Origin of the sequence: Methanobacterium paludis, from assembly GCF_000214725.1 — an archaeon.
In the GTDB taxonomy this organism is placed as follows: Archaea; Methanobacteriota; Methanobacteria; order Methanobacteriales; family Methanobacteriaceae; genus Methanobacterium_C; species Methanobacterium_C paludis.
The window spans coordinates 1,802,745-1,975,000 of record NC_015574.1; the positions used below are offsets into that span (position 1 = coordinate 1,802,745).

Below are 172,256 nucleotides of genomic sequence, written 5' to 3' on the forward strand. Positions count from 1 at the left end.
ATGGGCCGAAGATGAAACTATAAAAGAAAATGCTCTTAAAATACTTGAAGAGATTGAAAATGTTAAATCTGGAGAAAAAAATGCCACCGTTGTGATCGAAGACCCATTCGGACACAGTATTATAGCTCATAATGACGCCGCGCATAGAAAATTAACTGAAGATGAAATAAAAAATCTTAAAACTGGTTTTACAACCTTTGAGAAATAGATTGAGCTTAGAAATAGGTTGAGTTAAGACTATTGTCAAGGCAGTTTACTGAAAAATTAATCTATCTATAAAATCAAAATAAAGAACTTGAAACCAAATAATTTGAAAAAATAATTGTTAAAATATTAATTGAAATATTAATTAATTGAAATATTATTTTTGAAGAAATTTGAAATAAAATTTTGAAATTTCAAAAGTGTCTAACAAGTTCGATAAAAGTGTTTGAAAATAAGATAGCTAAGAAAATAGTTTAAAGAAGTTTTAAAATGGAATAAAAAAATATTAAAATAATTATAAAATTATTTAAAATATCTCTTCTTCTTCATCAACATCTTTTAATTTTAAGGTTTTCCTAACATCCATGCTTAAAGCATCACAGTCTGCTCTTATAGCTTCAAGATGTTTTAATATCCTTAGTTTCTCTTCGTTTATCCTTTTTATGTTCGTGTAAGGATATATTGACTCTTTAAGCATTTCATATTCTATTGTTGTATATGGATACTCATTGAGTTGTTCACAAACTCTTTCAAGGACTTCTCCAAGGAACCTGTTCATCTCAACTTTAACCCGTTCCCTTATCATTTTGTCGCTGTCAAGGTTCTGTTTCATTAACCTTACAACTTCAGCTTTAGCAAATGGTAAACCCTCAGAATCTTCGGATTCTTCTCCTTCTAATTCTTCAGACTCTTCTTCAGACTCTTCTTCAGACTCTTCTAAATCTTCAGATTCTTCTCCTTCTAAATCTTCAGACTCTTCTAAATCTTCAGATTCGTTTACAAGTTCTTCGTCTGATTTATCTTCAGACTCTTTTAAATCTTCAGATTCATTTCCAACTTCTTCCTCTGATTTTTCTTCCAAGTCTCTATTTAGATCATCGTTTATTTCATCAATCATTAAATCCCTCCATTCGAGTCTTTTACAGTATTAATCTATGAATGGACCTATATAAATTTATGTCTTAAATCAAAGGTTCCTCTCATAATTCTTATAAATTTACTGAAGCTCATTAAAATTATTAACCATAAAATTAAAAATATAAAAAGCCAACTTAAACATAATTTTAAACAAATTATTAATTAAACATGTTATAACTAAAGTTGTTAACTTCGCATCAACAATAAAATGGAAGAAAAAAAATATGGAAGAATAAAAAATTAGTATTAGAAGGGTAAACTACAGCAGAAAGGTAATTACAGTAAGACCAGGAAATATCAAAGCAGTAAAATTACTTTATACCAGATTTATACCGTTATCATACAACATCAAGGCTAATATCCAAAGCCTGTGCAGAGTGTGTTATGTAACCCATCGAAATAACATCAACACCCGTTTTTGCATATTCAACGACATTATCCGGGTTTATTCCACCAGAAACTTCAATTAAAATCCTATCTCTTAGGCCTGCATTTTCAAGAGCTGATAAAACATTAATAATCTCATCAGGACCCATATTATCAAACATTATAATATCTGCCCCTGCTCGAGCAGCTTTTAACGCATCTTCCCTATTTTCAACTTCTATTTCTATCTTCTTTGTGAAACTTGCATATTTTTTGGCCAACTCTACAGCTCTTCCCACATCACCAACAACTGCAATGTGGTTATCTTTTATAAGGACGCAATCATCAAGCCTGTAACGATGTGTATCCCCGCCACCAGCCCTTATAGCATCCTTCTCAAAAAATTGCAACCCTGGAGTTGTTTTGCGGGTCCCTGCGACAATTACATTATCGTTGATTTTTTTAACTTGATTTACAATTTTGGAAGTCATGGTTGCTATACCGCTCATTCTCATTAGAAGATTCAAAACAGTTCTTTCAATGGTAATAATGGTTCTTGCATCACCTTCTACTTCCATTATTATGTCCCCTGCAATCACCTTCTCACTATCATGTTTACTTATTGAAGGCAAAATTGAGAATTCCTTAAAGATGGTTGAAGCCAGCACAACCCCTGCCACTACCCCATCCTCTTTGCATATTACCTTCCCTTTAATCACAATATCTGGAGGAATCAACGCATTAGTGGTTATATCCTCAAATCCAATGTCATCATCTATTATTTTAATTATATCTTCTTTCATTTTATCACAACTTTATTCATTAACTTGCAAACAGTAACAAATTAAGAGAAATGTTAAAGCACAACTACAAGATCACGGCTTCATCTTTTACTGAACGAATCCGTAACACGAATTCCGTAATAAATCTAATGTTCTTACACCATTAATTTTTAAAATCATTAAGGAACGTAATTATAGTATATAAAATAAAAGATATAAAGTTAATAGACACATCAAGCTATTTTAGTGATTAGTGAGAAGGTTAACCATGCAAGAATAAGGTTGAATCGGGTAATGGTTGAATCGCAGAAAAGCTTGAATCAATGAAAGTACAGTTTAATAAAAGTGTTTGATACACCAATATCGTTAATAATATCATTAAATGCTAATCTCACTCAATCTAATCACTTATCAAATACTACCAATGTTAATCTTACGGTGAAAAAAATGGAGTTAATATTTCTCGGAACATCTTCTGCCATACCAACGAACCATAGAAATCATTCAGCAATAGCCATGAAAAGTTTTGGAGAGATTATGCTCTTTGACTGCGGAGAAGGGACCCAAAGACAGATGTCAAGGGCAAGATTAAGTCCTATGAAGGTGGATAAAATTTTCATAACCCACTTCCACGGGGACCATTTCCTAGGAGTTCCAGGAATGGTGCAATCAATGGCATTTAGAGGAAGGAAAGAACCTCTTCACATATTTGGACCAGAAGGACTTTCTAAAATTGTTGAAAAAATTAAAGGGTTAGGATACTTCTCAATGTCCTTTGAAATATGTGTCCATGAAATCCCTGATGGGACCCCTGAAGGTTACGATGGATCAGTGGATAGATCGATTGAAGATGATAGATCGATTAAAGCAGATGAAACTGAATTGAATGAAAAAGAAGGATTAAATGAAGGATTATTCCATGAAATCAAAATTTTAGAGGAAGAAGATTATATTGTAACCTGCTGTAAAGTAGAACATTCTGTTCCAAACCTTGCATATTGTATAACCGAAAAAAGAGCCCCTAAATTCATCAAAGAAAAGGCATTGAAATTGGGAGTAAAACCCGGACCGGATTTCGGTAAATTGCAACAAGGCATCCCTGTAAAAGTAGGTAACAGAATCATAAAACCCCATGAGGTTCTTGGCAGTGAAAGACAAGGTCGAAAAATCGTATACTCCGGTGATACACGGCCATGTGATCAAATGATAAAATTTGCAGAAGATGCAACCGTTCTTATACATGAATCAACATTTGACAGTCAAAATGAGAATAAAGCCTATGAAACTGGTCATTCAACAGCTGCAAAAGCAGCAGAGATTGCAAATAAAGCAAATGTGAAAAAATTGATAGTAACCCACATAAGTACACGGTACAAGGAGACGAGTACCCTTGAGAAAGAAGCCATCGACATATTTGAAAATTCTGTTCTTGCAGAGGATTTAATGAGTATAGAGGTGGAACGAAGTGACAGTTGATTTGCTGCTGAATGATCCAATACTGAAAGATTTAATTGTTACAGCAATTACATTAATTGCGGCCTTTTTAATCATTGAATGGACATCTTATATCATTAGGAAAGCTGGAAAACAGTGGAATATTGATTTAACACTGATTCAAGTATTAAACGAAATAATAAAATATACTGTAATTGCCCTTGCATTGACCATAATACTCAATGAAATTGGAATCAATATAAGCGGTATTGTTTTAAGTTTGGGTATTGTGGGTATTGCAGTAGGTTTTGCAGCAAGGGACACCCTTTCAAACTTCATTGCAGGCTTTTTCATACTTGCAGATAAGGGTTTTAGAGTGGGGGACATTATAGAAATATCCAACCAGCAGGGAAGGGTTTTAAAAATGGGTTTCAGAATAACCACCCTAAAAACAGCTGATAACAAGATAATCAACATTCCAAATTCCTCTTTTTCAAAGGATCTGTACATAAACCACACCTCCGTTGAGAGTAGGAGGGTGGACTTAGACGTAACTATACCTTACGAAATGAATTTAGATAACGTGACCAAATCCTTAAAACATGCAGCATTAGGACTTGGAGGAGTTTTAACAAAACCTCAACCTGATATTCAGATAAAAGAACTTTCAGATACAGGTGTGAAGGCCACACTGAGTTTATGGATCGATGACCCATGGAACGTTACAGATTACAGAACATCCCTTGCAAAAGAAGTAAAAAATATCTTGGTAGATAAAAATGCGTAAATATAGATTGTATTCCATCTTAATAATTTCGCTGTGTGCTCTAATCTCGTTAAGTATAATGGCAGTTGTTTATGAAAATTATCCTAAACTTATTAAAGCTCAAAACAGTTTAAAAAATTATCAGGAAAAAATGAGCAGCCCTGTAGATGCATTAAATCCTGATGGAGTTTCAGGATCCACCTACGTTGGAGAACTCGTAATTCCCAAACTTGGAGTGGACTGCACCATACGTTCAGACACTGTAAACGCTTACAATGCTGTTTATCATTATCCAGAAAGTGTTGCCCCTGGACAAGCAGGTGAATGCGGAATTTTAGGCCATAGAACAACATATTCTGGCCTATTTCGGGACATAGGTTCCCTCCAAATCAATGATCAGGTAATAATAATGGATTCTGTATTGAAAAAGGAATATATTTATGCGGTCACATCAAACGGTGATGATATCAGATGGGATTACAAGACGAATCCTGTTAGATTTGCCCAGGAAGGGGAAGCAAGACTTCTTATTATGACATGTTACCCTCCAGGTAAAAAAGAAGCTGCATATATAGTACACTGCAAGCTGGTGTCTACAGAAGATATTTAATCATATTCCCAGTTAATCCACATTTATTTAAGTCCTTATTCAATTTTTCTTTTAATTTTTCATTAATCTTCAATCTTTCAATTCTAAACAGTCTTCCACATTATTTATTCTTTTTATTTTGAGTTTATTCTTTAATTAAATTCAAAAAAATATTTTTTTTGAAATCTTTTTGAAATTCTTTTAAATTGAACTATTTTGGATAACTTGAACCATTTATTGTTAAATCAATTAACTATTACCCAATCAATGACCCATTTATTTTTACAGAAAATTCTTCCATAAATTCATCGTAGGCTTGGAAATGTGACATGTTTCACGTTAAGATCGTGAAATGTTAAATGATTGTGATTTTACCATATACTATCAATTAATAATGAAATTTTATTAGTAATGAAATTCCCATAGTTAGATTAATAAAAGATTTAATAATGTTTGAACATGAAACAGAAACATAAAGATGGATTAAATGTTAAAAAATCTTTCCAGATTTAAAAAGGAAAACTGAGGAATAAAAATGGTTGAAATAAAAATAGACGAAGATGCATGTGTTGGATGTGGGTCTTGTGTGGACGACTGTCCTAACAATGTCTATGAAATGGACGAAGAAAAGGGCAAAACCAAAGTGGTGAAAGAACAGGATTGTATGGCTTGCTTATCCTGTCATGAAATCTGCCCTGCTCAGGCCATGGAACACTTGGACATACATGTGGCAAAACGGCTTTACATAGACAGAAAAGTGAACGATGTAATTAGAAAAATAGTATAAGGAGAGTTTCATATGGAAATAGAAAGGGAAGGAAAAGAAGTATTCGGAAATTTCAAACCCGAACTTATCCCTGAGGAATGTAGTGGAGATATAAATGACTATGAAGAAGCTCTGCACGTTCTCATGAAGTTTATGGGTTCAATGTCAAGTGCCCTTGAGCAGGTTTCAGGTAGAGGTGCAAACGCAATTGTGTACCAGGCAGGGAAAAGAATGGGACACGAAGCAGGCAAGCTCGTTGAGAAAACAGACAACCTTGAAAAAGCCATGCAGGAATTAAGCGAAATTTTAGGCATGGAATTCTATTTTGATATGTGGAAACCGGCAGATCAGGCAGAATACACCATTGAAAAAGGTGATGAAACAGTCGTCAAGCTGATTTTCAGGGATTGCGTTGTAAGACAGACCCTAAGAAGAACAGGACTACAACAAAAAGGACCATTATGTTACCTTCTCTACGGATATACCGTTGGAGCCGTCGAAGAAGTTATGGGAATAAAGGGAAAATTAGACATAGACCATGTAGGTCCTAATGCTTGTCTTAAAACCCTTACAATAAAATGGGGAGGTAAATAATGGTAAAAATTGCTCTTGAATGGCTTGCAAGCTGCTCTGGTTGTGAAATATCAGTTTTAGATCTGCACGAAGGCATATTGAACTTGCTGGACAATGCTGAAATAGTCTACGCACCAGTACTGGTTGATACCAAAGAAATACCAGATGATATTGATATAGCCCTTGTTTCAGGGTCAGTGCGAAATCAGGAAAACAAAAAAAGGCTTGAAGAACTGCGTGAAAAATCAAAAACCCTCATTGCTTATGGAACCTGCGCCTGCTTCGGAGGAATAACTGGAATGGCAGATCTGTACAGTCCTGAGGAAGTAACAAGAAGAAGTTACTCAGACAATCCAAGTACAGATCCATCAGAAGTTCCATCAGAAGTTGTTCCAGAACTTTTACCGATAGTACACCCTGCAGGAGACCTGGTGGAGATTGATTATTACCTTCCAGGATGCCCACCCAAAGAATGGTTGGTGCGGGACATTTTAGTACCTCTAATAAATGGAGAAGAACCAAATATCCCTAAAAAATCTGTGTGTGCAGATTGCTCCAGAAGAATGGACCATGACGAATTTGATACCATCCACAGAAGAATAGAAGGAGAACCTGACCCTGAAAAATGTTTCTTAAGCCAAGGTTACATCTGTCTCGGCTCTGCCACCCTCGGAAGATGCGGTGCACTCTGTACAAAGGCAGGTATTCCCTGTCATGGATGTGGAGGACCTTCATTGGACATTCTCAGGGAACCGAACCATGATATTTACAACTGTTTGATAAACAGGATATCACACCTCTCAAAGATGCCTGGAAAAGATGTTGAAAAACAGATATACGATATCGGACATTTGATATACGGTTTCTGTATTGGAAGTACAATAATGGAGGACAAAAAGGTTTCATTGATCACAGAACTGGTCAAGAAATAAATCTATAAAAAGGTGATAATATGAAACAGATAGAAATAAGCCCTGTAACAAGGATCGAGGGGCATGCAAAGATCACCGTTCAACTGGACGACAGTGGAAACGTTTCAGACGCTCATTTTCATGTGATGGAAATAAGGGGATTTGAAAAATTCCTAGAAGGAGCAGCAGTTGAAGAAGCACCCAGAATAACACCAAGGATCTGCGGTATATGCCAGACAGCACACCATCTTTCATCAGCAAAAGCTACAGATGCAGTATTTGGACTTAAACCGCCAGAAACAGCAGAAAAACTCAGAGAACTCATGCTCATGGGTCAGTACATCCACTCACATTCATTACACTTTTACTTCCTAGGAGCACCAGACCTGATAATGGGTCCTGATGCAGATCCCGCTGAAAGGAACGTTGTTGGAATAATAAAAAAAGACCCTGAACTTGCAAAAATGGCAATAAAAACCAGAGCCATAGGACAGAGGATAACTACTGCAGTAGGTGGAAAACCAATACACCCTGTAACCGCAATTCCAGGAGGTCAGTCTAAAGCCTTAACTACTGAAGAAAGGGAAAAAATTCTTTTAGATGCTAAAGAAGCCATTGGACTCATAGAAAATGGTATTGGAGTTGCAAAACCATTATTTGAACAGTACTCTGAAGCAATAGAAACATTAGGCCCTGTTGAAACTTACTTTGGAAGTTTAACGGATAATGGCAACCTTTCACTCTACGACGGCCCAATGAAAGTGATTGACAAAGATGGAAGCACTGTACATGAATTTGAGCCCGCAGATTATCTTGATTACATCGAAGAGAAGGTTCAACCATGGTCTTATCTTAAATTCCCTTATCTGAAACAGATCGGGTTCCCAGAAGGAAACTACAGGGTTGGACCACTTGCAAGACTTAACGTTGTGGATGCTGTACCAACAGAAAAAGCTTCAGCACTTTATGGAGAATTCAAGGACACCTACGGAATTGCCCAAAACACACTGCTCTACCATTATGCACGTTTAATTGAGCTCATGTACGCTGCAGAAAGGGCAGTTGAACTCCTTGAAGACGATGCAATAACAGGCACAGACATAAGAAACCATCTTAACGAACCATTGATGAGCAGGAAAGATGCCGAAGAATCTGATGCAAAAATGAGGGGTGTTGGAATAATAGAAGCACCAAGAGGTCCGCTGATACACGACTACGAAACCGATGGTGCAGGCATAATCCAGAGGGCCAACCTTATAGTTGCAACCGGTCAGAACAACCTTTCAATGGACATTGGTGTGAGGGAAACAGCCAAGGCTTTGATACATGGTGATGAAATTTCAGAAGGTCTTAAAAACAGGCTTGAAATGGTAATAAGGGCCTATGATCCATGTCTTTCGTGTGCAACCCACATGCTAAACGGAGAATCACCACTTGTTGTGGATATACACGATAGCGAAGGTGATCTGGTTAAAAGACGTATCATTTAACCATTTTACATTTTCTTAACCTTACACAATTTCCATTTTTAAAAAAATCTCTTTTTATTTTAAAATCGCATTTAATTGTCTATCAAAAACCTTAAACTATTTTTTAAATCTTAATTTTAAAAATGGATTTTATTTAGGTTTAACTTTATTATAACTAAAACTTTTTAAAAAAAAACTTTAAAACCTTAAAAAAAGGTAATCAACAAAAACAAAACGATAAAAATAAAAGACTGTATAATAGAATTATCTTAGATAAAATAAACTTTTTCTAGACAAACGTGTGATCTTATGAAGACGGATCCAAATGTAAAAAATCAGCTTGAAAAAATTGTAAACAACCTTGGTAAATTGGATGGTTTGGAAGGAAGCTTGATCATTGATGATCAGGGAAACGTTCTTTGCCACCGTATTTTACATGATACGGATGTTTCACTCTTTGGACCAATGGCAAAGGTAATCACAAGTTCTTCAAGGAGGTTGTTGAGCTCCTCCAGCAAAGGCGAAATAAAAAGCGTGCTTGTGGAATCAAAAAGGGGTAAAGCTCTTTTTTTACAACTTGGAAAAGTTCATCTTATACTGCTTATGGAAACCTCCGCAAATGTTGGAATGGGTATCATATCCGCTAAAAAAGCAGCAAAGGAAATAAATGAAGTTACAAAAGATATTGTTAGTGCGACAGATGTGGTTCCATCTGAAGGGGAAGAAATTGAAACTTTTGAAGCAATTTTAAAACCTGAACTAAAACCTGAAAGCATTGAATCAAAAATCTCAAAACCAGAATACCCAGATTCAAAATCTACAATTTCACAGCTAGAACACCCCTCAAAATCTACAATTTCACAACCAGAAGTTGAGGATGCAGAATCTTCAGAAATTGGATATGCAAAGCTAGAGCATGAATCCGAAATTGAAGATCCAAAAGCTTTAAAATTTGTAAGCTCACAAGGTGTTGAAACCAAAAAAGTTGAAGATGCTAAAGAATTTAAAGTTAAAGAACTTGTAACAATCCAGGCGGAACCTTCTGATGTAGAATCAGAGCGGAAAGGTATTGTGGAAACTGAAAAATCGCAACCTAAAACATCCATACCTATTATAAAACCTCCAATAACATTCCCAAAACTTCCACAAGATGTTAAAATACCTGAAAATTCTGAAAAACGAGCAGATCTAATTTTAGATATATACAATGCCCTATTTATGGCCATGTCCATTGGAGCAAGTAAAATTATGGGAGTGGCACCTGCAAGGGGCCTAACAAAAAAATTCCTTCCAGCTGAACAGTGCAAGAAACTATTGGACGGAGTGGATGTTAAAAACAACTCAACAATTGATTTTGATAAAATAAAAGAAAATGCACTGAAAATACCTGTAGAAGAACGGGAAAAGGTTTTTATAACCGATTTTACTAAAATTATAACAGTTATAACAGAAAATTATGGCAAAGTAATGGGTTACAACGCTTTCAGAGGCATGGTAAGGCCCGAATTTAAAGTTATAACTGAATCCTACGGAGATGCCATGGCAGAACTTGGAATAAAAGAGAACATGCACCCCGAGTTAGTTAGTTTATTTGAATAATTCCTGAGGACAACTTTTAGTCACTCAAATATGTTATACAAAGAATATTTTATACAAAGAGTATTTTATACAAAGAATATTTTATACAAAGAATATTATTGAAAACTTAAAAAACAGTATCAATGAAACCCATTGAATAAGTTTTAAATAAAAAGACTCATCTTTAAAGAACTTTTAAATAATATTAAGTTATAAGTAATATTAAAATTGTTCTTTATATTACTTTGTATTAAGCTTATCTCATTTTAGCTACATAATTTTGCTTACCAAAAAAATAGTATATGAACAGTATACATAATCATGATCAAAGAGAACAATAGGGAAATATGAAATATTAAAACGGTGATTAAATGAATGGACCATGGGTTGAAAAGTACAGACCACAGACTTTAGATGATGTTGTGGGTCAAGATCATATTATTAACAGGCTTAAAAAATACATAAAAGAAGAAACCAGCATGCCTAACCTCATGTTCACAGGCCCTGCAGGGGTTGGAAAAACAACCACAGCAATAGCACTTGCAAAGGCCGTCCTCGGAGAATATTGGAGGCAGAACTTCCTTGAACTCAACGCTTCAGATGCCAGGGGAATAGACACTGTAAGGCATAACATCAAGAACTTCTGCCGCCTAAAGGCAGTTGGAGCCCCATTCAGGATAATATTCCTGGATGAAGTGGACAACATGACCAAAGACGCCCAGCATGCCCTTCGTCGTGAGATGGAAATGTATACTAAAACTTCATCATTCATACTGTCATGTAACTACTCCTCAAAGATAATAGACCCAATACAGTCACGTTGTGCAATCTTCAGGTTTGCCCCTGTTAAAGGCCGTCATGTTATGGGAAGACTTGAAGCAATAGCTGCTGCTGAAAACCTGAAAATAAGCCCAGGCGCAATTGAAAGCATAGTCTACTTCGCAGAGGGGGACATGAGAAAAGCAGTAAATATATTACAAGCTTCCTCATCCATGGACGAAGAAGTAACAGAAGATAGTGTTCATGAAGTTGTGTCCAAGGCAAAACCTAAAGATGTGAGAAAAATCGTGAATAAAGCACTGGACGGCGATTTCCTAGGTGCCAGAGACCTTCTAAGAGAATCCATGGTAGTTCAAGGAACAAGCGGAGAAGACATGGTCACTCAGATATATCAAGAAGTTTCCAGAATGGCAATGGAAGAACTGATCCCAGAGGATGTTTACATAGACTTAATAGAGAGTATTGGAGAGTATGATTACAGGATAAGGGAAGGTGCAAATCCAAGAATTCAACTTGAAGCTCTCCTTACCAAGTTTTTATTACAAACAAAGGCAGATTAAATGTTGTGGACAGAAAAATACGGTCCAAAAAACTTTGAAGAAGTTCTGGGGAACATCAAAGTTAAAAAGGAGATCATGGAATGGACTGAAGAGTGGTTGAAGGGTAACCCCCAGAAATGCCTACTTTTAGTGGGGCCGCCAGGCACTGGCAAAACCACCATGGCCCACCTTGCAGCAAAGGAGTTTTCAGAATTTGTAGAACTCAACGCAAGCGATAAAAGGTCGTACGACATTATCAAAAATACCATCGGTGAATCTGCACTCTCGCGTTCCCTTTTCGGTGAGGGTTTGAAGCTCATAATTCTAGATGAAGTGGACGGTATTCACGGAACAGAAGATAGAGGCGGAACAAGAGCCATAGGCAACATAATAAAAGATGGTAAGCATCCATTAATCATGATGGCCAACGATCCCTACAGTAAAAGACTCACAAGCCTTAAAACAAAATGTAACGTCATAAAACTTCGTAAGGTGCATACAAATTCCATAGTTGCCCTTCTAAAAAAGATATGTGTTAAAGAAAAGATCGAATTTGAGGAACATGTGCTTAGAACCCTTGCAAAACAGTCTAAAGGGGATTTAAGGTCTGCAATAAACGATCTTGAGGCCATAGCTGCTGGGAAAAAGAAGGTTACCTCAGAAGATCTTGAACTCATAGGCAAAAAGGATGAAATTGTAAATATATTCGATTCAGTTAGAACCGTGCTTAAAAGCAGGAATATCCATCATATAAAAGATGCCATGAAAGTTGAGGCCCAACCTAACTTCATTCTAGAACTGGTGGCTGAAAACATTCCTCGAGAATATGAAAAAGCTGAAGAAATATCAAAAGCCTATGAGATGGTTTCTCTTGCAGATACCTATCTTGGAAGGGCATTTCAGACCCGTGCTTACACTTATTGGAAGTACTCTTACCAATTTATGAGTTTAGGAGTTGCACTTGCAAAGGCTGAAACCTACAAGAAGTTTGCAAAGTACACAACATCATCAGTTTATACAAAGTTGTCCAAAAACCGTGCCAAAAGGGATCTGAGGGATGCAGTTGCAGAAAAGATTGGAGAAAAGCTCCACAGCTCAAAAAAGGTTGCAAGGGAACAGTTTCCATACTTTGAGATAATGTTCCAGGACGATGAGATCGCCTATGAAATAGCCACCTACTTTGGACTAGACGATAAAGAGGTTAAACTCTTCAGATCAAAGAAAATAAAGGTTAAAAAAGCAAAGCCAACTCGCAAAACCAGTGCAAAATCAAAATCCAACACTGAAAAAGATGTTAAGAAAGATAGTGAGAAATATTCTGGAAAATCAAATAAACCTGGAATATCTAAAAGCTCTAAAGAAACATCCTCACCTTCAAAGTCTGATGCCGAAAACTCCAAAACTCCAAAAACTAGAAAAACTGTTAAAAAAGCAAAAAGATCTCAAGAAAAAGAAGAAAAAACATCAAAGGACAAAAAAGCAAAATCTGGAGAAGAATCATCTAATTCTGATAAAAAAGATAAACAAACGTCTCTTTTCAATTTCTAATTTGTTTTATAGCTTCTTTTATTTTTGATCCGTCTTTTTCTCTTTTAAACCTTATTTAAATCCTTTATCAAAATTTATTGATAATCCTTGATAATTATTTAATTTGATAATTATTTAATTAATACTGTTTAAATCTTGGATAATATTCCAAGTTTAAAAAAACATTCAAATTCTTTATTCAACTTCATATACGAACTTTGCAGATTTAAGCATGTTCTCCTTGACATCTGGAATAAATTCCTCTAAAAAATGGATCAAATCCTTTGAAAAACTTGCTTTATTTTCATAAGTACATTCTAAACCATATTTTTCAAGCCATGAAATGATCCATGGCCTTGGAACGTTTACAATGGGGCATATGACTTTTAAAATGCCAAATTCTTCATCAAAGCTTAAAGGTTTTATTTTTGCACCGTTAAGCATCAATTCAATGATACTTTCTGCCTCATCATCGAGTGTGATTGGCAGAGCAATGGAATCAGCACCAGAACCCGTTGCATCCTCCAGACAGTCCCCAAATATGAGTTCAATACCATATTTCCTTGTATATGATTCTAAAACTGCATAAAGTGTGAAATTAAAACAGTTTTGATCTTTAAGCAGGAAAATTTTATCCCTTGGTTGAATTACATTTTTTAGAACCCTCGAGGCTCTGGTACATATCTTCTGGAACAGTTTGGACCTTATAACTTTATAATATGGAAATTTTCGCAAAAAGAGTTCTTCTTTCCTTCTTGAAAATCGTGAAAACTTCAAATTATTAATAAACACGTATTCATCCAGAATGCTCACAAATCTTGTGTCAACACCAATTTTATGTAAAAATTCAGCTGTTTCTGTATTCATTATATCAAGTTATAGATGTTTCCATTTATAAATAAATGTGAATAAAGATGATTATTTTTTTTATTGAAACCCATATGAAATCTTTTATTGAAACCCAAATATGAAATTTAATTACCTAATTACCGATGAAATTAAAAGTAATTAGTTTAAAATGAAATAAAAAATGTGAATTATTTCACTCGTCTTCTCCTTCTTCTTTTTTACGTAACGATTTACCTTTAACAGACTTTTTGATGTCTCCACCGGTTTTTGTAACTGATTTACCCACGCTTTCAAGGGTTTTTTTGGCGCTTTCTGCACCTTTCTGGAGGGGGCGGTCTGCTCTCTCATTTATTTCGTCCTTGGTAAGGTTCAACATAACCTGGTCCCCAATTTTAGCCACCTCATCGTGGTCCACTTTAAATGAACCTTCAATGCCTAGAATGCCTGTAGATACCATCAAAGCTGTTATGGACCATGTTTCTGTATCTAAATTGAAATCGGATATTTCTCCAACTACAAATAAATCGTTATCCAGAACTTTTTTTCCTAAAAATTTCTTTGCCTTCAACTCCACATTAACACTTCCACTTGAGAGTATAACTACCATTTTATGTTATTTATATTTTTTTAAAACACGGTTGGAAATGGTTAAAACAAAATGTGGTCGTTAATTTACTAATAAAGGTTAAAGACAAAATTTGGTATTCATTTTGCAGATAACATTAGCAGATAAATTTCAAAATCTTGAATAAAAATCTTGAATAACTTTAAAGCCATAAAATAAAAGATTAAAAAATACAAATAAACATCAATTAAGGGGGTTTTAGATGCTCAAACTGTTTGGCAAAAAATCTGATGAAAAATCTGAGGGTGAAATTCTTGAGATAGAAGTCCAAAAACCTGTTGACTGCCTCTGTGATTTTACATACAACTTCCACTGGCAGCACAAAGGAGAAAAGCTTGATCCGAGTTGGAAAATTCCAGGAAATATGTATACATTTGGATATCTGGTTGAACACTTGAAAAATGGAGGAGATGTGAAGATCAAAGGAGATGCAGGTCACAGACTCTGTTCAAGCATGGGCACCGACCTCAAATATTTTGGAGGCACAGGTGGTGACGTTAAAGTGGGCAACGTCATCGTCGAAGGCAACGTGGACACCAGAATGGGAATAAGCATGGTTCGGGGCCAAATATACGTAAAAGGAAAGGTGAAGGAACCTGTTGGAAACGTTGTTAAAGTAGAATCTGATAAAAAGGGTTATAAAAAGTTCAGATCAATCACAGACATCCTGACAAATGGACTTAAAGGAGATAAGCTTAAAGGATGTCAATTAATGGGCAACAAACTCATAATTGATGATGGACAAGTCAAAGACACAGTTGGTGCCAGGTTGAATGTTGATGCAGAAATATTTATGAACGGAAATGTTGACCTCAGCACAGGGATACTCATGAGGAAAGGAACTGTAAGGATCAATGGAAATGCGGGTAAAAATACAGGAGCACTTCTTAATGGGGGAACAGTTGTTATTAACGGTCATGCAGATGATTTTACGGGTATAGATATGATAAAAGGCACGATCATTGTTAATGGTGATACTGGAAAATTTTTGGCTGCAAATAAAAAAAGTGGAGTTGTAATGGCTAAAAAAGGAAGTTCCATACCTCCCACAGAGCAAAAAAATCTCGATAATGATGATAGAAGATTGATTTTGAATTATGGCTTCAATCCACGGGATTTTGTGAAGTTTGAGTGAGTTTAATATAACAAACAGATGAGTAAAATGCTTTTATACCAAAAAGTATTTGAAATCCAATTGATGAAAATGTGATGTTCAACTTTAAAAGTTAAAGCATGTTTGGGATTTTAAAAGATTAGATTTAGAACTAATTCTGAATCCCGGAATAAAACCACTACTATGAATCCCAAAATAAAACACCATTCTAAACTAGAATGAAAATATTGACCAATTCAATAGATTAATTGGATAAATTTTGGGCTAAAGCTTTTATTCAATGCAAATCTTATTAGTTTTATGGTAAGCATAGTTGAATTTTTGAGTCTTTTTGTGATTAATATTATAAGTAGTCTGGGTTATTGGGGTGTTTTTATTGGAATGACCCTTGAAAGTGCCTGCATACCTCTTCCAAGTGAGATAATAATGACTTTCAGTGGTTTTGTTGTGTGGCAGGGTAACACCAACATGACGCTCTGGGGAATAACCCTCGTCGGAGCACTGGGCAACCTCCTCGGATCACTCATAGCTTATTTTGTGGGATTGAAAGGTGGAAGACCGTTACTTGAAAAGTATGGTAAGTACATACTCATTACCCATAAAAATCTGGAAACTGCGGATAAATGGTTTGATAAGTACGGTTACGAAGCAGTGTTAATAAGCAGAGTCCTACCGGGGATACGGACCTTCATATCCTTACCGGCCGGAATCACACACATGAACCTGAAAAAATTCACAATCTACACCTTCCTGGGATCACTACCATGGTGCTTCGTACTAGGCTACATAGGAGTCCAACTAGGGCCAAGATGGGATATAATAAGCAAATACTTCCACATACTAGACATAATCGTCATAATAGCACTCATAGGACTCATAGGATACATGATATACAAATACAAGTATAAAAACAGTACAATTTAAATCCGATACTATAGAATCCTTTATTTCTTTAATATACATTATTCATTTTTTATTTTACTTTTTGTTTGTTTCAAATTTTATTATTTAAAAATTTAGGATCATAAAGGGTATTATAATATATCCTTTCTTTCTATCATTTATCCCAATTTTATAGATTAAACAGGCTTAAAAATAATAAATTTTATTTCTTAATTTTTGTATGGTTTGTAAAATTATTTATAATATATAAATCATAATAAAACTAAAAAATATGGTGTTAATATAAAAAAATTAGGTGTTTAATATGAAAGGTGCAAGTACATGGAAGCTAAAATTGAGACTTTGGATAGTCACAGTGGCATTATTTGCATTACTTTACGTTATTGTAATGCTTATTAGTTCTTACTTTGGCTTTGGAGGGCCGCTCGCCTTTACAGTTCTTGCATTCATAATTGTGTTTGCCCAGTACATGCTCGGCCCCAAAATAGTTGAAAGCACCATGAGGGTTAACTACGTATCTGAGGCTGAAGCCCCACGTTTACATGCTATGGTTGAAGACCTTGCCATCAAAGCAAATATACCAAAACCTAGAGTTGGTATTGCTGAAATAGGCATTCCAAACGCATTTGCATTTGGAAAAACTAAGAAGGATGGAAGGATCTGCGTAACTCGCGGTATTTTAAAGCTTTTAGATGACGAAGAGCTTGAAGCTGTTCTAGGACATGAAATGTCCCACATACGCCACAGCGACATGATTGTAATGACCCTCATTAGCGTTGTGCCCCTGATATGTTACTACATCTTCATAAGCACCCTTTTTTCAAGTGGCGAAAGGAACAGTGGCGGTGCAATAATTGGAATAGCTGCCCTTGGAGCTTATCTAGCAGGACAACTTCTTGTTCTTTTTGTTTCACGTGTGCGGGAATATTATGCTGACCAGGGAAGTGTTGAACTTGGATGTAAACCTCACAAACTTGCAAGTGCCCTTTACAAACTTGTATACGGATCTGCTGCAGCCAATAAAGACGAGTTAAAAAAAGTAGAAGGTTTAAAGGCCTTTTTTGTAAACGATGTTTCTGATGCAAGCAATGAAATCAAAGACTTAAGACAGATAGATGTGAACCTGGATGGAGTTATAACTGAGGATGAACTTGCAGAACTTAAATATACCCCCGCCAAGATTGGTACCGGCGCCAAAGTAATGGAAATTCTATCAACACATCCCAACATGGTTAAAAGGGTCAAAAGACTGGCTGAACTCAGCTAAATTTTTAAGAGAATATAATTAAATGTTACGGGCAAATTGGTAGTTTATTATTTTATTATCTCCTGAACTCTCCCCACCTGCCCATCTTCAAGTCTTACCTTTATTCCATGAGGGTGAAATGAAGATTTCGTGAGTAAATCTTTAACTATGCCTTTAGTCCTTTTTCCACTACGTTGATCTTTTTTCAGTACTATATAAACTTCAGATCCCCTTTTAATATCTTTTCTGTTTTGTCCATTCATTGTTTCAATCCTCTTGTACAGTATTCTTCGTTCAATTTCATGTAAAATGTTATGATACTTCAAAATCTAAATTAGAGAACCTTAATATCCTTTTAAATAAAAAAGGAAAGGAGTTAGATAAATTAATAAAAAGCCCAATAATCTTTAAAAATCACATTCAAGTTTTTAATAAACCTTCACGACCCCAACCACGTTCTCTTTTGGGAGCCATGTATCCAAAGGTGTTTTTTCAATGGTTAAAACCTCTGAACGACCGTTTTCTACCACTGTTTTGGTACCAATCACTTCTATCTGCCTGTTATCACTTCTAAGATAGACTTGACTACCATTGATTGCTGCAAGCCTCTTTACTATGAGGCCATAGGTTGGGTGGCGTGCAACCACAATCTCCCCAACTTTTAAATCTGTTGTTTTAAGCAGAATTATACTCTGACCATCCTGAAGAGTTGGAACCATTGATGTCCCCTTTACACTGGCCGGCATTGGAAGTTGGTCTACTCCAAACTGCGATTCTATCTTAACTGAAGCGGTGCAGTTATATTTCTTTGCAATGGCTTTAATATCCGATTTAAAACTATCAACAGTACTTTTATCATCGTTTAAATCGTTGCCCGACGTCTGCCAGATTTCGCTTCTCATGCTGGATGGAATGATGGAAAAAGACGTCATATCTACAGCTGTTATGGCTGTTCCATTGGTTTTTATGGTTATACCAACATCATGTGAATTGGAACTTACATAAAATGCCGTAACCGCTAGAGCAATCACTGCGATCGATGCTAAAATCATCCATGTCCTTGATTTCATTGTTATAATCACCAATTTCCCAGTTTATCTAAAATATTCCTCGTGTTTGTGACGTCCAGCTGGCCTGGCGCTGATTTTTTATCCAATGACGCGAAAGTAATGGGTGAACCGAAAAGTGGTGCAATAACCCTGGTGTACTTTCCAATATTCCCCATGGAAATTCCTATGGTATTTTGAACACGTGACAATACTTCCAATACCACCAGAGTGTCCTGTATGTTCTCAGGCATCACAGCAAACTTTGAAATATCTCCAATTTCACTTTCCCTTTTTACAATATCCAGAAGTTCTGTTACAGAAGGAGTTTTTTTAAAATCATGATATGAAATTATAGTAGCCTTTGAAACTTTTATAATTTTTGATCTGTAATTTTCATCGGTTTTAAGCTCTATATCGACAAAATCAGCATATTTAGCGGCTTCAAAAAGAATTTCTATTCTTTCCTCCTCCGATCCATCGAATGATCCTCCTTCCTTGGACGTTCTGTTTGTTGCAATAAAAGGGTAGTTTATATCCTTAATTAGACCTTTTATCTCATCTGGATCCGGATCGTCAAGCCCATCTATTCTGAACTCTAGTATATCTGCACCCATTTTTATGGCATTATTTGCAGATTTAATAACAGATTCAGAGTTTTTTTCAAGTATAGGGACACATATCATTGGTTTTTCAGGCAACGTGTAACACGACTCCTTCAATTAAATTAAGACTTTTAGTTATGTTAATTGAATTAAAGAACTTTTAAACTTTAATTTCGATGATATATTATATCTTAAGTACAATTTAATAAGCCATTCCATTAATATTCATCTTTATCTCTTACTAAAAAATTTATTCCATATGGAATATTCCCCATACAATTTATTAATGAAATTGGGAAAATCCTATAAAAATCTATAAAACCAAGTTCTCCCAATATAAGCATGAAATGATCAGGCATGCTTAATAAGACATGCTTAATGGAATACATGATAAATTTAAGGAATTTACAAAAAAAGGGACAGGAGAAAAATAAAATAATTTTAATAACATTAAAATTACCAAAAAATCCTCATAACAATCTTATAGAATTTAAATCGTGATTTTAAATTCTTAAGGGGTGATAAATTTGAAATTAACTTCAATCGGTGCAGATATATCTGGAAACGACGTTTCTTGTAGTATGGAACTTATAAAAAGACTTAAAAATGATATTCCTACCCTTATGGATATTGGGGCCCATAAAGCTGCGCTAACAAACATCACAGGCGATGATGTGGTTATAAGTGCGTTTGTTCCTGATGAAAAGTTAGAAATTATTAACGCAGGAATCGTAGACATCCTCAGGAAAAATGCAGAGAATCTGGGAGATGTGGATGGAATATCCGAAACCCCTGAAGGTGCCGGAGAAGGGATATCTTATGCAGAAGCAAATATAAGGCAGGACAGATATCCCGATGGAATAATCATTGCTTTTGACACTTATGGCGGAGAACCTTTCGTTAAAAATGTTGCAAAATCAGTAATGGCTGCTGCAGCCGGTATGGAAAATGTCACAGACATTGGCGGAGGAAGTTTAGATGGAATCCGCAAAATACCTGGCGTGGGATATGTTTCAGATGAAACAGATGACCCTGTAGTCATTGCAACCATCGAGGACATAGAAAGCATTGGAGTTGTGGCAGGTGCCATGATTGGAGCTGCACTAGGCAACAAAAATGTTTACATGGTAAAAAGGGGAACACCTTCCTACGTAATTCCTGGAAGTGTTATACTATCGGTTTCAGCTTACATGAATGGGAACGTAATGGACCTTGCGGTACCTCTTGCAGCAAGGATGAGAATTTTAGAATAAAGGGACTGTTTTAAGGTTATTATGAGTTATATATAAATAATTTATTTTTAGTTAATAGTAATGATACAATTAATAACTAAATTAGAATAGGATGTAAATTAAAATAGGGACGTATAGAGGAAAATTTAATTACAATAGATTTAAGAGCGTGATAATAATGATAATTCTTGATGAAAGCACAAGATGTGTTGTGCAAGGAGTTACAGGTAAACAGGGTTCATTTCACACGGAACAGATGCTCAAATACGGTACAGATATAATATTGGCAGGAACCAGCCCTGGAAAAGGCGGGCAAAAGTTTGGAGAACTTGATGTTTACAACTCCATAGAGGAAGTTAAAGAAGAAATAGATATCAATGCGTCCATAATATTTGTGCCGGCACCCTTTGCAAAAGATGCGGCCTTTGAAGCCATATCACAGCTTGACCTTGCAGTCATAATAACAGAACATATTCCAGTCCACGACTCAATGGAAATAGTTGAATACGCAAAACAGAACAATACCACTATTATAGGGCCGAACACCCCCGGGATAATAACACCGGGCATTGGAAAGCTCGGAATAATGCCCACCCACATATTTAACGAAGGAAACATTGGAATAGTTTCAAGGAGTGGGACACTGACCTACGAAGTAGCAAGTCAAATAACCAATGCAGGCATGGGTCAAAGTACATGTTTAGGAATTGGAGGCGACCCTGTTGTTGGGATGGACTTTTCAGACGTCCTTCAAATGTTTGAGGATGATAAAGATACTGACGTTATGGTAATGATCGGTGAGATCGGTGGAAATGCAGAGGAGAAAGCAGCGGAGTTCATAGCTCAAAACATTCAAAAACCGGTTATAGCTTACATTGCAGGTGTAACCGCCCCAGAGGGTAAAAGAATGGGGCATGCTGGTGCCATAATAGAAGGTGAAAGCGGTACAGCTGCAAGTAAAATAAAAGCCCTTAAAAATGCAGGAGTGCACGTTGTAACACGACCTTCTGAGATTGCAGAAATTGTTAAACAGCTTTAATAGCAATTTCTGATTTAAATAGATTGGATTTAAAACAAATTTTAATAAGTTTTGCAGATATAATATATATACTACTGGATTTGTACATGAAATTAACCCTATTTTCAGTTAAAAAAATTAAATTAAAAATCAACAAGTGAGAGAAATGGTAGAAAAAAAGGAGATTATAACTAAACTTTTAAATGGGGAAATGAAACTCCACGAAATCGAAAAGTACACAGAAAATGTTGGTGAAGCCCTTAATATCAGGCGAGAATTTGCAGAAAAACTCTCAAACACCTCTCTGGAAAACCTATCAAAATACTCACTTGACATGGAAGAGGCTATGAAAAGGAACATAGAAAACCCTATAGGAGCAGTGCAAATACCTGTGGGTCTTGCAGGTCCTCTTCATATAAATGGGGAACATGCAGATGGTGAATTCTACGTTCCACTTGCAACATCCGAAGGAGCACTCGTTGCATCTGTAAACAGGGGATGTTCTGTTATTAAAGCATCTGGTGGTGCAACAGTCAGGATAATTGGGGATAAAATGACAAGAGCCCCTGTTATAAAAGCAAAATCCGTTGCAGATGCCGTGGAAATTAAAAACTGGATTGATAAAAATTTCATGGAACTTAAAAAGGCTGCAGAAGTAACAACCAGGCACGGAAAACTTGTGAGAATAGATCCTATTGTTGTGGTTGGAAAGTACGTTTATCCACGGTTTGTTTTTACCACAGGCGACAGTATGGGGATGAACATGGTTACAATAGCAACAGAAGCTGCTTTAAACCTTTTAACCCATAAGACAGGAGCTCATGTAATTGCATTAAGCGGTAACTTCTGCGTTGACAAAAAACCATCCACCCTAAACTTCATAGAAGGCCGTGGAAAGAGTGTGGTTGCAGAAGTTGTTGTACCAAAAGAAATTGTAAATAAAAAGCTTAAAACAACCCCTGAAGCAATTTTAGAGGTTAACATTGCCAAAAATTTAGTTGGATCAGCTATTTCAGGCAGTATGGGTTTCAATGCACACTATGCCAACATGATAGGTGCAGTATTCCTTGCAACAGGCCAGGACGAAGCCCACATAGTTGAGGGAAGCCTTGGAATAACCACAGCCGAAGAAGTGGATGGAGACCTTTACTTCTCTGTAACACTACCAGACATGCCAATAGCCACCATAGGTGGAGGTACACGTCTTGAAACTGCCAGAGAATGCCTTGAGATCATGGATGTCGCAGGCAACGGCAAAGTCGGGAAGTTCGCTGAGATCATTGCAGGAACTGTTCTGGCCGGAGAACTTTCACTTATGGGTGCACTGGCTGCAGGTCACCTGGCAAGGGCTCATAAAGAGCTTGGAAGAGGATAGCTATAATTAACAAGGTGCCAAATAATGAATAATGTCGAATCACCTTATGAAATATTTATAGCATATGAAACTACGACCGGAAGAAGTACTGCTCAAAATTTGTATAAAGCGTTTAAAAAAACAAATTACAAATCATTTTACGACCGAGAAATCCTTTTAAGTAGTGACAATTGGAGAGATATAATAGACTCCGCAATTGAAGAAGCCCAATTTTTTGTTGTTATATTTACTAGTGGAACGTTTAATTCTGACGAAGTGAAAAGAGAATGTAATAAAGCTTTAAAGTTAAATAAAAGTATCATTACATGTAGGTCCTCTGATATACCCATATCAGACACACAGGAATTATCAAGATTCCAAAGAATTACATTTGAAGATAAGTATGATCTCGCTGACAAGCTTGTAGTAAATATCCGAAAATTAAAAGAAAGACATAGCAAAATCAGAGCTGAAGAAGATTTTGAAGAAATTTGTAAAAGAGGAGATTTATTTTATGAATTAAATCAATTCGAGAAAGCTCTTGAATCTTATGATAAAGTTTCAGAACTTAAACCAGAGATGGAAGTAGTTTGGAATAATAAAGGAGTTTTATTGGATAAATTAAAAAGATATGAAGAAGCAATTAAAGCTTATGATCATGCTTTAATTATCAACCCAGGATTAAATTATATTTTAAATAATAAAGCAGTTTCTTTAACTGCTTTAGATCGTTTTGAAGAAGCTTTAACTATTTTAGAGAAAAATATTAATAAGAACCCAAAAGACGGCATTGCTTGGTCAATTAAAGGAATAGTTTTGGATAAAGCAGGGAATCACAAAGAATCTTATGAAGCTCATAGAATTGCATTTAACTTAGAAAAGAAAAATCCTGAAATATTAAATAATTATGCATTGAAATTGAGTGAAAATGGATTATTTAAAAGATCTATAGAAATGTATAACTCTGCTCTAAATATAAAACCAAATTTTATTGAAGCATTACTGAATAAAGGATTATTAATGGATAAATTAGGAAAATATCAAGAAGCCGTGGATTTATATGATAAAATAATAGAAATAAATCCTAAATATTTTGTTGCTTGGAATAATAAAAGTATGTCTTTAAACAATTTAAATCATTGTAATGATGCATTGGATGCTGCTAAAAAGGCTATAGAACTTGAACCAGAATCTGCAGAAGTTTGGGGTAATAAAGGGGTTTCGCTCGCTAAGATGGGATTTCATGAAAAAGCATTAAAATCTTTTAACAAAGCTATTGACTTAAATCCAAAACTTCCTAAACTATGGATCAATAAAGGTAACGCTTTAGTTGAATTAGGACACCATAAAAAGGCTTTTCAATCATATGACAAAGCATTAAGTTTAAACTCAAAATATGCAGAAGTTTGGTACAATAAAGGGATATTATTTCAAAAAATCAATCAAAATAAAAAAGCAAGCGAAGCATACAAAAAAGCGATAGAATTAAAACCCGAATATGTAGATGCATGGAATAACTTGGGTTTAATTTCTTTAGAACTTAAAATTTTTGATGATTCCTTAAATGCATTTAATACAAGTATTAAACTAAATAAAAAAAATGCAGGATCATGGTACAATAAAGCATGCCTTTACTCTTCACTTAAAAAAGATAAAAAGAATGTCCTCAAAAATTTGTCTAAAACAATTGAATTAGATTCCAAATTTAAAGAAAAAGCTAAAAAAGATAAAGACTTCAAAAATTTGTGGGATGATGAAGAATTCAAAAAATTAGTAAATTAATTCATAAGTGAAATTTATAATTGCAATTAGTAGTATTCAGTAAATAAAGAACATCGAATTTAAAATGTCCCAATTCAGTTATAACCCTATCGTAGTAATATATTTTTTCATTGTGTGGAGATTATTAGATGATCTATAATATTTTTATAAGTTACGAAACTTTGAGTGGAAGGAACTATGCTGAACATCTGAAAAAAGCCCTAGAAAAATCAAAAAATCCTGAATTCAAGGTTTTTTTAGCATCTGAAGATATTATGGAAGGTGAATGGAAGAAAAAAATAGACAGATCAATAGAAGAATCAAACTTTTTTTATTGTTATATTAACTACATTAACTAGTGGCTCTCCAGAGGTTAAAAGAGAGTGTAAACTAGCTATGGAATTAGATAAAAAGATTATTCCATGTAAACTTTCAGGAATAGAAAGATCTGAAACTAATATTCTTGCCACACTTCAACAATTGGACTTTAAACATGAATCCGAATTAGTCAATAAAGTAATAATTACTTTAAAAGGTATAATTGAAAAAGAAAATCAGAATATTCAAATTGAAGAAGATTCTGAGGAAAACTTAAGGAGAGGAACTTTATTTTATAATTTCACAGATTTCAATAAAGCCCTGAACTTATTTAATAAATCATTGACACTTAATTATAATTCTGCTGCAGCATTATCCAATAAAAGTATTACTCTTTGTAAACTCAATCGTTTTGAAGAAGCACTTGAATCTATAAATGAGGCCATAAAAATAAATCCTAAAATGGTAGAATTATGGTCCAATAAAGGTGTTATTCTTTACCATCTTAATTATTTTGATGATGCCCTCCACGCATACGAAAAAGCCATTGAATTAGATTCAAGTTATAGTTTTGCTTGGACTAATAGAGGAGTTATATTCAAAAAGTTTTATAATATCCCCGAAGCTCTTGAAAATTACATTGAAGCCATAACATTAAATCCCAAAAATGCTGTTGCCCTGTCAAACATTGGAGTAATTTTAGATGAAATAGGCTTTTTTGAAGAAGCCTATGAAATACAAGTTAAATCTACAATATTAAATCCCTATTATCCCTTAGCATGGTACAATATAGGAGTTGTTCTTGGAAAAATTGGAGGTTCACCTGAAGATATACTTAAAGCATATGACAAAGCAACAGAACTAAATCCTAAGGACGCCGATTTCTGGTTCAATAAAGGACATGCACTTATAAAATTAAATGAGTACTTGAAAGCATTAGATTCTTTTGATAAAACAACACATATAAATCCTAATCTCATTAAAGCATGGAATGATAAAGGATCACTATTAATTAAACTAAGTAGACCCAAAGAAGCACTTTTAGCATTTAATACTGCTTTAAAATATGAAACAAAAATATTTTTATTAGTGAATAAATTAATAGCTTTGAAGATACTTGGAAGAAAAAAAGAAGCCCTTGAAATTATAAAAAAAATAGAAAAAATAACCCCAAAAAGCTCTCAAGACTTTTATAGTTTAGCATTTTTGTTTGCATTTGTAAATATCAAAGATAAAACAATAAAATATTTAGTTCAAGCCGTAAAACTTGATTCACAATTTAAAGAAAAAGCAAAAAAAGATGAAATATTTAAAAATTTATGGGATGATAAAGATTTCAAAAAAGTTGTAAATAACTAATTTTAATCAAAAAATTAATTTTTTGCAAATTAAAAATCACGTGACAATTTTTCCATAGAATTTGGATATAAATTTAATAACCTGATTATTAAGATAAATTGATCTAGATCATGAAAATTTGATATTATTTTTAAAATAATTGGAGACATTAACTAAATGAACTTACACGAATTTATTAATGAATATCTTAAAATGAGCCGTTACATTGCACTGGGCAGTATGGACGGCATTCTTGCAGTTATGGGTGTAACCCTGGCTGCAAGCGGAGTGGTGAGCGCAAGCGGGCTTCACACACCGAACTATGTTATAGGATTAACTGGACTCAGCGGGGGCATAGCATTATCCATGTCCAACGCTTTCGGATCATTCATCGGTGAAAGGGCTGAAGAATCTCGTACCATGAGAGAACTTGAACATAAAATGGTTTTAGAAGAGGGAACCCTCGACGATACAGTTATTCACGTTGCAGCCAAACGAAGAGTTTACATGAGCATGTTGACCCATGGATTATCAAGCTTTATAGGCTCATTCGTACCTGTTTTACCATTTCTATTAATTACAGGAAGAGTAACCGCTATTTTGACCACCATCACACTTTGTTTCATAGCCCTAATTATATTAGGAGTTTATTTAGGTAAAGTGTCCCGAGGAAGCCTTTTAAAAACATGTGTTGAAATCGTAGCAATAGGCGTACTTATAGGTGTTGTAAGCTTCCTAATTGGTGGACATTAAAAGATTAATTGGAAAGATTTGGATTGGATAAATTTTCCTTTTCTAATTAATTGGATTTTTTTCTTTTTTTTATTTATTCTAAAATCAGAGAGTTGCATCAAAGAATTAACAAGATTTATATTTTTAAATATTTTCAAAGATTTTACTATTTGAAAATTAACTAAAAAAATGAATTAAAAATGAATTAAACTCCAAGATCAATACCATAAACCCTTTCTATATTCTCAACATGGATTTTATAGGCGTCTTTTTCTGTAATCAAACTAGTTCTTAATAACTCTTTTGTACGTTTTGGAACTGTTTTAGGTCCGAGAACCGCTCCAGGTCTTGTTAAATCATCCATGTAATCCGTTTCCATCAGGAAATTTAAGCCACATGTTCCTTTTGCCTTTTTAATAGCCTCTGTTACAACATCTCGGGTTGCTATAAGAGATGTTGTTAAACCATGATTTTCCTCTTCAAGAACGAAAGGCCCTGAAAAGTGTTTTATAACCTTGTATCTTTTAAGACCTGCTTTATCTGCCATTTCTGCAAATTCTTGAAACTGTTCCGGCCCGGAAGTCTCTGTGTGAAGCTGCACAGCACAGTCTGCATCGGCCGCAAGTTCCATTGCATACACCATGAGTCTGTTGTGAACCTCAAGTTCCTCTGCAGAAACTTCGTAGTGGGGCCTTCCAATTTCACCTATTCCAATGGCTTTGCCCTCTAAAACAAACTTCTGTGCTGTTTCAAGCGCATCCCTCATCATGGACTCCACCTTCTCAAGACTTAAACCCGCTTCTAATCGTCTTGTAAGTTCTGCAGGATGTGCTCCAAGGACTGAAAATGCCTTAACATCAGTATTATTGTTTATTTCATCCACATATTTTATACCAAGTTCCATAGCTTCCTTAAAACTGCACAGCCCTTCAACGGTCCATGTGGGTTTGTTGGGAATTATCATGAACTTACCCCCGGATCTGCCGAACTTATTGGCCACCATAATTGGACCCTCACCATTTACAGGATCCACATGTATATGATTGTCTGTTACTGGAATTTCATCCATTTTACCGCCCCTTTTTTTATCTAGTTGACCCTTATTTAATGAAAAATATTCAAGTGAAAATATCAAAGAATATCAACCACCACTTAACCACATCATAATACATGATCTTTAAAGTTAATCAAAGATAAGTTTAGGGTCTTAATTCATTCATCAAAGCCATTTCAAAAATATCCACAGGTGGTTCAATCCCTGTCCATATTCTGAAGGCCTCAACCCCCTGATAAATCAACATTTTAGTACCAGAAATCGTTTGTGCACCAGCTTTCCGGGCTTCTTTGAGCAAACCTGTTTCAAGGGGATTGTAAACAACGTCATTTACAACGAGTCCTCCATGCATCATATCTGCTGTAACCAATGGTTTTTGGTTTACATTAGGATACATTCCAATAGGAGTTGTGTTTATGAGAATATCTGCATTTTTAAGCTCGTTTTCAAGATCAAAACCAAGAGTTACTGTTTTCACATTTACGTCCAATTTCCCAGCAAGGTCTTCTTTAAGTTCAATTGCTTTTTCAAAAGTCCTATTTGCAATTACAAGACTTTCAGCCCCTTCCAATAAGATCTGGAATGAAATTGCCCTTGCAGCACCTCCCGCACCTAAGATTACAACTTTTTTATTTTTAACAGTTGTAACCTCTTCAATAGCTTTTACTGCACCTAAACCATCTGTGTTATAACCTTTAACTTCATTTTCATCGAATTTTACTGTATTTACAGCACCTATAAGTTTAGCGGCAGTGTCTAAGGAGTCAAGATATTCTATAACAGCTGTTTTATGTGGAATAGTCACGTTCAATCCTTTTATCCCCATTGATCTGGCACCAACCATTGCAGATTGAAGATAACCTTTCTTCACATGAAATGGCACATAAACACTGTCGATAGCCAGTTTACTAAATGTTGTATTGTGCATTGGTGGAGATAAGCTGTGTTCCACAGGGTCACCCATTATCCCAAAAATACTTGTTTTACCGGTTATCATCGGGTTATCACCTTATTTTTGTATATTTTGTAATTATATTCTGTAATTAAAATTGTTCTATTTTCAATAAGTATATTCAATAGTTAAATTTCCCATAAAAACCCCAGACATCTTTGTCAGTTGAAATAGTTCCATTTCAAGGGATTGTAACTCCCAAATAAGAGTCATCTGATAAGCAGTTTCTTTCATTATTAGTTATATTATATAATGCAATATTTTATATTAATCTGTTTAGAGAATAAACAATGGATAATTGAAAGAGAAATGATTTCATAGGGGTACACTTCCACTAAATCCCTAGTTCGATCAATTCAAAAATGTTATTATCAACCCAATTAAAGGTTGATGGGTGGTAAAATGCTTGCAAAACAAAGATTTGTTCTTGATACAACCGCTTTTACGGACAATCAACTTCGCGATGACTTTGGAGAAGGAGAACTGAATAAAACTGTGGACGTTCTAATGGACTTGATCGCAAGTTCAAGGATAAAGCTTAATATAAGCTGTCACATGCCCCCAATCACTTATAAAGAATTCGTAGATTATATGGCCCGGTATGAATGCCCAGAAAGTATTATGGTTAAAGCCGAAACATGGATCGTTAAAAAAAGCCCCAACCGTTATGATACCAAAATACCGTCCCAGATATTCTATGAATACGTGAGGGACATGAGAGAAAGAATGAATAAAGGCATGAGAATTTCTGAAAGTGCTGTATGGGAAGCTTCCGTGGAATCTATGGTCATGATGTCAAGGGGTAAGAAAAAGACCAACATAGAAGTTGAGGTAATAGGCAAATCCATTACAGACTTCAGAAAACGTTACAGAGGAGCCCTTCGGAAAGGTACGCTGGACAGCGCTCCAGATCTTGACGTTCTACTTCTGGCCAAGGAGCTTGGTGCAGGAGTTGTGGCAGCAGATGAGGGAATTAAAGTTTGGGCAGAGAGGTTGGGCCTCAGATTTTTAAGTGCAAAATCATTCCCTAAAATGCTCAAAGAATACTTAAAGTACTACGATTAGAATAAAACTGTTCTTTTAAACTATTCAATTAGGTTAATTAAAATATAAAAAATTAATTAATATTAAAAGTTAGTTGAAAATCTAGTTATAAAATAGAATAAATTGAAAAATATAGTTTATAAATCAGGATAGGTTAAAAATATTAGTTGATAAAAAAATCTAAAAAAGGATCTGTTTGATATAAATTATATTTGATGTAAAAATTTATATAATCCGTTTTTTTAAAAAGTTAAATATTAAAAAAAATAAAAAATGCGATGTTACAAATAAGTTTTATCATGTTTTAGGGTGCATTTTCCAAATTTTGGAGATGATTCAATCAAAAAGACTGTGAAACTATTTAAAAATTAGATTTTTCTATGACTATTCAATAACAAACAAAACATTTTTATCATATTTACAAGGCAGGAGAATTAAATGGAAATACAAAGACCTCGAGGAACCCGTGATTTCCTTTTTAATGAAATGAAAGAAAGGAAACACGTTGAAAATACCTTAAGAAAAATATTTGAAATTTATGGTTACAACGAGATAAAAACCCCAATATTTGAGGAACTATCTCTTTTCACCACTAAATCCGGTGAAGGAATAAAGGAACAAATTTATCACTTTCAGGATAAAGGAGGAAGGGATTTAGCACTCAGACCAGAACTTACAGCTCCTGTTGCAAGGCTTTACATAAAGGAGTTGCAAAAAAATCCCAAACCAATTAAAATGTACTACTTTGGGAGCTGTTTCAGATACGAAAGGCCGCAGGCAGGCAGGTTTAGACAGTTTTGGCAGATGGGATGCGAACTCATTGGAGGCAAATCCCCTGGCTCAGAAGCAGAAATCATAGCAATGGCAGCCCACTGCCTTGAAGAACTGGGACTTGAAGATTACGAAATACACATAGGAAACCTTGGAATCCTGCGAGGCATACTCAACACCGAAGGGATAGTTGGAGATGAACAGGATCAGGTGATGGGTTTAATAGATAAAAGAGACGTTGAAGGGCTTAAAGATCTGCTTGAAAAGTTACAAATTGGTCAAAAACCAACTGAAATTCTCTTAAAACTTATAGATATGGTTGGACATCGAGATATACTCAAAGACGTTGAAGAAATAATAAAATGCAACGAAAACGCTTTTAATTCTTTAAAAGAATTAGAATCACTTCTTGAATCTCTTGAAGCCTTTGATTTCTCAGATTATATCGTGAATCTGGGTATTGCTAGGGGTTTAGATTACTACTCTGGAACTGTGTTTGAGATCTACGTTCATGGTCTCGGCGCACAAAAACAGATAAGTGGTGGAGGAACATATAATTTGATAGAGATATTTGGCGGCGAGGAAGTTGAATCCACAGGTTTCGCATTCGGTTTTGACAGGGTTATGGACGCCCTCAGAAAACAGGACACGAAGATTCCAATTGCAGGAACTGTGGATGTATTCGTAGCTCCCATAAAAGAGGATATGAAATTAAAAGCATTTGAAATAGCCCAGAAATTGAGAAAAACTGGAGTTTCAACCGATGTTGATCTTACAGGAAGGAAGTTGAAGAAGATTCTTTCACATGCAGACCATATCGGCACGAAATACGTTCTTCTGGTAGGTGCAAGGGACCTTGAAGAAGGAAAAATCACCGTGAGAAATATGAAATCCGGAGAGCAGGAACTGATTGATCTCGATAACATTGCACCACACCTGAAGAAAATTCTTAATTCCAGTGATCATAATTCCAATGGTTCATATTCACCAGAAGATGGTTCAAATGAATGAAAACCTCCAGACTGAAAAGGTTCAAAAGAATGAAGATCCTACGAGGGAAGATCTTAAAAAAGTAGATCCTAGGATGCAAGATCTTGAAAAGGTAGATCCTAAGGACGAAGATCTTTTAAATTTAAATTTCAGGCATAACGTAAATGGTGAAGACCTGGTCATAGCTGTTGCACAGGACTATGAAACCTCTGAAGTTTTGATGGTTGCATTCATGAACAAAGAAGCTATCATAAAGACTCTTGAAACTGGAAAAGCCCACTACTGGAGTACTTCCAGAGGAAAACCATGGTTTAAAGGCGAAAGCTCAGGCCACATCCAGGAAGTTAAGGAAATATTCACTGACTGTGATAAAGATGCAGTTCTTCTCAAAGTTAAACAGACAGGTGCTGCATGCCACGAAGGCTATTATTCATGTTTTTTTAGGGAAATATCCCATGATAACTCCAATGATGTAAATATTAAAGAATATAAATTAAAAATAGTTAAAGACAAGGTTTTTGAACCTGAAAAAGTTTATGGAGAGAAATAAATGAAAATAGTCCCGGATACAAGTGTGATTGTGGATGGTAGAATCACAGGAATCGTTCAGGTTAAGGAATATAAAGGCTGTGAGGTGATAATACCAGAAGCAGTTATATCTGAATTGGAAAACCAGGCAAATAAGGGAAGAGAAACAGGTTTTAATGGGTTAGAAGAACTTAAAGAACTTCAAAAGCTTTGTAAGGAAGGTAAACTTTCTTTGACCTTTGTAGGCAGAAGACCAACCCTTGAAGAGATATCCCTTGCAAAAGGTGGGGAAATCGATGCCATGATAAGGAACACCGCAGGAAAGTACCATGCCACCCTCATAACAAGCGACAGAGTTCAAAAAGAAGTTGCAGAGGCCCAGGGACTGGACGCCATCTACTTGAAGCAGGAAATGGTGGTTTACACCGACCTTGAAATAGGAAAATTCTTCGACAAGAGCACAATGTCAATCCACCTCAAAGAAAACGTTGTGCCAATGGCAAAGAAAGGAACTCCAGGAAATATAAAACTGGTTAAAATAGGTTCAAAACGGCTTAAACGCATCGAAATAGAAAAAATGGCCCGAGAAATAATAGAGAGGGCCAAAAGTGACTTTAGAAGTTTCATAGAAATAGAAATGGATGGTGCAACAGTTGTACAATTCAGGGAGTACCGTATATCCATTGCAAGACCACCTTTCTCAGATGGAATTGAAATAACTGTTGTAAGACCAGTTGCAAAGGTTTCAATTGAAGATTACAAACTTCCTGATAAACTTATGGACAGGTTAAGAAACAGTGCCAAAGGAATATTAATTGCAGGTCCTCCAGGTGCGGGTAAAACAACATTTGCTCAGGCCGTAGCTGATTTTTATAGCAAAGATATTGGTGCTATTGTAAAAACAATGGAATCACCTCGAGACCTTCAAGTTGGAGATGAAATAACCCAGTATGCCCCCCTTGAGGATGACATGGCAAAAACAGCAGACATTCTTTTACTGGTTCGTCCAGATTACACAATATACGATGAACTGCGTAAGACAAAGGATTTCAGGATATTCGCAGATATGAGGCTTGCAGGTGTGGGTATGATCGGTGTTGTGCATTCTACAAGACCAATAGATGCTATTCAAAGGGTTATAAGCCGAGTAGAGCTTGGAATGATACCTTCCATCATTGACACTACTATATTCATAAATGAGGGCCGTGTTGCAGCAATATACGACATTGCATTAACTGTAAAGGTTCCAACAGGTATGGTCGAAGCCGATCTTTCAAGGCCTGTTATAGAAGTGAAGAACTTTGATACAGGAGAACTCGCACACGAGATATACACCTATGGAGAACAGACCATAGTCATGGACATTGGAAAAACCACCTTTGAGAAAACACCAATCCAAAAAATTGCAGAACGTGAGATCATAAATGAAATTAAACGCAGGATCCCCGATGCCCATGTTGAGGTCACCATGAAATCCGACAAACGTGCAACAGTCTGGATAGACGAAAAACATATTCCAAAACTCATAGGTAAAAAAGGAAAAACCATAGATGAAGTTGAGAAACACATAGGCATAAGCATAGGTGTGGAACCCCTCAGTGTCAACGAAAAAAAGGATAAAACACAGGATAACACATTCCCAATCAAAGCAGAGCTTGCAGGAAACTACATTGTTCTAAACTTCCAAAAAGATGCTGTTGGCACACCATTCGATATTCTTGTGGATGACGAATATTTATTCACAGCCACAGTTGGCAAAAAAAGTAATATAAAGATAAAAAAGGACATAGAACTTGCAAATATAATAATAAATGCTCTAAAAAAGAACATATCTATAAATGCAAGGGTTAGACAAGAGTTACTATGAAAACACTAACTAATATTTCATAATATTACTAACTAAACCTTAAAATGGTTAAAAGTTAAAAATCCCTAAAATTTTAAACTTTGAAACTTGATTTATTTTATTTTTTCATTTTATTTATACCATTTTTGATTATTGACTATAATATCTGACCAAGTATAATATTTGAACCAAGTGTCGAAATAGGAAAAATAAAGGGTAGGGACCAATTCTAGTTTTTCTGTTTTTAGTATTATGAAAATATTCGATAATTTATATGTATTTGAAATTAAAATGGAATAATAAGTTTTAATTTATTGATTAATTTTAGATAATGAATTGGACTTAGTTAAGTTTGATTAAGTTTAATTAATGAAATGATTAATAAATGTGATTAATAAATAGTTTTAAAAGTCGGTAGCAGATTAGAAATTGGCCCTAATGTTAAATAGGTATAAACTTGAACTAAATGTTTTAAAATTGTAGTTTAAAGTAAGTAAAGGTTTAAATTATGATTAAATTATGAAGGGAAATGATATTAAAGGAGATCTAAAATGAAAATCAGCGTATCAACCCTGGCACTGTACCCCAAACCCCTCGATGAAATACTTTCATGTCTCGAAGATAAGGGCGTGAAATACTGCGAAATTATAAATGAATATCCTTATGATGCTATAAACCATGATACTTTGGATTCTTATGATATTAAGATAAGTGTGCACGCTCCACTTTCAGACATTAACATCGCATCCCACAACGATGCCATAAGAAGATCATCAGTCTCACAAATAAAAAATTCAATTGATATCGCATCTGAAATGAAATCGAAAGTTGTTGTAGTGCACCCGGGGTCTATGCCGATCCTTGGGGACAAATTTCAGGAGAAGATCCTGAAATACAATCTGGATTCATTAAGAGAATGCTCGGAATATGCAGATGACTGCAGTGTCCGGATGTGCGTTGAGAATATGCCTGATATTAAAGGGTTATTCGGCAAAGATTTAAACGAGCTTGAAGAAATTGTTAACAATATAAATGCTTATATGACATTGGATGTGGGTCACGCCAATAATATGGGAGTTTCTGTAAAAGAAATGCTTAAATCAAAATTTATAAAACATATACACCTCAGCGACAATGATGGATCATTTGACAACCACAATGCACTTGGCAGTGCAAATATAGACTTTGAAACATTCTTTAAAGAACTCAATAGTATAAAATACGATGGCATTCTGGTTGTGGAAGTTAAACATCCCCATGAGATAATAGAAAGTCTTGATTATCTTAAAACATATATCACAGATTTTTAGAACTTTAGAATTAACCTTTTTTTAGTGCAGATAAACTGCAGATGAAAACCAAAAGATAAATTAATCATAGAGATTAGAAAAAATTAGATACACATAACAGTGCCGTAAAAATTAAAGGGAGATTTTTATTTGAAAATAGCAATAATTGGTGGAACCGGAGATCAAGGACTAGGACTAGCACTTCGATTTGCAAAAGCTGGAGAAGTAGTTATAATCGGATCAAGAGATGCAAAAAAAGCTGAAGATGCTGCAAATCTTGTAAAAGATACATTAAAAACTGATGAAATTAACGTTACTGGAATGGCCAATCCCGACGCTGCAAGGGAATGCAACATAGTTCTTTTAACTGTGCCTCTTCAAGCACAGATGCCAACCCTTAAAAGTATTAAAGATGAACTTAATGGTAAAACATTTATTGATGCAACAGTTCCACTTGAAACATGTATCAGAGGCAAACCTACAAGATACGTGGACCTTTGGGAAGGTTCTGCAGCTGAAAGAGCAGCAGAATTTTTACGCGACATTGACACGAATGTTGTAGCAGCATTTAACAATATAAGTGCAGCGGCACTCACAAATATTGACGAAGATGTTCAATGTGACTGTCTCATATCCGGAAATGATGAGGACGCCAAAAGAGAGGTTATGGAACTTGCAGAAAAAATTCCTGATGTCAAAGCAGTAGATTGCGGTCCTCTTGAAAATTCAAAGATAGTTGAAAAGATAACACCACTTTTAATAAATCTTAACATCCGAAACAAGATAAAATCTGCAGGCATAAGAATAACAGGGCTTTAATTTAAATTTTTTACCCAATTTTTATATTTAAGGGTTAATAACAATTAAAATATTCTTATATGGGATATTTTTATTACTAATCTCAAATGGAAATTAATTCTTACTAAAAATACAATCAAAAGCTAAAATACAATTAAAATTTATACTATAAGACTAAACTACCAGCAATAAGGGTTTAAAAAATGGAGTACATAAAAAAAACAGCAGAAAATATAACAAAACACGCTTTAAAAGTTATAGACCAGATAGATGAAGAACAAGTCGACAAAATGATAGATTCTATCCTAAATGCAGAATCTACATTCATAGTGGGAAGTGGAAGATCCGAGCTTATGGGTAAAGCATTTGCAATGAGACTCATGCATCTTGGGTTCGATGTACACATTGTTGGAGATGTAACAACACCTGCAATAAAAGAAACGGATTGCCTCATCGCAATATCTGGATCAGGTGAAACTAAAGCTGTTACAATGGCTGCCGGAACAGCTAAAGAAACTGGAGCTACTGTTGTAGGTATAACAGCCAACACATCCTCAACTTTAGGCAAACGCATAGACATCGCTGTTAACATAGAAAGTAAAACAAAAGAGCCCTGGAAACATTATACATCAAACGTTTTAAAGGGAAATTATGATGATTTAACACCAATGGGAACTCTTTTTGAAGATAGTACTCATTTATTCCTTGACGGCCTTATAGCTGAATTTATGGCACGACTCGGTAAGAAAGAAATTGATTTAAAAAAGAGACACGCCACAATAGAGTAATAATGAAGTAAACAGCACGTATATTAGATTTATACATGAAAACTGTATTATAAGGTTAATAACATCTAGAAGTGTTTAAAAACCTTTAAACATTTTGACTAACAATTTGACAAGTTTTATCCAAATATTAGATAAAAAATTAAATATTTTAAAAAATCTATAAAAATGAACCCCCCAAGAGCTATTATTAAAATGAGGAGGCTGGTTTAAAAATGAATTCAAAGTTATCCGGAGATTTAGTGATCATAGAAGAAAATAAAGGAGCAAAACTCCACGAAAAAAGCCACTACGGTAACGTTACAGAGGAAGGATTACAGCTTTCACTCATTGAAGCACTTTATTTAATGGAAAAGGATAAGTTAGAAATTTTAAGTGACGATAAAGAACTTTCTCTAGATGAGATGTTCGAATTAATCCGCAGCAAAAACCTTTTCACAATGTACATCGTATTCCGGGACCTCAAAAATAGAGGTTATATTGTTAAAACAGGTTTCAAGTACGGTTCTGAGTTCAGATTGTATGAAAGAGGAAAATCTCCAGGAGACGGCCATTCAAATTACCTTGTAAAGGTTGCACCTGAAAACTGTACAATGACAATGTTTGATCTGTCCAGCTACGTAAGAGTGGCCCATGGAGTAAACAAAAAACTCTTATTCGCTGTTGTGGATGATGAAAACGATATAACTTACTATAACATGGAATGGACGCGTCCGTAAACCAAATTAGATAAAATTAAACCCAAATTAGATAAGATGTCATATCAGAACGTCTATCTTTTTAAGGTTAATGTTCGTGTTTTTAGAGTGAGGAAGAATCAAATTAATTCAAAGAATTAATCAAATAATTTTTTATTAATTACCTCAAAATTATCAAATCAAAAAAAACAAATCAAATAAGGTGATTCATTGATAGATCCATGGAGTTCAGCTGTTTTAGACTATGAAAAGCTCATAGAGCAGTTCGGAATAAAACCATTTAAAGATATGATGGGAAATATAAAAGACCCGCATATTCTCATGAAAAGGGGTATAATCTTTGGACAGAGGGATTATGGAAGAATTGTAAAGGCTATGCGGGAAAAATCAGACTTTGCAGTTGTAAGCGGAATGATGCCCAGTGGAAAGATGCACATAGGTCACAAGATGATCGTTGACCAGTTAGTATGGTACCAAACAAAGGGTGCCGATATCTACATTCCCATAGCAGACATGGAGTCATATTCTGCAAGAGATATTGACTTTGAAGAATCAAGGAAGCTCGCAGTTTCGGAGTACATAACAAATTACATAGCGCTGGGTCTTGATTTCACCAAAAAAAATGTTCACACTTACCTTCAGTCAGAGAACAAGGTGGTGCAGAATCTTGCTTATCTACTTGGTCGTAAGGTCAATCTGAATGAAATGAAAGCCATATATGGTTTTGGAGGTTCTACAAACGTGTCTCATTTGTACGTGCCTCTTGTACAGGTTGCTGACATACTGCACCCTCAACTTGAGGAGTGCGGCGGTCCCAAGCCAACGGTTGTACCTGTGGGTCCTGATCAAGACCCTCACATAAGACTTACAAGGGATATTGCAGAGCGTTTCAAGTCCAAATTTAACTTCATAGCACCATCATCAACTTATCACCGCTTTATAACCGGACTTACAGGTGACAAAATGTCAAGCAGCAAACCAAAAACTGCTATATTCCTGAGCGACTCTCCTGAAGTGGCTGAAAAGAAAGTTAAAAGCGCAAAAACAGGCGGAAGAGAAAGTTTAGATGAACAGAAGAAATTAGGCGGAGTTCCAGAGGACTGTGCTGTATACGAGATGTTACTTTACCATCTTGTCCAGTCAGACGAGGATCTCAAGGAGATATACAGCAACTGTAAAAACGGTACAGTTATGTGTGGTGAGTGCAAGAATAAAGCATCAAGCATGATGAAAAAATTCTTTGAAGACATATCTCAAAGGAGAGAGAAAGCAGGAGATCTGGCAGAAAAAATTTTAGCTAAAGACTGATTAGCACGATTGTTTAGATAAAAATATAAGTTAATGAGTAATAATTTAATTATTAAATAACATTGTTGACGAATTAGACTCTGTGGATTAAATTTAGTTAAGGATAAAATTTATAATTCTAGGGATATGGATTAATTGAGTTAGTAAATGATTGGTAAAGCAAGGAATAGGGGTAGAAAGAATACAAAATTAGCGGGGATATAAATGCTGAAAAAAGATAAGCATGATGGTTTTTTTGGTGGACTTTACAAGCGTAATGAAACTTTTTTGATGCTTTCAACCATGATATTTTTAGTATCCATGTTCGTAGGTTACGCTTTTTCAGGAGTGTTAGACCAGGTTTTAGGGAGTGTACTTGGAGATCTTAAAAGGAGGTTGACAGAAGGGGAGTTGAAACTCACAACATTCTCCATATTCGCAAACAACCTTAAAGTTGCCTTTTTAATCTACGGTGGAGGCCTGGTACTGGGATTATTTACAGTATTTTACCTAATTGTAAACGGGGCTTTTCTGGGATATGCAGCAACCAAGTTCCCTCTCGGCGATTTCATAATATTTACGATACCTCATGGAATTCCCGAAATCATAGGGATTGTAATAGCAGGTGCTGCAGGATTTCGGCTTGCAAGTTGTGTTATGCATATTTTAAAAGATATAACACATATACGATCAGATATATCATTCACAGGCCAACTTAAACATGTCCTGGAAATACATGCAGACGAATTTGTAGAATCACTTAAATTATTTGGAATTGCAGTGGTTTTCCTAATTATTGCAGCCTTCATTGAGGCTAACTTAAGCATTCCATGGGGTACTTATATTCGAGGCGTTTTATAACTGTTAAGAATTTCAACATGAAAACAGAGATTTAATTTAACAGTTATATTCCTTATTCAAAGATTAAGATATCATTAATAATCTTAGAATTAATTTTAGAATTCTTAATAATTTTAGAATTTAAATTTTTATATTATCTAAAACTAAAATATAGTGATATAGAATTATCTAAACAAAATCAGTTGATACAAAGTTCAGCTAAATGAATTAAAATCTGTGAAAAATTATCCAAATGAAATACATTGGATAAAAACTAGTCAAATCAATGAAATAAACATATAAAGTAAATACCTAAATTAACAGATAATAGGTGAAATAATGATAAGATGCATATCATGCGGCGCAGAATACGGCCTAGATGAGATAATATACACATGCCCAAAGTGTGGATCAATATTAGAAGTTGTACCGCTCAGACCAGACGTTTCAAAGGACGTTTTTGAGTGTAGAAAATCAACCATGTGGAAGTACAAAGAGTTCATGCCAGTGGACGAGTCAAAGATAGTAAGCCTTGAAGAAGGGGGAACACCCTTCTGTAAATGCCAGAAACTCGGAGATGAACTTGGAGTAGAATTATACGTAAAAGTAGAAGGATCAAACCCAACAGGAAGCTTTAAAGATAGAGGAATGAGTGTTGGGATAACAAAAGCCATGGAACTGGGTGTGGACACAGTTGGATGTGCATCAACAGGTAACACATCAGCATCCCTTGCAGCTTACGCAACAAGAGCAGGAAAACGATGCATTGTACTTTTACCCTCTGGAAAGGTTGCACTCGGAAAGCTTGCCCAGGCAATGTTCCACGGTGCAGAGGTAATATCCATAAAAGGAAACTTTGACGAGGCACTTGAAGCCATAACAGCCCTCGCACTTCAGGGAAAATTATACCTCCTGAACTCCATAAACCCCTTCCGACTTGAAGGGCAAAAATCCATTGGATTTGAGATAGTTGATGATTTGGGATGGAAATCACCTGATAGGATAATATTACCCGTTGGAAATGCCGGCAACATATCTGCAATATGGAAAGGTGTAAAAGAATTCTACGAAGCAGGTTTTATTAATGATCTTCCAATGATGACAGGTATTCAGGCAGAAGGTGCTGCACCCATAGCCAACGCTGTACGTGCAGGTAAAAATGAAATTGTACCAGTTGAAAACCCAGAGACCATTGCAACAGCCATAAGGATCGGAGCACCTGTAAGCTCAGTTAAAGCCTTAAGAGCCATATATGATTCTGATGGGCTTGCTGAAACAGTTACAGACGATGAAATCTTAAGCGCACAGAAACTCCTTGCAAGAACAGAGGGAATAGGCGTGGAGCCGGCATCCGCAGCATCCATTGCAGGTCTTAAAAAGCTTGTTGAGACTGGCTCAATAGATAAGGGAGAACAAATCGTTTGTGTTGTCACAGGACACTTGTTAAAGGATCCCAACACAGCAATAGATGCATGTGTAAAACCTGTTGAGGTTGATGCAGATATTAATGCCCTTTTAAGTATTATTACTGGTAAGTAATGGGCTTCCCCATATTTTTTTTGAAGTAAATCTGAACTATATTTATATCCTAATTTTTTATGAATGTCCCAATACCACACGATTTGTAATGGGCTGACCCAAGATCATATGGATCACCATGACATGACTCAACAGCATATAAATCACCGAAAAACACCTCAAAAAAACGATAAATATATATGACAGTACAGCAACAGTGTATAATAACAAATATAGAAAATGAGGTGGTTAAATATGGAATTACCAGTTGCTCCAATAGGAAGAATAATAAAAAATGCAGGTGCAGAAAGAGTAAGTGACGACGCTAGAGCTGCTCTAGCAAAAGTATTAGAAGAGAAGGGTGAGGAAATATCCTCACAGGCTGTTAAACTTGCAAAACACGCCGGAAGGAAAACAATCAAAGCATCAGATATTGAAATGGCTGTTAAAGGTCGCTAGATAAGTTTTTCCTTTTCTTTTTTTCTTTTTAAATATAATTACTGTTATTTAAGGCTTATTTTAAGGGATTATTTTAATAGATTATATCATATTAATGGACCATTTTATGATATTTTTACTTGTATTAAAAACTAAAAAAACTTTAAAATAAAGATTTAAAGTGATTTTTAAAGTTATTTATCTAAATTGTTTTATTTAAAACACTCTCAACTAAATTTTCATTTTGTTATTTTTAAATAAAAGATTATTTAAAATGAAACAGTTTTAATAAACAATAGATTTTATCGTTAAACTTTTATTTTCGTATGAAAATTGGGGATAAAAAAGTATTTTACAGCGTTAGGTTTCTACAATAAACATATAAACCTTCAAACCAAATATTTTATAATATAATTATTAAGAGGAGATTAAATGAATAATTTTGAAGAATCCGATAATTTCATGACCAGTAACCGTATGGAAGCCCTTATAGATGGTATTTTTGCTATAGCAATGACCCTTTTAGTTTTGAGTATAGGAGTACCCCATATATCAGGACAAATATCAAATGTAACCATTCAACAATCACTTTACACCATAATTTCTCCATTTTTTAGTTTCGTTTTGAGCTTCATTCTTCTTGCAATGTTTTGGGTAGCCAACCACAGACAGTTGCACTACATAAAACATGTGGATGATGTGTATTTGTGGATTAATATTATATGGCTTTTGTTCATTGTCACAGTTCCTTTCTCAACAGATTTAACTGGAACCTACGGCGGCTACGCGATATCCCAAATCATATTCAATCTAAATCTCTTAGGAATTGCATTTTTCCTCTATTTAAGCTGGCATTATGCAACTAAAAAAGGATTGGTCAGTAAAAAGATAACCAAACAGAAAAGTGAGAGTATAAAAAGGACCTGCATCCTCTTTCTGGGAGTATCATCAATAGCCATTATCTTGTCATTTTTAACTCCAACATGGAGTGGTATGATTTATTTAATCCTTTTATTAGAGAAATTTATCTGATAATATTAAAAATCATACGACAAGAGTATAATGTGGAAAAATGTAAACATGAATACATTATCTAATGATAAATTTCTTTTAAGGGCACTATTAAAGAACAATATAAAAGAAAATTCATTGAGTTCCATTATTAATAGTACTTATAAAGATTAAATTAATTCCACATGAACATTTTGGTTACAGGGAGAATTTTTTTGAAATAACCAACCTTTTTTAGACCCTTTTTAGATGAAACGGATAGAAAAAAACAGCACCAAGTTCAAATGACAGGAAAAAAAGTATAAAACCAGGAAAAAGTATAAGATATTTCAATAGAATTTATCATGAATTTTAGTATTATAATATCAAATTTCGATGTCAAATTTCCAGATTCGTTTCTCTAAAACTGAGAAAAATTAAACCCAAAAAAATCTAAAAACTGACAGTTTAATGATTTAATGATATTAAGAACTGTTACTCCACAAAGAATAAGAAGTATGCCAGTGATATGTTTAATCAGCATCTAGAGACATGAAAGAAAGTATATATACTATGATGATGAAACATTTAATAAGCTAATTTTGAACTTCTGAAAATTATTTATTAGTTTAAATGAGTTTTGAAATTAGAATTTGATTTATTAAAAATTCATTCAAGTCATTTGCTGATCGACAACTTTTATATATTTAGAATATAAAAAGTAAGATCTGCCGATGGATGGTTAAAACCCAGATGAAAAAGGAGGTAATTAAATGGCAAAAGCAATTTATGTAAAATTTGATGTACCAAAAGAAATAGCTGACAAAGCCTACGAGGCTTTAGAAATAGCAAGAGACACAGGTAAAATAGGTAAAGGAACTAACGAGGTAACTAAAGCCATAGAAAGAGGCAACGCACTACTCGTATTCATAGCTGAAGATATTCAGCCACCAGAAATAGTAGCTCATTTACCAGTACTTGCTGAAGAAAAAGAGATTCCTTACGTTTACATTGCAACAAAAGACGAGTTAGGAGAAGCAGCAGGACTTAACGTTGGTACAGCATCTGCATGTATAACAGATGCCGGTGAAGCTGAAGATTTAATCAACGACATTGTTGAGAAAGTCGAAGAACTCAAAAAATAGAACTATTTTTACAAAATGGAAGGCATGAATAAACTGTAAAGTTTATACTTGACCTTTCTCATTTTAACTGAAGGTGATTATATGGGAGAAGCAACTCCTGCTGAAGTGATTGAGGTTCTAAAAAGAACTGGAATGACTGGGGAAGTCATGCAGGTAAAATGTAGAATACTTGATGGAAGAGACAAAGGTAGAATATTAACCAGAAACGTCATGGGCGCAATAAGAGAAGGCGACGTTTTAATGTTGCTGGATACTATAAGGGAAGCCAAGGAAATACGTACCCCATAGGCAGATAGGTGTTTAATATGAGAACATGTTCATTCTGTGGAGAAGAAATTGAAGAAGGCACAGGAAAGATGTACGTTAAAAAGGATGGTACAGTCTATTTCTTCTGCAGCAGTAAATGTGAAAAGAATAAAATAAAATTAGGAAGAGTTCCAAGAAAGGTTAAGTGGGTTAAACAATGAGAGAAAGGAGCTTTGTAATGCTGAAACCTGATGCAGTCAAAAGAAGACTCATAGGTGACGTTTTAAACAGGTTTGAAAGGCGAGGGCTCAAAGTTGTGGCCACTAAAATGATGGTCATAAACAAAGAACTTGCAGAGAAACACTACGCAGAACACGCTGAAAAACCCTTTTTCAAAGACCTTGTTGACTACATAACATCAGGCCCAGTGCTTGCAATGGTCATTGAAGGTGGAGAATGTATCAGTCTTATAAGGAAAATGGTAGGAGCCACCAACCCTAAAGAAGCAGATATGGGGACAATAAGGGGCGACTACGCTATTGAAACTGGTAGGAATATGATACACGCTTCAGATTCAACAGAATCAGCTGTAAGAGAAATATCACTATTTTTCAAAGATTCTGAGATCTGCAATTACATTCTGCCTGATGAAGAAATAATATATGAAGAACCTTAGAACCACAAATTAAGAGTTGATTGAAGAGCCTTGATTTTTTTTAAAGCTCTTTTTCACATTTTAATTTAATCAGATTCTTTACTATTTCCATTTAATTGAATTATAGAATTTAAATTTCAATTAGAAGGATCAAAATTAGAATTTTTAGAATTTTACATTAATTGGAGGATAAAATTGAAGATTAGATCACCAATAGTGTCTGTTTTAGGTCATGTAGATCACGGCAAAACTACCCTCTTAGACTTTATAAGAGGCAGTGCCATAGCTCAAAAGGAAGCCGGAGGAATAACCCAACACATCGGTGCAACAGAAATTCCAATGGAAGTCATAGAGAATATCTGCGGCGACTTCCTGAAACAACTCGACATAAAGGAGACATTACCAGGACTATTTTTTATTGACACTCCAGGCCACGAGGCCTTCACAACCCTACGTAAAAGGGGAGGTGCACTGGCTGATCTGGCAATTCTTATTGTAGACGTCAACGAGGGATTTAAACCCCAAACTTATGAAGCTTTAAACATTCTTAAAATGTGCAAAACTCCATTCATAGTTGCAGCCAACAAAATGGACAAAATACACGGCTGGGAAACGTACAAAGGTCTTCCATTTCTCAAAAGTTATTCTAAACAAACAAAAAGCGTTCAGGAAAAACTGGACACAAAAGTTTACGAACTTGTTGGGATACTACATGAAGAAGGTTTTGAATCAGAAAGGTTTGATAGGGTTGAGAACTTCGCAAGACAGATAAGTATAATTCCTATAAGTGCTAAAAGTGGTGAAGGAATCGCTGAGCTTCTTACAATGTTAATGGGACTAGCTCAGCAGTATCTTAAGGAGCAACTTCAAATAGAAACCGATGCCCCAGCAAAGGGAACCATACTTGAAGTGAAAGAAGAAACAGGATTGGGAGTAACTGTTGACGCTGTTATATACGACGGAATCCTGAAAAAAAAGGATACAATAGTTCTTACCACTATTGACAAAGTTATAAAGACAAAAATCAGGTCACTTCTAAAACCAAGACCCCTTGAAGAAATGAGGGAATCTAAAAAACGCTTCAAGAAGGTTGACGAAGTTGTTGCAGCTGCAGGTATAAAGATAGTGGCCCCAAACATAGAGGATGTTATCTCAGGATCACCACTGCGAGTCGCAACTAAAGATTTCGAAAGGGTTAAAGAAGAAATTCTAAATGAAATTGAGAGTATTAAAATAGATACTGATGAAGTTGGGGTAACTGTAAAGGCAGACACCCTCGGATCTCTTGAAGCCCTCGTCAACATGCTTAAAAATATGGATGTGCCCATAAGAGTTGCAGACATAGGGGATGTTTCAAGGAGAGATGTAGTTGCTGCTTCCATTGTTCAGAAGGAAAATCCCCTTTACGGTGTGATCATAGCATTCAACGTCAAAATACTTCCATCAGCATTAGAAGAAATAAATGCATCAGGACTAAAACTCTTTTCTGCAAATGTTATATACAAACTTACAGAAGATTATCAGGAATGGATAGAGGCTGCAGAAGAGCGAAAAAGAAAGGAATGGCTCGATGCAATAATAAAACCTGCAAAAATAAGAATAATTCCAAAACTCGTTTTCAGACACAGCAAACCAGCTATAGCAGGAATAGAAGTCATTGGAGGCACTGTAAAAAAGGATTACAGCCTCATAAGAAACGATGGTGGGTACGTTGGCAAAGTTGAGAGTATGCAGGATAAAGGTGACAACAAACCATCAACCTCAAAGGGACAGAAAGTGGCAATGGCAATAAAAAACGCCATTTTCGGGAAAGACTTTGAGGAAGGGGACGTTTTATACGTTGATATACCTGAAGCCCATTACAGGATCCTGGAATCAGACCTTAAAGGTAAACTTACAGAGGATGAAGTTCAGATACTGGAAGAACTTGTGGAAATAAAGAGAAAAGAAGATTCTTTATGGGGACTCCGGGTAGAATATTAGATGGATTACTAATAAATATAGATAAATTAATGAATTTAACCAGGTAACGATCATTGGATCACACAATGGAAAACGATAAATAATATAGAATATAAAAAACCAGAATAAGATGGAGGAGATAGATTGGCATTTAAAGTAGTAATTTCAGAAGGCGAAAACAGCCATCAAATCGAAGTTGAAGCTGCAGAGTCAAAAAAACTCATAGGATTAAAGATCGGCGAGGAATTCGATGCCTCTTTAGTTGGTTTAACAGGATATAAAGTTAAGATAACCGGTGGAAGCGACAAAAACGGCTTTCCAATGAAAAAGGATATAGACGGACAGAGAAGAATGAAAAGCCTTCTATCTGGCGGTATCGGTTTTAAACCAAAAAGAGACGGACAGCGCAGAAGAAAAACCGTTAGAGGTAACACCATATCCGACGAAACCGTGCAGATAAACACAATAGTTACAGAGAAGGGCGAAAAAGATATAAACGAACTTCTAGAGAGCAAGGAATAAAACCTAGGTGTAAGTTGTGAAAATACAGTCCGAAATAAACATAGGGCTTGTAGGGCATGTTGATCATGGTAAAACAACCTTGACAAAGGCCCTATCTGGCATATGGACAGATACTCATAGTGAGGAGACTAAAAGGGGTATCTCAATAAGGTTGGGTTATGCAGATATAACCTTCAGGAGATGCACAGAATGTCCTACTCCCCAGTGCTATACAACAGCACTTGTGTGCGACAACTGTGGAAAAGAAACACAGGAAATCCGAAAGGTATCCTTTGTAGATTCACCTGGACACGAAACACTCATGGCCACAATGTTATCAGGTGCCGCAATAATGGACGGTGCAGTTCTTGTAATAGCAGCCAACGAACCATGTCCACAACCTCAAACAAAAGAGCATCTTATGGCACTTGACGTTATAGGGGTCAAAGAAGTCATAGTTGTTCAAAACAAGATAGACATTGTTACAAAAGAAAGGGCAATAGAGAGTTACAACGAAATAAAAGAATTTGTTAAGGGAACATGTGCAGAAGATGCACCAATAATACCTATATCTGCCCAGCAAGGCGCTAACATCGATATTCTTATTGAAGTTATCCAGGAAAAAATAAAAACTCCAAGACGTTCCCTAAGAAAAGCTGCCAGGATGTACGTTGCAAGGTCATTTGACATCAACAGACCAGGCTGTTCTCCTGAAAAAATCCAAGGTGGGGTAATAGGAGGATCATTAGTTCAGGGAAAACTCAAAGTCGGAGATGAAATAGAGATAAAACCTGGTATACAGGTTAAAAAGAAGGGTAAAACCGAATGGATGAGCTTACATTCCGAGATCGTAGGTCTTAATGCAGCAGATGAATCTGTTGAAGAAGTCGGTCCTGGAGGACTTATAGGTGTCGGTACAAAACTGGATCCGTCCTTAACAAAAGCTGATTCACTTTCAGGATCCGTTGCAGGCAAACCTGGAACACTTCCACCAATTATGCACGAGTTCACCATGAAAACACAGCTCCTCGAAAGAGTGGTTGGTACAAAAGATGAGCGTGTAGTTGACCCTATAAAATCAACAGAACCTCTCATGATAAACATAGGCACATCAACAACCATTGGTGTGGTTACAAGTGCAAGGAAAAAAGAAGTTGAAGTTAAACTCAAACTACCTGTATGCGCTGAGGAAGGCCAGAGGGTCGCACTTAGCAGACGTGTAGGGGCAAGATGGAGGTTAATAGGATATGGTATCATCAAATAATCTCGAAGCAATTCTTGATGCAAATTTTTTATGATACCCGCTCAATTTCACGTTGATATAGTAGGCGAACTTGAGCGAATCCTACCATCATACAGTCTTGTTGTTCCCTCATTTGTTGTAAGGGAACTTAACTATGTAAAAAATAGATCTAAAGGCAAAAATAAGGTTGCAGCATCAATAGCTCTTAAGATCGCAAAAACCCATCCAATAAAAGTTGTTGAGCTTGAACTTGAAAAAGGTGAATTTGTAGACGATGCACTTCTTCGAATATCAAATGCGCCAAAAAAAGTTTTATGCACAAACGACCGTGAATTAAGAAGCAGAGCAAGAAAAAATAACATTAATGTTGTTTATCTTCGTCAAAGAAGATATCTTGCTGTTGATGGGCATTTAAACATTTGATCATTTTATAATTAGAAGAATATTTTCAATATAATAGCTAAAATAAATTCAGTTACAAGAGTAATTCTGAATAATATTTTCCAATATTTTTTTGAAAATATCAATTAGAATAATTAACAAGTAAAATAAGTTTATAAATAGAATAATTCTTTAATAATTAACAACTTATAATCAATAATCTTCTAAAATAGTTTGTACAGGAGGAATCAGATGAATCTTTGGAAAGACATACCAACAGGACCATCCGCAGAAGTAGTATATGCTGTTGTGGAAATTCCAAAAGGATCAAGGAACAAATATGAATATGACAAGGATAAAGAAGCATTCGCACTTGACAGGGTTCTTTACTCGCCATTCCACTATCCTGCAGAGTACGGTATAATACCTCAAACTCTATGGGACGATGGAGACCCAATGGACATACTCGTCATGATGGATCAGCCAACATTCCCGGGCTGCGTAATCGAAACCAGACCAATTGGAGTCATGAGAATGATAGATGGTGGAGACAGCGACGATAAAGTTTTAGGTGTTCCAGTGGACGATCCAAGATGTGCGGACATAAAGGACATCAGCGATGTGCCAAAACAGTTTTTAGATGAAGTAGCACACTTCTTCAGAGAATACAAAAAACTTGAAGGCAAAAAAACAGAAGTTCTCGGATGGGAAAACGCTGAACAAGCATTCAAAGCCATAGAACATTCCAAAGATTTATACAACAAAATGTAACGTTGATTATGATTAATTAAATATAAATAAACTGAAGATAATTGAATATTCTAAATAAATCTTGGTCAAATAGAAGAATTAAACTGTTAATATATAAAGTAAATTTAAATCCATGTTTGCTTATATATTATTAAAGCATAATCAGGGGGATTTGGTTGTATTTAATATCCAAAATAGAAGACACTGTGAGGATCCCACCAAGCCGGTTTGAAGAACCCTTAAACGACGTAGCAGTAGAGCTTTTAAATGAAAGCTATGTTGGAACTGTAGATAAAAAACTGGGATTGATGGTAACAGTCAAAGAAATTGAAGATATCGGCGTTGGAAACGTTATAATGGGCGATGGTGCAGCTTACCATGATGTTGTGTTTACAGCACTATCCTTCAAACCGGAACTACACGAGATCATCGAAGGTGAAGTCATAGAAATAACTGAATTCGGAGCATTCGTACGAATGGGACCAATGGACGGGTTAGTGCACGTATCACAGGTTACAGACGATTATATAAACTATGACGGGAAAAGAGGAGCTTTATTAGGTAAAGAATCAAAGAAAAGCCTTGAAGAAGGTGACAAAGTCCGTGCAAGGATCGTTGCATTAAGCCTCAAAGGAAAATCCTCCAAAGAAACCAAAATAGGTTTAACAATGAGACAGCCCGGCCTTGGAAAATTCGAATGGATCGAAGAAGAAAAGAAAAAAGGAAAGAAAAAGACTGTTAAGAAGACTACCAAGCAGGGGAAAAAATAAATGGTTATTAAAGCATGCACAAGATGCCACAGACTCATGGAAGAAGAAAGATGTGCGATCTGTAATATACCCTCCTCAAAGAATTGGAGCGGCTTCCTGATAATTGTGGATCCTGAAAATTCAGATATTGCAAAGGAACTTAATATATCCCTTCCTGGAGAATATGCCCTGAGGGTTAGATAGTGTTAGTACTGAAAAAGGAACTGAGATCAGAATTTAAAAAACCTTTTGGAAAGATTTATCCATCAATAGCTGATACAGAAGAACCTTTAAAAGAATCGCTTGGTGACGATGGTGTCATAATTTCCATCGGCGATGTCACAACGCAGAACATGCTGGATGCGGATATTATCCCGGATATGGGCATCGTTGATAATAAAATTGAAAGGAAACCATCAGAAAACGAAATATATTACGATAACATCACATTAAAAGCAAAAAACCCCGCAGGAACCATAACAGACGAACTTCAAAATACAATTGAAAAATCTTTCAACTTGATTGAAAATGAAGGATATAAAGTTTTAATCATCGTTGAAGGTGAAGAAGACCTTGCTGTTATTCCATGTGCAATTATGGCCCCATCTGGTTCCATAATATTTTATGGCCAACCCGGAGAAGGTGTGGTACTTTGTGAAGTTGATAAAGTTAAAAAAATTGCAGAAAACCTAATCAAAAAGTTAGAGGAGGCATAAATTATGGATATCAATGTAAACGAAAAAATCGAAAATCCGCTTTTAAACAGAACTGAAATACACTTTGACTGCATATACCAAGGAGAGGCTACTCCTAAAATTTTAGATGTAAAAAACAGGCTTGTAGCACTTTTAGATGTAGATAAAAACCTTTTAGTGGTGGACAAAGTCAAACCATCCTACGGTGAAGGTAAAGCAGACGGATATGCAAAACTCTACGATTCAGAGGAAAGTTTAGCTAAAATAGAAAAAGAACACGTTTTAGCAAAAAACAAAGAGCCTGAAAAGGAAACTAAAGAGGAAGCTTAAGATAAGTTGGATGACAATCCAACTTAATCAAGAAATTGGAGGAGTAATGATGAAAAAATACGAACTCTACGAAGTTAAAGATAATAAACTCGTAAGAAAAAATCCTGAATGTGTTAGATGTTCACACGGGGTTTTCATGGCTGACCACGGAGACCGTTACGCTTGCGGAAAATGCGGTTACACCCAGTGGAAAGGTAAAGACGCTAAAAAATAATTTTTATACTATAATACGGAAGAGTGGAGTTAAACTTTAAATTAACTTCATGAACCAACTATTTTAATTTTAATTGAATCTTAACTAATAAATAATTGAATTTTAACTAATGAATTTTAATTTAAAAAACTCATTCAGGTGGAATTTTATTGAATCTTAGATCTGGAAGACTTAAAGGCAAAATGACGAGCGATGCTGCAACATTCACATCCTCGATGGAATTTGACAAAAGAATATTTTGGGCAGACATCAAGTGTAACATTGCCCATACCACCATGCTCAAAGAACAAAAAATAATACCTGCAGAAGATGCTGATAAAATAGTAGGCGCCCTTCACATGCTTGAATCTGAGGGCATTGAAGCCTTAAATCTCGACCCTTCTGTTGAGGATATACACATGGCCCTTGAAAACTACGTCACCGAAAAGATCGGGGAAGTTGCAGGGTTCATGCACACTGCCAAGTCGAGAAACGACCAGGTTGCAACAGACCTAAGACTTGTTTTGAAAGAAGAAATCAGTGAAATTGAAGAGGATCTCCTTAAATTCATAGAAAAAATCCTTGACATGGCATCGGAGAATAAAGAAACCGTTATGGTTGGATATACACATCTTCAACATGCCCAGCCAACAACCTTCGCCCACCACCTCCTTGCATATGCAAACGAGTTAAGGCGGGACTATGAAAGGATTGCAGATGCTAAAAAACGTGTTGATATGTGCCCGTTAGGTGCTGCGGCCATGACAACCACAAGTTTTCCAATAAACCGTGAGAGGACCAGAGAACTTTTAGGGTTCGAGAGACTCATGGAAAACTCCATAGATGCTGTAAGCTCAAGGGATTTCATGGCAGAAACTGTTTTCACTCTTTCCATGCTTGCATCAAACCTCAGCAAGATATGCGAGGAAATGATAATCTGGAGCACCTACGAGTTCGCAATGATCGAGATGGCAAATGAATACTCATCCACATCATCCATAATGCCCCAGAAAAAGAACGCTGACGTTGCAGAGATTGCACGGTCAAAAACTGGTGTAATATATGGGGAACTTGTTACAATTATGACTATTTTGAAGGCACTACCACATAGCTACAATAGAGACCTTCAAGAAGTGACACCTCACCTATGGGGTGCCGTTGATACTGCACGTTCCATGCTGAATATCACATGTGACATGCTGACATCAATAACGTTTAAAAAAGAACGTGGACTTGAACTTGCAAAGGCAAACTTCTCAACTGCAACGGAACTTGCAGACCTTATGGTGCGTGAAAAAAACATGCCATTCCGTGTAGCCCATCAGATCGTTGGAAGAACCGTTAATGAGGCCATTGACAAGGGAATGAAACCTGGAGAAATTGATTCTGAATTTTTAGATGAAGTTTCAGTGGAAATACGAGGAAAACCCCTTGGTATCAGTGAAGAACTTGTGAAAAAAGCCCTGGATCCCTATGAAGTTATAAAAACGCGTAAAGTTATAGGCGGATCATCACCTGAAGCCGTTGATGAAGTAATTTCACATTTAAGGGAGTTTATTGAAGGAGAATCTGGTAAAAAAATAGATATTAAATTATTTTAGATAAATAATTATTTTATTAATTTTCATTATATTTTACTAGTTATCTTAGAAATTCTTTTAATTTTTACTTTTGTTTTTTACTAATTTAAACAATTTTTATGAAAATTTATTCATTTTAAATTATTTTACTAAACCATTTAATATTCCTATTTGATATCTTGCTTTTTTTGCTAAAATAAATTTAAATTTCTTTTTTAGGAGTTTAATTCTCTTATAAACTTTTTAGTTTTGATACAATCTAAATAATAAAAGTTAAATATTAAATAGGATAATTAGTTTTTTAAAACGAGTTAGGAGGAAAAGAATGAAATGCCCGAAATGTGAAGCTGAAAATCCTGAATATGCCCCTCACTGCCAGAAATGTGGCTGTTTGATTAAAGAGAGTTATCCTCGCGCTAACACCCTTTCAATAGTAGGAATAGTAATTGGATTTATTATGCCCTTTGTCTTTTTATTGGCACTTTTACCTGAGATATACCTTTATACGCGTCCAGAACAGTCTGTTAAGAAGCGTGGAAAAAAATTCATTGAGGTTACGTTAGTTCTATTTGTAGTGATGATAATTGTTTGGGCGTTTATCAATAAGGTTATTTAAAAAAAGTTTTTATTAAAAGTGATTAAAAAAGCATTTATTACCCATTATAACGCGAAGATTCATATCTTTAGAAATTATTTTTTTTTGAAATCATTCGTTTTGAAAATCTTCTTAGAATTCGTTTTTCTTATTGAAGTTTCTTCTTCTGGAGTCACTCGTTTTCTAAATTGTTCTCTTTTTTGATTCGTATATTGTAACTCATTCTTTTTTTAGAACTCATTTCTCGTTTTCTTTTTCTTCGTGCTTCTTCAAATAATCTTTCCTAATCTCACAGGCCATTTCTCCATCCTCAATTACAACTGCGCCGTAATATCCACAGTCGTAACATCTCCACATGGACCAGTTTTGTGGTATGACCCATTTTATATTGGTTGAGCCACAGTTGGGGCAGAACTTTTTGGTTTTCATAATATCTATATAGATCATAAGACAAAATATAGGTTTATGCAAGATACAAACCGAGAATTAATGGGAATAATCGCAATAATTTTGGGTATTTTAATGTTGATATACCCTCAACTTGTGGGATATCTGGTTGGAATTTTCCTTATAATATACGGAGTAATGGAATTGCTCAAAAGGGTTTAAATAGACCTCATTATAAGGCCAAGTGCCTCGCCAGGCTCCAGTACACCAGCCCTAGTTTCTCTTAGAACTCTCTGTATTGAAAACCTGCTCATATGAGCGTGCCTTTTATGCACCTCATTTATAAGAGGACAGCCATAACCACCAGCACTTTTGATACCGTAACGACCAGCAAGTCCTTTAGTTTCACCCTTTGTTGCAGAAAGCATTGCAGGCATGTTGATTCTCCAAACACCTTCTTTAAACAGGATTGACTGCGCACCGGTGGATAAAAAATCTCCAAATATCAAAAATGAGATTTTCAATTGCTTTGTATGATCCATTAGGGCTTCCTCAATGGTTCCAGAACATCTGCCACAGGGATGGATTTTTCCTTCAAGTGCATTTTCTATAACAGATGACATATCCACATTTATGTATTCGTGTTCAACATCGAGCAGCTTAGACAGGTTTTCAACATTTTTCTGGAAATGTTTGGGAAGTACGATCTCTCCGGGGTTTACAGTAACTGCAATGGGGTTGAAACCCAAAATCTTCGCAATTATGAGGGATGAACTGCTGTCAACACCGCCGGAAAGTGCAACTATTGCCCTGTGGGTTTGAGACTCCTTTTTGGGTTTTTCTGAATCGTTTAAAATACCCTTTAAAAGAGAATTTGCAAAGTATACATTTTCTATTCTTTGATTCAGGAGATCCTGTAAATTTTCAAGTGGATATTTATCATCTTCATTGAATGAGGGTAAGATCTCTGCAAGTCTCTTGGATGCAAGTTCCATCCTGTATTTTCTGACTAAAATGTCTGAATTGGCCTCAACATGGATTGAATTCACACCAAGCTCCTCCCTAAGACGTCCCACAACCCATCCTCCTTTTCCTATCACTGCAGACTTTTCAGGCCGGTCGGGTGTTATTATAACCAGGTTTCTGTTTTCACTGTCAAATATCACCTTTTCAAGGGAAATACCAATTTCATCCCATAAGTTCAGATCAATATCATCAGCTGTGCACTCATCTTCAACAACTGGTTTTAAAAGTTTTTTTAATGATTGTACGATGTCATCAACTTCTCTTTTCATAAGTAATCTCCAATAAGTGTATATTAATTAATATACAACCAAATAATCAGTTATTCTGGATAAATAGTTATTTTCAACCAATTGTTTTAAAATTTAATCTGTTTAAATATCATTTATCAAAAAAGCACTATAAATCTTTTCAGATCATAACGTTAGATCCAAATTACCGTTTATTTTAAAAGTCTTATGTACTTTTATCTACTGTAAAGTCCCATAAGCTGACCCTTATCCAGAACATGGCCTTCCATGGCATTTAAAAGTTCCTGCTTTGAAATTCTGGGCGGTAGATCCAGCTTTGAGTCCAGGGCATATACCCTAAAGTAGTATCTGTGGGTTCCGCCTGGAGGGCACGGACCACTATAACCAACCATGCCAGAGTCATTTAATCCCTGTTTAGAACCATCTTCCAATAACTCATCCATCTCAACTCCTTCAGGAAGAGTCTTACTTTCAGGTGGAATGTTAAAAATGACCCAATGTGTCCATACACCTGATGGTGCATCAGGATCCTCACATATAATTGCAAGACTCTTTGCAGATTCTTGGACCCCACTCATTTCAAGTGGAGGAGATACATTCAGACCATCACATGTGTACCTTTTTGGTATGGGATTTCCTTCCCCAAAGACTGTGCTTTTTACTTTTATTACCATATAAAACCCCCATATTCATTTATTTTCCGTTTTTATTTATAATAGTTAGATTCTGAATAAATAAATCGCGTATATGGATTTGTGATAATAATATTGATTCAATTTACATGAGTTTAATTTTCATTTTTCTGCTATTAAGATTTATCAACTGTTGATTCAATTTTTTTTTTCAGATGGTTATTCACCAAGTTACATCAATTTTCCTAATGGATCCGTTACCATTGACAAAAGTTATTACTTAATAATAAAAGTTGTTTAATGATTATTATAATAAGTTAGATGAACTTTAGTAATACATGAAAAAGTTAATCCCAATTTCTTTAATTTTAAAATCATGGCTGAATTTTTCGGTGCATGATCTGCACTTTAGATTATGATATCAACAAGATCAAAAACTCAACTAGTACATATATTTAATTATAGATTTTATGGAAGACACAATGGGTGTAAGGGTTATCAACAACCATGAAATCGACAAATTTAAATACTATGGCGTCTCAATAATTGAATGAGGTGATATATATGACTGAATTACCAATTGCTCCAGTCGGAAGAATCATAAAAAATGCCGGTGCACAGAGAGTAAGTGACGACGCTAGAGATGAATTAGCAAAAGTATTAGAAGAAGCAGGCGAAAAAATAGCCGCAGACGCTGTTAAACTTGCTAAACACGCTGGAAGGAAAACCGTCAAAGCATCAGACATAGAGTTAGCTGTTAAAGCAGCACAATAAACTCTACTTTTTTTTATTTGGAATTTTAATTTTTTTAAGGGATTTTTTTTATTGGATAATAAGATCTGATATGAAAATATGTGCAGCACAATTTTATGGAATAATATAAATTTATATGAAAATATGTGTCGATACAATTTTTTTTATACTAACATAATCTTATAAGAAGATAATCACAATTACAAACTTATTTTATGGGTGATGTATTTTGACAAGGATATCCATATTAGACCATGATCGATGCCAGCCTAAAAAATGCAACTACGTATGCATAGAATATTGTCCAGGCGTCAGAATGGAAGAAGATACAATTACAATCGACGAAAAAACGAAAAAACCTATAATGTCCGAAGAACTGTGTTCCGGGTGCGGTATATGTACCAACCGCTGTCCATTCAATGCAGTTAGTATTATAAACTTACCTGAAGCTCTTGATGAACCTATCCACCGCTACGGTCAGAACATGTTCGAGTTATTCAGACTTCCCAACGTAAAGGAAGGCTCGGTAGTGGGTATACTCGGACCAAACGGTATAGGAAAATCCACAATAATAAGAATACTCTCTGGAGAACTTAAACCCAACCTTGGAAACTATGAGGAAGATGTTCCATGGGAAGATATCATAAATTTCTTCAAGGGTTCCCAGCTCCAGTCCTACTTCAAAAAACTTTCAAAAGGAGATATTAAAGTTGTTCATAAACCCCAGATGGTTGATTTACTACCCAAATTTGTTAAAGGAAATGTTAAAGACCTTCTTGAAGGTGTAAATGAACGGGGAGCTATGGATGAAGTCCTTGATTCTCTGGAGTTAAGACCCATCCTTGAGAGGAATATCTCCAATTTAAGCGGTGGTGAACTTCAAAGGGTTGCAATAGCTGCAGCTGTCCTGAGGGAAGCTGATTTTTATTACTTCGACGAACCAACAAGTTGGCTTGATGTAAAACAACGACTCAACGCAGTGAAGGTCGTTAGAAATCTTGCAGAGGAGAATAAATCTGTTATGGTTATAGAACACGACCTGGCAACTCTGGATGCAATATCTGACTACGTCCACGTATTATACGGCCAACCTGGAGGCTACGGTGTAGTTTCCAAGATGAGGGGCGTAAGAGTTGGTATTAACGCATACATTCATGGTTTCCTCCGTGAAGAAAATATACGCTTCCGTAAACAGCCCATAGTCTTTGATGTAAAACCTCCAGCCCAGGAAATAGAAGCAGAAGTCCTTGCAGATTATTCTACACTTAAAAAATCCTACGATGGATTTTCATTGGAAGCTGAGGAAGGTAAAGTGCAGCACGATGAGATAGTAACGGCCTTCGGACCAAATGGTATTGGTAAAACTACTTTTGCCAAAATGCTTGCCAACGCCACCAAACCTGACAGTGGAAAGATCAAAAAACAGGTTCAGATAGCTTACAAACCCCAATATTTAGCATCTAACTTCGATGGAACAGTACAGGAGCTTTTAATGACAACAGCCCCTAACTATGGTACTAACATATTCAAAACAGAGATTGTAAAACCTTTCTCTCTTGACGACCTCATGGACAAGGATGTTAACGATCTAAGTGGTGGGGAGCTTCAGAGGCTTTCTGTTGCAATAACACTTGCACGGGATGCTGAGATCTACCTTTTCGACGAACCTACAGCATTTCTGGATGTGGAACAAAGACTCATAACTGCAAGAGCCATAAGGAAGATTGTTGAAAGCCGAAACGCTGCCTCAATCATTATAGACCATGATATAGTCTTTATAGACTACATCTCAGACCGCGCTATGGTTTTCTATGGAGAACCCGGGGTTGAAGGGCATGCAACCAGTCCAATGGACCTCCGTTCCGCAATGAACAAGTTCCTCTCTGATGTTGGAGTAACTTTCCGTCGAGACAAAGAAACCAAACGTCCTCGTGTAAACAAGTTTGGAAGTTATCTGGACAGGGAACAGAAGGAAAAAGGAGAATATTATTATTTAGAAGATTGAATTATTTAAAGCTAAAGTCTTTAAAAGTTAAATCAAATTTGGAGAGCTAAATCTTTTAAATAAATTTCATTAAATTTTTTTTATTTTCTTTTTTTGTTTAGTACAGATTATTTTTTTTACAGTTTCAGTTACTTATTTTTTCTTAAATAAAATTAACTGAGCATTTACAGGCTTTAACTCATCTGAAAGGTAATTAACTATTAAATCATTATTTAAAGCTTTTTTTTCTTAAAATAATTTAAAATAGAAGATCAACAAAAAAAACAAACCAGTAAAACTATAAAGTATTTTTTCAAATCTTCCTCGAATAATTTCGTAAGACACTAACTTTTTAATCTAAAAATCGTAGCAATCCGAAAAATGAAAAGTAAAAATAAAAAGAACTTAAAAAAAAGCTGTTAAATTTAAAAAAGAATTATTAAAAAAATTCTTTATTAAGGTTTAAGAGCCTCAACAGCTTCAAGGAAACATTTTGCAAAGTATTCCACGTCTTTTGTGGGTACGGAATAACTCACTCTTAGGTAACGATGCCCAAAGAGTTTGCTTGTGTAAGATCCTTCCCTTGTGAAGATCTTCTTATCAAGGAGGTATTCTGCAACATCTAATGGTTTTATACCGGTATCATAGAGGTCTATTGCCATCATGTTTCCGTCTGATGGGTAAACTGGTATAAATGCACCCTCAACCTGGTCAACTGCTTGTTTGATGATCTTCTGATTTCCTCTTGTGGTGTTTCTGATCCTGTCTATCCACTGATTTTTGGTTTTGATGGCTGCTATTGCACCCCTTTGAGCCACAATGTTAGTTCCAAGGTCGTTTATCACTATACTTCTTAAGGAGTTTATTACATCTGGTACTCCAACAACACCACCGATCCTCATACCTGCCATTCCATAGATCTTTGAGAAACTGTAGATGGTCAAGGCATGTTCAGGTGCGTAGTCTGCAACGAGATGATGATCCCTTGCAAAATCACGATATGTGATATCATGTAACATGTAGATATCATTATCTTCGGCCAGATCTGCAAAGTCTTTTATCTCTTCCTTGGTGTAACATGATCCAAGTGGATTTAATGGGTCAATGAGGACTACCAGTTTGGTGTTCTTGTCCATGTTTTCCCTTACAAGGTCTGGTGTGAGTTTGTAACCGCACTTTTTATTGTAAATTGGCACGGATTTCACATGGTCACCGAACCTGCTTGCAAAGTTATCTATGATAAGATAACCAGGATCACTGGTTATTGTGTTATCTTCCGGTCCTAAAATATCATTGGTACAAAGGTAAAGTGATTCTGTACCTCCTGCCGTTATTAGGATTTCAAATCCATCTGTAAGTCCCAAGTCTTTAAGCACTAGCTCTTTAAGTTCTGGAAATCCTTCTGATGGAGGATATTTACAGTAGTCTCTTTTTTTAATGCTCTCAAGCATCGCTTCCATGATCCCATTTTCATCATGGAGATGGTTGGTATTCTGCCCCATCCAGATCATTTCATCGTCTGTGTAAACATAGTTAAAAAATTCGTTGGCCGTTTTAAAGCCTTTTGGTATCATCTTTGCAGCTTTTGCATATTTCTTCGGTGAAATCATACCTCTCACAACACGTTATTATGGAAATTATCTCAAAAATAGATAATTTTTAGAATTAGTAACTGGTATAAATTCTACAGCATTTATTTGCTATCATATACTATGTTAATAATTCTAGTTTAATCCATTAATTTTTTTATATTTAATTTTCATTCATTAATTCTACTTATTAATCTTTTTCTTCGTTTATAATCAATTTTCATATTTATTTTAACAGGACTTATAATTATCTATTTATCCTGATTTCATTCTAAAGTTATTATTTGTCCTTTTTTAGCAAATCTTATGAAATAAATTTTATGAGAACCATCATCAGTTCACTCCAAAAAATTTACATCAGGAGTTCACTCCAAAAAATGTACTTTCAAATTTTTCAGAAATTTTAAAACTATCAATAAGTTACACTTAAACTATCAATAGGTACACAACTTCTCAAAAGTTAATCTCCAACTTTTCAAAGCATAAACTACTCAACAAGACTATTCAAGGCCATTGTCAACTATTCGGAAACGCGCCCTAAGACCTTCAGGTCGGCTTCTGTGCCTTTTTAAAATTGCAAATCTTTCTCCACTACCATTGACCCTTGCAATTTCTACCATTATTTTGCTCCAATATTTTAGGATGGTACCACCTACAGGTTCAATCATACCATCTCCTTCGAAAACAGAGTAAATATGGTTTGTAACTACAACAGCAATATGATGTTTTCTCGCGATTCTGGAGAGACTTGCCATCTGTTTTCCAAGCTCACGGTTCATCTGGGTAGAATCACCATCTTTGAGCCTGTAAAGTGCAACAGCAGAATCGAGAACTATCAGTTCAACACGATCGGTTTTAGAATCTATGAATGTTTCTAATTTTCTTAAAACATCATCCTGTTCCTTGAATGTTGTGGGTTCAAATATCATTATTTTGGTTGCAAACTTATCAAAATCGTCACCAGATATCTGTTTTACCCGTTCTATTGATAATCCGCCTTCAGTATCTACAAAAATGGCTTTATCACCATTTCTTGCACATTGAACAAGTAGCTGGAGAACTATGTTGGTTTTACCAGAGCCTGGGGGGCCGTAAAACTGCGTAACACAACCTTTCTCAACACCTCCGCCTATTATACTGTCTATAGGTGAATTAGTAATTATTCTACCGTTCTCTTCCAAGTTACCTAAAAATTTCATGAACACGCCTCTTTTGTAGAATTAGAGTTAAACTTAGTTAATATTTTAGTTGATATATCTTTTAGTTTCTAAACTTTGTACTAAAAATAATTTTGTACCAATTTCATTATTCGTACTTACTAATTCATCATAAATAAATATTATTATTAAAAAATAAAATATTACTAAAATTCTTAAAGAGAAAAACTTTAGGTCTTGGCTAAATTTTGGACGAATCTATTATAAAACTACAAACTGATCAAATTTCATCCATATAAAAAAAAGCATTTATCAATTTATGTGAAATGTTTCTGAGAACACAAACTGCACCCATTTGACTGCCCTTAAAATATTGTTGTGGACCCCACATTAAATGAAAGATATATGGAAACTTACTAGGATCAGAAAGGAAAATTTCAATTATTTTTTGATGAACCTCAAATAGGTACAACTAATAGTATCTTAATTTTTTTAGTATATACTGAAAACCGAAAAATACAAGATCGAAAAACTTAAAGTAAGCAAGCACATACATACATACATTAAAAGAAATTGGAAATACGATAAAAAACAGAAATTAGTAATAAGGTAAGACCATGGAAGATGTCAACAACAGAATTTTAGATGCAGCAATGAGAGTCTTTTCAAAAGAAGGATATGAAGGGGCTACAACCAAAAAAATTGCTGAAACAGCAAATGTCAATGAAGTAACCCTTTTCCGGAAATTCCGTTCAAAAGAAAACATTTTAAAAACTGTGATAAGTAAAAATCAGCAAGAAGCTATCCAGACACTCGATTCAATTCTTTTAATGGAAAAAAGTATGGACATCCAAAAATGTCTTTTAGATCTCGGCAACAGTATTATGGAATTTATGAGCCAAAGAATGGATTTCATAATAATGTTAATTGCAGAAGGACGTAAAAGAGATGAAATTGGACTTACCCTCCATTCTTTTCTAAAAAAAATCCTTGAACACCTCAGCGAATATTTCACAGAACAGATCACAAAAGGAAAGATCAGAAACATTGATCCAAATGTGGCAGCTTTCAGCTACTCAAGTTATATATTTTATAGCAACTTATCAGCAAAGGTATGCGGCAAAGAGCGTTTAACTGACCCAGAACTTGAGTTTAAAAATTTCGTTGATATGTTCACAAATGGAATCCTTAGTTCAAGCGAGAAGGAAATTTAAAAACTTAAAAACAATAAATTCCTAAAAAAAACTCATGTAGGGGAATGATAATGGATTTTGAATCAAAAGTTAATGAAAACCACTCAAAAGGGGAATACTCAAATGATGAAAGCGATCCAGATCTTGGAAGTATGATCCAGACTTTTGAAAGCATAGTTGACAATCCTATATCAAAGTTTCTACTCCATAAAACCTTAACATACTGTGAAAATGATGAAGCAAATAGACTTGAATCAGCTCTTAAAATTTATTTGGATACAAAAGGGGATTTAAAAAAAAATTCATGCCACAAATGTCGTTTTTTATCCAAATTCGTGGGTTATGTGGTTAAAAAAGGAGCTGTGAGTTTTGGTGTCTCTGAAGAAGAACTTAAAACCCAGATGCAAGAGGAATATTGGGCCAAAGGCCTTACAAGCGTGCTTAAAGGGATAGCCCAGTTCGGTGTTAAAAAGCCATTTATTCCAGGTGCACCTTTCCAGATCGTGTGGAATATCACAAAGGCCTGCAACATGAAATGTATCCACTGTTACGAAAAAGCCGGTAAAAAAGATGAAGACGAACTAAATTCAAAGGAGATTAAAAAAGGTCTTGAAATCCTGGCACGTGCTGGTGTGACATCAGTGGCTTTTTCAGGAGGAGAACCAACTGTTCATCCTCATATCATGGAATTTATCCGCTATGTAAAAGAGTTGGGCATGTTCCCCTCCATTGCAACCAACGGATACATCCTTGCAAACCCTGAAATTTGCAAAAAGTTTGCAGAAGCAGGCTTAAAATTTGTTCAGATAAGTATAGATGGTCTCGATCCTACAACACACAACACATTCCGAGGGGTTAACGGTGCCTGGGAAAAGGCTGTTAAAGCCGTTAAAAATTGTGTAAATGAAGGTATGTTTGTAGAAGTTGCAACAACTGTTACAGAATATAATTTAAATGAAATACCCGATATGATAAATTTTGTAAGAAGTTTAGGAGCCAACTGGTTCATGTTGTACAACTTCATACCAACGGGCAATGGTAACGAAATCAAATGCATGGATATTTCCCCACAGGAGAGGTATAAACTCCTTGAAACAGCTTATAAAGAAAATAGTGGAGATATGCAGATTTTATCAACCGCACCCCAATATGCAATGGTTGCAGAAGCACTGGTTTCAAAAGACCACAACATGATTCCAACTCATTTTTACAATCCTGAATACAGCAATCCTACCGTTATGCAGCTTGCAGAGTTTATAGGCGGTTGTGGAGCAGGAAGGTTTTACATGAGCATCGAACCCAACGGGGACATGTATCCTTGCGTCTTCTTTCCCCATGAAAATGAAGTTAAAGTGGGTAAACTGCTTGAAGATGACTTTGAGGAGTTATGGCAAAATAGTGTTATTTTAAGTAAACTCAGGGATAAAAGTGTGATCAAGGGACACTGTGGAGAATGCAAGTCTAAAAATGTATGTGGAGGATGTAGAGCCAGGGCATATAACTATTTCCACGACGTTCTTGCTCCTGATCCCGGCTGCATAAACAATAAAAAAGAATGGCAAAAGATTCAAGCTGAAATGAGGGATGCTCAAAAACTTCCTCATGGAGAATTAATTTTAAATTTGAAACGTTCAAAACCAGAAAATTCAAAACAATTCAGGAGTGTGAAAAAGTATGGATGTGGTTTTAATAAATCCATGTGATGAAAATGCTGTTAAAAACTGTTTGGGCTTTAAAGTTCCTCCATTGAACCTTATGTACCTGGCCGCAGCCCTTGAAAAAGCCTCAATGTCAGTTAAAATATTGGACGATGATATCATGCAGATGGGCGTTGACAAGGTCACAAAACTGGTCTCAAAGCTCAACCCCCAAGTAGTAGGACTTACAGCAAGCACCTCAAACATAAAAAAAGCCCTGAAATATACAGAAACTGTTAAAAAAGTTCTTCCTGATTCATTAACCATGATAGGAGGACCTCATACAACTTTTAGACCCACTGAAACCCTAAAAGAAAATGAATCTGTTGATGTTGTTGTAATTGGGGAAGGAGAAGAAACAGTTGTGGATTTAGCAGATAAACACGACAGATTTGGGATGGAAAAACTCTTTGATGTTAAGGGTATAGCTTACAGGGATACTGAAAATAGAAATAATGGGGAGAACAGGATTAGATTAACAGAACCCAGACCATTAATACAAGATTTAGATTCATTACCATTTCCTGCAAGGCATCTGGTTCCATTTGACGCTTATGGAGTATCAAAAGACCAGGAAGGTGACATGATAACCAGCAGAGGATGTGTTTACAACTGTGGTTACTGTTCTTCTTCCCTGATCATGGGCAAAAAATTCAGGTCAAGAAGTCCGGAAAACGTTGTTGATGAGGTGGAAGAACTGGTCTCCAAATATAAAATCAATAACATAGCATTCCTTGATGACACTTTCATGATGAACAAAAGAAGGGCTGGTGCAATAGCTGATGAAATAAAATCAAGGGGGCTGGATGTCAGTTATGTGGCATCATCAAGGGTGGATATGGTAAACAAAGACCTCTTAACCAATTTAAAAAGCTCCGGCATGAGCACCCTCTATTATGGTGTTGAATCAGGTTCACAACGTGTTTTAGATCTTATGAAAAAAGGTATAACATTAAAACAAGCCGAAGATGCAGTTAAAGCCGCAAAAAGTGCGGGTTTAAAGGTTTTAACATCGTTCATTCTGGGATTTCCTGGAGAAACAGCTGAGGAAATAGATCAGACCATAAACTTCTCGATGAAACTGGATGCAGATTACAGCCAGTACTCCATATTGACTCCATTTCCAGGTACGGCCATATATCACCAGTTAAAAGAAAAAGATCTGATAGATACTGAGAACTGGGATAAATACACAGTTCTTAAATCTGTTATAAAATATGAGGATATTGGGTTGAGCAAAAAATTTGTTGAAAACAAGTTAGCAAAAGCTTACTTCAAATTCTATTCCCGACCTAAATATCTCCTAAAACATAAGTACATGTTCAAGGTAATGGCTGAAACAATCCTGAGAAGCTTTGTTATACCTAAATTTAAAGGCGGAACGGGTAAGGGGTGGTATCAAACCCTTGAAAGTCAGATCCCTTAAAAGGTTTAAAAATGTTAAAAGGTTTAAAAATTAAAAAGTTAAAGGGTTTAAAAACTTTAATTAAGAGATAAGTAAACCTAAAAAGATTAATTAAACCTGATTAAACTTTGGAAAATTCTTTTTCATTTCCTTTACTTTACTTTCTTTAATTTTTCCAATTTCTCAAGAATTAATAAAAATTATTTAAATATTTCATTAAGAACTGTTTTAGAACCTTTTCTAAGAATTTTAAGTGGAAATACAGTCATATCAATCACTGTGGATGGAACTGCATGTTCAAAAACTCCTGCATCCAGGATCAAATCTACAGAATCTCCAAGCTGTTTTACAACACCATCTGCAGATTCTGGGACTTTCATACCTGATATATTTGCACTTGTGGTTGTTATGGGAAAATCTTCTGAAAGCTCTTTACATATTCTGCTGTCAGGAATTCTAACACCAATTTTATCTTCTCCTGCAGTTAATAATGGTGATACACCCTCTTTTTTCTTTAAAATCAGTGTAAATGGGCCGGGAAGTATTTTACGTGCAATTCTCTCGGTATCTCTATCAATACAAGCCACTTCTTTTATATCCTCAATTCTAGAGAGACATATTGATATTGGTTTGCTTCTAGACCTTTTTTTTGCGAAATAAACCTTTTGAACAGCTTTTTCGTCAAATATGTTGGCCCCAATACCGTACACAGTATCTGTTGGGTAAACAACAATACCCCCATTTCTTAGAATTTTCTTTGCAAGTGCTATTTTTTCATTTTCAGGTTTTTTTGAATTTATTTTAACGATCTTCATTTAATCATCCTTTTGATATTCAAACTATATATGAGTGGAAAAACTAAATTAGGGTTATGCTTAACAGACTGCGACCGCAAGTTAAAATATTCTTAGACCCCATTGCAGAAAAAATCCATATAAATCCCAATATTTTGACCATAATAGGCCTTTTTGTAAGTTTACTGGCTGCTTACATGTTTGCAAGAGGAGATGTGCTCTTAGGAGGAGCATTTATAGCCCTTGGGGGTTTTGTGGATATGATAGACGGTGCTGTTGCAAGAAACCATAATTCAACCACAAAATTCGGTGGTATCCTGGATTCAACTTCTGACAGGTTTGCAGACGCATTTATTATTATTGGTATAGTATACGGCGGTTTTGTGAACTGGATCTATGGTATTCTGGCCCTGCATGCTTCACTGACCGTGAGTTACGTGAGGGCGCGGGCTGAATCAGAGGGCATAAAATGCAACGTTGGAATTGCAGAACGTGCTGAGCGTCTGGTTATCCTTATGGCAGGGGCATTTTTAAGCTACTTCTTCAGTTTTAAAATATTTGATTTAAACTTCCTTGGAATAGCGGTGGCCATAGTGATGGTTCTGGGTTATATAACTGTGTTCCAGAGGGTTTACCACTCCTGGAAAGAGTTAAAAGATATTTAATTCTTATTTTATTTAGTTATATTCCTTTATAATTTCTTTATATTCCCTCTCTTTTACATTAATAAACCTTTTTGATATTAAAAGAAAAGTTTATGAAGGTCCAAGCAATAAAAAAAAGAGTACAAGACCTAATTAAGGCCCGAACTCATATTTAAATCATTAAAAGAAAATAAAGTGATAAAATGAACGATGACGAAAGGATTATAAAAGACATTGGACTTTTTGCAAAAAATATAAAAGAAATAGAATCAATAAAACTTCTTGGCAAAGAGGAAAATGTAGTGGAAATGGCCAAAAACTACGCCGAAGACACGAATTATTACCTGGAAAAAGAGGACAAAATGACTGCATTTGGGTGCATAACATATGCTCACGGACTTCTGGATGCAGTACGCTTAATTCATGGATTAATATAACAAAACAAACATGCAAGCCAAGCCATGGTTTAATTTATCCTAATTCTACCAAAATTCCCTAATTCTTTATCAATTGGAGTAAATAGTTTTAAAGGGATAAAAATGAAAAAATTGTTTAAAAAAGAGTCCAAAGTTGAAAAACATTCAAAAGAACATGTTGAATTGGTTTATGAATGTGTTCATAAACTTAATGGTCTAATGGAATCTTTTTACAGGAACGATTATGAAACCCTAGACAAACAGGTGGAAGAAATATCTCGGCTCGAACATTCTGCCGACGATGTCCGACGACAGATGGAACTAGAATTTTACAACGGAGCTTTTTTACCATTTGACCGTGAAGACAGGATACTCCTGGCTGAACAGGTTGATAACGTTGCAGATATGACAGAAGAGACTGCATACGGCATATCTTTAAGCAGGATAAAGTTTCCTGAAAAATTCGAGGAAGATTTTTCAGAATTTACAGAGTCTATTTGTAATGCAGCATGGGCATTAAAAGATTGTATCGAAGCTTTAGATGTTGATCTCAGGGATGCAATAAGAAAAGCACATGCAATAGAAAGGATGGAAGATGTTTCTGATAAAATAGAGAGAAGAATAATAAGAGAATTATATGAATCTTACAGGAATAAAGAATTCGGTATTTTAAGATTAATAGAACTTAAAGAGACAACATTAAGACTTGGAAACATTGTTGATAGAGCAGAAGACGCTTCCGATAGGGTTTTAATACTGGTGGCCAAACGAAGAGGTTAATCTAAATTAAAAGATTATAGGGTTGATCAAGAATTAAAGAGTTTTAATGGTTCATCAAGAATTAAAGATGTTATATTAAGATGATTAAATTTTATTTGAACACGTTATTTTTACATTTACTCTAAAATCTATTCTAAAAAGTTATGTTAAACAAATGAAGCCCAAAAATTTCGACAAGGACCTCGAAAAAGACCAGATCAAAAGTGCAGCCTTCGACCTCAGGTTTCTTCTTGACCGTGGCTACAGAAAAAAAGGTGCCCTGAAATTTGTTGCAGATAGATACCTCCTTAATAAAAAACAGAAAAATTATATGGTAAGAACTGTTTTTTCCAGGGAAAAATCCATGGCAAGAAAGGGCAAAATTGTTGATATTACATTTATAAATGGTAAAACTCTTTTTGTGGATGGTTACAACGTCATTATAACTGCTGAGAGCATATGCTCAGATGATGAAAGATCCGTTGTTGTGTGTGATGATGGTGTTTTAAGAGATGTTAATGCTGTTTTTGGGAAATACAAATATAATGAATGGACAGAAACTACCTTAAATCAAATAATTTCCCTTTTAAAATATTACAACCCGTTATCTGTGAAATTTTTTTATGACAGCCCTGTAAGTCGGAGCGGAGAGCTTGCAAAGCTCACAAATAGGATTATAAATTCCCATGGAGTTAATGGATGTGCAGTTACATCAAAAAATGTGGATTTTGAACTTAAAAAATTATCAAATGATAAAGATAAGATCGTTGCAACAAGTGACGGCGCTATAATTGATAAAGTGAAAAATGTCCTTGACATACCACGTGAGCTGTGCAAACTGAAGAAAATAAAACGGTACGAAAAGTCCAAAGTAAATAAAAATAGATAAAAATAAAATATAAAGATAAAAATTAAGGTTTAAAACTTAATCCATATCTTCAAATCTGTCTTCGAGTTTTTCAAGTACCCCTGGGAGACTGGTGTATTCCATCTCGTCAGCTGGTAACCGGTGTGGCTCGAATGGGCCGTGTCTTCTCATGTAATCAGCTACATCCGATGCAGTTTTCCTTGAATTGTCGAATGCAGGGTCATCAAACATGTCAAGAGGTCCGATGAGTCTTGCATCTGAAACCTGGAAACCTAAAGATATTATCCGTGGTGGGCCGTCAAACCTTACAGGGTGAGCCTGTGCTTGGGAAACTGGCATTAATGGACCGTTGTGTGAACCCCTCATCCATCCACCTACAAGGTGTGGGAATGCGAATGGCTCAACAACTTCTCCAGCTGCAGGGAAACCTGATTGTGACCTTACAATTGCAACAGGGTCGTCTTTTCCTATGTATTTTCCTGCCATGAGGTTGAGTCTTTCTGTGCTTATTGAAGCTGCTATTTCGCCGTCGCTTCTTCTTGTAACGTGTTTTATAATATACCTTCCTATTGAACCTAAAAGTGCCAGAGCATCGTACATCTCATCTGGACATGACATTGTGACCTTTCTGTGTTCAATGACGTCGAATATTTCGAAATCATATCCACCATGGAGTGATGGGTCAATTACAAGTCCTGCTGTGTTGAATGGGTCTGCAAACATCCTGAAAACCGGAAGGTTGAATGCACCGGGTTCTGTTTTGTCGCAGCAAAAAACAAATACTGGGTCGGATGGCCTTTCTTTGAATTCCATCTCTGCACATCCTGGTCCCATTCCTTTGATGTTACCTGAGAATGTGTCGGACAATATATCCTGACCTGCACCATAGAGTTTGAGGCTTTTTGCAACTTTTGTGGCTTCCATAAATGCATTAAATGCAAGTTCATGGACTTCCTCGTTTTCCTCACCATTTTTGTGAGTCATTATAAGATCTATGTCATCTCCGCAGTTTGTAATATAATAGTCTGTTAGAAGTTCTTCTTCCTTTGCTTTTGCAAGTATTTCATCACATTTTTTAAGCAGGGCTCCGTGAGTCACTGCGTGTCCTGCAACACTACCAACATCTGCTTTTATTACGCTAACCGTAGTTTTCATACATATGCACCTCCAAAAAGTATCAAAAAATTTAAAGTAGCATTAAACCACTCATTAAAAGTTTATTCAAGTTTAATATCATGAACAAGTTTAAGTTCAGAAACTGACTTAACAGGTTTTAAACTGTCTTATATCAGTCTTAACTTATGGAATAACTTATGACTGGCTATTGCATATAAAACTTTTGTCATTATATAATATATAGAGGACATTGATTGATTCTTTCTATATTTATTTTATATTTTCTTAAATAAAAAGTAAAAGGTTTAGGCTCATTTAAGTTTAAGATTCTTTTAACTTCTTTTTGACTTCACGAGCCATTTCCATCGTGGATGCACTGCCACCTAGGTCAGGGGTCACAACCATGCCTTCTCTTAAAACCGTTACCATTGCATTTTCAAGCTTCTGAGCTTCTTCATACTCTTCAAGGTAGTTTAACATCATACAAGTTGAAAGTATCATTGCAGATGGATTTGCGATTCCTTTACCTGCTATATCTGGTGCTGAACCGTGTACTGGTTCAAAAAGTCCATTTTTTTCGCCTATGTTTGCTGAGGGTATTAAACCCAATCCACCTACAAGTCCTGCTCCTTCATCAGAAAGTATGTCACCAAACAAATTGGTTGTAACGACCACATCAAAGTCTTGAGGCCTTGTAATGAGGTACATTGCAGTTGCATCAACGTAAAAGTCCTCCAGTTTGATATTGGGGTAGTTCTCTGCAACCTTATAAAAAGTTTCCTTGAATATTCCATCTGTCTTTTTAAGGACGTTTGCCTTGTGAACTGCAGTAACTTTACGTCTTTGAGTTTTAGTGGCATATTCAAAGGCAAATCTACATATGCGTTCGGAAGCTTTCCGAGTTATGACCCTTAAAGCTGTTGCACCATCTTCTGTGTATTCCTCCACTCCAGAGTAAAGTCCTTCGGTATTTTCTCGCACGATAACAAAATCAACATCATCAAAAAGACATTGGGTTCCTTCATAGGATTTCACAGGGCGAAGATTAACATAGAGGTCCAGGGCTCTTCTGAGAGTTATTATTCCACTTTTTTGCCCGGGAACTGTTGTAACTGCTCCAAAAAGTGTTGCATCTGTGTTTTTTGCAGTTGAGATTGTTCCATCAGGAATTGTTGTTCCAGTCCTTTTAAAACATTCGTTACCTGCCTTTGCATTTATATAATCAAATTCAAGATTTGAAGCCTCCAGAACGTATAATGCGGCTTCCATCACTTCGGGCCCTATGCCATCACCGGGTATAACAGTTATTTTGTACATAAAATCACTTTAACTTAATCTATGTTTTTAAATAGGTTTTTAGATTAATCTACATTTAGTTTTAATTTAATCTGCATCAAAGTACATCGAAATATAAAAATTCAATATTTTGGTCTTTAGATAATGTTCGTTATATTCACTTTTTATTGTATTCCATATTATATTCTTGATTTAATTTGTTTTAAATTATTTGTTTTTAAATATGAAAACACGTAATTTTCCAGTCCAATTATTTGATTTAAACTTAAAAGAGAGAATATTAAATCCCAATCATTCCCAAGTAGATTTTCAAGTATAACAAACTATATCTGAAATGAGAAATAAAAGATAACAAAATGTTACTAAATGTATTTTTTAGATAACAAAAAAATTTGTTTAACTCAAATACGATTCAAAGTACAATTTTGAGTGATTATAAAAATAATATGTTGTGGTGGTAGGAATGGAAAGGGAAAACAACATTGAAAGACTTATTCAAACCTTAAAAGACGATGATGAACTTGTTAAAATGCAAGCTTCAGAACTCCTTGAAGAAATAGGAGAACCAGCAGTAGAACCACTTATAAATGCCTTAAATGATGATGATAGAAATGTCAGAAAGGGTGCAGCTCGCGTTCTTGGGATTATTGGTGATGAACGAGCCGTTAATGTTCTTATTGCTAGTTTAAAGGATCCTAGTAAATGGGTTAGAAGGGAAACTTCAGGAGCCCTTGGTAACATGGGAGACCCTGCCGTAGAACCTCTTATTGAAACATTGAATGATGATGATTGGCGTGTTAGAGGAGGAGCAGCATGGGCTCTGGGCAAAATAGGAAATAAAAAAGCTGTTGAACCTCTCATAAAAGCCATGGATGATGAAAGCGGTTTTGTTAGAGGCGGGGCAGCATGGGGCCTTGGAAACATTAGGGATGAACGAGCCATAGAACCCCTAAAAAAAGCTTTAAATGATAAAAGTAGCTTCGTTAGGAGAGTAGCTGAGGATTTCCTCAGTAAATTTTAGTTCAAAGCAAATTTTAGTTCAATTTTTACACGTTAAATTACACAATGTGTAGATTAATTAACTAGTTTTATTTAATTTTTTTTATAAGTGTGATCTATGCTCTAAATAAAAAAATAAACAGTTAGAGACCATGAATTAAAAAAAAAGATGATTTTTATAAAATTCAAACAAAAATTAGTTCTCAACACAAAGCCAAATTGGAGGTGTTAAATTGAAAGTTAGCGTTATTGGAGCATCAGGAAGAGTAGGTAAAGCAACTGCATTTTGCCTGGCTGAAGAAGATGTTGTAGATGAGTTAGTACTCCTAGGAAGGGAAAAAAGTCTTGATAGGTTAGAAGGTGAGGCACTGGATATGTACGATGCACTTGCAGCCAAAGACATAGGCGTCATAATAACAGCATCAGCAGATATGGAAGACGTCAAAGATTCTGACATTGTTGTTATAACCTCAGGGATACCAAGAAGTGCGGATATGTCAAGGATAGATGTGGCTGTGCCTAATGCGAAGATCGTTGCAGAGTATTCAAGGGAAATTGCAAAGTACGCACCAAATTCAATAATTCTTGTTATAACAAACCCCGTTGATGTTATGACATATGTAGCTTTAAAAGCATCTGGATTTGACAAAAACAAGGTATTCGGTCTTGGAAACCACCTTGATTCCCTCAGACTCAAAAATCTGGTGGCAAAACACTTCAACATCCATGTGAGCGAGATCCACACCAGAGTTATAGGAGAACATGGAGACCATATGGTTCCACTTGTAAGTTCAACCTCAATAGGAGGTATTCTGGTTAAATATTTCTCAAATTACGATTCTTTCGACATTGACAAAATAATTCAAAATGTCAAAAATGCAGGAAATTATGTGATAAGTAAGAAAGGTTCTACAGAGTACGGACCTGCCTTTGCAATCTCAAACATCATTAGTATAATTCTAAACGATCAAAAAAAGATATTGACAGTCAGCACTTATCTTGAAAGTGAAATAGAAGCTGTTAACGATGTTTGTTTAGGTGTTCCTGTTAAACTGGGAATTAATGGAATAGAACGAGTAATTCGTATAAAAATGACAGAAAAGGAAAAAAAAGCATTCTTAAAAGCAGCTGAAGCTGTAAAAGATACTACAAAGGAAGTTATGAAATCTTTAGATGAAACAGATTTAGGTGAAATAAAATTAAATGAACAGATGAATAATTGAACTTAAAATCAGTTAATCAAAGAAAATCAGAAGTTAATCAAATAATAAAATAGGAATAGTGGGTAACCCCATTTCGTTCCCTTTTTGATTTTTTACTTAATTATTCCATTGGATTGCTTTCATTTTTTGTTGTATTAGTTTTAGACGAAGTTGAGTTCTTTTTAGTTGAAGTTCCTGAAGAGCTCGTAGATGTGCTTGCTGTTGTGTGATCCGTGTTACTGCTAACAGAACCCGAACCATTTGTTGTTGTATTATTCGTTGTGTTAAGCGTTAAATTTCCAGTATTCTGACCTGCTCCTAACACGTAACCTATAACACCAACTAACAGTACTACTATTACCAATAAGACAATTGTTATTTTTTCCATGGTTGTTCAAACCTCCTTTATCGGGAAAATCCTGAAAAATACCGAAATTGAGATATTTCTAAATTATGGTTGTTATTTCAGATATAGTTGTATTTTTGTAATGTTTTTCTAATGTTTAAAACATTAACATTTAAACATTAATACTATATTCGCACTTCTAACTATCCTGTTTTATATATTTTTTTGTTTATGGTTTTCCTTGTAATTTTTGAGTTTGTATTTCCTGTATTTTTTTTTGTTTGAATCTGTATTTTTTTATGTTCTTTGAATAATTTTTTGATATTATGTATATCAACTATATTAAATTATCGCGAAAAATGGAGTAACCTCATTAAAGAACCGTCAAGGGCCATTAAAACCATATAATTACACCAAACCTCCCATAGTGAAAAGTTTATATAAATGTTCAGTTACACTATATTCAACAGACTAAATTCTGAACATTGTACAAAAATATCAGGTAAAAAAAGATATCTTTCAAAAGAGCATGGGAAATTCTTTTTTTCGGAGATTTATTCCGGTAAATTTATACCATACACTTTTCAAATAGTATCACCTTACAAAAGTCAACAGAATAATACAGAGTCTAAACAGTGGAAGGCATTGAAATGATAAAGATAGGAATTTTAGATCTGCAAGGAGATGTCTCTGAACATCTTGAAATCACAGAAAAAACCTTAAAACAAAAGAACGTTGAATCTCAAGTTTTACGGGTAAAAACAGTTTCAGATGTTTCAAAATGTGATGGAATAATCATCTCCGGAGGAGAAAGTACCGTCATAAGCAAACTTATGGAAAAAACCGGGATAAAACGTGCCATAATAGATAAAAAAATACCTGTTATGGGAACATGTGCTGGAATGGTGCTTCTTGCAACAAAAACTGATTATGAACAGCCCTTACTTGGATTAATTGATATGAAGGTTAAAAGAAATGGTTTTGGCCGTCAGAGGGCTTCATTTGAAGAAGAAATTGAAATATTTGGCAGTGAGTATAAAGGCATATTCATAAGAGCTCCCTACGTATCAGAAGTAGGAGACAATGTTGAAATACTTGCAAAACGTGATGACAAAATAGTTGCAGTGGCACAGGGTCATAACGTGGCCACGGCATTTCATCCCGAGCTTACAGATGATAAACGAATTCATGAGTACTTCATTAAGGAGGTATTAAAGTGTGTGGAATAGCAGGAGTCGTATTTAAAGACAGAAAACTTCATCCTGTAGGGGATGCATTGACAAAAATGCTGGAAGCCCTACAGCACAGAGGACCAGATTCTGCAGGTTTCGCAATATACGGAGGTCTCGGATTAAAAGAAAACGAGTACCTTTTAAACATTGAAGTAAAAGAGAAACCAGGTCTTCTTGAAACCGTGAAAAACACAGTGAACATGGTAACAGCAATAGAAACAGAAGAAATAATTCCTTCAGTGGAAGATTCTATAATATATAGATGCAAAATTGCTCTTAAATCATTTTCCCTGTTAAAACCACTTATAATGGAAATTGACAAGATAGATGACGTCATTGTTTTAAATGGATCTCATTCATTTGAAATGATAAAGGATGTGGGGCTTGTAAAAGACATAGCAGCAAGGTACGATACAGCTTCAAAAATGGGAACACACGCAATAGGGCACACAAGGTTCTCAACAGAGAGCATAGTTGACAGATACCATGCACACCCCTTCCAAAGCTACATCATACCGGACATAACCGTTGTACACAACGGCCAGATCACAAACTACTGGAAAATAAGGGACCCCCTGGAACGTAAAGGACATATATTTGAAACAAACAACGATACAGAGTGCATAGTGCACTACATAGCTGACAAACTTTCAGAGGGCTATAAACTTGAAGAAGCCCTTGAACAATCAGTTAAAGATATGGATGGGCCTTTCTCATACATAGTTGGAACCCCTGACGGCGTTGGTATAGCCAAAGACCAGCTTGGTCTCAGGCCAGGAGTTATGGCTGAAAATGATGATATTTTTGCAATAGCTTCAGAGGAAATGTCCCTCCATGAGGTTATGGACACGCACAACATCGAACAGATATCACCAGGAGAAACTAGAGCTTACACATTTAAAGGATAAGGTGGTTTAATGCAAAAAATTGAAATTAATGCCAGTTCAAAAGAGATTAACTCCCAATCCCGAGAGCTTAACAGAGCCATAAAAGGAGCTGCAAAACAATACAAACGTATAACTATCAAAAACCCCAATTCAATGCACTACATAGCTGCAGGGCTCACAGAACCCGTTGATCTTACACTTGAAGGATCAGCAGGTTACTTCGTGGGTACCATGATACACGGAGCAAAAATACACATAACAGAAAATGCAGGATGGTTCCCTGCCGACAACATGACAGAAGGAGAGGTCATAATCGATGGATCAGCAGGCGATGGTGTTGGCCAGGGAATATACGGTGGAACTGTTGTTGTGAGGAGGAGTGTAGGCTCCAGAACAGGGGAAATAATGAAAAACGGTACCATTATAATTGGAGGAAACTCAGGATTTATGAGTGGACTTTTCATGATGGGTGGCCGTATGATCATTCTTGGAGACGTATCAGAAGATGCAGGTGAATCTATAATAAGAGGAACCATATACGTCTTAGGAAATATTAAAAGTCTTGGGAAAAATGCTGAAGTCATAGAAGTAACTGACGACGATAAAAAGGAACTTAAAGAACTCTTAAAAGCCTACGACTTCAAACTCGAGGATGAAAAATTCAACCAATTCAAAAAGATAATTCCAAGAAGTATGAGACCGTTCTACGGTAAAGAATCTGAGGAGGGATAACCATGGCAAAACAAACTAGTAACAAACCTGAAAAGGTCGCAATGGTCGGAACACCGTGTCACATGATCGCTGCAAGCAAAATGGAAAAATTCTCAGATTATCTCGGAGATTCACCCATAGACCTCAAAATCGGACTCTTCTGCATGGAAAACTTTTCATACAGTTACATGAGAAAACTCCTGGAAAAACACAACATCAACATGAGGGATGTTACAGAATGCAGAGTGGAAAAAAACTATGTATGGTTCTTCTTAACGGAAGACCGCGTGTTCAAAATACCACTTGATGAGGCAAAAAGTTGCGTACGTAAAAACTGCAACATATGTATGGATTTCACATCAGAACTTTCAGATTTATCTGTTGGATCAGTTGGCTCACCTGAAGGATGGTCAACTATCATAATAAGGACAGATAAAGGAATGGAACTTCTGAAAAATGCTGAAAAGGATAAATATATTAAAACAGAATCTTTACCTGAATCTGGACTTAAACTAATGGAACGTCTTGCAAATAAAAAGAAAAAGGAAAATAAGAAGGAAATCAACAAAAGAGAAAAGGTTGCAAGGCCCGTTCTTTATAGGAGACCAATTTCTGAGGATGAATTTGAAGAAGAAGTCTCAAAATGCCAGTTCAAGGATCTCAGGGGTGATGTTATTGATATCGGAGCATGCGTACTCTGTGGAGCCTGTTACTATGCATGCCCAGAGAATATAATATCTATAGAAGATAGAAAACCCCAACTCAAAGGCAGGTGTTCTGAAGGTTGCAACCTCTGCTATGTTGCATGCCCAAGAACATACGTAACAGATGATCTTTTAAGTAAAGAAGATGATAAAAAGCCATTAGGCAATTACATCAAAATAGTGTCTGCAAAGGCCCCGATGATAAGTGGACAGGATGGAGGAGTTGCAACAGCACTTCTAAACTACGCATTATCACAAAAAATTGTTGATAAAGTGGTAGTAGTTGATAAGAGTCGTGTTGATGCATGGAAACCTGAAGCAAAACTTACAGATAACATTGCAGAGGTTCTAAGTGCATCTGGAACCAAATATGCAGCATGTCCAGTTTTCAAATCACTCAAAAATAGGGATGAATAATAAAGGAGGAATTTCAATTGCCATTTAAAGTTGAAAGGGACAAAGATCTTTGCAGGAGAAACTTCGACAGACCTGGCTGCTGCTGGTACATGTGCGACAACCGGGACGAAAAATTGTGTCGTAACTGTTACTCCTGTGTTAACAACTGTCCACATGAAGTTTACGAAATAATAGACGATGAACCATACCCAGTTCACCATGAAAACTGTGTTGGATGCAGGATATGTGAAGAAATGTGTCCAAACAATGCAATAGAGGTTAACGCTGTTCCGGAGGACAGAAGAAATGTGTGGTCACTATCTGACCTTACTGAAATAAACAGGAAATCCGCTTCAGGATCATATAAAGTAAGGGGATGTGGAGCCACAAGGGTTATTCCAACCTTTGACGACCTTGTTATAGTGCCTGCCCAGGTTTCAAGGCCTCCAATTGACAAGTACAGGGAACCGTGCAACACCCGCGTTGTGCTTGGTTCAAGGTACGCTGAAAACCCACTTGTGCTGGACACACCAATAATGATAGCTGCAATGTCCTTTGGAGCACTAAGCAAAGAAGCCAAAATTGCCCTTGCAATGGGCGCAACCCTTGCAGGAACGGCCACAAACACCGGTGAAGGTGGAATGCTCCCAGAAGAGAGGAGATACGCTTCAAAACTCATAGCACAGTACGCATCAGGACGTTTCGGTGTTTCAGCAGAGTACCTGAAAAACTCTGAGGCCATTGAGATAAAAATAGGTCAGGGAGCAAAATCCGGTATGGGAGGACACCTCCTTGGTGAAAAGGTCACAGCAGACGTTTCCCGTATAAGGATGATACCCGAAGGAACAGATGCTTTAAGCCCAGCACGTCACATGGACATCGTCGGACCTGAAGACCTGAGCATGAAGATATCCCAGCTTCGAGAGATAACCGACTGGAAAATACCAATCATGGTTAAATTTGCATCAGGACGTGTAAGTGATGATGTTAAAATTGCAGCCAAAGCTGGTGCAGACATAATCGTGGTTGATGGTATGCAGGGAGGAACAGGAGCCGGACCTGATGTTGTGACAGAAAACACAGGAATACCAACCATTGCAGCCATAGTAGAAGCTGACGAGGCACTCAAAGAGGTAAATCTCAGGGAAAAAGTCAGTCTTGTTGGTGGTGGAGGTATAAGAAACGGCGCCGACGTTGCAAAGGCCCTAGCACTCGGAGCAGATGCCGTGTACATAGGAACAGCAGCACTCGTATCCATCGGATGCAGGGTCTGTCAAACATGCTACGCAGGAACCTGCAGGAAAGGTATCGCAACCCAGAACCCTCAACTTAGAAGACGTCTTGATTATATGGAAGGTGGTAAACGGGTTGCAAGGTACATAGAAGCCATGACTGAGGAAGCTGTGATGTTAACCCAACAGGCCGGAAACACCGACGTAAGCAAACTCGAAAAAGATGACTTGAGAGCTTTAACAGTGGAGGCATCAGCCCTTACAGGAGTTAAACTCGCTGGTCTCGAGGCCCCTATCAAATATTGAGGGGAGCTTCTTTTTAATTTTTAGTTTTTAAGTTTCTTAATTTCTTTTTATTTATTTTATAGATACTCAATTAATTTAGATACTTGATTAAAACGAATTTTAGATATTTAAAATTTAGGTAGTTATAATAACTAAGAAATTTTTTTTAAATTTTTTAATAAATGAATTCTAAAATAAATGAATTCTAATTCATCATGAACTGTCTCATCAATATAGCTTTTTTATTAAATTTTAATTTATTAAATCTCTTTTTAATTTACATCCACGTTTTTGAGTACAATGAATTTATTAAATGATTAAAACTGGTTTTGCAAGTAATTACCGATTTCTGATTATTCTACCGCAAAGATTATATGATGCGAGAAAAAAGATTATATCGGAAATAGGTTGCCTATGTCCTATAGCAAACGGATGCATAGTTCCTATCACTTGAAATTAGGATGTAAAATGGATCAAATGCGACTTAAATCATATACAAAAGCTTTAAATTGAAAAAAAGCTCTTAATAAAGGATATAATCTATATTATACAATTTTTAAATGATGTTAAAAATTAAGGTTAAAATTTTGAAGTTAAAAGTTGGTTAAAATTAGTGAATGGTTAACATGAATTTTAACACCAACATGAAATGGAGGAAACATTAATGAGTGCAGTTTTAAGTTCTGGGGATACAGCATGGATGCTGATATCAACAGCCCTTGTAATTTTAATGACCATACCCGGTGTGGCCCTGTTTTACGGTGGCCTTATCCGAAGAGAAAACGTTTTAAATACAATATTCCTTTCTTTTGTCAGTTTTGCCATTGTGAGTATCCTTTGGTTCATGTATGGATATGACATGGCTTTTGGTGCTGATATGTGGGGATTCATAGGTACAATTGCAAATCCATTCTTTGGAGGAGTTATCGAAGCAAACACACTTTCAACATACGCCCCTACAATTCCCACAGGCTTATACGCCATATTCCAGATGACATTTGCAGCCATAACAGTGGCCCTGATATCAGGTGCTGTTGTCGAGAGAATGAAATTTTCAGCATGGCTTGCCTTCATTCCTGTATGGCTCACACTTGTATATCTACCAGTAGCTCACTGGATGTGGGGTGGAGGATGGTTAGCCCAGATGGGTGCACTTGATTTTGCAGGAGGAACAGTTGTCCATGTAAACTGTGGTATGGCTGCACTGGCACTTGTACTATTACTTGGAGCACGTAAAAATTCAAACTTGTTACCACATCATCTTGGATACTCGGTTATTGGTACTGGACTTTTATGGTTCGGTTGGTTCGGATTTAACGCAGGATCTGCTCTGGGGGCAACAAATTTAGCTGTATCTGCCATGATAGTTACAAACCTCTCGGCTGCCGTAGGTATGTTGGCATGGATGCTTATGGATAAACTTAAAACAGGAAAACCAACACTTCTTGGAGCCCTTTCTGGTGCAATAGCCGGTCTTGCAGCCATAACCCCTGCAGCAGGCTATGTAAACATCACTTCAGCAATAATAATAGGTTTTGTTGCTGCAATTTGCGGATATTATGCCGTTTCACACTTAAAACCTCGCCTTGGATACGATGATGCTCTGGACGTGTTCGGAATACACGGAGTATCAGGTATCGTCGGAACACTTGCAGTTGGTATCTTTGCCAGCCCACTCATAAACAGTGTAACTACAGGAGGTTTAATCTTCGGCCAAACACATCTTATAGGAGTGCAACTTCTGGCAATTGTGGTTATTGGTGCTTACTCATTCATCATGACCCTGATAATTGGTAAAGTGATAGATAAAACCATAGGTCTGAGGGTTGATGATGCAGATGAAATAAGAGGTCTTGACATTAACCTACACGAGGAATCCGGTTACAGACTGTCATAAATATGTTTAAATGACAAAACCCGAATAATGTGATTAAAGACAGTCCATAAAGAGAATTTGAGGTGTTATATTATGAAAAGGATACTCGCAATTATACGGCCTGACAAACTGGAAAATGTCAAAAAGGCTCTTGAAGAGATAGGATGCAACGGTATGACAGTTAAAGAAGTAAAGGGTAGAGGAATACAATTAGGCGTAACCGAGAGTTACAGGGGCCGAGATTACAAAGTGGACCTTCTTCCAAAGACAGAAATTGAAATCGTTGCCCAAGATGAAGATGTCGAAAGCATCACCAATAAAATAGTTGAAACTGCAAGAACAGGGGACATTGGAGACGGTAAAATATTCATATCCCCAGTTGAAGAAGTTATAAGAATCAGAACTGGAGAAACAGGAAAGAAAGCAGTTTAAAACTCTTTAATACTCCTTAATTTCTTGCTTTTTTATTTTTTTTTCATTGAAAATTTCTATTTTTTAAAAATCGACGTCTCTTTTAAATGAAGTCTAAGAATGTTTTAAATAACGTCTAAGAATGCTATTTTAAATAAAAATGGTTATTAGTAAATTATTCTTAATAAATTTTCTAGGAATTTCTATAGGAAGTCTTTTTAATTAATTTTGATTATTGATTTACCCTGAAATCATAACGCAACATTTTTTTAAAATGAGCTTCCATATGAATTTTCATTTTTTTGTAAGAATATTGGTTGTAAGAATATCAGTAAAATATAAAAATGAACATTTTTTAATTAAAAGTTCCTTTAACTTATCTTTACTAACCCTGAACGGGTTAAAGCTGAAAAAAATTATATACTTTGGTCGTAATAATATAAGATTAGTTAGGATTAATCCTCCATTAAGATAGAAAGGTTTATATAAGATAGAATATAATCCCAATATGTCGGAAGTATGTTTCCTACCTCCGGCAATTCATGTTAACCAACAAACATCAGGGGTGATAAGGAGCCAAGAAGTCCCAAAATAAACAGAATAAAGGATTAAAATATCAATAAGCATCCTTTAAAAAAATAATTTGAACTTTAAATCTTTATAATAAAAAAAATTAAAAACACGAACTAAAAAAATTAAATTTAAAATTTACAACAATGGGAGGAAACTTTTATGGATCCAATTCTCAACTCTGGTGACACAGCGTGGATGCTTATATCCACTGCTCTTGTAATGATAATGACCGTCCCCGGTGTAGCTTTATTCTACGGCGGTATGGTCAAAAAAGAAAATGTTTTAAACACAATATTCCTTTCACTCATAGCTTTTGCAATAACAAGCGTTATATGGGTCGTATACGGATACCCTCTGGCCTTCGGTACTGATGTAATGGGGCTGATTGGTAATCCAATGAATTTCTTGATGAACGGCATAGATGTCAATGCTCTGGCACCTCTGGCACCAACAATACCTACACTGGTATACGTTGCTTTCCAGATGACGTTCGCAGCCATAACAGTGGCCTTGATATCAGGTGCAATCGTTGGAAGAATGAAATTCTCAGCATGGCTCGCATTTGTGCCAATTTGGTTAACACTGGTCTACTTACCTATATCCCACTGGGTATGGGGTGGAGGATGGTTATTCCAGATGGGTGCACTTGACTTTGCAGGAGGAACAGTTGTACACCTTAACTGTGGTGTAGCTGCATTAGCATTAGCTCTTCTACTAGGTAGAAGGAAAGACTCAAGGTTACTACCACACCAGCTTGGATACTCTGTACTTGGTGCAGCATTCCTATGGTTCGGTTGGTTCGGATTTAACGCAGGTTCAGCCCTTACAGCTGGAGGTCTTGCAGGTTCAGCATTCCTTGTAACAAACACAGCAGCTGCAGCAGCCATGATCTCATGGATGATGATGGATGTAATAAAAACTGGTAAACCAACTTTACTCGGTGCAATATCCGGTGCAGTAGCAGGACTTGTAGTTATTACACCAGCAGCAGGTTTCGTGACTGTATGGGCCGCAATCGTACTTGGTTTCACAACTTCAATAATCTCATACCTTGCAGTTGCATACCTCAAACCAAAACTCGGATACGACGATGCATTAGATGTATTCGGTATTCACGGTATTTCAGGTGCATGGGGAGCATTAGGAACAGGTATCTTCGCAGCTCCATTCGTAAACTCATTAGGAACTGGAGCATTATACGGAAATATAGCACAGCTAGGAATTCAGTGCATAGATATTGTAACAGTTGCAGCATACAGTTTCGTCATGACCCTCATAATAGGTTACCTGATTAAGAAAACCATAGGATTAAGAGTAGAGGAGAAAGAAGAAATTGAAGGACTTGACACCAACCAGCACGAGGAGTCAGGTTACAGGGTTTAAAGGGAGATTTGATTATGAAAGAAATAATCGCAATAATAAGACCTGAAAAATTGGAAGATGTTAAAAAAGCCCTCGAAGAAGTCCACTGCCACGGAGTGACTGTAACGGAAGTAAAAGGTCGCGGAAGGCAATTAGGTATAACAGAAAGCTACAGGGGAAGTGATTACAGGATAGACCTTCTACCTAAAACCAAGCTTGAAATCATCACCAATGATGAAGATGTGGATAAAGTCGTTGATACCATAGTGGCAACAGCAAAAACAGGAGATATTGGAGACGGTAAAATATTCATATCCTCTGTAGATGATGTTGTAAGAATCAGAACTGGAGAAAAAGGGCAAAAAGCAGTTTAATCTGCTTTCCCAATTTTTTTCAAAATATTTAAATAAATCAAACACGATCACAATAATTTCACAATGATTTAGATCCATTGGAGGCGGTGAGATCTTTAAATCAACAAAAATGGATATAAAATATATCCTTCAAATCAATTACAAGCATAGAGGTGGTAAAAAGGTTAAATTTAAATAAATTTCAAACCGAATTACCCCCTAAAACTCTTTTTTAATTTTATTTTTTTTATTTACAGCTTTAATAAATATTAAAATTTATTTTTATGAAGCTTAATTACTAAACTTGAAAATATTTTTAGGGCGTTGAAAAAAGCAGGAATATTTCACAAATTGTGTTTATTTATACACAAATAGGAACATTTAAATATTGAATTGATAAAATATGAATCGAGAAGAAAATAAGAATCATGTTTGAGTCAGATGAAAGTTTCAGGTGAAATGATTTCCATAGTTGACTCAAAATTTGTAAAACTTAAAAAATTGTAAAAATTAAGTTATAACTTAAGTTGTAACTATTACGGGGATGGTAAAGTGGATGTAAAAACAATTGCAATCTTAGGAACCCATGGTTCTGGTAAAACCACCGCTCTTGAAAATTTTTGTCATAAACTTGTGCAGACACCGGATCTGGAACATGGAACTGCAAGCATAAATGGACAGGAAATCCATTTTTTAAGTTCACCACAATATAAACAACTTGATTTCATGGAAAGAATCTTTTCCACAAATATAGATGGAGTTACCGTCTTTGTAGATAATACAAGAGGAGTTAATGGGGAAGATAAGGAAATTATTGATGCAATCGAAAAAAAGGGTATCAAATACATCATATTATCCAACAAGCAGGATTTGAACGACCAGAAATTGGAAATAAATTTTACAAATGCTCCCATAATTCCAACTGTAGCAAAAGATGCTGAATGCATGATAAATGCTATGGAAACTCTGCTAAAATTAATATCACCTTATCAGTACTATCTAAATAAAAAATCTTTAGAGGTAATAAATTTATACCCTCTGCAAATTCATCGCAGTAATTGGAATTACAATGTAACTAACGGGAATTAGAATGTACACTAAGATAATGCCCAATTTGTATAGTATAAAAACAGGTAAACCTAGCTGTATTTCTTACCTTATTCTGGGGGACCAGATGAATGTTTTAGTGGATTCCGGAATAAACCAAAACTTTGAAATTCTGAAAGGCGACATTGAAGAACTTGGATTGGAAATAAACGATTTGAGTCTGGTTATAAATACCCATGAACATGCTGATCATTTCGGTGCCAATAGATTCCTGCAAAAAATCGTTCCAATCATAACCCACCGATATGCTGCAACTAAAATAGTCTCTGCAGACGATGAGGTCCTTCTCTGCCGAGCACACGGACACGACCCAACAGGTTACCAGGTACACATCTGGTTAGAGAACATGAATGTTATAGACACCGGAGACTGGTTTTTAAAGATATTCCACACTCCAGGCCATACTTCAGGATCTCTGTGTATCTACGAACCTCGAAGAAGGATACTGATATCAGGAGATACCGTGTTTGCCAGAGGAACTATTTCAGATATATCAAGTTCCGGAAGTTACGGTGAGTACATAAATTCCCTTGCAAGGCTCAACACCATGAAGATTGACCTTTTATTACCAGGACACGGTAAAATATCCAACGATGTCGAAAGAGATATCGAGAAAGCCATAGAAAATGCTAATATGAAACATGAAGCGTTTTTAAGGAAAAAGTAATCCTTAAAAATATTTAATATCCTATTTTTTCACTTATTTTGTAAGAAATTAACAACCTTTATATGTATTAAATATCTATAAATTATTAACGGAACTATGCTTCCTTGTTCCTGTATAAAAATAGATAGTTGGTGAAACACGATGGATGTGAAAAAAGTGTTAGTATTTGGAACCTCGGGTTCCATGAAAATTACAGCCTTAGAAAATATTTGCAGTAAAATTGTGCATACAATAGCCCTTGATTACGGAAATACAATTATTGAGGATACAAAAATCCATTTTTTCAGCCCACCTGCAGATGAAAAATTTGAGTTTATGAGTGATGTGCTATCCAAAAACGTGGACGGAGTTATAATCTTTACAGACAACACAGAGGGGTTAAACGAAACAGAAATAATGAACTCCATGAAAAAAGATGTGCCGCACATCGTAGTCACCAACGTAACCAAATCAGAAACACTAAACAACAGTTTGCAAACGCTCCTTGGATTAATGTCTCCAGTTAAAGAAACAGGAAATGAAACTCTGTGCCACAGTTAGGGATCACACCCCATCATGGAACTCAGGGATTTACGGGGGCTATGAGCCAATGCGTTAATCTTTAATCAAAAGACAATCAACAAGGGCAGATAGGATTAAATAAATAAAATCAAAGGATTCCAAGTTATAATGGTCATATCCTTTCAAATAAATGGTCTCCAGAGATTCTTAGCTTAAAAATGAATAGTTAACAACAATTTTAGGACCCATAGATAAACGAGTGATGACATGGACAATAGAAACATCTTGATAATAGGTCCGCCTGACTCAGGAAAAAAAACGGCAGTTAAACATATGCACGGAGAAGATTTAGAGATTAAATCCTTTGCATACGGAAGGGCCATTATAAACAACAAAAAGAATTACCTTTTCAGTTCCACTGGAAAAGAAGGATTCAAATCCCTTGAAGATGTTCTCATGAATGATGGAACTGGGACAACCGGGATTATCATTGTTCTGGACAGTGCTAGGGGAATTACTGAAACTGATAATGAAATAATAGGATTGGTAAGTGAAAAAAACATTCCTTACGTTTTATTCTCAAACAAACAGGACTTAAATGGTACGGGTTTAAGAACAGATATTACAGATGCAATAGTTATTCCAACCATTGCAGCAGAGGGTATAGGAATACAAGACGGCCTTAAAATCTTATTAAAACAGATAGAACGAAAAAATAAACATATAGATGTTAAAAAATCAGAATACCAATATCAAAAAATATATAAATCCAAAAGATTATCTAACGGTGCTGCTAACGCTATAAAAGTGTATAAAAATGATTTAAAATCAGGAAAATCAGAAATCTGCAAACTTAAATTAATTATGCACCCCATTGAATTGGATAACGTCAAAGAAATCCTTGAAAAACGCGGTTTTTCAAACTTAACCTTGACCGAGATAAAATGCAGTGAGGACCAGGTAAACTCAATGGAAACGTACAGGGCTAGCCAGTACAGTGTAACATTGAAACCTAAAGTTGAGCTCAGTATGATAATAGCAAAAAAAGACGCTGAATATGTTATTAAAGCAATAGAAAGTATTAAAACAGATGATATTGAGGATGATATGTTCATTTATCCTATAGAAAGAATTTTAAGGATCAGAACCAGTGAAGAAGGTGAAGAAGCTATAGATTGAACTTATTAAAGATATTCATAGAATATTATATTTTTTAATTAAAAAATATTTAAAGGCTTTAAAAATAATTTAAGAGGGTTTTGGTTGTTTTTTTACCATCCTCTTTCTTGTAGTCTTTCGTTTTCTGGTATTTCACTTATCTCCAAACCAGGCATAGCCTCTCCAAGATTAGTGGAAACCTTAGCCAATAATTCCGCATCTTGATAATGGGTTGTGGCTTGTACTATTGCTTTTGCAACGAGTTCAGGGTTTTCTGATTTGAATATTCCACTTCCAACAAAAACACCATCAGCACCTAATTGCATCATGAGTGCTGCATCTGCTGGTGTGGCCACACCGCCGGCTGCGAAGTTCACAACTGGTAACCTTCCTTGTTTTGCTGTTTCTTTGACGAGTTCTAGTGTTGCTTCTTCTTCACGAGCCACAGCCCATAATTCTTCCTCGGTTTTGTCTTTGAGTTCACGGATGGTGCTCTGGATCACACGCATATGCCGTACAGCTTCTACAACATTTCCTGTTCCAGCTTCACCTTTAGTACGGATCATAGCAGCACCTTCATTAATCCTCCTCAAAGCTTCACCCAAGTTACGTGCACCACACACAAAAGGTATGATGAATTGCTTCTTATCAATATGATATTTCTCATCGGCAGGTGTAAGCACCTCACTCTCATCAATCATATCAACACCAAGAGACTGAATAACCTGAGCCTCAACAAAATGACCAATACGAACCTTAGCCATAACCGGAATAGACACCGCATCCATAATCTCCAAAACCTTAGACGGATCCGCCATACGAGCCACACCACCAGCAGCCCGAATATCAGCAGGCACACGCTCCAAAGCCATAACAGAAACAGCACCCGCCTCCTCAGCAACAGCCGCCTGATCAGCATTCACAACATCCATAATAACCCCACCCTTAGTCATACTAGCAAAACCCTTCTTCAAAACCTCAGTACCATGCAACATACAATTTTCCTCCTGAAATATTCAGTTTGTATTCCATTTAAAAGCCGTAATTTCTCAGTAATATTAAAATTTGCATAAAATTGGCCGTACTTTTGGATGAAAACCCATCCAAAAACTGCTTTTTTTAGAATTCTTATCCAGAATCCTAGACCATCTAACAATATATAATAGGTTTTTGGATTATTAAATATATTTCTATTGAAATTGGAGTTTCTATTGAAATTTAAGTACAGATGTAATTATTAATTTCTGGAAAATCTTGGTCCATAATTTTTATTTTTATAAAAATATTTTTGTCAAAAATTTATTTCATAACAAGAAATTGCTTCCTGGAAATTACTTAATACGAATCATGAATTTTATATGATAAATTTCGTATGAACATTATATTCTTTATTATAAATCATGAAGAAAAAAATTTATATATCTATTTTGACAAGTGTTCATTGACTCAAAAAATGAGGCTGATAAAAATGAAAAGAAGAAATTTTTTAGATAAAGAAGTAATTGACCAGATGCTGGAAGACACATCAAGAACAATAGACAGCATAAAACAAGATATAGAAAAAACAATAGTTGATTATACATTTGTTCCAGGTAAAGACATAATAGAAACCGACGACAGTATTATAGTGCATGTGGATCTCCCCGGTATCAAAAAGGAAAACATAGACTTAACACTCACAGAAACCAAATTGAGAGTTAAGGCAAAATTAGAGGAAGAGGATATAGAAAGAAGTTACATATCCCCCCACGATAGAAAAGCCGGTTTTGTGAGAAGAACTGTTAGATTCCCTAAAAAAGTGATACCTGACGAAGCCGAAGCTAAATACGAAAACGGTGTTTTGAGCGTTGATGTTCCTAAACTGGAGACAAAAGACAGCTTCACAGTGGACATCAAATAGAATTATAATAACAAATCTAATATTTTAAATCCATATCCTAGTGGAACATGATTTCCAGTAAGTATGGGTTCTATTTCTTTCTTTTTTAATTTAGAAACACAGTTCTCATAAAACCTGAGGATATTGAAGAGAACAGCAAAAAATATTCAAGCTCCTACAATTTTCCAATTTTACTAGTTTTTTAAAGTTATAAATCACAGAAGCAAACAAGAACCGCAATGAATTGAAAAAAAAGATTAATGGTGTTGAATTAGCGCTATCTTGGCCCCATTTGGGTCTTCTAAGAATGCTAAGGTTCCAACTGTTATTGGTGTGGGTTCCATGGTGATTTTGGCACCTTTAGATTTGAGTTCTTTCACTGTGGTGTTTATGTTTTCAACATCCATTCCCACTGAAAACAGGCCAGTTTCATTTTCTGTATTTTTTATGAGCTCTATCATAGCATCCCCTTCCCCTTTCAATAATGTGATTGTTCCTGCTGGTCCGAGATCGTATTGGCTATCTATTTCAAATCCCATAACTTCTGTGTAAAATTTAATTGACTCATCCATATCTTCAACTATGATGGTAACATATTTAACTTTCATATTTTATCACCATACGGATACTGTTTATAATTAACTATTAATGTTGTGTTTGGTAATTTTTTTATCAAGTAATTATAGCCATTATTTTTTGCAAAAATTATTAAAAGACATAAAAATTCAATTTATTAGGTAAGTAGTAACTCACAGGTAAAATTAACATAAGTTTTTAAAATTTTGAAAAATGCAGCAAAATAATTGACTAAGTATATACCTACTGGTTGAAATACGTGCTTTTTGATAGTTTTTATTAATGGAAATGAACTTAAAAATAAAAAAAATATTTTTTCTAATATTTTTTCTTCGTTATAGGACTGTTTAACGAAATAAATTGTATCCTGAATTCCAGGTTCACTTAACAAAACTACTCAAAATCATTAAATTTCAATCGTTGGTATATTCATATGATCATTTTAGCTCAAGTTTTCAATTTTTTAAAAAATTTTTGAGGATCCAAATCTTAAATTTCAATATGTCAAACTCTTGAGACTTGAAAATTATAAAATTCTTTCTAACTTTGGAAGTAAAATTAAGATAACAACTCTTTGGTTAAATCATATAGAAATTAATGACATTTTATTGTTATAAACTAAGGTTAAATCAAAGGACTTATAAAAAAAACGATTGGTGTTTAAATGGCTAATTTAATGATTAATATATCATATGTAATTTTGGCATTAGTTATTGTGGTCTTTTTAGATTTTAAATATTTTAAGCATGATTTTTGGAAACGGCTGATCGTAAATATAATAATTGTTTTAGTGTTTACTGCTTTCTATTATTTGTTTTTAATTAGTTTATAAAAAGGAAATCCTTCCAAATAAACCAAAAGTTCTAACCACTCTATTTTGTAGTTATATTACATGAAAATTAGCCTAAGACTCCCTTTTCATATATAACAACTATGGAGTAAACTATAATTTAATCTATAAATGAATTCTTATTTTTAAAAGAAGATAAATGACCTCTGAAGTCTCTAAAATAAAAAAGAAAAATATGGATAGTAAACTTATAATAAGGCGGCTACATCACCAGTGTTTGCATTTACATAGTTATAATCGTCTAAATAAGGTACTTTCCAGTAATATTCCTCGGAAACTTTAATTAGAGTAGGTTTACCTGCTTTAACTGAACTGGGGACTCCGCTTGCCTGTCCACTTTGTTCTACAAGTTTTTTTGCTTCTGCTGTAGATATTTTTACATTTGGAGTGCTATTTGTTGTTTTATTTACTTTTTTTGTATTAGTGGTAGTATTCTCTACGTTAGTTGTAGCATTGGACTGTGAAATTGTATCATTGGATGAATTCGTAGTATTATTTATAGTAAGCGTGTTAGAGTTTTGAGTTTCAAAAGCATAAACTGCTCCAACTAAAATCAAAAAAACTATTATTATTGCTGCAATAACTTTATTGTCTATTTTTCCACCCCCAATTGAATAAAAAGAAAGAGTTTATTCTTTTCATATATCCATAGGCTAATTTAAAAGTTTAATAATATAAATTTTTTCTATTAGTAAGATCACATTATTTCACTCTATTTGAGTTTTTCATCTTGATATCCAGGCAAATTATTTGATGAGTTAGAGGTGTAGATATTTTAAATAAATACATATAATCCAAAAATCATAGTTAAACATGAAATTATCTGAATTTTTTTAAACAAATAACCCCTTAACATTGGGATTGAAAAATAATTTTATTAACTTATTTTTATCGATCATTTAGTTCTCATCAGTTAATTGTTAATAATACTCGTAATAATACTCTCTTAATCAAAAACTAGAATCAATGGAGGGATAAAATATGAGTCAATTAAGTAAAGCAATTGAACCAAATATTAGGGCTTTCCTTGAAGAGGTTAACAGTCAGGGCGGGCCTCAGTTATACGAGCTTTCTGTGGACGATGCTCGCGAAGTTCTTTTAAAAGCACAGGATATGGAGGTAAAAAAGCTGCCTGCAGATATAGAAGACTACAATATTCTGGGAGGCCCTAACTGTAAAATTTCAATCAGGATCGTTCGTCCAAAAGGAAACAAGGAAATCTTGCCCGTTGTGATGTACTTCCACGGGGGAGGGTGGGTTTTAGGTAATAAAGTTACACACAGCAGGTTAATTCGTGAAATAGCTAATGGAGCTGAAGCTGCCGTTGTTTTTGTCAATTTTACACCTTCTCCTGAGGCCAAGTTTCCAGTAGCAATAGATGAGGCGTACCTTGCCACGAAATTCATAGCTGAAAATGGGGAAGACCTGAATTTAGACCCTTCAAAGATTGTGGTTGCTGGTGACAGTGTTGGTGGAAACATGGCTGCCGCCGTTACCATGATGGCAAAAGAAAACGGGCCGGATATCCTATTTCAACTGCTATTTTACCCGGTTACCGATGCAAATTTTGATACTCCATCGTATAAGCAGTTTGCAACCGATCACTTTCTCACCAGAGAGGCCATGAAATGGTTCTGGGACAACTATCTACCAGCCCATGAAACACGTAAACAACCATTAGCATCCCCTCTTCAAGCATCTCTCGAGCAACTTAAAGGTCTACCCCCTGCTTTAATCATCACAGGTGAATTCGATGTTCTTCGTGATGAAGGTGAAGCCTATGCCCATAAACTGAATGATGCAGGTGTAAGGGTTACAGCGGTTCGATACCTTGGGACAATACACGATTTTGTCATGTTAAATCCCATCACTGAGACCCCAGCTACCAGGGCTGCCATAAAACAGGCCAATGAAACACTTCGTGAGGTTTTTGAGGGTTAATCCAGATTAAGTGCTAAAAGTTAGTAAATTCTATTAAAATACATTAAATAATTATTATATTATAAGCGAAGTTGAGTTTGAGAACAATCATAATAAGACAGGTAATTCTTATTATGCATAATCTTTTTTTCTTGAAGCTTTTTTTGAATTTATGGAAAAATAGTATGGTTTTAAGAAGTTGAAGATATAATTGAACATTACATGCAAATAGTTATTTATTCTATGGTTTACATTTTCAAATTATATTTTTTCCTATAAAGTTATTAAAAAAACTTTGTAGAAAATGTTATATATATCTTGTTCAATAGTTTTCATTAACCCTATGAATATTAATAATAATTTTTTATTTTCTGTAATAGGGGACTTGTAAAAACCTTTAAATGGGAGATACTCTTTTTCCTAGCTTATTTAAGTTTTTACAGGAATGTTTTTAAAATAATAAATGAGGTGACATATTTGGATAAAAAATATATGATCGGAGGAGTTTGTTGTATTGGAATAATTCTAGTAGTTATTGTATTTATGGCAATGGGCGATCATAATACAGGAAGCAGCTCAACAGCTTCAGCTGATAATAGCACCACAAGTAATGTTGCAACTGGAACACAAATACAAATAAATTACACTGGTTCATGGAGTGGAGCATACACAGATGACTCAGGATCCCAATCGATTGATGGAACAGGTTCAAAAACAATTAATGTATCCAGTGATGACATATCCACAAGTGCAGATGCTCAGAAATCAGATGGTAGTAGTAAACAATTAACTATAACCATAATACAAGATGGAAAGACAGTGGCAACCAAAAGCACAACAGCACAATATGGAATGGTTACGGTTTCAAATTAAAAGGCTTTAAAATATGTATAGAATATCATTTTGTCATAGGATGCCTGAAAGAACCTTCAAAATTAAGGGACATTATTTTCCGGTTTGTTCAAGGTGTACTGGGATTTATCTTGGAGCATTATGCTATTCTATATATACCTATTTTTTTTATGTAAAATATACATGGATACTAATTTTACTGGCTATTTTAATGATAATTCCAACTTTCATTGATGGATTTACTCAATTGTTGGAAATGAGAGAGAGTAATAACACATTAAGGTTTACAACAGGATTAATTAGTGGATTAGGATTGATGATAATAGCCAAATTTATAAAATACATTGTATTCCTATCTATAATCAAATAAAGGTAAAAAAAATATAAAATTAGGGTTCTTAAGGTCGTTTTATAAGTAGATTTAAGCTTCTTTAAGAAGAATAATATTATCAGTTACATCTTCGAATTCTTCGACACTGCTAAATTATTCTGGATTCAGTTTTTACTCTTAAATAATTTCAGTACGTTTATCCCTTAAATTCCGTGCATACAAGCATTATTGTTTTAATTTTAAAATTTGTTGCAACTATAATAATTTTTTTTATATCTTTGTACCACATTTTTCGCAGTATTTTGCTGCATTATTGTTTTGAGTTCCACACTCAGAACAAAATGTCATTGGTAAACCATTATTACCCTTATTTACAATTATTTCTAATAATTTAATGATTTGATTGTTTTGTTCAATGAGAATGTCCGTTTTAACTGATTGAGATGCAAGAAATCTGCCATTTACTTTATCTAATCGAGAGATTCCATCAGTTACATACGCTTTATAAACTTCATCAGCTAATTTAGCTTCTGTAACATATTCCGCCTTCCGCTCTTCTATAAATCGGGTCTTAGCAGCTGTCTCTCTATAATACCTTTCTATTTCATCCATACTTTTACCAGTTTTAGCCATATTTTTTAGTGTTTGTTTAAGATGAGGTTTAACTGAATTATTAATTGGCTTACTCATCAATTCATCTATTCTCTGTTCTTCTGGACTTTTTTCTTTAGTACTTAACAATCCCATTTTTTACACCTCAAGGAAGAGTTTTTTATTCTAAAATTACAAAAATAATATAAATTACTAAATTTCCATTGATTTATCCCAAAATAATTAACAAAACTAAACTCATAAAATTTCAAAATGAATAATGGCTTTATGTATGATTCAAACAGCTAGTTAATAGTGGATTTATTCTCATGTTAACAATATGGTTTTAACCATCAACTGCTTTTTTTACGTTTTCATGATCTAACATTTTCATTAAAAGGTCTAATTCACGTTTTTTACTCTGTAACTCATGTGAAAGAATGTCTTTTTGTTTCTTTTCTTTGTCCAGCTGGTCGTCCTCAAATTTGTATATTCCATTTAGATGTATATTCTTCTGTTCTGCAGTTGTTATTCCTAAATGCTTAAAATTTGTTTTTTCCAGTGCTTCTATCTTTTTGAGATTTAAGATTTTTTCTCTCATATAACAACGTATTTCTGGTTTATATCCTGCTCTTCAAGCGCATTTATCTGTTTTAAAACTTCTTTTACCTCTAATTCAACTTCTTCAAATCCCATTTTAAAGTCCTCCTAGGAATCTGGGTTATGTACAAAATTGATGAAACAAAATCTCCAAAGACTAAAAAATAAAAAAAGAAAAGTTAGAAGAAAGAATGAGCAATTGATACTACCCCATACTGGGCAGATGTGCTTTTAGTTTCTACTACATTTCCATCTTCTAATATTTCTACAGTTAAAGTCCCACTTCCACCATCTTTCTTCTGGAAACAAGCTGAAACTACTGATGGGCTTCCAGTTACTTCGAATGTTTTACTACCGCTTCCATCAACAGTTTGAGATCCAGATGTATCTCCATAGCTACCACTCCATGAACCTGAATCACTTACCTTTACTTGTATACCTGAGGCACTTGAACTAGAGTTAGAACTATTAGAAGATGATGTGGGTGTTGAAACCGGTGTTGAAACCGTATCTGAACTTGTATTTGTTGCTGTAGTTTTATCAGGAGAAAACATTCCACTTACAACAACTAGCAATATAAGCCTTATACAACAAAGACCAACAACTCCTACTGCTGCTTTACCCCTGTACCCTGTTTATTCCACCATCCACTGAACCCACCGAAACTGTTGCTTGTTTTATTAAGTTTAGATGTATTTGCATTACTTCCTAACTTGCTTCCACAGTTTTCACAAAAAACAGCAGTATCCTTGTTTTCATTGCCACATTCTTGACATATCTTTGTCAATTTTTCATCCTCCTTAATTTTTTCGTATTACTCTGTTCAGTTTTTCCATGTTTATCAGTACAATTTTCATTAAAATTTATATAAGAAAAACTAAAATTATGTATTTCACACTACTAATTTAACCTTTACTATATAATCAGAATCAAAAGGTTTATATACTTCCTCAATCATTTAAAAAATCCATAATAGCAAACTGTTCAACTTTAAAGGGATTAATAGTTCAAACTTCCCAAAAATAGTGTTTTAATTATAATATTTTAACTAAAGATGATTATAAACTAAAAAAATAAATAAAAATAAATAAAAATGGATGTTTTAGTTTATTTTATCTGAATTTACCATCTAAACGCATTTAACCATTTAACTCCTCAGCAATTTATTCATTTAGAGTTGTATGTTCAGTTTTTCCTTAAGGATAACACCGAGAGATCCTCCACCTACACCTGCAACAAAGGTTAAAACTATTGCAATAAATCCATAAAACACATTCCACAGAAATTTGAAGAAACTGTCATTGGAAGCCGTCTTTGAAGCCGTGGATGATCCAACAGATGATAGTAACGGGCTCAATGAAGCCATGATTGAATTAGTAACGCTGATCATAACGAACATAAAAATGCCGATTATTAAACCCAAACTAATTAAGAGGATTAAACTCAAAACTCCCCCATTTATACCCCCATCTTCCAAACTATTGCAACCCAAAAATCCAGTTACTATACTACCAATGAATGCCATGATTGCCAAGGTAAAAATAGCATAAAACGTGATCCCATCCCCAGCGATCCCTAACACACCAAGAAGGAGTGATGCCAGGATAAAAACAAGCACAGAAGCTGCCAATCCTATAATAACAGTTAAAATGTTTATTCGACTGTTGATCGACATGATCCTGTTTTTCAAATTAGGTTCTTTAAAATACTCTTTACCTGAATTAGAATGGTTTTTATTGGTTTTTGACTTTTTAGTTGGTTCATTCAAAACCTCAATAGTATCCACAAAATTTAATCTCCCACCACAACTGCAGGTTTCAAAGTCTTCTGCGGATTCTCCTGATTGTAATTCGTAGTATCCATCACATTTATCACAGATTAAGTAACCCATTTTTTAACACCAGATCTTATGTCAATTAAAACATAAACTTAATATTTGCTATTTAAATGTAATAGAAAGCTTTATATACTTATTAATTCGTCTCAAAATCATTGCTGGTGAATTGTTCAACTTTAAACGAATTATTAATTCAAACTTCCAAAAAATAGTGTCTTTTTTCAATAATTTTTGCATATCCCGTATTAATACTGCCAAAATATTCAAACCATTTGAATTCGTGGGATATTAAACAAAGAAAAACTCTTTGCAGTAAAACAAACCTTCCAAAGAGTTCTGTTAATTACTTTCCCAAAAATTACATGGTTTACTACCATCCACATAAAACAGCATATATAAATATTAAAAAATCATAATGAAAACTGGGGATTAAACTGGCTAACTGTGAACGTTTATTTTTTATTTTATCTTTAAACGTATCCGTTGCCTTTTTGGACAAAATAGGTTTAATCCCCTAATAATTTTAAAGGGATTTAATTAATTTTCAAGTTACTATCGTTAGGGATCGTACTATTTTTTGAGAAAATCTATATTCTTTAGGAAATATATATAATAATTGAATTTAACAAATATTCAAAACACCCCAAAATTAGGGAATAAAGGAAGGATAAAACATGGCTAATACTGATAAACTATCACAAATAAAAGAAAAAGCCGATGAGATATTAAAAGATCACAACGGTGTTTATCTTGAAAAAAGATTATTTAAAACTTTAAAACGGGAATTCCCTGATTTATCTAGGAAAGATTTTCAGGATGTTATGGAAGAAGTGTTAAAGATGGGTTATACCCTGGAACATGCGCTTATAAGGCCACTTCCAAACAATGAAAAACTGGTTAAAGATTACGATGACGGTAAAATGCCTGGAAAAGGCACATCTGATATTCCAAGAATACCTAATAAAAGAGAACTGGAATAGAAATTTCACTTATCTAATGAAATTTCCATTTATTATTTTTAATTTTAAAGGGAAGCAGTCTCAATTACTAAATAATTTTCTCCTTTTTACAGGGCAATACATTTAAGGGCAATATCACAAATTTAATACACAGGATCCGTAAACTATCAAAAACCTATTATTTAGAAAATTTAAATGAATAGAAGGGGATTGTTATGCGTAAAAAAATATTGTTGCCTACAGACGGTTCGAAACAGGCAGAAAGGGCTGGAGAGTATGCAGTAGCCAGTGCAGATTTAAACGGTGTAGATATCATTGTTTTAAATGTGATTGACACACATTACCTTGATGCGTTGCCACAGCAGGATCTCCAGGATCAGCTTGCAAATGAGTTAAAAGAAGAGGGAAGAGAAGCTGTTGAAATTTTTAGAAAAACATTAGAAGATCGTCAATGCGAAGGAAAGTGTAAAAACGTTACATTCACCACCCTTATTAAAGAAGGAAAGCCAGCAAATGTTATACTTAAAACTATAGATGAAGAAGATATAGATCAAGTTATAATGGGAAAATCTGGTAAACACGGTTTAGAAAAGTTGCTGTTGGGAGCAACCACCGAAAGGGTTGTAAGATCCGCTAACATACCAGTTAATGTGATATCTTAACACTCCACATTTTGATTTTAAACTTTTTTATAGGTTGTAATTCTTTTTGAGGAAATAAAAAATAATTTGGTATAGATTTGGGTTTAAATGGGGAATAGCTACTTAAATGATATTATATTATATTCTTATCATAGACTTTAGGAAGTGAAAAAATATGGTTCAAGACACTATTAAAGATATTATCATGTGGAGACCTATAATAATTGCAACAGCCATTGTTGTAGCAATTTATTTTGTATCCGATATGTTATCAGGTCAAAGTTTATTGTTCTCCGGTTTTCTACTAGCAGGAATAGCAGTTGGTTTTATGGTTGGAGGAAACATAAAAGCAGGATTGATTAATGGAGCAATTACGGGTGTGATTGCAGGAATTATAACCACCATAATGTTAATAATTTATCTGTTAATTGAAGGCCTCAGTGCTTCAGTTATGGGATCTATAGGGGGCACACTTGCCATGTACATAGCTGTGGAAATAGTCATAGCAATAGCAGGTGGAGCCATTGGATTCTTTATAAACTCAGAAACAGAATTTGCAAACGAAGAAAATGACGAATCTGAGATACCTGAAAATTAAATTTTAATTTTTCTATTTTTTTATTTACTAGTTGCAGGATCTATTGGCTAGTTGCAGGATCTATTGTCCCACAAGAAGATCAATGCAACAAAAAAATTTATTTAAATTCAGTAACATAATATTAGTTGAAATTAAATTAGTTAATTTAAGTGAAATTTAATAATTCTCTGTTCTTATTTTCCGGATTTATTCTCATTAATTTAATATCCCTAATGATTGAATCTGTAAATTAGATTTTAATTGACATCTATAGAATCAATTAGAGGTGATTTAAAAATGAGTGTGGAAGAAAACCTGAAACTGATGCAAACACTGGATGATGCATGGAACTCCCAGGACTGGGATACCTTCAACAAACGCCATGCTAAAAATGTCATGGTGTACTGGCCAGGCCAACCAGAACCTACAGAAGGACAAAAAGCACATCATGAAGAGGCTGTGGATTTTTTTAAAACGTTCCCTGACAACCACGTTAAAAACCGCCCTTATAAAGTCCTTTTTGGTCAAGGGGACTGGACATGTTCTGTGGCTGAGTTTACAGGCACTATGAAAGGGCCTATGATTGGTGCTGATGGAAATGAGATTCCAGCTACAAACAAAAAATTTAAAGTGGAGTTCTGCACAGTAGCCCACTGGATGAATGGTGAGATAATCGAAGAAAAACTTTTCTACGACTTGGTTGGACTGATGAAACAGCTCGGTTTGATGTGAAGGTGCTTAGTTTTAAGTGATCCAAATCCCATATACCATCTAATATTCAGATTAAAATTCTAATATTCAGATTAAGGTCCTAACTTGGAGGCTGCAAATTTTGGTCAACGTAATTTACCCAGATATGAGCATGATCAATCAATCCACTCAATCCCTCATAATCATATTTGTAATAATAATTCTGTTACAGCTGCGAGAGCGAAGGGTGAAATCATGGAAATTGATGTTAATGCCCGCGTTCATGTTTCTTATAACTGCTGGTATTGTGTACAATGTTTTATTTTCAGATATACTAAATTTTACCCTGATAATAACCGGTTTTATCCTAGGAATAGGTCTTGGAATACTTATAGGCTCATTTATGAAGGTTAGAATAGATGAAAATGGATCAATGATGTTGAAAGGTTCAGCGATAGCTGTGGGTCTGTGGTTGCTGGTAATAGCCTTAAAAATATACGGAAAAGACATATTAAGTGGAACTGGGCTCATCAACCTCGACGTTCTAATATCCATGGTATTAATGATGACACTCGGTGCAATGATTTCAAGACGTTTTTATGTTTATATGAAATATTTGAAGCATAAACAGATGTTAAACGGGCAAGTAATTTAATATTCATTTTTTTATTTTCAAGATATGATGATAAATTCGATGAATCTTACAGTTATAAATGAATTCAGTTATAAAATATAATTCAACCAGAAAATATCTAACTAAAGATAGTTGAAGGAGGGATTTAATGGATTTTAAAGACTGTATAGATTTTGCAAATGAAAATCCAATTGCATGGTTGGCAACCAGTGAAGGAAACCAACCTCATGTAAGGGCTCTGGGGATGTGGTTTGCAGATGAAGGGGGTTTTTACTTCCAGATCGGAGGCACTAAAGATGTTTATAAGCAGCTGTTAAAAAACCCGCACGTTGAAGTTGGATTCTATAAATCTGGAGAAATGAGCGGCACCATGATGAGGGTAACTGGAGAGGTAGAGTTTGTAGAAGACCTTGAAATGAAGAAAAAGGTTTTAGAAGACAGGCCATTTCTCAAAGAATTCGGACTCACACCTGATAATCCCTCTTTAGTTATATTCAAAATTCCAAAGGGTAAAGCACATTTCTGGAACATGGCAACCAACCTTGAACCAAAAATGTTCATTAACTTCGGAGATTAAGTATTTTTTTACCTTATTTTTCATTCAATAAATTCTAAAAAATAATGGAAAGGGCGGACTACAAAATATGGTAAACACAGATCTACAAGGAAAATCAGGCTCATTCTGGGAGGAAATGTGTCCAGCTACAAATTTTCCCCCACTTGAAGAGGGATTAAAAGTTGATGTTGCGATAATTGGAGGGGGTATTGCAGGGATCACTGCCGCAATACTGCTAAAAGAAAACGGACAGACTGTGGCAGTAATAGAAGCTAATAGAATTGTAAAAGATGTAACAATAGGCACAACAGCCAAAATAAGTGTTGCCCCCAACATGATATACAGTAACCTCATATCCACGCTTGGTAAGGCCAAATCTCAAAAATTTGCCATGGCAAACATGAACTCCCTGAAAAAAATAGCAGATATTGTATCAAAACGGGATATAAACTGTGATTTCAAGTTTGTTCAATTTTATATTTACACAGAGTTAGCTGATAAAGTTGAAACGATCAAAAGTGAAATAAATGCTGCAAAAGAATTGGGTCTAACTGTATTTTACACAGAAAACGTGCCTTTACCATTTGAAACCGGACCTGCCGCACTTTACGAGAATCAAGCCCAATTCCATCCACGAAAGTATCTTTTGGCCCTTTCGGATGATATACCCGGCGAAGGTAGTTATGTTTTTGAGAATACACGTGCCATCGATATGAAAGAAGGTAAAATCAAGGAAGTTCTGACAGACAAAGGTTCAATAATGGCAGATAATGTTATAGTGGCAACCAACACCCCAATATATGACCCTGATATGTTGTACAATCATCTTCATCCTGGACGATCCTATGTAATGGGAGTCTATGCTAAAGGTGAGTTTCCTGAGGGCATGTTCGTTGACTTCGACCCGGTACATACTTATCGAACAGCCCCTACGCAAAAGGGTCAGCTTATAATAGTCGCTGGCGAACATCACGATGCTGGAAAAGTCACAAATACTAAGGAATATTATAAGCGACTTGAAAATTACGCACGTCAACATCTGGATATTGAATCAATAGAGTACCACTGGTCAAGTCAGGACAATGTTACAGACGATGGTTTGCCCCTTATTGGTATGACATCAAAAGAAGGTATATACGTTGCAACAGGTTTTGGATTCTGGGGTATGACCACAGGCACAACCGCAGCCATGGTGCTTACAGATCTCATAACTGGCAAAGAAAACCAGTTTGCGGACTTATTTGATCCTACGAGGTTCAAACCAGTTGAAAGCACCGAAGACATCTTAAAACAGGAATCAACTGTTAAAAGTGTTACTGGAAAAGAGATCTCAAGGTCAAAAATTCTTGATACCGTAGATCTTTCTCCAGATGAAGCAAAGACCTTTGGAGAAGATGGTGAGATGTTTGCAGCTTATATGGATGATGATGGTAGTATACATGCCCTCCAAGCTGTCTGCACCCACAGGGGCTGTTTACTTACATGGAACAATGCAGAAAAAAGTTGGGACTGCCCATGTCATGGCTCCCGCTTTAACTTTGATGGTGAAATACTTCACGGGCCTGCAGTTAAGGAGCTTCGACGGTATATTTAATAGAAATAGTCTTTATTCATAAAACTTAAATTTTAATTCCTTATCCTTTTTTAAAAAATTTATTCTTATAGATCAACATTTCTGTTAATCCGCAGTCTTAATCTTTATCTGTCTTTATTAAAGTTTCCAACCGTTTAATGGCACCATATTTATCTTTCTTCTCAAGTTTTGCCTGTTCCAAGGCCTCTCGAATTGTCCATATGGAATTATCATAGACCTCACGGTCAACTGGATATGGATATCCGTCTTTTCCTCCGTGGGTGAAGCTGTATTTAACTGGGTCCTTCCAGCTCGGCTCGGAGCCATAAACAAGGTCAGATATCAATGCAAGGGCACGTACCTTTTTGGGCCCTATTCCCTCAAGTGAAACCAGTTCCTCATAGTCTGAAGGTTGAATTTCCCAGGCCCTCTTTAAAACGTCAAATTCTCTGTCTGAAAGGTCCATATCAAGCACAGGATGGTGGCGAGGCATTCTAAATTCGTTGAAGTAATCTTCAAGGTGTGTCTGTGATTTTTCAACAAGAGGGGTTCTGTCTTTGAAGTACTTTTTGAGATGTTCTGGATTGTCACAGATCAGATCAACACTGACATCCCTTGCTTCATTACTCTGGTGGGCCGTCATGTCAAGGGTCTGAAGTTCTGGCTTGTCACAGCATATTCCTTTGTGAGGTTCTTCAACAAACTCACTCACCGATTCTGAAAGCCAATGGTAACGTCTTGCATAGCGGGTCTCCTCATTCATTCCCTGCTGCACCACTGCCCATTCACCTTTTTCTGTTAAAATAAATGAGTGATGGTATAGCTGATATCCATCCTGAATACATGAGTTGTCGATCTTTGCTGAAATCTTGCTTGCATGCACCATCTCATCGATCTTACCTGTGGACAGTGAAAAAATATCACCGGCCTTTTCAATATCTGAAGGCGTCTTCCTCGATGCTTTACCCTTACCACCTGCAACCAAGATGCCATGCTCCTCCGGATCAATTGCCAGTTTAAGAGCCCCACAGGTTGTGGTTGTGGTTCCTGAGGAATGCCAGTCAAAACCCAAAACGCATGAAAAGGCCTGGAACCAGTAAGGGTCTGAAATTCTCCTTAAAAATTCGTCTGCATCGTATTCATAGAGCATGACATCTACAATGCCCTTGGTTAATTTAACCATCCTTTTAAAAAGCCATTTTGGGGCGTGACCACCATGTAATGGCAAGTTGGCAACTCCCCTTCTGGACTGCATATCTTTACACTTCTCACATAAATTCAATTACTGAATACGTCTATTCAAATTACTGAACATACCATTCAATTTACTTAGAATAATCTTCAATGGTTTCATCCAGTTCCCTTAAAATTTCTTCGTTGCCTTTCGGTTTGTAAGATGACTTTATTTTATCGTGGTAACCCTCCAGGTTCTGGAGGAAATCTTCAAGATCCTCTTTTTCCAATTGTTCACAGAATTTCCCGTATCCAAGCCTCTCAATGTAGATGGCATTCAGGATCTGTTCAAACTGTTTCTTTACTGGTATGCTGAGAACTGGTTTTTGGAGGTATAATGCCTCCGTTATCATTGTAAAACCACCGTTGGCTATAACCGCCTTGCAGGAGGCAAGATCCCTGTAGAACTGGTCTTCGTTGAACTTTCTAAACTGGAGGTTTCCATCAACAGTATCTTCATTGAAACCGTAGACAATACAACTCTCGTTGGTGTTTTGCAGAAGATCCATCAGCTTTTTGTTGGAGGTACTCGTCTGGTAAACCAGGATATGGTCTCCAAGCTCCGGTTTAAGGTTTAAGATTTCCTCCCGCAGTATTGGGGAGAACATTTTTGCCTTTTCAGGATTTTTAATGGGTGCTTTGAAGAAACTGGTAATTAGGTATCTTTTTGGTTTTGTTGTGAAGGAGTAAGCAACTCCTTCTGCCCTGATCCTGTCGTTACGATATTTTCGAGGTACATCCAGTACGCACTGTGTAAGAACACTTATGTTATCAAGGCTTATGAGGGGTATTTTCACAAGCTTGCTCATGATGTTAGCGTAGAACTCGAAATCTGAGACAATCACATCGGGCTTGAATTCCTTGACAACATTATTCATAATCTTTAGGCTATTTTTAAGGTCTTTGGGAAATCCTTTCATCCCTTTGACAAAAGTTTTCCTATTTTTAACTTCATTATCTTCATAAACTGTGTTGAAACCACCTATCTCATAAACATTGTCGTATTTTTTTGAAATGTACTTGTAAGCTCTGTCGCTTGTAAATATAACCACATCATTTTTCTTTGCCAGATGTTTTATTACAACCCCACTTCTAATTGCATGTCCCATTCCCTCGCCGCAGATGGAATAAAGAATTCTTTTTCTTCTACTTTTTCCTTTTTCATTAGAAGTTCCTACCTTTAGAGGGGTTTCATCTACGTTATCATCTGGATGATCTTCATTATTATCTTCACTGGAATAATCGAAGTCATAATCCAACTCTTCAGCAGTTATTTTCCTACCGGAAAACTGGTAGAGGGTACTTTTGGCATATTTAAATGCAATATTTTTCCTTCCCTCTTTTTCAAGTCTTCTTATGGAAACAAGAAGTTGAGGTTCTCTTAAAACTCTAAAGGAGCTTATTTTAGCAATTTTTTCTATGTAATCTGTGTCCTCACCAAAGTCAATTGCCTCATCAAAGCCTCCAACTTCATCATGAAGTTTCTTCATGGTTAATATGCCGTAACAACCAGCACCGTGTGGTTTTATGGATTCAACACTCTTCATGAATAAATTTGCAAAATCATGGGATACTTTATCTATTAAACTATCGCTTAAAGGCGTTATCTGGGTAATTGCAATGCCCAGTTCATTGTCTATGAATTCGTCTAAAGCAGATTCAAGGTAACCTGCCGTTAGTATAACATCTGAATCCAAAAATAGGAGATACTCCCCCTGGGCCACACTCGCCCCCCTATTACGACCTATAGCGGGAATACCTCCTTCAACAACTTTACAACCGTATGATTCTGCAATTTCCCTGGTTTTATCCTTTGAATTTGCATCGGCTACTATAACTTCATAATCCCGGAATTCCTGATTTTTTATGCTTTCCAATAATTTGGGAAGGTAATCTTCCTCGTTATAAGTTGGAATAATAATACTGATTTTCATCTTTTCAATCCTAAATATGTTCTTTAAATGATACTTTGACTCTAAAAAATATAAATTTTTAAGTTATCATAGGTATGGAAATTTTAAGTTATCAAAAGTAGGAGAATAGATTCCATGAAACAAAAAATCCTCCACTTTTATCCTTAAAACTATTTGAAAGACTGCTAAAAATCTCTTTATCTGTCATGTTTGAGTACATTCTGAACACGGTTTTATTGCCAGTACTTTCAGTTATGGTGGCATTGTAACCTGTAAGATCCAGGGGTTCTACCTGATTTATCACGGTTACATCGTGGTAATGTGTGTTTGAACCAGCTATTTCTATTGCAAACCCTGCCAAAATTATTAATACTATTATAAACGCCGGTTTTATAAGGTTTTTCACTGAAAACGGCTTTTTTAAGAAGTAAATAACCAGAAGACCACCAAGACCTATCATCGCAGGTTGTGAGAACAATCCACCGTCCACCATACTGATAAGGGCCAGTGTAACGGCAAATGCAAGTATTAATTTATGGACACCCCTACGGCCGTTCAAAGAAAGAAGTCCTGTGATATAAACAAGCGGGAATGTCACGATAATTATCAGGGGAAGCGGATATACGTATTGGATAAGCGAGGATCCGGTATGTATGTTTGATGGAACATGTATTCCCAGTGTGCTTATGGTGTAACCTAAAACGGATTTAAAAACATGGGTGTGGGTAATGCTTGTTGAGGTTTCGGTTGGGGTCACAGATATAAACGTTGTAAATGGTGAAACACCGAATCTGAACCTTAACCATAATTCGATGATTATACCAACAGCATAAGTGAAAAGAACAATTATTATGGTCCATTTTAAATATTTTTTACCATCCAACCCCTTCATAAATGGTTTTTTTTGAATTCTAGTGCTGTTAACTATGAGCGAATTAATTAAAAGTATGCTACCCATTATACATAATAACAGAACAGTTTTACCATCGGATGAACCCGAAAGAATAGGCCATAAGACCGTCATTAAAAATTCGTTCAAAAATCCTGTTGTTAAAATTATAAACCCAAAAATAATCATTAAAATTCCGATTATACCCACGCGGTCCAGTTTCAATGTAAACCCTCTTTATTTTTCGTTTAAATTGTTAAAATTTTGTTAAATTGATTAAAATGCCATAATAGATACTCACAACGAATGATAAAATTATGGATAGTGATTACTTTAGATAGTGATTATCTTAAATACTGATTACCTTTCAATTTGATCATTAACTTTTAGAAACTTCTACTGTTTAAACTTGTTTTTTTATAAAAATAAATCGGATAAAAAAAAGATTTGAAAGTTAAATAACAATAATTTTAATTTTAGCAGAGTTACAGCCGGGAATTCAGATTTTGGATTAAATATAATCTGATACATTGGCATAAAATCTTGAAACAACCTATGAAACTTCAAGCATCCTTTCTATAGCATTTCTTGCTTTATCAGCTATTTCTTCATCAACTGCTACAACAAATTCCTCGTTTAAAAGGGAGTTTTTAACCTTTTCCAGGGTGTGGAGTTTCATATTTTCACATATTGCATCGCTTAATGCTGGAAGAATTGTTTTACCCGGGTTTTCACGTCTTAACCTTGTTACCATATCCACCTCTGTTCCGACTATGAATGTGTCCTTTGGGGATGCAGCAACATGTCTAACCATTCCACCAGTGCTCAAAACATGATCCGCAAATTCCTGAACCTCTGGATCACACTCAGGGTGAACCAGTATTTCTGCATCAGGATATTTTTCCCTTAAAAAGTACATATCTCCCAGGTTGAACATTTTATGGACGTAACAGTGTCCTCCCTCAGGTACAGGAATTATTTCCTTATCAACGTGTTGCTGAACATAGGCTGCAAGGTTCATATCCGGGCCGAATAATATCTGATCTTCTGTGAGGCTTTGAACCACTTTCACAGCATTTGCTGATGTGCAGAGTATGTCTGCTTCTGCCTTTGCCTCTGCAAGCGTGTTAACGTACAGGACAACTGCAGCATCAGGATATCTTTTTTTTGCATTTCTCAGTTCTTCTACAGGGAGCATGTTGGCCATTGGACACTCTGAACTTTTATCAGGAATAACAATTTTTTTATCAGGGTTGAGTATTGCAGCAGTTTCAGCCATAAAATCAACACCACAGAAAACCACGAGGTCTGAATCTTTGATCTGGGATGCTTTTATACATAACTCCAGGGAATCACCTATAAAATCTGCAATCTCCTGTATTTCGCCTATCTGATAATTATGGACCAGTATTGTGGCATTTTTCTCTTCTTTGAGCCTTATAATTTCTTTTTGAAGATCATTAAACATAATAATCGCCTTAAATCTTTTTTTTGAAAATTTATTTTTCTAAATTAAGGGGTTCTAATTATAATCTAGATTTTATTGAAATTTTATTAGATTTAATTTTGAAATTTAATACATTGAAATTCAGTATTTAAAATTCGGTGTTAATGGAAGTATTATATTAGAAATTATATTTTATTTATCTTTTCTTCTTCAATAAATAACTATTGTGAACTTTTATTCAACATCTTAATTCTATGCAACTGGGGTAAAAATTAGTTTAACCCACTTAAAACCCGTAATCTTCTAATATTTTTGATTCTATTTTTGAAATTAAAAACTATAAAACCTTCGGATTCTCGAAATTTTAGCCTTTAAACACCTATAAATCTTCTGGTTCTATTGAATTTTCTACTTCAGCCCCATTGAGTGCATTCTTACATTGACAGCTTCTACCAGATGGGATCTTTGCTATAGCTTCAACTACCATGGTCCTTAAATCCTTCATTTTAGTTTCCACAATTTCAAATACCTCATCTATGGTCAGTTTACCGGGTGCTATTGATGTTGCATAGTTAGATACTGTGCAGATACTTGCATAGCACATCTCAAGTTCTCTGGCAAGCACAGCTTCAGGTAAACCTGTCATTCCCACGACCGTACCCCCGAGCCTTCTGAACATTTCAACCTCAGCAGGTGTTTCAAAGCGAGGACCCTCTGTGCACACGTAAACACCTTCTCCAATAACATCACCGGATGATATGAGGATATCCCTTAGATTTGGACAGTAAGGTTCTGTAACATCAACATGAACAGTTTTATGGTCATAAAATGTGAATTGTCTTGTCTTTGTAAAGTCTATGAAGTCGTTGGGTATCAGGAAGTCTCCAGGTTTTACTGCAAGATCAAGGGATCCAACAGCATTGGTTGCAATTATCTGGTCAACTCCTAACTTTTTCATGGCATATATGTTTGCACGATAATTTATCATGTGCGGAGGGTTTGCATGGCCTTTGGCATGCCTAGGCATGAAAGCCACAGGCACATCATGCAGTTTAAAGGTTGATATTTCAGGTGATTCACCATAGGGTGTTTCAATAACCCTTTTCTCAATGTCTTCCCCCATTTCAACTATCTCATAAACTCCTGTACCGCCCATTATTCCTATCATATCCGCATCTACCACCATTATTTTATATTGGTTCCTATCTTTCCCAGATTGGTTTTTAAAAGAATTATTTTTTTTATGATTCATTTTAAAAAAATAAAAAAAGTGAATGTACGAGTGATTGTCCATTTAACTTGTGTAACTGTTGTCCATTTAACTAAATCTTTTTAACCTTTTGCAACACCTAAAGGCACCATCTTACCGACAAGTTTGGATATTCCTGCTTTATGTGCAATTTCAACCACTTTATCAACGTCTTTGTAGGCACCTGGTGCTTCTTCTGCAACCACTGGCATTGAATTTGCTCTTATAATTATTCCTTTACGAGCTAAAGCCTCTTTAACCTCTTCACCACGATACTCTCTTTTGGCACCGGATCTACTCATTTTACGTCCTGCACCATGAGCTGTTGAGCCGAATGTTTCTTCCATTGCAGTTTCTGTTCCGTGGAGTATGTACGAAGCTGTTCCCATGGTCCCTGGCAGCATGACAGGCTGTCCAACCCCCCTGTACTCTGCAGGAATCTCCTTTCTTCCAGGTCCAAAGGCCCTTGTTGCTCCTTTCCTGTGAACGTAGACTTCTGTATCTCTACCTTTTATTTTGTGCGTTTCCTTTTTAGCGATGTTGTGGGCGACATCGTAGACTATTCCCATGTTCATATCTTCTGCATCACGTTTGAATACTTGTTCAAAGGATTCTCTGACCCAGTGCACTATCATCTGCCTGTTGGTCCATGCGTAGTTTGCTGCTGCAGCCATAGCACCGAAGTAGTCCTGTGCTTCCTGAGAGTCCACAGGTGCGCAGGCAAGCTGGCGGTCTGGAAGGTTTATATTGTACTTTTTGTAGGCTTTATCCATGGTTCTGAGGTAGTCTGAGCATATCTGGTGACCGCAGCCTCTGGAACCCGTGTGTATCATTACTGTTATCTGGTCCTTTTCTATTCCAAAAGTCTTTGCAACTTTTTCATCGAATATCTCATCCATCCTCTGAATTTCAAGGAAGTGGTTTCCAGAACCCAGGGAGCCAAGCTGTGGTATTCCTCTCTTTTTGGCCTTGTCACTTACTTTACTTGAATCTGCACTTTCCATTCTACCGTTCTCTTCAAGGTATTTTAGGTCTGATTCCCAACCGTAACCATTCTCAACAGCCCACTGTGCACCATTTTCGAGAACGTCATCTATTTCCCCTTCTTTAAGCCTTATTTTTCCTTTACTACCAACTCCAGAAGGCACATTTTTAAATAAGGTATCTAAAAGTTCGGAAATTCTTGGTTTGACCTCTTCTTCAGTGAGGTTTGTTCGAAGCAGTCTCACTCCACAGTTTATGTCAAAACCAACTCCACCGGGACTTATAACTCCGGTCCGTGCGCTGAAAGCTGCCACTCCACCTATGCTGAAACCGTACCCGAAGTGAATGTCTGGCAGTCCAATTGAAAACTTCTGAATACCTGGAAGACATGCCACATTTGAAACTTGATCCAGAGCCCCTTTTTCAACCGTTTTTATTTCTTCATCGTCCAGATATATCCTTCCTGGAACCCGCATCCCATCTTTATAGCTTGTTGGAATTTCCCATACACAGTCTCTTATTTTCTTTAGATTCACGTCTGCGACCATAAATAACTCTCCAGAACAAAATATTTTATTTAAAATTTATTTATTTAAAATTTTTTATTATTTTAAAACAACTCATAGGCATAATACATCTTAAAAGGCTTTTTAAAAGATTTGAAGATTAAAACTTGATTAATAGTTGATATAAAGTCCAAGATAGTTTTAATAGCAATTCTGAGAACTTTATGATTCTTAATTTATTTCCTTTATTAATTTACATTCAATAAATGTTTCGTTCATCATGTATTTATGTCTAACCTAAACAGGACTTTTCTAATGTGTATAACTTTTGATGAGTTTTAGCTAATAGTTTTTGAGAATTAAGTTATGAATGAACTAAATTTAAAAAGGAGATTATTCCTTTTCATATCTCTTTTTTTCTCTTTTCGGCTTCGATTTTCAGGTATTGAAGTCCGGAGTCAATAGAATCCTGCAGCATTTTCTGCATAGTTCCATGTAGGATTCGCACCATCAATCCTTCCCATGACTCTTCTGTCCTGATAATTGTACCATCATTATGTGCCCTCAACTGCCATACATGGATGGCATTTATCCCCAATGTCCTACCTGTCCATGCCAAGATATTAGGTTTTTCCACACGTTGAACTATGGATTTGATTGTTCCAGGTCCAGCTTTCCATTGAAATTTAGAGCCTTCAACAACTTCTCCACTAATAAAAACATCCTTCACTTCTGGATTCCAGCTCGGCCATTTATCAATTGATACCATCACATCCCAAACTGTTTCAAGGTCTGCTAAGACATCAATTTCACCTGTAGCCACCACTGGCGCATTCTCATTGATCTTCATAATCAAACCTTATTTTTGACATTATTTAGCAATAATGGGAATAAATGCAATTTACTGTTATAAAATTTATTTCTATAGATCAATACTGATCATTAATCGTGACCTTATCGTAAATTATCCAATAACCTACATAAACCAAAAACATTCCGTATAACCATGTAAACCGGTTATATATCCAGTATAACCCTCACTTCACATCCATTTTCCTTTTTTATATTCATCATGTGGTAAGTGACAGCCTTAACCTCGTCACGGCTTTCATGAACCTCACGGTTAAACTCTTCCCCTGATGCAGAGGCCTCAAGAATGAAGAGGGTTTCACCTTTTTTTATTATATTTTCTATTTTAACTTCAAAATCCGAAAATACAAGATATTCAGTGTCATGAACAAAAAGAAGTTCTGAGAGCCAGTCATAAAGGAGTGCTTTTTCATCCTCTGATTCTACCTTGAGGTGTTTTGTTATCTTTGGTTTTACCTTTGACGTATCAGTTATAACTTCGAACATTGCAAGGGCAGCATTTCCAAATGCCTCAGAGAGAGTATTTCCATAAGCTGTGTATCCAACGTCTGCCGTTACATCAAAGAATTCGAATTTTAAATTTGAATGATCGATATTTTGAATTTCCAACTCGTTAACCTCTTTTATTAAACTATTTAAACATTTTATACTTATAATTTTATACTTTAACGCTCTATAACATATAAAACAACATATAAGAGTTTACTAATTAAACACTGCACTAATTAAATATTTCTTTAAATATATCGTGCTAAAATGTTTTGGATTTTATCTATGACCTATTCTATGCCACTTCCCTTGGAATTTCTTCCCTTTCATTTCTAACCTCAATACCCCTTTCAAGTTCTTTGGTTAAATGCTTGTAATATTTTATGACCTCTGATGTTAATGAAGGTCCAATTTTTTTCAAAGCCTTTTTAAAATGTTTTGGAGAAACACTCTTAATTTCTATGTTATCATGCAGGGCAAGCATACCTGCTTTTCTGCACACAGCAGCTATATCTGCCCCAGAGTATCCATCTGTTTTTTTAGCCAGTTTTTCAATATCCACATCATCATCCAGGGACATTCCTTCCATATGGACCCGGAATATCTCTATACGAGATTTTTCATCTGGTGGAGGTACAAGAACTATCTCATCAAACCGTCCAGGACGTAAAAGCGCAGAATCAAGAAGATCGGGCCTGTTTGTAGCTCCAAGAACAACAACACCCTTCAACTCTTCAAGACCGTCCATCTCTGAAAGTAGAGTGTTCACCATTCGTTCCACAACCCTTGGTTCACCTGCTCCTGAACCCCTCATCGATGCCAGCGCATCCAGCTCATCAAAAAACACGATACATGGTGAAGCCTGTTTAGCCTTGTTGAATATTTCAGATATCTTCCGTTCAGATTCTCCAAACCATTTACTAAGTATCTCCGAACCTTTAACGCTTATGAAGTTGGCCCTAGATTCTGTTGCCACTGCCTTAGAAAGCATGGTCTTACCTGTACCTGGTGGTCCAAAGAGTAGTATTCCTTTGGGTGGTTCAATTCCAATCCTTTTAAAAGCATCAGGATGGTTAAGAGGCCATTCCACAGCTTCTTTTAAGGACTGTTTCAACTCATTCAGCCCCCCTATATCTTTCCAATGAATATTTGGAATTTCAATGAATACTTCCCTCAGTGCAGAGGGATTTATGAATTTTAGAGCGTCCATAAAATCATTCTTGGTTACGAAGAGTTTTTCCAGAACTTCTTTGGGAATTGTCTGCTCTTCAAGGTCTATATCTGGTAGAATCCTTCTAAGTGCGTTCATTGCAGCTTCACGGCAGAGTGCTGCAAGATCTGCCCCTACAAATCCATGGGTTATACTTGAAAATTCATTCAGTTCGACATCATCTGCCAGAGGCATGCCCCTTGTGTGGATCTGGAGAATTTCACATCTTCCGTCTTTGTCTGGAACTCGAAGCCCTATCTCCCTGTCAAACCTTCCTGGCCTTCTGAGTGCTGGGTCAAGGGCATCAGGCCTGTTAGTAGCCCCAACAACAATTACCTTTCCCCTTTCTTTTAATCCGTCCATTAAAGATAATATCTGGGCTACGACTCTCCTTTCCACTTCTCCTGTTACTTCTTCTCTTCTGGGAGCTATGGCATCTATCTCATCTATAAAAATAATGGAGGGTGCTTCATCCTCGGCTTGCTTGAAAAAATCTCTTATCCTTTTTTCAGCTTCTCCAACAAATTTACTCATTATTTCAGGGCCATTTATGGCCATGAAATTTGCATCACTCTCATTGGCCAGGGCTTTTGCAATAAGAGTCTTTCCTGTTCCTGGAGAACCATGTAAAAGAACTCCCTTAGGTGGGTCAATACCTAACCTGTCAAATATCTCAGGATGACGGAGTGGAAGTTCTACCATCTCTCTTAATTTGGATATTTCAGGTTTCAGGCCTCCAACATCGTCATACGTAACATCAGGAATCTTTTTTTCAATGAGTTCCACAGCTTCTGGTCTGATTTCAATTTCAGTTACATCTGTGATCCTAACGATACCCGTAGGGCTTGTTGATACAACTGTGAATTTAATTTCACCAAGTGAAAATGGAGTTGATGCTTCAAAAAATCCGCTGAATACACTTTCAACATCTGGGAACTCCCTGAATGTTTCCCTGGTTTTTCTGGGAGATATCAAAGCTAAAACATCACCCTTGGAAACTGATCTTCCCATTAAATTTTTCTTTAAGATTTCTCCTGGTGCCATTATACGTATACCCTTTGTTGCTGGGGCTAAAATCACTTTTGTTGCTTCTTTGAGCTCTGTCTTTCGTATCGTTACCATTTCACTGATAGATGTTCCTGCATTTGACCGTGTGAGACCGTCCATCCTAATTATTTCAAGGCCAACATCTGCAGGGTAAGCTTCTCCAACTATGGCACCAGTTGATCTTTTACCCATTATTTCAACCAGGTTTCCTGGGACAATGTCAATTTTACCAAGAAGTTCCTTATCTACCCTTACAATACCTTTACCCACATCTTGCTGCAAGGCTTCGGCCACTCTAAGTTCTATTTCACCGTTTTGAGGCAATAAAATCCCTCCTATGGTGTTAAAAAGAATTAAAGGAATTTTTATCTGTTGTAATATCTATAACTGAAAGAATATAACTTTTTGGAACAAGAGGGTACAAACCTTTATTAAGAGCCTAATTACTTATCAAACGCTCTCTATCTCTCCCTTTAAATAAGTACAGCTCTCAGTATCATTATATAGGAGGGATTAAATGCAAAGAAATTATGGAAAAAATCCAGTACCAAGCCTTAAAAAAAGATCAAGACCATTTGAATTCATAGAATTAAATTATTTAGATGTTAAATCTTGCATTTTTATGTGTGCAATAATAATGATTTTGATCGCCAGTATAGTATGCGTTGCAGCTTACCCTAATTCAAATTTGCCAATCACAGTTTAGTGATCAAATCCATGATAATTCATTGGTGTATCTAACCTAATCTTGATCCGTCGTTCAAGAACTCATTTAAGATCGGCCATAGATCAGCTGAATTTAGATGGTTTCTATACATTTATCTATTTCTTTAGGGTCGAATCTTAAGATAACAATCCTTGAATTACCTTTTACACCTTTACCAGTGAACCTTGTATCTATAATCCTTAAAAATTCAAGTTTATTGAGGGTGCGGTCAAAAGAAGCATAACTTGACGATGTTTTTCTCTTAAAACATCTGTAAAGATCTCCTGCAACTAGATTATTACCTTTAAATTCAGTTATACTTTTTAAAAGCAACTTTTCATCCTTTGAAAGAGTTTTTAACGTACTTTTAAGACTTACAGAGCCAGTACTTTTCATAGCTTCCAACACATGCTTTTCTTCAATGGTTTTTGATGCGTCCGCCTCTGCAAAATTACCACTAACTCTTAAAAGATCTATGCCAATTCTCAAATCTCCAGCTGATGATGCTTGCTCTGCAATTTGACTTAGAAGTTCTTCAGACAGTATATCCGGGTAAAAGCCTGCCTTAACTCTCTCTTTCAAGATATCAGTCATTTCTTGGGTAGAATATGGGTCAAAAATAACTTCTTGGGGTATGAAAACAGAATTAACATTTTTATCGAGCATATAACGGAACTCTATGTCCGAGAGAATGGCAAAAATACCTGTTCTAACACCCTTAAATTCTTCATGGGCACGTAAAATATCATAGAATATTTTGTTTGCATTTTTGCTGTGGAAAAGGTAGTTAACATCGTCCAGAGCAACCACCAGTGCCTTTTTTTCATCTCGAAGGTGTTTCATTATGCTCCCGTAGATCCTTGAAAATGGCACACCTGTTTCAGGGGGCATATGCCCGAATATTTTGTTGTAAATCTGTGAGAATATGTTAAAACGGGTGGTGTGAAGCTGGCAGTTAACATAGACACATACAACTTTGTCAGAATTCCTTTCAACCATGTTGAAAATCTTGTTTATGGCAGTTGTTTTTCCTGTTGCAGGAGAACCAAGTACAACTGTATTTACAGGCCTTCCACCCCTTAAAGCTGGCCTTAAACAGATTGCGAGGGCTTCCATCTGAGATTCCCTGTGTAAAAAATTTTCAGGAATGTAATCAGGATTAAACGCATCTATATTTTTGAATACTGTTTCATCGTAAAGTAAAATATCATCGATACCCATATTTTCTTATCTGGTGACTTTAATTATAAAAATTGTGATTTTCTTTTTAAAATAATTAAACGAAACTGTAAAAATAATTGAAAGAATGGAAATTTTTTAAATATGATAAGAAGTAAGGGGATGAAAAAAGAGTTGATGGGTAATGCATTTACTTAAAAAAGATTAACATGAAATTATTAAACAACTTGGAACCATTTAACTTATTGGAGGAATTTAAATGAACTCAATAAAATCTCTGCAGGCAAATAATCCAGATGCATTAACTAAACTCATTGAGGATGAACTCAAAAAAGGATGGACTTTAATCACCATAACATCTATATACCACCCAATGACCGGTGAAAAACATTTTGCATGGCTTAAAAAATGATAGAAATGCTGGAAAAATTTCATACAATGAAATCTTCCAGATCTGAAACATCAACATCTTCAACCCCTTCAACCTTTTCTCCTTGGGATATATTTACAATTTGGATGTTTTCGTTTTTAGCTGCCCATTCCACAAGTTTTTTTGCGTATTCCAGTTTCATCTCTTTCATTTTGTCGGCTTTGCCCTCTGAATCCGGAATATCCGGCCTTGAATATTTGGTCACAATTTTTCCAAAGTCCATACCTGCAAGCACCAAGAAATCAGCACCCCCCTCAACGGCTAAAAACAAACATCTATCTCCATCAGTAAATCCACCAAAATCATAGACGTTTTTAAGTGGAATACTCTGGGTTGTTCCCAATATGTTTTTAAGGAGTGGTACGTATTTTTCTATTTTATCGATGTTGTTTCCATGGGCATGCACTACCAGAAATGATCCTTCATCATTTGCATGAATTATATCATCAATTTTACCATCCAAATCCGTTACTACAATATCAGGAACTATACTTTCCTCTAAAAGTGCTGTTGTAGCCCCATCTGCAGATATAAGGGTAAATTTACCTAGATCAAGATTTTTTAGCTCATTTATATTCCTTTTAAGTGAAGGTCCCGCTCCAAAGACAATTACATTCTTTTTTATTGGCAGATCCATGGGTGATAAACCATTTTTATCTTCAAGAAGTTTGCTCAATATCTGTGCAGAGGTTTCATCCATATCCCTGTCAAAACCGAATGTATTCAATATCTCTTTATACCATGAAAACCATAGATTAAGATTCATATAGATTAGATTGTTGTAACAAATATAAATAGAGTTCTAGAAAATTGGAGGTTTTTTAGATGTATGAGACGTTGCTTATGATACCAGGGCCCACCATGGTTGCCCCGCGAGTCTTAAAGGCTATGTCAGAAAATATAATAAATCACAGGAGCGCTGCCTTTGGCGAAATCCTGAAAGAAACCAACGAAATGATGTCAGAGGTTTTCCAAACAGAGAATCAGTCCTACATACTCACAGGTTCCGGTACAGCCGCAATGGAAGCAGCAGTTGGAAACATAACCGAAAAAGGTGACAAAGTCCTGAACATCGTTGGTGGAAAATTTGGGGAAAGGTTTATGCAAATAGCCGAAACCCACGGAGGAAGTCCAGTCGAGCTGAAAGTCGAATGGGGAAACGCCGTAAATCCAGATGATGTGAAAAACATCCTGGAAGAGGAAGAAGACATAAAAGCCGTGACAATTGTTCACAATGAAACTTCAACAGGGGTTGCAAACCCGATAGCTGAAGTTGGTAAAATTGTTAAAGATTATGATGCTCTTTACGTTGTTGATACTGTTTCATCCCTTGGAGGGGACGATGTATTTGTAGATGGTTATGGTATTGATATTTGTGTTACAGGCTCACAGAAATGTCTTGCAGCACCACCAGGAATGGCTGCCATCACCTTAAATGATGATGCATGGGACGTGGTCGATAAAACAGAAACAAGCACTTATTACCTCAACATGAAAAAGTACAGGAAAAGTGGAGAGAAAAAACCGCCAGAAACTCCATACACTCCATCTGTATCATTAACATATGCAATGCGTGAAGCACTGCACATTATAATGGAAGAAGGACTTGAAGAAAGGATATTAAGGCATAAATTAGCTGCAAAAGCCACAAGAGCCGGTGTGAAAGCTCTGGGACTTGATCTGTTTGCACAGCCTGATGCCGCATCCAACACAGTCACAGCCATTAAAATGCCTGAAGGAATAACAGACAAAGATTTAAGGGGCACAATGCGCAACAAGTACCACATAGAACTTGCAGGCGGACAGGACCATCTTAAAGGCAATGTCTTTAGAATAGGTCACATGGGTAACATCACCCAAAGGGAAATAATTACAACTATATCTGCCCTTGAAATGACCCTAAAAGAACTTGGCTTTGATTTAGAAATGGGAAAAGGAGTAGCAGCAGTAGCAGAGACTTATCTCAGCTCTTAAATTCTCTTTCTTTTTATTTTTCTTTTTACTTTTTTTATATCATTCTATTTTAGATGGGATTATTAATTATTTGATTAAAATTAGAATGTAAGGTCCTTATTCACAACCAATTAACATTTCAACTCGTATAATTCATTTCAGGGATGTATCTATTGAACAGTGATATGGATAAGCTCCAACTCCCTAAAAGTGTAAATGTAACGATAATTAGTTTAAACTCCCAAAAAGTAGAGTGATTAATTTAAAAACCGCAGCAATACTTTGAAAACATTAAAAAAAATGAATTTAATAAAAATAGGTATTCCATACAATTAAACATCTATTAACCTTTAACACTCTTTATAATTGCAGGAATTGTCTTCAAAAGTATTGGGCCATCCATCATAGTTTGACGTATTATGTAACCCGGACGGAGATAAAACTGTCTAAATGCCTTTTTTTGAAGTTTTTTAAGTTCTTCACGGGAGCAGTCCAGAGTTTCAAGCACAGGTGTCAGTAAAGTGTACTTTGACCAGTCGTTTATCTTGATGAGATCATCCTTAACGACTTTAAGGTAAAAATCCGTGCCAGGATAAGGTGTTGCAAGTGAAAAAAGGGCATAAGACGGTTTAAGGTTTCCTACAAATTTGATTGTACGTTCTATACTTTCACGAGTGTCACCGGGCATTCCAAGAGCCACAGAAGCTATTGTTCGGATATCATGTTTTCTTGTAAGTTCAAAGGCTTTTTTTATCTTAGTTATCGTGGTATTCTTGTTCATCTGATCCAGAGATTGCTGGTCTGCAGATTCCACACCCATAAATAGGGTTATACATCCGGCTTCTTTCATTTTAAGGAGCAATTCTTCGTTTATTGTGTCCACTCGTGCAGTGGCCCCCCAGTAATTATCGATTCCCCTCTCTTTGATTCCATCGCATATCTCATAGACCCTTTTCTTGTTGAAGGTGAAGGTATCGTCCATAAAAGCCAGCATCTCGGCTGAGTGATCGTCTACCAGGTGCTCCATCTCATCTAAAACATTCGCTGAGGACCTTAAACGAAGTTTATGACCATGCATTGCGGATGATGCACAAAATGAACAGCTAAATGGACATCCCCTTCCAGATATGAGTGTTCCAATTGGCAGCTTCATGTTCAAAACTTTGTAGTGGTCCATTGGGAGCAGATGCCTTGCAGGAAAAGGCAAACTGTCCAGATTTTCTATTACTCCCCTACAAGGTGCTGTGAAATTTCTACATGCTATTCCTCTAACTTCCTTAAGGTCCCTCCCCTTCTCAATGGCTTCCACAAGTTCCAGCATGGTGTATTCACCCTCTCCACGAACCACAACATCCACACAGTCCATTTTTAAAAGTTCTTCGTAAGTGAAGGTAGGGTGGTAGCCTCCCATCACCACAACTGCTTCAGGGCACACCTTTTTGGAGATTTCTGCAGTTTTAAGTGCGCTGTAAATTGTTGGTGTTACGGCTGTGATGGCCACTATATCTGGGGAACATTTTTCCATCTCCTTTTGAAGGGTTTCGAGGTCCATTTCGAGGGCTGGGGAGTCTATTATCTCCACATCAAACCCTTTCTGTTCCAAAACAGCAGCTATATATCCTATGCCCAATGGGGGTGCAACGAGTCCTATAAATTTATATTTTGAAGAGAAGTAAGGAGGATTGATCATTAAAACTTTCATGTTCATCACCTGGGGAGGGGTATTCCCTCTTCTTTATCAACAACAACTTCAATTAAATAGGGTTTTTTTGTGTCCAAAGCCTTTTTTACTGCTTTAAAAACAGATCCTGGAGAGTCAACCCTCCGAGCAACAATATTATACGCTTCTGCAAGCTTAACAAAGTCAGGATTTTCAAGTTCAACCTCATACCTACCTTCGTAATATAGATCCTGCCATTGTTTGATTATTCCAAGTGAACTGTTGTTTATGATACATACAACAACAGGTAAATCCAGTTGTGCTATGGTTGCAAGTTCTTGAAGGGTCATCTGGAAACCCCCATCTCCAACCACTGCAACAATGTGTTTACCGGGGTTTGCAACTGCTGCACCAACTGAGGCAGGAACAGCATAGCCCATTGGCCCAAATCCACCTGAAAATAGGAGTGAAGATGGGTTTTTCACAGTTTTGAGTAGTGTGACCCACGTTGTGTGAGTTCCAGCATCGTTTATTATTACAGAATCTATTGAGTTAATTTCTGAAGCATCCAATATCTCTTTTATTGCCCTTTGAGGTTTTAAAGGTACAGTTAAATAATCTGTTTTTATACAGTAAGACCTGGAATATTTCTGAATTTCAAGAAGCCAACTTTCTGTGCTTCTTAATTTTAAATCATTTAATCTGCGTATAAATTCTAGAACATCTTCCTGTATATTAATATTTCCATTTAAAGATTTTTCGTCGAGGTTTACATGAATTACTTTGCAGTTTCCAATCCCCTTACGTGTTCGCTCTGATAGTCTGCATCCAAGCGCTATGAGGACATCACAATTCTTTCCTGCAAAGTTAGCTGCCTCCGTACCCCTAACTCCTATCATTCCCAGACTTAATTGATGACCTTCTGGAATTATTCCCCTTGCTGGGTAAGTTGTTGCCACTGGAATTCCATAGGTTTCTACAAATTTTCTAAATTCCATCAAAGCATCTGCCCATATAATCCCGGCTCCAGCAATTATAAATGGACGTTCAGATTCTTTGATAAGTTTGATTGCATTAGAGATATCTGCAGAGATATTTTCTTTATCAATTTCTGGAAAATGACCAATATTTTCAGTTATCACAGATATATCGACCATGGCCAAAAGAACATCCTTGGGTAAATTTAGATGTACAGGTCCAGTTTTACCATATTGCATCATTTCAATTGCTTCTTTCAATTTAAAAACAGCTTCTTCAGAATCCTTTACATCAAATGATTTAAGGGTTATTGGCTGAAAAACCCCGCAGATATCTATCTCCTGAAAAACGTTACCACCTTTAAGATCTGTTGGAACATCTCCGGTTATCACCAGAATAGGTACAGAGTCTTTATAAGCTGTTGCCACACCCATTACAAGATTGAGGGCCCCAGGACCTGCAGTAGATAAACAAACCCCCATTTGGCCGGATGATCTTGCGTATCCATCTGCTGCATGTGCTGCACCCTGTTCATGGCGCATTAACACGTGTTTTATTTTGGATGTGCGCAGTGCATCATAAAAAGGGAGTATCTGTTCTCCAGGATGTCCGAAGACAAATTTTACACCGTTTGCTTTTAATATTTCAACAAGAGCATCCGCACATCTTATTTTCTTTGTTTTCATCAGTTGTTTATATTGTATTTTCTTTTATTAAATTCCATTCATTGGACATGTCCAATCGGTTAAATTATTATGGTTTTAATTATATAATAATAACCAGAATAACAAAAGAAACTCCTTAATTAAAGACAAAATTGGCGGATAAATTGTACTTAATAAGAGTAGAAGGAGATAAAATGTCGAAGGACTTAGATACTCTACTTAGGGAAAAAAGGATATTCAAACCGTCATCTGATGTTGTAAAATCAAGTAACATCCATAAATGGATGGAAAAACACGAAATCAATGATTACGATGAACTGCTCCAAAAAGCATTGGACAACCCAGATTGGTTCTGGGATGAGCTTGCAGGGGAGCTTGAATGGTTTAAACAGTACAAAAAGACCAAAAAATGGAATCCTCCGTATGCAGAATGGTTTTTGGATGGTAAATTTAACATAGTTTACAATGCGCTGGATAAACATGCAAAAGGCCCTGAAAAGGACAAATTAGCTTATATATGGGAAGGAGAATCTGGAGAAGTTCGTGAATTAACTTATTTAGACCTTTACAGGGAAGTTAACAGATTTGCGAATGTTTTAAAGAAACTTGGAGTTCGTAAGGGGGACACTGTAAGCATTTACTTGCCCATGATACTTGAACTTCCAATCGCAATGCTTGCATGTGCAAAAATTGGGGCTGTTCACTCGGTGGTTTTCTCCGGTTTCTGGGCCAAGGCCTTCCAGGAACGGATAAACGATGCAAAATCCAAGGTTGCAATAACTGTAGATGGCTTCAGAAGAAGGGGGAAACTTATAGAGCTAAAAGAAAATGTGGACAACATCCTCGATAAAACCCCCACAATAGAAAAACTCATAGTTGTAAGACATGAAGGCCTCAATATCAACATGCAGGAAGGTAAGGACATCTGGTGGCATGAAGCCATTACTGAAATGGAGACAGAATGCAAAACAGAAGAAATGGATTCTGAAGACCCTTTATTTATTTTGTACACCTCAGGAACCACAGGAAAACCCAAGGGGGTTGTACATGTCCACGGAGGATACGCAGTAGGTATTTACACAACTTTAAAATTTGTTTTTGACCTTAAAGAAGATGATGTATGGTGGTGCGCAGCAGATATAGGCTGGGTAACAGGCCACAGCTACATAGTCTACGGCCCACTCCTTCTTGGTGTAACATCCATACTTTACGAGGGTACACCAGATTATCCTGACCCTGGAAGGCTCTGGAAGATGATTGAAAACTATGGTGTGACTGTTTTCTACACAGCCCCCACAACCATAAGGATGTTCATGAAGTTCGGGGAGAAATGGCCGCAAAAATATAACCTGGATTCTTTAAGGCTTTTAGGAACTGTGGGAGAACCTATAAATCCAGAAGCATGGATATGGTACCATCAACACATTGGGGGCGGTAGATGTCCTGTGATGGACACATGGTGGCAAACAGAGACTGGAATGCACATTATAACACCATTACCCATTTCGGAGCTTAAACCAGGCTCTGCTGTAAAGCCATTTCCAACTGTTGAAGCAGATGTTCTGGACGATGCAGGTAAATCCATCACTGGAGGTGGAGGACACCTTGTAATAAAATCTACATGGCCTTCAATGTTTAGAACTCTTTACAAGGATCCTGAAAGGTACGTTGAATCATACTGGAGCAGATTCCCCAACATTTACCTCAGTGGAGACGTGGCACGCAGAGATGATGAGGGCTACTTCTGGATTCAGGGTAGAGAAGACGACGTGCTGAACGTTGCGGGGCACAGAATAAGCACTGCCGAGGTTGAATCTGCCATTGTAAGCCATAAATCCGTTGCAGAAGCTGCAGTAGTTGGTAAACCACATGATATTAAAGGTGAGGAAATTTGTGCCTTCGTTATACTTAAGGAAGGATCCGGTTCTACAGAAGACTTTGAGGACATAATTAAATACCACGTAAGAAAAGAGATAGGCCCAATTGCAAGCCCAGCCCATGTGAAAATTGTTAAAGACCTGCCCAAAACACGTTCAGGTAAAATAATGCGAAGGGTGATAAAAGCTAAGGTAAAAGGAGAACCCGTAGGTGATACAAGCACGCTTGCAAATCCTGAAGCTGTAGAATATCTTTGAAAAATAATGAAAAACAAGTGTATGATTAAAAGAGAAAAAAAATAAAGAAAAAGTAGAGAATAAAGCTAAAACTATTAAAATATAAAGATTTAATCTTCTTCTTCCTGATAACTTCCGTTGTATTCCCCTGAACCTGTAACATGGAACACAACCGCCTGTGCTATCCTTTCACCCTGTTTTATGGTGTAGTCAAAGTTTCCGTAGTTGTGGATCATGAACTGCAAGGTTCCGTAAAATCCTGGATCCCCAACTGCAGTGTGGACAGATACAAATGAACGAAGAAGGGTTGAACGGGGCAGATAAAGCATTGAAAATCCCTTTGGAATTTTTATCTTACGATCGATACTTGCAAGATAAGCTGTTTTTGCTTTAAGTGTATAAATTGGTGGTTCGAGCTTTTCAAGTTCTGGAAGATTCTTCTCATTGTCAATGAGTGAACCCGGACCCACTTGCCTGAAAACTTCATCAAGTCTTAAATCGATTCCCGATGGTTGTACCAGCTCCTTAAAGTCTGGAAATAAATTTATAAGCTCTTTCTCTCCTAGCATAACTGGTCTCCTTTTGAATCCTTTGAAATTTGAAAAATTTAGAAAATCTTTAGTGGTTTATCCTCTTCTTGTATAATTATTTAAATTTGACTGAAAAACAAGAATCGATCAAAATTTGAAATACACTGGAATAACCCTGGAATGACTTTGGATTTAAACCGGGATCTACTGGAACTTCTTTAAAATAAGAGCAACCTCTTCATCATCTACATCGTACCAGTTATGGTAGGCTTCAGCCACTGCAAAACCCCATCCACCACGTACGTTGGCACAGTAAACCTCATCAACCATGGGGGCTACCTTTTCCAGTGCATCTAAGTGTGCTGTAGGCACAGCTACAATTATCTTTCTTGCCCCTGCTTTTTTAAGAGCTTCCACAGCCACAAGCATTGTGAAACCCGATGCAATACCATCATCTACAAGAACTGCAGGGCGATTTTTAAGATCAAGAAATAGTTTATTTTCCCTAAACTCCTTAAAACGTCTTTTAATCTTTAAAGATGCCTTTTCAGTGCCCTTTTTGATATCATCATCTGTAAGTCCCATTCTGGATATCATACCCTTATTCAACTGCACAGTTCCGTCGAAAGCCACAGCCCCGTAACCTGCTTCAGTGTTCCAGGGTAACGTGATTTTGCTTACAACAGCAACATCAAGATCCAGTTTTAACTTTTGCGCGATGGGGGCAGCAACAGGCACTCCTCCTGCAGGAATTCCAAATATAATGGCATCTGTTTCCTTATAAGATGCCAGCATTTGTGATAAAACCAGTCCAGCATGCTCACGGTCACGAAAGATCCCTATCTGATTTCTAAGTTCTGGAATATCAAATATATTACCATTTAACTTATCCTCAAATTCACGAACCATAAATAACCCCATTTTATATTTTATCAATCGTCTTATTTATTTTTTGACAAAAAATCATACACTGACCATTTATTTGATCCTATTTTTGGAGAACCCATTTTTTGGACATTCTTACATTTTAAGTATTATGAGTACACAAAAAATAATGTATAAAAGATAATGGAGATAGAAGGTTGAAAAAAGTTAAAGAGCACTTTGAAGAAGAAGCAGAGGAATTTGATAGAACAATATTACAATTAATACCATTTTATAACGATATGATCGATACTTTGGTTGCTACAATTCCATTTGAGAATTCAAACCCTATTAAAGTCCTTGATCTTGGATGTGGAACAGGTAACATTTCAAAAGCTGTTAAAAATAGATTTCCAAATGCTAAAATAACTTGCTTGGACCTTGCAGAGAAAATGATAAAAATGGCCCAGTTCAAACTCTCAAATTACAATGACATCAAATATCATGCAGCGGATTTCTCCAAATTTGAGTTTGATGATGGCTACGATGCTGTTGTATCATCACTGGCCCTTCACCACATACCGCAGGATGAAGAAAAGGAAAAATTTTACGGTAAAATATTCGCAGCCCTGAAAGATGGAGGGGTGTTCTACAATGCGGATACAGTTAAAGGCTCAAACAAATATTTAGATGAACTTTACGACGAAAAATGGACCGAGTATATGCTAAAGAATATTCCTAAAGAAGAAGTAGAGGAAAAATGGCTCCAAAAACATGATGAAGAAGATTTTCCTTCTCGTATGATTGACCATGTGGACTGGCTGCGTGGCGCTGGTTTTAAGGATGTTGATGTGATCTGGAAGTTCTATGGGTTTGCTGTTTTTGGTGGTTTCAGATAAATTAAAAAGAAATAAAGATACTTGCCTTAATCCTTAAATTTTTTAAATCATTCTTCTTAATACTTTTTTTATCGAAAAAAAATCAGAAATCTATGAAAAGTTATAAAAATAGTTTATAAAATTTGATAAATGAGTAAATTTAATAATTAAAGGTTTTTAGCATTATAAAGAAGGTTAGTAATTTAAAGAAAAGAAATTCCAATAGAATTGGAAAGTAAAGAAATATTCAATTATAAAAAAGAATATGAAGCTCAACATAAAATAAGATATAAAAATACCTCAATTATAAAAGAGGATATGAAATTTCATTCCCCAAATATCTGGTCAACCATCCATTCAGGTTTGAATTCCATTATATCTTCATAAGCTTGACCAACACCTAAAAAGAGTATCGGTTTCTGTATAATGTAACCAATTGAAAGTGCTGCACCACCTCGGGCATCAGCATCAGCTTTGGTGAGTATGATTCCATCAACACCCACTGCTTCATCGAATTTACGGGCCTGTTCAACTGCGTCATTTCCTGTTAACGCATCACCAACATAAATAATCAATTCTGGACTTACTACACGTTTTATTTTCTTCATTTCATCCATAAGGTTGATGTTTGTCTGCATTCTGCCTGCTGTGTCGATCAGCACCATGTCTTTGCCCTTGGCCTTGGCATGGGCCACTGCATCGTAGGCAACAGCTGCGGGGTCGGCGCCTTTCTGGTGTTTTATGATCTTAACACCGATCTTATCGGCGTGGTGGGTTATTTGCTCGATTGCTCCTGCTCTGAATGTATCAGAAGCTGCAATAACCGGTTCGTAACCTTTCTCTATAAAATAAGTGGCTACTTTTGCTATTGTGGTTGTTTTTCCAGTGCCGTTGATTCCCACAAACATTAACTTGAGTGGTTCACCATTTTTACGGCTTTCATCAAGCATTTCTGTTATGTCTTTATTATCAACATCTAAAATTTCAGATATGGCTTTTTTAAGGGCTTCTCTTGTGAAATCTGCTACATCACTTCTTCTTTTAATTTTACGGCCCACAAGGTCTTCCTTAACAGAGTTTATTATCTTCTCTGCAACTTCCATTGCCACATCACCCTCAAGGAGGGACATTTCCAATTCAAATAATATGTCGTCAATGTCCTTTTCAGATATGGTTTTTTTAGTTACAAAGGATAAAATGCCCTCTTTTTCTAATTCTTCTGTTTCAGGAACTGGTTCAACTTGACCTTCCAAACTACCTTCAACTTCAAGTTGTTGCGAAACTTCAGGTTGTTTAACTTCTATATCCTGCGTTGAACCCTCTTGATCTTCCTTCTTTTTACCCCTTAAAAATCCCATAAATCCGGATTTTTTAGAGATTTCTTCAGCAGAGGTAGATGTTTCTTCAGCCTCTTCAACTTCTGAATCATATTTTACTGGCTTTTCCATCGACTCTGTTACTGCCTTATCTACTGAAGATGATTCAGATGTTTCAATTTTGGATCCATCCATCTTAACTTCTTCAGTTTCTTCAGGAGTTTTTCCTTCTTCATCTGAAAACTTGTCAGAGATCTTGCCTACGGTACCTGTAAACTTTTTTTTAAGAGATTCAAACAAGTGATGTTCACGCCCCTTTTTGCCTAAAAATTTAATAAAAATTAATAAAAAAAAGTAGTTATTGGCTTTCGCCCGCTTCAACTTTTTGAAGGAGTGCCTCTGCTTCCGGACTCTTTTTCACTATGAAATCTGTGATTTTTTGAAGGTTGTCAGTCATATTTTTCATTACACCCTCAAGTTCCTTCTTCTGCTCGGCTATACTCTCTTCTGCATCACCAATTTTCTTTTTAGCAGCTATCCCTGCTCCAAAACCAACTATGACTTCGTCTGTGTTTTTGAGTTCTGTGATTAAAAAGGATCCTGCACCTATTGGAACCAATGTTTCTGCATTGTCCTTTCCTTTAATGGCTGCTAAAGTTTCCTCTGCTATGGTGAGTTCTGTTATTGTAACATTTAAACCTTCCATCTGTTGTTGCAGAACTTCAGCCTGCTGTTGGTATGCGTTAAGCTGATTGACCAACTGCTCAAGCTTTTTTCTATCTTCCATTGGATCACCCATTGGATAAGGCTTTGATTAAAGGATCAATAGCTTCTTCTTCAGAGATTTCAGTAATTTCCTCTATGAATACTTTGTTCCTGCTTATCCTGTGTTTGCTTCCAAATTCTGAATATATTCTTTCATGTATGTCATCTTCACTTGCGGATTTTAACTCCTTTGTGAAGGGTTTAAGGCTTTTGCCCATCATAAATTTACCTTGAACTCTAAATATTTTCGTCTTCATAAATATCCCTCAAGAAAACCGAATGCTTCTTCTACTCTTGCAAGTTCAGGACCCGTTGTATTTAGCCCAACAATAACACCGTTTGAATTGGCAGCTGTACATGCTCCCACAAGCATTGTACCGTTATTAACGGTTCCAACATCTGCAGGGACTTTAAGCAAATTTTCAACAAGTTCTAGCTCTTCTTGACTTGCAGATGGATGTACCAATATTCCTTTGTTTGTAGCGGCTGCAACTGATCCTGTGATCTTGAATTGTGCTATGGTTCCTCTTTGAACTTCAACATCTAAAACATGAGAAATTAATTCAATGGATTTGTTAGATAATAAAGGGTTTACCAATGCTCCAAAGTCGTTAGCAAGAATTATGTTACCAACTGCTGTGAGCTTGTCCGGTATCCTTTCAACCTCGAGTCCTGACTCTTTAATCGCATTTATTTCACTGTCAAATGCGTATTTTGAAACTACAAACCCATTTGAATTACCGCATGCCAGTGCCCCTGTGAGATTACTCCCACTTAGAGGGGTTTTAATAACAGAAACACCCAGGCATTCCTCTATTAATCCCACCATTGCGTCTTGAACGTTTGGTGGGACTATTGCGGTTTTTTCTGTAACAGCTATTGAAACGCCGAGGTTTGGGCTGCCGCCCATGTTGATTCTTCTTATCATAAGCACACCTATTCAGCTAGGGTGACTGATACAGAACCATCCTCATCTTTTATTGCTTTTACCTTTATTTTTGGAGGTATTTTCTGGATCCCCCTTTCCCATATCTTTTCGTTAACAGAGGAATCTAATTTAACATCATCAGATTTCATATGTTTTTGTAGGAATTCTCTGACATAACGAGCTGCTCTTGGAGATCTTTTGGTCCTTGGCACCCTTTTAACATCCCTTAATGGGATAACATAGATTCTTTCCATCTATAATCCTCCTACTTATGGTTTAATTTTATTTCTTCTCCACTGTCTCATCTTTGGATGAACTCTTACTTTTCTTGATGTTTTAAGCATTACCCAGAGAGGAACGCGTCTATTTTGTTTACCTGCTTTTGCAAGTCTTAATTTTTTGGCTAATGGTTTATGTCTACTCATTTTCTTCCCATCCTATTACTCTTGATTGCACATGTTCCGGGAATATGTTTAAAGAAGTTTCTTCTCCTTCAATTTCCCCAATCATATACCTTATTTCAATTTCATAATCAGAATTATTTTCCATGTTAGTTAACTCTTTTTTCACGGCAAAAAGATTCTTTGAAAGATTATTTACCGTTTTATGGCCGAAGCCTGCAAGAGTCAAATACTGGACATTATTTCTATCTTCAAAGCTTTGTATCTCGTTGATATTAAGTTTTGGAATCCTATCATCACGTCTTGTACCGTCTGCAACAACTTTGTACTTCTGGGATGCAATTTCAAGGGCATGCTTATGGATCTGGTTTATTCCATTATTGGGAAACCCATCTTTAAGTATCGTGTCAACAGCATCTTCGAGTATTGTTTTATCCGCTTTAAGAACATGATGTTTAAAACCTAGATTTAAAGCAGATTCTTCCGCTGCTTTCCATGAAGGAAATGCATCGAAGTTCACTGTTACAAGTTCAACTTCATATCCTAATCTCTGAAGGATTACAGCCATTAAAGAACTGTCTTTTCCTCCACTGTAGAGTACACATGCATTCATTTTCTTGTGATCTTCATCTCTCTTTTCTGACCAACGAGTTTTTTAAGAAGTACCTTGAGCTGATCATCAGTTATTTTGGATTTTATACGCCCCATCTGCGCAAGCTGAATAAGTTGAAGTTCTACTTGATCAACAAACTCAGGTTTTGTGAGCCTTAAGTTTGCAAGTCTGCCTCTTGCTTCAGGTGTCAATATTTGCACCATAACTTGCCTTTTTTGGGCTTCAACTTCCATGCGCATCTGCTCTTGGGATTCAGCCTGACCAGCCTGCTGTGAAGCCTGCTGCTGCAATTGCTGCATCCTTTTACGCCTTAGTTCCTCGATGTCGCTCATCTAAAGCCTCCAATTAATTAATAACTTTATTTAGTATTTTGCAAGTTCTGGAATGTCTTTTTTAATGGTATAAGATGCTTTATCCAGGAATGACTTCCCTGCTGGGCTTGCAACCCTTCCTTCATCCCCTACTTTAGCTACGAATCCTGCGTCTTCAAGCTGTTTTAAAGCTACCCTTATTATGGAGCCACTTCCTTTCTTGAATTTCTCAGGACTAGTTCCTCTGTCTTTTTTACCACCGTAGTAGGTTTTAAGACTGTTTATTCCAACAGGACCATCCATATAAACTCTTCTGAGGATGGATGCGCATCTAACATACCACCATTCTGGGTTTTCTGGTCTTCTCTCTTTATGGACACCTGTTTTAACAAATGGAACCCATTCTGGCGGATTTATTTTCTTATTTTCAGTTAACTCCTTTGCAACTTCACTTATTAGTGAATCTGCTGGTACGTCGTAAATTGTGGTCATATTTAGCCTCCTAATTACCTCTTTCTTTTGAATATTACAGCAACATTACCTCTAAAATCAATAAGCTTAGAATTTGATTTTTCAATTATCTCTTTAATAAAGTTTTGTTTCTCTTCTGATATACCTTTTGAAAATCTGAGTTTGATAACTTCATTATCTTTAAGTTGCCTTTTTATTTCGTCTAAGATACTGTCATTTATTCCTGACTTTCCAATGTTTATGGTGATTGTTGAAAGTGATCTATTCATTAATTCCTTCTTTGGAGGTGTATTCAATTTTCCTCCTCCTTCTCTCTTTTTTCTCAGTTATATATGGTATTCTAGTTATATTTCCGCATTCTGCGCATTTAATGGCAACACTTGAATCAGATAATCTTACAGTACAATTCGAACCTGGTTTAAGGAATTTTTGGCAGTTCCTGCAGAACCTTCTCTTCCAGACTCGCGGCATTTTTATGTTGTACTTTTTTGCAATGTTCTGAGCCATCTGAGCGTAGCGGTGAGACCTTTCAGGATGTTCGGAAAACTCTTCATCCGCATTCTTAAAAAGGATGTCTATCCGCTCTTCAGCTATTTTTATCATCCATTTTGGTCTTCTTCCCCTTCTCAAAGTTTAACCTCATCATTGCAACTATTAAATAAATACAGAAATACAAATCTTAAGTTCCAAGGGGTTGAATTTTACCTGAATGTTATTTGAAGACTTTCATTCATTAAATTCTAATACAATGTACTTAAGAATAATATTATAGTTTATTTACTTCTCCATTTAAAAAGCTTTCCTTATAAGATTTAGATCAAATTTCAAACCACAACAAGGTATATCTCTCGTAAAGCACAAAACGCGTTCAAGTTTTTGGAATGTAAAATCAGAGGGATATATCCTCAAGAAAATCCACATTTCCCACAGGGAATCGTTTTTTACCAGTTATAACATCAATTATAAGATCTGCAACCTCTTCAGGTTTGAGATCACTTGTATCTATCTCATTTACATTATCACCATGGATTTCATATGATTCAAAGGTGCAAATGTCTATGGCCTCGGCCTCAATATTCTCCTGAATCTTGGAATCAGCCCAGCCCTTGGTTTTCAAGCGTTCCCTTAAAACACTTGGCTTTGCACGCAGTACAACCACAAGGTCTCCATCTTCAAAGTAGTGGGAGAGGTGTCCCTCAACAATCAGGACGTCCCCCTCCTTTGAAGTTTCAACGACCCTGTTAAGTTCAAGGCACATTGCATCCAGATCAACTATTTTGTATCCCCGATTTTCATCGATCCCAGTGTAAAGATGCTTATCTTCCACAAGTTCATTCACACCCACAAGGAAAGCTTCAATTTTATTTTTCAGGACTGCAGCTACAGTGCTTTTCCCAGTTCCAGGTGTTCCTGTGATCAGTAGTATCATCTTTTGCCTATCAGTATTGATTAACTTATAATTGATTTTAACGAGGATTAATTATAATGATTTAGTTTCAACAGACCTGTTTAGAAATCCATTTATCCAAGTTTTTCAATGAGCATCTGAGCGATTTTTTCGCCGGAGAGAAGCATTCCACCAAATATTGGACCCATACGTGGTGATCCATGCACTGCATTGGCTGCCATTCCTGTGACGTACAATCCAGGGTAGACTTCGGTCACGTTCTCTAGTATAGTGTTTTCTGCCACATCTGCCCACATGGATTTTTCACCCATTATTTTACCGGTTTTGGTTGCAAGTTCTGCTTCCATCTTTCCTTCAACTATTTTAACAACTTCACAGGGGTGTCCTGTAGCATCTACAACTGCTTTTGCCCTTACTGTGAGGGGATCAACATGGAGTCCTCCCATTTCTACTGCAGTCCAGTTAAGTACCACTCCTTCAACACCTTTTTCTCTTATCATGACATCTTCGATTGCCATGAGGTTGAAGATTTTGAGTCCTGCTTTGCAGGCTTCAGAACAGATTGTGGAGACACATTCTATTGAATCAACCACGTAGTAATTGTCCTCATATTTTTGGGTTTTGATGCCTAACTCGTCAAGGATTCGTTTGCTCTCCTCCTGTACAACGATTTTGTTGAACATCATGCCCCCACCCCACATTCCGCCACCCATACTGAGCTTTTTCTCAAATAGGGCAACTTTAAGTCCGGCTTTTGCAAGGTAATATCCTGCTATAAGTCCTGATGGTCCGCCGCCGCCTATTGCAACGTCCATGTCGGTGTAATCCAGGAAATCATTCATAAATCCTTCAATTATTGCCTTTGAAACAGTTATATCATCCAATTTCATTTTTTCACCAGTTCAATAATAGTTTTTCATCCTATAAAAATTCTTTTCAAGTCTCCATTATTTGTAGTCAATTTCGATATCTTTTTTAATATCTCAACTTCCAATTCTCCAGCACCTCATGAAATAAAATATATTCAGGAGCATATCATATCAAAATTGTCATCATTTTCAATGAACGTAGAAATGTACTTCAGATCATCATTTTTTAAGCAACTAAAAAAATAAATTTTGAAGAACCTTAAAATTTAATGAACCCAAAGTAGTTATCTGTCCTTATTTTCTGAGTATTAACCTCAAAACATCTTGGTCCTCTAAAACATGATCAGGACCAACTTTTTGACCCGGAAACTTCACAGATGTTCCCCAAACTTTGGCATGGCGGAAGTTACGTACAAATTCTCTGTGAAGTTTTGCTGCCACATCAATAACAGTTGAACCTCCCCTTATTATTAGAGGATCTTTAAGATCTGCTTGTCTTCCTTGGGGCTTCAAATAAACTCTTATAAGTTTAAGTCTCTCAAATATTTCATTTTTAAGTTCCTCTGTTTTTAGACCCTTGTCTGCAGCTATGAAAAGTGCATCAGGCATCTTAGATTTGAGTTCATTGATATATGCTTCGCCCGCAAGGTCTATTTTGTTTATAGCAAGGAGCATGGGTATGTAACAGCAGCTTGAATCCATTGAATCTATGAACTGATCCATTGTAACATCGCCACGTATAAGGACATCTGCACTGTGTATTCCATATTCAGTTAAAATTGACCTTATGGATAGCTCATCAATATGTGTGAGGGGAACCGTGGATACAATTTTCAGGCCACCCATTTTCTTTGCCTTAACTGTGACATCTGGAACTTTTTCATTTGGTCTTATTCCAATATTTCTCAACTCGTTAATTATGACATTCATATGCTGAGGATTGAAAACATCCAGAACCATGACTATTAAGTCTGCATTTCTTGCAACGGATAGAATTTCTCTACCTCTTCCTTTTCCTTTTGATGCTCCTGTGATTATCCCGGGGATATCCAGTATCTGTATTTTGGCATTTCTGTATTCCATAATACCTGGAACTATGTCCAGTGTTGTAAATTCATATGCCCCCACTTTGGACTCAGCATTGGTAAGCATATTTAAAATTGTGGATTTTCCAACGGATGGAAAACCTAAAAGTACCACTGTAGAGTCTCCACTCTTTTTTATATTGAACCCTCTTCCTTTACCGGAAGAGCTGCTTCTTTTGAGTGATTCCTCCTTAAGCTGGGACATTTTGGCTTTTAGCTTCCCGATGTGGTGGGAAGTGGCCTTGTTGTAGGAGGTTTTTTTGATCTCTTCTTCGATTTCTTTGATTCTGTCTTCAATAGCCATAAAACTCACAAAAAATTAGTTTAAATGATAAAATATGATGTTAAATCTTTCCTTTATTGATTAGTTATTGCATAAAATTCAATTCAACAATAAGCAATATGTTTATTTAATTCCTTCACACTTAAAAAAGTTTTTAATCAAAGAAAAAAATAATGAGTAAATTCTTAATTTTTTTTAAATCAAAGGTTTAATAGAAATTTTTCAAAAAGAAAAAAATAGAAAAAATGTGGTTCTCATTTTTTCAGCTTACCTTCCAAACCATCACACCAGGCTGCGCATAGGACATATTGAAATGGGTTAAACCTGCACCACCCATGAAATACAACCTTGTGAACATGGAATCTTCAAGTTCCTTACTCATTGCTACAGTGATATAAGTACTGTTCTCACCAATCACGAGGATGGAGAAAGAACTGTCATTGGACACAATCTGTTCTGTTAGATTTCCATTGTTAATCACCATGAGCTTGTGTGGTTTCAAGACAAGTGAACCATTGCCTCCTTTTAGCTCAGTTAAGATCTCGTTGTACAGAACCGAAGAACTTGTGGTGTTCTCCTGACTTTGAAGTTCGTTGGTGTTTATAACTCCTGCTGTAATATTGGAGCCATTAACTTGAGCTACAACAGCATTACTTCCTATAAGTACCGTTGTATTGTTCACTGTTGTTGCATTTGCCTGTGCAGCAGAGTAACCCGAGGCAGTTCCGTTGTTGCTCGTGAAGTTCCAACTTCCAAAGTAAGACCACCATAACGCTTTTCCAATCATGTCAGAGCTTGTTATAAGTACATCAGGAGTTGGATTATCTGGATGAGTATATTTCAAGACGTTCTGAGCCTGATCTGTAGTTAAACCATATTGGGTTGTTAGTATAGTCTGTGCTGTCGCTTTATCAACACCCAGAATATTGTTCAATATCTCAGTGCTCTTACCAGTATCCTTGGTATAATTTTCAAGTGTCAGATAACCCTGATCACCGCTTGTAGATAACATCTTTAATATTCCCGCAGAAAGCGTTTCATTGTTAGTCAGTAGTGCCTTTCCAACCCAGTAAGCTCTTGCACCAGTCTGAGAACCTCCATCAAAAGTTACGGGTCTATCTGCCACTGCGGTAAATAGGTGGCCGTAGTCCCACCATGAGGTTATAACCGTATCGTTTGACGTGTTCTGATTTATCCATGACAATGACGCTACCATTGAATCGTCTGTACCTGGCACAATCGAAGAAGCAACGCTATAGTCCGAGACTATCGGGCTGTATACCGCAATGATTACTACTAAGGCAGTTATTATATAGCGGTATCCTTGATTAGCTACATGTTCCTTAACGTAAGTTGCTACGAAACCAACAAATATACCGGCACTAAGTGCTACAGGTATTGCGAACGGTTCACCAAACCTTTGACCTTTTGTTAATGCGTATGCAATTATTATAAGCCATAATGAGAATAATATCCCATAGAAAAGATAGTTTTTCCTATCTTTTCCACTTATAGGTCCATTGATTTTATTTTCATTCTCTTTGGTACCATCATTTTCTTTCGCTTTCCTGTTACGTTTGGATTTGTTCTTTCGTTTACTGGATTTTTTACCGGATTTTTTTGGTTTATTATCCTTTTTCTCGGTTTTAGGCTTTAGCTGCCAGAATAACAGGAATACCCCCAGTATTGCAAATACAACGGGTGCAATTCCACCCACTCCAGCTATAGCAGCATCTAACGTCGGTACCTGCATTTCCCCCACAGATACAAAGACGTTTGGATATGAAGTTCCCGCAGTTACAGATGACTGTAACTGTGTAATTGAAACGGAACCTGTAAGAGATCCTACAAACCCACTCCATCCTGAAACAAGTATTATAAGAATTGAACCTAGAACCAGGAACACTGCTAAAGAGAATATTTCATGCTGATCCAGGAACCATTCTTTCTTGTTTGGATATTCACTTAGAGGTTTGGTCTTAATATTGAAGAGATATCTTGATACTGGGAGGTAAATGACTACCGCTGCTATCAAGATGTAAAATATGTACCACCATCCTTCCCATGCCATTGAGAACAGTAACAGAGATACTGCAGATAAAACCGCGAAAATGGCTCTGTTTTTAATTTCTTTTGCACGTACACTTTCAACAAAGAACCACGCCACAAGTAGAGGTAGAAGTATGTTAAACATGTCCGTGTCAAAAAATCCTGCAAAGGTGTGCGAAAAGTAGAAAGGTGCCAACCCTACAAGTAAGGCTGCAACTATTCCCCCATAATCATTTGTAAGTCTTCTTATGAACAGATATGCGGGGATTACACATAGAGATGCTATGAAAGCTGCCATCCAAAAGGCAACCGCTGTTAAAGGTACCTTTGCAAATAGATTTGCCACTTTATACACAAATGCCGTTAAATAAACTATTAATGGCGAATACTCGGCAGATCTACCTTCCGGAGCATATGAAAGCGTATCCCAATCCGTACCATTTATTTTAGTTTCACCTAAATGGCCATAAGCAATGAAATCTGCAGTCATACGATAATTGTAATAAGAATCCATCTCACTGAAGTATGGAAGTCCATTTCCATCCTCATAATAGGCTTTCATCTGGTCAGATGCGCCAGGAATAAAGCCTGCTTCTGCCCTAAGTGAAAAAACCATCAAAAACAATAAAATGATGATTATGAACACTTTATATTTGGATAAAAATTCTTTTATACTCATATTACCCTCCTTGATCTTTTAAATACGTTCTAAATCTTAAATTAAATTCAATTCATTTGATAAGTTCATTTTATAATTAAGAATTAAATTTTAGAGTACTATTCGTTCTTGTGCTTTGAATTTTTATAATTACTAATTTTCATTTTATTACTAATTATTGTGGTCATTCCCTAGTCCAAAACTCAATTTAGTTTTATTTTATTGATCTAGTTTATAATTTAGTTATTTTTGGTAAACTTAACTTATTTTTAGAGGAGTTGCAATTTATATCTTATCATGATTTGTCCATTTTTTCAGATTATTTTTGGAAACAAAAAAAACATTCGCAGGTCCACATATCATAAAACCAATAATCAGCGGTCTAGACAAATCACAAAATCTGAATAGATCATTAATAACTCATTAATTGAAATGTTTATTAAAATAATTTCAACTGAATATCTTCCATCATGGCCCTTTCCAGAGTCCCATCACCCCTCAGATGGAACACTTTCAATCCTCTCTTTAACAAATTCTGTGCAATAAGATGATGTCTGTGACAGCTGTAAGGATTTTCTTCACTGCACATCAAGACTGTTTTTTTACAAAACGCAACGCTTATTAATACTGATATTCCCTCTTTAAATGCGTCAGTTTCTTCAACCAAGTTGTATTGAACTTTTCCATTTATATAATATTTTTCATCCTTTGGTTTTCCACCAATCTTATCTCCAAGATAGATGTACTCAACTCCCTTATTCTCAAGAGTTAATTCCAGGTCCTTCTTATTGAACTGTGGAACGTATTTACTGTAGGGTGCGCTCCTTACGTCCACAAGAGATCTAACTTTGTGCAGTTTTAAGAGTTTGATGAACTTTTTAAGTTCAATATTGCTGTGTCCTACTGTATAAACTATATTATCTCCTAAATTTTCCCCTGTTTGCATTTTTATCAGTATCTCGGGTTTTTATTTACTTTAATTCTATTTGTTAGACTGTTTATTTTCATGAATAAATAATTTTTTTAAAATTTCAACTGTCTAATCAATCTCTTTAAAACTAACCCATACCACTGCACAAGTGCTTAAATCCAATATAAACAAAGCTTAAATCCAATATAAACAAATCATTCATCCTGAGTAAGATGAATAAAGGATGAAAAAAATTGATTGGTTTTATCATACATAAATCAAAAAATAGGGAATATTCAATGAAAATATATCAAAAGAATGAAATTAAAGAAGACCTAAATGAGGGAGATCTAAAAGAAAATTAAAAACTAAAAATTAAAAACTAAAGAGTTATTTGGTTTTCTTAGCATTTTTCTTAGTAGCACTCTTCTTAGTAGCACTCTTTTTAGTAGCACTCTTCTTAGTAGCACTCTTCTTAGTAGCACTCTTCTTAGTAGCACTCTTCTTAGTAGCACTCTTCTTAGTAGCACTCTTCTTAGTAGCACTCTTCTTAGTAGCAGCCTTTTTAGCAACAGTCTTTTTAGGAGCCCCAGTAGTCTTAGCAGCGGTTTTACCACCATCATCATCTATAGATTTTGTAAATCTACATTTTGGGAATCCCGAACACCCAATAAATTCACCGTAACGTCCTGATCTCTTTATAAGATCGCTTCCACAATCTGGACATTTGCCAACAACCTCGTTTGTAGGTTCTCTACCATCTTTACCACATTTAGGGTCAAGACATGCCCTTTGTCGTGGTTTTCCAAAGGATATCATTGGAAGACCGCACTCCTCACAAGTTGTCTTAAGTACAGTTGCTCCTCTAGGCATGGAATAAGTTGATTTACACTCAGGATAACCTGAACATCCGACAAAAGTGCTTCCCCTCGGTGAATCAATTAATATAAGGTTTTTACCACATTTACATTTCCCAACAACCCTGCTTTCCCTATAGGACTTATAAAGTTCTTCACCAATTTTAAGCTTGTTTTTCTCAATGTCATCCAAAATGGATGAAACTTCAACCCGGGCTTCATCTATGATCTTATCCTTTTTGTCCTTGCCTTCCATGATACCTTCAAGTTTAGTTTCAAATTCTCTTGTAAGCTCTTCACTGGTTATCTTCTTTGAATACTTCCTCAAAGTATCTATAAGTTGTTCTCCGAGTTTGTTGACAGTTATCTTCTTGCCTTCAACGTACTTTCGGCTGAATAAGATGTCTATTATATTCGCTCTGGTTGACTTTGTTCCAAGTCCCCTTTTTTCAAGTTCCCTTATGAGTGAAGCTTGGTTGTAACGAGCTGGAGGTTTGGTTTCCTTGTCCTCTGCCCTGACTTCCTTAACATTTAAAGTTTCTCCCTTATTCATGGTTGGGAAATAGTCTTCTTCAATTTTACGGAATGGATAGTGTCCCATCCATCCCATTTTAGACATTCGTTTCCTTGAGAAGTTAAATTCTTCTTTTCCAATTGTTAAAGTAGTTTTCATAGTTTCTAAAGTGGCATTTTCGCCAAATACGCTTATGAACCTGTAAACTATGAGCTCGTAAAGCTTCCTGTAATCTGTGCTCAACTCTTTAGGTAAAACCCCTGTTGGGTGTATAGCCGGATGTGCTTCATCAGTTTTCTTACCTTCATTGGGTTTGTATGGTTTTTTAAGTTGGGCCACATGATTTCCAAATGCAGAACTGTAACTCAATTTTTTAAGTATTTTATCGTACCCTATGCTCTTTGGGAGTTTCTGTGATGAAGTACGTGGATAGGAAGTGTAACCTTCTGTATAAAGGTTTTGAGCAATTTGCTGGGTTTTTCTTGGGCTGAATCCAAACACACCATAGGCTTCAGACTGCAAAGAACCCAGATCAAATGGAAATGGCGGTGTTTTAGTGGTTTTTCTAAGATTAACTTCCGTTATAACCGCATCTTTACCTTTACATTCTACCAGAATAGCGTCTGCATCTTTTTTTTCCAGGATCTTACCCTTCTTATGGTCTGCAGTTATTCCTTCTTTTACACCAGTTACATCTAGATCTGCCTTTATGAGCCAGTAAGGTACGGGTATAAATTCTTTAATTTCCTTTTCCCTATCAACAAGAATAGATAATGTTGGTGTTTGAACACGGCCTGCTGAGAGTTGTATATATCTCTTGGTAGCCTTCATAACAGAATCTGTGAGGTGCTTGGACATGTTGACTCCAAAAAAGAAGTCAAGGACGTGTCTTGCAATACCACTGTCAACCTGTTTAAAATCAAGCTCCATTGGTTTTTTGTAAGCTTTTAATATGTCTTCATCGGTTAAGGTTGAAAATTTCATCCGCATAACATTTTTAAGGCTTTCATCACCACAAGCGTACTTCAATGCATTGTAACCAATTAGAGTTCCCTCTATATCATAATCGCAAGCATGGACAAATGTATCTGCATCTTTTGATAATTTTTTTATGGCGTCTATATAATTTTTAACGTATTTTTTCTTCTTGTCCTTTTCATAGAGGGGCACCCACTCCACATCAAACAGTTTATCTTGCTTCTTGTCTTTGGGTGCAAGTGAGTATAAATGACCTACAGCAGTTAAAACTGTGGTTTTTTTGCCATTTTCCTCAAACTCATAATATGGGACCTTTTTATAATGTTTTTTAGCTGCGCCTTTTGAGAGTGCTGAAGATATTTTTTCAGCTGCCTTCGGTTTCTCGCAGATTATGACCTCATGCATAGTTATCACGTTTATAAAATTATTTAGTATTTAAGATTTTAAATGATCATTTGATTAAAATCGTTTAGATTTAATAGATATACTAAACTTTCTATATTTAAAATCATGTTTATAGTTTTTTTCAAACAATGAAATAGTCAACTTAAAACTCACCAAGAGGATCCATCTACACTCAAGATCCATCTACACTCAATAGCAATTAAATTACTACAAAATAGTTTTAAAAGATGTTTTTAAGAGAATTGGTTGAAATAATTTGGAATATGAATTAGAGGTTTATGATTCGATATTTAAGAGGGTTAAAACACCAATAAAGTATCAAAAAATCTATAAATATTTTGTATGAATTTCATATTTGTATGAATTTCATATGAATTAACAGAATTTCATATGAATTAACAGAATTTCATATGAATTAAACAAGTTCCTTATTTTTGGTGAAATGTTCTATTGATAGAAACAAAAAAATAGTTAGCCCATTATACAGTAACAAATAAAAAAAGAACTGACCATAATTAAAAAAAGGTTTAGTTTTATGAAATACTAAAAAAACTAATTCAAACTCAGAATAAAGGAGATTAGATGTTATTAGGCGTTATATCCGACACTCATATACCAGAAAGGGCTTCAAAGATTCCTGAAACCGTTTTTAAAACATTTAAGGACACAGACATGATATTGCATGCAGGGGACTTGGTTTCATACGATGTACTTGAGGAACTTGAATCTATAGCAACTACACGTTGTGTTCAGGGAAACATGGACCGTGTTTTCGGTGCTGAACTTCCTAAACGTGATATAATTGAGGTAGAAGGTATAAAAATAGGGCTTAACCATGGTGAAGTCTATCCTCGAGGAGATACTCAACAGTTGAAATACATAGCTAGGGAAATGGATGTTGAAGTCCTGATTACAGGCCATACACACTGGGCATTCATAAAAGAGGTGGATAATATACTTCTTTTAAATCCTGGAAGTCCGACAGTTCCCAGACTATCAGATCCTTCCGTGATGCTCATTGAAATTAAAGACCAAAAGTTAGACGCCAGAATCATTAAAATTGGAGATCCTGTGTGTAAGGCACTTAATTTTAAAGGGCGTAAAAAAAGTTAAATGCCTAAAAAGCCCTAAAAAATAGAACATGATCTAGAAAAAAATAACAAAATTAGGATAAATCTGATAAAAATCCGATAAAACAATTAAAAACGAACTAAAACTATCAAAGGATAAAACTGGTTCAAAAAGATTAATTAAACAAAATATATAGTTAAATAAAAGAATAAAGCCCAAAAAATAATTATCATTGAAGGAAAAAGATTATGACTAAGAAATGGAATTCTGAACGAAAACAAGAACAATACTACAAAATGGCCAAAAAAAATAACTATCGATCCAGAGCATCCTATAAACTCAAACAGATAAACAAAAGGTTCAAACTGATCGAACCTGAAAGTTACGTGCTTGATTTAGGAGCTGCACCCGGTGGCTGGTCCCAGGTAGCCCTTGAAATTATGGGCGAAGAAGGTATTGTTGTGGGTGTGGACCTTCAATGGATAAGACCATTTGAAGAGGATAATTTTATTGGAATAAAAGGCGATTTTACAAACGAAGACGTTCAAAAAAAGATAAAAAAGGCTCTGGAAGGTAAGGCCAACGTTGTGCTTTCAGATGCATCCCCCAAATTATCAGGAATAAAAGACATGGACAATCTTAGATCTGCAGAACTTGCTGAAACTGTGCTCAAAATATGCGATTCACTTCTGGAAAGGAATGGAAGCATTATTATGAAAGTATTCCAAGGTGCAGAATATGAAAATATTATCAAAAAAATTAAAGAAAAGTTTAAGATTGTTAAAACCACAAAGCCAGAATCTTCAAGAAAATCAAGTACTGAAATGTACGTGGTTGCAAAGGGTTTCAGGGGAACCTTTGAACCGCACAAATTCAACTCAAGATTGAGTTAACCCCGATGGGAATCATAGATCATATAGACATTCATATAGACCCCCGATTTCATGTAGACCGTGGATTAATAATGGTTTTTCCTTTTATAAAATAATTCGAAATAAGGAATTTGAATAAATCAACCACTACATAACCCACTTACATCATGGCTTTCACATCACTAAAACTGGATTCTGCCTTTTGAAGTTGTGTTTGTGCTGTGCTTATCCTGCTTTTAATCTCATCTTGTGATTCACCCGCAGATACTGCACTATCTGCATCTGAAATCGCGGATTGGGCCCTTACAAGTTCAAGAGTAGCATTATTATAGGCACTTTGCAGTTTGGCATTGTTAGAATTATCAACGGAAGTTTTAATATCATCAAATTGGGTGCTTAAAGTGGAATAATCAGATTTTAAAACAGCAAGCTGATCGTATGCTGATCCACTGCTAACATCTGATGAAACAGTTGATGAAAGTGTAGAAATTCCAATGTAGGCAAATAACGCTATTGTTGCAAGAATCAATAGGATTCCTAAAACAGATATACTCATGGATGTTGCTTTAAACAGATTTAATCTTGACCTTTTCATGTTATCACCTGATATAATGAGCTTTCTAATTATCAAAGCATAAAATTATAAGTTCCCAATATAAACAATTTATAATATTTTAGTTTATGGTATTCATAGGTTAATAGTCATATATGGTTGTAAAAATTTAGGTGTAATCAATTCTTAAACCTTCTGTAAATGAAAGTATTAAATGGACGAACTTTAAATTAGTAATAATTAAGATATAATTAGTAATAAAATTTAGTTAATGAAAGTGAATATTTAATAAATTTTTCAATAAATTAAATTTTAATTTGAAGGAGTATACTTGAACAATGACATCTTCAACAGATAAAGCAAAAACATCGGTGGCAAAATTTGAGGAATTTTTCAGCTCAAAATATAAAGATACTGTCTTTGAAGCCCTTGAAAAGTATCCAGATAAAAGATCGGTTGTGGTGGATTACACCGAACTTGAGATGTTTGACCCGGACATTGCAGATCTTCTCCTTGAAAAACCAGAGGAAGTTCTGAAGGCATCCCAGAAGGCCATAAAAAACATCGATCCTCAGCGTAAAAATGCAGAACTCCACATCAGATTTGAGAATATCCGAAACAACATCCAGCTTCGATATTTAAGAAGTAAATACATCGGTAAATTTGTTGCAGTGGATGGAATAATACGTAAAACTGATGAAATTCGCCCTAGGATAATGAACGCCCTTTTTGAGTGCAGAAGTTGTATGAGACTCCAGGAAGTGCCACAGCCTAGCAATCTTTTGAGCGAACCCGCCCTTTGCCAAGAGTGTGGAGGAAGATCATTCAGATTACTTCAGGAAGAGTCAGAATTCATGGATACCCAAACCATAAAAGTTCAGGAACCTCTTGAAAATCTATCCGGTGGTGAAGAACCGAAACAGATAGCAGTAATACTAGAGGATGATCTGGTTGATTCTGTAACCCCTGGAGATATAGTCAGAATAACCGGGACCATGAAAACTGTAAGGGACGAAAAAACAAAACGTTTCAAGAATTTCATCTACGGAAACTACATAGAAGCCATGGAACAAGAATTTGAAGAACTCCAAATAAGCGAAGAAGATGAAGATAAAATAAAGGAGCTTGCAGCAGACCCTGAGGTTTACGAAAAGATTATAAACTCCACAGCACCTTCAATACAGGGATACAGGGATGTCAAAGAAGCAATAGCACTACAGCTTTTCGGAGGATCTGCCAAGAATCTGGAGGATAAAACCCGTCTAAGGGGAGATATTCACATACTGATTGTGGGAGATCCCGGTATTGGTAAATCCCAGATGCTTAAATATGTTTCAAAATTAGCTCCACGTGGAATTTACACCAGCGGTAAGGGAACCAGCGGTGTTGGGCTCACAGCAGCAGCTGTACGTGATGAATTCGGAGGATGGAGTTTGGAAGCAGGTGCACTGGTATTGGGTGACCGCGGTAACGTTTGTGTAGACGAACTGGACAAAATGCGACCTGAAGACCGCTCTGCAATTCACGAAGCCCTCGAGCAGCAAACTATCAGTATTGCAAAGGCCGGTATAATGGCCACATTGAACTCCCGTTGTTCCGTACTTGCAGCAGCAAACCCCAAATTTGGTCGTTTTGACCGTTATAAATCTATAGCTGAACAGATAGACCTCCCATCTCCTATTCTATCCCGTTTCGATCTTATATTTGTTGTGGAAGATAAACCAGACGTTGAAAGAGATACAAAACTTGCAAGCCACATACTGAGAATACATCAGGACAACTCCATACCCTTCGAAATTGAACCTGAACTTTTAAGGAAATATATAGCCTATGCAAGACGTGACATCCATCCTAAACTCACAGATGAAGCCATTGCAGCCCTTCAAAAGTTCTACGTGGACATGAGAAGTGGTGCAGTGGATGAAGATTCTCCAGTTCCAATTACAGCACGTCAGCTGGAAGCATTGGTAAGATTGTCAGAGGCAAGCGCCAAGATCCGTCTTGGAGATGAAGTAACAGAATATGATGCTGTAAGAGCCATTACCATACAGCAGAACTGTATGAAACAGGTAGGATACGATCCAGAAACAGGTAAAGTTGATATTGACAAGGTTGAAGGCCGTACACCAAAATCGGAACGTGACAAGATAAGGGTTGTGACCGAAGTCATAGGAGAACTGGAAGAAGAGTACAATGGAAAAACTCCAAAGAACATACTTATATCTGAATTATCAGATAGACATAATATGAGTGAAGAAAAGATTGAAGATATGCTAAAAATATTGAAAAGAAAAGGAATAATATACGAGCCACAGCAAGGTTACTACAAAATTGCATAATCAAATCATGTACAATCAGATAAATCTGCAGATAAACTTGTATGAGATAACTTGGAGTTTATAAAACTTTTAGCAGGGATTTGCAGGAAATTTACACTAGATTCAACTTATTAAATATCATTAGTTGAATCATTAGATATCCACAATTTGATATATTCACATTCGAATTCGATTTACTTTAAATCGATTCATTAAATAAAGTTCAATTACACATTTCTAAATTTTTTAGGAGGTAAAAAATGACCGATTATAATGAATTATTAGACAGAGCTATAGAGCAGCTGCCAGAAAAGGTTTTTGAGAGTAAAAGGTTCACAGTGCCAAGGGCTTACTCAGTGATCCAGGGAAACAGAACCATCATCCAGAACTTCAGCGAAGTTGCAGACGCCATGAACAGAGATCCTCAACACGTTTTAAAGTTCCTTTTAAGAGAACTGGGTACTGCTGGAAACCTTGAAGGTTCAAGGGCCATAATGCAGGGAAAATTTACCCATTACCTTATAAACGACAGGATAGAAGACTATGTTAAACGTTTCGTAATGTGCCATGAGTGCAACAGGCCGGACACCAAGATAATAAGGGAAGAGCGTGTTGATATCTTGAAATGTGAAGCATGCGGTGCTAAAGCCCCTCTAAAAACACTTTAATTTACAGTCTTATTTTATTGTTATTTTATTTTTTCAATAAAAATCGATTGATAAAATGTTCTGTCCAAAATGCGGGAAAGAAGATGTGGAGCTCTTTAAATGTCTCTGCAAGTCTTGTTTTATAGAAGAATTCCGGTTAATCAGTTTACCGGATAAAATTGAGTTCACAATCTGCGTAAAATGTGGCTCAACCCTTAAAAGAGGAAAATGGAAAAATCCAGGGTTGCCTGAAGAAGAAATCATATATAATGTTGTATCTGATGCCATAACAGTTGATGATCTGGTAGAAAACCTTGATATAGGTGTAGAAATCATAACAATCCGTGGGTCAATTTTTGAATGTATCGTCCATGCTTCAGGCACTGTAATGGGTGAAACCATCAAGCAAGAGTATGCTGTTGAGGTTAAAAAGAATAAAACCATCTGCCCAGATTGCAGCAAATATGATTCCGGTTATTACGAAGCTGTAATCCAATTAAGGGCTGATGAAAGGGTTCCATCAAAGGATGAAATTGAAACAATTGACGGGATTATAATAGCTCGTATCAAAAAGCTCTCAGAAAAGAATATGATGGCTTATATAACAAATAGGATGGTACTGAAAGAAGGTATTGATTACTACGTTGGCTCATACAAGGTTGCATTGAACCTGGTAAATTCCATTAAGGAAGTTTTCGGTGGCGTCGTGAAAGAGTCCCCCAAGATCGCCGGACGGAATAAATCAACTGGAAAGGACCTTTACAGAATATGGATATCCCTGAGACTTGCAAAATTCCACAAGGGCGATTTTATAGAATATGAAGGAAACTTGGGCCAGATTACAGGCCTTAATGGTAAAAGAATAGCCTTTAAAGAATTGGATTCTCCCCACACATCATCCGTGATGTGGAGGGACTACGACAGGATAAAGATCGTTGCAGAACTTGAAGATACAAAAAATACAACTGTAACTTCAAAGACACCCAGGTCCATCCAGATACTCCATCCTGAGACCTATCAACCCATTGATATACCGATCCATGAAGGAATTTCAGGGATTGAAATTGGAGAAGAAGTACCGATCGTGGAGATAGAAGGAAATCTTTATATTCTTAAACTGATTTTTAATAAATAAAGATAGGAATAATAAGGTAAGATTTCAATAAACTATTCAATATGTTAATTATCCAGTTACTCAAGAACTATCTAAATATTAATCCATAATATTTTTTTAATGTAATTAACAACCAACAGATATACAAATTCGTATATCCTTCAAATTAAATGCAAAGATTATATTGCCTTTAATATCATATAAATCTAAATAAATTTAATATTTGTACAAAAAAACTAAACAACTTTAATATTGCTAAACAACTTTAATATTGCTAAACAACTTTAATATTGCTAAACAACTTTAATATAAATCAAAGAATCAATTTTGACTAAAAATTTAATATTCTCAAGCATTTTTACGGTGATAAGATGGACACAGACTCTAAGATAGAATTGATAAAAAAAGGAACACTTGAAGTGATAACAGAAGAGGAACTCAGAGAAAAGATTGAAACTGGAAACATGACAGCTTATATCGGCTATGAACCATCAGGAAGCGTCCATCTTGGACATGCAATCACCGTTAAAAAGATGATAGACCTTCAAAGGGCAGGATTTAAAATAAAAATTTTGCTTGCGGATCTTCACGCTTACTTGAACGGAAAGGGAAGTCTTGATGAAATAAAGAAAATATCCGAGTACAACATAAAATGTTTCAAAGCTCTTGGACTCTCAGAAGATACTGAATTCATTTTAGGATCCGAATTTCAGAGGGGACAAGAACACGTAAATAAAGTATACGAACTCGCCCTTACAACAACATTAACCCGTGCAAAAAGAAGTATGGCCCAAATAACAAGGGACAGTGAGGACCATAAGGTTGCAGAGGTCATTTATCCAATTTTACAGGTCGTGGACATGCTCTTTTTAAATGTTGATGTTGCCCTCGGTGGAATGGAACAGCGAAAGATCCACATGCTTGCAAGGGAACACTTGCCAAAAATGGGATTTGCTGCACCTGTATGCATACACACACCACTGCTGCACGGTACAGATGGTTCTGACAAAATGTCATCGAGTAAAGACAATTTTATAGCAGTAGACGACGAAGCGGATGTTATAAAAAGGAAGATCCAGAAAAGTTTCTGTCCACAGGGCCAGGTTGAGGACAACCCAATTATAGAAATAGCTGATCACTTCATTTTCAGTGAAAGGGATACAATTTTGATAGAGAGACCACCTAAATTCGGGGGAAACCTGGAACTCACACAAGAAGAACTTCTGAAAAACTACGGCGAAGGAAAATTACACCCTCTGGACCTTAAAAATGCAGTTTCAAACCATCTGATTGAAATTTTAAAACCTGTTCGTGAATACCTTAACTCTTAAAAATCTTTAAAATTGTTCAAATTAATAGTTAAGTTGAGAGTATCGTTTCAAATCAGTCATTTCGAATTAATCATCTCAAAAAAGTAACAGTTTATATCAAGCTTAAAATATGATGATTTTATGTATCCAAATGATTAAAAGAAGGTGATTATATGGAAGAAAAGGTATATGAAATGAAAATTCCTGCGGGAATTACAGAAAGCCAACTTGCAGAGGTTATAACCACATACGATCTTGAATTAATACAAACTGAATACGGACCCGTTCTCCAAGGGGAAATTGAAAAACTGGAAAATGCAAGGGACCACATCGTAAAAGCCTTAAACGAGCGGATAAAAGAACTTGAAGGCAATTCTAGAGATGAGTCCTAAGCAGGGTCATCGTTCTAATGAAAATATTTTAGCCAGGAAAGTTCTTAAAAAACTTTTTAATTAATTTAACTTAAATTTAACCATTATTTACCTTATTTAATTTAATTCCAATCTTTTTTTTAATGTAACAGTAATTTATGTAACATTTAATTTTATTTTTTTAAAAGGAATTTTAATAAACAAATTATTCAAGAAGTGTGGAAAATATTGAGAACCGAATAAATTAGAAACTAATAGTTATTTTCAATTAATTTAAGTTTGATAGTTAACGAATGGATCATTCAAATTTCCTTATCATGTTTCAAATCCTGAAGCCATCTAAAGACTTCTTCTGCAATTTCATCTGCTATATCATCAAGAAAGTCCTGATCACTCAATTTGCATTTCTCAAATTCTGTACAAAATGTGTAGTCACCTTCATGGTTCTCCTGCAGAACCTCCCAACTGTCAGAGTCACGAAGCTCCCAGTACCATGAGTAATATCTCACACATTTTCCTTCCGGATGTCCGGCACAATAATCTTCATTTTCCTTATAACCCACTATAAGAACCTTATCACTGAAATAAATGTGTTCTTCCCATACATCCTTATCCCCCTGCACTTTTTCAGGTTCTGTTTCTATTATTTTATCTGCAAGCTCCTCTCTATCCATTATAATCCCCCTGGACATTTGAATATCATATTGAATAATATTTGGTTAAAAATAAAGGTTTAAATTGTTTAGTGCCGTTTAGTGTTAACTAATGCTTGAATTGCGGATTAACAACTTAAACACACATGCCCAATCTGCGGGCCACAATTCTTTTTATATCTTCATGTACCTTGTTTATACCATTATTAGCATTTACAACAAAAAATTCTTCTTCTTTTGCAAGTTTAAGATATTTTTTCCTTATTTTTTCAAGGAAACTCCTATCTTCAAAGCTGTCTTTACCTTCACAGCGCATCAAAGCAGTTTCAGGTTCCAGATCCAGAAGCAAGACTAGATCTGGTTTTCTTGCGAACTTGTTTATCTGGGATAACCATTCGGCACCGTTTTGATAAGCAATACTTGAATAGAAGCACCTGTCACTTATAACTACTTTACCTTCGACTTCTGCATCGATGATTTTATCCATAAGAATGGTTCTATCCGCTGCAAAAAGTAATCCAAGTGTTCTTTGAAAGTTTTCATCGGTAGCGTGTGGATTACGGAGCATTTCACGTATCAAACGTCCGACTTTTGAGTCAGTTGGCTCAAAAACCCTTAAAACTTCGTGTCCACAGTTATAAAGCCATTGTTCAAGGAGTTTTATCTGGGTTGATTTTCCTGATCCATCGATTCCTTCCAAACATATGTACATATCTTTTCTCCTGAAGTTTTAAATTGAAATTATATTAAATGACCTGTACGATGATCCATGATGTTAAAAACGGAGATCCAAGTGTAAAAGCTAGGAAAGTGACCGCCATACCAATTTTAAGTTTTTTTGAAATCATTTTTGTGTTTTCAAGTGACTGATCCTTTAATATGGAATATGCGGAGTTCAAGAATATGATGATTGCAATTAAAAGCACAGGAATATACAATACAGTTAAAAAACCCATAAAATATAATATGGGGCTTGTTAAACTTGCAAATATCATTATATATGCTGCAACATGTCCTGCTAACTTTTTGCCGTGAACTATTGGAAACGTGGTGGCTCCTTCCATTTTATCACCTTCAACATCTTCTATATCCTTTACCATCTCACGTGCCAGGGTCATAAGAAACGCGTAGAAAGCCATAGCAACTGAAACATTGATGTTACCAACAACAACGCCTGCAAAGATAAAGCAGAGACCTGTAAGGAGCGCTATACTTGCATTTCCAACTAAAGACATTTTTTTAAGTTTATACGCGTACAATATGAGTAAAATTGAGCTCGATGCAGCTATAATTCCAGCAAGTGGGCCCATGTAATCTGCCAACACTACACCAACCACAAAGAGTACTGCTGAATATATTGCTGCCGTGTTCTTTGACATTCTCCCTGATGGGATTGGACGTTCGGGCTTGTTTACAGCATCTATTTTACAGTCAAAGTAATCGTTCAGTGCGTTTCCAGCACCCATAATAAGGAATACAACTAAAGCTGCTATAAATATCTGGTAAGTGAAAACTGCAACAACTATTTGTACTATAAAAACTGCTATAACTCCCATTACTGCGTTTTTTGGTCTGATTATCTCTAAAAATGCGTTCATAGAAAACACCGCTAAATTATTGTTCAATAAATATCTTTAATTAATATAATAAACTCTTAAAAAGATTTACACTTTATACAAACTGTTCTACAAATATAATATCACTTAATTGAATAAAAAGATTTTTGGAAGTCCTTCTTAAACAAATTCTATTTCGAATTGATTCCCATCCGAACTATCCACAGATAACAAAATAAGGCAGCTAAAATCTATTTAATTAACCAAAGGTTAAATCCAAATGCTCTTATACTAAAAAAAACTAGAAAAACTCATGATACATAATGAGCTGATCTGTACTATATTTGTATATGGATACGTAGCTTTGCTACTTGTTATACTTGGAAGAGTACTTAAAGAATATCCTAAATTCAACAAAAAGATTTCCAATATCCTTACCAAAAACATTTTATCCATTTCATCGCTATTTCCAGCCGTGGACGCAATAAATTTCTTTAAGGTGACATAATGCGTTTTATAGTTCTTGATGGGCCCTTGGGATCTGGGAAGGCCACTCACTCCAAGTTAATCCGTGACAAATACCTTGCAAAAGGTGAAAAGGTCATCTTACGGAGCCATCCGTCGCAAGATGGTAAGTACGGCATAAAGGCAAAGAATGCGCTCATTAAAACAGGGCCACTGAACAAAATTAAAGCACCAATTTATTACACCCTTGATTTTATTCAATCGGCCCAAACTTACTATGGTGGTGTTGACACCGTTATTTTTGTCCGGTATCTCATGAATCTGGCTTATCTACCAATGCCCCTTGCTAAAATCATGTACTGGATATTTACAGCTTTTTTACCTGTTTCAGAGTACATGTTTTTTTTGGATCTGACACCTGAAGAATCCATGAAGCGGATGTCCGGGCAAGAAGACCAGGAAGAGATGTTTAAAATGCTTGAGGATCTGATAAAGGTTCGCGGGAAGGCTTTGGAGCTTGCTAATGAGTGGCATGTGATCAATACGAGCGGGACGATAGAAGAAGTTCAAAATGAGATTGATGAGATTATAGAAAGGTTAGATAGTCGTGTCAGGTAACTTGTACAGTTTAGGTGGTTAAATGTAGATTTAAATGGTTAGATGTGGTTTATTCCAGGAATTTAGATACAAATGGAGATGTGTCGCCTTTACGAAGGAAATGTCCTGATGGACTTTCGCCCAGAAACTCGGAAAACCATGATTCATGCTGGATCTCTTCATGAAGTATTGAAAGAGCCAGATCATAGGTCCTATCATAAAATACAATTGATAGAGGTTTAAAGTAGCAAAAATAGGAGCATAAACCCCTATATTGTCTCCACCATTAATAAAAGACACAATTGCAACTGAAAAATATGGATGAATTTATAAATCTTGAGATAAAACTTTTATTTTTGCTTTTAAAGGTGGGATCATCGTTTTCGTTATTTTTTCTTAATTCTAGCAGGTTTTTAAGACCTACAATTATGGGAAAAATACCCAATAACCCTATCCAAGCTGTAGGTATAATAAATTTAAAGAAATAAGCCAATGTACTTATTAAAATTAAAGATAAAATTCCAATATATGACCTACGATGATCTGAGTATTTTTATAATCCTGATGTGCGAAAAATATCATTAAAAAAAAGATCATCTAAATTAGTGGCCACAAACCCCACAATTGCTATAAAAATTAGTGTGAATTCCATAATTCAACCTTCTTTTAAATCATTATTCAAAAGCCCATATATTCACAAACAGTCTATATCGGCCCAAAATGGTTTAATATCCAGAAGTGGAGATCCATCCAGGGCATCAAGCCACCTCACAGTTAATGTTCTTCCATCAACTCCAACCAGTTCAACCAGACACAGAGCTATGGGATTAGGCCGTACAGGAGCTCTTGTGGCAAAAACACCTTTCTTTTTTGTTTTACCACGAGGTACAATCTGCAACTTATCCCGTTCTGCTTTGTCCTGCCAGTAAAATATTAAAAGATATTTTTTATCCCCAATACCCAATAAACCATCTGCGTACCCTTCAAAAATAGTTATTTTACTAAGTTCTTCACTGTAACGACCCTGATGTGGGGATTCAGCCCTTGTTTTGTAAGGGGAATTTATTATGCCTATAGGTTTGAGTTTCATGAAATTCTTTCGATCGATATAATATTTTAAATTTTAGATAGTCCTAAAAAAGTTTTTTAGAATTTAAGGTTGCAACAGTAGTACCAGTAGATTTAATCCCTCAAACCCCTTAAAATATTCAGCATAAATGAATGCAAAACCAGCAGGATTAGGAAAAAGGAAAAATAAAAGTATGTACCTTAAATGCAAGAGTTTTATCTAATCCCAATGTCAAGAAAGTTACAGTTTGGTAGTAAGCAATTCCCAACCCTGAGATTATAACAAGGATGCTCAAGACCCCAAGGGAGATATGAACAATTCTTTTTAGGGACCTCTCGCCAACCATAAACATTAACTCCTTCTTAAATCCTCAAACACAATATTAACCTTCTATTAACCTTAAAACTTAATATTAACCTAAAAAAGATTTATTTAAATCCCCACTCGCTGAATATCCACGGCTTTCCCAGTATCCTTTGTAACTGGAATCATTGGATATTTCAATTTTTGTAACCCATTTTATCCATTTATAACCCCATTTGTCTTGGGCCACAAGCTGAAATGGAAAGCCACGTTCTGGTGGGATGGTTGCGTTGTTCATTTTGTAGGCCAAGAGTATCTTGTTACTTTGGAAGTAATCCAATGGGAATGATGTGGAATAATTGTCGTAGGCATAGAATATTACCATATTTCCATTTGGCAGGGGTTTTGCCTCATCTATAAGGTCAGATACAAGGATTCCCTTCCAGAGGATGTTAACATCCCAACCTTCAACACAGTTTAATTTAACAACTTTTTCATAGTTCTGGTGGTTTATAACATCACTGTAGGTGTAGTTTTTGGGGTTTTGAACCAGACCTGTTACTTCCAGACGGTAGTTTGTTATGTTAATGTACTGGGGGCCTTTTATGGAGTTTTCACGAAAATCATTGACTGATGAAAGATCTTCACCCTGATAATTCCTAACCTCTACTGCATCAAGTTTCACAGCCTTATCTTTCTGGTACTCTTCTGCAACAAAATAAATAGATATTCCAAGGAGTATTACAATCATGATTACGACTTTCTTGTTCATTTAAATTCCCTCAAGAAGATTTATCTTTAAAGCAGCTGTTGGAACAAGAATATTTCCCAATTATTAAATCAACTAACTAATATTAAGATATATAGCACTAAGCTAATATTTGTTCAATCTTTAGATTTATTATTTGTTATTAAAATAAGAAATGAATATTTTATTATTCGTTTGTTCAGAAACTTGTTTTAAAACCAGAGACATTAATCTTTAAAAATGAATTTTTAAATAAATATTTTTAAATAAATTTAATTTTATTATTTAAAAAAAGAAAATAACTATTGAACTATTTTTGCCTTGAATAAATAAAAAATTAAATAAAAAATAATTCAAGCGCCTAGAAATTACTTATTTCAACGTATGATCCATTTTGTTTCCATTTCAATGTATTAATGCTGAAAAATTTCCTTAACCTTTGCATCCATGTCGTCTGCATAGTGTAATGCAACAGCCTCAGGGGTTTTTGGGTCTACAGTTGAACCCCATCCATTACTCACAACACCATGGTGGCTGAGTATCATGTGCAGAACCTGAGTTGAAAGTTCTTCTGGAACATGTAGCTCATTTACCTTTTCTTTTACCATTTCAGATGACATATAAAGATGATCCAACAATCTTCCTTCTTCTGAGAATCTTATGCTCAATAAGTCATAGTCATAGGTCCTTATTTTACCTATATCATGGAGCAGCACTCCAGTGTAAAGAATATCTTCGTCCATTTCTGGAAATATCTCGCAAACAGTTTTAGATATCTTTAAAACCTCAATAGTATGGTCTAACAATCCCCCAATGTAGTTGTGGTGATGTGTTTTCGCTGCAGGTGCGTTGTAAAATTTTTCTGCAAAGCTGTTATCACAGAAGAATGATTTTAAGAGATTTTTCAGGTGAGGGTTCTTAATACTTTCTATGGTGGCCTCGACCTCTTTGATCAATTCCCTTTTGTTCTTTTCAGATGTTCTTATAAACTCGTCCAGGTCATATTCCCCTTCTGAAAGTTCTTTTACCTCTTTTACAATTATGTTAAATCTTCCTGAACCTATTGGATATTCATTCACCTTTCCATCTATCTCACAAACACTTCCCGCGCGGATAGAACCGTAAATCTCTTCAATATTTTCTTCTGAAAAGATTAAACCCTTTATTTGACCTGTTTTATCTGTGAGAGTTAAATATATGTAGTTACGTCCGCTTGAAGCTTTTTTAAAAATTTTATTTGAAACTACAAACTGGGATTGGATTTCCCTTCGTGAATTTATATTTTCTATAAAGTCTTCCTCTGCTTTTTTAGACATGATAAACTTCCTTTTAGTTGGATACACTGAAATAATGTGAAATAATGTTATAAACTGAGAATAATATTGTATTTTTTTGTTATATCTTTTTAGCTTAAATCCACTTTCACTTATAAAATGGATGTACAGATACCTATTTAGTTTATTTGTAGCCTGTAAATAATTAATTTTTAGGTATTGGCAATTCAATCATAATATATTACAAATTTTCTATCTTTTTCTTATTTCAACAATCACTACAAATTTAATTTAAAAGAGTTTAATAAATAATGTTTGATAGATAATTAATAATTTTTAAATATTTTCATCTCACTGGACCTGTCTTTGGTGTGTGCAAATGGACGGAAAATCAGAAACTGGTTGGCTGACCCTTATAATTGTCACATTATCCATATTTACCATAGTCATTGACAAAACCTTTATGAACGTGGCAATATCTACCTTGATAAGAGACTTGAACACCAATATCGCAACAATTCAAGCCATAATAGCAATTTACTCCCTTACAATGGCCAGTCTAATGTTAATTGGGGGAAGACTCCAAAACGTTCTTGGTAGAAGAAGAACATTCCTCATGGGAGCCATCATATACGGTGTTGGGACAATCATAGCTGCCCTAAGTATTAACAGCACCATGTTACTCATGGGCTGGTCCATACTGGAGGGTGTGGGAGCTGCACTGATGATGCCTGCCACCACATCCATAGTATCAGGAACTTACTTCGGAGAAAGAAGAGCCTTCGCACTGGGAATAACCAGTTCCATGGCATCAGGTGCTGGAACTGTAGGCCCAATCATCGGCGGTTTTTTAACAACCTACTACAGCTGGCGCTACGCATTCGGACTGGAACTTCTTATTATCATAATCATACTCCTTTTTTCCAGAACAATATCAGTATTCCCTCCAACCATGAAATGGTCAAATATAAGTGTTTTAGGGGCTGTAAATTCCGCACTTGGAATATTTCTTCTGGTAACAGGTATAATCTTACTTAGCAACCCAAAAAACTGGAATATATCACATTATTTAATCATCATAGGAATAATTCTTCTTATCATATTCTACTTCGATCAAAAAAGGAGGATACAGCAAGATAAAACACCTTTAGTTGATATCAGCCTTTTTAGAGACCGGGGATTTACAATGGGAAACATTGCCCGGCTGATAATGAATTTCACGATTGGAGGCGTACTATTCATTATCCCAGTGTTCGTACAGGGCGTACTAGGCGCGGATCCATTGACCACAGGTTTAACATTGATACCAATGAGTATCGCAATATTTGTAATGTCTTTTGCAGCAGGTAAACTCTCAACACGGATACAGCCACGTTACCTTTTATCTCTGGGTTTTTTATCTGCCATAGCAGGGAGTGCGTACCTTAGCATTACCTTCAATCCATACGTTACCATAATAAATATGGTGCCTGGTATTAGCTCTATTGGGGATTGGAATGGGGATAGTCTTCCCACATTCAGCTAACGAGATCTTCTCTGTTGCAAGACGTGACCAGCAGCCTGATGCCTCAGGAATTATGAACACTGGAATCAATCTGGGCTCATCACTTGGAACTGCTGTTCTCGGAGTCATATTGATCCTGGGCAGTTTCAGCGGGCTTGGTCTTGCATTGAACAATACAAACGTACCATACCAGCAGGAGCAAATTATAGGTATCCATAGCTGGTTTGAAAGTATTGGAATAGGAAAATCAGGGAATATTGATGAAAAGCAAGTTTTAGTATCTTCTAAAAAAATAGATACCATGAAAAGCGCATTTGATATTATAATAATTGTGCTTCTGATTGGATTGGTGAGTTCTCTTTTAATACCGCCCCACAAGAAGAAACTTAAACATGTTGATGGGTGCGTTACATCCCAGATATAACCATATTAACCAATAATACCAAACGTGCAATCCAATACGTACCACCATTTTTAAACGTATCATTCTTTAATTAATCTTATAACTTTTAATTAAATTTTAAATCCTTTAATAAATTTACAATTTTAATTTTTTTAAAATCAAGAGGCTATTAATAAATTTCAAAATCTGTAAAAAAAATAAATAAAGCTTTAAACTCAAAAAATAAGCAAAATTACGGGTATCAAAAAATAATTAATGGACAATCTCTCAAATCATTTTAAATGAATTAAGGTTCACTTTTAAAAATTAAGACAAATAAAAGAAATAAAGATAAATTAAGGATAAGGAAATGAAAAAGATAAAAAAAGGATGAAATTTACTCATCCATTCTATTTCTATTTTAAGTAAGTTATTCCATCCATTGTATCCTTTAATACCACTTAATTTAATCTTTTTTTCTTTTTAAAGTGCCAGTAGTATCTTTAAGCACTTCAACCTCGTGTAAATAGGTTTCACCACGGAGAGCAGACAATAAAGCTGCTAAACCTGACAATACAGCCCCTATGTAGAATGCCATTCTTAATGCGGGCATAAACGCATTTGCAAGTGTGGAAGGGAACCATGTTGTGCCTGTGAGCGTTGTCATGGTTGTTTGTGGTATTGCTGCCACAAAACTTGCTGGTAAACCTGAAAGTATTGTGTTAACCGGGTTGAAACCAAGGAACGCCGAAAACAGTGCCCCTGTTGGTGGGATGTTTGATAGAACTGGAGCTAACTGTAAAGCACCAATACTCGCCAATGCTGAAGTCATTGCACCAGGGAACTGTTGGGTAATGCCCACTATTACTATGGTGAAAAACATTGCCATACTTGCTGTAAAAGCCGTGTTCATCAGGGTCATCATCATTCCAGATGCTACTCCTCTTTCCTGAGGAGGCACGGAATTCATTATTGAGGCGCTGTTCGGTGATGAAAACATTCCGCTTCCTATTCCCATCATGAATAGGGCTATTCCAAATTCCGTGTAGTTGAAATCGTATGGAAGTGATGCAAGCACCAAGAATGAAACTGTGTTTATTACCATTCCTCCAGTTGCTATCCAACGAGGGCCGTACTTATCAGACAACCAACCTGAAATTGGTCCCATAATGATAACACCAATTGTAAGAGGAAGCATGTATATACCTGCCCAAAACGGTGTTGATTCATAACTGTAGCCATGGAGTGGAAGCCAGATTCCCTGGAGAAGCATGATCAGCATGAACATCATTCCACCACGACCCAACGAGTTGAGAAAACCCGCAGAATTTGCGTAACTGAACATCTTTATTTTAAAGAGGTCCAGCCTGAACATTGGGCACTCCACACGATTTTCAATGAATGGGAAAGCTGCTAGAAGTACAACTCCAATCGCTAGGGCTGTCATGACCCATGGATTACTCCAACCCATAGGATTGTTTCCGTATGGCATTAGACCGTAGGTTACAGCCAGAAGCAAGAGGGTTATTCCTGAAATAAATGTGAGGTTTCCCCAAACATCGATTTTCGTTGCTGTGGATTTAATAGATGTTTCCTTAAGTTTTAAGGTGGACCATACAGTTCCGAGTATACCAAATGGCACGCTGATAAGGAACACGTACCGCCAGTCATAGATTGCAAGCACTCCTCCAAGTATAAGGCCTATGAACTGGCCGGACATGAACGCAACCATGTGAATACCCAATGCCTTACCCCTTTCGTTGACAGGAAAGGCATCTGTAAGTATTGCGGAGCTATTGGCCATGAAAAGGGCACTGCCCACGGCCTGGAGTATCCTGAATGCTATAATTTCTATGGCACCCGCATCTCCTGTTGATGGAGTCAGGTATAACAAGATTGATCCTAATGTGAATATAAGGAATCCCAATTTGAAGAGTCTCACCCTTCCGTACATATCTGACAGTCTGCCAAAGCTTAAAAGCAGTGTGGCAGTCACGAGACCATAACCCATCAATATCCACAGCAAGTACTGGAAAGATGTTAAGGGGTCTATATGTATACCGTTGAATATTGCGGGAAGTGAGATCAAGGTTATGCTCCCGTTGACACTACCCATTAAAGCAGCTATTATAACATTTATCAGGGCAATCCATTTGTAATCAAGACCACGAAGACGACTGCGCCCTCCATTACCTTTTGAATTTTTATTAGAAACATTAACATTCTCATTCAAAATATATCACCTATTTAAGTCCTATAAACAGGACAGTCTATTCGTTGCTCCAATTTTTTATGAAACTAACTCTTGTTATGAGGCTTCCAATCCAAGTTCAAAAATTCTAAAACAGTATTTGATTGTAGAGTTTAACCAAAACTAGAATTAAAAATTTAGAGTAATTCAAGTAACCTTGAAACTTTTACCTCAAAATTCTATTTCATTATCTATTAAATACCCTATTTAAATATATCGGTAATCCGATATTAACGGATACAGACGATGAAAATACTGCAATGAGAAGATTTATATTATCGGTTTTCCAATATACTAAATTATGAAATGTTGCGAAATGAAGGGTTATCTATCCTTTTTAATAATGTGGATACTCCGCAATAAAGGTATGAACGGTGCTGAAATAGCCAGAGAAATTGAAAAACGGAAGGGGAAAAAACCAAGCCCTGGAACCATTTATCCCGCACTCAAAGACCTGAAAGATAGGGACATAGTCACAGTTGATGAACACAAAAAATATTCGTTAACAGCTGAAGGTGAAGAGAAACTTAAAGAATCATGCAAATCATTTTACAAGACTTTCTATGATATTGACGAGATGTTCGAGTTTTTTAAATGAGTTAAAGTTTTTTAAATTGAGATAAATAGTAACAATAAATTGATAAAAGCAATAAAAAAATAGAACTAACAGCAAAAATATAACGATACCAAAATAAACAAAATGGAAATATTTACAAGACAATTAGCAATTTTTAGATACATTCCTACTTTTTTTATTATTTGTAAAAGGTTAAATATCAATTAAATAAAAAAAATGTGAAATTTTAGTATTTACTTGAGAACAAATGATAATTCTATTTTTAATAATGAATTTGCCTCCTAAAATCAAGGCAATTCCACTATAAATGCAATTAAGATCGAAATTGGGGGAGATTTGGGAAAACACTTATTAAACATTTCAAAAAGATTTAATGTTGTCCTCAGAGAACATGAAAATAAGTTTGATGAGTGTCTGGACTTTAGTCTATGACTCTTTCAATCCTATCTTAATTGTATTTAATATATTTAATTAAATACGATTTTAACCAGGTATTAACTTCAGAGAGCATATTTAATCGTGTTAGATTTACCAAACATTTTTTAGGAATTTTCAGGTTCATGAATTTTAAACCGGTTAACTATTTCAAATCAAAAAATAACTTATCAAATCAAAAAATTGAGTTGATTATTTATTAAATTATTAACTGTTATTTTCAAAAGTTCTATAAAAAGAAAGGGAGATTATGAAGCCACATAAACGTTTAAGCCCCAAAAAGAATTCACGTAGACATTTAAATCAAAAAAATAATCCACGTAAATATTTAAGTCTCAAAAAGATCGTGTTAATCGCGATCGCAGTAATTTTCATATTTTTCATCATCAACACAGCCATAAGCAATGCTTTTGGAGGGAGCAATAGCTCAAATCAAGATACTTCCACAGTGCATGTTCTGATTTTTAATGGAACCGGAGTAATTACAGGTAGTGTTAATGGGGTAGAGGACTGTTTGGATAAAGCTAACCAGGAAAATCTCATCCCGAATGTAGTATTTAACTATTCAACTACTGATGAAATTAATTCAAAAACTCTTTCCGGCTACGATGTTCTTGTAATGCCCGGTGGTCTTGCAACAACTTACCTTGAAGATTCAGATATCGACAGTTCTGCCATGAAAAATTTTGTGTCCAGTGGTAAAGGATACGTGGGAATATGTGCTGGAGCTTATGCAGCTACAAGTTATGTAGACGGTTGCTATGAAGGATGGGGAATTGCACCAAACATAAGGAGTAAAGTCGTAAGTTACCAGGGCGAATTAAATATTACAATGACTTCCACTGGAAGTGACCTTTTAAACTCCTCAGGTGTGCAGGATATTTACCATTGGAATGGTCCAGCCATGTACAAAAATGGTTCTTACACTCCCATAGCATATTATACAGACAATACAACGGGTTATGAGAATTATGCTGCGATTTTGGACGATACCTATGGATCAGGAAGGGTTTTACTATCTGGATCACATCCAGAATTAGATCCACAGAAACCTGAAATGCTTGCCAAGATGATCCTTTGGGCTTCTGGTAAAAGTTAAAAATTAAATCTTGAATCAAGATTCAATGCAGTAAAATTAGGTAAAAAAAGCCACAAAAGTTAGAAATATGGAAATAAAATAGATGGTAAAACAGCTTGGAAATAAAAATGCCATTTCCAGGCTGATATAACTGCCTTGAAATACCGTTGAATCTGAAAAAACAAGATGATAATGTATATATCAATCAAAGATCTTGTTTCTTTTATTTTTGTAATGCTTGTAAAGATTATTTACTTCTAAAAGAAACTTTGTGGATGTGTAGTAATCTCTATGAGATCAAACTATGAATTAATTAATCCTAGAATAAACCAGTAATTTTATTTTATATAAAATGATATTGAAGCCTAAAAAATTCACCGAATTTCTTCACTAAACTTTTCAATCCCCAATTTCTCAACGAACCGACCAAGACGTTTTTTAGTGTCGCTGCCCCTGTAAAAAGTTAAAATACTATCAATTAAATTCAGGGCATCTCCATCTGAAAGATTTTTGGCAATTAAATCACCTATTCTGGGTTTTCTGCCTGATGTTCCGCCAACCAAAAGGTTCCATCCTTTTTTAGTCCCTATAAGACCGATATCCTTTACTGCAGATTCTGCACAGGAGTTTGTGCATCCTGAAACTCCGATCTTTAACTTGTTAGGTGTTTCCATGGCATGGTATCGTTCATCAAGTTTCATTCCCATTCCCACAGAGTCTTGTTCTCCTTTTTTACAAAATGTTGTGCCTAAACAAAATTTGGTGGCCCTAACGCGCTTACCTGTGAAACCTCCATGTTTCATGTCCAGATCATTCCATAACTGATCTATATCCTCCAATTCTACACCAATAATAGCTATTCTCTGTTCAGAAGTTATCTTAAGGGTTTTAGCATTGTATCGCTCTGCCACATCTGCTATCTTCCTTAATCTTGCAGGATCAATCATACCCCCCGGAATGTGTGGGATTACCGCAAAGGTCTTCTGGTCTCTTTGGACTGCAGCCCCCTTCTCAGGTATATTATCAACCATGAATATCACTCCTTTTAAAAAAGGGAATATTTAATTCAATTTCTTAAATATAATCGATGTTATCCTATTATTGTTATTTACCTTTTAATTCCGTACAATTAATACACCACCCACATAAGATCATTATTCCTATAATTTATTTTGTATGATATTACAAAAATAATTTTCATCTTTAATTTCTGTATAAAATAAAGACCCCAAATAACATAAAAAGCCCAAATAACAGTTGCAAAATAGTAAAAGGCTCATTGAGGATTATGAATGCAAATATGGCCCCAAAGAGGGAATCAAATGCAAATATTGATCCCGTTCTTGTTGAACCAATTTCCCGAATTGAGAAGTAGGTAAGTACCAGTGAAAAGCTTATGCAGAATAGCCCAATAAAAATCAAATAAGGAAGCTCATTTAAAGGTAATTTAAGATTCAAACCCAGGATCAACGATATCAAAATTAGGAATACTCCTCCTATGGAACATTTTAAAGCAGCTATCAACACTAAATCTCGTTTATTACTTAAAAATTTGCTCAAACTTGTGTCCATACTCCAGAAGAGTGCTGCCAATATAACCATCATGCTTCCGTATAAACTCTGGTTAAGGGATAAATTTCCCCCATTACCTGTGGTTAAAAATATAGCTCCGCTTAACAAAAAAATAAACCCAAAAATATCTTTTTTCTGAACGCTCTCCTTAAGAAAAAAAATTCCAATAACAATAATAAAGAAAGCCTGTACATTCATCAAAAGAGCCGCATTTACGGCTGTTATCTGATTCAAACCCGTTAAATATATTGCGGGGGCAACCACCGAACCTAAAAGTGCTGTGATGAACACTAAAACATAATCCCTTCTGGAGATGAAGCTTTCAACCTCATTTTCCCTATTTAGGATGGTTAATATCCTGCTTTGAAGGGGTGAAAAACGAATTAAAAACAAAAATAATGCTGCTGCGACATACGTCAAACCTGCAAGTGCTAAAGGATGAATGTACTGCAGTAATATCTTGTCAAATGAATACCAGACCCCAAATATGAGGGCAACCGTTAAAGCACTTAAATATCCCCAGTAACGATGCATAGTTCACCTAAATCAAAAATTTAAGATCAATATAATATTATATTTCCTTATATGCCCAAAAAATATATGTATTTTTACTACTTTTGCTGCAAAAAACTCAACTAATTTACTTCATAAAATAAATATTATATAATGAAATTTAAAAGAAATTTAAATTAAACCCTTTAACAATAATTTTAATATTCATCTAGACCCAATTCATTTGTAACATCCAATCGTGATGACTGATTTTTATAGATAAAATTGTATAAATTTCTTAAAAAATTGAGGTTTTTTAACAATTGAGGAAAAAATAATGCGAAAAAACTTTTTACCCGAACTTTTAGCACCTGCCGGATCCATGGAAGCCCTTAAAGCAGCCGTAAATGCAGGAGCAGATGCAGTGTACCTTTCAGGGAAAAGATTCGGAGCAAGGCACTACGCAGCAAACTTTGAAGATGAAGAAATTGAAGGTGCTGTCAGCTACGCCCATCTGCACGGAGTAAAAGTACAGGTAACTGTAAATACTCTTATAAAAGATTCTGAACTTCAAGATGTGGCAGAGTATTTATTATGGCTTTATAAAATAGGCGTTGATGCGGTTATAATCCAAGATCTTGGTGTTGCAAGTATTTGCAGGGAGATGGTTCCAAATCTAGACATGCACGCCTCAACACAAATGACCATCCACAACTTTGAGGGAGTTAAATGGGCAGCAGAATTCGGTTTCAAGCGTGTGGTGCTTGCAAGGGAAGTTGGAGTGCAAGATATAAAAAGGATCTCTGAAAAGCTGAATGAAGAACTAAAAGCAGACAAATCAAGTTCAATAGAACTTGAAGTCTTTGGACACGGAGCTTTATGTTACTCCTATTCCGGGCAGTGCCTCATGTCATCTTTTATAGGTGGGCGAAGTGGAAATCGAGGGATGTGTGCACAACCCTGCCGTAAGCCCTACGATTTCACTGTTGGGGAAAAAGACGAATTTGGGAGACCTCAGAACACCAGAGTTATGCCCCTAAAAGAACATTATCTCCTTTCAACCAGAGATCTATCAGTTTATAAACATTTGAATCAAATTTCAAAAGCCCATGTGAACTCTATTAAAATAGAGGGACGTATGCGATCCCCCCAGTACGTTGCAATTGTTGTTGGAATATACAGGAAAGCCATTGATTCCATGAAAAGGGAGAAATGGAAGCCAACTGATGAAGATGTTTCAAAGCTTAAACTCGCATTCAACAGGGGTTTTACCGAAGGTTACATAATGAATGCACGTCGCGGATCTCTAATGGCCAGAGACGGACCCGGTAACAGAGGTTTATACGTTGGAGATGTGGTCGGTTACAAAAAGTCTGGTGAAGTTGTGGTTAAAATAAAAAATCCGATTATTCCCCAAAAAGGCGATGGCATCGTTTTTAAATCATTAAATCAAGATGAGAGGGATCAAGGAATGTTCTTAGAGAAAGAACCCTCAATGAACAAAAATAAAATTATTTTAAAGGTTCAAAGACCTGTAAAACCAGAATCTAAACTTTTCATAACCCGTAAAAAATCTTTAATGGATTCTGCAGATGAATTAATTAATGAATCATCTTCAAAGCGTTTAATTCCAATTAAAATCAGCATTAAATGGGATGAGAACAAGTTTGCACATTTAGACTGCGAATTCCCAGTAACTATCCCAGTAACAGATACCCCAAAACACGAAGTAACCCACAAACATTTACATTATAGATCACCTTTACAGTTTGAAACAGCTATCAAACGCCCCCTAAGCCATGAGCAAATTGAAAAACAGCTAAAAAAAACAGGTGGCACTCCCTTCATCATCAAAGAGATTAAAATGGAGTATCCAGGGGATCTATTCGTTTCTATCGGTAAATTAAACCAGTTAAGAAGAGATCTCCTGGATAAAGTTGCAGAAGAATTATTAAATTATTATATACCTGAAAAAAAGGATTTAAAAGCTGCAGAAACCCGTTTTTATAATCTTTTAAACGGTTTAAAATCTGATTTAAAGATTAAACATAAACCTGAATCTGATAAATCAGCAAATTTCGATTACAAACCATCAAAAACCGATGTTGGGGTTTACATGGATAACCTTGAAACACTGACTGCCGCATGTAAAGGAGGGTGCAAGCGTGTTTATTTTGAGCCTCATTCCACGTATTCCAACTTTAAAAACAGCAATCCGGATGAAAAGTATATTGCAAGGTATTTTGAAGATATTTTTGAATTGTTAAGAAAAGCTGGAACAATTTGCAGTGAGATGAATGTTGATTTAATCTGGAAATTGCCTAACATAACTTCCCAATCATATTTAGATCATACAACTCCTTTAATCAATAAACTATCTGATTTGAACGTTTCTGGAGTGATGGTGGATGGTATTGGTGCTGCAGAAGCTATAAAAACCCAAAATAATAAGATTGAAATCTATGGATCCACCGGACTGAATGTGTGGAACCATTTGATAGCCGAGCAATTATCAAAGACATCAAACGATCCACCAAAAAATCCAGGGATAACTTTTAAAAGCATTACTGTATCCCCTGAACTTTCAAAAAATGAAATTAAAAGGTTAATTTCAACTTCCCACACAAAAAACATTCCAACTTCCTTTGAACTTTTAGTACAAGGAAATATTGAATCAATGGTTACTGAAGACTGTCTTCCACTTATAAACCCTAAAAGTAATGGTTTGAAAATGTATGATGCTAAAAAGGAGTTTATAGGGATAATAGATGCTAAAAAACGTGTTTTTCCAGTTAATACAAATTACAACGGTAGAACCCATATATTGAATGCGGTTGAACTGTGTTTAGTAGATTACATGCCATCAATACTTCGTATGGGGATTAATTCGGTTGTAATTGATGCACGAGGCAAACCCCCAAGTTATGCACTTGAAATGGCAGCAATTTACAGTAATGCCGTTGAAAAAACTGAAAAAGGTAATGAATTAAAAAAGACCCTTAATATGCTTAAAAATAATGTTAAAAAAATTTCAACAGGCGGGATAACAACTGGAAACTTCATACGCGGAGTTAAATGACATTACAGGCCCATAAAAGTTAACACTAACTTGACTTAATCTCTGAAAATTTCAAAAAAATATGAGCAATAAATGGAGGGGAAGGATTATGAAAAGAGATGTTATCAGAATTAATGAAGAAAAGTGTACAGGTTGCGGGGATTGTATTCCAGGGTGTCCTGAGGGAGCTTTACAGGTTATTGACGGGAAAGCAAGGCTTATAAGTGATTTGTTCTGTGATGGTTTAGGAGCCTGTATTGGAACTTGCCCACAGGGAGCTATAGAAGTTGAACAAAGAGAAGCTGAGCCTTATGATGAGAATAGGGTTATGGAAAATATTGTAAAAGCTGGTCCCAACGTCATAAAAGCTCATTTAAAACATCTTAATGATCATGGTCAGATGGAATTTCTTAATCAAGCTGTTAGCTTTTTAAAGGAAAAAAATATTGAAATTCCTGATTATGAAGAAGAAAGCCCATTACCCTCCAGTTGTCCTGGTTCAACAATGAGGGATTTAAGTGAAAGTAAACTGGAAAGCAGCAATCAACCACAGATTTTCGGCGCAGAACTTAGAAACTGGCCCGTACAGTTACAGCTTTTAAACCCAAATGCACCTTATTTAAAAAATGCAGATTTATTAATAGCAGCAGACTGTGCACCATTTGCTTATGCTAATTTCCATCAAAGATTCTTAAAAGATAAGGTTTTAATAATCCTTTGTCCGAAACTGGATAAGACCATAGATCAATACGTGGATAAATTAGCTGAAATTTTTCAGAAGCAGGAAATAAAGTCAATCTCAATTGTGCATATGGAAGTTCCATGCTGCTCAGGTATTGAGACTATAGTTAAAAGAGCGTTAGAAAAAGCTGAAAAGAACATAATTATCAAAGATTACACAATTTCGATAAACGGTGAGATAATATAAAAAGAATAAATAAAATTAAGATTTAAATCAATTTCAGAGCAAATATTTGCTCATCAAAGAACTCCAATCATTTTCAGCCCTATGTAAAACATTAAAGCCATGTAAATATATTTTAACTGCTTTTCTGGGAGTTTATGGGATACTTTAACCCCCACCTGTGCCATTGGAATGCTTGCACCTGCAAGCAGGACAAGTTGAAGGATGTTTATGTAACCAACGGAATATGGGGGCAGTCCAGTGGCGTTCATACCACCTAAGATATATGCCACTATTCCGCCAATGGATGTGAAGATTATAACTGCACTGGATGTTCCAACGGCTTTGTGGGCGCCAAACCCCATTAAAATAATGAGAATTGGTACCATTAGAATTCCACCACCTATTCCAAGAAGTCCTGCTGCAAAACCTGCTGCAAAACCCCAAAAAATATAAGATAATGATCCTTTTTTAGGTTCTTCCCCTGTTTCAGGGTACCTTGCAACTACCATCCATAAAGCCGCTGCAAGAACCAGGAACCCAAAAAGAAATCTTAAAATATCACCCGGCACGTTTGATGCAGTTATTCCTCCTATAAATGCCCCTATAATTCCAGCAACACCCATAAACATTGCTGGACGTCTTAAAACCGCCCCACGACGCATATGACCCAGTGTTCCACTTAAGGCTGTTGGCAGTATCACAGCAAGGCTTGTACCAAAGGCAATTCTTATTGCAATTGTTGGATCAACACCAATGGCTGTCAAGAGGAAAAACTGGACAGGAACCATTATAAAACCTCCCCCAACACCGAGAAGTCCGGATGCAAATCCAACAAATGTACCCGTGATTAACAAAATGACGATGTAAACTAAAAACTCCATATTATACCCTTTACCATCCAATCTTAATTTAGTTTATTAAAAATTATTCAATGCAATTAAAAAAATTATTTAATCCCGGGTACTCTATTGTAAAGTAATATAAATTTCCCAGAAAATGTTTCTACTATTTTTTGCAGCAGTTATAAGATGTTGACAGCATGAAAGACGATGGGCCAAAACAGAGCATATAATGCTGAAAATGGAGAGATCAATTAAAAATAAGCAATTAAAAACTTCTCACATGCTGTCTCTAAAACCATTTATACACCAATGGAAATAGTACCCTAAACCGGATGTAAGTATAAAAAAATTAAGGGTATTATCCTAATAATACTAATGGTGATAAAGTGGATCTCATGGAAATAAAGGGCATAGGCGACAGACTGGCCGATAAAATTATTAAAAGCTTTGGAGGAAGAGAAGAATTTCTCAAAGCTGTGAAAAATTTTGAAGTGGACCGCATCGCAGGAATAGAAGGTGTGAGTCAACACAGGGCCATTGAAATTGTCAACTCTGTGCTGGGAAATCCCACCGAAGAATTTTTAAAAACTGAAAGAGCCGTTCAGATATATGATGATATTGTTGGAAGGATTCTCGGCTTTGCCAGTACCAAGTATGCCAAAAACAGAATTCTCTTGATGAGCCCAATTAAAAATGAAGAGACCATCAAGGAAAGTATGAGTTTTGTGATGCAGGCAAAGTATGCTGCAAGCCATCTTCCCAGAGATGAAATCAAAAGGCTCTTAAAAAAAATAGATCCCACAGATGATCCCAAACCAAAATACGACCCCTCCAAGGCCATTCTCGTGGAGTCGAGTGACGATTACCACCAAATAATAGAACTGGGCCTTAACAGTTACTGTCCAGTAATCACTTCAGAGGAACTTGAAAGCCTCGAAGACTTTGAATTGATAGTTTACGTATATTCTGAGGGTATTATGGAATTTGAAGATGCTTACAATATCACAATGGTGAATAATGAATCTGAAGCATTTGAAATTGTTCCAAACACAGTTCTATCATATTTTAAAGAAAATTATGATCTTCTACGTAATATTTTAAAAATAAAAGAAATATTAGGAAGAAAATCCATAATCAAAGAAGTTCTGGATATCTTAGACTCTCTGGAATCTGTTGATGTTGATGAGACTGTTTTTGACAGAGCAATTGAATCTTCAAAGGAAAAAGCAGATTTAAAACTTAAAGATGCCATTAAAAAAGTTGATCTTAAAGGAGATGAAGTTTTAAACCTTTTAAATGAGGAAATGCCCGGCAAGATCCAGAAAATATTCGACGAAGTAATGAAAGATGCAAGAGATGAGATTAAAGAAGAAACTGGATGCGCCTTCGACCCATTTATTCAAAAATATCCTGTTGAAATAGACTACTCTGAGCTAGAAAGAATTAAAAAACAGGAAATGTCCAAAAAACAGGTAACAACATTTGAAGAAGAAGTTAAGGCAGCTTCAATCATCTCAAAATTTAAAGTGGATGTTGAATCTGAGATCCAGGAAATTCTCCTTTTTGACTATGAATTCGCCTTGGGATGTTTTGCTTACTATTACGACCTCCATACACCCACTATTGGAGATGGATTCAGATTTAAAGAAGGATTACACCTCAATTTAGCCTTAATTAATGATAAAAATATCCAAAAAATTGATTATCAACTTGAATCTCCTGAAAACGTGGTTCTTCTGACCGGTGCAAACAGTGGAGGTAAAACAACCCTTCTCGAGACATTAGCCCAAATATCAATCATGGCCCAAATGGGTCTGCCTGTCTGCGCACAGGAAGCCCAGGTAAAACTCGTTGATGAAGTTTACTTCTTCTCTAAAAAGCATTCACTTGATGCAGGAGCTTTTGAATCATTTTTAAGGACCTTCATGCCAATTGTCACCCGCGAAGAGGATAAATTAATTCTTCTGGATGAACTTGAAGCCATAACCGAACTTGAAGCTGCCGTTAAAATCATATCCAGCTTCATGGACTTCGTTCATGATTCTGAATCCTTTGCAATCATTGTAACCCATATGGCCCGTGAAATTTTGAAATACACCGATGTAAGAGTGGATGGAATCGAAGCCAAAGGACTTGATGCAGACTACAACCTGATTGTGGATAGAACACCAAGAATGAACCATTTAGCAAAAAGTACACCTGAATTGATACTTCGAAGGATGTATGAGAAGTCCGACGGCAAGCTCCAGAAGATCTATGAGCGTATCTTGGAGAAGTTTTAATAACAGTTTGATATGCTTTTAATTTTTTTTGATCAATTTGTTTAAGATTTATCAATCACTATTCCAATTCATTTGATTATTTAATCTATATATATCTTAAAATTTCGAATCA

Annotated in this window: 178 protein-coding genes (2 of these 178 cut by a window edge); 107 read left to right on the plus strand and 71 right to left on the minus strand. The window is 35.8% G+C overall.

Annotated elements, in window-relative coordinates:
- Positions 1–208, plus strand: the 3' portion of a protein-coding gene (locus MSWAN_RS08435) for a ZPR1 zinc finger domain-containing protein (RefSeq protein ID WP_013826218.1). Its footprint begins 356 nt before the window's first position; 208 of the gene's 564 nt are visible here — the last part of the coding sequence; its start codon lies off the left edge, out of view; the stop codon is at positions 206–208.
- Positions 209–511: 303 nt separating this feature from the next.
- On the opposite strand, the gene MSWAN_RS08440 is transcribed toward MSWAN_RS08435, so the two are convergent.
- Both MSWAN_RS08440 and nadC read right to left on the minus strand, forming a co-directional pair.
- Complete coding sequence (locus MSWAN_RS08440; protein ID WP_144011635.1) at positions 512–1,066, minus strand: hypothetical protein; 555 nt, start codon at positions 1,064–1,066, stop codon at positions 512–514.
- Between the two features lie 394 nt (positions 1,067–1,460).
- Positions 1,461–2,291 (minus strand): carboxylating nicotinate-nucleotide diphosphorylase, encoded by an 831-nt coding sequence (gene nadC, locus MSWAN_RS08445; protein ID WP_013826220.1) that lies wholly within the window; start codon positions 2,289–2,291, stop codon positions 1,461–1,463.
- A gap of 426 nt (positions 2,292–2,717) precedes the next feature.
- Here nadC and rnz point away from each other — a divergent pair, with 426 nt between their 5' ends.
- From rnz to MSWAN_RS08495, 10 genes are all read left to right on the plus strand, one after another.
- A complete protein-coding gene (gene rnz, locus MSWAN_RS12505) occupies positions 2,718–3,746 on the plus strand; it encodes a ribonuclease Z (RefSeq protein ID WP_013826221.1) in 1,029 nt (342 codons plus the stop codon).
- The gene (locus tag MSWAN_RS08455; RefSeq protein ID WP_013826222.1) at positions 3,736–4,491 is read left to right on the plus strand and encodes a mechanosensitive ion channel family protein; all 756 of its coding nucleotides are present in this window, start codon (positions 3,736–3,738) and stop codon (positions 4,489–4,491) included. The genes rnz and MSWAN_RS08455 overlap by 11 nt, the downstream gene beginning before the upstream one ends.
- The gene (locus tag MSWAN_RS08460; protein WP_013826223.1) at positions 4,484–5,080 is read left to right on the plus strand and encodes a class E sortase; all 597 of its coding nucleotides are present in this window, start codon (positions 4,484–4,486) and stop codon (positions 5,078–5,080) included. The genes MSWAN_RS08455 and MSWAN_RS08460 overlap by 8 nt, the downstream gene beginning before the upstream one ends.
- Before the next feature lie 514 nt (positions 5,081–5,594).
- Positions 5,595–5,846 (plus strand): 4Fe-4S dicluster domain-containing protein, encoded by a 252-nt coding sequence (locus tag MSWAN_RS08465; RefSeq protein ID WP_013826224.1) that lies wholly within the window; start codon positions 5,595–5,597, stop codon positions 5,844–5,846.
- Between the two features lie 12 nt (positions 5,847–5,858).
- On the plus strand, positions 5,859–6,419 hold the full coding sequence (locus tag MSWAN_RS08470) for a hypothetical protein (protein ID WP_013826225.1): 561 nt from the start codon (positions 5,859–5,861) through the stop codon (positions 6,417–6,419).
- Complete coding sequence (locus MSWAN_RS08475; protein WP_013826226.1) at positions 6,419–7,330, plus strand: NADH-quinone oxidoreductase subunit B family protein; 912 nt, start codon at positions 6,419–6,421, stop codon at positions 7,328–7,330. Before MSWAN_RS08470 ends, MSWAN_RS08475 begins: the two co-directional genes overlap by 1 nt.
- Before the next feature lie 20 nt (positions 7,331–7,350).
- Positions 7,351–8,799, plus strand: a complete 1,449-nt coding sequence (locus MSWAN_RS08480) for a Ni/Fe hydrogenase subunit alpha (protein ID WP_013826227.1) — start codon at positions 7,351–7,353, stop codon at positions 8,797–8,799.
- Positions 8,800–9,087: 288 nt separating this feature from the next.
- Positions 9,088–10,377 carry a roadblock/LC7 domain-containing protein gene (locus MSWAN_RS08485; RefSeq protein ID WP_013826228.1) on the plus strand — a complete coding sequence of 430 codons (1,290 nt, stop codon included), beginning with the start codon at positions 9,088–9,090 and terminating at the stop codon, positions 10,375–10,377.
- A gap of 350 nt (positions 10,378–10,727) precedes the next feature.
- Positions 10,728–11,696, plus strand: coding sequence for a replication factor C small subunit (locus MSWAN_RS08490; protein ID WP_013826229.1), 969 nt, complete (start codon positions 10,728–10,730; stop codon positions 11,694–11,696).
- Positions 11,697–13,223, plus strand: a complete 1,527-nt coding sequence (locus MSWAN_RS08495; RefSeq protein WP_013826230.1) for a replication factor C large subunit — start codon at positions 11,697–11,699, stop codon at positions 13,221–13,223. It begins immediately after the preceding gene.
- A gap of 174 nt (positions 13,224–13,397) precedes the next feature.
- On the opposite strand, the gene MSWAN_RS08500 is transcribed toward MSWAN_RS08495, so the two are convergent.
- Both MSWAN_RS08500 and MSWAN_RS08505 read right to left on the minus strand, forming a co-directional pair.
- Positions 13,398–14,069 (minus strand): tRNA lysidine(34) synthetase, encoded by a 672-nt coding sequence (locus tag MSWAN_RS08500; protein WP_013826231.1) that lies wholly within the window; start codon positions 14,067–14,069, stop codon positions 13,398–13,400.
- Between the two features lie 175 nt (positions 14,070–14,244).
- Complete coding sequence (locus tag MSWAN_RS08505; protein WP_013826232.1) at positions 14,245–14,658, minus strand: PRC-barrel domain-containing protein; 414 nt, start codon at positions 14,656–14,658, stop codon at positions 14,245–14,247.
- Positions 14,659–14,878: 220 nt separating this feature from the next.
- Here MSWAN_RS08505 and MSWAN_RS08510 point away from each other — a divergent pair, with 220 nt between their 5' ends.
- The 3 genes from MSWAN_RS08510 to MSWAN_RS08520 all read left to right on the plus strand — a co-directional run bounded on the left by MSWAN_RS08510 (position 14,879) and on the right by MSWAN_RS08520 (position 17,960).
- On the plus strand, positions 14,879–15,811 hold the full coding sequence (locus tag MSWAN_RS08510) for a hypothetical protein (RefSeq protein WP_013826233.1): 933 nt from the start codon (positions 14,879–14,881) through the stop codon (positions 15,809–15,811).
- Between the two features lie 279 nt (positions 15,812–16,090).
- Positions 16,091–16,714 (plus strand): DedA family protein, encoded by a 624-nt coding sequence (locus tag MSWAN_RS08515; protein ID WP_013826234.1) that lies wholly within the window; start codon positions 16,091–16,093, stop codon positions 16,712–16,714.
- Positions 16,715–16,997: 283 nt separating this feature from the next.
- The gene (locus MSWAN_RS08520) at positions 16,998–17,960 is read left to right on the plus strand and encodes a zinc metalloprotease HtpX (protein WP_013826235.1); all 963 of its coding nucleotides are present in this window, start codon (positions 16,998–17,000) and stop codon (positions 17,958–17,960) included.
- Positions 17,961–18,007: 47 nt separating this feature from the next.
- Here MSWAN_RS08520 and MSWAN_RS08525 read toward each other — a convergent pair whose 3' ends face one another.
- The 3 genes from MSWAN_RS08525 to aroD form a co-directional block, all read right to left on the minus strand.
- Positions 18,008–18,202, minus strand: a complete 195-nt coding sequence (locus MSWAN_RS08525) for a YwbE family protein (protein WP_013826236.1) — start codon at positions 18,200–18,202, stop codon at positions 18,008–18,010.
- Positions 18,203–18,367: 165 nt separating this feature from the next.
- The gene (locus tag MSWAN_RS08530; RefSeq protein WP_048188053.1) at positions 18,368–19,009 is read right to left on the minus strand and encodes a S24/S26 family peptidase; all 642 of its coding nucleotides are present in this window, start codon (positions 19,007–19,009) and stop codon (positions 18,368–18,370) included.
- Positions 19,010–19,017: 8 nt separating this feature from the next.
- Positions 19,018–19,686 carry a type I 3-dehydroquinate dehydratase gene (gene aroD / locus MSWAN_RS08535; protein ID WP_394295788.1) on the minus strand — a complete coding sequence of 223 codons (669 nt, stop codon included), beginning with the start codon at positions 19,684–19,686 and terminating at the stop codon, positions 19,018–19,020.
- Between the two features lie 431 nt (positions 19,687–20,117).
- Between aroD and MSWAN_RS08540 the strand changes: the two genes are divergently transcribed.
- The 7 genes from MSWAN_RS08540 to MSWAN_RS08565 all read left to right on the plus strand — a co-directional run bounded on the left by MSWAN_RS08540 (position 20,118) and on the right by MSWAN_RS08565 (position 27,364).
- A complete protein-coding gene (locus tag MSWAN_RS08540) occupies positions 20,118–20,843 on the plus strand; it encodes a hypothetical protein (RefSeq protein ID WP_013826239.1) in 726 nt (241 codons plus the stop codon).
- A gap of 157 nt (positions 20,844–21,000) precedes the next feature.
- Entirely contained in the window at positions 21,001–21,861 is an 861-nt protein-coding gene (gene sucD / locus MSWAN_RS08545; protein ID WP_013826240.1) for a succinate--CoA ligase subunit alpha, read from the plus strand.
- A 145-nt stretch (positions 21,862–22,006) separates the two neighbouring features.
- Positions 22,007–23,215 (plus strand): hydroxymethylglutaryl-CoA reductase (NADPH), encoded by a 1,209-nt coding sequence (gene hmgA, locus MSWAN_RS08550; RefSeq protein WP_013826241.1) that lies wholly within the window; start codon positions 22,007–22,009, stop codon positions 23,213–23,215.
- Positions 23,216–23,239: 24 nt separating this feature from the next.
- Positions 23,240–24,976 (plus strand): tetratricopeptide repeat protein, encoded by a 1,737-nt coding sequence (locus MSWAN_RS08555; protein ID WP_013826242.1) that lies wholly within the window; start codon positions 23,240–23,242, stop codon positions 24,974–24,976.
- A gap of 128 nt (positions 24,977–25,104) precedes the next feature.
- On the plus strand, positions 25,105–25,314 hold the full coding sequence (locus MSWAN_RS12340; protein WP_013826243.1) for a TIR domain-containing protein: 210 nt from the start codon (positions 25,105–25,107) through the stop codon (positions 25,312–25,314).
- Between the two features lie 37 nt (positions 25,315–25,351).
- Entirely contained in the window at positions 25,352–26,632 is a 1,281-nt protein-coding gene (locus MSWAN_RS12345) for a tetratricopeptide repeat protein (protein WP_013826244.1), read from the plus strand.
- Positions 26,633–26,788: 156 nt separating this feature from the next.
- The gene (locus MSWAN_RS08565) at positions 26,789–27,364 is read left to right on the plus strand and encodes a TIGR00267 family protein (RefSeq protein WP_013826245.1); all 576 of its coding nucleotides are present in this window, start codon (positions 26,789–26,791) and stop codon (positions 27,362–27,364) included.
- A 184-nt stretch (positions 27,365–27,548) separates the two neighbouring features.
- On the opposite strand, the gene MSWAN_RS08570 is transcribed toward MSWAN_RS08565, so the two are convergent.
- Complete coding sequence (locus tag MSWAN_RS08570; RefSeq protein WP_048188411.1) at positions 27,549–28,412, minus strand: TatD family hydrolase; 864 nt, start codon at positions 28,410–28,412, stop codon at positions 27,549–27,551.
- 130 nt (positions 28,413–28,542) lie between these two features.
- Entirely contained in the window at positions 28,543–29,394 is an 852-nt protein-coding gene (locus tag MSWAN_RS08575) for a shikimate dehydrogenase (RefSeq protein WP_013826247.1), read from the minus strand.
- Positions 29,395–29,751: 357 nt separating this feature from the next.
- On the opposite strand from MSWAN_RS08575, the gene MSWAN_RS08580 reads away from it, so the two are divergent.
- The 29 genes from MSWAN_RS08580 (at position 29,752) to MSWAN_RS08720 (ending at position 54,217) form a co-directional block, all read left to right on the plus strand.
- Positions 29,752–30,414 carry an RNA ligase partner protein gene (locus tag MSWAN_RS08580; protein WP_013826248.1) on the plus strand — a complete coding sequence of 221 codons (663 nt, stop codon included), beginning with the start codon at positions 29,752–29,754 and terminating at the stop codon, positions 30,412–30,414.
- A 417-nt stretch (positions 30,415–30,831) separates the two neighbouring features.
- On the plus strand, positions 30,832–32,175 hold the full coding sequence (hisS, locus tag MSWAN_RS08585) for a histidine--tRNA ligase (protein ID WP_013826249.1): 1,344 nt from the start codon (positions 30,832–30,834) through the stop codon (positions 32,173–32,175).
- Positions 32,176–32,248: 73 nt separating this feature from the next.
- Positions 32,249–32,704 (plus strand): phosphoribosyl-AMP cyclohydrolase, encoded by a 456-nt coding sequence (hisI, locus tag MSWAN_RS08590; protein WP_144011637.1) that lies wholly within the window; start codon positions 32,249–32,251, stop codon positions 32,702–32,704.
- Positions 32,705–34,549 (plus strand): PINc/VapC family ATPase, encoded by a 1,845-nt coding sequence (locus tag MSWAN_RS08595; protein ID WP_013826251.1) that lies wholly within the window; start codon positions 32,705–32,707, stop codon positions 34,547–34,549.
- A gap of 530 nt (positions 34,550–35,079) precedes the next feature.
- Positions 35,080–35,838 carry a sugar phosphate isomerase/epimerase family protein gene (locus MSWAN_RS08600; protein ID WP_013826252.1) on the plus strand — a complete coding sequence of 253 codons (759 nt, stop codon included), beginning with the start codon at positions 35,080–35,082 and terminating at the stop codon, positions 35,836–35,838.
- A 129-nt stretch (positions 35,839–35,967) separates the two neighbouring features.
- On the plus strand, positions 35,968–36,636 hold the full coding sequence (gene npdG / locus MSWAN_RS08605; RefSeq protein WP_013826253.1) for an NADPH-dependent F420 reductase: 669 nt from the start codon (positions 35,968–35,970) through the stop codon (positions 36,634–36,636).
- A 182-nt stretch (positions 36,637–36,818) separates the two neighbouring features.
- The gene (gene hxlB / locus MSWAN_RS08610; RefSeq protein ID WP_013826254.1) at positions 36,819–37,403 is read left to right on the plus strand and encodes a 6-phospho-3-hexuloisomerase; all 585 of its coding nucleotides are present in this window, start codon (positions 36,819–36,821) and stop codon (positions 37,401–37,403) included.
- A 212-nt stretch (positions 37,404–37,615) separates the two neighbouring features.
- Positions 37,616–38,119, plus strand: coding sequence for a tRNA-intron lyase (gene endA, locus MSWAN_RS08615; RefSeq protein WP_013826255.1), 504 nt, complete (start codon positions 37,616–37,618; stop codon positions 38,117–38,119).
- Positions 38,120–38,308: 189 nt separating this feature from the next.
- Complete coding sequence (locus MSWAN_RS08620; protein WP_013826256.1) at positions 38,309–39,406, plus strand: tryptophan--tRNA ligase; 1,098 nt, start codon at positions 38,309–38,311, stop codon at positions 39,404–39,406.
- Between the two features lie 204 nt (positions 39,407–39,610).
- Complete coding sequence (locus tag MSWAN_RS08625) at positions 39,611–40,246, plus strand: stage II sporulation protein M (protein ID WP_013826257.1); 636 nt, start codon at positions 39,611–39,613, stop codon at positions 40,244–40,246.
- A 318-nt stretch (positions 40,247–40,564) separates the two neighbouring features.
- Positions 40,565–41,764, plus strand: a complete 1,200-nt coding sequence (gene thrC / locus MSWAN_RS08630; RefSeq protein WP_013826258.1) for a threonine synthase — start codon at positions 40,565–40,567, stop codon at positions 41,762–41,764.
- A 234-nt stretch (positions 41,765–41,998) separates the two neighbouring features.
- Positions 41,999–42,202: a histone family protein gene (locus tag MSWAN_RS08635; RefSeq protein WP_013826259.1), complete on the plus strand. Its 204-nt coding sequence runs from the start codon at positions 41,999–42,001 to the stop codon at positions 42,200–42,202.
- A gap of 411 nt (positions 42,203–42,613) precedes the next feature.
- Positions 42,614–43,213, plus strand: coding sequence for a TMEM175 family protein (locus MSWAN_RS08640; protein ID WP_013826260.1), 600 nt, complete (start codon positions 42,614–42,616; stop codon positions 43,211–43,213).
- A gap of 731 nt (positions 43,214–43,944) precedes the next feature.
- Positions 43,945–44,316 (plus strand): 50S ribosomal protein L7Ae, encoded by a 372-nt coding sequence (gene rpl7ae / locus MSWAN_RS08645; protein ID WP_013826261.1) that lies wholly within the window; start codon positions 43,945–43,947, stop codon positions 44,314–44,316.
- Between the two features lie 81 nt (positions 44,317–44,397).
- The gene (locus tag MSWAN_RS08650) at positions 44,398–44,604 is read left to right on the plus strand and encodes a 30S ribosomal protein S28e (protein ID WP_013826262.1); all 207 of its coding nucleotides are present in this window, start codon (positions 44,398–44,400) and stop codon (positions 44,602–44,604) included.
- 17 nt (positions 44,605–44,621) lie between these two features.
- Positions 44,622–44,783, plus strand: coding sequence for a 50S ribosomal protein L24e (locus MSWAN_RS08655; RefSeq protein ID WP_013826263.1), 162 nt, complete (start codon positions 44,622–44,624; stop codon positions 44,781–44,783).
- Positions 44,780–45,238 carry a nucleoside-diphosphate kinase gene (gene ndk, locus MSWAN_RS08660; protein ID WP_013826264.1) on the plus strand — a complete coding sequence of 153 codons (459 nt, stop codon included), beginning with the start codon at positions 44,780–44,782 and terminating at the stop codon, positions 45,236–45,238. Before MSWAN_RS08655 ends, ndk begins: the two co-directional genes overlap by 4 nt.
- A 174-nt stretch (positions 45,239–45,412) precedes the next feature.
- Complete coding sequence (gene infB / locus MSWAN_RS08665) at positions 45,413–47,200, plus strand: translation initiation factor IF-2 (protein WP_013826265.1); 1,788 nt, start codon at positions 45,413–45,415, stop codon at positions 47,198–47,200.
- A gap of 123 nt (positions 47,201–47,323) precedes the next feature.
- The gene (locus MSWAN_RS08670; protein ID WP_013826266.1) at positions 47,324–47,701 is read left to right on the plus strand and encodes a 30S ribosomal protein S6e; all 378 of its coding nucleotides are present in this window, start codon (positions 47,324–47,326) and stop codon (positions 47,699–47,701) included.
- Positions 47,702–47,717: 16 nt separating this feature from the next.
- Positions 47,718–48,944, plus strand: coding sequence for a translation initiation factor IF-2 subunit gamma (locus MSWAN_RS08675; RefSeq protein ID WP_013826267.1), 1,227 nt, complete (start codon positions 47,718–47,720; stop codon positions 48,942–48,944).
- 30 nt (positions 48,945–48,974) lie between these two features.
- The gene (locus MSWAN_RS08680; protein WP_013826268.1) at positions 48,975–49,346 is read left to right on the plus strand and encodes a type II toxin-antitoxin system VapC family toxin; all 372 of its coding nucleotides are present in this window, start codon (positions 48,975–48,977) and stop codon (positions 49,344–49,346) included.
- Positions 49,347–49,556: 210 nt separating this feature from the next.
- The gene (locus MSWAN_RS08685; protein ID WP_013826269.1) at positions 49,557–50,075 is read left to right on the plus strand and encodes an inorganic diphosphatase; all 519 of its coding nucleotides are present in this window, start codon (positions 49,557–49,559) and stop codon (positions 50,073–50,075) included.
- A 164-nt stretch (positions 50,076–50,239) separates the two neighbouring features.
- Positions 50,240–50,824, plus strand: coding sequence for a DNA-directed RNA polymerase (locus MSWAN_RS08690; RefSeq protein WP_173361662.1), 585 nt, complete (start codon positions 50,240–50,242; stop codon positions 50,822–50,824).
- Positions 50,825–51,007, plus strand: a complete 183-nt coding sequence (gene spt4, locus MSWAN_RS08695; RefSeq protein ID WP_013826271.1) for a transcription elongation factor subunit Spt4 — start codon at positions 50,825–50,827, stop codon at positions 51,005–51,007.
- On the plus strand, positions 51,007–51,519 hold the full coding sequence (locus MSWAN_RS08700; protein ID WP_013826272.1) for a GTP-dependent dephospho-CoA kinase family protein: 513 nt from the start codon (positions 51,007–51,009) through the stop codon (positions 51,517–51,519). Before spt4 ends, MSWAN_RS08700 begins: the two co-directional genes overlap by 1 nt.
- 3 nt (positions 51,520–51,522) lie before the next feature.
- Positions 51,523–51,828, plus strand: coding sequence for a 30S ribosomal protein S24e (locus tag MSWAN_RS08705; protein ID WP_013826273.1), 306 nt, complete (start codon positions 51,523–51,525; stop codon positions 51,826–51,828).
- Positions 51,829–51,877: 49 nt separating this feature from the next.
- Positions 51,878–52,042, plus strand: a complete 165-nt coding sequence (locus MSWAN_RS08710; RefSeq protein WP_013826274.1) for a 30S ribosomal protein S27ae — start codon at positions 51,878–51,880, stop codon at positions 52,040–52,042.
- Positions 52,043–52,191: 149 nt separating this feature from the next.
- Complete coding sequence (argH, locus tag MSWAN_RS08715) at positions 52,192–53,622, plus strand: argininosuccinate lyase (RefSeq protein ID WP_013826275.1); 1,431 nt, start codon at positions 52,192–52,194, stop codon at positions 53,620–53,622.
- Between the two features lie 304 nt (positions 53,623–53,926).
- Entirely contained in the window at positions 53,927–54,217 is a 291-nt protein-coding gene (locus tag MSWAN_RS08720) for a zinc ribbon domain-containing protein (protein ID WP_013826276.1), read from the plus strand.
- Between the two features lie 216 nt (positions 54,218–54,433).
- Here MSWAN_RS08720 and MSWAN_RS08725 read toward each other — a convergent pair whose 3' ends face one another.
- Positions 54,434–54,625: a hypothetical protein gene (locus tag MSWAN_RS08725; protein WP_048188055.1), complete on the minus strand. Its 192-nt coding sequence runs from the start codon at positions 54,623–54,625 to the stop codon at positions 54,434–54,436.
- Between the two features lie 60 nt (positions 54,626–54,685).
- Here MSWAN_RS08725 and MSWAN_RS12510 point away from each other — a divergent pair, with 60 nt between their 5' ends.
- Entirely contained in the window at positions 54,686–54,805 is a 120-nt protein-coding gene (locus MSWAN_RS12510) for a DUF3096 domain-containing protein (RefSeq protein WP_013826278.1), read from the plus strand.
- On the opposite strand, the gene MSWAN_RS08730 is transcribed toward MSWAN_RS12510, so the two are convergent.
- Positions 54,802–55,878, minus strand: coding sequence for an ATPase (locus MSWAN_RS08730; RefSeq protein ID WP_013826279.1), 1,077 nt, complete (start codon positions 55,876–55,878; stop codon positions 54,802–54,804). The two genes, MSWAN_RS12510 and MSWAN_RS08730, sit on opposite strands and share 4 nt — an antisense overlap.
- Before the next feature lie 194 nt (positions 55,879–56,072).
- A complete protein-coding gene (locus tag MSWAN_RS08735) occupies positions 56,073–56,531 on the minus strand; it encodes a YbhB/YbcL family Raf kinase inhibitor-like protein (protein WP_013826280.1) in 459 nt (152 codons plus the stop codon).
- A 522-nt stretch (positions 56,532–57,053) separates the two neighbouring features.
- Here MSWAN_RS08735 and MSWAN_RS08740 point away from each other — a divergent pair.
- Both MSWAN_RS08740 and MSWAN_RS08745 read left to right on the plus strand, forming a co-directional pair.
- On the plus strand, positions 57,054–57,263 hold the full coding sequence (locus tag MSWAN_RS08740; protein ID WP_013826281.1) for a histone family protein: 210 nt from the start codon (positions 57,054–57,056) through the stop codon (positions 57,261–57,263).
- Between the two features lie 208 nt (positions 57,264–57,471).
- Positions 57,472–59,247 carry a ribosome biogenesis/translation initiation ATPase RLI gene (locus tag MSWAN_RS08745; protein WP_013826282.1) on the plus strand — a complete coding sequence of 592 codons (1,776 nt, stop codon included), beginning with the start codon at positions 57,472–57,474 and terminating at the stop codon, positions 59,245–59,247.
- A gap of 434 nt (positions 59,248–59,681) precedes the next feature.
- Here MSWAN_RS08745 and MSWAN_RS08750 read toward each other — a convergent pair whose 3' ends face one another.
- Together MSWAN_RS08750 and radB are read right to left on the minus strand one after the other, a co-directional pair.
- The gene (locus MSWAN_RS08750) at positions 59,682–60,836 is read right to left on the minus strand and encodes a pyridoxal phosphate-dependent aminotransferase (RefSeq protein WP_013826283.1); all 1,155 of its coding nucleotides are present in this window, start codon (positions 60,834–60,836) and stop codon (positions 59,682–59,684) included.
- A 479-nt stretch (positions 60,837–61,315) separates the two neighbouring features.
- Positions 61,316–62,014, minus strand: coding sequence for a DNA repair and recombination protein RadB (radB, locus tag MSWAN_RS08755; protein WP_013826284.1), 699 nt, complete (start codon positions 62,012–62,014; stop codon positions 61,316–61,318).
- Positions 62,015–62,589: 575 nt separating this feature from the next.
- Here radB and MSWAN_RS08760 point away from each other — a divergent pair.
- From MSWAN_RS08760 to MSWAN_RS08770, 3 genes are read left to right on the plus strand one after another with little or no spacing between them, the layout of a single operon-like run.
- Positions 62,590–63,186: a TetR/AcrR family transcriptional regulator gene (locus MSWAN_RS08760; RefSeq protein WP_013826285.1), complete on the plus strand. Its 597-nt coding sequence runs from the start codon at positions 62,590–62,592 to the stop codon at positions 63,184–63,186.
- Positions 63,187–63,236: 50 nt separating this feature from the next.
- Positions 63,237–64,868, plus strand: a complete 1,632-nt coding sequence (locus MSWAN_RS08765) for a radical SAM/SPASM domain-containing protein (protein ID WP_013826286.1) — start codon at positions 63,237–63,239, stop codon at positions 64,866–64,868.
- Positions 64,840–66,288, plus strand: coding sequence for a B12-binding domain-containing radical SAM protein (locus MSWAN_RS08770; protein ID WP_013826287.1), 1,449 nt, complete (start codon positions 64,840–64,842; stop codon positions 66,286–66,288). Before MSWAN_RS08765 ends, MSWAN_RS08770 begins: the two co-directional genes overlap by 29 nt.
- A gap of 179 nt (positions 66,289–66,467) precedes the next feature.
- Here MSWAN_RS08770 and MSWAN_RS08775 read toward each other — a convergent pair whose 3' ends face one another.
- Positions 66,468–67,082, minus strand: coding sequence for an L-threonylcarbamoyladenylate synthase (locus MSWAN_RS08775; RefSeq protein WP_013826288.1), 615 nt, complete (start codon positions 67,080–67,082; stop codon positions 66,468–66,470).
- Positions 67,083–67,138: 56 nt separating this feature from the next.
- Between MSWAN_RS08775 and pgsA the strand changes: the two genes are divergently transcribed.
- The 4 genes from pgsA to MSWAN_RS08795 all read left to right on the plus strand — a co-directional run bounded on the left by pgsA (position 67,139) and on the right by MSWAN_RS08795 (position 69,769).
- Positions 67,139–67,726 (plus strand): archaetidylinositol phosphate synthase, encoded by a 588-nt coding sequence (pgsA, locus tag MSWAN_RS08780; RefSeq protein WP_013826289.1) that lies wholly within the window; start codon positions 67,139–67,141, stop codon positions 67,724–67,726.
- A gap of 182 nt (positions 67,727–67,908) precedes the next feature.
- Positions 67,909–68,142 (plus strand): DUF357 domain-containing protein, encoded by a 234-nt coding sequence (locus MSWAN_RS08785; RefSeq protein ID WP_013826290.1) that lies wholly within the window; start codon positions 67,909–67,911, stop codon positions 68,140–68,142.
- Positions 68,143–68,244: 102 nt separating this feature from the next.
- Entirely contained in the window at positions 68,245–68,901 is a 657-nt protein-coding gene (locus MSWAN_RS08790) for a TIGR00153 family protein (RefSeq protein ID WP_013826291.1), read from the plus strand.
- Positions 68,902–69,055: 154 nt separating this feature from the next.
- Entirely contained in the window at positions 69,056–69,769 is a 714-nt protein-coding gene (locus MSWAN_RS08795) for a DUF434 domain-containing protein (RefSeq protein WP_013826292.1), read from the plus strand.
- 36 nt (positions 69,770–69,805) lie between these two features.
- On the opposite strand, the gene fbp is transcribed toward MSWAN_RS08795, so the two are convergent.
- Positions 69,806–70,903, minus strand: a complete 1,098-nt coding sequence (gene fbp / locus MSWAN_RS08800; RefSeq protein WP_013826293.1) for a fructose-1,6-bisphosphate aldolase/phosphatase — start codon at positions 70,901–70,903, stop codon at positions 69,806–69,808.
- Positions 70,904–71,185: 282 nt separating this feature from the next.
- Positions 71,186–72,181, minus strand: coding sequence for a homoisocitrate dehydrogenase (aksF, locus tag MSWAN_RS08805; RefSeq protein WP_013826294.1), 996 nt, complete (start codon positions 72,179–72,181; stop codon positions 71,186–71,188).
- Between the two features lie 442 nt (positions 72,182–72,623).
- Between aksF and MSWAN_RS08810 the strand changes: the two genes are divergently transcribed.
- Together MSWAN_RS08810 and MSWAN_RS08815 are read left to right on the plus strand one after the other, a co-directional pair.
- A complete protein-coding gene (locus tag MSWAN_RS08810; protein ID WP_013826295.1) occupies positions 72,624–73,181 on the plus strand; it encodes a HEAT repeat domain-containing protein in 558 nt (185 codons plus the stop codon).
- A gap of 211 nt (positions 73,182–73,392) precedes the next feature.
- Positions 73,393–74,382 (plus strand): malate dehydrogenase, encoded by a 990-nt coding sequence (locus tag MSWAN_RS08815; RefSeq protein WP_013826296.1) that lies wholly within the window; start codon positions 73,393–73,395, stop codon positions 74,380–74,382.
- A gap of 100 nt (positions 74,383–74,482) precedes the next feature.
- Here MSWAN_RS08815 and MSWAN_RS08820 read toward each other — a convergent pair whose 3' ends face one another.
- Positions 74,483–74,749, minus strand: a complete 267-nt coding sequence (locus tag MSWAN_RS08820) for a hypothetical protein (RefSeq protein ID WP_013826297.1) — start codon at positions 74,747–74,749, stop codon at positions 74,483–74,485.
- Between the two features lie 608 nt (positions 74,750–75,357).
- On the opposite strand from MSWAN_RS08820, the gene pdxT reads away from it, so the two are divergent.
- From pdxT to MSWAN_RS08890, 13 genes are all read left to right on the plus strand, one after another.
- Entirely contained in the window at positions 75,358–75,936 is a 579-nt protein-coding gene (pdxT, locus tag MSWAN_RS08830) for a pyridoxal 5'-phosphate synthase glutaminase subunit PdxT (RefSeq protein ID WP_013826298.1), read from the plus strand.
- Positions 75,924–76,847, plus strand: a complete 924-nt coding sequence (locus tag MSWAN_RS08835; RefSeq protein ID WP_013826299.1) for a class II glutamine amidotransferase domain-containing protein — start codon at positions 75,924–75,926, stop codon at positions 76,845–76,847. The genes pdxT and MSWAN_RS08835 overlap by 13 nt, the downstream gene beginning before the upstream one ends.
- A 9-nt stretch (positions 76,848–76,856) precedes the next feature.
- Entirely contained in the window at positions 76,857–77,558 is a 702-nt protein-coding gene (locus tag MSWAN_RS08840) for a GltB/FmdC/FwdC-like GXGXG domain-containing protein (protein WP_013826300.1), read from the plus strand.
- Between the two features lie 2 nt (positions 77,559–77,560).
- Entirely contained in the window at positions 77,561–78,658 is a 1,098-nt protein-coding gene (locus tag MSWAN_RS08845) for a Coenzyme F420 hydrogenase/dehydrogenase, beta subunit C-terminal domain (protein ID WP_013826301.1), read from the plus strand.
- A gap of 17 nt (positions 78,659–78,675) precedes the next feature.
- Positions 78,676–80,175 (plus strand): glutamate synthase-related protein, encoded by a 1,500-nt coding sequence (locus MSWAN_RS08850; protein WP_013826302.1) that lies wholly within the window; start codon positions 78,676–78,678, stop codon positions 80,173–80,175.
- A 643-nt stretch (positions 80,176–80,818) separates the two neighbouring features.
- Positions 80,819–82,051, plus strand: a complete 1,233-nt coding sequence (locus MSWAN_RS08855) for an ammonium transporter (protein WP_013826303.1) — start codon at positions 80,819–80,821, stop codon at positions 82,049–82,051.
- Between the two features lie 72 nt (positions 82,052–82,123).
- Positions 82,124–82,462 carry a P-II family nitrogen regulator gene (locus MSWAN_RS08860; protein WP_013826304.1) on the plus strand — a complete coding sequence of 113 codons (339 nt, stop codon included), beginning with the start codon at positions 82,124–82,126 and terminating at the stop codon, positions 82,460–82,462.
- 711 nt (positions 82,463–83,173) lie between these two features.
- Positions 83,174–84,397 carry an ammonium transporter gene (locus MSWAN_RS08865; RefSeq protein ID WP_013826305.1) on the plus strand — a complete coding sequence of 408 codons (1,224 nt, stop codon included), beginning with the start codon at positions 83,174–83,176 and terminating at the stop codon, positions 84,395–84,397.
- A gap of 14 nt (positions 84,398–84,411) precedes the next feature.
- On the plus strand, positions 84,412–84,750 hold the full coding sequence (locus tag MSWAN_RS08870; RefSeq protein ID WP_013826306.1) for a P-II family nitrogen regulator: 339 nt from the start codon (positions 84,412–84,414) through the stop codon (positions 84,748–84,750).
- A 531-nt stretch (positions 84,751–85,281) separates the two neighbouring features.
- On the plus strand, positions 85,282–85,818 hold the full coding sequence (locus MSWAN_RS08875; protein ID WP_013826307.1) for a GTPase domain-containing protein: 537 nt from the start codon (positions 85,282–85,284) through the stop codon (positions 85,816–85,818).
- Position 85,819: 1 nt separating this feature from the next.
- On the plus strand, positions 85,820–86,503 hold the full coding sequence (locus tag MSWAN_RS08880) for an MBL fold metallo-hydrolase (protein ID WP_013826308.1): 684 nt from the start codon (positions 85,820–85,822) through the stop codon (positions 86,501–86,503).
- 141 nt (positions 86,504–86,644) lie between these two features.
- Positions 86,645–87,043 (plus strand): hypothetical protein, encoded by a 399-nt coding sequence (locus tag MSWAN_RS08885; RefSeq protein ID WP_013826309.1) that lies wholly within the window; start codon positions 86,645–86,647, stop codon positions 87,041–87,043.
- 228 nt (positions 87,044–87,271) lie between these two features.
- Positions 87,272–88,183: a P-II family nitrogen regulator gene (locus MSWAN_RS08890; protein WP_013826310.1), complete on the plus strand. Its 912-nt coding sequence runs from the start codon at positions 87,272–87,274 to the stop codon at positions 88,181–88,183.
- Positions 88,184–88,275: 92 nt separating this feature from the next.
- On the opposite strand, the gene pdxS is transcribed toward MSWAN_RS08890, so the two are convergent.
- Entirely contained in the window at positions 88,276–89,157 is an 882-nt protein-coding gene (pdxS, locus tag MSWAN_RS08895) for a pyridoxal 5'-phosphate synthase lyase subunit PdxS (RefSeq protein WP_013826311.1), read from the minus strand.
- A 473-nt stretch (positions 89,158–89,630) separates the two neighbouring features.
- Between pdxS and MSWAN_RS08900 the strand changes: the two genes are divergently transcribed.
- Complete coding sequence (locus MSWAN_RS08900; RefSeq protein ID WP_013826312.1) at positions 89,631–90,062, plus strand: Hsp20/alpha crystallin family protein; 432 nt, start codon at positions 89,631–89,633, stop codon at positions 90,060–90,062.
- 236 nt (positions 90,063–90,298) lie between these two features.
- Here the strand turns inward: MSWAN_RS08900 and MSWAN_RS08905 are convergent, their stop codons facing one another.
- Together MSWAN_RS08905 and MSWAN_RS08910 are read right to left on the minus strand one after the other, a co-directional pair.
- Complete coding sequence (locus MSWAN_RS08905) at positions 90,299–90,649, minus strand: VOC family protein (protein ID WP_013826313.1); 351 nt, start codon at positions 90,647–90,649, stop codon at positions 90,299–90,301.
- Positions 90,650–91,655: 1,006 nt separating this feature from the next.
- Entirely contained in the window at positions 91,656–92,024 is a 369-nt protein-coding gene (locus MSWAN_RS08910) for a hypothetical protein (protein WP_013826314.1), read from the minus strand.
- 424 nt (positions 92,025–92,448) lie between these two features.
- Here MSWAN_RS08910 and MSWAN_RS08915 point away from each other — a divergent pair, with 424 nt between their 5' ends.
- The 3 genes from MSWAN_RS08915 to MSWAN_RS12515 all read left to right on the plus strand — a co-directional run bounded on the left by MSWAN_RS08915 (position 92,449) and on the right by MSWAN_RS12515 (position 94,609).
- Positions 92,449–93,408, plus strand: a complete 960-nt coding sequence (locus tag MSWAN_RS08915; protein WP_013826315.1) for an alpha/beta hydrolase — start codon at positions 92,449–92,451, stop codon at positions 93,406–93,408.
- 456 nt (positions 93,409–93,864) lie between these two features.
- Positions 93,865–94,260: a hypothetical protein gene (locus MSWAN_RS08920; protein ID WP_048188059.1), complete on the plus strand. Its 396-nt coding sequence runs from the start codon at positions 93,865–93,867 to the stop codon at positions 94,258–94,260.
- Positions 94,261–94,273: 13 nt separating this feature from the next.
- The gene (locus MSWAN_RS12515; protein WP_013826317.1) at positions 94,274–94,609 is read left to right on the plus strand and encodes a DUF2085 domain-containing protein; all 336 of its coding nucleotides are present in this window, start codon (positions 94,274–94,276) and stop codon (positions 94,607–94,609) included.
- Between the two features lie 231 nt (positions 94,610–94,840).
- On the opposite strand, the gene MSWAN_RS08925 is transcribed toward MSWAN_RS12515, so the two are convergent.
- From MSWAN_RS08925 to MSWAN_RS12350, 5 genes are all read right to left on the minus strand, one after another.
- Positions 94,841–95,317, minus strand: coding sequence for a zinc ribbon domain-containing protein (locus tag MSWAN_RS08925; protein WP_013826318.1), 477 nt, complete (start codon positions 95,315–95,317; stop codon positions 94,841–94,843).
- A gap of 190 nt (positions 95,318–95,507) precedes the next feature.
- Positions 95,508–95,762: a hypothetical protein gene (locus MSWAN_RS08930; protein WP_013826319.1), complete on the minus strand. Its 255-nt coding sequence runs from the start codon at positions 95,760–95,762 to the stop codon at positions 95,508–95,510.
- 178 nt (positions 95,763–95,940) lie between these two features.
- On the minus strand, positions 95,941–96,336 hold the full coding sequence (locus MSWAN_RS08935) for a hypothetical protein (RefSeq protein ID WP_013826321.1): 396 nt from the start codon (positions 96,334–96,336) through the stop codon (positions 95,941–95,943).
- 32 nt (positions 96,337–96,368) lie between these two features.
- A complete protein-coding gene (locus tag MSWAN_RS08940; protein ID WP_013826322.1) occupies positions 96,369–96,548 on the minus strand; it encodes a zinc-ribbon domain-containing protein in 180 nt (59 codons plus the stop codon).
- A 384-nt stretch (positions 96,549–96,932) separates the two neighbouring features.
- Positions 96,933–97,652, minus strand: a complete 720-nt coding sequence (locus MSWAN_RS12350) for a hypothetical protein (RefSeq protein ID WP_013826323.1) — start codon at positions 97,650–97,652, stop codon at positions 96,933–96,935.
- A gap of 620 nt (positions 97,653–98,272) precedes the next feature.
- Here MSWAN_RS12350 and MSWAN_RS08950 point away from each other — a divergent pair.
- From MSWAN_RS08950 to MSWAN_RS08980, 7 genes are all read left to right on the plus strand, one after another.
- Positions 98,273–98,578, plus strand: coding sequence for a hypothetical protein (locus tag MSWAN_RS08950; protein ID WP_013826324.1), 306 nt, complete (start codon positions 98,273–98,275; stop codon positions 98,576–98,578).
- A gap of 194 nt (positions 98,579–98,772) precedes the next feature.
- Entirely contained in the window at positions 98,773–99,219 is a 447-nt protein-coding gene (locus MSWAN_RS08955; protein ID WP_013826325.1) for a universal stress protein, read from the plus strand.
- A 154-nt stretch (positions 99,220–99,373) separates the two neighbouring features.
- The gene (locus MSWAN_RS08960; RefSeq protein WP_013826326.1) at positions 99,374–99,796 is read left to right on the plus strand and encodes a DUF5518 domain-containing protein; all 423 of its coding nucleotides are present in this window, start codon (positions 99,374–99,376) and stop codon (positions 99,794–99,796) included.
- Between the two features lie 276 nt (positions 99,797–100,072).
- The gene (locus tag MSWAN_RS08965) at positions 100,073–100,507 is read left to right on the plus strand and encodes an ester cyclase (protein WP_013826327.1); all 435 of its coding nucleotides are present in this window, start codon (positions 100,073–100,075) and stop codon (positions 100,505–100,507) included.
- 100 nt (positions 100,508–100,607) lie between these two features.
- A complete protein-coding gene (locus tag MSWAN_RS08970) occupies positions 100,608–101,120 on the plus strand; it encodes a DUF1453 family protein (RefSeq protein ID WP_013826328.1) in 513 nt (170 codons plus the stop codon).
- Positions 101,121–101,247: 127 nt separating this feature from the next.
- Positions 101,248–101,676, plus strand: coding sequence for a pyridoxamine 5'-phosphate oxidase family protein (locus MSWAN_RS08975; RefSeq protein WP_013826329.1), 429 nt, complete (start codon positions 101,248–101,250; stop codon positions 101,674–101,676).
- A gap of 67 nt (positions 101,677–101,743) precedes the next feature.
- Positions 101,744–103,249, plus strand: coding sequence for an FAD-dependent oxidoreductase (locus MSWAN_RS08980; RefSeq protein ID WP_013826330.1), 1,506 nt, complete (start codon positions 101,744–101,746; stop codon positions 103,247–103,249).
- Positions 103,250–103,346: 97 nt separating this feature from the next.
- On the opposite strand, the gene MSWAN_RS08985 is transcribed toward MSWAN_RS08980, so the two are convergent.
- From MSWAN_RS08985 to MSWAN_RS09025, 9 genes are all read right to left on the minus strand, one after another.
- Positions 103,347–104,483 carry a DUF763 domain-containing protein gene (locus MSWAN_RS08985; protein ID WP_013826331.1) on the minus strand — a complete coding sequence of 379 codons (1,137 nt, stop codon included), beginning with the start codon at positions 104,481–104,483 and terminating at the stop codon, positions 103,347–103,349.
- 70 nt (positions 104,484–104,553) lie between these two features.
- Positions 104,554–106,395 (minus strand): MJ1255/VC2487 family glycosyltransferase, encoded by a 1,842-nt coding sequence (locus MSWAN_RS08990; RefSeq protein WP_013826332.1) that lies wholly within the window; start codon positions 106,393–106,395, stop codon positions 104,554–104,556.
- Between the two features lie 91 nt (positions 106,396–106,486).
- Positions 106,487–107,488, minus strand: a complete 1,002-nt coding sequence (locus MSWAN_RS08995) for a hypothetical protein (protein ID WP_013826333.1) — start codon at positions 107,486–107,488, stop codon at positions 106,487–106,489.
- Between the two features lie 328 nt (positions 107,489–107,816).
- Positions 107,817–108,731 (minus strand): quinolinate synthase NadA, encoded by a 915-nt coding sequence (gene nadA, locus MSWAN_RS09000; RefSeq protein ID WP_013826334.1) that lies wholly within the window; start codon positions 108,729–108,731, stop codon positions 107,817–107,819.
- Between the two features lie 358 nt (positions 108,732–109,089).
- A complete protein-coding gene (gene mtnP, locus MSWAN_RS09005; protein ID WP_048188061.1) occupies positions 109,090–109,878 on the minus strand; it encodes an S-methyl-5'-thioadenosine phosphorylase in 789 nt (262 codons plus the stop codon).
- Positions 109,879–110,042: 164 nt separating this feature from the next.
- Entirely contained in the window at positions 110,043–111,491 is a 1,449-nt protein-coding gene (locus MSWAN_RS09010) for an RtcB family protein (RefSeq protein WP_013826336.1), read from the minus strand.
- A 361-nt stretch (positions 111,492–111,852) separates the two neighbouring features.
- On the minus strand, positions 111,853–112,299 hold the full coding sequence (locus tag MSWAN_RS09015; protein WP_013826337.1) for an SRPBCC family protein: 447 nt from the start codon (positions 112,297–112,299) through the stop codon (positions 111,853–111,855).
- A 167-nt stretch (positions 112,300–112,466) separates the two neighbouring features.
- Positions 112,467–112,928 carry an archease gene (locus MSWAN_RS09020; protein ID WP_013826338.1) on the minus strand — a complete coding sequence of 154 codons (462 nt, stop codon included), beginning with the start codon at positions 112,926–112,928 and terminating at the stop codon, positions 112,467–112,469.
- Positions 112,929–113,103: 175 nt separating this feature from the next.
- Positions 113,104–115,389: a CDC48 family AAA ATPase gene (locus tag MSWAN_RS09025; RefSeq protein ID WP_013826339.1), complete on the minus strand. Its 2,286-nt coding sequence runs from the start codon at positions 115,387–115,389 to the stop codon at positions 113,104–113,106.
- A gap of 193 nt (positions 115,390–115,582) precedes the next feature.
- On the opposite strand from MSWAN_RS09025, the gene MSWAN_RS09030 reads away from it, so the two are divergent.
- Positions 115,583–115,771, plus strand: a complete 189-nt coding sequence (locus MSWAN_RS09030) for a hypothetical protein (RefSeq protein ID WP_013826340.1) — start codon at positions 115,583–115,585, stop codon at positions 115,769–115,771.
- Between the two features lie 93 nt (positions 115,772–115,864).
- On the opposite strand, the gene MSWAN_RS09035 is transcribed toward MSWAN_RS09030, so the two are convergent.
- Positions 115,865–116,992, minus strand: a complete 1,128-nt coding sequence (locus MSWAN_RS09035; RefSeq protein ID WP_013826341.1) for an ORC1-type DNA replication protein — start codon at positions 116,990–116,992, stop codon at positions 115,865–115,867.
- Between the two features lie 217 nt (positions 116,993–117,209).
- Between MSWAN_RS09035 and MSWAN_RS12835 the strand changes: the two genes are divergently transcribed.
- Positions 117,210–117,362 (plus strand): hypothetical protein, encoded by a 153-nt coding sequence (locus MSWAN_RS12835; RefSeq protein ID WP_013826342.1) that lies wholly within the window; start codon positions 117,210–117,212, stop codon positions 117,360–117,362.
- 19 nt (positions 117,363–117,381) lie between these two features.
- On the opposite strand, the gene MSWAN_RS09040 is transcribed toward MSWAN_RS12835, so the two are convergent.
- Positions 117,382–118,146, minus strand: coding sequence for a 6-hydroxymethylpterin diphosphokinase MptE-like protein (locus MSWAN_RS09040; protein ID WP_013826343.1), 765 nt, complete (start codon positions 118,144–118,146; stop codon positions 117,382–117,384).
- A gap of 59 nt (positions 118,147–118,205) precedes the next feature.
- Here MSWAN_RS09040 and MSWAN_RS09045 point away from each other — a divergent pair, with 59 nt between their 5' ends.
- The gene (locus MSWAN_RS09045) at positions 118,206–119,354 is read left to right on the plus strand and encodes a pyridoxal-phosphate-dependent aminotransferase family protein (RefSeq protein WP_013826344.1); all 1,149 of its coding nucleotides are present in this window, start codon (positions 118,206–118,208) and stop codon (positions 119,352–119,354) included.
- A 322-nt stretch (positions 119,355–119,676) separates the two neighbouring features.
- On the opposite strand, the gene MSWAN_RS09050 is transcribed toward MSWAN_RS09045, so the two are convergent.
- Both MSWAN_RS09050 and MSWAN_RS09055 read right to left on the minus strand, forming a co-directional pair.
- Positions 119,677–121,035, minus strand: coding sequence for a B12-binding domain-containing radical SAM protein (locus MSWAN_RS09050; protein WP_013826345.1), 1,359 nt, complete (start codon positions 121,033–121,035; stop codon positions 119,677–119,679).
- A gap of 5 nt (positions 121,036–121,040) precedes the next feature.
- Complete coding sequence (locus tag MSWAN_RS09055) at positions 121,041–122,657, minus strand: thiamine pyrophosphate-binding protein (protein WP_013826346.1); 1,617 nt, start codon at positions 122,655–122,657, stop codon at positions 121,041–121,043.
- A gap of 173 nt (positions 122,658–122,830) precedes the next feature.
- Here MSWAN_RS09055 and acs point away from each other — a divergent pair, with 173 nt between their 5' ends.
- Positions 122,831–124,771, plus strand: a complete 1,941-nt coding sequence (gene acs, locus MSWAN_RS09060) for an acetate--CoA ligase (RefSeq protein WP_048188063.1) — start codon at positions 122,831–122,833, stop codon at positions 124,769–124,771.
- Positions 124,772–124,860: 89 nt separating this feature from the next.
- On the opposite strand, the gene MSWAN_RS09065 is transcribed toward acs, so the two are convergent.
- Together MSWAN_RS09065 and MSWAN_RS09070 are read right to left on the minus strand one after the other, a co-directional pair.
- Positions 124,861–125,319 (minus strand): dCTP deaminase, encoded by a 459-nt coding sequence (locus MSWAN_RS09065; protein WP_013826348.1) that lies wholly within the window; start codon positions 125,317–125,319, stop codon positions 124,861–124,863.
- Positions 125,320–125,484: 165 nt separating this feature from the next.
- Positions 125,485–126,189, minus strand: coding sequence for a phosphoribosyltransferase (locus MSWAN_RS09070; protein WP_013826349.1), 705 nt, complete (start codon positions 126,187–126,189; stop codon positions 125,485–125,487).
- A gap of 173 nt (positions 126,190–126,362) precedes the next feature.
- Between MSWAN_RS09070 and MSWAN_RS09075 the strand changes: the two genes are divergently transcribed.
- On the plus strand, positions 126,363–127,043 hold the full coding sequence (locus MSWAN_RS09075; protein WP_013826350.1) for a class I SAM-dependent methyltransferase: 681 nt from the start codon (positions 126,363–126,365) through the stop codon (positions 127,041–127,043).
- A gap of 305 nt (positions 127,044–127,348) precedes the next feature.
- On the opposite strand, the gene ftsY is transcribed toward MSWAN_RS09075, so the two are convergent.
- The 17 genes from ftsY to topA all read right to left on the minus strand — a co-directional run bounded on the left by ftsY (position 127,349) and on the right by topA (position 141,843).
- Entirely contained in the window at positions 127,349–128,638 is a 1,290-nt protein-coding gene (gene ftsY, locus MSWAN_RS09080; RefSeq protein ID WP_013826351.1) for a signal recognition particle-docking protein FtsY, read from the minus strand.
- A 58-nt stretch (positions 128,639–128,696) separates the two neighbouring features.
- Positions 128,697–129,125 (minus strand): prefoldin subunit alpha, encoded by a 429-nt coding sequence (gene pfdA, locus MSWAN_RS09085; protein WP_048188065.1) that lies wholly within the window; start codon positions 129,123–129,125, stop codon positions 128,697–128,699.
- 4 nt (positions 129,126–129,129) lie between these two features.
- Positions 129,130–129,360: a 50S ribosomal protein L18Ae gene (rpl18a, locus tag MSWAN_RS09090; protein ID WP_013826353.1), complete on the minus strand. Its 231-nt coding sequence runs from the start codon at positions 129,358–129,360 to the stop codon at positions 129,130–129,132.
- On the minus strand, positions 129,357–130,031 hold the full coding sequence (locus MSWAN_RS09095) for a translation initiation factor IF-6 (RefSeq protein WP_013826354.1): 675 nt from the start codon (positions 130,029–130,031) through the stop codon (positions 129,357–129,359). Before MSWAN_RS09095 ends, rpl18a begins: the two co-directional genes overlap by 4 nt.
- Before the next feature lie 8 nt (positions 130,032–130,039).
- The gene (locus tag MSWAN_RS09100) at positions 130,040–130,285 is read right to left on the minus strand and encodes a 50S ribosomal protein L31e (protein WP_013826355.1); all 246 of its coding nucleotides are present in this window, start codon (positions 130,283–130,285) and stop codon (positions 130,040–130,042) included.
- Between the two features lie 15 nt (positions 130,286–130,300).
- On the minus strand, positions 130,301–130,456 hold the full coding sequence (locus MSWAN_RS09105; protein WP_013826356.1) for a 50S ribosomal protein L39e: 156 nt from the start codon (positions 130,454–130,456) through the stop codon (positions 130,301–130,303).
- Positions 130,449–131,045 (minus strand): DUF7411 family protein, encoded by a 597-nt coding sequence (locus MSWAN_RS09110; protein WP_013826357.1) that lies wholly within the window; start codon positions 131,043–131,045, stop codon positions 130,449–130,451. Before MSWAN_RS09110 ends, MSWAN_RS09105 begins: the two co-directional genes overlap by 8 nt.
- The gene (locus tag MSWAN_RS09115; protein ID WP_013826358.1) at positions 131,042–131,377 is read right to left on the minus strand and encodes a DNA-binding protein; all 336 of its coding nucleotides are present in this window, start codon (positions 131,375–131,377) and stop codon (positions 131,042–131,044) included. The genes MSWAN_RS09110 and MSWAN_RS09115 overlap by 4 nt, the downstream gene beginning before the upstream one ends.
- 30 nt (positions 131,378–131,407) lie before the next feature.
- The gene (locus MSWAN_RS09120; RefSeq protein WP_013826359.1) at positions 131,408–131,848 is read right to left on the minus strand and encodes a 30S ribosomal protein S19e; all 441 of its coding nucleotides are present in this window, start codon (positions 131,846–131,848) and stop codon (positions 131,408–131,410) included.
- 14 nt (positions 131,849–131,862) lie between these two features.
- A complete protein-coding gene (locus MSWAN_RS09125; protein WP_048188067.1) occupies positions 131,863–132,096 on the minus strand; it encodes a YhbY family RNA-binding protein in 234 nt (77 codons plus the stop codon).
- Positions 132,089–132,457, minus strand: a complete 369-nt coding sequence (locus MSWAN_RS09130; RefSeq protein WP_013826361.1) for a ribonuclease P protein component 4 — start codon at positions 132,455–132,457, stop codon at positions 132,089–132,091. Before MSWAN_RS09130 ends, MSWAN_RS09125 begins: the two co-directional genes overlap by 8 nt.
- A gap of 259 nt (positions 132,458–132,716) precedes the next feature.
- A complete protein-coding gene (locus tag MSWAN_RS09135) occupies positions 132,717–133,256 on the minus strand; it encodes an adenylate kinase family protein (RefSeq protein ID WP_013826362.1) in 540 nt (179 codons plus the stop codon).
- Between the two features lie 92 nt (positions 133,257–133,348).
- Entirely contained in the window at positions 133,349–134,125 is a 777-nt protein-coding gene (locus tag MSWAN_RS09140; protein ID WP_013826363.1) for a sulfide-dependent adenosine diphosphate thiazole synthase, read from the minus strand.
- Between the two features lie 273 nt (positions 134,126–134,398).
- Positions 134,399–135,493, minus strand: a complete 1,095-nt coding sequence (locus MSWAN_RS09145; protein WP_013826364.1) for an OBG GTPase family GTP-binding protein — start codon at positions 135,491–135,493, stop codon at positions 134,399–134,401.
- Between the two features lie 241 nt (positions 135,494–135,734).
- Complete coding sequence (locus tag MSWAN_RS09150) at positions 135,735–138,200, minus strand: STT3 domain-containing protein (protein WP_013826365.1); 2,466 nt, start codon at positions 138,198–138,200, stop codon at positions 135,735–135,737.
- Between the two features lie 418 nt (positions 138,201–138,618).
- A complete protein-coding gene (locus tag MSWAN_RS09155; protein WP_013826366.1) occupies positions 138,619–139,125 on the minus strand; it encodes a DUF488 domain-containing protein in 507 nt (168 codons plus the stop codon).
- Between the two features lie 354 nt (positions 139,126–139,479).
- Entirely contained in the window at positions 139,480–141,843 is a 2,364-nt protein-coding gene (gene topA / locus MSWAN_RS09160) for a DNA topoisomerase I (RefSeq protein WP_013826367.1), read from the minus strand.
- Between the two features lie 582 nt (positions 141,844–142,425).
- Between topA and MSWAN_RS09165 the strand changes: the two genes are divergently transcribed.
- On the plus strand, positions 142,426–142,956 hold the full coding sequence (locus MSWAN_RS09165) for a metallophosphoesterase (protein WP_013826368.1): 531 nt from the start codon (positions 142,426–142,428) through the stop codon (positions 142,954–142,956).
- 206 nt (positions 142,957–143,162) lie between these two features.
- On the plus strand, positions 143,163–143,807 hold the full coding sequence (locus MSWAN_RS09170) for an RlmE family RNA methyltransferase (protein ID WP_013826369.1): 645 nt from the start codon (positions 143,163–143,165) through the stop codon (positions 143,805–143,807).
- Between the two features lie 139 nt (positions 143,808–143,946).
- Here MSWAN_RS09170 and MSWAN_RS09175 read toward each other — a convergent pair whose 3' ends face one another.
- On the minus strand, positions 143,947–144,381 hold the full coding sequence (locus MSWAN_RS09175; protein WP_013826370.1) for a hypothetical protein: 435 nt from the start codon (positions 144,379–144,381) through the stop codon (positions 143,947–143,949).
- Between the two features lie 296 nt (positions 144,382–144,677).
- On the opposite strand from MSWAN_RS09175, the gene mcm reads away from it, so the two are divergent.
- The 5 genes from mcm (at position 144,678) to MSWAN_RS09200 (ending at position 150,120) form a co-directional block, all read left to right on the plus strand.
- Complete coding sequence (gene mcm / locus MSWAN_RS09180; RefSeq protein WP_013826371.1) at positions 144,678–146,678, plus strand: minichromosome maintenance protein MCM; 2,001 nt, start codon at positions 144,678–144,680, stop codon at positions 146,676–146,678.
- A gap of 239 nt (positions 146,679–146,917) precedes the next feature.
- Positions 146,918–147,325 (plus strand): translation initiation factor IF-2 subunit beta, encoded by a 408-nt coding sequence (locus MSWAN_RS09185; RefSeq protein WP_013826372.1) that lies wholly within the window; start codon positions 146,918–146,920, stop codon positions 147,323–147,325.
- 55 nt (positions 147,326–147,380) lie between these two features.
- Entirely contained in the window at positions 147,381–148,439 is a 1,059-nt protein-coding gene (locus MSWAN_RS09190) for a 60S ribosomal export protein NMD3 (protein WP_013826373.1), read from the plus strand.
- A gap of 350 nt (positions 148,440–148,789) precedes the next feature.
- Positions 148,790–149,749 (plus strand): tyrosine--tRNA ligase, encoded by a 960-nt coding sequence (locus MSWAN_RS09195; protein ID WP_013826374.1) that lies wholly within the window; start codon positions 148,790–148,792, stop codon positions 149,747–149,749.
- Between the two features lie 152 nt (positions 149,750–149,901).
- The gene (locus MSWAN_RS09200; RefSeq protein ID WP_013826375.1) at positions 149,902–150,120 is read left to right on the plus strand and encodes a hypothetical protein; all 219 of its coding nucleotides are present in this window, start codon (positions 149,902–149,904) and stop codon (positions 150,118–150,120) included.
- 281 nt (positions 150,121–150,401) lie between these two features.
- Here MSWAN_RS09200 and MSWAN_RS09205 read toward each other — a convergent pair whose 3' ends face one another.
- From MSWAN_RS09205 to MSWAN_RS09215, 3 genes are all read right to left on the minus strand, one after another.
- On the minus strand, positions 150,402–150,773 hold the full coding sequence (locus MSWAN_RS09205; protein WP_013826376.1) for a hypothetical protein: 372 nt from the start codon (positions 150,771–150,773) through the stop codon (positions 150,402–150,404).
- Between the two features lie 115 nt (positions 150,774–150,888).
- Positions 150,889–151,464 (minus strand): dTMP kinase, encoded by a 576-nt coding sequence (tmk, locus tag MSWAN_RS09210; RefSeq protein WP_013826377.1) that lies wholly within the window; start codon positions 151,462–151,464, stop codon positions 150,889–150,891.
- Between the two features lie 34 nt (positions 151,465–151,498).
- Positions 151,499–152,350 (minus strand): UbiA family prenyltransferase, encoded by an 852-nt coding sequence (locus MSWAN_RS09215; RefSeq protein WP_013826378.1) that lies wholly within the window; start codon positions 152,348–152,350, stop codon positions 151,499–151,501.
- 271 nt (positions 152,351–152,621) lie between these two features.
- Here MSWAN_RS09215 and MSWAN_RS12660 point away from each other — a divergent pair, with 271 nt between their 5' ends.
- Positions 152,622–152,816, plus strand: a complete 195-nt coding sequence (locus tag MSWAN_RS12660) for a hypothetical protein (RefSeq protein WP_144011577.1) — start codon at positions 152,622–152,624, stop codon at positions 152,814–152,816.
- Positions 152,816–153,391: a nucleoside/nucleotide kinase family protein gene (locus MSWAN_RS09220; protein ID WP_013826379.1), complete on the plus strand. Its 576-nt coding sequence runs from the start codon at positions 152,816–152,818 to the stop codon at positions 153,389–153,391. Before MSWAN_RS12660 ends, MSWAN_RS09220 begins: the two co-directional genes overlap by 1 nt.
- Positions 153,392–153,656: 265 nt before the next feature.
- Here the strand turns inward: MSWAN_RS09220 and MSWAN_RS13200 are convergent, their stop codons facing one another.
- The 4 genes from MSWAN_RS13200 to MSWAN_RS09240 all read right to left on the minus strand — a co-directional run bounded on the left by MSWAN_RS13200 (position 153,657) and on the right by MSWAN_RS09240 (position 156,806).
- A complete protein-coding gene (locus tag MSWAN_RS13200) occupies positions 153,657–153,896 on the minus strand; it encodes a cadmium resistance transporter (protein ID WP_144011639.1) in 240 nt (79 codons plus the stop codon).
- Positions 153,897–154,064: 168 nt separating this feature from the next.
- Positions 154,065–154,460: a tRNA (N6-threonylcarbamoyladenosine(37)-N6)-methyltransferase TrmO gene (gene tsaA / locus MSWAN_RS09225; RefSeq protein WP_013826380.1), complete on the minus strand. Its 396-nt coding sequence runs from the start codon at positions 154,458–154,460 to the stop codon at positions 154,065–154,067.
- Between the two features lie 391 nt (positions 154,461–154,851).
- Positions 154,852–155,514: a molybdopterin-dependent oxidoreductase gene (locus MSWAN_RS09235; protein ID WP_013826382.1), complete on the minus strand. Its 663-nt coding sequence runs from the start codon at positions 155,512–155,514 to the stop codon at positions 154,852–154,854.
- Between the two features lie 389 nt (positions 155,515–155,903).
- Positions 155,904–156,806, minus strand: coding sequence for a 3'-5' exoribonuclease YhaM family protein (locus tag MSWAN_RS09240; protein WP_013826383.1), 903 nt, complete (start codon positions 156,804–156,806; stop codon positions 155,904–155,906).
- A gap of 337 nt (positions 156,807–157,143) precedes the next feature.
- Here MSWAN_RS09240 and MSWAN_RS09245 point away from each other — a divergent pair, with 337 nt between their 5' ends.
- Positions 157,144–158,289 (plus strand): MFS transporter, encoded by a 1,146-nt coding sequence (locus MSWAN_RS09245; protein ID WP_013826384.1) that lies wholly within the window; start codon positions 157,144–157,146, stop codon positions 158,287–158,289.
- The gene (locus MSWAN_RS13080; RefSeq protein WP_013826385.1) at positions 158,261–158,692 is read left to right on the plus strand and encodes an MFS transporter; all 432 of its coding nucleotides are present in this window, start codon (positions 158,261–158,263) and stop codon (positions 158,690–158,692) included. Before MSWAN_RS09245 ends, MSWAN_RS13080 begins: the two co-directional genes overlap by 29 nt.
- A gap of 424 nt (positions 158,693–159,116) precedes the next feature.
- Here MSWAN_RS13080 and MSWAN_RS09250 read toward each other — a convergent pair whose 3' ends face one another.
- Positions 159,117–160,883 (minus strand): MFS transporter, encoded by a 1,767-nt coding sequence (locus MSWAN_RS09250; protein WP_013826386.1) that lies wholly within the window; start codon positions 160,881–160,883, stop codon positions 159,117–159,119.
- A gap of 334 nt (positions 160,884–161,217) precedes the next feature.
- Between MSWAN_RS09250 and MSWAN_RS09255 the strand changes: the two genes are divergently transcribed.
- A complete protein-coding gene (locus MSWAN_RS09255) occupies positions 161,218–161,499 on the plus strand; it encodes a PadR family transcriptional regulator (protein WP_144011641.1) in 282 nt (93 codons plus the stop codon).
- Positions 161,500–162,163: 664 nt separating this feature from the next.
- On the plus strand, positions 162,164–163,012 hold the full coding sequence (locus tag MSWAN_RS09260) for a BPL-N domain-containing protein (protein WP_013826388.1): 849 nt from the start codon (positions 162,164–162,166) through the stop codon (positions 163,010–163,012).
- 353 nt (positions 163,013–163,365) lie between these two features.
- Here MSWAN_RS09260 and MSWAN_RS09265 read toward each other — a convergent pair whose 3' ends face one another.
- Together MSWAN_RS09265 and MSWAN_RS09270 are read right to left on the minus strand one after the other, a co-directional pair.
- Entirely contained in the window at positions 163,366–164,022 is a 657-nt protein-coding gene (locus tag MSWAN_RS09265) for a nitrite/sulfite reductase domain-containing protein (protein ID WP_013826389.1), read from the minus strand.
- 172 nt (positions 164,023–164,194) lie between these two features.
- Complete coding sequence (locus tag MSWAN_RS09270) at positions 164,195–165,097, minus strand: DMT family transporter (RefSeq protein ID WP_013826390.1); 903 nt, start codon at positions 165,095–165,097, stop codon at positions 164,195–164,197.
- Between the two features lie 295 nt (positions 165,098–165,392).
- On the opposite strand from MSWAN_RS09270, the gene MSWAN_RS09275 reads away from it, so the two are divergent.
- Both MSWAN_RS09275 and MSWAN_RS09280 read left to right on the plus strand, forming a co-directional pair.
- Positions 165,393–168,134, plus strand: a complete 2,742-nt coding sequence (locus MSWAN_RS09275) for a DUF3656 domain-containing U32 family peptidase (protein ID WP_013826391.1) — start codon at positions 165,393–165,395, stop codon at positions 168,132–168,134.
- Between the two features lie 88 nt (positions 168,135–168,222).
- Positions 168,223–169,041, plus strand: coding sequence for an ATP-binding protein (locus MSWAN_RS09280; protein WP_013826392.1), 819 nt, complete (start codon positions 168,223–168,225; stop codon positions 169,039–169,041).
- A 53-nt stretch (positions 169,042–169,094) separates the two neighbouring features.
- Here MSWAN_RS09280 and MSWAN_RS09285 read toward each other — a convergent pair whose 3' ends face one another.
- Complete coding sequence (locus tag MSWAN_RS09285; RefSeq protein WP_013826393.1) at positions 169,095–169,901, minus strand: sulfite exporter TauE/SafE family protein; 807 nt, start codon at positions 169,899–169,901, stop codon at positions 169,095–169,097.
- Between the two features lie 356 nt (positions 169,902–170,257).
- On the opposite strand from MSWAN_RS09285, the gene MSWAN_RS09290 reads away from it, so the two are divergent.
- Positions 170,258–172,144, plus strand: a complete 1,887-nt coding sequence (locus MSWAN_RS09290) for a MutS-related protein (protein ID WP_013826394.1) — start codon at positions 170,258–170,260, stop codon at positions 172,142–172,144.
- Positions 172,145–172,253: 109 nt separating this feature from the next.
- Here the strand turns inward: MSWAN_RS09290 and MSWAN_RS09295 are convergent, their stop codons facing one another.
- A protein-coding gene (locus MSWAN_RS09295) for a trypco2 family protein (protein ID WP_013826395.1) crosses the window boundary here: on the minus strand, positions 172,254–172,256 show its final stretch. The gene runs 543 nt beyond the window's last position; only the last 3 of its 546 coding nucleotides appear in the window; its start codon lies beyond the right edge, outside the window — the gene reads right to left on this strand; it ends in the stop codon at positions 172,254–172,256.

Bases quoted from the DNA above. Each gene is read 5' to 3' on its own strand.
- nadC (WP_013826220.1), bottom strand. From the start codon at position 2,291: ATGAAAGAAGATATAATTAAAATAATAGATGATGACATTGGATTTGAG.
- rnz (WP_013826221.1), top strand. From the start codon at position 2,718: ATGGAGTTAATATTTCTCGGAACATCTTCTGCCATACCAACGAACCAT.
- MSWAN_RS08460 (WP_013826223.1), top strand. From the start codon at position 4,484: ATGCGTAAATATAGATTGTATTCCATCTTAATAATTTCGCTGTGTGCT.
- MSWAN_RS08465 (WP_013826224.1), top strand. From the start codon at position 5,595: ATGGTTGAAATAAAAATAGACGAAGATGCATGTGTTGGATGTGGGTCT.
- MSWAN_RS08470 (WP_013826225.1), top strand. From the start codon at position 5,859: ATGGAAATAGAAAGGGAAGGAAAAGAAGTATTCGGAAATTTCAAACCC.
- MSWAN_RS08475 (WP_013826226.1), top strand. From the start codon at position 6,419: ATGGTAAAAATTGCTCTTGAATGGCTTGCAAGCTGCTCTGGTTGTGAA.
- MSWAN_RS08480 (WP_013826227.1), top strand. From the start codon at position 7,351: ATGAAACAGATAGAAATAAGCCCTGTAACAAGGATCGAGGGGCATGCA.
- MSWAN_RS08485 (WP_013826228.1), top strand. From the start codon at position 9,088: ATGAAGACGGATCCAAATGTAAAAAATCAGCTTGAAAAAATTGTAAAC.
- MSWAN_RS08490 (WP_013826229.1), top strand. From the start codon at position 10,728: ATGAATGGACCATGGGTTGAAAAGTACAGACCACAGACTTTAGATGAT.
- MSWAN_RS08495 (WP_013826230.1), top strand. From the start codon at position 11,697: ATGTTGTGGACAGAAAAATACGGTCCAAAAAACTTTGAAGAAGTTCTG.
- MSWAN_RS08500 (WP_013826231.1), bottom strand. From the start codon at position 14,069: ATGAATACAGAAACAGCTGAATTTTTACATAAAATTGGTGTTGACACA.
- MSWAN_RS08505 (WP_013826232.1), bottom strand. From the start codon at position 14,658: ATGGTAGTTATACTCTCAAGTGGAAGTGTTAATGTGGAGTTGAAGGCA.
- MSWAN_RS08510 (WP_013826233.1), top strand. From the start codon at position 14,879: ATGCTCAAACTGTTTGGCAAAAAATCTGATGAAAAATCTGAGGGTGAA.
- MSWAN_RS08515 (WP_013826234.1), top strand. From the start codon at position 16,091: ATGGTAAGCATAGTTGAATTTTTGAGTCTTTTTGTGATTAATATTATA.
- MSWAN_RS08520 (WP_013826235.1), top strand. From the start codon at position 16,998: ATGAAAGGTGCAAGTACATGGAAGCTAAAATTGAGACTTTGGATAGTC.
- MSWAN_RS08525 (WP_013826236.1), bottom strand. From the start codon at position 18,202: ATGAATGGACAAAACAGAAAAGATATTAAAAGGGGATCTGAAGTTTAT.
- MSWAN_RS08530 (WP_048188053.1), bottom strand. From the start codon at position 19,009: ATGAAATCAAGGACATGGATGATTTTAGCATCGATCGCAGTGATTGCT.
- sucD (WP_013826240.1), top strand. From the start codon at position 21,001: ATGATAATTCTTGATGAAAGCACAAGATGTGTTGTGCAAGGAGTTACA.
- hmgA (WP_013826241.1), top strand. From the start codon at position 22,007: ATGGTAGAAAAAAAGGAGATTATAACTAAACTTTTAAATGGGGAAATG.
- MSWAN_RS08555 (WP_013826242.1), top strand. From the start codon at position 23,240: ATGAATAATGTCGAATCACCTTATGAAATATTTATAGCATATGAAACT.
- MSWAN_RS12340 (WP_013826243.1), top strand. From the start codon at position 25,105: ATGATCTATAATATTTTTATAAGTTACGAAACTTTGAGTGGAAGGAAC.
- MSWAN_RS12345 (WP_013826244.1), top strand. From the start codon at position 25,352: ATGGAATTAGATAAAAAGATTATTCCATGTAAACTTTCAGGAATAGAA.
- MSWAN_RS08565 (WP_013826245.1), top strand. From the start codon at position 26,789: ATGAACTTACACGAATTTATTAATGAATATCTTAAAATGAGCCGTTAC.
- MSWAN_RS08570 (WP_048188411.1), bottom strand. From the start codon at position 28,412: ATGGATGAAATTCCAGTAACAGACAATCATATACATGTGGATCCTGTA.
- MSWAN_RS08575 (WP_013826247.1), bottom strand. From the start codon at position 29,394: ATGATAACCGGTAAAACAAGTATTTTTGGGATAATGGGTGACCCTGTG.
- MSWAN_RS08580 (WP_013826248.1), top strand. From the start codon at position 29,752: ATGCTTGCAAAACAAAGATTTGTTCTTGATACAACCGCTTTTACGGAC.
- hisS (WP_013826249.1), top strand. From the start codon at position 30,832: ATGGAAATACAAAGACCTCGAGGAACCCGTGATTTCCTTTTTAATGAA.
- hisI (WP_144011637.1), top strand. From the start codon at position 32,249: ATGCAAGATCTTGAAAAGGTAGATCCTAAGGACGAAGATCTTTTAAAT.
- MSWAN_RS08595 (WP_013826251.1), top strand. From the start codon at position 32,705: ATGAAAATAGTCCCGGATACAAGTGTGATTGTGGATGGTAGAATCACA.
- MSWAN_RS08600 (WP_013826252.1), top strand. From the start codon at position 35,080: ATGAAAATCAGCGTATCAACCCTGGCACTGTACCCCAAACCCCTCGAT.
- hxlB (WP_013826254.1), top strand. From the start codon at position 36,819: ATGGAGTACATAAAAAAAACAGCAGAAAATATAACAAAACACGCTTTA.
- endA (WP_013826255.1), top strand. From the start codon at position 37,616: ATGAATTCAAAGTTATCCGGAGATTTAGTGATCATAGAAGAAAATAAA.
- MSWAN_RS08625 (WP_013826257.1), top strand. From the start codon at position 39,611: ATGCTGAAAAAAGATAAGCATGATGGTTTTTTTGGTGGACTTTACAAG.
- thrC (WP_013826258.1), top strand. From the start codon at position 40,565: ATGATAAGATGCATATCATGCGGCGCAGAATACGGCCTAGATGAGATA.
- MSWAN_RS08635 (WP_013826259.1), top strand. From the start codon at position 41,999: ATGGAATTACCAGTTGCTCCAATAGGAAGAATAATAAAAAATGCAGGT.
- MSWAN_RS08640 (WP_013826260.1), top strand. From the start codon at position 42,614: ATGAATAATTTTGAAGAATCCGATAATTTCATGACCAGTAACCGTATG.
- rpl7ae (WP_013826261.1), top strand. From the start codon at position 43,945: ATGGCAAAAGCAATTTATGTAAAATTTGATGTACCAAAAGAAATAGCT.
- MSWAN_RS08650 (WP_013826262.1), top strand. From the start codon at position 44,398: ATGGGAGAAGCAACTCCTGCTGAAGTGATTGAGGTTCTAAAAAGAACT.
- MSWAN_RS08655 (WP_013826263.1), top strand. From the start codon at position 44,622: ATGAGAACATGTTCATTCTGTGGAGAAGAAATTGAAGAAGGCACAGGA.
- ndk (WP_013826264.1), top strand. From the start codon at position 44,780: ATGAGAGAAAGGAGCTTTGTAATGCTGAAACCTGATGCAGTCAAAAGA.
- MSWAN_RS08680 (WP_013826268.1), top strand. From the start codon at position 48,975: ATGATACCCGCTCAATTTCACGTTGATATAGTAGGCGAACTTGAGCGA.
- MSWAN_RS08685 (WP_013826269.1), top strand. From the start codon at position 49,557: ATGAATCTTTGGAAAGACATACCAACAGGACCATCCGCAGAAGTAGTA.
- spt4 (WP_013826271.1), top strand. From the start codon at position 50,825: ATGGTTATTAAAGCATGCACAAGATGCCACAGACTCATGGAAGAAGAA.
- MSWAN_RS08705 (WP_013826273.1), top strand. From the start codon at position 51,523: ATGGATATCAATGTAAACGAAAAAATCGAAAATCCGCTTTTAAACAGA.
- MSWAN_RS08710 (WP_013826274.1), top strand. From the start codon at position 51,878: ATGAAAAAATACGAACTCTACGAAGTTAAAGATAATAAACTCGTAAGA.
- MSWAN_RS08720 (WP_013826276.1), top strand. From the start codon at position 53,927: ATGAAATGCCCGAAATGTGAAGCTGAAAATCCTGAATATGCCCCTCAC.
- MSWAN_RS08725 (WP_048188055.1), bottom strand. From the start codon at position 54,625: ATGAAAACCAAAAAGTTCTGCCCCAACTGTGGCTCAACCAATATAAAA.
- MSWAN_RS12510 (WP_013826278.1), top strand. From the start codon at position 54,686: ATGGGAATAATCGCAATAATTTTGGGTATTTTAATGTTGATATACCCT.
- MSWAN_RS08730 (WP_013826279.1), bottom strand. From the start codon at position 55,878: ATGAAAAGAGAAGTTGATGACATCGTACAATCATTAAAAAAACTTTTA.
- MSWAN_RS08735 (WP_013826280.1), bottom strand. From the start codon at position 56,531: ATGGTAATAAAAGTAAAAAGCACAGTCTTTGGGGAAGGAAATCCCATA.
- MSWAN_RS08740 (WP_013826281.1), top strand. From the start codon at position 57,054: ATGACTGAATTACCAATTGCTCCAGTCGGAAGAATCATAAAAAATGCC.
- MSWAN_RS08750 (WP_013826283.1), bottom strand. From the start codon at position 60,836: ATGATTTCACCGAAGAAATATGCAAAAGCTGCAAAGATGATACCAAAA.
- radB (WP_013826284.1), bottom strand. From the start codon at position 62,014: ATGAAATTTTTAGGTAACTTGGAAGAGAACGGTAGAATAATTACTAAT.
- MSWAN_RS08760 (WP_013826285.1), top strand. From the start codon at position 62,590: ATGGAAGATGTCAACAACAGAATTTTAGATGCAGCAATGAGAGTCTTT.
- MSWAN_RS08765 (WP_013826286.1), top strand. From the start codon at position 63,237: ATGGATTTTGAATCAAAAGTTAATGAAAACCACTCAAAAGGGGAATAC.
- MSWAN_RS08770 (WP_013826287.1), top strand. From the start codon at position 64,840: ATGGATGTGGTTTTAATAAATCCATGTGATGAAAATGCTGTTAAAAAC.
- MSWAN_RS08775 (WP_013826288.1), bottom strand. From the start codon at position 67,082: ATGAAGATCGTTAAAATAAATTCAAAAAAACCTGAAAATGAAAAAATA.
- pgsA (WP_013826289.1), top strand. From the start codon at position 67,139: ATGCTTAACAGACTGCGACCGCAAGTTAAAATATTCTTAGACCCCATT.
- MSWAN_RS08785 (WP_013826290.1), top strand. From the start codon at position 67,909: ATGAACGATGACGAAAGGATTATAAAAGACATTGGACTTTTTGCAAAA.
- MSWAN_RS08790 (WP_013826291.1), top strand. From the start codon at position 68,245: ATGAAAAAATTGTTTAAAAAAGAGTCCAAAGTTGAAAAACATTCAAAA.
- MSWAN_RS08795 (WP_013826292.1), top strand. From the start codon at position 69,056: ATGAAGCCCAAAAATTTCGACAAGGACCTCGAAAAAGACCAGATCAAA.
- fbp (WP_013826293.1), bottom strand. From the start codon at position 70,903: ATGAAAACTACGGTTAGCGTAATAAAAGCAGATGTTGGTAGTGTTGCA.
- aksF (WP_013826294.1), bottom strand. From the start codon at position 72,181: ATGTACAAAATAACTGTTATACCCGGTGATGGCATAGGGCCCGAAGTG.
- MSWAN_RS08810 (WP_013826295.1), top strand. From the start codon at position 72,624: ATGGAAAGGGAAAACAACATTGAAAGACTTATTCAAACCTTAAAAGAC.
- MSWAN_RS08820 (WP_013826297.1), bottom strand. From the start codon at position 74,749: ATGGAAAAAATAACAATTGTCTTATTGGTAATAGTAGTACTGTTAGTT.
- pdxT (WP_013826298.1), top strand. From the start codon at position 75,358: ATGATAAAGATAGGAATTTTAGATCTGCAAGGAGATGTCTCTGAACAT.
- MSWAN_RS08840 (WP_013826300.1), top strand. From the start codon at position 76,857: ATGCAAAAAATTGAAATTAATGCCAGTTCAAAAGAGATTAACTCCCAA.
- MSWAN_RS08845 (WP_013826301.1), top strand. From the start codon at position 77,561: ATGGCAAAACAAACTAGTAACAAACCTGAAAAGGTCGCAATGGTCGGA.
- MSWAN_RS08855 (WP_013826303.1), top strand. From the start codon at position 80,819: ATGAGTGCAGTTTTAAGTTCTGGGGATACAGCATGGATGCTGATATCA.
- MSWAN_RS08860 (WP_013826304.1), top strand. From the start codon at position 82,124: ATGAAAAGGATACTCGCAATTATACGGCCTGACAAACTGGAAAATGTC.
- MSWAN_RS08865 (WP_013826305.1), top strand. From the start codon at position 83,174: ATGGATCCAATTCTCAACTCTGGTGACACAGCGTGGATGCTTATATCC.
- MSWAN_RS08870 (WP_013826306.1), top strand. From the start codon at position 84,412: ATGAAAGAAATAATCGCAATAATAAGACCTGAAAAATTGGAAGATGTT.
- MSWAN_RS08880 (WP_013826308.1), top strand. From the start codon at position 85,820: ATGTACACTAAGATAATGCCCAATTTGTATAGTATAAAAACAGGTAAA.
- MSWAN_RS08885 (WP_013826309.1), top strand. From the start codon at position 86,645: ATGGATGTGAAAAAAGTGTTAGTATTTGGAACCTCGGGTTCCATGAAA.
- MSWAN_RS08890 (WP_013826310.1), top strand. From the start codon at position 87,272: ATGGACAATAGAAACATCTTGATAATAGGTCCGCCTGACTCAGGAAAA.
- pdxS (WP_013826311.1), bottom strand. From the start codon at position 89,157: ATGTTGCATGGTACTGAGGTTTTGAAGAAGGGTTTTGCTAGTATGACT.
- MSWAN_RS08900 (WP_013826312.1), top strand. From the start codon at position 89,631: ATGAAAAGAAGAAATTTTTTAGATAAAGAAGTAATTGACCAGATGCTG.
- MSWAN_RS08905 (WP_013826313.1), bottom strand. From the start codon at position 90,649: ATGAAAGTTAAATATGTTACCATCATAGTTGAAGATATGGATGAGTCA.
- MSWAN_RS08915 (WP_013826315.1), top strand. From the start codon at position 92,449: ATGAGTCAATTAAGTAAAGCAATTGAACCAAATATTAGGGCTTTCCTT.
- MSWAN_RS12515 (WP_013826317.1), top strand. From the start codon at position 94,274: ATGTATAGAATATCATTTTGTCATAGGATGCCTGAAAGAACCTTCAAA.
- MSWAN_RS08925 (WP_013826318.1), bottom strand. From the start codon at position 95,317: ATGGGATTGTTAAGTACTAAAGAAAAAAGTCCAGAAGAACAGAGAATA.
- MSWAN_RS08930 (WP_013826319.1), bottom strand. From the start codon at position 95,762: ATGAGAGAAAAAATCTTAAATCTCAAAAAGATAGAAGCACTGGAAAAA.
- MSWAN_RS12350 (WP_013826323.1), bottom strand. From the start codon at position 97,652: ATGGGTTACTTAATCTGTGATAAATGTGATGGATACTACGAATTACAA.
- MSWAN_RS08950 (WP_013826324.1), top strand. From the start codon at position 98,273: ATGGCTAATACTGATAAACTATCACAAATAAAAGAAAAAGCCGATGAG.
- MSWAN_RS08955 (WP_013826325.1), top strand. From the start codon at position 98,773: ATGCGTAAAAAAATATTGTTGCCTACAGACGGTTCGAAACAGGCAGAA.
- MSWAN_RS08960 (WP_013826326.1), top strand. From the start codon at position 99,374: ATGGTTCAAGACACTATTAAAGATATTATCATGTGGAGACCTATAATA.
- MSWAN_RS08965 (WP_013826327.1), top strand. From the start codon at position 100,073: ATGAGTGTGGAAGAAAACCTGAAACTGATGCAAACACTGGATGATGCA.
- MSWAN_RS08975 (WP_013826329.1), top strand. From the start codon at position 101,248: ATGGATTTTAAAGACTGTATAGATTTTGCAAATGAAAATCCAATTGCA.
- MSWAN_RS08980 (WP_013826330.1), top strand. From the start codon at position 101,744: ATGGTAAACACAGATCTACAAGGAAAATCAGGCTCATTCTGGGAGGAA.
- MSWAN_RS08985 (WP_013826331.1), bottom strand. From the start codon at position 104,483: ATGCAGTCCAGAAGGGGAGTTGCCAACTTGCCATTACATGGTGGTCAC.
- MSWAN_RS08990 (WP_013826332.1), bottom strand. From the start codon at position 106,395: ATGAAAATCAGTATTATTATTCCAACTTATAACGAGGAAGATTACCTT.
- nadA (WP_013826334.1), bottom strand. From the start codon at position 108,731: ATGTTTAATGATCTTCAAAAAGAAATTATAAGGCTCAAAGAAGAGAAA.
- mtnP (WP_048188061.1), bottom strand. From the start codon at position 109,878: ATGATAGGAATAATGGGCGGTACAGGAGTTTATGAGATAGTTGAAATG.
- MSWAN_RS09010 (WP_013826336.1), bottom strand. From the start codon at position 111,491: ATGGTCGCAGACGTGAATCTAAAGAAAATAAGAGACTGTGTATGGGAA.
- MSWAN_RS09015 (WP_013826337.1), bottom strand. From the start codon at position 112,299: ATGAAGATCAATGAGAATGCGCCAGTGGTGGCTACAGGTGAAATTGAT.
- MSWAN_RS09030 (WP_013826340.1), top strand. From the start codon at position 115,583: ATGCAAAGAAATTATGGAAAAAATCCAGTACCAAGCCTTAAAAAAAGA.
- MSWAN_RS09035 (WP_013826341.1), bottom strand. From the start codon at position 116,992: ATGGGTATCGATGATATTTTACTTTACGATGAAACAGTATTCAAAAAT.
- MSWAN_RS12835 (WP_013826342.1), top strand. From the start codon at position 117,210: ATGAACTCAATAAAATCTCTGCAGGCAAATAATCCAGATGCATTAACT.
- MSWAN_RS09040 (WP_013826343.1), bottom strand. From the start codon at position 118,146: ATGAATCTTAATCTATGGTTTTCATGGTATAAAGAGATATTGAATACA.
- MSWAN_RS09045 (WP_013826344.1), top strand. From the start codon at position 118,206: ATGTATGAGACGTTGCTTATGATACCAGGGCCCACCATGGTTGCCCCG.
- MSWAN_RS09050 (WP_013826345.1), bottom strand. From the start codon at position 121,035: ATGAAAGTTTTAATGATCAATCCTCCTTACTTCTCTTCAAAATATAAA.
- MSWAN_RS09055 (WP_013826346.1), bottom strand. From the start codon at position 122,657: ATGAAAACAAAGAAAATAAGATGTGCGGATGCTCTTGTTGAAATATTA.
- acs (WP_048188063.1), top strand. From the start codon at position 122,831: ATGTCGAAGGACTTAGATACTCTACTTAGGGAAAAAAGGATATTCAAA.
- MSWAN_RS09065 (WP_013826348.1), bottom strand. From the start codon at position 125,319: ATGCTAGGAGAGAAAGAGCTTATAAATTTATTTCCAGACTTTAAGGAG.
- MSWAN_RS09070 (WP_013826349.1), bottom strand. From the start codon at position 126,189: ATGGTTCGTGAATTTGAGGATAAGTTAAATGGTAATATATTTGATATT.
- pfdA (WP_048188065.1), bottom strand. From the start codon at position 129,125: ATGGAAGATAGAAAAAAGCTTGAGCAGTTGGTCAATCAGCTTAACGCA.
- rpl18a (WP_013826353.1), bottom strand. From the start codon at position 129,360: ATGAAGACGAAAATATTTAGAGTTCAAGGTAAATTTATGATGGGCAAA.
- MSWAN_RS09095 (WP_013826354.1), bottom strand. From the start codon at position 130,031: ATGATAAGAAGAATCAACATGGGCGGCAGCCCAAACCTCGGCGTTTCA.
- MSWAN_RS09100 (WP_013826355.1), bottom strand. From the start codon at position 130,285: ATGGAAAGAATCTATGTTATCCCATTAAGGGATGTTAAAAGGGTGCCA.
- MSWAN_RS09105 (WP_013826356.1), bottom strand. From the start codon at position 130,456: ATGAGTAGACATAAACCATTAGCCAAAAAATTAAGACTTGCAAAAGCA.
- MSWAN_RS09110 (WP_013826357.1), bottom strand. From the start codon at position 131,045: ATGAATGCATGTGTACTCTACAGTGGAGGAAAAGACAGTTCTTTAATG.
- MSWAN_RS09115 (WP_013826358.1), bottom strand. From the start codon at position 131,377: ATGAGCGACATCGAGGAACTAAGGCGTAAAAGGATGCAGCAATTGCAG.
- MSWAN_RS09120 (WP_013826359.1), bottom strand. From the start codon at position 131,848: ATGACCACAATTTACGACGTACCAGCAGATTCACTAATAAGTGAAGTT.
- MSWAN_RS09125 (WP_048188067.1), bottom strand. From the start codon at position 132,096: ATGAATAGATCACTTTCAACAATCACCATAAACATTGGAAAGTCAGGA.
- MSWAN_RS09135 (WP_013826362.1), bottom strand. From the start codon at position 133,256: ATGATACTACTGATCACAGGAACACCTGGAACTGGGAAAAGCACTGTA.
- MSWAN_RS09140 (WP_013826363.1), bottom strand. From the start codon at position 134,125: ATGAAATTGGATGATATAACTGTTTCAAAGGCAATAATTGAAGGATTT.
- MSWAN_RS09145 (WP_013826364.1), bottom strand. From the start codon at position 135,493: ATGGCTATTGAAGACAGAATCAAAGAAATCGAAGAAGAGATCAAAAAA.
- MSWAN_RS09150 (WP_013826365.1), bottom strand. From the start codon at position 138,200: ATGAGTATAAAAGAATTTTTATCCAAATATAAAGTGTTCATAATCATC.
- MSWAN_RS09155 (WP_013826366.1), bottom strand. From the start codon at position 139,125: ATGCAAACAGGGGAAAATTTAGGAGATAATATAGTTTATACAGTAGGA.
- topA (WP_013826367.1), bottom strand. From the start codon at position 141,843: ATGCATGAGGTCATAATCTGCGAGAAACCGAAGGCAGCTGAAAAAATA.
- MSWAN_RS09165 (WP_013826368.1), top strand. From the start codon at position 142,426: ATGTTATTAGGCGTTATATCCGACACTCATATACCAGAAAGGGCTTCA.
- MSWAN_RS09170 (WP_013826369.1), top strand. From the start codon at position 143,163: ATGACTAAGAAATGGAATTCTGAACGAAAACAAGAACAATACTACAAA.
- MSWAN_RS09175 (WP_013826370.1), bottom strand. From the start codon at position 144,381: ATGAAAAGGTCAAGATTAAATCTGTTTAAAGCAACATCCATGAGTATA.
- mcm (WP_013826371.1), top strand. From the start codon at position 144,678: ATGACATCTTCAACAGATAAAGCAAAAACATCGGTGGCAAAATTTGAG.
- MSWAN_RS09185 (WP_013826372.1), top strand. From the start codon at position 146,918: ATGACCGATTATAATGAATTATTAGACAGAGCTATAGAGCAGCTGCCA.
- MSWAN_RS09190 (WP_013826373.1), top strand. From the start codon at position 147,381: ATGTTCTGTCCAAAATGCGGGAAAGAAGATGTGGAGCTCTTTAAATGT.
- MSWAN_RS09195 (WP_013826374.1), top strand. From the start codon at position 148,790: ATGGACACAGACTCTAAGATAGAATTGATAAAAAAAGGAACACTTGAA.
- MSWAN_RS09200 (WP_013826375.1), top strand. From the start codon at position 149,902: ATGGAAGAAAAGGTATATGAAATGAAAATTCCTGCGGGAATTACAGAA.
- MSWAN_RS09205 (WP_013826376.1), bottom strand. From the start codon at position 150,773: ATGGATAGAGAGGAGCTTGCAGATAAAATAATAGAAACAGAACCTGAA.
- tmk (WP_013826377.1), bottom strand. From the start codon at position 151,464: ATGTACATATGTTTGGAAGGAATCGATGGATCAGGAAAATCAACCCAG.
- MSWAN_RS09215 (WP_013826378.1), bottom strand. From the start codon at position 152,350: ATGAACGCATTTTTAGAGATAATCAGACCAAAAAACGCAGTAATGGGA.
- MSWAN_RS12660 (WP_144011577.1), top strand. From the start codon at position 152,622: ATGATACATAATGAGCTGATCTGTACTATATTTGTATATGGATACGTA.
- MSWAN_RS09220 (WP_013826379.1), top strand. From the start codon at position 152,816: ATGCGTTTTATAGTTCTTGATGGGCCCTTGGGATCTGGGAAGGCCACT.
- tsaA (WP_013826380.1), bottom strand. From the start codon at position 154,460: ATGAAACTCAAACCTATAGGCATAATAAATTCCCCTTACAAAACAAGG.
- MSWAN_RS09235 (WP_013826382.1), bottom strand. From the start codon at position 155,514: ATGAACAAGAAAGTCGTAATCATGATTGTAATACTCCTTGGAATATCT.
- MSWAN_RS09240 (WP_013826383.1), bottom strand. From the start codon at position 156,806: ATGTCTAAAAAAGCAGAGGAAGACTTTATAGAAAATATAAATTCACGA.
- MSWAN_RS09245 (WP_013826384.1), top strand. From the start codon at position 157,144: ATGGACGGAAAATCAGAAACTGGTTGGCTGACCCTTATAATTGTCACA.
- MSWAN_RS13080 (WP_013826385.1), top strand. From the start codon at position 158,261: ATGGGGATAGTCTTCCCACATTCAGCTAACGAGATCTTCTCTGTTGCA.
- MSWAN_RS09255 (WP_144011641.1), top strand. From the start codon at position 161,218: ATGAAGGGTTATCTATCCTTTTTAATAATGTGGATACTCCGCAATAAA.
- MSWAN_RS09260 (WP_013826388.1), top strand. From the start codon at position 162,164: ATGAAGCCACATAAACGTTTAAGCCCCAAAAAGAATTCACGTAGACAT.
- MSWAN_RS09265 (WP_013826389.1), bottom strand. From the start codon at position 164,022: ATGGTTGATAATATACCTGAGAAGGGGGCTGCAGTCCAAAGAGACCAG.
- MSWAN_RS09270 (WP_013826390.1), bottom strand. From the start codon at position 165,097: ATGCATCGTTACTGGGGATATTTAAGTGCTTTAACGGTTGCCCTCATA.
- MSWAN_RS09275 (WP_013826391.1), top strand. From the start codon at position 165,393: ATGCGAAAAAACTTTTTACCCGAACTTTTAGCACCTGCCGGATCCATG.
- MSWAN_RS09280 (WP_013826392.1), top strand. From the start codon at position 168,223: ATGAAAAGAGATGTTATCAGAATTAATGAAGAAAAGTGTACAGGTTGC.
- MSWAN_RS09285 (WP_013826393.1), bottom strand. From the start codon at position 169,901: ATGGAGTTTTTAGTTTACATCGTCATTTTGTTAATCACGGGTACATTT.
- MSWAN_RS09290 (WP_013826394.1), top strand. From the start codon at position 170,258: ATGGAAATAAAGGGCATAGGCGACAGACTGGCCGATAAAATTATTAAA.